Source organism: Microbacterium paraoxydans (assembly GCF_900105335.1).
In the GTDB taxonomy this organism is placed as follows: domain Bacteria; phylum Actinomycetota; class Actinomycetes; order Actinomycetales; family Microbacteriaceae; genus Microbacterium; species Microbacterium paraoxydans.
Genome location: NZ_LT629770.1, coordinates 2,903,063 through 3,129,865, shown reverse-complemented (window position 1 = coordinate 3,129,865; position 226,803 = coordinate 2,903,063). Strand labels below are relative to the sequence as shown.

At 70.9% G+C, this 226,803-nt stretch carries 215 protein-coding genes, 1 tRNA gene and 2 riboswitches (2 of these 218 only partly in view); of the genes, 108 read left to right on the top strand and 108 right to left on the bottom strand.

All coding sequences use genetic code 11. The features are described from left to right. Positions 1-382: the end of a peptidoglycan DD-metalloendopeptidase family protein gene (locus tag BLU02_RS15310; RefSeq protein WP_045262824.1), read on the top strand. The gene continues 977 nt to the left of window position 1, outside the view; only the last 382 of its 1,359 coding nucleotides appear in the window; its start codon lies off the left edge, out of view; it ends in the stop codon at positions 380-382. 23 nt (positions 383-405) lie between these two features. Here the strand turns inward: BLU02_RS15310 and ccsB are convergent, their stop codons facing one another. The 16 genes from ccsB to BLU02_RS15235 form a co-directional block, all read right to left on the bottom strand. Continuing rightward, on the bottom strand, positions 406-1,413 hold the full coding sequence (gene ccsB / locus BLU02_RS15305; protein WP_045262774.1) for a c-type cytochrome biogenesis protein CcsB: 1,008 nt from the start codon (positions 1,411-1,413) through the stop codon (positions 406-408). 39 nt (positions 1,414-1,452) lie between these two features. After that, positions 1,453-3,129 carry a cytochrome c biogenesis protein ResB gene (resB, locus tag BLU02_RS15300; protein ID WP_045262773.1) on the bottom strand — a complete coding sequence of 559 codons (1,677 nt, stop codon included), beginning with the start codon at positions 3,127-3,129 and terminating at the stop codon, positions 1,453-1,455. Further along, a complete protein-coding gene (locus BLU02_RS15295; protein WP_045262772.1) occupies positions 3,110-3,865 on the bottom strand; it encodes a cytochrome c biogenesis CcdA family protein in 756 nt (251 codons plus the stop codon). Before BLU02_RS15295 ends, resB begins: the two co-directional genes overlap by 20 nt. Next, positions 3,862-4,527, bottom strand: coding sequence for a TlpA family protein disulfide reductase (locus tag BLU02_RS15290; protein WP_082066388.1), 666 nt, complete (start codon positions 4,525-4,527; stop codon positions 3,862-3,864). The genes BLU02_RS15295 and BLU02_RS15290 overlap by 4 nt, the downstream gene beginning before the upstream one ends. Positions 4,528-5,167: 640 nt before the next feature. Then, positions 5,168-5,851 carry a M23 family metallopeptidase gene (locus tag BLU02_RS15285; RefSeq protein WP_052674576.1) on the bottom strand — a complete coding sequence of 228 codons (684 nt, stop codon included), beginning with the start codon at positions 5,849-5,851 and terminating at the stop codon, positions 5,168-5,170. A 334-nt stretch (positions 5,852-6,185) separates the two neighbouring features. After that, the gene (gene lnt, locus BLU02_RS15280; RefSeq protein WP_231919595.1) at positions 6,186-7,688 is read right to left on the bottom strand and encodes an apolipoprotein N-acyltransferase; all 1,503 of its coding nucleotides are present in this window, start codon (positions 7,686-7,688) and stop codon (positions 6,186-6,188) included. A 123-nt stretch (positions 7,689-7,811) separates the two neighbouring features. Then, positions 7,812-8,750, bottom strand: a complete 939-nt coding sequence (locus tag BLU02_RS15275) for a cytochrome c oxidase assembly protein (protein WP_045262771.1) — start codon at positions 8,748-8,750, stop codon at positions 7,812-7,814. 49 nt (positions 8,751-8,799) lie between these two features. Continuing rightward, the gene (locus tag BLU02_RS15270) at positions 8,800-9,135 is read right to left on the bottom strand and encodes a DUF6804 family protein (protein ID WP_045262820.1); all 336 of its coding nucleotides are present in this window, start codon (positions 9,133-9,135) and stop codon (positions 8,800-8,802) included. After that, positions 9,132-9,662 (bottom strand): signal peptidase II, encoded by a 531-nt coding sequence (locus tag BLU02_RS15265; RefSeq protein ID WP_231919594.1) that lies wholly within the window; start codon positions 9,660-9,662, stop codon positions 9,132-9,134. The genes BLU02_RS15270 and BLU02_RS15265 overlap by 4 nt, the downstream gene beginning before the upstream one ends. 14 nt (positions 9,663-9,676) lie before the next feature. Further along, positions 9,677-9,826 (bottom strand): hypothetical protein, encoded by a 150-nt coding sequence (locus BLU02_RS17475; protein ID WP_156149084.1) that lies wholly within the window; start codon positions 9,824-9,826, stop codon positions 9,677-9,679. Between the two features lie 290 nt (positions 9,827-10,116). Continuing rightward, the gene (locus BLU02_RS17925) at positions 10,117-11,121 is read right to left on the bottom strand and encodes an NAD(P)-binding domain-containing protein (protein WP_082066377.1); all 1,005 of its coding nucleotides are present in this window, start codon (positions 11,119-11,121) and stop codon (positions 10,117-10,119) included. Then, the gene (locus BLU02_RS15255; RefSeq protein ID WP_060921356.1) at positions 11,118-11,783 is read right to left on the bottom strand and encodes a DsbA family protein; all 666 of its coding nucleotides are present in this window, start codon (positions 11,781-11,783) and stop codon (positions 11,118-11,120) included. The genes BLU02_RS17925 and BLU02_RS15255 overlap by 4 nt, the downstream gene beginning before the upstream one ends. A gap of 87 nt (positions 11,784-11,870) precedes the next feature. Beyond that, positions 11,871-12,332 (bottom strand): hypothetical protein, encoded by a 462-nt coding sequence (locus BLU02_RS15250; RefSeq protein WP_045262769.1) that lies wholly within the window; start codon positions 12,330-12,332, stop codon positions 11,871-11,873. 57 nt (positions 12,333-12,389) lie between these two features. Further along, entirely contained in the window at positions 12,390-13,049 is a 660-nt protein-coding gene (locus BLU02_RS15245; protein ID WP_045262768.1) for a copper resistance CopC family protein, read from the bottom strand. Continuing rightward, positions 13,046-14,866, bottom strand: coding sequence for a bifunctional copper resistance protein CopD/cytochrome c oxidase assembly protein (locus BLU02_RS15240; protein ID WP_157547064.1), 1,821 nt, complete (start codon positions 14,864-14,866; stop codon positions 13,046-13,048). Before BLU02_RS15240 ends, BLU02_RS15245 begins: the two co-directional genes overlap by 4 nt. 77 nt (positions 14,867-14,943) lie before the next feature. Further along, complete coding sequence (locus BLU02_RS15235; protein WP_082066362.1) at positions 14,944-15,516, bottom strand: DUF3515 family protein; 573 nt, start codon at positions 15,514-15,516, stop codon at positions 14,944-14,946. A 611-nt stretch (positions 15,517-16,127) separates the two neighbouring features. Here BLU02_RS15235 and cmtR point away from each other — a divergent pair. Then, entirely contained in the window at positions 16,128-16,502 is a 375-nt protein-coding gene (gene cmtR / locus BLU02_RS15230) for a Cd(II)/Pb(II)-sensing metalloregulatory transcriptional regulator CmtR (protein ID WP_045262766.1), read from the top strand. A 275-nt stretch (positions 16,503-16,777) separates the two neighbouring features. Then, positions 16,778-18,577 carry a heavy metal translocating P-type ATPase gene (locus tag BLU02_RS15225; RefSeq protein WP_082066357.1) on the top strand — a complete coding sequence of 600 codons (1,800 nt, stop codon included), beginning with the start codon at positions 16,778-16,780 and terminating at the stop codon, positions 18,575-18,577. 152 nt (positions 18,578-18,729) lie between these two features. On the opposite strand, the gene BLU02_RS15220 is transcribed toward BLU02_RS15225, so the two are convergent. Both BLU02_RS15220 and BLU02_RS15215 read right to left on the bottom strand, forming a co-directional pair. Beyond that, a complete protein-coding gene (locus BLU02_RS15220; protein ID WP_045262765.1) occupies positions 18,730-19,671 on the bottom strand; it encodes a cation diffusion facilitator family transporter in 942 nt (313 codons plus the stop codon). Continuing rightward, on the bottom strand, positions 19,671-20,036 hold the full coding sequence (locus tag BLU02_RS15215) for an ArsR/SmtB family transcription factor (protein WP_231579210.1): 366 nt from the start codon (positions 20,034-20,036) through the stop codon (positions 19,671-19,673). Before BLU02_RS15215 ends, BLU02_RS15220 begins: the two co-directional genes overlap by 1 nt. A 169-nt stretch (positions 20,037-20,205) precedes the next feature. On the opposite strand from BLU02_RS15215, the gene BLU02_RS17470 reads away from it, so the two are divergent. From BLU02_RS17470 to BLU02_RS15175, 6 genes are all read left to right on the top strand, one after another. Then, positions 20,206-20,790, top strand: coding sequence for a hypothetical protein (locus BLU02_RS17470; RefSeq protein WP_156149082.1), 585 nt, complete (start codon positions 20,206-20,208; stop codon positions 20,788-20,790). 126 nt (positions 20,791-20,916) lie between these two features. Beyond that, positions 20,917-21,537 carry a recombination directionality factor gene (locus BLU02_RS15200; protein ID WP_045262761.1) on the top strand — a complete coding sequence of 207 codons (621 nt, stop codon included), beginning with the start codon at positions 20,917-20,919 and terminating at the stop codon, positions 21,535-21,537. Between the two features lie 21 nt (positions 21,538-21,558). Beyond that, positions 21,559-24,054, top strand: a complete 2,496-nt coding sequence (locus BLU02_RS15195; protein ID WP_052674573.1) for a phage/plasmid primase, P4 family — start codon at positions 21,559-21,561, stop codon at positions 24,052-24,054. A 12-nt stretch (positions 24,055-24,066) separates the two neighbouring features. After that, entirely contained in the window at positions 24,067-25,788 is a 1,722-nt protein-coding gene (locus tag BLU02_RS15190) for a DNA polymerase (RefSeq protein WP_052674572.1), read from the top strand. A gap of 539 nt (positions 25,789-26,327) precedes the next feature. Further along, a complete protein-coding gene (locus tag BLU02_RS17465) occupies positions 26,328-27,173 on the top strand; it encodes a hypothetical protein (protein ID WP_045262760.1) in 846 nt (281 codons plus the stop codon). Positions 27,174-27,849: 676 nt separating this feature from the next. Further along, positions 27,850-29,142, top strand: coding sequence for a DHA2 family efflux MFS transporter permease subunit (locus BLU02_RS15175; RefSeq protein ID WP_231919593.1), 1,293 nt, complete (start codon positions 27,850-27,852; stop codon positions 29,140-29,142). A 30-nt stretch (positions 29,143-29,172) separates the two neighbouring features. Here BLU02_RS15175 and BLU02_RS17635 read toward each other — a convergent pair whose 3' ends face one another. Next, positions 29,173-29,319, bottom strand: coding sequence for a hypothetical protein (locus BLU02_RS17635; protein ID WP_167627859.1), 147 nt, complete (start codon positions 29,317-29,319; stop codon positions 29,173-29,175). A 127-nt stretch (positions 29,320-29,446) separates the two neighbouring features. On the opposite strand from BLU02_RS17635, the gene BLU02_RS15170 reads away from it, so the two are divergent. Both BLU02_RS15170 and BLU02_RS15165 read left to right on the top strand, forming a co-directional pair. Beyond that, positions 29,447-30,040 (top strand): carboxymuconolactone decarboxylase family protein, encoded by a 594-nt coding sequence (locus BLU02_RS15170; RefSeq protein ID WP_060921357.1) that lies wholly within the window; start codon positions 29,447-29,449, stop codon positions 30,038-30,040. Positions 30,041-30,063: 23 nt separating this feature from the next. Next, the gene (locus BLU02_RS15165) at positions 30,064-30,648 is read left to right on the top strand and encodes a 1-acyl-sn-glycerol-3-phosphate acyltransferase (protein ID WP_060921358.1); all 585 of its coding nucleotides are present in this window, start codon (positions 30,064-30,066) and stop codon (positions 30,646-30,648) included. Positions 30,649-30,652: 4 nt separating this feature from the next. Here the strand turns inward: BLU02_RS15165 and BLU02_RS15160 are convergent, their stop codons facing one another. Next, positions 30,653-30,856: a hypothetical protein gene (locus tag BLU02_RS15160; RefSeq protein ID WP_025102919.1), complete on the bottom strand. Its 204-nt coding sequence runs from the start codon at positions 30,854-30,856 to the stop codon at positions 30,653-30,655. Between the two features lie 80 nt (positions 30,857-30,936). On the opposite strand from BLU02_RS15160, the gene BLU02_RS15155 reads away from it, so the two are divergent. Further along, a complete protein-coding gene (locus tag BLU02_RS15155) occupies positions 30,937-31,482 on the top strand; it encodes a DUF6328 family protein (RefSeq protein ID WP_060921359.1) in 546 nt (181 codons plus the stop codon). Positions 31,483-31,516: 34 nt separating this feature from the next. Here the strand turns inward: BLU02_RS15155 and BLU02_RS15150 are convergent, their stop codons facing one another. Next, positions 31,517-32,077: a Dps family protein gene (locus tag BLU02_RS15150; protein ID WP_060921360.1), complete on the bottom strand. Its 561-nt coding sequence runs from the start codon at positions 32,075-32,077 to the stop codon at positions 31,517-31,519. A 119-nt stretch (positions 32,078-32,196) separates the two neighbouring features. Here BLU02_RS15150 and BLU02_RS15145 point away from each other — a divergent pair, with 119 nt between their 5' ends. The 3 genes from BLU02_RS15145 (at position 32,197) to BLU02_RS15135 (ending at position 33,878) form a co-directional block, all read left to right on the top strand. Next, positions 32,197-32,685 (top strand): GNAT family N-acetyltransferase, encoded by a 489-nt coding sequence (locus tag BLU02_RS15145; RefSeq protein ID WP_174521417.1) that lies wholly within the window; start codon positions 32,197-32,199, stop codon positions 32,683-32,685. A 108-nt stretch (positions 32,686-32,793) separates the two neighbouring features. Then, positions 32,794-33,093, top strand: coding sequence for a hypothetical protein (locus tag BLU02_RS15140; RefSeq protein WP_060921362.1), 300 nt, complete (start codon positions 32,794-32,796; stop codon positions 33,091-33,093). 122 nt (positions 33,094-33,215) lie between these two features. After that, positions 33,216-33,878 carry a hypothetical protein gene (locus BLU02_RS15135; protein ID WP_060921363.1) on the top strand — a complete coding sequence of 221 codons (663 nt, stop codon included), beginning with the start codon at positions 33,216-33,218 and terminating at the stop codon, positions 33,876-33,878. Between the two features lie 15 nt (positions 33,879-33,893). Here BLU02_RS15135 and BLU02_RS15130 read toward each other — a convergent pair whose 3' ends face one another. After that, complete coding sequence (locus tag BLU02_RS15130; protein ID WP_060921364.1) at positions 33,894-34,463, bottom strand: alpha/beta fold hydrolase; 570 nt, start codon at positions 34,461-34,463, stop codon at positions 33,894-33,896. A gap of 144 nt (positions 34,464-34,607) precedes the next feature. After that, the gene (locus BLU02_RS15125; protein ID WP_060921365.1) at positions 34,608-36,005 is read right to left on the bottom strand and encodes a M20/M25/M40 family metallo-hydrolase; all 1,398 of its coding nucleotides are present in this window, start codon (positions 36,003-36,005) and stop codon (positions 34,608-34,610) included. A gap of 194 nt (positions 36,006-36,199) precedes the next feature. On the opposite strand from BLU02_RS15125, the gene BLU02_RS15120 reads away from it, so the two are divergent. From BLU02_RS15120 to BLU02_RS15095, 6 genes are all read left to right on the top strand, one after another. Beyond that, positions 36,200-37,081, top strand: a complete 882-nt coding sequence (locus BLU02_RS15120; RefSeq protein WP_060921366.1) for a manganese catalase — start codon at positions 36,200-36,202, stop codon at positions 37,079-37,081. A 1-nt stretch (position 37,082) separates the two neighbouring features. Continuing rightward, positions 37,083-38,135, top strand: a complete 1,053-nt coding sequence (locus BLU02_RS15115; protein ID WP_083371040.1) for an SDR family oxidoreductase — start codon at positions 37,083-37,085, stop codon at positions 38,133-38,135. A gap of 145 nt (positions 38,136-38,280) precedes the next feature. Beyond that, positions 38,281-40,641 (top strand): glycoside hydrolase family 65 protein, encoded by a 2,361-nt coding sequence (locus BLU02_RS15110; RefSeq protein WP_083371039.1) that lies wholly within the window; start codon positions 38,281-38,283, stop codon positions 40,639-40,641. A gap of 84 nt (positions 40,642-40,725) precedes the next feature. Further along, positions 40,726-40,983 (top strand): hypothetical protein, encoded by a 258-nt coding sequence (locus tag BLU02_RS15105; RefSeq protein ID WP_060923504.1) that lies wholly within the window; start codon positions 40,726-40,728, stop codon positions 40,981-40,983. Next, positions 40,980-41,474 (top strand): BLUF domain-containing protein, encoded by a 495-nt coding sequence (locus BLU02_RS15100; protein WP_060923505.1) that lies wholly within the window; start codon positions 40,980-40,982, stop codon positions 41,472-41,474. The genes BLU02_RS15105 and BLU02_RS15100 overlap by 4 nt, the downstream gene beginning before the upstream one ends. Further along, positions 41,471-41,755: a hypothetical protein gene (locus tag BLU02_RS15095; protein ID WP_060923506.1), complete on the top strand. Its 285-nt coding sequence runs from the start codon at positions 41,471-41,473 to the stop codon at positions 41,753-41,755. The genes BLU02_RS15100 and BLU02_RS15095 overlap by 4 nt, the downstream gene beginning before the upstream one ends. Here the strand turns inward: BLU02_RS15095 and BLU02_RS15090 are convergent. The 3 genes from BLU02_RS15090 to BLU02_RS15080 form a co-directional block, all read right to left on the bottom strand. Further along, positions 41,752-43,194, bottom strand: coding sequence for a GTP pyrophosphokinase (locus BLU02_RS15090; RefSeq protein ID WP_060923507.1), 1,443 nt, complete (start codon positions 43,192-43,194; stop codon positions 41,752-41,754). The genes BLU02_RS15095 and BLU02_RS15090 overlap by 4 nt on opposite strands. Before the next feature lie 76 nt (positions 43,195-43,270). Next, a complete protein-coding gene (gene ychF / locus BLU02_RS15085; RefSeq protein WP_060923508.1) occupies positions 43,271-44,344 on the bottom strand; it encodes a redox-regulated ATPase YchF in 1,074 nt (357 codons plus the stop codon). Between the two features lie 113 nt (positions 44,345-44,457). Then, a complete protein-coding gene (locus tag BLU02_RS15080) occupies positions 44,458-45,198 on the bottom strand; it encodes a class I SAM-dependent methyltransferase (RefSeq protein WP_060923509.1) in 741 nt (246 codons plus the stop codon). Between the two features lie 59 nt (positions 45,199-45,257). Between BLU02_RS15080 and BLU02_RS15075 the strand changes: the two genes are divergently transcribed. Together BLU02_RS15075 and BLU02_RS15070 are read left to right on the top strand one after the other, a co-directional pair. Further along, entirely contained in the window at positions 45,258-45,851 is a 594-nt protein-coding gene (locus BLU02_RS15075) for an exonuclease domain-containing protein (RefSeq protein ID WP_083371038.1), read from the top strand. Between the two features lie 51 nt (positions 45,852-45,902). Further along, on the top strand, positions 45,903-47,171 hold the full coding sequence (locus BLU02_RS15070) for a DNA recombination protein RmuC (protein ID WP_060922699.1): 1,269 nt from the start codon (positions 45,903-45,905) through the stop codon (positions 47,169-47,171). Between the two features lie 36 nt (positions 47,172-47,207). On the opposite strand, the gene BLU02_RS15065 is transcribed toward BLU02_RS15070, so the two are convergent. Both BLU02_RS15065 and glpX read right to left on the bottom strand, forming a co-directional pair. Then, the gene (locus BLU02_RS15065; protein ID WP_060922698.1) at positions 47,208-47,495 is read right to left on the bottom strand and encodes a hypothetical protein; all 288 of its coding nucleotides are present in this window, start codon (positions 47,493-47,495) and stop codon (positions 47,208-47,210) included. Positions 47,496-47,666: 171 nt separating this feature from the next. Then, on the bottom strand, positions 47,667-48,653 hold the full coding sequence (gene glpX / locus BLU02_RS15060) for a class II fructose-bisphosphatase (RefSeq protein ID WP_060922697.1): 987 nt from the start codon (positions 48,651-48,653) through the stop codon (positions 47,667-47,669). Positions 48,654-48,840: 187 nt separating this feature from the next. Here glpX and fbaA point away from each other — a divergent pair, with 187 nt between their 5' ends. Beyond that, positions 48,841-49,869 carry a class II fructose-bisphosphate aldolase gene (gene fbaA, locus BLU02_RS15055; RefSeq protein ID WP_060922696.1) on the top strand — a complete coding sequence of 343 codons (1,029 nt, stop codon included), beginning with the start codon at positions 48,841-48,843 and terminating at the stop codon, positions 49,867-49,869. A 64-nt stretch (positions 49,870-49,933) separates the two neighbouring features. Here fbaA and BLU02_RS15050 read toward each other — a convergent pair whose 3' ends face one another. The 3 genes from BLU02_RS15050 to BLU02_RS15040 all read right to left on the bottom strand — a co-directional run bounded on the left by BLU02_RS15050 (position 49,934) and on the right by BLU02_RS15040 (position 52,537). After that, positions 49,934-50,461 (bottom strand): DUF6264 family protein, encoded by a 528-nt coding sequence (locus BLU02_RS15050; protein WP_060922695.1) that lies wholly within the window; start codon positions 50,459-50,461, stop codon positions 49,934-49,936. Positions 50,462-50,696: 235 nt separating this feature from the next. Beyond that, entirely contained in the window at positions 50,697-51,488 is a 792-nt protein-coding gene (locus BLU02_RS15045; RefSeq protein ID WP_060922694.1) for an IclR family transcriptional regulator, read from the bottom strand. A 2-nt stretch (positions 51,489-51,490) separates the two neighbouring features. Beyond that, entirely contained in the window at positions 51,491-52,537 is a 1,047-nt protein-coding gene (locus BLU02_RS15040) for a 4-hydroxy-3-methylbut-2-enyl diphosphate reductase (protein ID WP_167627867.1), read from the bottom strand. Positions 52,538-52,637: 100 nt separating this feature from the next. On the opposite strand from BLU02_RS15040, the gene xseA reads away from it, so the two are divergent. From xseA to BLU02_RS15015, 5 genes are read left to right on the top strand one after another with little or no spacing between them, the layout of a single operon-like run. Continuing rightward, on the top strand, positions 52,638-53,915 hold the full coding sequence (gene xseA, locus BLU02_RS15035) for an exodeoxyribonuclease VII large subunit (protein WP_060922692.1): 1,278 nt from the start codon (positions 52,638-52,640) through the stop codon (positions 53,913-53,915). A gap of 36 nt (positions 53,916-53,951) precedes the next feature. Then, positions 53,952-54,185 carry an exodeoxyribonuclease VII small subunit gene (locus BLU02_RS15030; protein WP_060922691.1) on the top strand — a complete coding sequence of 78 codons (234 nt, stop codon included), beginning with the start codon at positions 53,952-53,954 and terminating at the stop codon, positions 54,183-54,185. Beyond that, complete coding sequence (locus BLU02_RS15025; protein WP_060922690.1) at positions 54,182-54,826, top strand: DUF4245 family protein; 645 nt, start codon at positions 54,182-54,184, stop codon at positions 54,824-54,826. The genes BLU02_RS15030 and BLU02_RS15025 overlap by 4 nt, the downstream gene beginning before the upstream one ends. Next, positions 54,823-55,497, top strand: a complete 675-nt coding sequence (locus BLU02_RS15020; protein ID WP_025103947.1) for a carbonic anhydrase — start codon at positions 54,823-54,825, stop codon at positions 55,495-55,497. Before BLU02_RS15025 ends, BLU02_RS15020 begins: the two co-directional genes overlap by 4 nt. Beyond that, positions 55,494-56,888 carry a class II fumarate hydratase gene (locus BLU02_RS15015; RefSeq protein WP_060922689.1) on the top strand — a complete coding sequence of 465 codons (1,395 nt, stop codon included), beginning with the start codon at positions 55,494-55,496 and terminating at the stop codon, positions 56,886-56,888. The genes BLU02_RS15020 and BLU02_RS15015 overlap by 4 nt, the downstream gene beginning before the upstream one ends. Positions 56,889-56,970: 82 nt before the next feature. Here the strand turns inward: BLU02_RS15015 and BLU02_RS15010 are convergent, their stop codons facing one another. From BLU02_RS15010 to BLU02_RS15000, 3 genes are all read right to left on the bottom strand, one after another. After that, on the bottom strand, positions 56,971-58,353 hold the full coding sequence (locus tag BLU02_RS15010) for an RNA 5'-3' helicase PhoH2 (protein WP_060922688.1): 1,383 nt from the start codon (positions 58,351-58,353) through the stop codon (positions 56,971-56,973). Positions 58,354-58,511: 158 nt separating this feature from the next. Then, positions 58,512-59,642, bottom strand: a complete 1,131-nt coding sequence (locus BLU02_RS15005; protein WP_060922687.1) for an aminotransferase class V-fold PLP-dependent enzyme — start codon at positions 59,640-59,642, stop codon at positions 58,512-58,514. A 34-nt stretch (positions 59,643-59,676) separates the two neighbouring features. Next, a complete protein-coding gene (locus BLU02_RS15000) occupies positions 59,677-60,456 on the bottom strand; it encodes an isoprenyl transferase (RefSeq protein ID WP_060922686.1) in 780 nt (259 codons plus the stop codon). 96 nt (positions 60,457-60,552) lie between these two features. Here BLU02_RS15000 and trhA point away from each other — a divergent pair, with 96 nt between their 5' ends. Continuing rightward, the gene (gene trhA / locus BLU02_RS14995) at positions 60,553-61,284 is read left to right on the top strand and encodes a PAQR family membrane homeostasis protein TrhA (protein ID WP_060922685.1); all 732 of its coding nucleotides are present in this window, start codon (positions 60,553-60,555) and stop codon (positions 61,282-61,284) included. Positions 61,285-61,291: 7 nt separating this feature from the next. Here trhA and BLU02_RS14990 read toward each other — a convergent pair whose 3' ends face one another. Next, entirely contained in the window at positions 61,292-61,570 is a 279-nt protein-coding gene (locus BLU02_RS14990) for a hypothetical protein (RefSeq protein ID WP_060922684.1), read from the bottom strand. 68 nt (positions 61,571-61,638) lie between these two features. On the opposite strand from BLU02_RS14990, the gene BLU02_RS14985 reads away from it, so the two are divergent. Together BLU02_RS14985 and greA are read left to right on the top strand one after the other, a co-directional pair. Further along, a complete protein-coding gene (locus tag BLU02_RS14985; protein WP_060922683.1) occupies positions 61,639-62,025 on the top strand; it encodes a DUF4307 domain-containing protein in 387 nt (128 codons plus the stop codon). Between the two features lie 97 nt (positions 62,026-62,122). Then, a complete protein-coding gene (gene greA / locus BLU02_RS14980; RefSeq protein ID WP_025103938.1) occupies positions 62,123-62,614 on the top strand; it encodes a transcription elongation factor GreA in 492 nt (163 codons plus the stop codon). A gap of 63 nt (positions 62,615-62,677) precedes the next feature. Here greA and ilvA read toward each other — a convergent pair whose 3' ends face one another. Beyond that, positions 62,678-63,907, bottom strand: coding sequence for a threonine ammonia-lyase (ilvA, locus tag BLU02_RS14975; protein ID WP_025103937.1), 1,230 nt, complete (start codon positions 63,905-63,907; stop codon positions 62,678-62,680). Continuing rightward, the gene (locus BLU02_RS14970) at positions 63,904-65,100 is read right to left on the bottom strand and encodes an AI-2E family transporter (protein WP_025103936.1); all 1,197 of its coding nucleotides are present in this window, start codon (positions 65,098-65,100) and stop codon (positions 63,904-63,906) included. Before BLU02_RS14970 ends, ilvA begins: the two co-directional genes overlap by 4 nt. 85 nt (positions 65,101-65,185) lie before the next feature. Here BLU02_RS14970 and BLU02_RS14965 point away from each other — a divergent pair, with 85 nt between their 5' ends. Beyond that, positions 65,186-66,445, top strand: a complete 1,260-nt coding sequence (locus BLU02_RS14965) for a winged helix-turn-helix domain-containing protein (protein WP_060923322.1) — start codon at positions 65,186-65,188, stop codon at positions 66,443-66,445. Beyond that, on the top strand, positions 66,442-67,341 hold the full coding sequence (locus tag BLU02_RS14960) for a hypothetical protein (protein WP_060923321.1): 900 nt from the start codon (positions 66,442-66,444) through the stop codon (positions 67,339-67,341). Before BLU02_RS14965 ends, BLU02_RS14960 begins: the two co-directional genes overlap by 4 nt. 9 nt (positions 67,342-67,350) lie before the next feature. On the opposite strand, the gene BLU02_RS14955 is transcribed toward BLU02_RS14960, so the two are convergent. The 3 genes from BLU02_RS14955 to BLU02_RS14945 all read right to left on the bottom strand — a co-directional run bounded on the left by BLU02_RS14955 (position 67,351) and on the right by BLU02_RS14945 (position 70,559). Beyond that, the gene (locus BLU02_RS14955; protein WP_060923320.1) at positions 67,351-67,917 is read right to left on the bottom strand and encodes a LemA family protein; all 567 of its coding nucleotides are present in this window, start codon (positions 67,915-67,917) and stop codon (positions 67,351-67,353) included. A gap of 87 nt (positions 67,918-68,004) precedes the next feature. After that, the gene (locus BLU02_RS14950; RefSeq protein WP_060923319.1) at positions 68,005-69,318 is read right to left on the bottom strand and encodes a D-arabinono-1,4-lactone oxidase; all 1,314 of its coding nucleotides are present in this window, start codon (positions 69,316-69,318) and stop codon (positions 68,005-68,007) included. Further along, entirely contained in the window at positions 69,315-70,559 is a 1,245-nt protein-coding gene (locus tag BLU02_RS14945) for a type III PLP-dependent enzyme domain-containing protein (RefSeq protein ID WP_060923318.1), read from the bottom strand. The genes BLU02_RS14950 and BLU02_RS14945 overlap by 4 nt, the downstream gene beginning before the upstream one ends. Positions 70,560-70,624: 65 nt before the next feature. Here BLU02_RS14945 and BLU02_RS14940 point away from each other — a divergent pair. Next, positions 70,625-70,697: transfer RNA gene (locus BLU02_RS14940), tRNA-Leu, on the top strand. A 4-nt stretch (positions 70,698-70,701) separates the two neighbouring features. Here the strand turns inward: BLU02_RS14940 and BLU02_RS14935 are convergent. From BLU02_RS14935 to BLU02_RS14885, 11 genes are all read right to left on the bottom strand, one after another. Then, positions 70,702-71,574 (bottom strand): hypothetical protein, encoded by an 873-nt coding sequence (locus BLU02_RS14935; RefSeq protein ID WP_083371037.1) that lies wholly within the window; start codon positions 71,572-71,574, stop codon positions 70,702-70,704. 197 nt (positions 71,575-71,771) lie between these two features. Further along, positions 71,772-72,845 carry a hypothetical protein gene (locus BLU02_RS14930; protein ID WP_060923651.1) on the bottom strand — a complete coding sequence of 358 codons (1,074 nt, stop codon included), beginning with the start codon at positions 72,843-72,845 and terminating at the stop codon, positions 71,772-71,774. 164 nt (positions 72,846-73,009) lie between these two features. Then, a complete protein-coding gene (locus tag BLU02_RS14925; RefSeq protein WP_083371036.1) occupies positions 73,010-74,539 on the bottom strand; it encodes an NAD(P)/FAD-dependent oxidoreductase in 1,530 nt (509 codons plus the stop codon). A gap of 25 nt (positions 74,540-74,564) precedes the next feature. After that, complete coding sequence (locus BLU02_RS14920; protein WP_060921984.1) at positions 74,565-75,884, bottom strand: S8 family peptidase; 1,320 nt, start codon at positions 75,882-75,884, stop codon at positions 74,565-74,567. Next, positions 75,881-76,423: a DUF501 domain-containing protein gene (locus BLU02_RS14915; protein WP_060921983.1), complete on the bottom strand. Its 543-nt coding sequence runs from the start codon at positions 76,421-76,423 to the stop codon at positions 75,881-75,883. Before BLU02_RS14915 ends, BLU02_RS14920 begins: the two co-directional genes overlap by 4 nt. A gap of 47 nt (positions 76,424-76,470) precedes the next feature. Beyond that, entirely contained in the window at positions 76,471-77,007 is a 537-nt protein-coding gene (locus BLU02_RS14910) for an FtsB family cell division protein (RefSeq protein WP_231919591.1), read from the bottom strand. 77 nt (positions 77,008-77,084) lie between these two features. Continuing rightward, entirely contained in the window at positions 77,085-78,365 is a 1,281-nt protein-coding gene (gene eno, locus BLU02_RS14905; protein WP_060921981.1) for a phosphopyruvate hydratase, read from the bottom strand. 87 nt (positions 78,366-78,452) lie between these two features. Then, the gene (locus tag BLU02_RS14900) at positions 78,453-79,112 is read right to left on the bottom strand and encodes an O-methyltransferase (protein ID WP_060921980.1); all 660 of its coding nucleotides are present in this window, start codon (positions 79,110-79,112) and stop codon (positions 78,453-78,455) included. Between the two features lie 4 nt (positions 79,113-79,116). Further along, positions 79,117-80,088: a CPBP family intramembrane glutamic endopeptidase gene (locus BLU02_RS14895; protein ID WP_060921979.1), complete on the bottom strand. Its 972-nt coding sequence runs from the start codon at positions 80,086-80,088 to the stop codon at positions 79,117-79,119. Then, a complete protein-coding gene (locus BLU02_RS14890) occupies positions 80,085-81,140 on the bottom strand; it encodes a hypothetical protein (RefSeq protein WP_060921978.1) in 1,056 nt (351 codons plus the stop codon). Before BLU02_RS14890 ends, BLU02_RS14895 begins: the two co-directional genes overlap by 4 nt. Continuing rightward, complete coding sequence (locus tag BLU02_RS14885; protein ID WP_060921977.1) at positions 81,127-81,534, bottom strand: GntR family transcriptional regulator; 408 nt, start codon at positions 81,532-81,534, stop codon at positions 81,127-81,129. Before BLU02_RS14885 ends, BLU02_RS14890 begins: the two co-directional genes overlap by 14 nt. Before the next feature lie 99 nt (positions 81,535-81,633). On the opposite strand from BLU02_RS14885, the gene BLU02_RS14880 reads away from it, so the two are divergent. Together BLU02_RS14880 and BLU02_RS14875 are read left to right on the top strand one after the other, a co-directional pair. Beyond that, complete coding sequence (locus tag BLU02_RS14880; protein ID WP_060921976.1) at positions 81,634-82,104, top strand: PaaI family thioesterase; 471 nt, start codon at positions 81,634-81,636, stop codon at positions 82,102-82,104. Positions 82,105-82,145: 41 nt separating this feature from the next. Next, complete coding sequence (locus BLU02_RS14875; RefSeq protein ID WP_083371035.1) at positions 82,146-83,390, top strand: APC family permease; 1,245 nt, start codon at positions 82,146-82,148, stop codon at positions 83,388-83,390. Between the two features lie 5 nt (positions 83,391-83,395). Here BLU02_RS14875 and BLU02_RS14870 read toward each other — a convergent pair whose 3' ends face one another. Then, on the bottom strand, positions 83,396-84,175 hold the full coding sequence (locus BLU02_RS14870) for an AraC family transcriptional regulator (protein ID WP_060921974.1): 780 nt from the start codon (positions 84,173-84,175) through the stop codon (positions 83,396-83,398). 92 nt (positions 84,176-84,267) lie between these two features. Between BLU02_RS14870 and BLU02_RS14865 the strand changes: the two genes are divergently transcribed. Then, positions 84,268-84,795, top strand: a complete 528-nt coding sequence (locus tag BLU02_RS14865; protein ID WP_060921975.1) for a VOC family protein — start codon at positions 84,268-84,270, stop codon at positions 84,793-84,795. On the opposite strand, the gene BLU02_RS14860 is transcribed toward BLU02_RS14865, so the two are convergent. The 4 genes from BLU02_RS14860 to nhaA all read right to left on the bottom strand — a co-directional run bounded on the left by BLU02_RS14860 (position 84,764) and on the right by nhaA (position 88,793). Then, on the bottom strand, positions 84,764-85,567 hold the full coding sequence (locus tag BLU02_RS14860; RefSeq protein ID WP_231919590.1) for an SGNH/GDSL hydrolase family protein: 804 nt from the start codon (positions 85,565-85,567) through the stop codon (positions 84,764-84,766). The genes BLU02_RS14865 and BLU02_RS14860 overlap by 32 nt on opposite strands. 59 nt (positions 85,568-85,626) lie before the next feature. Continuing rightward, entirely contained in the window at positions 85,627-86,877 is a 1,251-nt protein-coding gene (gene hisS / locus BLU02_RS14855) for a histidine--tRNA ligase (RefSeq protein ID WP_060921973.1), read from the bottom strand. A 67-nt stretch (positions 86,878-86,944) separates the two neighbouring features. Continuing rightward, positions 86,945-87,607, bottom strand: a complete 663-nt coding sequence (locus BLU02_RS14850; protein ID WP_060921971.1) for a nucleoside triphosphate pyrophosphohydrolase — start codon at positions 87,605-87,607, stop codon at positions 86,945-86,947. 19 nt (positions 87,608-87,626) lie between these two features. Next, positions 87,627-88,793, bottom strand: coding sequence for a Na+/H+ antiporter NhaA (nhaA, locus tag BLU02_RS14845; RefSeq protein ID WP_060921970.1), 1,167 nt, complete (start codon positions 88,791-88,793; stop codon positions 87,627-87,629). A 78-nt stretch (positions 88,794-88,871) separates the two neighbouring features. On the opposite strand from nhaA, the gene BLU02_RS14840 reads away from it, so the two are divergent. Next, entirely contained in the window at positions 88,872-91,685 is a 2,814-nt protein-coding gene (locus tag BLU02_RS14840; RefSeq protein WP_060921969.1) for a phosphoenolpyruvate carboxylase, read from the top strand. A gap of 132 nt (positions 91,686-91,817) precedes the next feature. Then, positions 91,818-93,188 (top strand): NADP-specific glutamate dehydrogenase, encoded by a 1,371-nt coding sequence (gene gdhA, locus BLU02_RS14835; RefSeq protein ID WP_060921968.1) that lies wholly within the window; start codon positions 91,818-91,820, stop codon positions 93,186-93,188. Positions 93,189-93,259: 71 nt separating this feature from the next. Here gdhA and BLU02_RS14830 read toward each other — a convergent pair whose 3' ends face one another. Together BLU02_RS14830 and mfd are read right to left on the bottom strand one after the other, a co-directional pair. Beyond that, positions 93,260-93,856, bottom strand: a complete 597-nt coding sequence (locus BLU02_RS14830; protein ID WP_060921967.1) for a gamma carbonic anhydrase family protein — start codon at positions 93,854-93,856, stop codon at positions 93,260-93,262. A 139-nt stretch (positions 93,857-93,995) separates the two neighbouring features. Then, positions 93,996-97,562: a transcription-repair coupling factor gene (gene mfd, locus BLU02_RS14825; RefSeq protein WP_060921966.1), complete on the bottom strand. Its 3,567-nt coding sequence runs from the start codon at positions 97,560-97,562 to the stop codon at positions 93,996-93,998. A 143-nt stretch (positions 97,563-97,705) separates the two neighbouring features. Between mfd and BLU02_RS14820 the strand changes: the two genes are divergently transcribed. The 7 genes from BLU02_RS14820 to BLU02_RS14790 all read left to right on the top strand — a co-directional run bounded on the left by BLU02_RS14820 (position 97,706) and on the right by BLU02_RS14790 (position 103,363). Further along, positions 97,706-98,269 (top strand): GNAT family N-acetyltransferase, encoded by a 564-nt coding sequence (locus tag BLU02_RS14820; RefSeq protein WP_060921965.1) that lies wholly within the window; start codon positions 97,706-97,708, stop codon positions 98,267-98,269. Between the two features lie 50 nt (positions 98,270-98,319). Then, a complete protein-coding gene (locus tag BLU02_RS14815; RefSeq protein WP_060921964.1) occupies positions 98,320-99,183 on the top strand; it encodes an Fpg/Nei family DNA glycosylase in 864 nt (287 codons plus the stop codon). Between the two features lie 67 nt (positions 99,184-99,250). Next, a riboswitch (FMN riboswitch) is annotated at positions 99,251-99,395 on the top strand. A gap of 64 nt (positions 99,396-99,459) precedes the next feature. Continuing rightward, positions 99,460-100,515, top strand: a complete 1,056-nt coding sequence (ribD, locus tag BLU02_RS14810; protein ID WP_060921963.1) for a bifunctional diaminohydroxyphosphoribosylaminopyrimidine deaminase/5-amino-6-(5-phosphoribosylamino)uracil reductase RibD — start codon at positions 99,460-99,462, stop codon at positions 100,513-100,515. After that, positions 100,515-101,183: a riboflavin synthase gene (locus tag BLU02_RS14805; protein WP_060921962.1), complete on the top strand. Its 669-nt coding sequence runs from the start codon at positions 100,515-100,517 to the stop codon at positions 101,181-101,183. The genes ribD and BLU02_RS14805 overlap by 1 nt, the downstream gene beginning before the upstream one ends. Continuing rightward, on the top strand, positions 101,180-102,448 hold the full coding sequence (gene ribA, locus BLU02_RS14800) for a GTP cyclohydrolase II (RefSeq protein ID WP_025103904.1): 1,269 nt from the start codon (positions 101,180-101,182) through the stop codon (positions 102,446-102,448). The genes BLU02_RS14805 and ribA overlap by 4 nt, the downstream gene beginning before the upstream one ends. Next, positions 102,445-102,918, top strand: a complete 474-nt coding sequence (ribH, locus tag BLU02_RS14795) for a 6,7-dimethyl-8-ribityllumazine synthase (RefSeq protein WP_060921961.1) — start codon at positions 102,445-102,447, stop codon at positions 102,916-102,918. Before ribA ends, ribH begins: the two co-directional genes overlap by 4 nt. 85 nt (positions 102,919-103,003) lie before the next feature. Beyond that, positions 103,004-103,363 (top strand): hypothetical protein, encoded by a 360-nt coding sequence (locus BLU02_RS14790; protein ID WP_025103902.1) that lies wholly within the window; start codon positions 103,004-103,006, stop codon positions 103,361-103,363. An 8-nt stretch (positions 103,364-103,371) separates the two neighbouring features. Here the strand turns inward: BLU02_RS14790 and BLU02_RS14785 are convergent, their stop codons facing one another. Then, complete coding sequence (locus tag BLU02_RS14785; protein ID WP_083371034.1) at positions 103,372-103,875, bottom strand: GAF domain-containing protein; 504 nt, start codon at positions 103,873-103,875, stop codon at positions 103,372-103,374. Continuing rightward, positions 103,872-104,369, bottom strand: a complete 498-nt coding sequence (locus BLU02_RS14780) for a metallophosphoesterase family protein (RefSeq protein ID WP_060923457.1) — start codon at positions 104,367-104,369, stop codon at positions 103,872-103,874. The genes BLU02_RS14785 and BLU02_RS14780 overlap by 4 nt, the downstream gene beginning before the upstream one ends. A gap of 145 nt (positions 104,370-104,514) precedes the next feature. Here BLU02_RS14780 and BLU02_RS14775 point away from each other — a divergent pair, with 145 nt between their 5' ends. Next, on the top strand, positions 104,515-105,975 hold the full coding sequence (locus BLU02_RS14775) for an MFS transporter (protein ID WP_060923458.1): 1,461 nt from the start codon (positions 104,515-104,517) through the stop codon (positions 105,973-105,975). A 67-nt stretch (positions 105,976-106,042) separates the two neighbouring features. Here the strand turns inward: BLU02_RS14775 and BLU02_RS14770 are convergent, their stop codons facing one another. Genes BLU02_RS14770 through BLU02_RS14760 form a run of 3 tightly spaced genes read right to left on the bottom strand, consistent with a single transcriptional unit; the run spans position 106,043 to position 107,343 of the window. Beyond that, entirely contained in the window at positions 106,043-106,663 is a 621-nt protein-coding gene (locus tag BLU02_RS14770) for an HAD family hydrolase (RefSeq protein ID WP_231919589.1), read from the bottom strand. A gap of 51 nt (positions 106,664-106,714) precedes the next feature. After that, positions 106,715-107,101 carry a type II toxin-antitoxin system VapC family toxin gene (locus BLU02_RS14765; RefSeq protein WP_082750168.1) on the bottom strand — a complete coding sequence of 129 codons (387 nt, stop codon included), beginning with the start codon at positions 107,099-107,101 and terminating at the stop codon, positions 106,715-106,717. Continuing rightward, entirely contained in the window at positions 107,098-107,343 is a 246-nt protein-coding gene (locus BLU02_RS14760; RefSeq protein WP_157547063.1) for a FitA-like ribbon-helix-helix domain-containing protein, read from the bottom strand. Before BLU02_RS14760 ends, BLU02_RS14765 begins: the two co-directional genes overlap by 4 nt. A 119-nt stretch (positions 107,344-107,462) precedes the next feature. Here BLU02_RS14760 and BLU02_RS14755 point away from each other — a divergent pair, with 119 nt between their 5' ends. Both BLU02_RS14755 and BLU02_RS14750 read left to right on the top strand, forming a co-directional pair. Further along, a complete protein-coding gene (locus BLU02_RS14755) occupies positions 107,463-107,669 on the top strand; it encodes a hypothetical protein (protein ID WP_060923460.1) in 207 nt (68 codons plus the stop codon). A 76-nt stretch (positions 107,670-107,745) separates the two neighbouring features. After that, positions 107,746-109,632 carry an ABC transporter ATP-binding protein gene (locus BLU02_RS14750; protein ID WP_060923461.1) on the top strand — a complete coding sequence of 629 codons (1,887 nt, stop codon included), beginning with the start codon at positions 107,746-107,748 and terminating at the stop codon, positions 109,630-109,632. Between the two features lie 280 nt (positions 109,633-109,912). Here BLU02_RS14750 and BLU02_RS14745 read toward each other — a convergent pair whose 3' ends face one another. Next, positions 109,913-111,775 (bottom strand): phosphoenolpyruvate carboxykinase (GTP), encoded by a 1,863-nt coding sequence (locus BLU02_RS14745; protein ID WP_060923350.1) that lies wholly within the window; start codon positions 111,773-111,775, stop codon positions 109,913-109,915. A gap of 109 nt (positions 111,776-111,884) precedes the next feature. Here BLU02_RS14745 and BLU02_RS14740 point away from each other — a divergent pair, with 109 nt between their 5' ends. Further along, positions 111,885-113,327, top strand: a complete 1,443-nt coding sequence (locus BLU02_RS14740) for an XRE family transcriptional regulator (protein ID WP_060923349.1) — start codon at positions 111,885-111,887, stop codon at positions 113,325-113,327. A gap of 89 nt (positions 113,328-113,416) precedes the next feature. On the opposite strand, the gene BLU02_RS14735 is transcribed toward BLU02_RS14740, so the two are convergent. Together BLU02_RS14735 and BLU02_RS14730 are read right to left on the bottom strand one after the other, a co-directional pair. Continuing rightward, positions 113,417-114,460 carry a winged helix DNA-binding domain-containing protein gene (locus BLU02_RS14735; protein ID WP_060923348.1) on the bottom strand — a complete coding sequence of 348 codons (1,044 nt, stop codon included), beginning with the start codon at positions 114,458-114,460 and terminating at the stop codon, positions 113,417-113,419. Between the two features lie 105 nt (positions 114,461-114,565). After that, positions 114,566-116,008 (bottom strand): glyceraldehyde-3-phosphate dehydrogenase, encoded by a 1,443-nt coding sequence (locus BLU02_RS14730; protein ID WP_060923347.1) that lies wholly within the window; start codon positions 116,006-116,008, stop codon positions 114,566-114,568. Between the two features lie 164 nt (positions 116,009-116,172). Here BLU02_RS14730 and BLU02_RS14725 point away from each other — a divergent pair, with 164 nt between their 5' ends. Beyond that, positions 116,173-117,516 carry an amidohydrolase gene (locus tag BLU02_RS14725; protein ID WP_083371033.1) on the top strand — a complete coding sequence of 448 codons (1,344 nt, stop codon included), beginning with the start codon at positions 116,173-116,175 and terminating at the stop codon, positions 117,514-117,516. Positions 117,517-117,603: 87 nt separating this feature from the next. Here the strand turns inward: BLU02_RS14725 and BLU02_RS14720 are convergent, their stop codons facing one another. From BLU02_RS14720 to BLU02_RS14685, 8 genes are all read right to left on the bottom strand, one after another. Then, positions 117,604-118,593, bottom strand: a complete 990-nt coding sequence (locus BLU02_RS14720; RefSeq protein WP_060922413.1) for a methyltransferase family protein — start codon at positions 118,591-118,593, stop codon at positions 117,604-117,606. 74 nt (positions 118,594-118,667) lie between these two features. Further along, positions 118,668-119,342 (bottom strand): alpha/beta fold hydrolase, encoded by a 675-nt coding sequence (locus BLU02_RS14715; protein WP_083371032.1) that lies wholly within the window; start codon positions 119,340-119,342, stop codon positions 118,668-118,670. A gap of 34 nt (positions 119,343-119,376) precedes the next feature. Beyond that, positions 119,377-119,964 carry a TetR/AcrR family transcriptional regulator gene (locus BLU02_RS14710; RefSeq protein ID WP_025103887.1) on the bottom strand — a complete coding sequence of 196 codons (588 nt, stop codon included), beginning with the start codon at positions 119,962-119,964 and terminating at the stop codon, positions 119,377-119,379. Between the two features lie 47 nt (positions 119,965-120,011). Then, positions 120,012-120,860: an ATP-binding cassette domain-containing protein gene (locus BLU02_RS14705; RefSeq protein ID WP_060922412.1), complete on the bottom strand. Its 849-nt coding sequence runs from the start codon at positions 120,858-120,860 to the stop codon at positions 120,012-120,014. Then, positions 120,857-122,653, bottom strand: coding sequence for a dipeptide/oligopeptide/nickel ABC transporter permease/ATP-binding protein (locus BLU02_RS14700; RefSeq protein ID WP_060922411.1), 1,797 nt, complete (start codon positions 122,651-122,653; stop codon positions 120,857-120,859). The genes BLU02_RS14705 and BLU02_RS14700 overlap by 4 nt, the downstream gene beginning before the upstream one ends. Next, a complete protein-coding gene (locus BLU02_RS14695; RefSeq protein WP_060922410.1) occupies positions 122,650-123,591 on the bottom strand; it encodes an ABC transporter permease in 942 nt (313 codons plus the stop codon). The genes BLU02_RS14700 and BLU02_RS14695 overlap by 4 nt, the downstream gene beginning before the upstream one ends. Before the next feature lie 73 nt (positions 123,592-123,664). After that, positions 123,665-125,194 carry an ABC transporter substrate-binding protein gene (locus BLU02_RS14690; RefSeq protein ID WP_231919588.1) on the bottom strand — a complete coding sequence of 510 codons (1,530 nt, stop codon included), beginning with the start codon at positions 125,192-125,194 and terminating at the stop codon, positions 123,665-123,667. A gap of 869 nt (positions 125,195-126,063) precedes the next feature. Then, positions 126,064-127,026 carry an aldo/keto reductase gene (locus BLU02_RS14685; protein WP_060922408.1) on the bottom strand — a complete coding sequence of 321 codons (963 nt, stop codon included), beginning with the start codon at positions 127,024-127,026 and terminating at the stop codon, positions 126,064-126,066. 100 nt (positions 127,027-127,126) lie between these two features. Between BLU02_RS14685 and BLU02_RS14680 the strand changes: the two genes are divergently transcribed. The 6 genes from BLU02_RS14680 to BLU02_RS14655 all read left to right on the top strand — a co-directional run bounded on the left by BLU02_RS14680 (position 127,127) and on the right by BLU02_RS14655 (position 133,213). Continuing rightward, the gene (locus BLU02_RS14680; protein WP_060922407.1) at positions 127,127-127,861 is read left to right on the top strand and encodes an SDR family NAD(P)-dependent oxidoreductase; all 735 of its coding nucleotides are present in this window, start codon (positions 127,127-127,129) and stop codon (positions 127,859-127,861) included. 94 nt (positions 127,862-127,955) lie between these two features. Then, entirely contained in the window at positions 127,956-129,056 is a 1,101-nt protein-coding gene (locus tag BLU02_RS14675; RefSeq protein WP_060922406.1) for a zinc-binding dehydrogenase, read from the top strand. An 8-nt stretch (positions 129,057-129,064) separates the two neighbouring features. Next, positions 129,065-130,024 (top strand): aldo/keto reductase, encoded by a 960-nt coding sequence (locus BLU02_RS14670; protein WP_060922405.1) that lies wholly within the window; start codon positions 129,065-129,067, stop codon positions 130,022-130,024. Positions 130,025-130,047: 23 nt separating this feature from the next. Beyond that, on the top strand, positions 130,048-131,019 hold the full coding sequence (locus BLU02_RS14665) for an alpha/beta hydrolase (RefSeq protein ID WP_157547062.1): 972 nt from the start codon (positions 130,048-130,050) through the stop codon (positions 131,017-131,019). After that, positions 131,016-131,999 (top strand): alpha/beta hydrolase, encoded by a 984-nt coding sequence (locus tag BLU02_RS14660; protein ID WP_060922404.1) that lies wholly within the window; start codon positions 131,016-131,018, stop codon positions 131,997-131,999. The genes BLU02_RS14665 and BLU02_RS14660 overlap by 4 nt, the downstream gene beginning before the upstream one ends. Further along, positions 131,996-133,213, top strand: a complete 1,218-nt coding sequence (locus tag BLU02_RS14655; protein ID WP_231919587.1) for a multidrug effflux MFS transporter — start codon at positions 131,996-131,998, stop codon at positions 133,211-133,213. The genes BLU02_RS14660 and BLU02_RS14655 overlap by 4 nt, the downstream gene beginning before the upstream one ends. Positions 133,214-133,235: 22 nt before the next feature. On the opposite strand, the gene BLU02_RS14650 is transcribed toward BLU02_RS14655, so the two are convergent. After that, positions 133,236-133,766 carry a hypothetical protein gene (locus BLU02_RS14650; protein ID WP_083371031.1) on the bottom strand — a complete coding sequence of 177 codons (531 nt, stop codon included), beginning with the start codon at positions 133,764-133,766 and terminating at the stop codon, positions 133,236-133,238. Positions 133,767-133,832: 66 nt separating this feature from the next. On the opposite strand from BLU02_RS14650, the gene BLU02_RS14645 reads away from it, so the two are divergent. Further along, positions 133,833-134,417, top strand: coding sequence for a TetR/AcrR family transcriptional regulator (locus tag BLU02_RS14645; RefSeq protein ID WP_060922402.1), 585 nt, complete (start codon positions 133,833-133,835; stop codon positions 134,415-134,417). Between the two features lie 102 nt (positions 134,418-134,519). Further along, positions 134,520-136,508 (top strand): primary-amine oxidase, encoded by a 1,989-nt coding sequence (locus BLU02_RS14640; protein ID WP_060922401.1) that lies wholly within the window; start codon positions 134,520-134,522, stop codon positions 136,506-136,508. Between the two features lie 27 nt (positions 136,509-136,535). On the opposite strand, the gene BLU02_RS14635 is transcribed toward BLU02_RS14640, so the two are convergent. The 3 genes from BLU02_RS14635 to BLU02_RS14625 all read right to left on the bottom strand — a co-directional run bounded on the left by BLU02_RS14635 (position 136,536) and on the right by BLU02_RS14625 (position 139,115). Continuing rightward, the gene (locus tag BLU02_RS14635; RefSeq protein ID WP_060922400.1) at positions 136,536-137,198 is read right to left on the bottom strand and encodes an SDR family oxidoreductase; all 663 of its coding nucleotides are present in this window, start codon (positions 137,196-137,198) and stop codon (positions 136,536-136,538) included. Between the two features lie 104 nt (positions 137,199-137,302). Next, positions 137,303-138,235, bottom strand: coding sequence for an N-acetylmuramic acid 6-phosphate etherase (gene murQ / locus BLU02_RS14630; RefSeq protein WP_060922399.1), 933 nt, complete (start codon positions 138,233-138,235; stop codon positions 137,303-137,305). Further along, complete coding sequence (locus BLU02_RS14625; RefSeq protein WP_083371030.1) at positions 138,225-139,115, bottom strand: BadF/BadG/BcrA/BcrD ATPase family protein; 891 nt, start codon at positions 139,113-139,115, stop codon at positions 138,225-138,227. Before BLU02_RS14625 ends, murQ begins: the two co-directional genes overlap by 11 nt. Before the next feature lie 102 nt (positions 139,116-139,217). Between BLU02_RS14625 and BLU02_RS14620 the strand changes: the two genes are divergently transcribed. After that, positions 139,218-140,075 (top strand): MurR/RpiR family transcriptional regulator, encoded by an 858-nt coding sequence (locus tag BLU02_RS14620; protein ID WP_060923522.1) that lies wholly within the window; start codon positions 139,218-139,220, stop codon positions 140,073-140,075. 15 nt (positions 140,076-140,090) lie between these two features. Here the strand turns inward: BLU02_RS14620 and BLU02_RS14615 are convergent, their stop codons facing one another. Further along, positions 140,091-141,233: a DUF998 domain-containing protein gene (locus tag BLU02_RS14615; RefSeq protein ID WP_231919586.1), complete on the bottom strand. Its 1,143-nt coding sequence runs from the start codon at positions 141,231-141,233 to the stop codon at positions 140,091-140,093. 104 nt (positions 141,234-141,337) lie between these two features. Here BLU02_RS14615 and BLU02_RS14610 point away from each other — a divergent pair, with 104 nt between their 5' ends. The 8 genes from BLU02_RS14610 to BLU02_RS14575 all read left to right on the top strand — a co-directional run bounded on the left by BLU02_RS14610 (position 141,338) and on the right by BLU02_RS14575 (position 149,922). Continuing rightward, positions 141,338-142,294 (top strand): AraC-like ligand-binding domain-containing protein, encoded by a 957-nt coding sequence (locus BLU02_RS14610; RefSeq protein WP_060923523.1) that lies wholly within the window; start codon positions 141,338-141,340, stop codon positions 142,292-142,294. Positions 142,295-143,109: 815 nt separating this feature from the next. Continuing rightward, positions 143,110-143,898, top strand: a complete 789-nt coding sequence (locus BLU02_RS14605) for a MoaF C-terminal domain-containing protein (protein WP_060923524.1) — start codon at positions 143,110-143,112, stop codon at positions 143,896-143,898. Positions 143,899-144,053: 155 nt separating this feature from the next. After that, entirely contained in the window at positions 144,054-144,476 is a 423-nt protein-coding gene (locus BLU02_RS14600) for a nuclear transport factor 2 family protein (RefSeq protein ID WP_025103867.1), read from the top strand. A 32-nt stretch (positions 144,477-144,508) separates the two neighbouring features. Next, on the top strand, positions 144,509-145,675 hold the full coding sequence (locus BLU02_RS14595; protein WP_060922467.1) for an ABC transporter substrate-binding protein: 1,167 nt from the start codon (positions 144,509-144,511) through the stop codon (positions 145,673-145,675). A 176-nt stretch (positions 145,676-145,851) separates the two neighbouring features. After that, positions 145,852-146,712, top strand: a complete 861-nt coding sequence (locus BLU02_RS14590; RefSeq protein WP_060922468.1) for an ABC transporter permease subunit — start codon at positions 145,852-145,854, stop codon at positions 146,710-146,712. Continuing rightward, complete coding sequence (locus BLU02_RS14585; RefSeq protein WP_060922469.1) at positions 146,699-148,471, top strand: branched-chain amino acid ABC transporter ATP-binding protein/permease; 1,773 nt, start codon at positions 146,699-146,701, stop codon at positions 148,469-148,471. The genes BLU02_RS14590 and BLU02_RS14585 overlap by 14 nt, the downstream gene beginning before the upstream one ends. After that, positions 148,468-149,160 (top strand): ABC transporter ATP-binding protein, encoded by a 693-nt coding sequence (locus BLU02_RS14580; RefSeq protein ID WP_060922470.1) that lies wholly within the window; start codon positions 148,468-148,470, stop codon positions 149,158-149,160. The genes BLU02_RS14585 and BLU02_RS14580 overlap by 4 nt, the downstream gene beginning before the upstream one ends. Positions 149,161-149,271: 111 nt before the next feature. Continuing rightward, positions 149,272-149,922 carry an HAD-IA family hydrolase gene (locus BLU02_RS14575; protein ID WP_082750076.1) on the top strand — a complete coding sequence of 217 codons (651 nt, stop codon included), beginning with the start codon at positions 149,272-149,274 and terminating at the stop codon, positions 149,920-149,922. Positions 149,923-149,956: 34 nt separating this feature from the next. On the opposite strand, the gene BLU02_RS14570 is transcribed toward BLU02_RS14575, so the two are convergent. Then, positions 149,957-150,772 carry an SDR family NAD(P)-dependent oxidoreductase gene (locus tag BLU02_RS14570; RefSeq protein WP_060922471.1) on the bottom strand — a complete coding sequence of 272 codons (816 nt, stop codon included), beginning with the start codon at positions 150,770-150,772 and terminating at the stop codon, positions 149,957-149,959. Positions 150,773-150,825: 53 nt separating this feature from the next. Then, positions 150,826-151,575 (bottom strand): SDR family NAD(P)-dependent oxidoreductase, encoded by a 750-nt coding sequence (locus tag BLU02_RS14565; protein ID WP_060922480.1) that lies wholly within the window; start codon positions 151,573-151,575, stop codon positions 150,826-150,828. 243 nt (positions 151,576-151,818) lie between these two features. Here BLU02_RS14565 and BLU02_RS14560 point away from each other — a divergent pair, with 243 nt between their 5' ends. From BLU02_RS14560 to BLU02_RS14540, 5 genes are read left to right on the top strand one after another with little or no spacing between them, the layout of a single operon-like run. Next, complete coding sequence (locus BLU02_RS14560) at positions 151,819-153,273, top strand: APC family permease (protein ID WP_060922472.1); 1,455 nt, start codon at positions 151,819-151,821, stop codon at positions 153,271-153,273. A gap of 39 nt (positions 153,274-153,312) precedes the next feature. Beyond that, positions 153,313-154,152 (top strand): molybdenum cofactor biosynthesis F family protein, encoded by an 840-nt coding sequence (locus BLU02_RS14555; RefSeq protein WP_060922473.1) that lies wholly within the window; start codon positions 153,313-153,315, stop codon positions 154,150-154,152. A gap of 1 nt (position 154,153) precedes the next feature. After that, positions 154,154-155,797, top strand: coding sequence for an amidohydrolase (locus BLU02_RS14550; protein WP_060922474.1), 1,644 nt, complete (start codon positions 154,154-154,156; stop codon positions 155,795-155,797). 25 nt (positions 155,798-155,822) lie between these two features. Beyond that, the gene (locus BLU02_RS14545) at positions 155,823-156,179 is read left to right on the top strand and encodes a YidH family protein (protein WP_025103854.1); all 357 of its coding nucleotides are present in this window, start codon (positions 155,823-155,825) and stop codon (positions 156,177-156,179) included. 13 nt (positions 156,180-156,192) lie between these two features. Continuing rightward, positions 156,193-156,579, top strand: coding sequence for a DUF202 domain-containing protein (locus tag BLU02_RS14540; RefSeq protein WP_060922475.1), 387 nt, complete (start codon positions 156,193-156,195; stop codon positions 156,577-156,579). Between the two features lie 66 nt (positions 156,580-156,645). On the opposite strand, the gene BLU02_RS14535 is transcribed toward BLU02_RS14540, so the two are convergent. The 4 genes from BLU02_RS14535 to BLU02_RS14520 form a co-directional block, all read right to left on the bottom strand. Continuing rightward, on the bottom strand, positions 156,646-158,112 hold the full coding sequence (locus BLU02_RS14535) for a GMC family oxidoreductase (RefSeq protein ID WP_060922481.1): 1,467 nt from the start codon (positions 158,110-158,112) through the stop codon (positions 156,646-156,648). A gap of 20 nt (positions 158,113-158,132) precedes the next feature. Further along, complete coding sequence (locus BLU02_RS14530) at positions 158,133-159,617, bottom strand: aldehyde dehydrogenase family protein (RefSeq protein ID WP_231919585.1); 1,485 nt, start codon at positions 159,615-159,617, stop codon at positions 158,133-158,135. Continuing rightward, a complete protein-coding gene (locus BLU02_RS14525) occupies positions 159,593-161,275 on the bottom strand; it encodes an HNH endonuclease signature motif containing protein (protein WP_060922476.1) in 1,683 nt (560 codons plus the stop codon). The genes BLU02_RS14530 and BLU02_RS14525 overlap by 25 nt, the downstream gene beginning before the upstream one ends. A 163-nt stretch (positions 161,276-161,438) precedes the next feature. Beyond that, on the bottom strand, positions 161,439-161,876 hold the full coding sequence (locus tag BLU02_RS14520; RefSeq protein ID WP_071327392.1) for an Lrp/AsnC family transcriptional regulator: 438 nt from the start codon (positions 161,874-161,876) through the stop codon (positions 161,439-161,441). Between the two features lie 150 nt (positions 161,877-162,026). On the opposite strand from BLU02_RS14520, the gene BLU02_RS14515 reads away from it, so the two are divergent. The 8 genes from BLU02_RS14515 (at position 162,027) to paaZ (ending at position 172,055) form a co-directional block, all read left to right on the top strand. Continuing rightward, positions 162,027-163,139 (top strand): thiamine pyrophosphate-dependent enzyme, encoded by a 1,113-nt coding sequence (locus tag BLU02_RS14515; protein WP_060922477.1) that lies wholly within the window; start codon positions 162,027-162,029, stop codon positions 163,137-163,139. Then, positions 163,136-164,164: an alpha-ketoacid dehydrogenase subunit beta gene (locus BLU02_RS14510; RefSeq protein WP_060922478.1), complete on the top strand. Its 1,029-nt coding sequence runs from the start codon at positions 163,136-163,138 to the stop codon at positions 164,162-164,164. The genes BLU02_RS14515 and BLU02_RS14510 overlap by 4 nt, the downstream gene beginning before the upstream one ends. Next, positions 164,161-165,579: a dihydrolipoamide acetyltransferase family protein gene (locus BLU02_RS14505; RefSeq protein ID WP_083371029.1), complete on the top strand. Its 1,419-nt coding sequence runs from the start codon at positions 164,161-164,163 to the stop codon at positions 165,577-165,579. The genes BLU02_RS14510 and BLU02_RS14505 overlap by 4 nt, the downstream gene beginning before the upstream one ends. Before the next feature lie 135 nt (positions 165,580-165,714). Next, positions 165,715-167,034, top strand: coding sequence for an MFS transporter (locus BLU02_RS14500; RefSeq protein WP_025103845.1), 1,320 nt, complete (start codon positions 165,715-165,717; stop codon positions 167,032-167,034). 119 nt (positions 167,035-167,153) lie between these two features. Then, positions 167,154-168,344 (top strand): thiolase family protein, encoded by a 1,191-nt coding sequence (locus tag BLU02_RS14495; RefSeq protein ID WP_060923113.1) that lies wholly within the window; start codon positions 167,154-167,156, stop codon positions 168,342-168,344. Further along, a complete protein-coding gene (locus BLU02_RS14490) occupies positions 168,341-169,087 on the top strand; it encodes an enoyl-CoA hydratase/isomerase family protein (RefSeq protein WP_082750143.1) in 747 nt (248 codons plus the stop codon). Before BLU02_RS14495 ends, BLU02_RS14490 begins: the two co-directional genes overlap by 4 nt. Continuing rightward, the gene (locus BLU02_RS14485; protein ID WP_060923114.1) at positions 169,084-169,959 is read left to right on the top strand and encodes a 3-hydroxyacyl-CoA dehydrogenase family protein; all 876 of its coding nucleotides are present in this window, start codon (positions 169,084-169,086) and stop codon (positions 169,957-169,959) included. The genes BLU02_RS14490 and BLU02_RS14485 overlap by 4 nt, the downstream gene beginning before the upstream one ends. 14 nt (positions 169,960-169,973) lie before the next feature. Next, a complete protein-coding gene (paaZ, locus tag BLU02_RS14480; RefSeq protein WP_082750144.1) occupies positions 169,974-172,055 on the top strand; it encodes a phenylacetic acid degradation bifunctional protein PaaZ in 2,082 nt (693 codons plus the stop codon). 84 nt (positions 172,056-172,139) lie between these two features. Here paaZ and BLU02_RS14475 read toward each other — a convergent pair whose 3' ends face one another. The 7 genes from BLU02_RS14475 to dhaK all read right to left on the bottom strand — a co-directional run bounded on the left by BLU02_RS14475 (position 172,140) and on the right by dhaK (position 180,346). Further along, positions 172,140-172,748 carry a TetR/AcrR family transcriptional regulator gene (locus BLU02_RS14475; protein WP_060923116.1) on the bottom strand — a complete coding sequence of 203 codons (609 nt, stop codon included), beginning with the start codon at positions 172,746-172,748 and terminating at the stop codon, positions 172,140-172,142. A 63-nt stretch (positions 172,749-172,811) separates the two neighbouring features. After that, a complete protein-coding gene (paaK, locus tag BLU02_RS14470) occupies positions 172,812-174,128 on the bottom strand; it encodes a phenylacetate--CoA ligase PaaK (protein WP_060923120.1) in 1,317 nt (438 codons plus the stop codon). Positions 174,129-174,161: 33 nt separating this feature from the next. Next, positions 174,162-174,587: a hydroxyphenylacetyl-CoA thioesterase PaaI gene (gene paaI / locus BLU02_RS14465; protein ID WP_060923117.1), complete on the bottom strand. Its 426-nt coding sequence runs from the start codon at positions 174,585-174,587 to the stop codon at positions 174,162-174,164. A 106-nt stretch (positions 174,588-174,693) separates the two neighbouring features. Next, positions 174,694-176,001 (bottom strand): sensor domain-containing protein, encoded by a 1,308-nt coding sequence (locus BLU02_RS14460; RefSeq protein ID WP_060923118.1) that lies wholly within the window; start codon positions 175,999-176,001, stop codon positions 174,694-174,696. Positions 176,002-176,172: 171 nt separating this feature from the next. Continuing rightward, positions 176,173-178,716 carry a phosphoenolpyruvate--protein phosphotransferase gene (gene ptsP, locus BLU02_RS14455; protein WP_083371028.1) on the bottom strand — a complete coding sequence of 848 codons (2,544 nt, stop codon included), beginning with the start codon at positions 178,714-178,716 and terminating at the stop codon, positions 176,173-176,175. Beyond that, positions 178,713-179,354, bottom strand: coding sequence for a dihydroxyacetone kinase subunit DhaL (gene dhaL, locus BLU02_RS14450; RefSeq protein WP_083371088.1), 642 nt, complete (start codon positions 179,352-179,354; stop codon positions 178,713-178,715). Before dhaL ends, ptsP begins: the two co-directional genes overlap by 4 nt. Continuing rightward, a complete protein-coding gene (gene dhaK / locus BLU02_RS14445; protein ID WP_060923637.1) occupies positions 179,354-180,346 on the bottom strand; it encodes a dihydroxyacetone kinase subunit DhaK in 993 nt (330 codons plus the stop codon). The genes dhaL and dhaK overlap by 1 nt, the downstream gene beginning before the upstream one ends. Before the next feature lie 148 nt (positions 180,347-180,494). Here dhaK and BLU02_RS14440 point away from each other — a divergent pair, with 148 nt between their 5' ends. Further along, positions 180,495-181,262, top strand: coding sequence for an IclR family transcriptional regulator (locus tag BLU02_RS14440; protein ID WP_060923638.1), 768 nt, complete (start codon positions 180,495-180,497; stop codon positions 181,260-181,262). 9 nt (positions 181,263-181,271) lie between these two features. Here BLU02_RS14440 and BLU02_RS14435 read toward each other — a convergent pair whose 3' ends face one another. After that, a complete protein-coding gene (locus tag BLU02_RS14435; RefSeq protein WP_083371027.1) occupies positions 181,272-183,398 on the bottom strand; it encodes a RecQ family ATP-dependent DNA helicase in 2,127 nt (708 codons plus the stop codon). Positions 183,399-183,487: 89 nt separating this feature from the next. Between BLU02_RS14435 and BLU02_RS14430 the strand changes: the two genes are divergently transcribed. From BLU02_RS14430 to BLU02_RS14395, 8 genes are all read left to right on the top strand, one after another. After that, positions 183,488-183,907, top strand: coding sequence for a hypothetical protein (locus BLU02_RS14430; RefSeq protein WP_060923570.1), 420 nt, complete (start codon positions 183,488-183,490; stop codon positions 183,905-183,907). A gap of 87 nt (positions 183,908-183,994) precedes the next feature. Beyond that, positions 183,995-184,981: a 1,2-phenylacetyl-CoA epoxidase subunit PaaA gene (gene paaA, locus BLU02_RS14425; RefSeq protein WP_060923571.1), complete on the top strand. Its 987-nt coding sequence runs from the start codon at positions 183,995-183,997 to the stop codon at positions 184,979-184,981. After that, positions 184,981-185,310 (top strand): 1,2-phenylacetyl-CoA epoxidase subunit PaaB, encoded by a 330-nt coding sequence (paaB, locus tag BLU02_RS14420; RefSeq protein WP_060923572.1) that lies wholly within the window; start codon positions 184,981-184,983, stop codon positions 185,308-185,310. Before paaA ends, paaB begins: the two co-directional genes overlap by 1 nt. A gap of 122 nt (positions 185,311-185,432) precedes the next feature. After that, positions 185,433-186,215 (top strand): 1,2-phenylacetyl-CoA epoxidase subunit PaaC, encoded by a 783-nt coding sequence (gene paaC, locus BLU02_RS14415; protein WP_157547100.1) that lies wholly within the window; start codon positions 185,433-185,435, stop codon positions 186,213-186,215. After that, a complete protein-coding gene (gene paaD, locus BLU02_RS14410; protein ID WP_060923481.1) occupies positions 186,209-186,712 on the top strand; it encodes a 1,2-phenylacetyl-CoA epoxidase subunit PaaD in 504 nt (167 codons plus the stop codon). The genes paaC and paaD overlap by 7 nt, the downstream gene beginning before the upstream one ends. Continuing rightward, positions 186,712-187,875: a 1,2-phenylacetyl-CoA epoxidase subunit PaaE gene (paaE, locus tag BLU02_RS14405; protein ID WP_060923482.1), complete on the top strand. Its 1,164-nt coding sequence runs from the start codon at positions 186,712-186,714 to the stop codon at positions 187,873-187,875. The genes paaD and paaE overlap by 1 nt, the downstream gene beginning before the upstream one ends. A 9-nt stretch (positions 187,876-187,884) precedes the next feature. Next, entirely contained in the window at positions 187,885-188,655 is a 771-nt protein-coding gene (locus BLU02_RS14400; protein WP_060923483.1) for an enoyl-CoA hydratase/isomerase family protein, read from the top strand. 67 nt (positions 188,656-188,722) lie between these two features. Next, positions 188,723-190,261, top strand: a complete 1,539-nt coding sequence (locus BLU02_RS14395) for an ATP-dependent DNA ligase (RefSeq protein ID WP_060923484.1) — start codon at positions 188,723-188,725, stop codon at positions 190,259-190,261. Here BLU02_RS14395 and BLU02_RS14390 read toward each other — a convergent pair whose 3' ends face one another. Beyond that, the gene (locus BLU02_RS14390; protein ID WP_060923485.1) at positions 190,262-190,771 is read right to left on the bottom strand and encodes a phosphoribosyltransferase; all 510 of its coding nucleotides are present in this window, start codon (positions 190,769-190,771) and stop codon (positions 190,262-190,264) included. Between the two features lie 160 nt (positions 190,772-190,931). Between BLU02_RS14390 and BLU02_RS14385 the strand changes: the two genes are divergently transcribed. Together BLU02_RS14385 and BLU02_RS14380 are read left to right on the top strand one after the other, a co-directional pair. Continuing rightward, positions 190,932-192,659 carry a thiamine pyrophosphate-binding protein gene (locus BLU02_RS14385; protein WP_083371025.1) on the top strand — a complete coding sequence of 576 codons (1,728 nt, stop codon included), beginning with the start codon at positions 190,932-190,934 and terminating at the stop codon, positions 192,657-192,659. Positions 192,660-192,684: 25 nt separating this feature from the next. Continuing rightward, on the top strand, positions 192,685-193,533 hold the full coding sequence (locus BLU02_RS14380) for a PhzF family phenazine biosynthesis protein (protein ID WP_060923644.1): 849 nt from the start codon (positions 192,685-192,687) through the stop codon (positions 193,531-193,533). 42 nt (positions 193,534-193,575) lie between these two features. On the opposite strand, the gene BLU02_RS14375 is transcribed toward BLU02_RS14380, so the two are convergent. The 6 genes from BLU02_RS14375 to BLU02_RS14350 form a co-directional block, all read right to left on the bottom strand. Continuing rightward, the gene (locus tag BLU02_RS14375; protein WP_025103820.1) at positions 193,576-193,956 is read right to left on the bottom strand and encodes a VOC family protein; all 381 of its coding nucleotides are present in this window, start codon (positions 193,954-193,956) and stop codon (positions 193,576-193,578) included. A 76-nt stretch (positions 193,957-194,032) separates the two neighbouring features. Further along, positions 194,033-194,644: a response regulator transcription factor gene (locus BLU02_RS14370; RefSeq protein WP_083371087.1), complete on the bottom strand. Its 612-nt coding sequence runs from the start codon at positions 194,642-194,644 to the stop codon at positions 194,033-194,035. 11 nt (positions 194,645-194,655) lie between these two features. Then, the gene (locus BLU02_RS14365) at positions 194,656-195,783 is read right to left on the bottom strand and encodes a sensor histidine kinase (RefSeq protein ID WP_060923465.1); all 1,128 of its coding nucleotides are present in this window, start codon (positions 195,781-195,783) and stop codon (positions 194,656-194,658) included. 29 nt (positions 195,784-195,812) lie between these two features. Beyond that, positions 195,813-196,574, bottom strand: a complete 762-nt coding sequence (locus BLU02_RS14360; protein WP_060923464.1) for an ABC transporter permease — start codon at positions 196,572-196,574, stop codon at positions 195,813-195,815. Between the two features lies 1 nt (position 196,575). Beyond that, entirely contained in the window at positions 196,576-197,550 is a 975-nt protein-coding gene (locus tag BLU02_RS14355; protein ID WP_082750169.1) for an ABC transporter ATP-binding protein, read from the bottom strand. 80 nt (positions 197,551-197,630) lie between these two features. After that, a complete protein-coding gene (locus BLU02_RS14350; protein ID WP_060923466.1) occupies positions 197,631-199,493 on the bottom strand; it encodes an FAD-dependent monooxygenase in 1,863 nt (620 codons plus the stop codon). A 128-nt stretch (positions 199,494-199,621) separates the two neighbouring features. On the opposite strand from BLU02_RS14350, the gene BLU02_RS14345 reads away from it, so the two are divergent. Continuing rightward, positions 199,622-200,329 carry an IclR family transcriptional regulator gene (locus tag BLU02_RS14345; protein WP_083371024.1) on the top strand — a complete coding sequence of 236 codons (708 nt, stop codon included), beginning with the start codon at positions 199,622-199,624 and terminating at the stop codon, positions 200,327-200,329. Between the two features lie 61 nt (positions 200,330-200,390). On the opposite strand, the gene BLU02_RS14340 is transcribed toward BLU02_RS14345, so the two are convergent. Further along, positions 200,391-201,770 carry an MFS transporter gene (locus tag BLU02_RS14340; protein ID WP_060922851.1) on the bottom strand — a complete coding sequence of 460 codons (1,380 nt, stop codon included), beginning with the start codon at positions 201,768-201,770 and terminating at the stop codon, positions 200,391-200,393. Between the two features lie 143 nt (positions 201,771-201,913). On the opposite strand from BLU02_RS14340, the gene BLU02_RS14335 reads away from it, so the two are divergent. The 8 genes from BLU02_RS14335 to BLU02_RS14300 all read left to right on the top strand — a co-directional run bounded on the left by BLU02_RS14335 (position 201,914) and on the right by BLU02_RS14300 (position 210,416). Beyond that, positions 201,914-203,386 carry a fumarylacetoacetate hydrolase family protein gene (locus tag BLU02_RS14335; protein ID WP_060922852.1) on the top strand — a complete coding sequence of 491 codons (1,473 nt, stop codon included), beginning with the start codon at positions 201,914-201,916 and terminating at the stop codon, positions 203,384-203,386. Further along, positions 203,383-204,069, top strand: coding sequence for a GntR family transcriptional regulator (locus tag BLU02_RS14330; RefSeq protein WP_060922853.1), 687 nt, complete (start codon positions 203,383-203,385; stop codon positions 204,067-204,069). Before BLU02_RS14335 ends, BLU02_RS14330 begins: the two co-directional genes overlap by 4 nt. Then, positions 204,066-205,565, top strand: coding sequence for a 5-carboxymethyl-2-hydroxymuconate semialdehyde dehydrogenase (gene hpaE / locus BLU02_RS14325; RefSeq protein ID WP_025103810.1), 1,500 nt, complete (start codon positions 204,066-204,068; stop codon positions 205,563-205,565). The genes BLU02_RS14330 and hpaE overlap by 4 nt, the downstream gene beginning before the upstream one ends. A 30-nt stretch (positions 205,566-205,595) precedes the next feature. Next, positions 205,596-206,762: a 3,4-dihydroxyphenylacetate 2,3-dioxygenase gene (gene hpaD / locus BLU02_RS14320; RefSeq protein ID WP_060922854.1), complete on the top strand. Its 1,167-nt coding sequence runs from the start codon at positions 205,596-205,598 to the stop codon at positions 206,760-206,762. 9 nt (positions 206,763-206,771) lie between these two features. Further along, on the top strand, positions 206,772-207,557 hold the full coding sequence (locus tag BLU02_RS14315) for a fumarylacetoacetate hydrolase family protein (protein WP_060922855.1): 786 nt from the start codon (positions 206,772-206,774) through the stop codon (positions 207,555-207,557). After that, the gene (locus BLU02_RS14310) at positions 207,542-208,345 is read left to right on the top strand and encodes an HpcH/HpaI aldolase family protein (protein WP_060922856.1); all 804 of its coding nucleotides are present in this window, start codon (positions 207,542-207,544) and stop codon (positions 208,343-208,345) included. Before BLU02_RS14315 ends, BLU02_RS14310 begins: the two co-directional genes overlap by 16 nt. 81 nt (positions 208,346-208,426) lie before the next feature. Beyond that, a complete protein-coding gene (locus BLU02_RS14305) occupies positions 208,427-209,671 on the top strand; it encodes an MFS transporter (RefSeq protein WP_167627857.1) in 1,245 nt (414 codons plus the stop codon). Between the two features lie 22 nt (positions 209,672-209,693). After that, positions 209,694-210,416: a DUF6882 domain-containing protein gene (locus tag BLU02_RS14300; RefSeq protein WP_060922858.1), complete on the top strand. Its 723-nt coding sequence runs from the start codon at positions 209,694-209,696 to the stop codon at positions 210,414-210,416. A gap of 80 nt (positions 210,417-210,496) precedes the next feature. Here BLU02_RS14300 and BLU02_RS14295 read toward each other — a convergent pair whose 3' ends face one another. Both BLU02_RS14295 and glyA read right to left on the bottom strand, forming a co-directional pair. After that, positions 210,497-211,375 carry a bifunctional methylenetetrahydrofolate dehydrogenase/methenyltetrahydrofolate cyclohydrolase gene (locus BLU02_RS14295; RefSeq protein ID WP_025103804.1) on the bottom strand — a complete coding sequence of 293 codons (879 nt, stop codon included), beginning with the start codon at positions 211,373-211,375 and terminating at the stop codon, positions 210,497-210,499. Then, positions 211,372-212,646, bottom strand: a complete 1,275-nt coding sequence (gene glyA, locus BLU02_RS14290; RefSeq protein ID WP_025103803.1) for a serine hydroxymethyltransferase — start codon at positions 212,644-212,646, stop codon at positions 211,372-211,374. Before glyA ends, BLU02_RS14295 begins: the two co-directional genes overlap by 4 nt. Before the next feature lie 38 nt (positions 212,647-212,684). Further along, positions 212,685-212,769, bottom strand: a riboswitch (ZMP/ZTP riboswitch). 117 nt (positions 212,770-212,886) lie between these two features. Between glyA and BLU02_RS14285 the strand changes: the two genes are divergently transcribed. The 6 genes from BLU02_RS14285 to BLU02_RS14260 all read left to right on the top strand — a co-directional run bounded on the left by BLU02_RS14285 (position 212,887) and on the right by BLU02_RS14260 (position 220,286). Next, the gene (locus BLU02_RS14285) at positions 212,887-214,398 is read left to right on the top strand and encodes a beta-N-acetylhexosaminidase (RefSeq protein ID WP_060922859.1); all 1,512 of its coding nucleotides are present in this window, start codon (positions 212,887-212,889) and stop codon (positions 214,396-214,398) included. Continuing rightward, positions 214,395-215,567, top strand: coding sequence for an N-acetylglucosamine-6-phosphate deacetylase (locus BLU02_RS14280; protein WP_060922860.1), 1,173 nt, complete (start codon positions 214,395-214,397; stop codon positions 215,565-215,567). Before BLU02_RS14285 ends, BLU02_RS14280 begins: the two co-directional genes overlap by 4 nt. A gap of 505 nt (positions 215,568-216,072) precedes the next feature. Beyond that, positions 216,073-218,130, top strand: a complete 2,058-nt coding sequence (locus tag BLU02_RS14275; RefSeq protein WP_083371023.1) for a sigma-70 family RNA polymerase sigma factor — start codon at positions 216,073-216,075, stop codon at positions 218,128-218,130. Positions 218,131-218,139: 9 nt separating this feature from the next. Then, positions 218,140-218,511 carry a YrdB family protein gene (locus BLU02_RS14270; RefSeq protein ID WP_060922849.1) on the top strand — a complete coding sequence of 124 codons (372 nt, stop codon included), beginning with the start codon at positions 218,140-218,142 and terminating at the stop codon, positions 218,509-218,511. 10 nt (positions 218,512-218,521) lie between these two features. After that, positions 218,522-219,886 (top strand): FAD-binding oxidoreductase, encoded by a 1,365-nt coding sequence (locus tag BLU02_RS14265; RefSeq protein ID WP_060922848.1) that lies wholly within the window; start codon positions 218,522-218,524, stop codon positions 219,884-219,886. Continuing rightward, positions 219,879-220,286, top strand: a complete 408-nt coding sequence (locus tag BLU02_RS14260; RefSeq protein WP_060922847.1) for an NUDIX hydrolase — start codon at positions 219,879-219,881, stop codon at positions 220,284-220,286. The genes BLU02_RS14265 and BLU02_RS14260 overlap by 8 nt, the downstream gene beginning before the upstream one ends. A gap of 10 nt (positions 220,287-220,296) precedes the next feature. On the opposite strand, the gene nagB is transcribed toward BLU02_RS14260, so the two are convergent. The 5 genes from nagB to BLU02_RS14235 all read right to left on the bottom strand — a co-directional run. Next, on the bottom strand, positions 220,297-221,076 hold the full coding sequence (gene nagB, locus BLU02_RS14255; protein ID WP_060922846.1) for a glucosamine-6-phosphate deaminase: 780 nt from the start codon (positions 221,074-221,076) through the stop codon (positions 220,297-220,299). Next, complete coding sequence (locus BLU02_RS14250; RefSeq protein WP_060922845.1) at positions 221,069-222,034, bottom strand: ROK family protein; 966 nt, start codon at positions 222,032-222,034, stop codon at positions 221,069-221,071. The genes nagB and BLU02_RS14250 overlap by 8 nt, the downstream gene beginning before the upstream one ends. Before the next feature lie 31 nt (positions 222,035-222,065). Continuing rightward, entirely contained in the window at positions 222,066-223,253 is a 1,188-nt protein-coding gene (locus BLU02_RS14245) for an ROK family transcriptional regulator (RefSeq protein ID WP_060922844.1), read from the bottom strand. A gap of 79 nt (positions 223,254-223,332) precedes the next feature. Then, positions 223,333-226,602, bottom strand: coding sequence for a family 20 glycosylhydrolase (locus BLU02_RS14240; RefSeq protein WP_060922843.1), 3,270 nt, complete (start codon positions 226,600-226,602; stop codon positions 223,333-223,335). Next, positions 226,593-226,803, bottom strand: partial view of an alanine racemase gene (locus BLU02_RS14235; RefSeq protein ID WP_082750113.1) — the 3' portion only. 1,007 nt of this gene lie beyond the right edge of the window; only the last 211 of its 1,218 coding nucleotides appear in the window; its start codon lies off the right edge, out of view — the gene reads right to left on this strand; its stop codon occupies positions 226,593-226,595. The genes BLU02_RS14240 and BLU02_RS14235 overlap by 10 nt, the downstream gene beginning before the upstream one ends.

The following is a 226,803-nucleotide window of genomic DNA, read 5'->3' as shown; positions in this document are numbered from 1 at the left end:
CTCGAGCTACGGTCCACGGACCCCGATCTGCGGACCCCAGGGCTGCTCATCGAGCTACCACTACGGCGCAGACCTGGCGAACGGATGCGGTGCGGCGATCTACGCCGCGAACTCGGGAACAGTCGACTATGCCGGAGCCAACGGGAACTACGGCAACTACGTCCGTATTCAGCACGGTGGCGGCGTGAGCTCGGGCTACGCACACATCAAGCCGGGCGGAATCGCCGTTCGTCGCGGTCAGTGGGTCGAGTCGGGACAGGTCATCGCATACGCGGGCAACACCGGGCGATCCTTCGGGTGCCATCTGCACTTCGAGGTGTACCTCAACGGTGGCTACACCAACCCGGTGCGTTTCATGGAGGACCGCGGCGTCTACGTGTGAGATAGCACCGCGGCCCCACCGGATCACGTCAGCCCGGAGTAGGAATGGAGCCCCGGGAAGTAGATGTTCACGACGGAGAAGTTGAACAGCACTGCTGCGAACCCAACAATCGACAGCCACGCAGACCGGGAACCACGCCACCCCCGGGTGGCGCGCGCGTGGATGTACCCCGCGTAAAGGACCCAGATCACGAAGGTCCACACCTCTTTGACGTCGAATCCCCAGTAGCGACCCCACGAGTCGTTCGCCCAGATCGCTCCCGCGATGAGGGTGAAGCTCCAGAACATGAAGCCGACGATAGTGAAGCGGTACGCCAGGGTCTCCAGCGCGTCCGCGGACGGGATCGTGCGAAGGAAGCGAGGACCGCGCTTCTGCTTTCGCGCGTCCGGAGCGTCACTGAGGAGACGCTCGCGCCTACCCTGCATCAGTTGGGTGATTGACACGCCGCAGGCGAGAGCGAACAGAGCTGTGGCGAGCGAAGCCACGAACACGTGGATCACCAGCCACACGCTCTTCAGCGGATCCATCAGCGGCACAACCTCGACATAGAAGCCGAGAGTCGCACCTCCGAGAAGCAGCACGGTCATTCCGAGCAGGAACGCGCCCAAGAATCGAAGATCGTACAGCCGCAGCACCACGAGGTACACGGCGACGATGAGGAGCGTCCCGGTGAGCGCGAACTCGTACATGTTGGCCCACGGGACCCGCTCGGCCGCAATGCCTCTGCCGAGAGTTCCTCCTAGCTGGAAGAGGAACGCCAGAACCGTGAGCGACGTTCCGATTCGCGCCCACAAGCGTCGGGGTGGCCGCTGTAGAGCGGTGTCGGCGCCGGGGACATCTCCGGCGAGCTCTTCGGACGAGGATGCCGGCCCACGCCCGCCGACGGTCGCCAATCTTCGCACGGGAACGGCAACCGGTGCGGCGCTGCGCTGCGCGAGGTCGATGGTGTACGCGGTGAACGCGAGGAGGTAGGTGGCAATCGCGGTCCAGACGAGGAGGAGGGAGATGCCGTCGAGGCTGAGCTGATTCATGACGGGTTCCTTTCGGTCGTGTCGTGCTGCTGGTCGTTGTCAGAAGTGGCCGGCGGGCTTCACAGGCTCCGCGCCGAGCGAAGTCGAGTGACGATGTGCGAGATCGTCGACCGCTCGTTGCAGCGTGGGGTCGTCGCCGCGCGCGAGGCCGGCGTACTCGATGTGGATGCCGTCGATCCCGTCGCGGGCTTTCACCCACACGCGACGCCGGGGTACGAACAGGCCTGCGAAGAGACCCACCATGGCAATCACCGAGAAGAGGAGCACTCCCCCACTGCTCGGATCTTGTTGGATCTGCAGCGAGGCGAATCGCTTCACTGGTTGCTGTTCCTCCGCGATCTCCCACGTGACGGACCCCCAGCCATTCGGGAGGTCGGCCGTGTCACCGGGTCGGAGTTCCAACGAGTCGGTGCCGCTGTCGCCGCCCGTCTCCTGGTCGAGTCCGCTCACGTCGAGCGTGTAGACGGAGCGCGGCGTGCCGTCGTCGATGCCGAGGTCCCCGCTGAAGACGTTGAAGGTGAGCACGGGATCGACGACGTCGGGGTAGATGGACGTGAACGCACCTGACGGGAGAGTGCCCTGCGTGGGGTAGAAGAACCCGACGAGCCCGACTTGCTTCGGTAGCCCGTCCGGGATTTTGATGATGCCCAGGGAGGTCATGTTCGAGTCCTGCGGCAGGAATGGCTGCGACTCACTGAACACGACGTCGCCGTCGCCGTTCCTCACGGTCAGCGTCGGGGCGTACCCGTTCCCCAGGAGGTAGATCCGGTCATTCGCAATCGTGGTCGGGTAGTTCACTCGAACGCTGCGCTCACTGTCCTGCTCGCCCGGCTGGCGGACCGTGATCTGCGCATCGAAGTTCTCTGCCTGTCCCGCGCCCGGTGTGCCCGGCAGTCGATAGGCGACACGGAAGTCGTCGAGCGTGAGCGAGTACGGAACAAGTCCCGCGCCGTCGACGAATCGTCCCGGGTTGAAGGACGAGTAATCGCTCAGAGCATTCACGAACGTCGTCCCCTCCACCACGACTCGTTGTCCGGTGTACGCGAAGGATCCGCCTACTGCGACCGAGAGGAGCACCCCGACGAGCGCGACATGGAAGACGAGGTTGCCGGTCTCACGGAGGTAGCCGCGCTCTGCTGATACCGAGTAGGTGCCTCCCTGGTCGTAACGCTCGACGCGGTAACCGGATCTGCGCAGCATGTCGGAAGCCGCGGAGACAGCCCCCTCAGCATCGCCACCCTTCCCAGCGATGAACCTCTCGCGATGAGCGGGCAACCTCGACAGTCGGGACGGAGTGCGCGGAGGTCGTGACCGCAGCGCGACATAGTGGTGCTTCGCACGCGGGATCACACACCCGATGAGCGAGACGAACAGCAGAAGATGGATGGCGGAGAACCACGGTGAGATGTAGACGTCGAACAGTCCAAGGCCGTCCGCGAGCGGGAACGCATCGGGGTTGTTCCTTCGCCATTGCACCACGCCGTTGGGGTCTGCGCTGCGTTGCGGGAACAGTGAACCGGGGATCGCTGCGACAGCGAGGAGCAGAAGCAGCAACAAGGCGGTGCGCATGCTCGTCAGTTGTGTCCACCCCCATCGCAGCCAGCCGGTCACCCTGAGCGCCGGGCTCGTCACCCCAGATGTTGCGCCGGTATCGGCGTGGTCGGCTGGCCGGAGCGGATCGCCCTTGGTGTCGGGGTCAGAGAGGGAGCGGGACATTGATAATCACCTGCTGAAGTTGGGACATGAGAGCGGTCCAGAGGCCGGAGACCATCAGGATCCCGAGAGCGACGAGCATCGCTCCGCCGATGAGGTTGAGCGTGCGGACATGGCGTCGGAGGAAGGCGAGCGAGGAGGACGCCCATCCCCACCCGGCGGCGAGGACGATGAAGGGGATACCGAGGCCGAGGGAGTACGCCAGCCCGAGCAGGCCGGCTCGAGCGGGGTCACCCAAGTTCCATGACATCGAGATGATTGCGGCGAGTGTCGGGCCGATGCAGGGTGTCCACCCCACTCCGAGTGCGAACCCCAGCAGCGGGGCGCCGACCAGACCTGCACGACTGCCGATCCGTGGGCGCATCGTTCGCTGCGCGACGCCGAAGAGTCCGATGAAGACGAAGCCCATCACGATGATGACGGCGCCGAACACCCTGGTGAGAATGTTCGCGTACTGCAGCAGCACGAAGCCGAACGCACCGCCGAGGATGGTCACGGCGACGAAGACGGTCGTGAAACCTGCGATGAACAGCGCCACCCCCAGCATCAGTCGACCGCGGTGCGACTCTCGGCTTCCGCTCTTGCCCTGTTCTGGCCGCACAGTTCCCCCGAGGTACCCCAGGTACCCGGGCACCAAAGGGAGGACGCACGGTGAGACGAAGGAGACGAGCCCGGCGAGGATCGCCACGGGGATGGCGATCCACAGAACTCCGTCGACGATAAGCGTTCCAGGGTTCATGGGACGCTCTCCTCGAGAACGTCCTCGACGAGCGTCGCGAGGATTGAGGCACTGTCGAGCTGACCGATGACGCGGGCGGCGACTCTGCCGGAGCGGTCGATGACCAGGGTGGTCGGCGTGGCTTGGATCGGCGTCACCTGAGCGAAGGCCAGCTTGACCTTGCCGTCGTTGACGTCGATCACGCTCGGATACGTGACGCCGTTGTCTTTGGCGAACGAGAGCGCGGTGGCGGGTTGGTCGTAGGTGTTCACGCCAAGGAAGGCCACGCCGTCGTCGCGATAGTCCTGCCACACCTGTTCGAGGTATGGCGCCTCGACAATGCAGGGGCCGCATGCGGCGTACCAGAAGTTCACGACGAGGACGTCGCCGCGGTAGTCGTCACTCGCGACTTCCTCTTCGGTCTCCGTGACCCCTTCGAATGTCACCGGCTCTCCGCGCTCGTCTTGCGGGATCTCGACGACTTGGAAGTCTCCCGCGATGAAGCCTTTCTCGTTGCCATCCCTATACTGCTGGGAAAGGGAGTCGTTGGACGCGCACCCTGCGAGCAGGAGAAGGACGGGTATGGAGGCGAGCACGGCGTGACGAATACGTCGTCGTCGGCCGTGATCCTGCGCGCTGGGGACGCCGGTGGCGGGTGGTCGGGGGACGGGCTCGCTGAGCATAGGTTCCTCTTCGGATCTGAATCTCGTTTGGCAGGGCAGAGCCGGTGGTTATCGGGCTCATGCCTCGCGCCCGGGCCATCAGTGCTCGACGAGGAGCGGGTCCCGGGGCGACGTCGCGTCTCGCTCCCGAGTGACGAGCATGACGACGGCGTGAATCGAGGAAGCTCAGGTCCGCGACACGCGGAGTTTCGTGAGAGAGGGGGCGGTGGCCCTCATCGCGATGCTCGGAAGAAGTCGACGTATCAGGTGAGACCTGATACGTCCCGGGTTCATTAGAGGCATTGGCCGACGCAGAGCGCTGAGGAGCAGGAGAAGTACTCCGCAGAACAGTCCGAGAGCGCACGCAACGGGGCCCATGCCGATACTCGATGCAGAGGGCTCCCCCGCCGACGCAACCGAGGGCGCGTCCGGCGCAGCGTTTCGTGCATCGAGCGCCGAGGGATCGTCGACGCCGACGGACGTCGATGCATCAGGTGTCGCCTGATATGGAGCGCAGGCGACGCCCAACACGAGCAACAGTGACGCCATGACCACGACAATCACACCGACGGCAAACGGCGATGTCGCCGCCTTTCGCCCTAGACGAGGGTTCATCGCCCCGCCTCTCAGGTCGAGGTCATCAAGCGGGACGCGCCGGAGCTCATTCACCGGTCTGCTCCCGCAGCCAAGCGACAGGATCGACCGTTCCGTCTCCTGTCGACACTTCAAGGTGCAAGTGCGCACCAAAACTGCGTCCGGTGTTGCCGACTCGTCCGACGACTTCGCCGACGGAGACACTCTCCCCCTCACGAACTCCGAGGGAGCCGCGCAACATGTGCGCGTAGCGGCTGAATACCGTCTGCCCGTCGATCTTGCTCTCAATGTAGACCGTGACCCCGAACGCCCCGCCGTTCTCGGTCGCGATGCGGACCGTCCCGCCGGCCACGGCGCGGATCTGGGCTCCCTCACCTGGTGTGAAGTCGGCGCCTTCATGCATTCGCCCCCACCTGGGCCCGAAACTCGACGACGTGGGCACGCTGACCGGGAACGGCCACTGCACCTCAGCATCGGGATCGAGCAGCAGGGATCCGCTGAAGTAACGGATTCCTGCTGCCGCCGCGAGCTGCGGGACAGACGTCACGCTGAAGCCGTTCGACCGACCAAGGTCCTCCGCCGCAGCATCCTCCGGCACGACAAACGCCTGAATGTCACTATCGGCGGCGGATCGGTCGCTCTCGGAGGGCGCGAACCGCGGCGTGGTATCCGTCCTGGCCGCCGCGACGGTCTCGGCCGGGATCGTCATGCCGACCATGAACGAGGAAGCGACGGTCAATGTGCCCACCACGATGGGCGTTCTCCCGATTCGCCGCCCGATGGACCTCGCAGGAGCAGGCTTTGCAACGCGTCGAGCGTCCTGCTCCGTGGGGGTGGTGGATGGAGTCGTGTTCACCGTCTTCGCCGGAGTCCGCACGTCGTGCTCTCGGCTCGGAATGCCCTCGTCACGAGGTCGATGGTCGGATGCGCTGATTGGTGGAATCGGCGGATGGGACAGGGCCTCGCGCCTGCGCCGAAGTTCGGAGCGGGTGACTGGCGGAGTCGGGGCTGTCGACGCGGTCTCTCGGCGTCGAAGCTCCGACCGCGTGAGAAGCGGCTCCGGTCGAATGTTCGGCTCGAGAGGGTCATGTGTGGTCACGGTTCGGGCCTCCGGATTCGGGTTCGGGGGTCGAGTCTGGGCCGTTCGACGATGCACGTCGAACGATGAGGGCAAGTGTTGCGAGGCTTCCGAACGCGAGCAATGGCGCGCTCAACGCGAGCCACTTCTCCGCGAGGATGCCTGGTGCGATGCCTGAGCGGAGCGGCACATCCGTGATTGCGGCAGCGACCGTGTCGACGCCTGCTGTGTCGAGGATCGCGCCGTCCGGGGCTATGACTTGACTGGTGCCCACAGTGGAAACGTTCACCACGCTCTTACCGGTCTGGATGGCACGCATCCGGGCAAAGGCCAGTTGCTGAAGGTTCTCGTCGGAGCCGCGGAAGTCCGCGTTGTTGGTTTGGAAGATGTAGAGCTTCACATCCTGCTCAGCAGCGGCACGGATCACGTCGTCGAAGATCACGTCGAAGCAGATCGCGAGACCGATGTCGGTCTCGCCGACGGTCACGACGGGTGGGTTCGTGCCGGCAGTGTACTCGCGCTGGATCAGCCCGACGAGGTCGGGGGCAAGGCGCTCGTACAACCATCGGTCGGGGACGTACTCGCCGAATGGGACGGGATTGACCTTGTCGTGGACTTGAGAGCTGCCGGGGTTTGCCGTCCACAGGAAGGAGGTGTTGAACGTCTCATCGCCTCGTGCCGTCGCCGCGTTCGCCAGAAGCGGCGCCCCCGTCCGGGACACGATCCGATTCAGTTCAGAGGCGGCCTGTCGGTTGCGGAACGGGTCGAACTCCGCCGATCCTTCGGGCCAAACGAGCACGTCCATGTTCCGGTCGAGAATCGGTTCCGATGCCTCGACCTGTGCTTTGAGCAGGTCACCCGAGGCTTTACCGTCGAAGTAGCCTGAGGGACCGTTGCCTTGGACCCACCCAACCGCGAATGTGCCCGCGCCTGTCGTCGCATATTGCGGTGTCACACTGAGTCCGAAAACCAGGACGACAGCGGGCGTCAGAACGGACACTGCGCGCAACCCGATACGAAGCCACTGCACGATGCTCGCAGCGATGACCGCGATGGTGAGCGAGAGCCCGGTCACACCGATCCACGACGTAGCTTCCGGGAACGGGCTCTCTACCTGCGTCATCCCGAGTCGCACCCAGGGGAACCCGCCGTACGGCCACGATCCGAGCACGATCTCGCGGGCAACCCACAACCCGCCGACCAGTGCGGGTACGGCGACGATTTGCCAGACACGACGGCCACGGAAGCGGCTCGTCCATCGGTATGCCAGCGCTATGGGAACCGCACCGAGCCCGAACAGGAGAGCCTGCAGCCCCGACAACGCGATGCGTGGCAACGGCCCGAGGAACTGACCAACCCAATCGAGGTGAAGCGCGTAGAACGTGACACCGAACGCGAGACCGACGAGCAGCGCTCCGCCGACGCTACGTCCGACGGTCGCAACCAAGGTGAGGACGACGCTGACGAACGCGAGGGGCCACCAACTGACCTCGGGGGTCGCGAGGTCCATGGCGAGTCCACCGACCGCCGACAGTGGAACGGCGACCCATACACCGACGAGTGGTCGCGTGAGATCAGTGTGCGTCGTTCGGGCCTCAGACGTCGGCGTGGAGTGGAGTGTCGTCGGCATTGCTCAGGCGTCCCGCTCGCGGAGTTTCTGGAGGTACGCGTTGTACTCATCCAGCTCGGATGATCCGTACATGTCTACGTACCGGTCCTGTGCCTTGGATCGTGCGGTGTCCTCCCGGAACCATCGGTGCATGACGTAGATCAGCATCAGGAGCGTGGGGGCCTCGCCGTACGACCAGGCGAGTCCGCCGGCGAGCCGCTGGTCTTCGATGGGGTCGAGTCCCATGGCCTGCGTGGGCGCGACGAAGTGGGTGATGAGCATGGTGGTGGCCATCATGAGGAACACTCCGAAGAAGGCGTGCAGCGCGGCTTCGGCGAACACATCGAGGGCGCGGCCGCCGTGACTGAGGCGAACGGGTAGCGGGTCGGAGCTCAGGATGGGGATTGTGAAGATGATGCCCGCGCCGAGGAACGCCACCTCGAGGGCGATGTGTCCCGCGGTCGAGCTCAGGAGGGAGTCTGCGAACCCCGCGAGGTACAGGCCGTAGAACGCGGCCAGATAGAGAGGGAGCGCCGCCCATGGGCTCAGAGCCCAGCGCGCGAGTCTGCTGCGCAGCCCCGCGTGGGCGACGGCGAGTGCCCTACGCCCCAGCCCTACGTGCGGGGTGGCGCGGAGCAGCAAGGTGCCCGGAGATCCCAGGATGAGTAGCGGCGGAATCGCCATCATCAGAGTGAGCTGCTGGAACATGAACACCGACATCAACGCGTAGCCGTAATTCTCCACGGCGAGACCGGTCGTCCCAGCCAGGAGCGCGCAGCCGCTGAGGAAGCTGAACGTACGCCAGATGGACCAGCGTCGACCGTGCGTCCACATGCGAACGGCCCCGACCATGTAGAGAAGTGCAAGCAGCCCAGCGACCACCGGCAGCACCGGAAGCGCCCCCGGAACCACGGCGAAGTAGTCAGGGAAGGTGGGCGCGACGTCGGGGATCCACGGAGTCATCGACGGGCCCCCTCCGGCCTGTCGATGAGCTGAGCGATGAGTGCCGACATCAGGGTCGGGGGAACTTGATAAGGCTTCCCGCTACCAGGAAGACGACTGCTGCCGCGGGCTGGATTCCGGTCCAGACCGGTCCGGCGAACGGGAAGGGCATGACGGGATTCCACAGGACGGCGATGGCGATGAACACCGGGATCCACCACCAGTGGCGCGCTTGCACGGCGAACCATCCGACGATGACCGCGAGGATCGACGTGACGTAGAGGATGACCGAGGCCCAGTCACTCGCCAGCAGCACGGGGGCGAGGAACAGCACCGCGGCTGCGAGCAGACTCGGAGCAAGAGCGTTCCGCTGATAGGTGGAAGGGGTCCGCTTCTTCTGTGTCATGAGCGTCCCCATCCTTCGCTCATGTCCTGTGGCATCGAAGCGGGAGGCGTGACGACGTCGTCCTCTGGACCACGGCGGCGCCGAAGTAGCCCGACGACCAGCACGACGGCACCGACCCCCAGCGCCACGTCCGCCAGATTGCCGATGAAGAGGTCCGAGTAGGCGAGGAAGTCGGTGACGTACCCGCGGCCGAACGCAGGGGGTGCGAAGAGACGGTCCAGGACGTTGCCGATGGCTCCCCCGAGAATGAACCCGATACCGACCGCCCACCACGTGGTACGGGATCGGATTGCGCTCCTGATGAGCACGACCGTCGCTGCGATTCCGACTGCGGTCAGCAGCGGAGTCGCGCTGGAACCGAACGACAGGATGGCACCCGGGTTGAACGCCAGTTGCAGCCCGAAGAGGTCTCCCAGTAGCGGAATGCGCTCCGTGGTACTCAGTTGCGCCAAGGCGACCGCCTTCGACACTTGGTCGATGATGACGGTCGCACCGGCGACGGCGAACGCGATGGCGAGCTTCGGCACGCGCGCACTCATGATCACGCGCCTCCTTCCGTGTCGGCCGCTGCTCGGTCGCGCCGGCGGCGCTTCCACCCGGCGAACGCGACACCGACAGCGCCCGCTACGAGAACGAACCCCATGCCGATGACGAACAGGATGCCGAGGAACCCGAGATCGTCTCGTTCCACCGGCCGCTCTCCGTTCTGCCTTTGATGACGGTCCTTGTCCGACTCTGTCTCTTCGGGCGACGGCGAAGGCGACGGCGTTGAACTCTGTTCCGGAGTGGGGGACGCGGTAACTGGTGCGACGTCCCCAACTGCGGACGCTGAAACCGAAGGCGAAACCAGCAGGACCGTCGCGAGGATCAGCAACGCACACGCGACGGCACCCCACGCATGTTTCGTCGTGGCCATCGGATGTCTCATGTGTGATCCTCGTTTCGGTCGGTGTATTTCGGACGAACGTATTCAGGGGCGCTTCATGATGTGGCGTGCAATCGAGATCGCGTCACGGCGTGCCCCGTCGAAGGTGTCTGAATCCTGGCTACCGTGGCTCGGCATGCCGACGACGAACAGACCTGGGACGCTCGTAGTCCCGCGCTTCCGGCGACTGGACGTGGCATCGAGTACCGGACGGGGAAGCCAGCCGTCCGCGGGCAGGTATCCGGTCGCGTAGATGATGGACTGCGGAGCGATACGACGACCATCGTCGAAGACGATGTGTGCTCCGTCTGCGGCGATGGCCGCAGACGGAGCACCTCGATGCCGAGTTGTTCCCATTCCGGATCCAGTGCGAGAGCTGCCCCACCTCGCGCTTTTGCCCGACGCCGCCCGACGCCGCGTCGTGCCGGTCGAGCTGCGGAGACCGCCGACGGCTGGGACGACAGCGTGACGCGGTGCGTGCGACTGAGCTCGCGCGCGATCTCTTGGCCGCTGTGGCCGGCTCCGACGACCAGCACGTCACCGCTGGGAATCTGGCTCGGTCCGCGATAGTCGGCGCTATGAACCATGATCCCCGTTACCGCGGCGTCTACCGCCCAGTTCGGGATCCGAGGTCGAGCCGCGGACCCGGTGGCGCAGACGATGTTGCGCGTCTGTACCGGCCCTTCGTTCGTTGACAGAAGCAGAGTGGATCCGTCCCCCAGACGGTCCACGCCTGTCGCTCTGATGCCCCACAGCGTCGTGAGGCCTAAGGCGGCCTCGACGTCGAGAAGATGCTGTTCGAGCTCTCGCGGTGACGGGCGTCGATAGGGGTCGCCTGTGAGATGCCGGCCGGCGACCGTGCTCCGCCCGGCCTCTGTCAGGAGTGTCATCGACGACCAGCGGAACGCCCACGAACGACGCCCGTCAGGATTGCTGTCGATGACGGCGAAGTCCCGTTGCGGCTTCAGGCCCGAACGCGAGAGTTCGGCGGCGACGGAGAGACCGGCGTGGCCGGAGCCGACGATGATGACTCGACGATGAGAGAGGCCTAGGAGTGTCATGTTCCCTTGCCCGCTGAGAGGATCGCGTTCTCGAGGTCGTCGTAGCGCTCGAGTGTGATGGCATCGCCGTTCACGAAGAACGTCGGAGTTCCGCTTACTCCCAGTGCCTGACCGTCGTTGTAGTCGAGATCGACTCGTGCGACCGTCGCGGGGTCAGAGATCGCGGTATCGTAAGCGGCCATGTCCAGGCCGATCTCCTCAGCGAAGCCTCGGAACAAGCTCGCACGCGATTCCTGAGCTTCACCCCATTGAGCCTGCGTCTCGAAGAGCTTGCGGTACATCTCCTCAAGGCGTCCCTGCTGCGCAGCCGCTTCGGCCGCGAACGCGGCATTCCTGGAGTTCAGGTGACCCGGTAGCGGGAAGTAGCGGATGACATAGGTGATCTCGCCGTCGTAGCGCTCGCGAAGGTCTTCGACCACGGGGTAGAAGGCTCCGCACGCTTCGCATTCGAAGTCGAGGAATTCAACGACGGTGACTGATCCGTCTCCCCCGTCGTCGAGAACGTGCGAGTTCTCGCGGAGCACCTGCGCCGTAGAGCTTCCGTTCTCGGATTCTGGCGGCGCAGTGTTCTGCTGGTTAACGATGACGACGATTACCGCGACGATAATCAGGACGATGGTTACGGCAAGGGCAGCGAGGCCGGCTTTGACGGCGGGTTTCATCAGGTACTCCAAGGACTGTCGACACGGTCGAAGGTCGAGCGGTTGCTCGATGGGATGCGCACGCGCGAAGCGCGACGCTTCGACGGGTCAGGTCCGGGAGATTCCGAGCGTCGCCAGAGTCAGCGACGTCCGCCTCAGGGGGATGCTATTCGGAGCGGCGCTCGTTCGCGGCTGAGCCGCGTGGGTCTCCACGACCACGGCTGTCGTGCGCCAGAGCAGCCGATAGAGCATGACCGCTGCGACGAGTCCGCAGAGAAGACCGAGGACGCACAGCACAGCGCCCGTGACCGGGTCTACTTGTGCAGCGCCCGTGGCGAGCTGTATCACGACGCCTGCGGGTGCCGCAGCGGCTGCGTCAGCGCCTGATTCATCGGCGTCGAGCGACGTGCTGGCGGTAGTTGACGCCGTGGTGACATCGGCACTTCCGTGCTCGGCTGCGCCGACGGCGAAGATCAGGAGGAGTGTGAGCCCGATGATGCTAATGAGCCGCATTATCATCTGGCTGCGATCCGGCCGCCCGTGGCAGGCGACCCGGATCGAATGGAACACGATTCGATTGTAATCGTCGCTCCTACTTCTTCCTTTGAATGAGCCGTAATCACTCGGTCACTCCGCGCGCTTGCGTCGACGGTGCACCACGAGCACGGTCGCCATCGCCAGAACTCCCAGCACGACGACGCCTCCGACGACCGCCAGGGCCACGACGCTCTCATCTGCCCCGTCAGCGCGCGGCTCTCGGTCGGTATCTTGTGTGGGCGGCGCCGAGTTGGTGGCGTCGGTCGGCATCGGGGTACTGGTCAGCGCTGCTCCTGGTTGAGTACGGGTGCCTTCGTTCCCGCACGCCGGTGCGTCCCAACCGAGTGCGACGGTCGCCGTCGGATCCGCTGCGTAGTCGAACTGGTATGACTCGGAGATGGGGTGCCCGTCGCTGGACACAGCGTTCCAGAGCACCGTGTAGGTGCCCGACGCTCCGAGGGCGACGGGGGTGGTGAGCACGTTGAGTTCGATGGTGGAGCACGACGACTCATAGAAGAGCCCGTCGGGGCCCTGCACCTGGGCGAAGCTCGTCTGGCTGAAGTCGATGAGCTCCCCGCTGAAAGTCAGTGCGACTGTGTCGAGGTTGGTGACTGTCTCGCCCGCCGATGGCACAGCGTCGGTGAGATTGTCATGTGCGGAGGCTGGGGTTGCGGTCAGCAGCACGATTGCGACAGCGGCGGCGCATACGGCACCGCTCACGCGGCGGATTCGGGTGGAGACGGATGTCATGAGATGGCCTTTCGAGTGGAGTGGAGGGGTCGGTCGACCTCCTGTGGTGAGCGAGTGGAGTGCCCGCTGAGTATGTAGTCGACGCTGAGGCCGAAGAGGAGCAGCATCGGCGCCGAGAGCAGGATCACCATGCCGGCTGCTTGTTGGTCCGCCATCGGCTCCAGGCCCCATTGACGACCCATCGCCCCGAACCAGCTCGCAGCAATCAGGCCGCTCTGAAGCAGCACCCAACTGCCTACACTCGCCAGCGCGGCAGCCGATCCGAACACGACAACCACACGCATCCGCCGGGGATATGTGCCGGCAGGACGGAGGATCGCAGCGGTCACCAAGCTTCCCGCTATGAGCAGCGCGACGACGCGCAATTCATGCACCAAGGGATCGGCGAGGGAATCGCGCAAGAGGCCAGTGGCGGATACGCCCCACACGATAAGAGCGAACGTGCACACCGCGACCATGGGGTGGCGCAGGAAGAGGACGATCCGCGAGCGCTCCCCTGCTTGTAGCCACTCGCGGATTCCACGGCTCCCATCGGTGCGGCTGGTGATTCCCTCCAATGCCAAGCGATATGGCGCGCCAAACACGAGGAGGGAGGGAACCACGAGGAGCATAAGCATCCGTCCCGCCGCGTCGACGCTGTGGAGGTAGTCGGAGTAGACAGCGACCGCCCCACCGTTCACCCAAGCCAGCAGCACCATCCCGCTGATCCAGGCGAACGTGCGCAGGCCGCTCCACCCCTCGCCGCGTTGCCGCAGGCGACGGACACCCATCAGATAGAAGAAGACTCCGAAACCTGCGACCACCGCCCACAAGAGATTCACGTCGTTCCCGCTCAGCCAACCGACGAGTGTGAGTTCGGGTGGAAGCGGTGCTTCGGTGAGGATCTCAGCCGGTGTCGTCAGGACCGGAGCAGAGGTGTCTGCCGGCGCTGGCGTGCGGGCGAGCGCCGCTGCGGCACCACTCGCGATGCCCATGACCGCGAGCTCGACGGTGACGAACGTCCAGAACGGTGCCCGCTCTCTGACCCCACGGCGGATGAACCACCGACGGTGCGCGACACCCACGACGCCGAGGAGCGTGAGCGCCACCACCTTCACCAGGAGCACAGCTCCGTACGCGCTGAGAAGGTCTCGCCAGCTGCTGACAGACGTCATCGCGCGAGCGACTCCGGAGACGGAGACGACCACGAAAGCGACGAGTGCGATGGTCGAGTATCGCTCGACCACCGCCCGCAGACGGTGCTCGCGCGCGAACGGCCTGAGGAAGACCAGCGCGAGAAGACCGCCGAGCCATACCGCCGCGCTGGTGATGTGCAGCACGAGCGACATGACCGCAGCATCATGATTGGCGAGGCTTCCGGAATGACCTTGCGTCGCCATCGGGACCAGCGACGCCAGCGAAAGAAACGTCAGCAACAGTGCGGCCGCCCACCCCCGGAACGCATACGAGATCACCGTGAGAATCGCGGCCATCACGGTTGTGATGAGCCAGACGCGACCCAGTTCCGTCTCGAGGAGGAATCTGCCGAACTGCTGACCGAACCCCGGGCCGAGTGACACCTCAGGATTGAACGATGACAGGAATGTGAGATAACCAGTGACTCCTGCGCCGATGGTGAGCACTGCGGCACCGATGGAGGCGACATCCAGGGCGGTATCGAACTCCTTCTCGCCCTGTTGGAGAGCGTACGCAGCAAGGACGGCCGATCCGACCATGACGGCAGCCCCGAGGTTGACGATGAGCTTCGCGACCGGCAGTCCCCACCGAACGACCGCGCCGGGGTCGCTGGTGACTCGTGGATCAGCCCCGCCACCCATCACCAATCCCAGAAGGAGCGCGACCAGAGCCGAGGTGAGTAGGAGTGCGGGTCCGACCAGTCGGAGCCCCCTGGCGTTCACGGGAGGTCTCCGGAGCCGCCCGTGGTCGGCGCATCCTCGCCGTCCGATGACGCGGTGTCCGGCGCGGAGCAGGCGGACGTCTTCGGCAGCATCTGGACCGCGGGTGCGAGGGCTTGCAACGCGGCATCCGCGGAGAGCTTCGTCGTATCGACATAGGCCTGGGCTGCGGGCGTTCGGCCGTAGGTCGTCAAGCGCAGGTAGGGGGAATCTTGTTCGTCGACGATCCAATCGACGGAGTTGATGGTCACGCATTGCAGCGTTGTCGGTGCTGGCGGCTCGAGCCCGCAGGTAAAGACGACGATGGTCGGGTCTCCCCATGCGGCGGTCGCTTGGGCATCGGTCGTGCGACCGGTGAACTCTCCGACGGCTGCGGGGAGCCGAACCGTCACGTCGGCGCATTCGGGGGCGTTCGCATTTGTCGCAGGTTTCAATGCGACAGTGGACGCGCATCCCGACAATGTCGCGAGCAGGCCGATGAGTGCGACGGCTCCGAAGACTAGGTTCCGCGAAACGGCGCGCCGATTGACTGAGACCTCGGCGGGGGTCGGGGTGAGGGGCGTGTTCTCCAAGTCATCTCTCCAAGCTGTCGACGACGTGCGTCGATCCGCATCCGCGCGATGGCACGGATGAAGGCGGCATTGAGCCGGAGAGTCAGGTTCGGGAGATCTGCAGCTGCGCGAGGTCAGGGCGCAGCAGATGTGGTCCCTTAATGCGCGGAATCGATGCGCGGTGCGCGGAGTCTCGTGAAGGGGCTTGCATCGGGGTGCGGAGTCGCGCGCGGGCGAGTCGGGCGAACACCAGCACGCCGAGAAGCGCACCGACTATGCACACAGCGGCGGCGACATCAGATGATCCAGCAGAGGACACCGCGGACTGATCTCGTTCGTCGTGCTCACTCGACAACGAGAAGCTTTCCGGTGACGCTGTGGCCGACGTCGCAGTCTCTGCGTGGACAGTGCTCGCGATACCGAGCGTGAGAAGCAGAGCAATAATGATCCCGAAGAGCACCCTCATCGCAAGCGGCCCGCGGGGGACGTGCGCTGAGCGTCTGGTGTCCGTGCGCAGCATCATCCTCTCCAGTCTACGTTGCGGTTGCCCGGCGCAACTCCACACCCGAACCCAGAGCTCGAGCGCACCGCTCTGTTGAAAGATAAGTCAGCAAGCACTGTATAGTCATTGCATGCTGACCATTGCTTCTCGTCTCGACGTGATGAACCGATTGGGGCGCGCCATGGCTGACCCCACTCGTTCTCGGATTCTGCTGGAACTGCTTTCCGGGCCGGGATACCCGGCGCGCTTGTCCGAGGCACTGGATCTGTCTCGCACCAACGTGTCGAACCATCTCGCGTGTCTTCGAGGGTGCGGCATCGTGGTCGCGACGCCGGAGGGACGTCAGACGCGGTACGAGATCGCGGATCTGCATGTGACTCGAGCCATCACTCTGCTGGTGGACACGGTCCTCGCGGTCGACGACGGAGAGGCGTGCACAGACGAGAACTGTGACGTGCCTCTATGCTGCGCGCCTACCGACAGGGCGATGGAGGAGATCCGATGAGCGAGGAATGCTGCGGCCCGGACGAGCCACGCCAGACGAGAACTGTCCGTCGGCTCGAGCTACGCCAGCCCTCTGCCGCCGCAGACGCCTGCTGCGGACCCGACCCCATCACGTCCTCTTCATCATCGAGGCGAACGCCGCTCCTGGAGGACGACGCCTGCTGCGGACCGGCTTCCCCCCGCGACGCGGATCATTCGCACGGGGACGCTGAGCACGAAGAACGGCCACCGCTCTGGCGCGACACCGCGCTCCTGCCGTCCGCGGTTGCCGGCGTGATGCTGCTGGCAGGTTATGTCTTCGAGTGGTCCGGACTACCGGTTCCGGCGCTTGTCCTCCAGACGGTCGCACTCCTCGCGGGTGCGTACACGTTCGTCCCCGGGGCGATCCGCCGCCTGGTGCGGGGCCGACTCGGCGTCGGCCTTCTGATGACCATCGCCGCCATCGGCGCCGTAGCTCTCGGCCACGTGGGCGAAGCTGCAGCGCTGGCGTTCCTGTTCTCGCTTGCCGAAGCTCTCGAGGATCGGGCTATGGATCGGGCGAAGGAGGGACTACGCGCGCTGCTGTCGCTGATCCCGGAGACCGTGCGTGTCTCGCGCCTGAACGGTGACGTGACGATCCCCGCCGCGGAGGTCCGCGAGCTCGACATCCTCGTCGTCGGTGCGGGAGAACGGATCGCGACGGATGGCGTGGTGGTCGAGGGCCGCTCCGGCATCGACACGTCTGCCGTGACGGGCGAGTCGATCCCGGTGGAGGTCGGACCGGGACACGCCGTCCCCGCGGGATCGGTGAACGGGGCTGCGACGTTGCGGATCGAAGCAACCGCCGACGGCCGCGACAATTCCCTCACCCAGATCGTCGAGCTGGTCGAGCAGGCGCACGCCCGCAAGGGAGAGCGGGCCCGCCTGGCGGACCGGATCGCCCGCCCACTCGTGCCGGCCGTGCTTATCATCGCAGCCCTCGTGGCCGTGTTCGGGTTCATCGTCGGGGATCCCGGCCTGTGGATCGAGAGGGCGCTCGTCGTGCTCGTCGCCGCGTCCCCGTGCGCACTAGCCATCGCCGTTCCGGTGACGGTCATCAGCGCCATCGGCTCGGCCTCGAAGTTCGGTGTGGTCATCAAGTCCGGCGAGGCCTTCGAACAGTTCGGCACCATCCGCACCGTCGCGCTCGACAAGACCGGCACCCTCACGCGCAACGAGCCTGAGATCGTCGCCGTCGTGCCTGCTCACGGACGCTCCCGCGAGGAGATCATCTCCCTCGCCGCCGCCCTCGAGACCACGAGCACCCACCCGCTTGCCGCCGCCATCACTCGCGCCGCGTCCGACGTCCCCGCAGCGACAGACGTCGTCGAAGATGCCGGCCACGGCCTCACCGGCCTCGTCGGCTCCACCCGCGTTCGGGTCGGGAACGCACGCTGGCTCTCGGAACTGGGTGAGCTCACCAAGCCCGCCGACGAGATGGCCGGAGACGGTATGACCGTCGTCGTCGTCGAGACCGACGGTCAGGTCTCGGGCCTCATCGGCGTGCGGGACGAACTGCGCCCCGAATCCGCCGAGACCATCTCCATGCTGAACGCGCAGGGCATACGCACCGTCATGCTCACCGGCGACAACCAGCGAACCGCCTACGCCCTCGCCGCCCGCGCCGGCATCAGCGACGTACGCGCCGAGCAACTCCCCGCCGACAAGGCCGCCGCCATCACGGCCCTCGTCACGGAGAGTCCGACGGCCATGGTCGGCGACGGCATCAACGACGCCCCCGCCCTTGCCACCGCGACCGTCGGGATCGCGATGGGTGTGAAAGGCTCAGCTGCGGCCATCGAATCCGCCGACATCGCCTTCACCGGCAACGACCTTCGCCTCATCCCCGCAGCCCTCGCCCACGCCCGCCGCGGACGCCGAATCATGACCGTCAACATCGCACTCGCCCTGGCCATCATCGTCGTTCTGTTCCCCCTCGCCTTGTTCGGCGTTCTCGGCCTCGCTGGTGTCGTCCTTGTCCACGAGGTCGCCGAAGTCATCGTCATCCTCAATGGCGTCCGTGCCGCCCGACGCCGCGGGATCGGATTCTCGCGGTGACGACTTCGGTTGCCGAGTCGACGGACCTCGTGATGGAAGTTCGGGGTTTGGACGCATCACCACTGAAGTTGTGCTTCAGCGAGTGCCAGAGCGAGCGTTCGGCGCGTATCGGAGCAGCATCACCTTGAGGCAACGCGGTAAGCCGCGTCCACCTAAGCATGCCGGACAGACGTTGACTCGTGGTCGGCGACCGTCTCGGTCTCGAGTTGAAAGGTCGAGTGCGCGACCGAAACTTCGAAGTGTTCAGCCACACATTCCCGAATGTCAGCCAACACCGTCATCGCGTGTCCGTCCTGGAAGCACTCGTCGCGAACTATGACGTGCGCGCTCAGCGTGGGCAACCCAGTGGCCACGGTGGATGCGTGAACGTCATGCACATCGACTACATGCTCGAGCTTGAGAATGTGTGCCCGCACGTCCTCGAGGTCCAGGCCTTTGGGAGTGAACTCCATGAGAACACTGCCGGTCTCACGCATCAACATGAACGCGCGAGGGACGATGAGAGCGGCGATGAGTATTCCTGCGAGAGCATCTGCCTGCTGAAACCCTGTCGTCGCGATGACGATGGCCGCGACGATGACACCGAGTGAACCAAGAGCATCGTTGAGAACTTCGAGGAAAGCGGCCCTCATGTTGAAGTTCGCGCCTCGACTCGATGCGAGCACCGCGATTGCAACGATGTTGGCGGTGAGCCCGATGATGCCAAAGACGAGCAACTCCCCCGCTGGTACTTCTGGCGGCTCGAACAGGCGACGGATACCTTCGATTGCCGCGTAGGTTCCGACCGCCAGGAGCAGCGCCGCTTGAGCGAGTGCTGCTATCACTTCAATCCGCCGAAAGCCCCAGGTGCGCTTCGAGCTCGGCGGGCGCAGCATCAACGTTGCCGCGATGAGCGCGACGAGAAGTCCTGACGCGTCGGTGATGGCGTGCGCCGTGTCCGTGAGCAGAGCGAGGCTGCCTGTGATGACGGAGCCAACCGCCTGCGCCGCCACGATGGCGGCAGTGATGGCGAAAGCGATCCAGAGCCGGCGGCGAAAGTCCCCTGGCAGGCCTTCTTCGGTCATAGTTGGCCCGTGGTCATGTCCCGCACCCATTACGCTGCCCCTTCTCTCTCACTTCGTAAGTGCTCACACAGCACCAAGTCTTTTCCGGTGGCGGCCAGGAGCGTTTCTGCGGCAACCATCACGACTCGCAGAGCCTCGGGATGCGCAAGGGCGTACCACGTCGCTGGACCGTCAGGTCGAGCGACAGCAAGACGACATTCAACGAGGAATCCAAGGTGCTTGCTCACGGTCGACTGCGCGAATCCCATGTGCTCAACGAGGTCTCGCACTCGATGTTCTCCGGACGAGAGATGCTGAACGATAGCCAGTCGCGTTGGGTCAGCGAACGCCTGGAACAGGTGTGCGTACGCGTCTGTCGCCTCCGCGTCCAACTCAAGCAAGTCGCGTTCTATCATCGCCATACGACGATGATAGAACGCAGGCGCTGCGCCGTCACGGTTCGACGGCAACTGATAAGGACACTCACTTGCACTGGGCATGAAGCCTGAAGGTACGTTCGCTCATTGGCACCGCGAAGATCAATGCACGCGCCACGCAAGTCGGCACGCGTGAGAAGATGACTTCATGGATCCACTTGAAGCTGGTCGCATCGCGCTCTCTGATGCCGTGCGTGCCTATCTGAATGGACCGCCTCACGAGAAGACCGGCCCGATGAAAGCGGCGGGCGCGGCAGTGTTCCAGGCACGTCAGCATTTCGAACTCGCCGACGGAACGAAGGACATCCTCGGCCGCAGCCCCGGCTACCGGGCTTGGCTGGCAAGTGCGCTCGCTGCAACTGGCCTTCCCCGTCAACGTCAGTCGGGATTCCTTTCCGCTCTTCGCCATCATGTCTCCACTGAGATGCGCGCTCGCCTCTCACCGGAAGTACTTCAGACTCACGGGGTCGCACCTGTCGACGCCGCGACTCGGACCCGGCTGCGCCGCCGAAGCGAGCGACTCGAAGCTGGCCCTCGCTCCCCACGAAGGTTGCCGCCTCTCGCTGACCCGAAGGAGATCGTCGCACTCCTCGAGACCGTCACCGTTGCCTTGGGCCGTATCCACTACGACACACGCGACGCCGATGTCGAGTCGGCGCTAGGCCAGCTGGGAGATGTCCTGAGCCGGATCTCCGCGACTCGTCCAGACAACACCGACGAGATCTACTTCTAGAACACTTACTCAGCCCCCGTGCTTGTCAGCACGGGGGCTTTGTCATGCCCGCAGAAATTTCTGAGCAGTGCTGAAGCAACCCGGCGAGGTACCTGGCGTCCGCACCCCAGCACGTCAGGAACTTTCATGGTCAACCCCTCCCCCCGTACACCGGTCGTAGGTCGTCTCCGTTTCGCCCAGCAACTCCAGGGAGTCCCCCGGTCACTGGACACCTGGCGAATCACCACCGACAGCCCCACGGTCGCCAGCTCGCTGCACGGGGTACTCGGCGGAACTGCTCCCCGCCCTTGGCCGGGGCCGTCGCAGGACACGCTCGAGGTCCTGACCGCCACGTCCGAGCTGAACGTCATCATCACCTCGTCCATGTCGTTCCAGATCCGGTTCTTCCGCAAGAACACGGCCCACAACTACATGAGCACAGGAGACGAGCTCATCCTCCCGGACCGCTCCCGCGTTCTCGACCCGGACCGCGAACTCAGCCTGCTGCAGCGACGGCGGCGGGCGCGCGACACCGGAGAACGGCTTGTCACCAGTCTGTACTGCCAGCTCGCCGCAGCACCGGACCTGGGGACGCTCCTGTTCCGGTCCACCTCATGGGACCTCGCTGAACGCCTCCGCCGAGCGGACATCCCTCAACGGCTCGAAGCCGCTGGTCGCGATGTTCCGGCGACGCTCCGCATCTCAACGACGCCGACCGGACGCGCCACCCTCCCGCACGCGACCGCACACCTTCTTCTCAACGACTGACCCCGACAAGAACTGACTCTCATGCTCTACTCCGAACTGATCTCCCGTCTGAACGTGACTGGCCACACCAGCGACGGCATCCTTGCTGTCTGTCCAGCGCACGAGGACCGTCCCGAGAACCCTCATCTGCGGATCACCATCACCGAGCACGGCAAGGTCCTCATCCACTGCCGGGTCGGATGCTCCAACAAGACCGTGCTCAAGGCGCTCGATATGACGCTGCGTGATATCGCGACCATCGACATCTCCGACGCGCCTCCGCTCCGCTCCACTGCAGCGAAGGGCCCCGCGGGGACCGCGGAGATCGCCGCGCTCGCAGTGCAACTGGACAAGTGGGCAGTAAACCTCGACGAATCCAGCCGCAACTATGCCCAGCGTCGGTTCGGGATCACGAGCGCAGATGCCGAACGGCTGCAGCTTGGCTCGGTGACCCAGGGCGGCGTCCGTCGACTCGTCGTCCCGTTCCTGACGCCGCAGGGCGTCCCCCGCGGCTACCAAGGACGAGATATAGACGGAACGCACGCCGTGAAGTGGCTCGGACCGAAGAACCCGAGGGGATCGGCATGGAGCCGGATGGCGTGGCTCCCGGGCTCCACGGACTGGAACGAGGTCCTCATCGTCGAGGGCCCCGGCGACGGGCTGACTGCCGCCGCCATCGGGTACGACGCCATTGCCATCGCCGGTGCCGCGGGAGTGAACGCTAGCAACGCCGACGAGATCGCCTCGTGGGTAGACGGTCGGCCTGTGGTGATCTGCGGAGATGGCGACACCGCCGGCAGCAACTTCAACTCCAACCTCGCCAAGCTCCTCGTCGAGCGCGAAGTCTCCGTGCGAGTCCTTGACGTGCCCGAGGGCCTCGACCTCTCCGACTGGCGCGCGCAGGAGGGCGAAGCCTTCCGACCACTCCTCATGCATGCCATCGCCGAGACGAAGCCGCTCGCTTTGGTCGAAGTCTCCCGTCGCTCCTGGAACGAGAAGCTCTACTCGCTCACCGACCTCGGGGCGGCTCGCTACCTGCTCGCCTACATCAAAGGGCTCGGCGCTGATCTCCGGTACACACCGGAGACAGGCTTCATGACCGTCGACAAGGGCGTCTGGCGTCCTGATGGAGTTCAGCAGGTCCGTACCTGGGCTCAGGAGGTGGCGGACATCGTCCGCGCTCACGCTGCTGTGGAGGTCAAAAATGCTGAAGGGAAGGCCCGCGATAGCGACGAGCATGAGCGGGCGACGCGCTGGTCTCGATTCGCCGCGGCGGTGCAATCCTCGCGAGGCCTCTCCGCAATGATCCGCGAACTACAAGCTCTCCCCGGCGTGGGCGTCAGCTTCACCGCATTCGACCAGCACAACCACCTGGCCGCGTTCACCAACGGTGTTGTGGATCTTCGCACCGGCGAACTCTGCCCCCACGATTCCTCGCTCCTGCTCACAAAGTCGTTCCGGTTCGACTACGACCCTGAAGCCACGGCGCCACGCTGGGTTCGCTTCATCGAAGAGGCCCACCCCGAGAAGGAGGGCGTCGTCGAGTACTTCCAGGTACTGCTCGGATACGGGATCACGGGCCACACTTCCGAGGCGTGCTTCATCGTTAACTACGGCGTCAAGGGCGGCAACGGCAAGAGCACCATGCACGAAGCGATTGCAGACGTCTGCGACGACTTCACCGTCACCACCGCGTTCTCAGCGTTCGAGGAGAAGCCCGCCGGCGGGATCTCCAACGACACCGCAGCCCTCAAGGGCGCCCGGTTCGCTCTCGCATCCGAGGGCAACGCGGGCAAGGCAATGGACGAGGCCAAGCTCAAGAGCGTGACCGGCGGCGACCGCGTTACCGCACGGTTCCTCCACAAAGAGAACTTCACGTTCAAGCCGAACTTCCTCCTGCTGCTGGCATCGAACAACAAGCCCGCGTTCAAGGGACAGGATGGCGGCTTGTGGCGGCGAGTCAAGATGATCCACTGGAACCACTCCTTCACCGAGGCGGGTACCGCCGACCCGAACCTCGGGGCGACGCTCCGCAGCGAAGCCCAGGGAATCGCCACTTGGCTGGTTCAGGGCGCCGTGCGCTGGCACAGGGAGGGTCTTCGCGATCCGCAGTGGATCAAGGACGCGACAAAGACCTATAAGGCCACCAGCGACGCTCTCGCCGGGTTCTTCCCAGGCAACTTCGTCGCCGACGAGGGTTCGCGCTGCGATGGGGCGATGCTCTACGAGTCGTACACCGCGTGGACCAAGGCCGAAGGACTCCCCCTCAAGGAGGTTTGGACGCGTCGTGCCTTCTATGGAGCGCTCACCGAACGCGGCCTCGTTCAGCGCAAGACCAACAAGGGCCAAGCCTTCGACGGGATCCGTCCCGCCAACGACGCGGATCGTGCGAAGGCAGCCGAAGAGGACGAGGAGAGCGGCCTAGCGCTGCCCTCGCCTGTGGTCGCAGCGACCGCGCCTACGACGTCGATCTCCGACGCCCCTTCCCTCGACGACTGGTTCATCGAGACCCCCGAGTCCGACGTCGTCCCACTTTGAGGCACGAGCATCATGCAGATCACCATTGACGCCCCACAGTTCTCGGCCGACCTCGCCGCGATGCGCGAGGCATTCGCCTCGACGAACATCATCGCCGTCGCCATCCCGCCTTTGGATATCTACCAGCCCAATACGCGACTGACCCACGTGGCGTTGGCCACCGAAGCAGGTGCCTGGACCCTCCGCGTCGATCTGTGGCGCCAGGTCATCCGTGACTATCTGGGCGGCGGCCACCGGCTCGTGATGCACGACGCGGCGTACACCATGGAAACACTCGACAGACACCTCGGAGTCACCATCGAACAGCTCGCCGGCGCGACGTTCGACACGCGGGTGTTCACCCACCTCTTGGATCCCCGTTCTCGCAACGACGGCGGCTCCGGACACTCTCTCACCGAAGCCGTCCGACACTACCTTGCACCAGACGCACTCAGCACCGAGAACGTGGTCGAGCCTGATCTGCTGGGCGTACGCGCACACCTGACCCTCAGCCTGTTCGGAAAGATCGCTCCGATGATCCATAGGCTCGACCTCACAGCCTTGGCCACGAAGGAGCACCGGCTCCAGGCGGTCGTGTCCACGATGGCTCGTCGAGGTGTTCGCGTTGACCGCGAGTACACGCAGAGATTGCATACCTCGCTTGACGAGGACGCAGCCCGTTGGACGATTCAAGCAGCCCGGTACGGCGTGACCAGCGTCCAGAACCCATCGCAAGTAGCTTCAGCACTTCTCGCCATGGGTGAGCATCTAAGTGAGCGAACCGAGAGTGGAGCGCTCAAGGTGGACAAGAGCGTGCTCCTACCTCTCGCCGACCTCACCGAAGACAACGAGAGGATCGAGAGGAGGGATCCGAATCCTCTCGCAGAGGCGGTCCTCCACGCACGACGAGCGCAGGGGTGGAAGGAGTCCTACACTCGCCCATTCCTCTTCCAGACCGATGGTGAGGGTCGTATCCATCCGTCCATCACGACGCTCGCCGCGCGCACGGGACGCATGTCGCTCTCTCGCCCAGCGCTCCAGCAACTGCCTTCCAAGGGCCATTTGGTGCGGCGGTGCATCATCGCCGATCCCGGCAACGTCATCCTCTCGCTCGACTACAAGCAGATCGAGATGCGTGTGCTCGCTGCGCTCTGCGGCGACGAAAGGATGCTCGACGCGATCCTTGGCGGACAGGACCTTCACGACTTCACGGCGAGCCTCGTGTTCGGAGAGAGCTTTACCTCTCGCCAGCGCGACCTTAGCAAGCAGATTGGCCTCGGAAAAGTGTATGGAGGAAGCGCTTCTACCGTGTCGCTTCAGACTGGGATCCCGAAGACGCAGGTGGAGCCGGCGATGCGCAAGTACGACGAGTTGTTCCCCGGCATCAAGCACTACGGGAAGAGGCTCATCGCTGACGCTCGACGGCGAGATCGCTTCGAGGTAGTGAACGTTCACGGTCGACTTCTGCCCCTGGACATGTCGCGTTCGTTCACCGCGACGAACTACGCGGTCCAGTCCGTTGCGCGTGACATTCTTGCGGAATCCTTGATCCGCCTTCACGACGCTGGTTTCGGCAACAACCTGTTGCTGCCGGTACACGATGAGGTTGTGGGGCAGGCTCCAGTCGCCGATGCCGCGAAGACGGTGCTCCGGATGAAGGAAGTGATGGAGACGGACTTCATGGGTGTGCCCATCCTCGCCGATGCAGAGGTCTACGGCCCATCCTGGGGTCACGGCTACGGAGCAACTGCGTAGATCCTCGCCGCCCGGGCGGCGAACACAGAACATAACGGCGAGCCCGCCGACCGCCTTCGATCCCGAACCTCAGATGGCGAAGCCGTCATGCAGATCAGCGATCCGCATGACGGCTTCGTCGTTTCCGCTGCCGCGTTCGGCCGGGCCTCTGGCACGGCACAGTAGCTGCCTCCCAGCGTCATGTATCCCCGAGCGCTATCGCGTCGATTGCACCTCGTTCGGACCAACCCGACCACCTTCATCAAACGTGGTGATTTTCGCGCGTGACCTCGACTTTGGCCACCTCGCGCACCCGACCTGCAACCAACGACCGGCGGGCGATGCGTGCGTTTCGAGGCGGACCGCATAGAGGGGGTACCGAAAGCAACCGTTTCGGAGCACCTGAGCTGACGCGCAGAGGCACGTTCCGGCAGGCACCCCCGGGCCGCTTCGGAGCTTGCCGCAGGGTAACCGCGGCAGCGCCGGCCCCACAACTGAACACCTGATTGAACCACATCTACACCACGCAAATCATTTCGCGTGACATCTGAAAGACCCTCATGAACTTCAACGACATCTTCATTACGCCCGACGACGAGACCCGGGAGCCGCTCAGCTCCGAGCAGGAAGCCCACCTCATCGCAGGGGCGCGACGCGAGGTCAACCAGCGCCAGCGGCGCCGTCCGCACTTCGAGCAGCTGCTGTGGCAGTACATCCCCGCCCTGCGCGGTCGCGCAGCTTCCGAGTACCGCCGCATGGGCGGCTCGGTCGACATCGACGAGGTCCGCTCGAACGTCCTCGCCGGCTTCACGGAGGCGGTGTTCACGAACAAGGCAGGAGTGCGCCTCATCCAGGCGCTCGAGCGTTCCGTCCTCCGTGCCGCAGACGAAACGAACATGCAGGGCGCTATGGTCATCCCGGCACAGCGACGCCGCGAGTATCGCACCGCGATGACTGACGCGGGCGGCAACCTCGAATCCGCTATCGCGCAGGCACGCGGCATCCTCGCGGAAGCGTCGATGCGCGCCCTTCACAGCGCCCTGGGCGGACACGCCAGCATCGACGAAGAAGCAGTTCACTCGAGCGCCGCGCGCGACCCGTACGACACCATCGACTGCGTCCTCGACGTGGCGCGGGCACTCGCTGCGCTGACCATCGGCCGCGATGGGAAGACCGACCCCCTCTTCATCATCACTCGAGCATTCGGGCTCGACGGCGACGACAGCGTCGCCGACGCGGTCATCGCTGAGGAGCTCAAGCGGGCTGCGCGCGACGACCTCGGAGCGAACGCCGAATGGTGGACGCCCTCGCGGGCAACCATCCAGCGGGTTCGGGAGACCGCGCTCGCTCTGATGCACGACGCACTGTGCGACGGCCACGACCCTCGTTGCAACCGCGTCCATTGATTACCGATGGGCGCGCGTCCGAAGGGTGATGCACTTCGAGCGCGCGTCCTCATCCCGAGCATGAATCATGATCCGGGCCTGCCCGGTTAGGCGACTCGGAACCAGAGGTCGAACGACAACGAAGTTGTTCCCCGGGAGATCGTCCGACCGCGCGCTACGAGAACTGCGGCTAGGCGTGAAGTCGAACCCACGATCCGAATCCCCCTACCGACGCTGCACCGGTTCATTGATGATCCGGTGCCGCGCTTTCAGCATCCTCGGTCGACGAACTCTCGTCGAACGCGATGCCACAGTTGCATGCGCTCACGCGAGTAGGTCGCCCCATCCGGGCGCCCTTCGGCAAGCATCGTCGAGAAGCCTTCAGACGCAGCGGACCACTGCGACCACGCGGATGTCTAGTTGGCGACGGGGTCGGCCTTCGTTCCACGAATCGGCGAACGCTCCGGGTGGCCTGAACAATCGCACTCAGCGCATTCCGGGACAGATCACCCCTTGACTATTCGAACGATTCTGGCAACGCGAAAATCGCCCATACGAGGTCTGGAGATCGCCCGCACGTTCCTTCCCATATCTTGACCAGTACTGACTTCGCCCGCCTTGCCTGCGAGCCCTAAGCCCGAACGGTGCGCGGCGACTCGCTCGCTCCGCTGTGCAGCGATCCGCAAACACCCGTAAGATGGCTAGTAACGTCAATGCTTTCATGCTCACCATGGCGGTGGTCATCCCGACCACCGGCTTCATCCTGCAGCGCTTCACGACGCGGCAGGTCTTCATCGCCGCGATGACGGCCTTCTCGCTCGGCACGCTCGTGGCGCTCGTGGCGCCCGGCTTCTCCGTGCTGCTCGCGGGCCGCGTGATCCAGGCGGCGGGCACCGGCATCATGATGCCGCTGCTGATGACGACGATCATGAACGTCGTGCCGGCGCAGTCGCGCGGCCGCATGATGGGCCGCGTCGGCCTCGTCATCTCGCTCGCGCCCGCCATCGGCCCGACGCTCGCGGGCGCCGTGCTCGACGCGTTCAACTGGCGTGCGCTGTTCGCGATCGTGCTGCCCATCGCCCTGATCTCGCTCGGCATGGGTGCGAAGTGGATGACGAACCTCGGCGAGACCCGCAAGGCTCCGCTCGACGTGCTGTCCATCCCGCTCGCGGCGCTGGGTTTCGGCGGCATCGTCTTCGGCCTCAGCCAGTTCGGCGGCGAAGGCGGTGCGGGCGGCACGACTGGCGTCATCGCCCTGGTCGTCGGCGCCGTCTCGCTCGCCCTCTTCGTCTGGCGCCAGCTCGTGCTGCAGCGGGTGGACGACGCGCTGCTCGACCTGCGCGTGTTCCGTTCGGCGAACTTCTCGCTGGCCGTCATCATCATGACGATCCTGGCCCTGTCGATGTTCGGCACGCTCACGCTGCTGCCGCAGTACCTGCAGAACGTCGCCGGACTCAGCGCTCTGGAGTCGGGCCTCATCCTGCTCCCCGGTTCGGTGCTGATGGGCCTCCTCGGACCGATCATGGGTCGTGTGTACGACGCGAAGGGCACCCGACCGCTGCTCATCCCCGGCACGATCCTCGTCTCGGCCTCGCTCTTCTTCTACTCGACGGTCGGCGAGCACACCGTGTGGTGGCTGCTGATCGTCGTACAGGCGGCCATGTCGGTCGGCCTCGCGATGTCGTTCACGCCGCTGTTCTCCTCGTCGCTGGGGTCGCTGCACCGCTCGCTGTACTCGCACGGCTCCGCGGTGCTGAACACGCTGCAGCAGGTCGGCGGCGCGGCCGGTGTCGCGCTGCTCACGGTCACGTACTCGGCCATCCTGCACGCCGGCGAGGACGAGGGCCTGTCGCGGGCGGTGGCGGGTGCCCCCGGTGCGCGGACGGCGTTCCTCATCGCGGCGATCATCTCGCTCGCGGCGGTCGCGCTCAGCCCGCTGGTGCGCAAGCCCGCCGACGACATCGGCGATGCGGCGCACGGCGGTCACTGACCGCGCAGAGACACCGACGGCGTCTGCTGCTCACCGCTCCTTGGGAGCGGGGATGTGGCAGACGCCGTTGCTGCAGTAGCCGGCGGCATCGCCGTCGAGCAGCTCGATCGCACCCGGCAGCGGCTGCAGCCCGAGCGGCGCGTCCTGCCCGGTGTTCTCCTGCTTCGATTCGGTCATCCCTCGATCGTACGCCTGCCAGGAGCGCCGGGCGCCGCACGTTCTTCTCTCCGACCCGAGAGCGGCGTATCGTTCCCGGCGAGGGGGTGCGCACCCTCGCCGCGCCTCCCGGAGCCGAGGAGGCGCCATGATCATCCACCCTCCCGAGCGGGCCACCGCGACCGGCCACGTCGCCGCGATGTACGAGAGCGACCTCGCCGACGACGGCATCGTGTTCGCACACACCAGGGCCATGGCCGTGAACCCCGAAGCCCACGCCGCGTTCGAGGCGCTCGTCCGTGCGGTCGTCCCGTCGATCGGCGTCCGCGTGTACGAGGCCGCGACCCTCGGGGCGGCGCGGGCCCTCGGATCCGCGCACTGTCTGCTCGCCCACGGCCGCCGCTCCCTCCGCGCCGGAGTCGTCGACGAGGAAGGACTCGCCGCCTTCGCCGCCGGAGACGACAGCGGTTTCACGGAGCAGGAGCAGGTCGTGATCCGCTTCGCCGCACGCCTGTCGACCGATCCGTCGGCGATGACCGATGCGGAGACGCAGGAGCTGCGCGAGGCCGGGTTCAGCGACCGGCAGATCGTGGACATCACCCTGGCGGCGGCGGCGCGCAACTACTTCAGCAGGGCACTGCTCGCGCTCGCCGTCCCCGTCGAGGACGTCCCCGGGCTGGATCCCGCACTCGCCGCGGCGCTCACGCACGCCTCCGCGGCCGGCCCGCCAGGCGATCGATAGGCCGCTCCCCTTAATCTGGACGGATGCTCCGACGATTCCTCGCCCGCGTGTACTGGGCCGTCAGCCGGTGGACCCTCGTCGCCGACGCCGCCCCCACGCGTCCGACCGTCCTGATCGGCGCCCCGCACACCTCGAACTGGGACTTCGTGCTCATGCTCGCGATCGCCTGGCGGCTGGGCATCGAGGTCCACTGGCTGGGTAAGAAGAGTCTGTTCCGCGGCTGGCGCGGCCCGATCATGCGCGGCCTCGGCGGCATCGCCGTCGACCGGGCGGATCCGGCGCGCATCGTCGGCGAGGTCGTGGAGCAGGTGCACGCCGGGACCGTGTTCGGCCTCGTCGTCACCCCCGACGGCACCCGCGGCGGCAACGAGTACTGGAAGAGCGGCTTCTACCGGATCGCGCGTGCCACCGGCATGCCGGTCACCCTCGGCTTCGTCGACCGCCACACCATGACGACCGGCCTCGGGCCGACGATCGACCTCACGGGAGACGTGGCCGCCGACATGGACCGGATCCGCGCGTTCTACGCCGACAAGCACGGCGTGCGTCCGGAGCGCCGCACGGAGCCGCGGCTGCGCGAGGAGACGGCCGAGCGGCCGGAGGGCTGACGCCTCACTCCTCCGCGGGCGCGTGGTCTCGGGCGTACGCGAGGTCGTCGTCGGACAGCGACTCGATCATCCCGACCACCGCTCCGGTGATCTCCCGGATCTCCTCGCGGACATCCTCATCGAGGTGCCGCGAGCCGCTGCCGATGACCGCTCGGCGCGCCTCGTCGGACAGCTCCGGCCACCATTCGTCGATCGGGGGTAGCGTCATCGGGGTCCTTTCCTGAGGCCTGTCCGCCGGGCCGCGCAAGGTCCTGGACAGCGGCGGATCGTGCCCACGAGACTATCGCCATGAGAGCAGAACCCCGTGGCGACGCGGACGAGCGCGACGACCGCGATGACGGTCGCGACGAGACCCCGAATGAGCGCGCGGACCGCAACTGGGAGGAGCTGCTGCAGGAGCTGCGGGTCATGCAGACCGGCACGCAGATCCTCACCGGCTTCCTCCTGGCGGTCGCGTTCCAGCCGCGCTTCACCGATATGGACGAGTTCCAGCGCGATCTGTACGTCGTGCTCGTGGCCCTCGCCGCTCTCGCGACGATCCTCGCCCTCGCCCCCGTCGGCATCCACCGGGCCCTGTTCGGCAGCAGGCTGAAGCCCGAGCTCGTCCGGACGGCGGCGCGGTTGGTGAAGATCGATCTGTTCGTGATCGGCGCCCTCACGATCGGCGTCACGACCCTCATCGTCGACTTCACGGTCAGCCGGACCGCCGGGATCGTCGCGCTCATCGCGTCCCTCGTGCTCGTCGTCGGACTGTGGATGGCGCTGCCCGGCCTGCTGCGGCGCGCCCGATCCCGGGCGCGGTCACACGACGGACCGCCGCCCCCGTCGGCGTGAGCGCGACGAGGGCGGCGGTCCGACAGCGGGTCGATCAGCGACCGGCGGGGCTGCGGTTCTCCGCGCTCACCATCCAGGCGAACTGCTCCAGCCGCTCGATGACGGCGTGCAGCAGATCGGCGGACGTCGGGTCCTCTTCGTCGACGGCGTCGTGCACGTCGCGCATCGTCCCGACCGCGGCCTCGAGGCGCGCGGTGACGAGGTCGATGGTCTCCGTCGTGGACACCTCGCCGGTCGGGAACTCCGGCAGCGTGGTCGTCTTCGCGATCGTGGCGCTGCGGCCGTCGGGGACGGCGTGCAGCGCGCGCATGCGCTCCGCGATGGTGTCGCTGAACGTCCGGGCGTCCTCGATGATCTCGTCGAGCTGACGGTGGGTGTCGCGGAAGTTGCGTCCGACGACGTTCCAGTGCGCCTGCTTGCCCTGCAGCGAGAGTTCGAGCAGATCGACGAGCACGGCCTGCAGGTTCGCCGCGAGGGTCGGGGATGCCGTGAACCCCTTCTCCGCGTTCTGCTGGCGGGTGGTCTTGACGCCCGCCTTCGCCGCCCCGTTCTTGCTGCTGGAGCTGCCGGACTTCTTGGTCTTCGTGTCTGCCATGGTGTGACCTCCTCCCGGCACGGTAGCCCGCAGCGCGGCCCGTTCCGAGGGGGTTGACACCCGCCGGTCGCACCCCTGAACGTGAGGAAGGCGACAAGGCCATCGAGAAAGGCGGAACAGTGGGAACAGCAGCACAGGAGGATCGACCCGAGGTGGTCGTCGCCCCTCTGACCGCGGCGGATGCCGGCGAGGTGCTCACGATCCAGCGGGCGGCCTTCGTGTCGGAGGCGGCGATCTACGGGAGCGTCGACATGCCGCCCCTGACCCAGACGCTCGCCGAGATGGAGGCCGAGCTCACCTCGGAGCGCGGCCTGGGTGCCCGGATCGACGGCCGCCTGGTCGGAGCCATCCGGTTCGTCGAGGACGACGACCTGCTCCTGATCGGACGGATCGCGATCGCTCCCGACATGCAGGGCGAGGGCATCGGCCGGAAGCTCCTCGAGGCGGCGGAGCAGGCCTCCGACGCCCGCGAGGCCGAGCTCTTCACCGGAAGCCTCAGCGAAGCGAACATCCGGCTGTACGAGTCCTGCGGCTACGAGGAGCGCGAACGGGTGCCGCAGGGCGACGGCACCGCCCAGGTGTTCCTCCGCAAGCCGCTGCGAGGTTAAGGGCAGCGCCCCCGTCTGCGCAAGGGGGTCGAGGGGATCCGGGGCGATGGGGAATCGTAGCCGGGACATGTCGCGACCGCGTCATGCCCCAACCGGAAAGGAGAGCTCGTGCTCACCCTCACCGACAACGCCACCGCCATCGTGTCGACCCTCGTGAGTCGGCAGAACGACGCGCCGGCCGCCGGGCTGCGCATCCACACCGCCGAGGCGCAGGACGACACGGGCGCGGCCCGTCTCGCCGTCGCCGTGACCGCCGATCCGGAGCCCGCCGACCAGGTCGTCGAGCTTTCGGGCACGCGCCTGTTCCTCGACGAGGCCGCCGCCTCCGCGCTCGACGACAAGGTCCTCGACGCGGGCGTGGACGACGAGGGCTCCGTGTCCTTCGCCGTGCTCCCTCAGGTCGCCTGAGACCTCAGACTTCGGACGCCGCGGCCGCCTCGGCCGCGGCGTCCGTCCGTCTCCGAGCACGGTCCGATAACGAGAACCGCGCCACCTTCGGCGGCGGCCCCGAGCGCTCTAGCATCGGGACCATGCGACGACCCTCTTCCCTCCTTCTCGCCCTCGCCGCCACCGCGCTCGCCGTGACGGCCTGCGCTCCGGCGACCTCAGCCGAGCCGTCCGCGTCCCCTCGTCCCTCGGAGACCACCAGCGCATCGCCGACGCCGACAGAGACCGCCTCCGCGCACATCGTCGTGTCGCTGGACGGTCTGACGGTCACCGGCGCGGAAGAGCGGAGCGCTGACTACACGGATTCCGCCGCCATCCTCGAGCTCCTCCAGGAGGTCACCGGCGAGCTTCCCGAGCCGGAGGGCGTGGAGATCTTCCCCGGCGAGGCCTCCACGCTTGAGGCGTACGACTGGGAGGGGCTGCGCGTCCTGGCCGACAGCACGGGCGAGGCCCCGGCCAGCGTCTCCGTCACCGCCGCCGAGGTCGCGGGCCTCCCGATCACGACCGAGGACGGATTCCGCGTCGGCAGCACCCGCGCCGAGCTCCGCGCCGCCGATGCCTGGGCGCTGACGGATGCGGAGGACCCGGAGACCGCGAGCGAGCTCGGGCTCGGCGGGCGCGAGGTCCCGGACACCGAGTCCCTGACCCGCCCGGGCTCCACCGGGATCATCTACACGATGTTCGTGCTCGACGGCGACACCGTCACGCAGATCATGGTCCCCGCGAACGACTTCAGCGACCTCTGACCCGCGGCGTCACCCTCAGTCCCAGTCCAGGTACTCCTCGAGCACGACGGCCGTCTCGATGGGGTGCGTCATCGGGAAGAGGTGATCCCCGCCCTCGACGACCTTGATGCTGGCGCGCTCCGGAGCCGTGGCGCGCAGGCTCTCGGCGTTCGCGGGCGGGGTGACCTCGTCGGCCGTCCCCTGGATCAGCAGCACCGGGATCACCGGGGCGAGGGGCGTCTCCACCTCTTCCACGCCGAGGAGTGCGAGACCGTTCACGCGCTCCGGATGAGCCACCGCGAACGACCGCGCGATCGTGCCGCCGAAGCCGTGTCCGCCGATCCACGTGTCGCCGAGGCCGATGTGGTCGATGACGGCGAGCGCGTCCGCGACGCGGTCCTCGATCGACGTGTCGGCGTCATCCGCGCGATGGCCGATCCGCACGACGTGGAATCCGGCCTCCTCGGCCAGGTAGTGACCGACCACACCGAGCACGTCGGCGGCCAGGCCACGCTCCTGGATGAGCACGAGCTTGACCGGCCCGTCGCCCTCGTCGACGAACGGGATGGCGCGGCCCTCGGGCTCGAAGGTCTGGGTGTCGGTCATCGGCGTCGTTCTCCTCAAGCCGTCGGTGTCAGGTTCGCAGGCGTCGTCCGCGCCGGGCTCCTGCGACCGGGCACCGGGCGGTGGCGCCTGCGTCCAGCGTAGCCCGCCGGGGGACGAGCCTCCTCCTCGCATCCCCCGGCGGAGTCATGAGGCGGCGGCGAGCTCGCGCCACAGATGCGCGAGGGTCGCGGCGCCGCGGACGAGCATGCGCAGATCGATGCTCTCGTCGCTCGCATGCCAGTGGTCCTCGGCCAGCCCCGTTCCGAGGAAGACGACCGGGGCGTCGAGTTCCCGGGACAGCAGCTCGGCCGGTCCTCCCCCGGCATTGCCCATCCGCCCCTGGATCGGCCGGCCGTGCCCGAGGGCGAGAGCGCGCTCCAGCGCATCCCGATACGGCCCCGGAGGAGAGACATACGGCTCCTGTGCGATGTCCTCGTCGAGCTCCAGACGGTACGTCGCCTCCCGGGGCATGACGTCGGCGATGAAGGCGCGGAGCGCGTCAGCGACGTCATGGTTGCGCTGGTTGGCGACGGTCCGGATGCTCAGCGAGGCCCTGGCCTCCCGCGGGATGACGGAGCGCTCGATACCCTCCGGGTCACCGGCGAGCAGCGAGATCACCTCGATGGCCGGGCGCACCCACAGGCGCTCCTTCGGGGTGAACCCCTTCTCCCCCACGATGACCCTGGTCTCGGTACGCCGCGTCCAGTCGTCCGGGTCGAACGGCAGCGCGTCGAGCTCCGCGGCCCGCTCGTCGCTGAGCGGGGCCACGCCGTCATGGAAGCCGGGGATCGCGATGCCTCCGTCCTCGTCGTGCAGCTGCGCGAGCACCCGGGACAGGACGAGGGCCGGATTCACGGTCACGCCGGAGGCGGCGCCGCTGTGCACGTCCCGGTCGGGCCCCTGCACCGTGAGCGTCGCGGTCAGCGTCCCGCGCATCGAGGTCACCGGAGCCGGGGAGTCGACCTCCCACTGCAGTGTGTCCGAGAAGACCACGAGGTCGCACGCGAACCGATCGGGGTCGGCCTCCAGGAGGTTCTTGAGGTGCGGGGAGCCGATCTCCTCCTCACCGTCGACGAGCAGCTTGAGATGCACCCCCGCATCGGGGCCGTCCACGGCGGCGAGCGCCCGCTGGGCCCAGACGTGCGCGAGCGCCTGACCCTTCGCGTCCGACGCCCCGCGCCCGTAGAGCCGTCCTTCTCGGAGCACCGGCACGAACGGCGCCGTCTCGCTCCACTCCTCCGGCTTCGCATGACGGACGTCGTGGTGGGTGTAGACGAGCACGGTGGGCGCCCCGGGCGCGCCCTCCCGCTCGGCGAAGACGGTCACCGCATCGCCCGCGGGGAGCAGCGTCGTCGTGAAGCCCGCGTCCCGCAGTTCGGCGGCGATCCAGTGGGCAGACCGCACGCCGTCGATGCGACGCTCGGGGTCCGCCGACACGGAAGGGATCTCGACCCAGGCGGAGAGTCGGTCGACCATCTCGTCCCGACGGGCTTCGAGGAACGCGCCGATCGCGTCGTCCGCGGCTGCCGTCTGATCCCCCATGCCCACAGCATGCCCGGGGGGACGCCGAGGAGGGCGGGGGTTGACGGCGCTGCCGCCGACCGGCTAACACCGGCGCGGCACCTCACGTGCCGAGTGTGATTGTCCCAGGCGACTCCGGGTTTGGAAAGGCCCTGAGTGGATCGGCCGACCGGGCGTTGCATGGCCAGCCCATCCCCAGAAGAGAGAGGCTCGATATGTTCTTCCATCGACAGGAGCTCCAATTCTCCGCGACGCCCGAGGCCCCGGACGCCGTGTACGCCCGCAAGCTGCAGGAGGTCCTCGGCGGGCAGTACGGCGAGATCACCGTCGCCCTGCAGTACCAGTTCCAGGCATGGAACATGCACATCCCCGGCAAGTACCGCGACCTGGTCTTCGGCATCGGGGCCGAGGAGATGGGCCACGTCGAGATGCTCGCGGTCATGATCGCGCAGCTCCTCGAGAAGTCCCCGCTCGGCATCACGGAGGATGCCGTGCAGGACGACCCGACGGTCGCGGCGATCGTCGGCGGCACGGACGTGCAGCAGGGCATCGTCGCCGGTGCCGGCGCCCGCCCGGTGGACAGCAACGGCAACCCGTGGCAGGGCTCGTACATCACCGCGAGCGGCAACCTCCTCGCCGACTTCATGGCCAATGCGAACGCCGAGATGCAGGGCAGGGTGCAGGTCGCCCGGCTCTACCACATGACCGACGACCATGGCGTGCGCGATCTGCTGAGCTTCCTGCTGGCGCGCGACACCATGCACCAGAACCAGTGGCTCGCCGCCGCGGAGGAGCTCAAGGCCGAGGGCGCCGAGAAGCTGCCCGTGCCCAGCAACTTCCCGCTGTCCAAGGAGCACCGCGACGTGTCGTACCAGTACCTCAACTTCAGCGACGGCCCTGCCGCCGCGGAGGGAACGTGGGCATCCGGACCGACGCCGGACGGATACGGCGAGTTCAGCTACCACGAGGGCCCCACGACCACGGCCGAGATGCCTCCGCCTACCCACCCCGACGCGCGCTTCTACGGCACGACCGAGCTGCCGAACGTCGTGGAGAAGGTGGCCGGCGCCGCGCAGGACGCGCTCCACAAGGAGTGAGATGCCGCCATCGATCTCGCGGAAGGGGCGGTCGCCGCGCATACGCGCACGGCGGCCGCCCCTCGACGCCCAGGTGGTCGTCGTCACCGGCGGCTCCCGCGGCATCGGCCGGGAGGCGGTCCTCGGCTTCGCGCGAGCGGGGGCATCCGTCGTCCTGCTCGCCCGCGGTGAGCAGGCGCTGACCGAGACGGTCGAGGAGATCGCCGCGGAAGGCGGGGACGTCCGCGGGATCGTGTGCGACGTCTCCGACCGCCGGGCGGTGCAGGACGCGGTCGACCAGATCACGCACGCGTTCGGCCGGATCGACACCTGGGTCGGCAACGCGGGTGTGCTCCTCTACGCCCCGGTCGCCAACACCTCGCCGGAGGAGTTCCGTCGCGTCCTCGACATCAACGTCATCGGACAGCTCAACGGCGTCCAGGCGGCACTGCCGGCGCTCCGGCGCTCGGGAGGGACGATCATCGTCGTGAGCTCGGCCGAGGCCGTGGTGGCGATGCCGTGGCACGGCGCGTATGCCGCCTCCAAGCACGCGCTGGAAGGAGCGATCGACGCGCTGCGCCGTGAACTGCGTGCCGAGCGCGCGCCGGTCACGATCACGGTGGTCCGACCCGCCGTCATCGACACACCGATCTACCGTCATGCCCGCAGCCGGATGGCGTTTCGGCCGAGCGGGCCGCATCCGCATTACCGTCCGCGGTCCGTGGCACGAGCGATCCTCCATGCCGCCGCGCATCCCGCACGCACCGTCCACGTCGGTGGCGGCGCCCTGCTGCTCACCGGGGTCCAGCGTGTCATGCCGGGCGTGCTCGATGCCGCCCTCGGCCGGTTCGGGCCGCGGATGATGCACACAGCCGACGCCGCTCCGGAGCAGTTCGGGAACCTCGTCGGTCCGCTCCGCGACACCGAGCAGCGCGGCGGGCTGCCGCACCGCGGACGCGGCAGCGTCAGCACCTGGCTGCGGGTGCACCCGGGGTGGCGGACCGCAGCGGTCGTCGGCCTCCTCGGCGCGGTGCTCGCGCCCTGGCGCCGCTCGCGTCGCCGACCGCCTACCTGACCGGGTCGACGCGGCGCAACTCCCTCGTGCCGGTGCATCGGCGCGGATACCGTCGAGGTACACGGTCTCCGGCAGAAGGGAACTCCATGCTCCTCGGCATCCTCAGCTCCTCCTCGGACAGAAGCCTCGGGGCTGGGGCGCGCCGATGACGGCGCGCTTCACGGTCGAGCCGTGGGCGGTCGGCATCGAGAGCGTCGACGCGGCCCATCTCGCGCAGGAGGAGTCCGTCTTCGGTCTCTCCAACGGCCACATCGGCTGGCGGGGCAATCTCGATGAGGGCGATCCGCGGGGTGTCGCCGGCAGCTACCTCAACGGCGTGTTCGAGGAACATCCGATGCCGCATGCCGAGGACGGCTACGGGTACCCCGAGACCGGCCAGACGGTGATCAACGTGCCGAACGGGCAGCTCATCCGCCTGCTGGTCGGCGACGAGCCGTTCGACGTCGAGCATGGGACGGTCCACGCCCACGCCCGCCGCCTCGACCTTCGCGAAGGTACGCTGCACCGGGAGGTCGACTGGGAGTCCGCGGAGGGGCGTCGGGTGCACATCGCCACGACCCGTCTGGTCTCTCTCGAGCACCGGTCGTTGGCCGCCGTGCGCTACCGGGTGCAGGCGCTCGACGCCCCGCTCGCGATCACCGTGCTGTCCGAGGTGCTCGCGAACGAGCCGCTTCCCGTGACCCATGACGATCCGCGGGTGCAGGAACTCCTCGCCCGTCCGCTGGAGACCGTCGCGGCATCGGAGCGCGGCGCACGGAGCACGCTGCTGCACCGCACCCGCCGCAGCGGTCTGCATGTGGCGGTGAGCACGGACCATCTCGTGCAGGCTTCCGGGCAGGGCGCTCCTGAGGTGACGACCGAGGTCGACGACGACTTGTCGCGGACCCGCATCCGCGTCGACCTCGCCCCCGGCGAGGAGCTCGAGGTCGTCAAACTCGTCGGACACGAGTGGTCGGCATCCCTCGCACCGCAGACGCTGCGTGACCGCGCGGAGGAGGCCGTGGAGGAAGCGGCTCGCCTGGGGTGGGACGCGCTCGTTGCGGGACAGCGTGCCGTCCTCGATCGGTACTGGGAGTGCGGCGACGTCCGTATCGACGGCGATGCGCGGCTGCAGCAGGCCGTCCGCTTCGCTTTGTTCCAGGTCTTCCAGGCATCGGCGAGAGCCGAATCCCGCTCCGTACCGGGGAAGGGCCTGACGGGTTCCGGCTACGAGGGCCACACGTTCTGGGACTTCGAGGCGTTCGTGCTCCCCGTGCTCACCTCGACCGCTCCCGATGCCGCGCTCCAGGCACTGCGGTGGCGTCACGCGACGCTGGATCACGCCAGGGAGCGGGCGCGCACGCTCGGCCTGCGCGGCGCGTCCTTCGCCTGGCGCACGATCGACGGACGCGAGAGCTCCGGATACTGGCCCGCGAGTACGGCCGCCTTCCACATCAACGCCGCCGTCGCGGGCGCCGTGATGCACTACGTCCGCACGACGGGCGACCGCGACTTCGAGAGGGAGGCGGGAACCGAGATCCTCGTCGAGACGGCTCGTCTGTGGGCGTCCCTCGGGCGGTGGGACGAGACCGGCGGCTTCCACATCGATGGTGTCACCGGTCCGGACGAGTACACCGCCGTGGTCGACGACAACGTCTACACCAACCTCTCCGCGCGCCGGAACCTCCGCGGCGCGGCGGCGGCCGCGCGACGACACCCGGACGTCGCCGCCCATCTCGGTGCGGACGACGAGGAGATCGCCGAGTGGGAGTCCGCTGCCGATGCCATGACCGTCCTCTACGACAAGGAGCGGCAGGTGCACTCCCAGTCGGCGGGGTTCACCGCGCACGCCCGCTGGGACTTCGACGCCACCGGCCCCGACGAGTATCCGCTGCACAGTCACTTCCCCTACTTCGACCTCTATCGCAAGCAGGTGCTGAAGCAGGCCGACCTCGTTCTGGCGCTCTACACCTCTCACGAGGAGTTCACCTGGGAGGAGAAGGCGCGGGCGTTCGCCTACTACGACGCCCTCACCGTGCGCGACTCGTCCCTCTCCGCGGCGGCGCAGGCCGTGATCGCCGCCGAGGTCGGTCACCTCGAGCTGGCATCGGCGTACCTCGCGGAGCTCGCGGCCCTCGATCTGGACGACCTCCACGGCAACACGGACGAGGGACTGCACATCGCGGCCCTCGCCGGCATCTGGACGGGAGTCACGGCCGGCTACGGAGGCATGCGGGAGGGAGACGACGGCCTGTCCTTCCGGCCCCAGCTCCCGGACGGGGTGACCCGTCTCGCGTTCGGGGTGCGGCTGCACGGGTGCATCCTGCACGTCGACATCACGCCGGCGGAGACGACCTACCGGCTGAGCGCCGGCGAACCGGTGACGATCCGGCACGCCGGCGAGGAGCTCGTCCTGCATGCCGGCGTTCCGTCGAGCCTGCCGACGCCGGACCGCGTCGAGCCGCTCACCCCGGCCCCGGTGCCGCCGCGCTGGCGGGAGCCGGGACGACCGCGCGCCGGCGACTGAGGCGGCGTTCGGTGCGTGTGCCATATCGAGGCGGGTCAGCGCAAGGCCCGAGGCGATGTCGGCCGCCCGCCGTAGGGTGGAGCCGTGCCTGATTCCCCCCACCCCGCATCGGATGTCCTTTGGGCGTGCGTCGAGGACGGCTTCCATGTCGGAAGCCGCGGCGGAGACTTCCTCGGCTACGTCGACCGTCAGCCCGACGGCCGCTTCGCCGCGTTCTCCGCGTCCGCGCAGCCGCTCGGTCTGCACGCCACGCTGAGCGACGCGACCACGGAGGTCGTCGCCCACGCCGGCCCCTCGGAGGGCGACGCCGCCCTCGGCACCCCGGAGCTGGTGCAGGGGTGACGGCGGCCAGGGCCGACGGGCTGCTCCGCCTCGTCTACACCAGCACGGCGGCACAGCCGTTCCGTGAGACCGCTCTGGAGCAGCTCCTCGAGCAGTGCCGCCGGTCGAACGCGGCGCGCGACATCACGGGCCTCCTCCTCTTCCGCGACGGGCGCTTCCTCCAGATCCTCGAAGGACCGGTCGAGGCCGTGCGCCGACTCGTCGACTCGATCGCCGACGATCCACGACACCGCGCGATGCGCATCCTGCTGGAGACGCCGATCACCGCCCGGCTCTTCTCCGACTGGTCGATGGGCTACCGGTCGTTCCGTACGGGGAGCACCGCCGCCCCCACGGGCTTCCGCGACTCCTTCGACGACCTCGTCGACGGCGCGGACACCTCCACCATGGAGCGCGCCCTGTTCGAGCTCACCCTGTGGTTCCGCACCCGCTCCGGCGCTGCGGTCCCGGTTCCGGCCGCGAGCGGCGCGGGTACCTCGCTCCGGGTATGAGCGAGCCCGCGGGCGGACCTGAGCCGTCGCTCATCCAGCAGCGCATGGCACTGGAACGGCGGCGGAACTGGGGCGTCTACGCGATCGTGTTCTCCTCGGTGATGACGGTGGGCTGGACGGTCGCGTTCCTCCTCGATGCGCCCGCCGGGTTGTGGCGCGTTCTCAGCATCATCGTGTTCGCCGCCGGGATCGTCGTCGGTATCGTCGAGACCCGCCGCGCCAGGCGCGCGCTCCGTGCGTTCGAGGATCGCCACGGGCCGGACGCGGGTGTACGGCACTAGCGAGGGCGTTCAGCCTCGTCGAGACGCTCTTGACCTAAGACTGGAGATCCATCCAGACCATCAGCGACAACGACGTCGCCTCGTTGCACACGCAGATCGAACGGCTGTGCTCGCCGCAGCAGCTCAGCCATCAGCCTCTCCGATGCCTCCCGATTGAGGTTGGAAGCGACCCACACCGCCCCGTGACCGTCTACAAGAACTTCCTTCGCACGTGTCCCCGGGGGGAGATCAGGGCTCACGTTGATGAGCCCGTCGGTGACGACAGCTTCTCGTCCGCGAGCACCGGCGATCATCCTTACGACCTCGCGCAGGGCGCCGACAGCGGTGTAAGGCCCCGCATCGAAGGTAGCCGACGGGGCACGGCTGGACAGAAGATAAGTGCGGTAACGCGTCTTTCCTCGCAGCCGGTCGTATCGCCACTCCAGCTGCAGCGCGCGATGCTTGCCGTTTCCGGCCGACTTCGTCAGCTCGATGTACTCCTGTCCGAAATGAGCCAGGAGCTCATCGTCCAGGCGTCGCACGCGCGTTACCGGCACGCCGGAGTCCATCAGCGCACGCACTTGGTCGCTATCGACGTCTTCCAATGTCGCTTCCAGCTGGTCGATGCTCTGCAAACCGCACGCCCGGACGAGTTCGAGCCCGAACTCGACCCCCTTTGCGCTTCCCTCCGCGTCATCAGAGAACCGCGACGCGAGAAAGCGGGCGAGATTCTCGATGTCGAGGTCCGAAGGCGCTTCCGATGACGCCGAATCGCGAACTGGTCGCTCCTCGACGCGCGACACCTCGATATCGATCGTCGGTCGCGCAAGGATGCGATCGATCGCTACGAACGTCTCGTCAAGCGCGCTTCGTGCGTCAGACGCGGCGCCGAACAGTCGATCGATCGTTTCCCTGTCCTGCGCGCTGATCGAATGGTACGCGGCGCCTTTGTATCGCCGCGCATGCTCAAACTCAGCCCACGCGTGTCCCGCGACGGTGCGGATCTGGACTTCGAGACCCCCGAAGGCAGTGAAGTATCGTTCGAGGTCTCCGCCCGACACTATCCAGTCTGAGTCCCTCTCCTCGGATTCGCCCGACACCACGATGTGAAGGCAATCGTAGCCTCGCAGGTGGTCCGGTTTCTCGCGGCCAGGATTTCGGTCTTCGCCTGGCAGGACGGCAAAGCGGGTCCGGATGAGTTCACGGACTCGATCTCGGTCGGTGTTGGAGTACGTGATGATACGAAGGGCGACGATGTCCGTGATCTGCGCCATCGGATCGTCATACTGCTTCAACCGTTGCTTGCGCTGAAACGAGGCGATGGACTTAGCCCGCGCAGAGACGTCATGTGGCTGGATGCTCGACTCGGCGAGGAGACGCCGTACGTAGTTCTCGGCTTCGTTCGCCGCCCGCGGCAGCCAATCCCAGCTCGTGTAGTCCACGTCATCGACGCCGCTCATGGTTCTTTGCGCTCCTTTGCCCCGGCAGACCCGCGGCGATCGAAGCCGTGGTCACCTCACCGTACTGGAGCGGAGTTCAGTTGTTGAAGCGGAACTCCACGACGTCGCCGTCCTGCATGACATAGTCCTTGCCTTCGAGACGTGCCTTGCCCTTGGCACGGGCCTCCTGCACGGATCCGGTCTCCACGAGGTCGTCGAACGACACGATCTCGGCCTTGATGAAGCCCTTCTCGAAGTCCGTGTGGATGACGCCGGCGGCCTGCGGGGCCTTCGATCCCTTGGGGATGGTCCAGGCGCGGGCTTCCTTGGGGCCGGCGGTGAGATAGGTCTGCAGGCCGAGCGTGTCGAAGCCGATGCGGGCGAGCTGGTCGAGACCCGACTCGTCCTGTCCCGTCGATGCGAGGAGCTCGGCGGCGTCCTCGGGGTCGAGATCCTTGAGCTCGGACTCGATCTTCGCGTCGAGGAAGATCGCCTGCGCCGGTGCGACGAGCGCGGCGAGCTCGGCCTTGCGGGCGTCGTCGGTCAGCACGGACTCGTCGACGTTGAAGACGAAGATGACGGGCTTGACGGTCAGGAGCCCGAGCTCACGGATCGGCTCGAGGTGGAGGCCGCTCGTGGAGAGGAGGATGCCGCGCTCCAGGGCGTCCTTGGCGGCCTTCGCGGCTTCGAGGACCGACGGGTCGATCTTCTTACCGCGGACCTCCTTCTCGTACCGCGTGATGGCCTTCTCGACGGTCTGCAGGTCGGCGAGCATGAGCTCCGCGTTGATGGTCTCCATGTCCGACGCCGGGTTCACGGCACCGTCCACGTGGACCACGTCGTCGTCGGAGAACCCGCGCACCACCTGGGCGATCGCGTCGGCCTCTCGGATGTTCGCGAGGAACTGGTTGCCCAGCCCCTCCCCCTCGCTCGCCCCGCGCACGATGCCGGCGATGTCGACGAACGACACGGCGGCGGGCAGGATGCGCTCGCTCCCGAAGATCTCCGCGAGCTTCTGGAGCCGCGGGTCGGGCAGGTTCACCACGCCGACGTTCGGCTCGATCGTCGCGAACGGGTAGTTCGCCGCGAGCACGTCGTTCTTGGTGAGAGCGTTGAAGAGGGTGGACTTGCCGACGTTGGGCAGGCCGACGATACCGATAGTGAGAGCCACGGGGTATGAGTCTACCTGCGCCGCTCTCCCCCACCTCACGCTCGCGAGGGCAGGCACCCACGCGGGGTCAGGCGGCAGGGTGGGACAAGTGCCTGATGCGGCGCGGACGCCTGTCAGTCGCGGACCGCGCGGAAGGCCCTCGTCACATAGGGCACCTCGATCACACCGTCCCCGTGCAGGCCGAGCTCGTCGAACAGGGCGTCCATCTCGCGGCGGATCCGTGCCTTCTCGGCCTCGTCGGCGGTGATCACGGCGCTGCGGGAGGCGGCCATACGATGCAGGAGCTCCCGCGTCACGGGGCGCGACCACTCCCAGCGCTCCTGCGCCAGGGCGCCGAAGGGCTCCGCCACCACGGGGTCGCCCGCGGCGAGCATGATCTCGGCGTTGCTGCCGTGCATGATGTCGGTGAGCCGGCGCACCCAGTCGACGCGCTCGTCGCGGAGGTTCCAGACGAGCCCGAGCACACCGCCCGGGCGCATCGCGCGACCGATCTCCGCCGAGGCGGCGACCGGCTCGACCCAGTGCCACGCCTGGCCCAGCACGACGGCATCCACGCTCGCGTCCGGAAGCGGCAGCTCCTCAGCGGTCCCGACGAACGTGGGCACCCCGGGGACGGCGTCGCGAAGGGCCGCGAGCATCGCGGGGTCCGGGTCGATCGCCACCACCTCGGCGTCGGCAGCCGCGACGAGCGCCCGCGTGAGCTTGCCGGTACCGGCGCCGACATCGGCGACCCGACGCGCACCGTCCGCCATCGGCTCCAGCATCCAGGCGACGGCCTCGAAGGGGTACTCGGGTCGTCCGGCCTCGTAGCTCCCGGCCGCCGCACCGAAGGATCTCGCGAGTTCGTCCGCCATGTGGCCAGCATACGGCGAGCCTGCACAGCGACGTCGGAGGCCCGGGAGAGAGTGAGGACGTGCCACTGGACTTCACTGCGATCGACTTCGAGACCGCGAACTCCAGCCCGGCCTCCGCGTGTTCCGTGGGACTCGTGCGGGTGCGGGACGGGGAGGTCGTCGCCACCGCGAACTGGCTGATCCAGCCTCCGCCCGGCCATGACGAGTTCCAGGAGTGGAACGTCCGCATCCACGGCATCCGCCCCGAGCACGTGCTGTCGGCGGCGACGTGGGTCGATCAGTTCGACCGTCTGTGCGGCTTCGCGGGTGCCGACGTGCTCGTGGCCCACAACGCCGGCTTCGACCTCAACGTCCTGCGGCGGGCGACCGAGGTCACCGGTCAGATCTGCCCGCCGTACCGGTCGCTGTGCAGCCTCCAGGTGGCACGGAAGACCTACCAGCTCGACTCCTACCGTCTGCCTCTCGCCGCCGCGGCGGCAGGATACGCGGAGTTCTCGCATCACGACGCGCTGGCGGATGCCCTCGCCTGTGCCCAGATCATCGTGGACGCGGCCGCGCGAGCCGGAGCCGCGGATGTCTTCGGGCTCGCCGACGCCCTCGGCCTCCGCGTGACCGAGCCCGCCGTGCCGGCACTGGAGCGCGCCGTCGCCTGACGCACCTGGCGTCCTCCCGGCGATGTCGGACGCCCCCGGCATCATGGAGCCATGGATGCCCTGTCGATCGTTCCCCTGCTCGTGGCCCTCGCCGCGGGCGTCGCTCTCGGCTGGTTCCTGCGAGCCGGACGCAGCGCCGCCGACATCGCACGCACGCAGGCGGAGCTCGCGGCCGCGCGAGACGACCGCGATCGCCAGTACGACCTCTATCGGGACGCGGTCGAGCACGCCCGCTCCGAGCAGCGGGCGGAGGCACAGCGCGTCCAGCAGCAGAACGCCGTGCTGCAGGCTCTGGCGCCGGTCCGCGAGAGTCTCCAGCAGATGCAGTCCAAGGTCGCCGCGATCGAGAGCGAGCGGCAGGCACAGTTCGGCACGCTCGCCGAGCAGCTTCGGCGCGCCCAGGAGTCGGATGAGGCGCTCCGCGCGACGACCGAGTCACTGGCGGGCGCGCTGCGCTCCACGTCCACGCGCGGTGTCTGGGGCGAGACGCAGCTGCGGCGCGTCGTCGAGGCGGCGGGGCTGACCAGACACGTCGACTTCGATCTCCAGGCGACGATCACCTCCGACCGCGGCCAAGGGCGCCCGGACATGGTCGTCCGCCTTCCGGGCGGCACGTCGATCGCCGTCGACGCGAAGGTTCCCCTCGACGCGTACCTCGAGGCCTCGGCGCTCCCCCTCGGCGATACCCACGAATCCCAGCGTCGCGCCCACATGCAGAAGCACGTCCGCGCCGTCCGCGCCCACGTCGACGCCCTCGCCAAGAAGGCTTACTGGTCGGGCCTCGACGCGAGCCCCGAGTTCGTCATCTGCTTCCTGCCGAGCGAGTCGCTGCTGGCGGCAGCCATCGACGAGGACCCCACGTTGCTCGACTACGCCTTCAGCCGCCGCGTGGCCCTCGCCTCCCCCGTCAACCTCTGGGCGGTTCTCAAGACGGTCGCCTACACATGGACCCAGCAAGAGGTGTCCACCGAGGCCAGGAGTCTGCTGGCGCTCGGCACGCAGCTGTACGAGCGCCTCGGCACCCTCGCGGGCCACGCCGACGACCTGCGGCGGGCGATCGAGCGCACGGTCGACAGCTACAACCGCTTCGCCGGGTCCCTGGAGTCGCGGGTGCTCGTGACCGCCCGGCAGTTCCCCGGCGTCGATGCGGAGGCCCTGGCACCGGCGTCGCCGATCACCGCGGACGGGCGGCGCTTCACCGCTCCGGAGCTTCTGGCCCCGACCGAAGCCGAAGAGGCCGCCGACGCGATGCAGGCCGACGTCGGCGAGGTCCGCGCGCGACTGGACCACGCCGCCGCGCTCCACGACCGGGAGCAGTGACGACGAGAGCGACCGGATGTTCCGACCGTGCGTGCGTCAGGCGACGCCGGGCACGCCGCTGAGCAGCACGATGACGAGGCCGCTCGTGGCGAGGAAGGCGCCGATCATCCACCAGGCACTCACCTCGTGCCCCTCGGCGCGACGGACGCGGAACAGCACGTCGGCGCGGCGAGCCGGATCGACGGCCGGCTGCGCGACCGGTGCCGGCGGGGCTACGGCTGCCGCCTCCGCATCGGCGCTCACCCGGAGGATGCGTCCGGTGTTCGTCGTGATGATCTTGGTCGGCGCGGCGCTCTTCGAGCCGCTCGTGTGCTGCGTTGTCATGCGTTCGCCCTCCTGTGCCTGCGGTGCCTGGCGGCTCCGTCGACGGCGACAAACCCAGTGACAATTGTGACACGGCAGCCGGCCGGACCGGGGCCGACCCGTGGAGGAGGCGATACCGGGTCGGTAACGATGGCGAGATTCCTGCCCGCGATCATGCCGGCAGGAGAGCCGTCACAGCCACTTCGAGACGAGGTGCTCGGACGCGATCCGCCGGAGGGTTCCGGAGGCGCCCCGCAGGACCACGCTCTCGGTATAGACGTAACCGCGCTCGCGGCGCACACCGGCGACGAGCTGGCCGTCCGTGACACCCGTCGCGACGAAGATCGTGTTGTTGCCCTGCACGAGGTCGTCCGCCTCATAGACCTTGTCCATGTCGAGACCTGCGTCGATGCCACGCTGACGCTCGTCGTCGTCGCGGGGCCAGAGCCGACCCTGGATGTGGCCGCCGAGAGCCTTGATCGCGCACGCGGTGACGATGCCCTCCGGGCTGCCGCCGACGCCCACGCACATGTCGGTGCGGGCGTCGTGGCGTGCGGCGTTGATCCCGCCGGCGACATCGCCGTCGCTCATGAGACGGGTTCCGGCCCCGGCGTCCCGGATCTCCTGGATGAGTTGCTCGTGCCGCGGACGGTTGAGCACCGAGACGACGATCTCGTCGACGGGCTTGTCCAGCGCGCCGGCGAGCTTGCGGATGTTCTCGCCGATGGGCAGGCGGATGTCGACCACGCCGACGCCCGCAGGCCCCGTGACGAGCTTGTCCATGTAGAAGACGCTGGAGGCGTCGAGCATCGTGTCACGGTCGGACACGGCGATCACGGAGAGCGCGTTCTGCCGGCCGGCCGCGGTCAGCGACGTGCCGTCGATCGGGTCCACCGCGATGTCGCAGAGCGGCCCCCGTCCGGTCCCGACGACCTCGCCGTTGAACAGCATCGGGGCGTTGTCCTTCTCGCCCTCGCCGATCACCACGCGTCCCTGGAAGTCGACCGTCCCGAGGAACGCCCGCATGGCGTCGACGGCGGCGCCGTCGGCGGCCTCCTTCGCACCGCGACCGATGAACGGAACGGCACGGATCGCCGCCGCCTCGGTCGCGCGCACCAACTCCATCGCGAGGTTACGGTCGGGACGCAGCGGGCTCAGGTCGGCAGTCAGACTCACCATGATCCCCAGCCTATCCGCGAGCAGGGGATCGTTCGGCTCGTTTTCCGCCCGCACGCGAGGAAGAAATCGCGGTTCTTAACACCACCGAAGGACGGCGACCACCGACGCGCGACTCCTCCTGCCGAAGCCGGACACCCGCCCCGATAGAGTGGCAGCTGTCCCGGCTTCACCTACCGCAGGAGTTCTCATGCCCGTCGCCACCCCGGATCAGTACGCCGACATGCTCGACCGCGCGAAGGCAGGCGGCTTCGCGTACCCCGCGTTCAACGTCTCCAGCTCGCAGACGATCAACGCCGTCCTCCAGGGCCTGACCGAGGCCGGCTCCGACGGCATCATCCAGGTCACCACCGGTGGCGCCGACTACTTCGCCGGCCACACGGTCAAGGCCCGCGCGACCGGCGCCCTCGCCTTCGCCCGCTACGCCACCGAGGTCGCCAAGAACTACCCGGTCACCGTCGCCCTGCACACGGACCACTGCCCGAAGGACGCTCTCGCGGGCTTCGTCGAGCCGCTCATCGCCGCCTCGGAGGAAGAGGTCAAGGCCGGCCGCAACCCGATCTTCCAGTCCCACATGTGGGACGGCTCGGCCGTGCCGCTCGCGGAGAACATCGAGATCGCCAAGGAGCTGCTCCCCCGCATGAAGGCCATCAACGCCATCCTCGAGGTCGAGATCGGCGTCGTCGGCGGCGAGGAGGACGGGGTGCAGCACGAGGGCTCGAACGAGGCGCTCTACACGACGTTCGCCGACGTGGACCAGGCCGTGCAGGCGCTGGGCCTCGGCGAGCAGGGCCGCTACATCGCCGCGCTCACCTTCGGCAACGTCCACGGCGTGTACAAGCCGGGCGGCGTGAAGCTGCGTCCGGAGCTGCTCGGCGAGATCCAGGCCGAGGTCGCCGCGAAGTACAACACCGGCGAGAAGCCGCTCGACCTCGTCTTCCATGGCGGCTCCGGCTCCACCGATGAGGAGATCGCCCTCGCGGTCGCCAATGGCGTCATCAAGATGAACATCGACACCGACACCCAGTACGCCTACACGCGTGCCATCGCCGATTACATGTTCAAGAACTACGACGGCGTGCTGAAGGTCGACGGCGAGGTCGGCAACAAGAAGCAGTACGACCCGCGCGCCTGGGGCAAGATCGCGGAGTCGGCCATGGCCGCCCGCGTGGTCGAGTCCACCCGCCAGCTCGGCTCGTACGGCCAGTCGCAGAGCTGACACCACCAGACACGCGAAAGGGGCCCGGCATCATGCCGGGCCCCTTTCGTCTGCGTGCTCGGGGTCAACGCACCCCGGTCGCCTGGTCGAGGTAGGCGATGAAGGCCGGGTCGCCCATCATCGGCACGACGAGGCAGAACGAGGCGATGCCCAGCGTGATGACGGCTCCGACGAGCGGGAGCCACCAGGTGAGGCGGCCACGACGCAGGCGACGGATCGACAGGGCTGCCGTGACGCACCAGCCGACCGCCAGCACGACGGCCGCGATCGTGCCCCACGTGCGGCCCGCGGCGTAGTTGGTGAACTCGCCCTCGATGCCCAGCATCCCCATGGTCTGATTCATCACGGGGACGATGTCGAGGTAGGACAGGCCGGTGACGACGACGTTCACGAGGCCGTAGGCGAGCAGCGCGATCGTCGCGATCCGATCCACCGGATGAGGGCGTGCGGGACTCGCGGCGGCCGACGCGGGAGGCGAAGACGGCGCCGGAGCGGCCGGGGCGATCACCTCCGCCACCGGGGGCAGGCCCGCGGCCAGCCGCTGCTCCTCTGGTGTGGCGAGTTCCCCGTATCGAGGGCGCTGGTCGGTCATCCCGCCATCGTATCTGCCGAGGCTCAGCCCACCCGTTCAGGGAAACCGGGTCCCCAACCGATAGCGGCCCCGGAGAAGTGGGGACTTCTCGGGGCCGCGGACGTGGAGCGCTGGGGACGCTCCTCATCCCGTTGGTCGCCGGCGCTGGGGACGCCGTAGGCGATCAGTAGGGCGTTGTCAGCCACTACGCCTTCGATCATAGGGAACCCGCGATGCCCACACCAGGGCCACGAATTCAGATGGTGAACTCGGCGTCCGGGCCGTCGGTGTCCAGGGCATCCGCCCCGAGCTGCAGGGAGAGCCGCCGCGCCGTGCGCTGCAGGTTCGACACGAGACGGCGGTTGACCACCGCCCGGTCTGCGGGCAGGGAGACGGCCAGCGACGCGGTCACCCCGGGGGCGACGACCGGAACCGCGACACAGGTGGCTCCGATCGCATACTCCTCCCGGTCTATCGCCCACCCCGGTGTCTGCTCAAGCTGGGTGAGAAGCGTCCGGCGATCGCTGATCGTCCGAGGCGTGAGCTCCTCGAGCCGGTGCCGGGAGAGGTAGTCCAGGCGATCCTCCTCGGAGAGCGCCGCGAGGATCTGCTTGCCGAGAGCGGTCGCGTGAGCGCTGGCGTGCAGCCCGACCCAGAGCTCGATGCGCGGATTCCGCACGGCGTCCACGATGTCGACGAGATGCATCTCCCCGTCCGCATACCGGGAGAGGTAGGCCGTGGCGCCCACGTCCTCGGTGACCGCGCGCAGAGCGGCGCGCACCCGAGCCAGGAACACCCCGCGAGAGTCGATCTGCTGCTGGAACGCGGGGAAGCGTCCGCCCAGCACGAGCCCGTCCGGTTCGGCACTGAGGTACCCCTCGTGCACGAGCGTGCGGACGAGGTTGTAGGTCGTTCCCGGGGTGAGCCCCGTGATCGACGAGAGCATCTTGGCCGGAAGCGGCCGCGGGGAGTTGGCGACGATGTCGACCAGGCGGAGCGCGCGTTGCACGGACCCGATGAGGGTCGGCTCCGCCTCCGCGGCGTTCACCGCTACGCACCCCCTCCAGCGGAGGCGCGGCCGCCGAGGGCACGCGCGTCGCGCTGACCCGAGGCGTCCTGACGGAGCTCCTTCGGCAGGGAGAACATGAGGTCCTCCTCCGCCGTCTTGACCTCTTCCACGTCGCGGTACCCGGCGTCGCCGATCGCGTCGAGCACCTCGCGCACGAGAACCTCCGGGACGGACGCGCCGCTGGTGACGCCCACCGTCTCCACGCCGTCGAGCCACTCCTGGCGGATCTCCTCGGCGTAGTCCACGCGGTACGCGGCCTTGGCTCCGTACTCGAGGGCGACCTCGACGAGACGCACGCTGTTGGAGGAGTTGGCAGAGCCGACCACGATGACGAGATCAGCGCCCTGCGCGACCTTCTTGATCGCGACCTGCCGGTTCTGCGTCGCATAGCAGATGTCGTCGGACGGGGGATTGTGCAGCTCGGGGAAGCGGGTGCGCAGTCGGTTCACCGTCTCCATCGTCTCGTCGACGGAGAGCGTCGTCTGCGACAGCCACACCACCTTGGACGGGTCCTTCACCTGCACGGTGTCGGCTTCTTCCGGAGAGTTGACGACCGTGACGTGATCGGGAGCCTCGCCTGCGGTGCCCTCGACCTCCTCATGTCCGTCGTGGCCGATGAGCAGGATCTCGAAGTCGTCCCGCGCGAAGCGCACGGCCTCGCGGTGGACCTTGGTGACGAGCGGGCAGGTGGCGTCGATCGCATGCAGACCGCGGTCGGAGGCGGCGTTCACGACCGCCGGGGAGACGCCGTGCGCACTGAAGACGACGTGCGCGCCCTCCGGCACCTCGTCGACCTCCTCCACGAAGATCGCGCCCTTGGCCTCGAGCTCCGTCACGACGTGGATGTTGTGCACGATCTGCTTTCGCACATAGACCGGGGCGCCGTAGCGCTCCAGCGCCTTCTCCACAGCGACCACCGCACGGTCCACCCCAGCACAGTAGCCGCGGGGGGCGGCGAGCAGGACGCGCTTGTGTCCGGGCACCGGGTTATCCTGAAGCCGCCCGGCCGCGGCGCGCACTCGTGGGATGCGAGGAGCGGGAAGATGAACGGCAGTCGAAGTCACCCCTCGATTCTACCGTCGCCCGGCTGGACGGGGCCGGTGAGCGCGCGAGCAGGAACGGGAGCAGATGACAGTCTTCGAAGCGACGACGGGACCGGGTGAAACCCCGCCGGCGGATGCCGTCGCCCCCCGCGACTCCACCGCGCAGGCGCCGACCTCGGTCGCTCGGCTGAACGCCACCATCCGCGACTTCGTCGCACGGTGGAACACGGTGTGGGTCGAGGGCGAGATCACCTCCTGGAACGTCCGCGCCGGCAACGTCTTCGCCCGTCTCAAGGACACCCGCTCCGACGCGCAGATCTCCATCCGCGTCTGGTCGAGCGTGCGCGGCCGGATCCCCGCCGACCTGGGCGTGGGCGATCACGTGGTCGCCGCCGTGAAGGCCGACTACTTCGTCCGCTCCGGGGACTTCAGCTTCGCGGTCTCGGCCATGAAGCACGTCGGGCTCGGCGACCAGCTCGAGCGCCTGGAGCGGCTGCGGGTCCAGCTCCGACAGGAGGGCCTCTTCGATCCCGCCCGCAAGAAACGCCTGCCGTTCCTCCCCCACGTCATCGGACTCATCACCGGCGAGCGCTCCGACGCCGAGAAGGACGTGCACCGCAACGCTGAGCTGCGCTGGCCGCAGGTGCGGTTCAAGACCGCGTACGCCGCGGTGCAGGGCGATCGCTGCGTGCCGGACACGCTCGCGGCTCTCGCCCGTTTGGACGCAGACCCCGAGGTCGACGTCATCATCATCGCGCGCGGCGGCGGCGACCCGCAGACCCTCCTCGGCTTCAGCGACGAGCGTCTCGTCCGGGCGGTCGCCGCGGTCTCCACACCCGTGGTCAGCGCCATCGGCCATGAGAACGACCACCCTCTCCTCGACGACGTCGCCGACCTGCGCGCGTCGACGCCGACCGATGCCGCCAAGCGCGTCGTCCCCGATGTCGGGGAGCAGCGCGCGCTCATCGCGCAGCTCCGGTCCCGGGCCACCACCCGCCTCACCCAGCGCCTCACGCACGACATCGCCCAGCTCGAGCAGCTGCGATCCCGTCCGGTGCTGCGCTCCCCCGATCCGATCATCGACACGCGCGCCCAGGAGACCTTCCTGCTCCTCGCCCGCGGCCGCGACGCGGTGACCAGGCAGCTCGACGACGCCGGCCGGCGGACGAGCGAACTGCGAGCCTCGCTGCGCGCTCTCTCCCCGGCCGCCACTCTGGCCCGCGGCTATGCGATCGCCCACCTCGAAGGCGGCGTGATCCTCCGCGATGCGTCCGATGCACCCGCGGGAAGCGCCCTGACCCTCACGGTGGATCGCGGGTCGCTCGCGGTGCGCTCGGAGGGCGAGATCGCGGAAGGCGCCTGAGCAGGCGGCGTCCGGGGCACGACGTAGGATGGAGGAGTGAGCGCCGTGAACGACACCCCTGTGGACACGCTGTCGTTCGAGGCCGCCCGTGACGAACTCGTGCGGGTCGTCGCCGAGCTCGAGCAGGGGGCACCGACCCTCGAGCACTCGCTGGCACTCTGGGAGCGCGGTGAGGCTCTGGCCGCCCGCTGCGAGGAGTGGCTGCTCGGCGCGAAGCGTCGCCTCGAAGCCGCGCGCACCGCCACCACCGACGAGAGCGACGCGTCATGAGCAAGGGTCCAGCGATCAATGCCGACCTCGGTCGACCGGAGACGCCGGACGAGACCGCGGCACGCAAGGCCGCGTCGAGCAAGGCCTACCGGTCGAGCCAGACGGTCCGCAACCTCGTCGCCGCGCTCGTGGTGACCCTCGCGGTGGTCGTCGTCATCATCGCGCTCGTCCCCCGGGGCGAGCCGGTCGCCGCGAAGCCGATCGACGTGGCCGCCATCGCCGCGGACGTCGAGTCGTCCATGGGCAGCCCGGCGATCGTCCCCGAGACGGACGACTTCTGGCGGGTGAACGCCGCCGAACTGCAGAGCGGAGCGCCCGTGGTCTGGGAGGTCACCCTCGCCCCCGCGGCACAGGACGAGCGCGGGTTCATCAAGCTCGCCCAGGCCTTCGACGCCGACGCCTCGTGGGCCCCGCAGCGGCTGAACGGCGTCGCCCCGACCGACACCGTGCGTATCGGCGGCCGGGAGTGGGACGTCTATCGACCCGGCTCCGCCGGCGCCGACGCGAACGTCACCTATGCCCTCGGCACCCAGGCCGGCGACGACTACGTGCTCCTCTACGGCTCGCGCTCCGCGGACTCCACCGCGGAGCTCGCGGAGTCGCTCATCCCCCAGATCCGCACCGTCTCGGAGGCCCGATGACCCACCCGCTGACCCCCGCCGCCGCCTGGAAGCAGATGCAGGACGGCAACCGTCGCTTCGTCCGCGACGAGCCCCAGCACCCGAACCAGAACGTCGACCGCCGCAAGGACCTCACCGCGGCCCAGCACCCCGTCGCGACGCTGTTCGGCTGCTCGGACTCCCGCCTCGCCGCGGAGATCATCTTCGACCTCGGCCTCGGTGACCTCTTCGTGGTGCGCAACGCCGGACAGGTGATCGGCGAGTCCATCGTGGCGAGCCTGGAGTACGCGGTCGCCGTTCTCGAGGTGCCGCTCATCGTGGTGCTCGCACACGACTCTTGCGGTGCGGTGCGCGCCGCCATCGACGGCACCGCCATCGATGCCGACCCGCTCCCCCCGCACATCTGGAAGCTCATCGCGCCGATCGTCCCTGCCGCGCGCAAGGTCCTCGCGGAGAGCGGCGGCGGCACGGTGGCCGACATCGATGCGGAGCTCGTCGGACGCGAGCACCTGCGCAACACCGTCAACGACCTGCTGCAGTCGTCCGAGATCATCAGCAACGCCGTCGCCGAAGGCCGTCTCGGCATCGTCGGCGCCAACTACCGTCTGGCCGAGGGTGAGGCAGCGCCCGTCATCACGGTCGGCATCGAAGCCGAGGGGATCGACCCCGCAACCAAGGAGGGTTCGGAATGACCGACACCGAGTACCGCATCGAACACGACACCATGGGTGAGGTGCGAGTGCCCGTGAACGCGCTCTACGGGGCGCAGACGCAGCGCGCCGTGGAGAACTTCCCGATCTCCGGCAAGGGCCTGGAGTCCACGCAGATCGCCGCACTCGCGCGCATCAAGAAGGCCGCCGCGCTGGCGAACAAGGAGCTCGGCACGCTCGACGGCGCCATCGCCGACGCGATCGCCCAGGCCGCCGACCAGGTCGCCGCAGGCAGCCACGACGGCGAGTTCCCCGTCGACACCTATCAGACCGGCTCCGGCACCTCGTCGAACATGAACATGAACGAGGTCCTGGCGACGCTCGCGAGCCGCATCCTCGGCTCGACCGTGCACCCCAACGACCACGTGAACGCCTCGCAGTCGTCGAACGACGTGTTCCCCACCTCGGTGCACATCGCGGTCACCCAGGCGCTGATCGACACCCTGATCCCGGCGCTCGACCACCTCGCCGTCGCGCTCGAAGCCAAGGCGGAGCTCTGGAAGGACGCGGTCAAGTCCGGCCGCACGCACCTCATGGACGCGACGCCCGTCACGCTGGGCCAGGAGTTCGGCGGGTACGCCCGTCAGATCCGCCTGGGTATCGAGCGCGTGCAGTCGGCGCTCCCCCGCGTGGCCGAGGTGCCCCTGGGCGGCACGGCCGTCGGCACCGGTATCAACACGCCGCTCGGCTTCCCGCAGAAGGTCATCGAGCTGCTCGCGGCCGAGACCGAGCTGCCCATCACCGAGGCGAAGGACCACTTCGAGGCGCAGGCGAACCGGGATGGTCTCGTCGAGGCCTCCGGCGCGCTGCGCACCATCGCGGTCTCGCTGACGAAGATCAACAACGACCTGCGCTGGATGGGGTCCGGCCCCAACACCGGTCTCGGCGAGCTGCACATCCCCGACCTGCAGCCCGGGTCGTCGATCATGCCGGGCAAGGTCAACCCCGTCGTTCCCGAGGCCGTGCTGATGGTGTGCGCGCGCGTCATCGGCAACGACGCGACCGTCGCCTGGGCCGGGGCCTCCGGCTCGTTCGAGCTGAACGTCGCCATCCCGGTCATGGGCACCGCGGTGCTCGAGTCGATCCGCCTGCTGTCGAACGCCTCCCGGGTGCTCGCCGACAAGACCATCGACGGCCTGCAGGCGAACCTCGACCGCGCCGCCGCCTTCGCAGGCATGAGCCCGTCGATCGTGACGCCGCTGAACAAGCTGATCGGCTACGAGGCCGCAGCGAAGATCGCGAAGCACTCGGTGGCCAAGGGCATCACGGTGCGCGACGCCGTGATCGACCTCGGCTACGTCGAGCGCGGCGAGCTCACCCTCGAGCAGCTCGACGAGAAGCTCGACCTCCTGTCGATGACCCACCCGGGCTGATCCACGCCTGACACGGATGCCGCGGGGGCTTCGGCCCTCGCGGCATCCGTCGTCTCCGGCTCCGGATCGTGCCGGTGACGGGTCAGCTGAGTTCGCCACCCTCCAGGAGGTCGGTGACGAGGGCGGCGATGGCGGAGCGCTCCGAGCGGGTCAGGGTGACGTGACCGAAGAGGCCGTGTCCCTTGAGGGTCTCGATGACGCTCGCGATGCCGTCGTGCCTGCCGACGCGGAGGTTGTCGCGCTGCCCGACGTCGTGGGTGAGGATCACGCGGGAGTTCTGGCCCATCCGGCTGAGCACCGTGAGCAGCACGTTCCGCTCCAGGGACTGCGCCTCGTCCACGATCACGAAGGCGTCGTGCAGGGACCGTCCGCGGATGTGGGTGAGGGGCATCACCTCCAGGAGCCCGCGCTCGACCACCTCGTCGATGACATTCCCCGAGACCACGGAGCCGAGCGTGTCGTACACCGCCTGACCCCAGGGGTTCATCTTCTCGCCCTGGTCGCCCGGGAGGTAGCCGAGCTCCTGGCCACCCACGGCGAACAGCGGACGGAAGACGATGATCTTCTTCTGCTGCTGGCGCTCCAGCACGGCCTCCAGCCCCGCGCACAGCGCGAGCGCCGACTTGCCGGTACCCGCACGCCCGCCCAGGGACACGATGCCCACCTCCGGGTCGAGGAGCAGGTCGATCGCGATACGCTGCTCGGCGGAACGCCCGTGCATGCCGAAGATGTCCCGGTCACCGCGGACGAGCCGGAACTCGCCGTCACCGGTGACCCGACCCAGTGCGGACCCGCGCTCGGAGTGGATGATCAGGCCGGTGTTGACGGGAAGCCCGTGCACATCCTCGCTGAGCCCGACCTCGCTCTCGTAGAGGTCGCTGATGTCGTCACCGGAGAGATCGACAGTGGCGATGCCGGTCCAGCCCGAGTCCACGGCCTGCTCCGCGAGGTACTCCTCGGCACGCAGCCCGAGGGACGCGGCCTTCACCCGCATCGGCAGGTCCTTCGACACGATGGTCACGGCCTGGCCGTCTTGCGCGAGGTGCATCGCGACGGAGAGGATGCGGCTGTCGTTGTCGCTGAGGCGGATACCGGCCGGGAGCACCGAGAGGTCGGCGTTGCCGAGCTCGACGCGGAGAGTGCCCCCCTCGCCGACCTCCACCGGGAAGTCGAGGCGGCCGTGCTCGACGCGGAGGTCGTCGAGGTGACGCAGCGCCTGGCGGGCGAAGTAGCCGATCTCCGGGTCGTGCCGCTTGCCCTCGAGTTCGGTGATGACGACGACCGGGAGCACCACGGAATGCTCCGCGAACCGGAAGAGCGCCTGCGGATCGCTCAGCAGGACCGAGGTGTCGAGGACGTAGGTGCGCAGATCCTGATCCGGTTCTGCGGCCGCGGCCTGACTCGGCGTCTGACGGGTGGACTGCTGCGCGGTGCTGGTGGACTGCTGCGCTGTACGTGTGGTCACGACCCACTCCCGACCCGGGGATTCCCGGCTATTCGAACGAGTCGACCAGGGGGTCACGAGTCGCGAACCTGAGGCCGACCCGACCGGGCGCCTTGCCCGATGCCTTGAAGGTACGGCCGCCCGAGGGTTTTCCACGGACTCGACACGCCAGCGATTCGTTACGGGACGATGAACGATTCCCTGCCGAACGCCCCGAGCGCCTCGTCGAGCAGGCCGAGGGTCTCGGCGTCGGTTCCGGCGTGCGGCGCGATGCGGATGGATCCGCCCCGAGCGGTGACGACGAGTCCGGCGTTGGCGAGAGCCGCAGCGAGCCGCGCCGGTTCCTCCGGTGCGAGTGCGACGATCCCGGCGCGTTCGGTGCGCTCGCGTGGGGAGACGACGGCGATCCCGTGGTGGTCGGCCGTGGCGATGACCGCGTCCACATGCGCGGCCACCCGCTCCTCGATCGCCGCGACCCCGGCGTCCCTGACGTCCCGAGCGCCGATCGCGAGCCGGCCGGCGGCGAGCGTGTCCGGCATGCTGATCGTGTAGGCCCTCGCGTCCGGTGCCGGGGCGGGCAGCTCGTCGACGACCAGCCCGCTCGCCGCCGTCCCGGTGATGCCGGAGAGCACCGGCGCGATGCGCTCCCGTGCGTACGGCGAGAACCAGGCGAACCCGGTGCCCCGGCCCGCGCGCAGCCATTTGTAGCCATGTCCGACGACGACGTCGGCGACGCTGTAGTCCGCGTCGACCACGCCGACGGACTGCACGGCATCGACGATGAGGAGGCGGTCGGGGCCGAGGACGTCCCGCAGCGCGGCGAGGTCGGCCCGATAGCCGGTGCGGAAGTCGACGTGGCTGACGGCGAGCGCCACGACATCGTCGTCGAGGACGGCAGCGACGGCGTCGGGGGTGACCCGTCCGTCGTCGGGGGTGATCCAGCGAGGCGTGACCGCGTGCTGTGACGCGGCCGCGGCGCGCTCCAGGGTGAGGCTCACGCTCGGGAACTCCGCCGTGCTCGCGACGACCGTGCCGGTGGCCCCGTAGAGCGCCTGCATGAGGCCGTGGGTCGACGACGGTTGCAACGTGACGTCCGCGGCATCGGCTCCGAGGAGCTCGGCGACGACCTCCTGCGCCTGCCCGATCCGCTCCCCCACGAGCGCCAGCGACGACGGCCGGCCGTTCCCGAGGAGGTCCGCGTCCGCGAAGACCTCGGCCCGGACGGAGGGCGACACGGGACCGAAAGCCGCCCAGTTCAGATAGCCTGGCTCCGCGTCGAAGGTGCCGAGGTAGTCGTCGAAAGTGCTCACTGCGTCATTGTGACACGCGCCCGCGCCCCTCGGATCAGCGTCCGAAGCGGCGGTCGCGGTCGGCGTAGTCGCGGATCGCACGGAGGAAGTCGACCTGACGGAGGTCCGGCCCCAGCGCCTCGACGAAGTAGAACTCGCTGTGCGCGCTCTGCCACAGCAGGAAGTCGCTGAGCCGCTGCTCGCCGCTCGTGCGGATCACGAGGTCGGGATCCGGCTGGCCGCCCGTGTAGAGGTGCTCCCCGATCATCTCCGGAGTGAGCTGCGCCGCGAGGTCCTCCAGCGTGCCGCCGGACGCCTCGTGTGCGGTGATGATGCTGCGCACCGCGTCCACGATCTCGTTCCGGCCGCCGTACCCGACCGCGAGGTTCACGTGCAGACCCGTGTGGTCCTTCGTGCGCTCCTCCGCATCGGCGAGCACACGCGCCAGCTCCGCCGGGAGGATGTCGGAGCGGCCGACGTGTTTGACCCGCCAGTTCCCCTTCTGCGACAGCGCCTCGGCGAGCTCCGCGATGATCTCGATGAGGTCGGCGAGCTCCGCCGAGTCCCGTTTGCGGAGGTTGTCGCTGGAGAGGAGGTAGAGCGAGACCACACGCACTCCGAGTTCGTCGCACCAGCCGAGGAACTCCTGCATCTTGGCGGCGCCTGCACGGTGCCCTTCGGCCGGGGTGTCGAACCCGAGCTGCCGCGCCCACCGGCGGTTGCCGTCGATCATCATGGCGACGTGGTGCGGAACGGAGGCCGGATCGAGGTGGCGACGCAGCCGGCTGGTGTACAGCCGGTACAGCGGTCCCCGCCCCGGGCTCTCGCGTGACATCACCCACCTACGCTACCCTGCCCCGCCCTTCCGCGCCGGTGCAGAAGCTGGGGACATGTACGGGGACGGGCATGCGCTCCCGCTTAGAGTGAGCACGTGAGCACTTCCGACCAGACCGGCGCCGACCTCCCGAAGCTGCCGCTGCTCGAAGCGGCGGCCGTCGACGCGGCGGCCGAGATCAAACCGACCTGGCGCGGGTGGATCCACGCCGGCACGTTCCCCCTCGCGATCGCCGCGGGCATCGTCCTCATCGCCGTGTCCCAGGGGGCGGCGGCGAAGTGGGCGGCGGCGGTCTTCATGGCCACCTCGCTGCTGCTGTTCGGCAACTCCGCCGTATACCACCGCTTCAACTGGCGGCCCCGGGTGAAGGGCATCCTCAAGCGGATCGACCACGCCAACATCCTGCTGCTCATCGCCGGCACGTACACCCCGCTCGCGACCCTGGCGCTGCCGCCGGAGAAGGGCGTGCTGTTGCTGACCCTGGTCTGGAGCGGTGCCCTGGTCGGCATCCTCTTCCGGGTGTTCTGGATCCACGCGCCGCGCTGGCTCTACGTCGCGCTGTATCTGCTGCTCGGCTGGGCCGCGGTGATGTACATCGTCGACCTGCTCAACGCCAACGTCGCCATGATGGTGCTCGTGATCGTCGGCGGTCTGCTCTACACGGGCGGCGCCATCGTCTACGCGCTGAAGAAGCCGAACCCCTGGCCGGGCCACTTCGGCTTCCACGAGATCTTCCACGTGTGCACGGTCCTCGCCTTCCTGTGCCACTGGACCGCGTGCCTGCTGATCGCCCTGCACCCGCTGTCGCCGTCGCTCGGCGCGCCCTGAGCGGGGGTCAGCGCTCGCGCGGCTCCTCGTCGGGCGCTTCCGGTGCGGCGCGACCCTGGTCCTGGGCGTCTTCGGCGGCGCGGGCGGCCTCCTCCGCATCGAGCTCCTCGCGGACCTCTTCCCGGTACCGCACGCGGCGGATCCGGCGGTTCATGTCCCAGATCAGCAGGATCACGGCGACGAGCACGATGACGATCACCGCGAAGCCGGCGAAGCCCGGCGTGACCGACTCCGGAGCCACCGTCATCGACGGTGTCGGCATCGGGGTCTCGGAGAGGAAGCGCATGAATCGGCCTTTCGTACGCAGGTCGCATAACCTGGTATCACCAGCCTAACGACCGGAAGACCCCACCTGTGACGACCGCCCTCCAGCTCGACGAACGCTATGGCCGCACCCGCCGCCGTCGGTGGCCATGGTTCCTCGCCGGGGCCGTCGCGCTCCTCCTCCTCGCCGCCCTCGCGTGGTCCATCGTGGGCCAGTCGCTGAGCGCGGTCGACGCCGATGATCTGGGCTTCGAGCTCGTGGACGAGCACGCCGTCGACGTGCGCTTCCAGGTGACCGGCGTCCAGGGCAAGGACGTCGTGTGCGTGCTCGAGGCCCTCGACGAGGAGTTCGGCGTCGTGGGCTGGAAGATCGTGGAGATCCCGGCGGGAGATGCCCATGCGCTCACCCGTGCGGAGCGCATCCCGACCGTCGCGGAGGCCACGACAGGTTTGGTGAACACCTGCTGGGTCGCCTAGACTGATGCCAGACAGACGACGCCCCGGCACCGTGCCGGGGCGTCTTGGCATATCCCCCGCGGTATCTCGGCGGGATCCCGATAGAAGGAGCTTCGTCATGTCCACCGATGCTCAGGTCCCCTTCCTCACGCAGGAAGCCTACGACCGGCTCGTCGCCGAGCTGGAACACCTCTCCACCGTCGGTCGCGACGAGATCGCCAAGCGCATCGAGGCGGCCCGCGAGGAGGGCGACCTCAAGGAGAACGGCGGCTACCACGCGGCGAAGGACGAGCAGGGGAAGCAGGAGGCGCGCATCCGCACCCTGGAGGCGCTGCTGAAGACCGCCAAGGTCGGCGAGGCCCCTGCCAGCCGGGGCATCGTCGAGCCGGGCACCGTCGTGACCGCGATCGTCGCGGGCGGCGAGGAGGTCTTCCTCCTCGGCAGCCGTGAGATCGCCGCCGCCGGCAGCGACCTCGACGTCTACAGCGAGGCCAGCCCGCTGGGCCAGGCGATCCTGGGCCTCAAGGTCGGCGAGTCCTCGTCGTACGAGGCACCCAACGGCCGCTCGATCAGCGTCGAGATCGTGAAGGTGGAGACCTACACGGGCTGACGCCCGCCACCACGAGACACCCCCTCGACCGCCACGGTCGAGGGGGTGTCTCGCGTCCGGGGGTCAGTCCTGGACGACGATGGGTGCGAAGCCGGCGCGACGGAGAGTGTCGAGCGTGTGGGCCGAGTGGTCCGCGCCGCGGGTCTCGACGCTGAGCTCGAGGATGACCTCGCTGATCTGCAGTCCGTGGCCGTGACGCGTGTGCATCGCCTCGATGACGTTCGCTCCCGCCTCCGCGATGAGCTCGGACACGCGGGCGAGCTGGCCGGGACGGTCGGGCAGCGGGATGCGGATCGTGAGGTACCGGCCGGAGGCGGCGAGGCCGTGCGACACCACGCGCTGCAGCAGGAGAGGGTCGATGTTGCCGCCGGACAGCACGGCCATCGTCGTGCCGGTCGCCGACACACGTCCGGAGAGGATCGCGGCGACGCCCGCCGCACCGGCGGGCTCCACGACGACTTTGGCCTGCTCCAGGAGGACGAGCATGGCGCGCGCGAGGTCGTCGTCCGAGACGGTCACCACCTCATCGACGAGGTCCTTGATGATCTCGAACGGCACAGCTCCCGGGCGCGCGACGAGGATGCCGTCGGCGATGGTGGGGCGCGTGACGATGTCGACCGGCTCCCCGGCCGCGAGCGACGGCGGCACCGCGGCCGCGTTCTCCGCCTGGACGCCGATCACGCGGATCGTCCGTCCGAGCTCGGCGGCCTTGGCCTTGACCGCGGCGGCGACCCCGGCGATCAGTCCTCCGCCGCCGATGCCGAGGACGACGGTGTCGATCTCGGGCGCATCCTCCAGCAGCTCCAGACCGAGGGTGCCCTGCCCGATCACGATGTCGCGGTGGTCGAACGGGTGGATGAGCACGGCGCCGGTGCGCTCCGCGAACTCGGCGGCCAGGCGCAGCGACGTGGCGACCGTCTCCCCCTCGAGCACCACCTCGGCCCCGTAGCCGCGGGTGGCGAGGAGCTTCGGCACGGGGACCCCGAGCGGCATGAAGATCGTCGCGGGGATGCCGAGCGCCTGGGCGGCCAGCGCGACGCCCTGCGCGTGGTTCCCGGCCGAGGCCGCCACGACGCCACGGGAGCGCTCCTCCGCGCTGAGCCGGGAGAGCCGGTACGCCGCGCCGCGGATCTTGAAGGAGCCCGTGCGCTGCAGGTTCTCCATCTTCAGCAGCACCGGGGCACCGAGCGCGTCGGACAGCGCCCGGGAGGGCAGCGTCGGGGTGTGCGAGATCACCTCAGCCAGACTTCGAGCCGCGTCCTGGAACTCGGTCAGGCTGGGGACTGCGCTCATCGATTCCTCCGTCTCCGCTCGCGCGGAACTGTGCTCCAGATCAGGTCTCCGCTCGGCCCGACGCCGGTGCGCCAGGATCCCGAGCTGATGGTCACCGCCGCCACGTTCACGAACGCGGCCAGCGGGACGGCGAACAGGGCACCCGGGATGCCCGCGATCATCGCGCCGCCCGCGACCACGAGGACGACGGCGAGGGGGTGCACCTTGACGGCGGAGCCCATCATGATCGGCTGCAGGATGTGGCCCTCGATCTGCTGGACGGCGAGGACGACGACGAGCATCCAGAGGGCGATCCACGGCCCGTTGTAGACGAGTGCGAGGAAGACGGCCACGGCACCGGTCACGACCGCACCGACGATGGGGATGAACGAGCCGAGGAACACGAGGACCGCGACGGGCAGCGCGAGCGGCACCTGGAGCAGGAACGCGCCGAGGCCGATGCCGATCGCGTCGATCGTCGCCACGAACAGCTGCGTCCTGGCGTAGTTGACGATCGTCGTCCAGCCGTTGCGCGCGGCGCCGTCGACGGCGGGACGGGCCTTCCGGGGGAAGATCCGCAGCGTCCAGCGCCAGATGCCGGCGCCGTCGGCGAGGAGGCAGATGAGGATGAACAGCGACAGCAGCGCGCCGGTGGCGACGTGCCCGACGGTCGTCCCGATCGCGAGGGCCCCCGTCCAGAGGACCTGCGCCTGCTCGCTGATGAAGTCGAGGCCCTGCTGTAGGTAGTTCGCGATCTGCGTGTCCGACAGGTTCAGCGGACCGTCGTGCAGCCACACCTGGAACTGGTCGAAGGCCTCGGTCGTGCGCTGCTGCACGTCCGGGAGCTGGGCGCGCACCTGCCAGACCACGAGCCACATCAGCCCCGTGACGATGGCGATCGTGCCGATGAGGGAGACAGCGATCGCGAGCCAGCGCGGGAATCCGTGACGCAGCATCCAGGAGAACGCCGGCCACAGCAGGGCGGTGATGAGGATGCCCACCATCAGCGGGATGACGAGGAGCTTGAGCAGCATCACCAGCCAGATGAAGACGCCGGCCGCCGCGGCGATGAGCAGCAGGCGCCAGGCGTAGCTGGCCGTGATGCGCAGGGGCAGCGGCACCGCCTCGTCGGCTTCGGTGGTCACGGTCCGATCGGTCACCACGGGGCGCGGACGGAACAGATCGCGCAGCCGGGGTCGCTGGTCCTCGCTCATCGCCTCAGTCTACGGTCATGCCGTATGCCGTTCGACGCATCCTGCACGCCAGGACGATGTCGGAGAGCGGGGATACGCTGGCGGCGTGACCGACACCCTCAGTCCCGCCCAGGCACGACGGATCGCCCTCGCCGCGCAGGGCTTCACCCGCGCGCGCCCGACCACCGTCTCCGGTCGCCATCTGCACCGGGTGATGGACCGGCTCGGCGTGCTGCAGATCGACTCGGTCAACGTGTTCGCCCGGTCGCACTACGTCCCGCTGTTCTCCCGGCTCGGCGCCTACGATCCCGCACTCCTCGACCGCCTCTTCCTGTCGCGCACGACCCACTATGTGGAGTACCTCGCTCACGAGGCGACCTTCATCCCCGTCGAGGACTGGCCCCTGTGGCGGTTCCGCATGGACGACTTCCGGCGGCGCTGGTCCGCGGAGGACTCCTGGCTCCGCACGAATGCCCGGACGGTGCAGTGGGTGCAGGACGAGCTCCGTGCGCGGGGACCGCTCCGTCCGGTCGATCTCCGTGCCGACGCCCCGCGCGAGCGCGGCACCTGGTGGGACTGGGACGAGGTCAAGCTCGCCCTCGAGCACCTGTGGCGCACGGGCGACGTCGCTGTGAGCGGACGCCGGGGGTTCGAGCGCACCTACGCCCTCGCCGAGCAGGTCATCCCCGAGCGCATCCGGTCCCGCCAGATCCCGCGCGAGGACGCCGTCCGCGAGCTCGTCCGACGCGCCGCGCGGTCCAGCGGCGTCGGGACGGCGGCCGACCTGGCCGACTATTACCGCCTCCGCGACCGTGCCGCGGTGACCGGGGCGATCGCCGAGCTCGTCGACGCCGGCGAAGTGCAACCCGTGACCGTCCGCGGCTGGGAACGCGGCGGCCGGCCCCTGCCCGCCTGGCGGCATCGCGACGCGGTTCTTCCGCGCCGGGTCGAGACCGCCGCCCTGTTGACCCCGTTCGATCCCGTGGTGTGGTTCCGGGAACGTGCGCTGCGGGCGTTCGAGCTCGATTACCGTATCGAGATCTACGTGCCGGCGGCGAAGCGCCGGTACGGCTACTACTCGCTGCCCGTCCTCGTCGGCGACCGGATCGTGGCACGGGTCGACCTCAAGGCCGACCGCGGCACGTCCACGCTGCAGGTGCAGTCGGCATGGTGGGAGCCGCAGGCGCGTCCCGGTGACGCCGAGGCTATCGCGGCGGAGCTCCTGCGCGCCGCGCAGTGGCAGGGTCTCGAACAGGTGTCGGTCTCCGGATGGGGCGATGCGACCGCGGCCGTCCACACCGCACTCGCCTCCACCGCCCCGGACACGGTGCGTCGTCATGTCCACGTCCGGGAGGGCGTCGCGTGAGCCGTCGTCGCTGGTGGCTCGTGGGCGGTGCCATCGTAGCCGTCGCTGTCGCGGGGGCGGTGTGGTTCGGGCTGTCCGCGCTCCGCTCGCCCACGGCGGAGGAAGCAACGCTGGCCTATCTCCACGCACTGGAGTCGGGCGATCCCGAGGCGGTCGCGGCGACCGGGACCGCGGTGTCCGACGCCGCCCTCACCGCGTTCGCCGGAGCGTCGTCGACCATCCAGGATGCCGAGGTCACCGATGTCCGCGAGGGAGACGGTGGCGCGTCCGCGACGGTGCGCTTCCGGCTCGACGGGGACGAGCACGAGGCGGACCTCCGGCTGACGCCGGGCAGCGGCGGGTGGGCCGTCGATGGCTCCGGCCTCGGCGCCCTCCGCACCACGACCACGATCGGGACGGCTGTGCAGGTCGGCGGTGCAGTCCTCCCGGTGGACGAAGACGCCGCGCTGCTCCCCGGCGTGTACCCCGTGACGGCCGCGCCTCGGACCCTGCTGACCGGCACGACCGACGCCGTCGTGCTCCCCGGGGATGACGCGACCGCGAGCGTGACCGCCGAGCTCCGGCCGGAGGCGACGGAGGCCGCGCAGACCCAGCTCGAGGCCTACCTGAAGACCTGCACCGCCGACGGCACCGCGGTCCCCGACGACTGCGGCATCCGGATCCCGTGGGGGACGGAGTTCCGAGAGATCTCCGACATCGCGTTCCGTGTCGAACGGTTCCCTGCGGTGGTGCTCACCCCGACCGCGTTCTCCGCGGACGACGGCATCCTCGAGGCGACCGTGACCGGCACCGGCCAGGACGGCGACGCGCGCACGGTCACCTACCGCAGCACCGCGTGGAGCGTGCGCGGTGGCGTGGACATCACCGCAGACGAACTCGCCCTCACCGTGTGGTGAGGGCGAGGATCAGAACTGCACGCGCGGAGGCTCGGAGATGGCGCCGCTGTCGGCGACCTCGAAGAACTCGCGCTCGGTGAAGCCGAGCCCCTTGGCGAAGAGGTTGTTGGGGAACACCTTGATCTTGGTGTTGAGCTCGCGGACGCCGCCGTTGTAGAAGCGCCGCGCGGCCTGGATCTTGTCCTCGGTGTCGACGACGGCCTGCTGAAGCTGGAGGAAGTTCTGGCTGGCCTGCAGCTGCGGGTAGGCCTCGGCCACCGCGAAGAGGCTGCGCAGGGCCTGCTGCAGGTGCCCCTCGGCGATCCCCGCCTCGCCGGGACTGCCGGCGGAGAGGGTCTCGGCGCGGGCGCGGGTGACGTTCTCGAACACCGCCTTCTCGTGCGAGGCGTAGCCCTTGACCGTCTCGATGAGATTCGGGATGAGGTCGGCCCGGCGCTTGAGCTGGACGGTGATGCCGCTCCAGGCTTCGTCCACACGGACGTTCAGCTGCACCAGCGAGTTGTACGTCGCCCAGAGATACACGCCGACGAGCAGGATCACCCCGACGACGATCAGTACCGGCACGAGCCATTCCATCAGTGCCCCACCCTTTCCCGTATTTCTCTCATCCTAGACGCGGTGCCTGCACGTGGACTGGGGACGAGAGTCTCCGGCCCCACTCGATCAGCGCCCGAGCACGCGTTCCAGGTGACGGTTCGAGAATCGGCGGTCCGGATCGAGGCGGTCGCGCAGCGCCACGAAGTCCTCGAAGCGCGGATACCGCTCCCGCAGCGTCTCGTGCGTGAGCGTGTGCAGCTTCCCCCAATGCGGGCGACCGCCGTGCGCGCTCATGATCTCCTCCACCGCCCCGAAGTAGGCGGTCGGGTCCGCCCGCCAGTACCGGTGGACCGCGATGTAGGCGGTCTCGCGACCGTACGCGGTCGAGAGCCAGCGGTCGTCGGCCGCCGCGAACCGCACCTCCACCGGGAACTCGATCCGCCAGCCGCGCTGGTCGATGAGGTCCTGGAGAGCGCGGAACGCGGGCACGACGTCCGCCGCCGGGAGCGCGTACTCCATCTCACGGAATCGCACCGTCCTGCTCTGGGTGAGCACGCGGTTCGACAGGTCGGTGTACTCGCGGTCCCCGGTGAGTCGTACCGCGAGCCGGTTGAACGGAGGCGTGATCGCCGGAACAGCCCGTCCCGCCGCACAGACGACGCGATACACGCCGTTCGCGAGCAGCGTCTCGTCCACCCATCGGCCCACGGGAGAAAGGGGCCGGCGTCGCGTCGACTCCGGCAGACGCGTTTGGCGCTTGGTCAGCGCGACGTCGGTGTGCGGGAACCAGTAGAACTCGAAGTGATCGGCCGCGGCGACGCGCTCATCGATCGTGGAGAGGACCTCCTCCATCGGCACGGGTTCGTCGATCGCATGCATCACGAACGTCGGCACGCACTGCAACGTCACCTCGACGATGATGCCGAGCGCTCCCAGCCCCACGGCGACCGCGGGCAGCAGCTCGGGGCTGTGGGCTTCGTCGATGCGGAGGAACTCGCCGTCCGCGGTGATCAGAGTCACCCCGACCACCTGCGTGGCGAGCCCGCCGAAGCCCGCGCCGGTCCCATGGGTGCCTGTGGAGATCGCCCCGGCGATGGACTGCCGGTCGATGTCGCCGAGGTTCTCCATCGCGAGTCCATAGCGCGCCAGCAGCCCGGGGATACGGTGCAGCCGGGTGCCGGCGAGGAGCGTGACACGCCCGCTCGCTGCGTCCGCGGATACGAGTCCCTGCAGGTCGTCGAGCTCCAGGAGGACACCGGGAGCGACGGCGATCCCTGTGAAGCTGTGACCGGCGCCGACCGCTTTGACCGTGAGTCCCTGTCGCACCGCTGCCCGCACGGCACGTTGCACGCCCTCAGGACTGCGCGGCCGCTCGACTCGGACCGGGCGCACCGACGCCGACCGGCCCCAGTTCTGCCAGGTGCCGCCGATTCTCGTCACAGGAACGCCTTCCCCTCGCCGCGGTACGTCGGCAGCTCGTCGATGACCTCGTCGCCGGACACGAGATGGTAGGCGGCGATGCGCTCGGCCGGTTCGCCGCTCTTCGCATGACGGAACCAGACGCGATCGCCGACGCCGAGCGTCGCGGCGCTCGGTCCTTGCAGCGGCGTCTGCACCTCGCCTGCCGCCTCCCGCGGAAGCGTGCGGAGGTTCGCCGGCCATACCGGGCGCGGCTGCCGCGAGGCGACCGCGGGCCCGGAGGCGATCCAGCCGCCGCCCAGCACCGTGGCGATGTCGGCCGCAGGACGGCGCACGACGTCGAAGGCGAAAGCCGCAGCCGGCGCCGGGTGGAAGGATCGGTAGCCGTCGAACAGGTGCCCTCCGAGCAGGCCGCTGCCCGCGCTGGCCTCGGTGAGGGACTCGTCGCTGCCGCTGAACTCGAGGGAGCCGGTACCCCCGCCGTTGAGGAACTCGAGGGACGTCACCGCACCGACCGCGGCGACGATCTGCGCCCGCCGCTCCCGCAGCTCTTCGCGCGAGCGGGCCTGAACGCGGCGGATCAGCGGCCCATCGGGGCCGGCGTCCCCCTGTCCGGCGATCTGGGCGTCATACATCTGCAATCCCACGAGGCGGAAGCCGGGGCGTGCCACGACCTTCCGCGCGAACGCCGCGACCTCGCCTGCGGAGAAGAGAGCCGACCGGCGGACGCCGATGTGCCCGAGCAGCGGCGATCGCCAGGACGCGTCGACGTCGATCGCCACCCGGAGCTCCAGGCGCGCCGAGGGGGCCACCACGCTGTCGACGACGTCGAGGTGCACGGGGTCGTCGATCATGAGGGTGATGCGCTGAGCGGCCTCTTCGTCGGCGCAGAGCCGTTCGAGGGCGGCCCGGTCCACGGTCGGATAGCCCAGCACGATGTCGTCGTGCGTCTCGGCGAGCCAGAGGGCTTCCTCGAGCGTGAAGGCGAGGATGCCGCGGAATCCGGGGAGGCGCAGCACGGCATCGAGGACGGCACGCACCCGCACCGATTTCGACGCCACCCGGATCGGCAGACCGCCGGCACGGACGAGCAGATCCATGGCGTTGTAGCGCAGCGCCTCCCGATCGATGACGGCGACCGGGGCCGGAAGATGCCCGGTCGCGGCCGACAAGCGCGGCCAGTAGCGGCCCGGGTCCTCCCATTCGGGGGCGACCACAGGGCCACCCGGGACGGGGCTCAGTTCGTCGGTGAGGTCGAGCACTCCCCCACCCTACGGCCTGAGCCCCGCCCGGGTCACGACCCCGCCGACGATAGGCTGGCGGCGCGGCCCCCGTAGCCCAATGGCAGAGGCAGGCGACTTAAAATCGCTTCAGTCTGGGTTCGAGTCCCAGCGGGGGCACCCGTCAGCGGCCGAGGATGTCGCCGATCCCCGGGATGCCGAGATCGCCGAGCCGCTCTCCCCAGCCGGTCGCCGTCTCGCCGAGTCCCGAGACGGCCTCGCCGGCCGAGCCGAGCATCTCGTCGGCGCCACCGGCCAGCGCATCGACGTCGACGCCGGAGGCGAGGGCGTCGATGTCGATGCCCTGCGCCCATGCGTCGAAGTCCACCCCGAGGCCTGCAGCCTGTTCCAGGAGGGGTGCCGCCACGGTGCTCAGGACGGCCCCGCCGGCCACCACACCCAGCAGGCCGACCGCCGCACCGCCGGCGGCGACCGCGGCCCCACCCGCGCCGGCGCCCCGGACCCGGGAGAGGAGGCCGCGCAGACGGCCCGGCTGCATCGCCTCGGCGCGGCCCGCCGCGCGGGCGAGGTCGTCCGCGGAGGAGGAGCGCGGTCGCTCTTCGGCGGGGAGCTCGGCTCGCATGCGGGCCTCGACCTGCTCCCGCTGCGACGGCGTGAGACGGGCGAAGGCCTCGCGATGGATCTGCTCGACGCGGTGCGGGTCCGCCGTCTGCAGGAGGTAGTCGTACCGGGCGATGGCCGCACGGTCCGCCGCGGAGGTGTCCGGCCGACCACCGGAACCGGGGGCAGGCGGCGGCGCGTACGAGGTCGACGGTCGCCCCGCGGCAGGGCCGCCGGCCGACGACGAGGCGGGAGACGGGGCGTTCGGGCGCGGCCCCTCGGCACCGGGGCCACGGACGGCATCCACGGCGCCACGGATCATCCCGCTCCAATCCGTCGAGGAACGGGAGCCCTCCCCGCCCCTCGCGGCGGGGCTCGCACCCTTCGCATCGAGGGCGTCGGTGGCGAGGCGGATCAGGCGGGAGAGTTTCGACATGGGGGTCCGTTCGTGGGACGGGCCGCCGTTCTCCGCGACGTCGGTCGACGCAAGGTTCCGGGCAGCCCGCGATGCGGGCGCCAAGGTCTCCTCCACCCTCGCGGGCCAGCGGGCCGGGGCACGATGACATGCCCGTCATGACGACCTCGCTGCAGACGGGAGTACTCCCCTTGCCCTCCACACGCTAGTGAGGCGGCCTATGGATCGGCTCCATGCTCCGGCCGGGGCGATCCGCGGAGGATGGCGGTCATCTCCTCGTACAGCGCCTCGAACGTCTCCCGGAGCTCCGCCGCACCGTCCGGACGACGCGCTGCCGGAACGGCCTCCGCCAGCGTCCCGAGTGCGAGGGTCGCCGCCGATTCCCGGGCTACGGCCGCGCCGAACCCCTCGGACGGCCGCCCCCACGCCGCTGCGAGGAGGAGCTGGTCGCGCAACACTCCCGCCACGCCGAGGAGTACAGCCGCCGCCCGGAGGTGGCTGCGAGCGACCTCCGTGCCCAGAAGCCGTTCGTGCATCACCCGCGCGAACCGGCGGGCGTGCGGTGTCGGCACATCTCGGCGCGGACGAAGCCGCCAGCCGTCCGACGTACCCGGCACAGCCTCGTACGACAGCGGCTGCCCGTCTCGCAGATGCACCACAGGGATCAGCGATGGCGCCTGGAGCGTGTCCCGTCGCCACCACTCCGCGGGGGCGACCGCGGCGGGCAGGAAGGCGGTGGCCGGAGCGTGCGCCCCCGGCCCGTCGCGTTGCACGAGATCGGCTGTGCTCGCGAGCAGGGCGAGTCCTCGCTCCTCCGCGAACCGCTGGAGCAGCACGCCCTCAGGAGTGTCGTCGCCCGCCGGGACGGAACGGGCGAACTCCGCCGCCTCGGGAATCGGCAGCACCACGGCGATCGACGTCGGATCGGGTCCGGGCGGCAGGAGCCACGGATAGCCGGCGAAAGCCGCCAGCCGGAGGGCGTGCGAGGCATAGCCGTCTCCGGGGGTGAAGAACCGCAGGGCGGCCCTGGGCCGTCCTCCCACGGCTTCGTGCACCTGCGCGACGAGACGCGGGTGCGGGCGCACTGCGGCGTCCAGGACCATGTGGTGGGTCGCCCGTCGGGTCCACGGCTGCCACGCCTCGGCGAAGGCTCCGGCATCCGCCCCCGTTCGGCAGATGCGGACGAAAGCACCGTCGAGTTGTTCCGCGAGCTGCTCTGCGCGCCTCTCCTGGCCCGAAGCCGCCCGGATCGACACACTGACCGTCGGCGGCTCTCCCCCCTGCGCGCTCACCGGACCTCCTCCCAGCGTCGTCCGGGGTTGCGTGGTAGACGCCCCTCCCGAGCACTCTGCGAGCGTACAATGTGAGATGTTACGTCGCCAACTCGCGCTCCGGCCGGGAACGGAGAAGGCCCCGGCGCTCGTGCGCTCGGGGCCCTCCTCTCAGAACCGTGCGGTCACTTCACCGCGGCGGTCTCCACCGAGTCATCCGCCGACGCGGCCGGAGCCTTCTTGGCGGCCGGAGCCTTCTTGGCCGCCGGCTTCTTGGCCGCCGGCTTCTTGATCTCCGCCGGCGTCTCCGCCGCAGGCGCAGCAGCCGGCTTCTCGGCGCGCGGCGCCTTCGCGGCCGGAGCGGCCGACGCGGGGGCCGCGTCCGCAGGTGCCGCGGGACGCGGGCGAGCGGCGAACTCCTCGAAGACGTACCGCGGGTTCTGCACCGTCTGCAGGTTCACGAGGTCGCGGCCCAGCCACAGGTTGTTCCACCAGCCCCAGAGCACGCGCCACTTGCGCTCCCACGTCGGCATGGCGAGACCGTGGTAGCCACGGTGCGCGAGCCAGGCGATGAAGCCCTTCAGCGCGATCTTGCCGGACTGGAAGACACCGTTGTACAGGCCGAGACCTGCGACAGCGCCGAGGTTCTTGTGGAAGTACTCCTTGGGGTCCTCGCCGCGGAGCACGGCGACGACGTTCTTGGCCAGGAGCTTCGCCTGGCGCACGGCGTGCTGTGCGTTCGGGACGCAGAAGCCGCCGACGCCGCCGCCCGAGAGGTCGGGAACGGCCGAGACGTCACCCGCGGCCCAGGCACCCTCGACGAACGCCTCGGGCGTGCCGACGCGAAGGTCCGCGCGGGTCTGGATGCGACCGCGCTCCTCCACCGGCAGATCACCGCCGCGCACGACGGTCGGGTTGGCCATGACACCGGCGGTCCACACGATGACGTCCGTCGGGATGACCTCGCCGGTGGAGAGCTCGACGTTGCCGTCGACGGCACCCGTGACCTGGGTGTCGAGGTGGACGTTGGCCCCGCGCTTGGCGAGGTCCTTCAGCACCCACTCGCTCGTCTTCAACGAGACCTCGGGCATGATCCGCCCCATGGCCTCGATGAGGTGGAAGTGGGTGTCCTCGAAGGACAGCTGCGGGTACTTGCTCACCAGCGAGGACGCGAGGGAGCGGAGCTCCGCGAAGACCTCGATGCCGGCGAAGCCGCCGCCGACGACGACGACGGTCAGCAGGCGGTCGCGCTCGGGACCGGCGGGGAGGGAGGCAGCCTTGTCGAAGTTCGACATGACCTTGTCACGGATGGCGACGGCCTCTTCGATCGTCTTGAGCCCGATGGCGTTATCGGCGATGCCGGGGATCGGGAACGTGCGCGAGACGGCGCCCGCGGTGACGACGATCTGGTCGTACGCGAACTCGTACGGCTCGCCGACGGGCGGCGTGATGGTGGCGACCTTCTGCGCGTGGTTGATGTTGGTCACCTTGGCGGTGAGCACGTGGGTGCGCTTGAGGTGACGGCGGTGCGCGACCACCGAGTGACGGGCCTCGATGGAGCCCGCGGCGACCTCGGGGAGGAACGGCTGGTACGTCATGTACGGCAGCGGGTCGACCATGGTCACGTCGGCCTCGCCCTTGCGCAGATGCTTCTCGAGCTTCCACGCGGTGTAGAAACCTGCGTACCCTCCGCCGACGATCAGGATCTTGGGCACAGTGCTGTTCTGAGGCACAGAAGAACTACTCCTCGGAGTCGGGATTGTGGCGTACGGGAACGCGCGCCGATCGGATGCGCCGGGCAGCTGCGGTGACGCCAAGCGCTACCAGGATACCAGGGACGGTGAGGGCGATGAGCGGCAGGGTACCGTAGCGCAGGGAATCGGCGCTGGGAAGCAGCGGTGAACCGGCCTCGGTCGGGGCGTCCGCGTCCGGCAGCGGCGGGATCTCCACCGGGCCGAGAGACGGTTCCGGCGTGGGCACGCTGTCTGCACGACGGAACAGCCGCACCCATTCCGCCAGATCTCCCATCGGGTTCTCGCTCACGGAGGGGATGTTCGCCGAGATCGCCGCGTCCGCGTCCACGAGCCCGAAGCCGTAGAGCGGGTCTCGCGGCTTCTGTGCGTCGGCCACCGGCATGGCCGTCTTGATGATGCGGTTGATGACGTCGTTCGCCGAGATGTCGGGATGCGCCGAGCGGATCAGCGCCGCGACACCTGCCACGATCGGAGCCGCACCGCTGGTTCCGCTCCACGAGACGACCTCGCCGTCCGCCGACACCCCGAGCAGCCCCTCGCTCGGCGCCGAGATCCCGATGGTGATGCCCTGCGTCGATGCCTCGATGCTGGCCGTGCCGGTCTGGTCGACACCGCCGACCGTGAGCACGCCGGGGATCGTGGCGGGCGCTCCGATGATGTTCGTGCCACTCCCCCGGTTGCCGGCGGCGACGACCACGACGACATCGTGCTCGAAGGCGTACAGGAACGCGTCGTCCCAGCTCTCGTCCCAGTCGAGGGTGTTCGTCGTGAACGACAGGTTGATGATGTCGGCACCGTGATCGACCGCCCATCGGATGCCCTTGGCCACCTGCTCGGTGAACGGCACGGCTGCCGCGGCGCCGAAGCCCACCGAGACCGACAGCAGGTCGGCCTCCGGCGCGACGCCGATCATGCCCGTGCCGTCAGCCTTGCCGCGCCCCGCCGCGAGGGAAGCCACCCAGGATCCGTGGTTGCCGTCCACCGCGCCCAGCGGCGTGCGGCCGTCCGGGGTGCCGGCACCAGAGACGTCGGTCCCGCCGACCACCGCGTCCCCGAAGACCTCCGGGACCTTGCCGATACCGGTGTCGATGACGGCGATGGTGACGCCTTCTCCGCGCGTCGTCTGCCATGCGTCCCTGATCCCTGCACCGTCCAGCCAGTACTCCGCCGCACGGACCGGGTCCGCGGGGTCGTCGGCGACCGGCGGCGGCGTCGGGGTCGGGGTCGCAGTCGACCCGAGGAGCAGGACGGATGCCGCCACCGCCACGAGGGCGACGGCGCCGCGCAGCATCCGTCGCCGCGTCATGCCGAGCGTGCCGGATCGTCGCGGAGGGCGGCTCCGGGCTCCTCGCAGCGGCAGACCTCGGGCGACCAGGAGCTGCGAGCGAGAGCGGCGTCACCGATCGGGTTCACGCCGGCACCCGCCGCCAGGGCGTGCCCGGCGAGGGCGTGCAGGCACTTCACTCGCGTCGGCATGCCCCCGGCGGAGATCCCGTCGATCTCGGGCACCTCGCCGAACTGCGCGCGGTCCGCGAGGTACGCCTCGTGGGCGGACCGATACGCCGCGGCCACGGCCTCGTCCTCCGCGAGCAGCGCCGCGAGCTCGGGCATGACCTGGTTCGCTTCGAGCGTCGACATCGCCGCGGTCGCCGCCGGATGCGTGAGGTAGTAGAACGTGGGGAACGGCGTCCCGTCCGGCAGCCGCGGAGTGGTGGCCACCACCGTGGGGTTGCCACAGCGGCAGCGCGCCGCGATGCCGACGACGCCGCGTGCGGGTCGTCCGAGCTGGGTCGACACGACGGCGAGCTCGGCGGAAGTGGGCGCGGGGAACGGCGGGTTGGTCACCCCACCAGCGTAGGGGAGCCGTCCGGGAGGATGCTCGGAACGAGCGTTCAGCCGGGGGCGGCGGCCGTGTCGCTCAAGCCCGCGGAGACGAGGGTGCGCAGCAGCTGCGGCATCCAGTCGGCGGGCTTCTCCTCGAGGGTGTCGCTCACCGGCTCCTGCTCGCGCGGGAGGGTGGACGGATCGAGGTCGTTGTCGATGAGGTACACGACCTCGCCGGGCTTCACGTAGTAGAGGCGCTCACGGGCCTGCGTGGTGATGTACGCAGGGTCCTCCCACCGCTCACGCTCCGCGGTCAGCGCCGCGATCTCGTCCTCGCTCACCTGCACCGACTGCTCCAGCGCGGCGATCTTCTGCCGCTGGTCGATGAAGGTGCCGAGCGTGGGCACGAGCACCCAGGCTCCCAGCACGACGAGGGAGAGCATGATCACCGAGAAGGCGGAGAGACGGATGCCCGATGCCCACTCGCGCACGTCCACGCGAGGGGCGGCCGTCGCGCCACCCCGGGGCTGCCGCGATGTCGAGGCGGCCCGGCGCGGCGCGGCAGCTCCGGGAGACGGCGAAGGAGGAGCCGGTCGTCGTGTCACGGCTCCTCCTTCGTCTCTGTCGCCATCCGGGCGGCGCGGTCATGCCGCGGATGCGGCGTCGTTGCTGTCGCGGGCGCTCAGCCCTGGTAGCGCGGGAAGGCGGAACGGCCGGCGAAGACCGCGGCGTCGCCCAGCTCCTCCTCGATGCGCAGCAGCTGGTTGTACTTCGCGACGCGCTCGCTGCGCGCCGGGGCACCCGCCTTGATCTGGCCGGCATTCGTGGCGACCACGAGGTCGGCGATCGTCGTATCCTCGGTCTCACCCGAACGGTGCGAGAGCATCGCCGTGTAGCCCGAGCGCTGCGCAAGGCTGACCGCGTCGAACGTCTCGGTGAGCGTGCCGATCTGGTTGACCTTCACCAGGAGCGAGTTGGCGACGCCGCGCGTGATGCCGTCGGCGAGACGCTGCGGGTTGGTGACGAACAGGTCGTCACCGACGAGCTGGACCTTCGACCCAAGGGCCTCGGTGAGGTGCTTCCAGTTGTCCCAGTCGTCCTCGGCGAGCGCGTCCTCGATCGTGACGATCGGGAAGTCGTTGACGAGCCCGACGTAGTACTCGGTGAGCGCCTGGGCGTCCCAGTCCTTGTTGTCGAGGCGGTAGACGCCGTCGTTGAAGAACTCGGTGGCGGCGACGTCGAGGCCGAGGGCGATGTCGGTGCCGGGCGTGAAGCCGGCCTTCTCGATCGCCTTCACCAGGAAGTCGAGGCCTTCGCGGTTGCTGGGCAGGTCAGGGGCGAAGCCGCCCTCGTCGCCGAGGCCGGTCGCGTAGCCCGCGGCCTTCAGCTCGGCGCGCAGCACGTGGTAGGTCTCCACGCCCCAGCGCAGCGACTCCGAGTAGGTCTCCGCGCCGATCGGCGCGAGGAAGAACTCCTGCATGTCGATGCCGTTGTCGGCGTGCTCTCCGCCGTTGATGACGTTGAACAGCGGCACGGGCAGCACATGCGCGTTCGGACCGCCGAGGTAGCGGAACAGCGGCAGGTCGGCGGAGTCCGCGGCGGCCTTCGCGACCGCGAGGCTCACGCCGAGGATGGCGTTGGCACCGACGCGCTTCTTGTTGTCCGTGCCGTCGACCTCGATGAGGATCTCGTCGACGATGCGCTGCTCGCTCGCCTCCACGCCCTCGATGGCCGGGCCGAGCTCGTCGATGACCGCCTCGACGGCCTTGAGCACGCCCTTGCCGCCGTAGCGGCTCTTGTCGCCGTCCCGCAGCTCGTACGCCTCGAAGGCGCCGGTCGATGCACCGGAGGGGACGGCGGCGCGCTGCACGATGCCGTCGTCGAGGAGCACCTCCACCTCGACGGTCGGGTTTCCGCGCGAGTCGAGAATCTCGCGTGCGCCTACAGCCTCGATCAGTGCCACTGATGTGCTCCTTGCTCAGGATGGAAGGGTGTGTGGAGCGTCGTCGATCCGCGCCCAGTCTATCCCCGGCGGGGCGGGGCGCCGGAGTCAGACGACGAGGGCGAGCGCGATGCCGTCCCATCCCTTGATCCCGACCGTCTGCAACGCCGTGGCGTCGAAGCGCGGGTCCTCCCCCAGCATCCGCAGCCCCTCGCGCGTGCCGTTCACCTTGGGGTCGGTCGAGTCGTCGCGGACGATCTCGCCGTCGCGGCCGATGTTGTCGAGCACGACCACGGTGCCCGGGTGACCGAGCTTCGCGGCCCAGTCCAGGTACACGGTATTCGACTCCTTGTCGGCGTCGATGAAGACGAGGTCGAAGCCGCCGACGAGGGTCGGAAGCACATCGGCTCCTCGTCCGACGCGGATGTCGACCCGGTCCCCCACCCCGGCGGCATCGATGCTCGCGCGGGCGACGGCGGCGTTGTCGGCCTCCGCCTCGATCGTCATCACCTGCCCCTCGGGACCGACGGCGCGGGCCATCCAGATCGTCGAGTAGCCGCCGAGGGTCCCGATCTCCAGCACGCGGCGCGCGCCGCTCATCCGTACGAGGAGGTTCAGCAGCTTCCCCGCGACCGGGGCGACCTCGATCTCGGGCAGCCCCGCCGCCCGCTGCGCTTCGAGCGCGTGCTCCAAAGCCGGATCCGTGCCCACGAGCATGTCGGCGAGGAAGGTGTCGGCGCGGGCCCAGGCGGCGGGAGTGGATTCCATGTGCTCAGCCAACCCCCGGCGCCGGCCGGCCGTCAAGCGTCGGCGGGGTGGGCGGGGTGCGCGGCACGGCGAGCGCCGGCTGTCGGCGGAACTGCCCCGTGAGCACGAGGACGAGGGCCACGACGGCGGCGACGATCCAGCCCGCGACACCGAGCGCTCCGGCGAGGGCGAGGTCGGGCTGTACCGCGGCGACGATCACGACCAGGCCCGCGGCGGCGTTCAGGGCCCCGTGCGCGACGACCGCCGGCCACAGCGAGCCGGAGCGCAGCCGCAGCCAGCCGAACAGCACACCCCACGCCACGCAGCCGCCGATCATGAACAGCACGCCGGTGACGTCCGTCCGGCCGAAGTTGTAGCCGAGGAGGATGACGGGGCTGTGCCACAGTCCCCAGATCGCCCCGCTGAGCAGGAGCGCCGGCCAGGTGCCGAGCGGGCGCAGCGCCGGGAGCAGCCAGCCGCGCCAGCCGAGCTCCTCGCCGAAGGCGAGCACGCTGTTCACCAGCGCCCCGACCGGGATCGCGGCGAGCTGTGCGAACACGACCACGCCGACCGGCGGCACCGGCGTCCCCGGGGGAAGCGCCTGGGCGAGCTGATCCGCGAAGGCCGAGAAGGTGAGGTCGAGCCGCACCCACCCGAAAGCGGCCGCGAGGAGGACGCCGAGGGCGACGAGCACCGGCGGCACGAGCCAGGCCGTGACCAGCAGCCCGACGACGCGCTTCGCGGGCCGCAGCGGCCACAGCCCGAGGAAGCGCGCCCGGTCGCCCTTCTCCGGTACGCCCGTGGTGAGCATGACGACGAGCACCGCGGCCGCGGGCGTGAACATCATCACGGGGAGGAGCGCTCCCGCGAAGGGTTCGGCGAGGCCGTCGCCGAGCCAGAGGGGCAGGCAGACGAGAGCCGCGAGCCCGCAGGCCGTGAGGGTGAAGATGAGGACCGCGCGCCAGGGCACGCGGGTCGGCGTCGTCAGGACGGTCATGGCGCCACCCGCCCGGTCTCCCCGGCGGCGGCCGACCCCGCGGATCGGTCCACGTAGGCCTGCAGGAGTGCGGCCGCCTCCTCCGCCCCGTCGATCGTGATGACGAACGGTCCGTGGTCGCGGCGATGCACCTCGATCGCCGGCCCCTGGCGCATCACGATCCCGCTGCGGCCGTCCGGAGCGAGACGCCACCCCCAGCCGCCGAACTCGCCGAAGGGCGAGATGCGCACGGCCCTGGCCGACGCGATATCCGCCACCGGGATGGTCTTCCGAGGCCACCCGATCACGGCACGCGCGTCGATGCCGGCCGGCGTGAGGCGCACCCGGAACGACGCGGTCGCCGCCAGCGCGAACCCGACGACGAGGGCGACCAGACCCGAGACCCAGGCCAGCGGGGTGCCCGTGATGAGCATCGCCACGGCGAGCGCCACGAGCCCGAGCAGCACGAGCAGGAGGAAGACGAGGGCGCCGGTGGGCATGGTCGTGGTGCCCACCCAGACGACCCGCTCGCCGTCGCCGACCCGCACGTCGTGGCGCGGCTCGAGAGCGGCACCGGGCACCGCCTGCACGCGCGGCTGCACGAACCACGCCAGCGCGCCCACGCCGAGGAGAGCCGCGAAGGCCAGTGCCATCACCCCCGCGATGCCCGGGGCGTCACCGGAGGGCGGGAGGTCGCGCTGGATCGCGAGGGAACCCAGGCAGATCACGCCCGCGAACGCCGACATGCCGGCCGCGGTCGCTCCGAGGAGACGGGCGGTCGCGCCCCAGTGCGCCCCGACGGCGACCAGCGTCGTGACGGCCAGGAGCACCGGGATGCCGAGACCGACGCCGAGGAGCACCCAGAGGTACGTGGCGGCCGGACCGAACCCGTCCGCCCCGTCGACGCCCCAGTGGATCGCGACGTCGGTGGGGAACGACGGCAGCCAGGCCGTGAGCACGAGAGCGGAGATCGCGACGATGAGCACCGGGAGGACGAGCGCCACGAGGACGAAGGCCCGTCGTGCGCGGCGCAGGGTGGCTGGAGGGGTGCGGGTGGGGTCAGGCGTCGTCATGGGAGGCCTCCTGGGGGGTCGCGGCGGGGGTGGGAGGTTCGGCTTCCGCGCGGTGCGTGCGGACGATGCCGGCGAGGGTCTCGGCGGAGACACCCAAGGCCGCGGCCCGCCGGATCAGCCCATCGATCTCGTGCGCGAGCTCGGCGAGCGGCGCGGCGGAGGCGGCGATCACGGCGCCCCTCCCCCGCCGGAGGTCGACCAGGCCCTCGTCGCGGAGGCGCTGGTAGGCGTGCAGGACGGTGTGCTGATTGATATCGAGCGCGGCGGCCACGTCGCGGGCGGCCGGCAGACGATCGCCGGGCGCGAGAGCACCGGAGAGGATGTCGGCACGCACCGAGGCGGCCACCTGGTCGTAGAGCGCGTGCGGACTGTCGACATCGACGCGGATGAGCATGGCACCCCCCTTCTCTAGTTATTCTAGGTGAACTAGAACAACTGTGCCAACCCTCCAGTCGTCTTCGTCGCCGCCGGGCACATCCTCCACACTGACCTCATGCGCATCACGCCCCGCCGCCTCGCCCTCGGCATGAGCCTCTGGATCCCCAACCTGTGCAGCGGCATCCGCGTCCGCCGGTTCAGCGACGACTGGACCCACGCGACCGTGGAGCTGCACGTGAACCTCCTCACCCGCAACTACGTCAAGACGGCGTTCGGCGGATCGATGTCGGCGATGACCGACCCGTACTTCTTCATGCTCGTCATGCATCAGCTCGGGCGGGACTACGTCGTGTGGGACACCCGTGGCGAGATCGAGTTCCTCAAGCCGGGGCGCGGGGTGCTGACCGCGGAGTTCGAGGTGACGCGGGAGAAGGCGCAGGAGCTGCGGCAGCGCGCCCACGGCGGCGCGAAGGTGCTCGAGTGGTTCGAGACGGTCATCACCGATCGCGACGGAGACGTCGTGGCGAAGGTGCGCCGCGAGGTCTACATCCGCGAGAAGAAGCGCGTCACCGCGTCCCGCGGCTGACACGTCACCGGCCGTTCACCCCGGCGTGGGACGATGACCGGATGCCCCTCGCCCGCCGCCTGACGCTGCCGGACGCCGTCGCCATCGGCCTCGGCTCGATGATCGGTGCCGGCGTGTTCGCGGTCTGGGGACCGGCCGTCGAGGTCGCCGGCATGGGGACCCTCCTCGCCCTCGGAATCGCCGCCGCGATCGCCTACGCCAACGCCACCGCCTCGGCACAGCTCGCGGCCGTCCACCCCGTGGCAGGAGGCACGTACGCCTATGCGCGAGCGGAGATCGGACCGTGGTGGGGCTTCGTCGCCGGCTGGAGCTTCGTGATCGGCAAGATCGCGAGCTGCGCCGCCATGGCCATGACCTTCGCCGCCTACGCCGCTCCCGCGGGGTGGCAGGCCCCGGTCGCCGTGATCGCCGTCGCCGCGCTCGCGGTCGTGAACTGCCTGGGGGTGACGCGGACGGCGCTGGCGACCCGCATCCTCGTGGCCTGCTCGCTGCTCGGGCTCTCGGTCGTGGTCGCGGTCGGCCTCGGCGCCGCGCCGACCGCCTCCCCTGCGCCGCTCCCCGACACGACCGTGTACGGCGTGCTCCAGGGCGCCGGACTGCTGTTCTTCGCCTTCGCCGGCTACGCCCGGATCGCCACGATGGGTGAGGAGGTGGTGGATCCCGCGCGCACGATCCCCCGCGCGATCGTGCTCGCCCTCGGCGGCGCCGTCGTCGTCTACGCGCTAGTCGGCGTCGTGGTGCTCCTCGTCCTCGGCGGCGACGCGCGGGGCGCCGCCGCGCCCCTGGCCGACGTCCTCACCGCCGCCGGCTGGTCGGCGTTCGTCCCCGTCGTGCGGGTCGCCGCGGCCGCCGCCTCCCTCGGCGCCCTGCTCGCTCTGCTCACCGGCATCGGCCGCACGACACTCGCCATGGCGCGCGAGGGGGACCTGCCGCGGTTCCTCGCCCGCATCGACGAGCGCCATCAAGTACCGCGCCGCGCCGAGATCGCCATCGCCGTGATCGTGATCGCGCTCGTGCTCGTCGGGGATCTCCGCGAGGTGATCGGGTTCTCGTCCTTCGGCGTGCTGCTGTACTACCTCATCGCGAACGCCGCCGCGTTCCGCCAGCACGGCGCGGCCCGACGATACCCCCGAGCGCTGCAGGTGGGCGGAGCCCTCTGCTGTCTCGTACTGGTGAGCACGCTTCCCGCCCTCGCCTCGCTCGTCGGCGTGGGTGTCGTGCTGCTCGGCGTCGCGGGGCGGGCGCTACGGGTGCGGCGGGTGCGGCGGCAGCAGCAGCGCGGCTGATCGCCTCAGCCGGAGACCCTGGTGCGATAGTCGCGCGGCGGCAGGCCGAGGACGGCCGCGAAGTCGCGCGTGAGATGGGCGTGGTCGGCGTATCCCAGCGCGGCGGCGAGCGCCGTCAGGTCCGTCTCCGGCTCCTCGCGGAGACGCTGCGCCGCCTCCTGCAGCCGGCGGCGGCGGATGATCGCGCCCGGCGAGAGCCCGACGGTGCGGTGCGTGAGCCGCTGCAGCGTGCGCACCGAGAGCGCGAGTCGGGTCGCCGCTTCCTCCGGCGTCAGCGCCGCCCCCTCCCCCAGCAGCACGTCGAGCATCGCGTTGGCCTGCCGGCCCGCCGCGCCGACCGGGCCCACGCGCTGCGACAGCCATGCGGAGAAGACCGCGACGGCGCACTCCCGGCGTTCGGGCGCGGTCCGCATCGCCGTCGTCACCGCCGCGTGCAGATCGGGGGCGTCAAAGGCCCGCTCCGCGTCGATCAGGGCCGGAGGGTCGTCCGTGAGGGCAGGGACCGCGGCAGGGCGGAGCAGAGCGCCGACAGCCCACCCCGACCCCCGCAGCTCCCTGGTCGACGCGCGGGTCGTGGCGCCTGAGATCGACACGCCCTCCGGGGCGACGACGAGGTTGACGGCCGGATACGAGACGATCTCCTGCCGGGACACCTCGCCCTCCGGAAGGCTCCACTCCGGGATCCAGAACCAGGCGACGAGCGCGGCGGCCTCTGCGGGCGGCGGCAGCCGATGGAACGAGGGCAGCCGTGCGGGATAGAGCACTCCGCGCGTCCGGTCGACCATCGCCCCAGCGTAGAACGCGCCACCGACGCGGCGTCGGCGACGTGTCGCGGATCTTCAAGCGGCGGGTGCCCTCCCCCGCCTACCGTGGCCGCATGACCGATCAGACACCTCCGGCCGGCGTGACCGGCGCACACACCACCGACGGCCGCCCGCACAGCGCGACCTCGCTCACCCCCTTCCTCGCGATCCCCGACGCCGCCCGCGCCGTCGAGTTCTACCGGGACGTCTTCGGCGCCCGCGTGGTCGACGTGACGGAGTTCGGCGGTGTCGTCGCGCATGCCGACCTCGACTTCGGGCTCGGACGGCTCCAGCTCGGCGAGCCCAGCCCCGAGTACCACCTCGTGCCCGCGCCTTCCGGCGACGATGACTGCTACTCGATGGGCCTGTATGTGCCGGACGTGGACGCCGTGGTCGCGCGCGCCGTCGCGGCGGGGGCGACCGTCCGCGAGGCGCCGTCCCTGTTCGTCTCCGGCGACCGCTACGCCAGCATCCGCGACCCGTTCGGCGTCCGCTGGTCGATCATGACCCGCGTGGAGGACCTCTCCGACGAGGAGAGCGCACGACGAGTCGCAGAGTGGGCGGCCTCGTTCAGCGCGACGCCGGAGACCGCCGGGAGCTGAGCGCGACCAGGGCGGCCCGCTCGACGGCCGGCAGCAGCGCCTCCGCGGTGCGGCGGTAGCCGAGGGCGCTCGGGTGGAAGCGGTCGAGGCTGAACATCTCCTCCGGCTCGTCGAAGAACATCGGGCCGACAGCCCGCCGCAGGTCCACCGTCTCCGCTCCTTCCCGGTGCGCGGCCTCCGCCTGCGCCTCCGCCAGCCGTCGGGACAGACCGGAGGCGATGCGGCGCAGCGGCTGCGGCACCGCGCGCAGGGCACCGAGGTCGGGGCAGGTGCCGACGACGACGCGGGCGCCGCGAGCCTGCAGGCGGACGATGGCCTCGCGCAGGTGGCGGGCCGACTCCGCTGCCGGGAGGCGATGGGTGACGTCGTTGCCGCCGACCACGACCACGGCGACGTCAGGGCGATAGTCCGCGGGGAGGCGGGAGAGCTGCCCGTCGAGATCCCGCGACTCCGCGCCCACGACCGCGGCGGTGCGCAGCCGCACGGGACGCCCGAGTCGGCGTGCCGTCGCCTTCGCGAGCCGTGCCCCGAGGGTCTCCTTCCGCCGTGCCGCTCCCAGGCCGGCAGCGAGGGAGTCGCCCAGCAGCAGGAGGTCGAGCGGCTCGCCCTCGAGCCCCGGGCGCCAGACACGGTCGGCGTCGAGAGACTGCTGCCCCAGCGGCTTTCCGATGCGCCGACGCGCGACGGCGGCCTGCCGGTCGAGGACCGTGCGTGCACCCACGACGAGCGCGGCGGCGAGCGCGACCAGGGTCAGCAGGGGCAGACGACGCACGGCGCGATTCCAGCGGACCGCCGTGAACGCCCGGTGAACGCCCCGCCCCGACGGGGCGTTCAGGCCAGCGTCTTGACCTCGAGCTCGTCGTCTCCGGGGCGCACGCTCGCGAAGTGGGTGTACCCGTCCGCCGCCGACCGTTCCAGCAGCGCCTTGAGGTTCTTCGTGCGCTGCTCGAGTCGCACCCGCGCCCCCTTCGCGACGAGGGCCGTCTTGTGCGCCACGAGCTCCGCGACGGGGACCGCCGCGTCGTGGACCAGCACGATCGCCTGCGCCGCGGTGGCCGGGTCCGTCGAGACGAGGTCGACCAGGCGCTCGAACCCGAGGGAGAAGCCCACCGCCGGCACGTCCTGCTGGAGGAACCGGCCGATCATGCCGTCGTACCGTCCTCCGCCACCGAGCGAATACGTCACCGACGGGTGCGCGAGCTCGAAGATCGTCCCGGTGTAGTAGCCCATGCCGCGGACCAGGAACGGGTCGAACACGAGCGGGATGTCGTCCTGCCCGCGCCCCGCCGCGACCGCCTCGCCGATGCCGACGAGGTGGGCGACGAGCTCGTCCGGCGCGCCGTCCGGGAGCGCCTTGCGGATCTGGCGGTCACCGAACGGGTGGTACTCGAGCGTCTGCGGACGACCGAGGAAGGCCTGGAACGCGTCGACCGCGGTCGTCGTGGCCCCGCGCTCGCGGAGCTCGGCGGCCACACCCTCCGGCCCGATCTTGTCGAGCTTGTCGATCGTGATCAGCACCTGCGGGCGCTCGTCCTCGGTGAACCCGAAGTGCTCCAGCATCCATTCCAGCACGCGGCGGTCGTTGATCCGCACGCTCGCGCCCTCCAGGCCCAGGGCGTCGACGGCGTCGAGCGACGCGGCCAGCAGCTCGGCCTCGGCGCGCGCGGACGCGTCGCCGATGATATCGATGTCGCACTGGACGAACTGGCGGTAGCGCCCCTTCTGCGGACGCTCGGCCCGCCAGACGGGACCGATCTGGATGGACCGGAAGACGCCGGGGAGCTGTCCCCTGTTGCTCGCGTAGAAGCGGGCGAGCGGCACCGTCAGGTCGTAGCGCAGGCCGAGGTCGGAGAGCTCCGCGGGGTCGTCGGCGGCGGCGCGGACGGCCTCCGCATCCAGGCCGCGGCGCAGGATGTTGAACGACAGCTTCTCGTTGTCGCCGCCGATGCCGGCATGCAGCCGGTCGTACTCCTCGACCACGGGGGTCTCGATCTCGTCGAATCCGTGCGCGCGATAGCGGTCGCGGATGACGGAGAGCACCCGCTCACGGCGGGCCTTGTCGGCGGGGAGGAAGTCGCGCATGCCGCGCGGCGCGTTCACGGTAGCCACCCGTCCATCTTCCCAGGTCGGCGGCGGTGTCCGTGTCCGATCAACCGGCCTCGGCGGCGCGGACCTCGTCCTCCAGGCGCGTCAGCCGTTCCCGGAGGGCGCGCTCCGCGTCCCAGCCCTCGGCCCGAGCGGTGTCCACGAGGGCGAGGAGGGCATCGCCGAGCTCCTCCTCCGACGACGGGCGCAGGGCGGACGGCTGCGTGGGCACCACGCCGGCGCCGGCGGCACGACCCGACATCTTCTGCGCCCGGGCGAGAGCGGGCATCGCGCGCGGGATCCCGTCGAGCACGCTGCGGCGGGTGCGCTTCTCCGCCGCCTTCGCCGCGTTCCAGTGCACGAGCACCTCCTCCGGCGTCTCCGCGACCTCGTCGCCGAACACGTGTGGATGCCGCCGCACCATCTTCTCGGTGAGCGTGCGGGCGACGTCGTCGATGTCGAACGGGTCGTCCGGGTCCTGTGCCGCGATCGCGGCATGGAACAGCACCTGCCACAGCAGATCGCCCAGCTCCTCGCGGAGGTCGGCGCGCGAGCCGTCCTCGACCGCGTCGATCACCTCGTGCGATTCCTCGATGAGGTACGGCACGAGGTCGCGGTGCGTGATGCGCTGCGACCACACGCACCGTTCCCGCACCGCACGCATGGTCTCCGCGGCCGCGCGCAGCGGATCGTCGATGTCCTCGGGGCCTCGCTGCTCGCTGGTCATGCTTCCTCCGGGCTCCGGCTCAGGCGGGGATGGGCGCAGCGCGACGGTACCACCGGGCGCGCAGGGTGACGACGATGCCGGAGAGGATCAGCGCGAGGAGCGACCCCACGAGGACGCCGAGGATCGCCTGGTCGCGGATGACCGCGTCGCCCTCGAACGCGAGGTTCGCGAGCAGGAGCGAGACGGTGAATCCGATGCCGCCCAGGGCGCCGGCGGCGAGGATGTCCGCGAACGGCAGGGCCGGGTCGGCCCCCTTCGGACGGATGCGCATGGCGAGCCAGCCGAACAGGGAGATGCCGATGATCTTCCCCACCGGAAGGGCCACCACGATCGCCCAGAAGGCCGGGGAGAGGGCCGTCGGCGAGACGGCGGGGATGACGACGAAAGCCGCCACGAAGGCGAAGAGCGGCAGGATCGCGCCGTTCACGGTCGGCTCCAGCGCATGCCGGGTGCGTCCGGCGGGTACCGGCGCCATGACGAGGCCGAGCATTACGCCGGCGATGGTCGCGTGGATGCCGGACGAGGCGACGAGGCCCCACGTGATGACGCCGACGACGGCCATCGCGACCGCGACGAGCGTGTGTCCGGTGGCGTGCAGCAGGCGGCTCAGCAGCCAGAACACCGCCACCCCGACGATCGCGAGCCCGAACAGGAGCCACTGCACGTCGTGCGCGAAGAGCACCGCGATGAAGATGATGCCGATGATGTCGTCGAGGATCGCGAGGGCCAGCAGGAACACCCGCACCCGGGACGGGAGTCCTCGTCCGAACATCGCCAGCACGCCGAGCGCGAAGGCGATGTCGGTGGCGGTCGGGATCGGCCAGCCGGACGCCGTCTCCGGCCCTCCCGCGATCAGCAGGTACACGAGGATCGGCACGAGCACGCCGCCGGTGGCCGCGATGGCGGGCTGCACGGCCTTCCGCGGGGAGTCGAGCTCGCCGTGGGTGAGCTCGTGCCGCAGCTCGATCGCCACGACGAGGAAGAAGATCGCGAGCAGGCCGTCCGACACCCAGTGCGCGATCGAGAGGTCCAGCGCCGTCCCGGGGACGGCGAGGTGTGTCTCCAACAGCCCGGCGATCGCGTCGTGCGTGGGCAGGTTCGCGAAGAGGAGTCCGAGGCCGGCGGCCACGAGCAGGAGGACGGCGGGGAACTGCTGCCCGCGGAGGGGGTTCGCTGTGATGCGCATCCCGTCCATCGTAGGCCGCGGCGTCACACGGTCGTCATGCGTGCAGGACACCCCGATCCACCCGGCTACTCTCGGAGGGTGACCCCCGATTCCCCCGCTTTCTCCGAGCCGACGCCCACCGAGGCCATCCGCGTGATCGGTCGTTTCGAAGCCGGTCGCGGCATCCCCGATGCCATGCGCTCCGACGTGCGGATGCTGGGCCAGCTCCTCGGCCAGGTGCTCCGCGAGGCCGGCGGCGACGACCTCTTCGAGGACGTCGAGCGCCTGCGCCTCGCGACGATCCAGGCCTACGAGGACCACAGCTCCGACGCGTTCGACCGCGCCGCGGCGATCGCCGACTCCTTCACGATCGCCCGTGCCGACGAGGTCGCCCGCGCGTTCACCTGCTACTTCCACCTCGTGAACCTCGCCGAGGAGCACCAGCGGGTGCGCGTGCTCCGGGAGCGGGCGGGGCAGGCCCCTTCGACAGGCTCAGGGACCCAGGTGGGCTCAGGGACCCAGGTGGGCTCAGGGACCCAGGTGGGCTCAGGCCCTTCGACGGGCTCAGGGAACCAGGTGGGGTCAGGCCCTTCGACGGGCTCAGGGGCCCTGGCGACGGACACGGTCGCGGGGGCGTACGCCCGGCTGCGCGAGGAGGTCGGTGACGACGAGGCCCGCCGTCGTCTGGACGGTCTGCGCTTCCACCCCGTCTTCACGGCCCACCCGACCGAGGCCCGGCGCCGCGCGGTCTCGTCGAGCATCCGCCGCCTCTCCGAGCTGCTCACCCAGCACGACGCGGCGAGCGCAGGCGGCTCCGAGGAGCACCGCGCCCGCCGCCGGATGCTCGAGGAGATCGACACCCTGTGGCGCACGGCGCCGCTGCGAGCGCAGAAGCCCTCCCCGACCGACGAGGTCCGCACCGTCATGGGCGTCTTCGACGAGACGCTGTTCACCACGGTCCCCCACGTCTACCGCCGGATCGACGACGCCCTCCGCGGCGAGGAGTCCGGCGCCAGCGCCCCGGTCGTCCCGGCGTTCGTACGGATCGGCTCCTGGGTCGGCGGCGACCGCGACGGCAACCCGTTCGTCACAGCCGCGGTGACCCGTGAGGCCTCGCAGATCGCCTCCGACCACGTGCTCCGCGGCCTCGAGCGGGCGCTCGACCGGATCGGCCGCACCCTCACGCTCGCCGCGGACGACACCCCGCCCAGCGCCGAGGTCATCGCACTCTGGGAGCGTTTCACCGCCGCGGAGCCGACGGTCGCCGACGAGCTGGCGGCCCGCTCCCCTGACGAGCCGCACCGCCGGGTCGTCCTCGTCATGGCCCGCCGCGTGGCGGCCACACGGCGCGGTGACGAGGAGGGGTACACGGGTCCGGAGGAGCTGCTCGCGGACCTGCGCGCCGTGCAGTCCTCCCTCGTCGCCGCCGGAGCCCGCCGCCACGCGTTCGGCGGCGTGCAGCATCTGATCTGGCAGGTCGAGACCTACGGCTTCCACCTCACGGAGCTCGAAGTCCGTCAGCACTCCCAGGTGCACGCGAAGGCCCTGGCCGAGCTCGAGGCCGGCGGTCCGATCAGCACGCAGACCGAGGAGGTGCTGGAGGTGTTCCGCGCGATCGCGGACATCCAGCGCGACCGCGGACTGCGCTCCGCGGGTCGCTACGTCGTCTCCTTCACGCAGGCGGCCTCCGACCTCGCGAACGTGTACGAGCTGGCCCGTCACGCGCTCGGCGACGACGCCCCGGTGCTCGACGTCGTGCCGCTGTTCGAGACCTTCGCCGACCTCCAGGCGGCCCCGGGGATCCTCGCCGAGGCCGTCACCTTCCCGGAGTTCCGCGAGCGGATGGCCGCGACCGGCAACCGGCTGGAGGTCATGCTCGGCTACTCCGACTCCTCCAAGGACGTCGGGCCCGTCGCCGCGAACCTCGCGCTGTACACGGCGCAGGAGAAGATCGCCCGCTGGGCGCAGGAGTCCGGCATCGAGCTGACCCTCTTCCACGGCCGCGGCGGGGCGCTCGGCCGTGGCGGCGGCCCCGCCAACTCCGCGATCCTCGCGCAGCCCCCGCACTCCGTCGACGGTCGGTTCAAGCTCACCGAGCAGGGCGAGGTCATCTTCGCCCGCTACGGCGAGCCCGCGATCGCGATGCGGCACATCGACCAGGTCGCCGCCGCGACGCTGCTGGCCTCCTCCCCCACGGTCGAGGAGCGCACGAGCCGCGCGGCCGCCCGCTACGCCGATGTCGCCGCGACCATGGACGCCGCCTCCCGCGAGCGGTTCTTCGCGCTCGTCAAGGCCGAGGGCTTCGCCCCGTGGTTCGCGACCGTGACCCCGATGGAGGAGATCGGTCTGCTCGCGCTCGGCTCGCGTCCCGCCCGCCGCGGCCTCTCGGTGGAGTCGCTGGAAGACCTCAGGGCCATCCCCTGGGTGTTCGCGTGGACGCAGGCCCGGATCAACCTCGCCGGCTGGTTCGGACTCGGCACCGCGCTCGAGGCCGTCGGCGACGAGGAACTGCTCACGGAGGCCTACCGCGAGTGGCCGCTGCTGCGCACGATGGTCGACAACGTCGCGATGAGCCTCGCCAAGACCGACGAGCGCATCGCCCGGCAGTACCTCGCCCTCGGCGATCGCGACGACCTCGCCGCCCTGGTGCTCGACGAGCTCGCCCTCACCCGTCGCTGGGTCATCCGCCTCACGGGAGGCGAGGGACTGCTGGAGAACAAGCCCGTGCTGCAGCGGGCGGTCCAGCTGCGCAGCCCGTACGTCGACGCCCTCTCCCTCCTGCAGCTGCGGGCGCTCCGCGCGCTCCGGTCGGCGCCGGAGCAGCCGGAGGGCTCGGGAGCCGACGCCGAACAGCAGCGCCTGCTCCTCCTGTCCGTCAGCGGGGTCGCCGCCGGCCTGCAGAACACCGGGTGACCCGAGCCCTCCCGCCGCGTGCGCGGAGGCCCGCGTCGCCGACGCTAGAGTGAAACCTCCGCCTCACCCGGCTCTGCTTTCGCGCGCGACACGATCGCCCGCACCCCATCCCCCATCAGAAAGCCCTCCCGCGTGACCGTCACCACCCCCACCGACTTCCACCCGCTCGCCGCATCCGTGCAGCCCGTCTTCGACACGGTGCTGGCACGCAGCCCGCACGAGCCGGAGTTCCACCAGGCCGTCCACGAGGTGCTGCACTCGATCGCCCCGGTGCTGGAGCGCCACCCGGAATACGTGGACGGCGGGATCCTGGAGCGCCTGGTCGAGCCGGAACGGCAGATCATGTTCCGCGTGCCGTGGGTCGACGACGCCGGGAAGCTGCAGGTCAACCGCGGGTACCGCATCCAGTTCTCCTCCGTGCTCGGTCCGTACAAGGGCGGCCTGCGGTTCCACCCGTCGGTCAACCTCTCGATCATCAAGTTCCTCGGCTTCGAGCAGATCTTCAAGAACGCGCTCACCGGCCAGGGCATCGGCGGCGGCAAGGGCGGCTCCGACTTCGACCCGCACGGCAAGTCCGACGCCGAGGTCATGCGCTTCTGCCAGTCGTTCATGAACGAGCTCTACCGGCACCTCGGCGAGCACACCGACGTCCCTGCGGGCGACATCGGCGTCGGCGGCCGCGAGATCGGCTACCTCTTCGGCCAGTACCGCAAGGTCACCAACCGCCACGAGTCCGGCATGTTCACGGGCAAGGGCACCGGATGGGGCGGCGCCGAGGTGCGGACGGAGGCCACGGGCTACGGCGCGGTGTTCTTCGCGCAGGAGATGCTCGGCGTGCACGGCGACTCCCTCGACGGCAAGCGCGTCGGCATCTCGGGCTCCGGCAACGTGGCGATCTACGCGATCCAGAAGGCCGCGCAGCTCGGCGCGACCGCGGTCACGGCCTCCGACTCCTCCGGCTACGTCGTCGACGACGCGGGCATCGACCTCGACCTGCTGCGTCAGCTCAAGGAGGTCGAGCGCGCCCGCATCGTCGAGTACGCGAACCGCCGCCCGAGCGCCCGCTTCGTGGAGAGCGGCAGCGTGTGGGAGGTGCCCGTCGACATCGCGGTGCCCTCCGCCACCCAGAACGAGGTCAGCCTCGCCGATGCGGAGGCCCTGATCGCGAACGGCGTGCGCGCCGTGTCCGAGGGCGCCAACATGCCGTGCGTGCCCGAGGCCGTCGAGGCCTTCCAGAAGGCGGGCGTGCTGTTCGCCCCGGGCAAGGCCGCGAACGCCGGCGGTGTCGCGACCTCGGCGCTGGAGATGAGCCAGAACGCCTCGCGGCAGCGCTGGAGCTTCGGCGACAGCGAGAACAAGCTGCGCGAGATCATGGGCGACATCCACCACGCCGCCTTCGAGGCCGCCGAGCGCCACGGCGTCCCCGGCGACTACGTGGCCGGTGCCAACATCGCCGGCTTCGAGCGCGTCGCCGCGGCGATGCTCGCCCAGGGCGTCATCTGACCCGTTCGAATCGCCTGAATGGTCCCAAATCCGGCCGAGATGGGACCATTCGGGCGATTCGAAGGGCGGGGTCAGACCTGGCGGTCGTCGGCGTGCCGCGCGAGGGAGCTGCCGTAGCGCTCCGTGAGCTGCACCATGAGGTCGGGAGTGTCCCGATCGACGCCGAAGACGTGTCCGGGGAAGTCGAGCTCGGGCTGTGCGGCCGCGATCTCGGCGTCCTGGTCGGGTGAGAGCAGCTGCACCGGATCGCCGACCGCGACCCACCCGATCGGCACCACCGTCCCCGACGGCAGCACGGCCCGGCGATGCACGATCGCGTTGACCCGCACCTCGCAGCGATCCCCGACGAGCGCCCCGTTGAAGACCCGGGCTCCGGACGCGAAGAACACCTCCTCGCCCACGGTCGCCCCGGCGATGCTGGCCAGTGTCCCGACGAGGGTGTGCGCCCCGATGTGGACGGCGTTGGCCGCAGTCGCCCTGATCAGCGCGTTCTCCATCACGATGACGTGCGCGCCGAGGGTGATCGGGCCGCCCTCCGCGGTGATGACGGCGCCGTGCAGCACCTGGCAGCCCGGTCCGAGCTCCACGTCGCCGGAGATGACGGCGGTGGGAGCGACGACGGCGGTGTCGTGGATGCGGGGGCGAGCCCCGAGGTGCTCGTACAACATGCGGCCAGACTAGCCCGCGGCGTCTGCGGCGTGCACGACTTCGGAGATCATCACCGACACGCCGGCCCCGAGCCGCTCCCGACGGCGTGTCGTACGCCGACTCCGGAGTTGTGCACGGCGGCCACCGCCCAGGGCCGGGTCATTCGGGCTTGGCGGGCTCGGGGAAGATGGCGGTGAACAGCTGGTCGACCCAGGCGAGCAGCTCCGCGTCGGGAAGCGGCTCCACGCCCACCCCGACCGCCGCGGGCACCGTGGGCATCGGCACGACCAGGGCCTCCCCGCCGGAGACGAGCTTCGCCTTCGGATACAGCCGCTGCAGCCGGACCTTGATGGAGTCCTCGAGGCGGGCGGGCGCGAGGCGCAGGTTCGACCCCATGGCCACGACGTCGGTGAGCCCGGCCCTGGCCGCCCGGCGCCGCAGTCGCGCGATCGACACGAGTCCGGTGACCTCCTCCGGCGGCGTGCCGTACCGGTCGACGAGCTCCTCCACCACGAGATCGATGGCGTCGTCCTTCGCGGTCGCGGCCGAGGCGGCGGAGAGCTTCTGGTACGCCTCGAGCCGGAGGCGCTCGCTGTCGATGTAGTCCTCGGGGATGCGGGCATCGAGCGGCAGCTCGAGGCGGAGCTCCTGCCCGGTCTCGACCTCCTCGCCGCGGAAGGTCGCGACGGCCTCGCCGATCATGCGGAGGTACAGGTCGAAGCCGACTCCGGCGATGTGCCCGGCCTGCTCGGCACCGAGGAGGTTTCCGGCACCGCGCAGCTCGAGGTCCTTGAGGGCGACCTGCATTCCGGAGCCGAGGTCGTTGTTGACCGCGATGGTCTGCAGCCGGTCGGCCGCGGTCTCGCTCAGCGGCTTCATGTCGTCGTAGAGGAAGTACGCGTAGGCGCGCTCGCGTCCGCGGCCCACCCGTCCGCGGAGCTGGTGCAGCTGGCTCAGCCCGTACTTGTCGGCGCGGTCGATGATGATCGTGTTCGCGTTGGAGATGTCGAGGCCGGTCTCGATGATCGTGGTCGAGACGAGGACGTCGAACTTGCGCTCCCAGAAGTCGTCGACGACCTGCTCCAGCGCGTGCTCCCCCATCTGCCCGTGCGCCACGGCGATCCGCGCCTCGGGGACCAGCTCGGCGAGCTCGGCCGCGACCCGCTGGATCGACTGCACGCGGTTGTGCACGAAGAAGACCTGCCCCTCGCGGAGGATCTCGCGGCGGATGGCGGCGGCGATCTGCTTGTCGCTGCGGGGTCCGACGAACGAGAGGATCGGGTGCCGGTCCTCCGGGGGCGTGGCGAGGGTCGACATCTCGCGGATGCCGGTGACCGCCATCTCCAGCGTGCGCGGGATCGGGGTGGCGCTCATGGCGAGGATGTCGACGTTGGTCTTCATCTTCTTCAGCGCGTCCTTGTGCTCGACGCCGAAGCGCTGCTCCTCGTCGATGATCATGAGGCCGAGATCCTTGAACAGCACCTGCTCCGTGAGGATGCGGTGCGTGCCGATCACCATGTCCACCGAGCCGTCGAGCAGGCCCTGCAGCGTGAGCCGCGCCTCCTTGTCGGTCTGGAACCGCGACAGCGGCCGCACCTTGACCGGGAACCCGGCGAAGCGCTCCGTGAACGTCTCGAGGTGCTGCTTGACGAGCAGGGTGGTCGGGACGAGCATCGCCACCTGCTTGCCGTCCTGGATCGCCTTGAACGCCGCGCGGACCGCGACCTCGGTCTTGCCGAAGCCGACGTCGCCGGAGAGCAGCCGATCCATCGGGATGGGCCGCTCCATGTCGGCCTTGATCTCGTCGATGGTCTGCAGCTGGTCCTGGGTCTCCGCGAACGGGAACGCCTCCTCCAGCTCGCGCTGCCAGGGGGTGTCCGGGCCGAAGGCGTACCCCTTGGCGCTCATCCGGGCGGAGTAGAGCTTGACGAGCTCGACGGCGATGTCGCGGACCGCCTTGCGCGCCTTGCCCTTGGCCTGCGCCCAATCGCTGCCGCCCATCTTCGACAGCGTCGGGGCCTCGCCGCCGACGTACTTCGACAGGAGATCGAGCTGGTCGGTGGGCACGTACAGCTTGTCGCCGGGGTAGCCGCGCTTCGACGGCGCATACTCCAGCACGAGGTAGTCGCGGACGGACTTCGCGGCGTTGCGGCCCCCGGTGGAGACCTCGCGCTGGGTCATCTCGACGAAGCGGCCGATGCCGTGCGTGGCATGCACGACGAAGTCGCCCTGCTTGAGCTGCAGCGGATCGACGACGTTCTTCCGACGGGAGGCGAGCTTCTTGACGACGCGCTGGTCGCCGCCGATGGTGCGGCCGTAGAACTCGTTGTCGGTGAGGACGGCGAGCTTCGCCTCCGGCACCTGGAAGCCGGCCTCGACACCACCCACCGTGAGGGTCGCGACCCCCGGGTCCGGCGCGTCCGCGATGGTCTCGACGACCCGGGCCGCGATACCACGGTCCGAGAGCACGTCCCGGGCGCGGTCGACGAGGCCGAGTCCGGTCGCGAGAACGACCACCCGCCAGCCGTCGGCGACCTTCGCGTCGACGAAGGCGATGGCGCCGTCGACGTTGCCGTGGAAGGACGGGATGACGGTGGCCGCCTCGACGCTCTCCGCGGTCGCGTCGCCGATCCCGAACGGGCTCAGCCGCCACCACACGCCGCCGCGGTCGCGGACGACCTCGCGCAGGTCGGCGATGGTGAGGAAGTCGCCGGCGCCGAGGTCGATGGGGGCCGAGGCTCCGGAGGTCGCCGCACTCCAGGCGGCGTCGAGGAACTCGCGGTTCGTCTCGCCGAGGGTGAGGGCGCGGGCGGTCGAGCGCTCCGGGTCGATCACGGCGGTCGCCGCGCCCTCGGGCAGATACTCGACGAGCGACTTGAGGGGGCCGGCGACCGCGGGCAGTAGCGACTCCATGCCCTCGACCGGGATACCCTCGGCCATCTTCTCGAGCATGCCGCTGATGGCCGGGAAGCCCCCGATGAGCGCCCTGGCGCGCTCCCGCACCTCGGCCGTGAGCAGGAGCTCGCGGCTGGGCGGCAGGTCGACGCGCGGCACGTCGCCGGGGAGGGAACGCTGGTCCGCCACGGAGAACGCGCGGATCTGATCGATCTCGTCGCCGAAGAACTCCACGCGGTACGGGTGCTCGGACGTGGGCGGGAAGACGTCGAGGATGCCGCCGCGGACGGCGAACTCGCCCCGTCGCGACACCATGTCGACGCGGGAGTATGCCCGTTCGACGAGCTGCTCGGCGACGTGGTCGAGCTCATTGCCGCGGCTGCCCACCGCCAACTCCAGTGGCACGATGTCGCCGAGGTTCCCGGCGATGGGCTGGAGCGCGGCGCGCACCGAGGCCACGACCACGAGGGGACGCTCCCCTGACCATTCGGCGATGCGGCGCAGGGTCTGCAGTCGCAGGCCGACCGTGTCCGGGCTGGGGCTGAGGCGCTCGTGCGGCAGCGTCTCCCAGGCGGGGAAGGTGAGCACCTCGGCGTCCGGGACGTACGTCTCCAGGGCCTGCGCGACCGATTCCGCCCGGCGCCCCGTGGGCACCACGGCCAGCAGCGCCGCCGGGTGGCCGGCCGCCGCACGCTTGGCGAGCAGACCGGCGAGCACGGGCGCGTCGAGCCCGTCGACCAGGCCGAGGTCGGCGTCGGTGTGCGCCCAGGCGAGAGCGTCACGATACAGAGACGCCTCTTCCAAGGCGCGCAGAATCCCCGGAACAGTCACCGGACAAGCCTAATCGCGCCCACGGACACTGCGGTCGGCTTCCCTGCATCCCACCCCTTTCCGTACCTCCCACCCCGTTACGGACGCGCGGAAGGGGCCGGGGCGAACCGAAGGGGCCGGGTCGAGCGTTTTAGGCTGGAGGGATGCTTCCGGTCACCCTCACCACCGCACGACTCGTCCTCCATGCCCCGACGGAGGCGGATGTCGACGCGATCACCGAGGCGTGCCAGGACCCGGAGATCGCGCGGTGGACGACGGTGCCCTCCCCCTACTTCCGGCAGGACGCGGAGGACTTCGTCGCCCTCGTCGAGCAGTGGTGGGAGGACGGCTCGCAGACCGTCTGGGGTGTCTACGCCGACGACGTCCTCGTGGGCATGGTCGGACTCCACCACATCGGGGAGCATCCGGCCGGGGGCCATGCCGAGCTCGGCTACTGGGTCGTCGCGGACGCCCGCGGCCGCGGCTACCTCGTCGAGGCCGCGCGGGCCGTGCTCGACTGGGGCTTCGCGGAGCTCGGCCTCGCCCGCATCCGCTGGCAGGCCGTCGTGGGCAACGTCCCCTCCGCCCGCGCCGCCCGCGCCCTCGGCTTCCGCTTCGAAGGCACCATGCGTCAGGGACTCACCAGCCAGCGCGGACGGGACGACGGCTGGCTCGCCGGGCTGCTGCGCGACGACGACCGGACGCCGGTCGAGTGGCCGATGCTCTGACCGCACGTCCCACGCGTGACAGCGTCGGACCCCGGTGACAGGATGGCTGCATGCCTGAGATGCCGGAGGTCGAAGGACTCGTCGCGTTCCTCGGCGAGCGCACCACCGGACGCACGATCACCCGTGCCTCCGTGGCCGCGATCGCCGCGCTGAAGACCTACGACCCGCCGATCTCGGCACTGGAAGGCGCGGCGATCACCGGGGCGGAGCGCCGCGGCAAGTTCGTGGTGCTGTCCTGCGGGTCCGAGCTGCACCTCGTCTTCCACCTGGCGAAGGCCGGATGGCTGCGCTGGTACGAAACCCTGCCGACCACGCTCCTCAAGCCGGGCAAGTCGCCCATCGCGCTGCGGATCGCCCTCGACGACGGCAGCGGCTTCGACCTGACCGAGGCCGGGACGAAGAAGTCGCTGGCCGTGTACGTGGTCCGCGACCCCGCCGAGGTGCCCGGCATCGCCCGGCTCGGCCCCGACCCGCTCGATCCGTCCTTCACCCGCGACGCCTTCGCCGCGCTGCTGGACGACCGACGGATGCAGATCAAGGGTCTGCTGCGCGACCAGGGCGTGATCGCGGGCATCGGCAACGCCTACTCGGACGAGATCCTGCACGCGGCCCGCATGTCGCCGTACGCGATCGCCGGCACGCTGGACGACGCCGAGATCGACCGCCTGTTCGCGGCGATGCAGGAGACCCTCGCCGAGGCCGTGGCGGCCGCTGCGGGAAAACCCCCGGCTGATCTCAAGGACGCCAAGCGCCGCGGCATGCGGGTGCACGCCCGCCGGGGCGAGGCGTGCCCGGTCTGCGGCGATGAGGTGCGCAGCGTCTTCTTCGCCGACCGCTCTCTGGAGTACTGCCCCACCTGTCAGACCGGCGGCAAGGTGCTCGCCGACCGGCGGCTCTCCCGCCTGCTCAAGTGAGGCGCGGGGAACGGCCCCTGCCACGGAATGAAACGGGCGCGGACGCGTTGAGTACACTCAGAGCAGCAACGTGCTCCGGGGTCGGTGGGAATCCGAACCGGCGGTGACAGTCCGCGAGCGTTCCGAGTGATCGGGATGCCGATCCGGTGGAATTCCGGAACCGACGGTGATGCGAGGGACACCTCGCTAGTCCGGAAGGGAGGCAGCACGAGGCGCACGCGCGTGCGTCCGTTCCGCCACCCTGCAGCGACCCCGAGGCCGCAGAGAGGACGACGGATGGCAGTGACCGCGACAGAGCGCCGCGCGATGGATCGCGCGCTCGCCCTCGCGACCCGTGGCCCCCGCGGAGTCAATCCGCAGGTGGGCGCCGTGCTCCTCTCCCCCGACGGCGAGGTGCTGGCCGAGGGCTGGCACCGGGGCTCCGGCACTCCGCACGCCGAGGTCGACGCGCTGTCGAAGCTCGCGCCCGGCGCCGCACGCGGCGCGACCGCGGTCGTCACGCTCGAACCCTGCAACCACACCGGTCGCACCGGTCCCTGCGCGCTCGCGCTCATCGAGGCCGGGGTGGCACGGGTCGTCTACGCCCTCGACGACCCGGGTGAGGTCTCCGGCGGCGGCGCGGAGCGGCTGCGCGCCGCGGGCGTGAGCGTCGAGTCCGGCGAACGGGCCGCGGAGGCGCGCACGCTGATCGGCGACTGGCTCTTCGCGGCGCGGCGCGGCCGTCCGCACGTCACCGTGAAGTGGGCGCAGAGCCTCGACGGCAGGGCTGCGGCGGACGACGGCACCAGCCAGTGGATCACCGGTCCCGAGGCGCGTGCCGATGTGCACCGACGACGCGCCGAGGCCGACGCCATCGCGGTCGGCACCGGCACCGTGCTCGCCGACGACCCCGCGCTCACCGCCCGCGCCGGGGACGAGCTCCTTCCGCATCAGCCCGTCCCGGTCGTGATCGGAGCGCGACCCACCCCTGCGGATGCGGCGGTGCACCGTCATCCGCACACGCCGGTGTTCTTCGACACGCACGACCTGTCGGCGGTCCTCGCCGCGCTGCACGCGCGCGGCATCCAGACACTGTTCGTGGAAGGCGGCCCGACGCTCGCCACCGCGTTCCTCGCCGCCGGACTCGCGGACCGTGTGCTCGCCTACGTCGCCCCGGTCCTCCTGGGCGGGAGGCGCCTGGCCGTGTCCGACATCGGCGTCCGCTCGATCGACGATGCGCGCCGCCTCGTCGTGGACGAATGGCTGCCGTTGGGCGCAGACCTGCTCGCGATCGCGCATCCTGCGGACGTGGACGACCCGGACCACACCGGCCCGGAGAAGGGAAGCCGCTGATGTTCACCGGAATCATCGAGGAGATCGGCGAGATCACCGCCATCGCCGAGTCGGGCGACGGCTGGCGGCTCACCGTCCGCGCCCCGAAGGCGGCCGCCGACGCCGTGCACGGGGAGTCGATCGCGGTCTCCGGCGTCTGCCTGACCGTCGTCGGCTCCACCGCCGAGACCTTCGACGCGGACGTCATGAAGCAGACGCTCGACGTCGCGGCCCTCGGCACGGCGACCGTCGGGACCAGGGTCAACATCGAGAAGGCGATGCCCGTGGGCGCACGGCTCGGCGGGCACATCGTGCAGGGCCACGTCGACGGCACCGGTGTCGTGCTCGAGGTGCGCCCGGGCGCGCAGTGGAGCGTGCTCCGCATCAGCCTTCCGGACGACCTCGCGCCACTCGTCGTCGACAAAGGCTCCATCTCGGTCGACGGCACCTCGCTGACAGTGAGCGCGGTGAGCCCTTCGACCCCTTCGACAGGCTCAGGGACCCAGGAGGGCTCGGGGACCCGGGGAGGGCACTGGTTCGAGGTGTCGCTCATCCCGGAGACCCTGGCGGCGACCACCCTCGGCACCCGCGCGGTCGGCGACCGCGTGAACCTCGAGACCGACATCCTCGCGCGGCACGTCGAGCGGCTGCTCGCGTTCCGCGCCGCACCGGAAGGGGGCTCGCGATGAGCCTGGCAACCATCCCCGAGGCCCTGGAGGCGCTGCGCGCCGGCCGGCCCGTGCTCGTGGCCGACGACGAGAACCGCGAGAACGAGGGGGACGTCGTCCTCTCCGCCGAGCTCGCCACCCCCGAATGGGTGGCGTGGACGGTGCGCTGGTCGTCCGGCTTCATCTGCGCGCCAATGCCCACCGACCTCGCGGACAGCCTCAACCTCCCGCCGATGGTCGCGGCCAGTGAAGACGCCCGCTCCACCGCCTACACCGTGAGCGTCGACGCCGCGGAAGGGGTGACGACGGGAATCAGCGCGAGCGACCGGGCGCACACCCTCAACGTCCTGGCCGATCCGTCCTCGACGGCGACGAGCATCATCCGCCCCGGCCACGTGCTGCCGCTCCGGGCCGTCGACGGCGGTGTGCGCGAGCGCAGCGGTCACACGGAGGCAGCGGTCGAGCTCATGAAGCTCGCCGGCCTCCGGCCCGTCGGCGCGATCGCGGAAGTCGTCGCCGAGGACGGCAGCATGATGCGGCTTCCCGGGCTTCTCGAACTGGGCGCCCGCGACGGCGTACCGGTCATCACGATCGAGCAGCTCATCGCGCACCTCAACGAGATCGACCCGGACGGAGCCACACCGGCCGCCCAGCGCGGACGCCGCGTGAGCCTCCGTGCCGACGCCACCGTGCCCACCGACCACGGCACGTTCCGCTTCCTTGCCTACAAGGACCGCGTCACCGGCACCGACCACATCGCGGTCGTGTCAGGCGAGCCGACCGAGACCGCCCTCGTGCGCGTGCACTCCGAGTGCCTCACCGGCGAGGCGTTCGGCTCCCAGAAGTGCGAGTGCGGGCCGCAGCTCGATGCCGCGCTGGACGCGATCGACCGCGAGGGCGGGATCGTCATCTACATGCGGGGGCACGAGGGGCGCGGCATCGGGCTCATCAACAAGCTGCGGGCCTACAGCCTGCAGGAGGACGGCCTGGACACCGTCGACGCGAACCTGGCACTGGGGCTCCCGGCGGACGCCCGCGACTACGCCGCGGCGGCCGGGATCCTCACCGACCTGGGCGTCTCGAAGGTCCGGCTGCTCACCAACAACACCGACAAGGTGAACAAGCTGCGCGAGCTCGGCCTCGACGTCGTCGAGCAGGTGCCGCTGATCGTGGGCGTGGGCCCGAACAACCACCAGTACCTGGAGACCAAGCGCGACCGCATGGGCCACATCATCGGCGAAGCAGAGCTCGCCGAGGCCCTCGCGGCAGGAAAGGACGAGGAATGAGCGGCGCCGGAGCACCGAAGACGGGGAACATCGACGGGCGGGGGCTGGAGATCGTCGTGATCGCCGGCACCTGGCATGAGGTGATCTCGAACGGCCTGATCGCCGGCGCCCAGCGGGTGCTCGACGAGGCGGGGGCGACGCATCGGCTCGTGCGAGTGCCCGGTTCGTTCGAGCTCGCCGTGGCCGCACAGGCCGCCTTCGCCGGCGGTGCGGACGCGGTGGTCGCCCTCGGGGTCATCATCCGTGGCGGCACGCCGCACTTCGAGTACGTCTCGGCGGCGGCGACCGACGGACTCACCCGCGTCTCCCTCGATGCCGGCAAGCCGGTCGGGTTCGGGCTGCTCACGCTCGACGACGAGAAGCAGGGGCTGGACCGCGCGGGCCTGGAGGGCTCGAAGGAGGACAAGGGCGCGGAGGCCGCGGACGCCGCACTGCGCACCGCCCTCGTGATCCGCGAGCTGCGCGGCTGACTCCCTCCACCTCGCGCCCGATCGCGGGCGCGAGGTCAGGCGTGCCTTGGTGGCGCGGAACGCCGCGCTCTCGTACGGTGAGGGCATGGAGACCCTGCGCCACATCGTGCTCTTCGTCCACCTCATCGGCTTCGCCGTGCTCTTCGGGGCCTGGGCGGCGCAGGCGTTCGGCGGCAAGCGGGTGTTCACGCGTCTGATGACCATCGGCATGACGATCGCCGCGGTCGCCGGCCTCGCCCTCGCCGCCCCGTGGGGCCTTCCCGAGGGCGTCGAGATGAACTACGCCAAGATCGGCACGAAGCTCGTCATCCTCCTCGCGATCGGCGCCCTGCTCGGGATCGGGACGGCGCGCCAGAAGCGCGACCAGGTGGTGCCGCCCGCGGTCTTCTGGCTCGTGGGCATCCTCACCGCGGTCAACGCGGCCATCGCCGCGATCTGGCGCTGAGGCGCGGATCAGCGGAGGCCGCGCTCCCAGAGTGCGGCTGACTGCTCCCCGACCCCGGCCGTGCGGATGCGCTGGCCGTTGCGTCCCCCGCGGGCGAACGTGGCCGTGACGCCCGGCGGGACATCGGAAGGCGCCACCGGGCGCGACGACCAGGTGCAGTCGCGCACGTGCACGAGGTCTGCCGCCACCGCCGCCGGATCGTCGTCGTAGCGCCACGGCCCCGTCAGCGTCCCGAGCCAGAAGTACCCGTCGGCGTCCCGCGTCCAGACGAGGGTTCCCGTCGGAAGCGCCGCGAACCGCTCCAGCCGCCGCGCCGACCGCTCGCCATGACGGGCGTCGACGGCCGCGAGCGCCGCGGTCAGGGAACGGGGCGCGCGGTCGAGCCGCCCGCCCATGCCGCACACCCCTTCGGCGAGCGCGCGCTCGACCGCGACCCCCGGGGCGACGGCATCGTCGCGGGAGCGCATCGGCGCCCGGTAGCCGATCGGCCCGTCGGCTGCGTCGCCCGTCATCGGAGCGGCGCCAGGGTCGCCTCGACATCGCGCCCGTCGACCACGACGTGCATCATCGTGTGCACCGGCTGCCGGCGTCGGTCGGTGGGAGAGCCCGGGTTGAGCAGCCGCAGCCCGTTCGGCGTCACGGTGTCCCAGGGGATGTGCGAGTGCCCGAAGACCAGCAGGTCGGCGTCGGGGAAGGCCAGATCCATCCGCTTCTCGCGCCCGGTCGCGGCGCCCGTCTCGTGGATGACGGCGACGGCGGTGTCCTCCACGGTGAACCGCGCGATCTCCGGCAGCACCCGGCGGATCTCGGGGCCGTCGTTGTTGCCGTGCACGCCGTGGAGCACGCGCGCGCGGGCCTGGAGCAGCTCGACGGTGGCGAGATCGACCCAGTCCCCCGCGTGCACGACGACGTCGGCCTCGTCGATCGCCCGGAGCACCGCGTCCGGCAGCCGCTTCGCGCGCTTCGGGACGTGCGTGTCGGCGAGGAGCAGCATCCGCGTGGTCATCGTCCCCCTCCGGCCGGTCTCCCCCGACTCTACGCGGGGGCACCGACGCGCTCGACCCCGACCCGTCATGAACGTCCAGCGAACTCCCAGGAAGGCGTAGACTCGCCCGAGTCCGCTGGTATACCGGCGGAGGATCGGAGACCCCTTGAGCACCGCCACCACCCCCGCGAACCCCCGCTCGCGCGTCATCACCGCGAGCCTCGTCGGCACCACCATCGAGTTCTACGACTTCTACGTCTATGCGACGGCAGCCGTGCTCGTCTTCCCCACGCTCTTCTTCCCCAGCACGAACGACACCGCGTCGCTGCTGTCGTCGTTCGCCGTCTTCGGCGCGGCGATGGTCGCCCGCCCGATCGGCGCCGTCGTCTTCGGTCACTTCGGCGACAAGTTCGGGCGCAAGGCCACCCTCGTCGCATCGCTCCTCACCATGGGTATCGCGACGTTCGTGATCGGTCTCCTGCCCACCTTCCAGCAGATCGGCTGGGTCGCCCCGCTGCTCCTGCTGATCCTCCGTCTCGCCCAGGGCTTCGCGCTGGGCGGCGAGTGGTCGGGCGCGGCGCTGGTGGCCACCGAGAACGCCCCGAAGGGCAAGCGCGCCTGGTATGGCTCGTTCCCGCAGCTCGGCGCACCGCTGGGCTTCATCATCGCGAACGGCATCTTCCTCGCCATCAACTTCGCACTCCCCCACCCCGAGGACCCGGCGCTGAAGTCCGAGGCCTTCCTCTCCTGGGGCTGGCGCGTGCCGTTCCTGTTCTCCGCCGTCATGGTCATCATCGGCCTGTGGGTGCGGCTCCGGCTCGTCGAGTCGGACACGTTCAAGAAGGCGGAGAAGACCGGGGCCATCCGCAAGCTCCCGCTCGCGACCGTGTTCCGGCACCACTGGAAGCAGCTCATCCTCGGCACGTTCATCATGCTGGCGACGTACGTGCTGTTCTACCTGATGACGAACTTCACGCTCACCTACGGCACGAAGGCCGCCGACCTCGAGACCGCCTCGGCCGCCGCCCGTGCTGCCGCGGAGGCGACCGGAAAGGACTTCGACCCGAGCGCGTTCGCGGCGCAGTTCTACCCGGGCCTCGGCTTCGGCTACACGGACTTCGTGCTCATGCAGATCATCGGCGTCGTGTTCTTCGGCATCTTCACACTGCTGTCCGGGCCGATCGCCGACGCCATCGGGCGCCGCAAGCTGCTGCTGTGGGTCACCGGACTCATCGTCGTCTTCGGCCTGTCGTTCAACATCTTCCTGCTCCCGCAGGCGGACCCGAAGTTCACCGGCGCTCTCACCCAGGCCTTCCTCGTGTTCGGCTTCATGCTCATGGGCACGACGTTCGGGCCGATGGGGGCACTCCTGCCGGAGCTCTTCCCGACGAACGTTCGCTACTCCGGCTCCGCGATCGCGTACAACGTGTCGTCGATCCTCGGTGCGGCCGTGGCACCGTTCATCGCGGTGGCCCTGTGGGCGGCCGTCGGCGGCGAGCCGTGGCTCGTGGGGCTGTACCTCTCGTCGATGGCGGTGCTGACCTTCATCGCACTCATCTTCACCCCGGAGACGAAGGACCACGACTACGAGGACGACCTCGGCCTCGCCTCCGCCGTCGAGCTCTAGAGGCCGACCGAACGACGAACGGCGCCCGTGTCCTCGGACACGGGCGCCGTTCGCTGTCATGGTGCGCTCAGGCCCGGAGGAACTGCTCGATCGCGGCTACGGTCTGCGGGGTGCTCCGGTGGAGGAGCGCTGACATTCCGATCTCACGGGCGCCGCGGACGGCCTCCACGTGGTCATCGATGAAGAGGACATCCTCCGGGGCCGCATCCATCCGTTGGAGCGCGCTGCGGTACGCCCGGGCGTCGGGTTTCGCCACTCCCAGCTCGTGGCTGTAACAAATGGGATCGAACACCGCAGAGAACCCGTAGCGCCGTTCCTCCTCCTCGCGCGCGCCGTCCGCCGAGTTCGAGAGGATCGCCACCCTCGCCCTTCCCCGCAACGTCGCGGCGTGCGCGATCAGCTCCGAGTCGGCATGACCGCAGTAGGAATCCCAGAACTCCGCACGCATCTGCGCCTGGCGGTCACTGTCGAGACGCAGCACCGCCCCGAGTCCCTCCCAGAACGCCTCAGCTACTCCCGCTTCGAGGTCGATTCTCGGAAGCGCCGCGGCTGCCAGGCGCTCGTCCGCCTCCTGGCGCGTGACATCAGCCTCACGGCACCAGCGCGACCACCACTGGTCCTGCCAGGCGTCATCGTCGACGACCTCGAGCACGCCGCCGACGTCGAACAGTATCCACTTCTCCGGCATCCGCTCACCCTAGTCTCGGAGCGGGTGGGGTGTTCTCGCCTGGCCGGGTGCTCACAGCACCACGACGTCGCAGTACCGGGCCGCCGTCTTCGCCAGCCGGTGATCGGCCGTGAGCAGAGGGACGTCGAGGGCCTCGGCGAGCGCGACATAACCGGCGTCGTACGCGGAGACGTCCTCGCGCAGCGTCCAGATCCGTGGGATGAGACGACGCAGCGGATGGCGGGTGATCTCCAGCGCTCCGAACGCGTCGAGAGCCTCACGAGCGGCATGCGCCGGCATCGAGGACCGCATCGTGAGGCGTCGGAGCACGGAGAGGACCTCGATATCGAGACCCGCGTGTGCATGGAACTCCTCGCCGTGCGCCCAGACCTCCTCGCCGAGCAGTGCCTCGATCGCCGCCGAGGCATCGAGCACGACCGCCTCGGACGTCCCGCTCACTCGCGCTCGTCCCGTTCGCGATCACGGGCGGCGAGGATGCCCTCGCGCGTCAGGGAGACGCCGGCCGCGCGCGCCCGTGCCCGCGACGCCTCGAGGAGCGCGGCATTGCTGCGGTACCGGACGAGGTCTTCCAACTCGCGCGCGACGTAGTCCGACAGGCTCATGCGTTCCGCCGCGGCACGCTCTTTGAGCCGGGCGTGAACCTCATCGGGCAGGTTCCTCACTTGCAGCATGCGAGCCATCCTGTCAGCATCGCATGCGCTCCACATGCGGGCGAGGCCGTGCTGTGGACAAAGTGCGCGTCAACACTTCTTGACGCGGGCCCGCCGCGTCAACGAATATTGACGCGAAGGAGGTCCCCATGTCTCAACCGACCACCATCGCCGCGGCCGAAGGCGGCGAACCCCTCGCCGAACTCCACCGCCTGGCCGCGCTGCGCAAGGAGCTCGCGCGCGCCGAAGAGGCGCAGGTCCGTCGCGCCCGCACGAGCGGCTACTCGTGGCAGGCGATCGCGAGTGCCCTCGGCGTCACCAAGCAGGCGGCACATCGGCGCTTCGGTCGCACCTAAGCCCATACAGCCGCCCCATAGGAAACGACCGTCCCCCGAGTACGGTCGAAGTACCATCTCCAGATCGAGGTCCCCCATGTCCCGCACGGCGACAGCACGCCGACGCGGACGGGGCGCACCGGCCGACGGGCCCCGCGCCACCTTCCGCCAGCTCCTCCCCTTCCTCTTCGAGCACAAGCGCACCCTCGTCGTCGTCGCCGTCCTCAGCGTGTTCGGCGCCGCGACCTCCCTCGTGCAGCCCCTCCTCGTCGGCCAGGTCATCGAGGCCGTGCAATCCGACGGCACGATCGGCGTGCTCGTGTGGCTGCTCGTCGGTTTCGTGATCGTGTCGTCGATCATCTCGGGGTTCCAGCACTACCTGCTGCAGCGCACCGGCACCGCGGTCGTCTACTCCAGCCGCCGCAAGCTCATCGCCCGCATCCTTCACCTGCCGACGTCCGAGTTCGACGCACGGCGCACCGGCGACCTCGTCTCCCGTGTGGGCACCGACACCACGCTCCTCTATGCCGTCCTCACGCAGGGGCTCGCCGACGCGGTCGGCAACGTCGTCCTCTTCGCCGGGGCGCTGATCGCGATGCTGCTCATCGACCCCGTGCTGCTGCTGCTCATCGTCGTGGTGATCGGCGTCTCCGTCGTGGTCGTCGTCGCCCTCAGCGGCCGGATCCGCACGGCGTCCACCGCCCAGCAGGAGAAGGTCGGCGAGCTGGCCTCGGGCGTCGAGCGGGCCGTCGGGTCCATCCGCACCATCCGGGCCTCGGGCGCGACCGAGCGGGAGACCGCGGCGGTGACGGAGCGGGCCTCTGAGGCCTATGGCATCGGCGTGCGGATCGCGAAGATCTCCTCGCTCGTGGTGCCGGTCGCCGGCATCGCCCTCCAGCTTTCCCTGCTCGTCGTGCTCGGCGTGGGCGGCTTCCGCGTCGCCGCCGGAGCCATCTCGATCGCGGCCCTCATCTCGTTCGTGATGTTCCTCTTCCTGCTGGTGATGCCCCTCGCCTCGACGTTCGGCGCGATCACCTCCGTCAACCAGGCCCTCGGCGCGCTCGGCCGCATCCAAGAGGTCCTCGACCTGCCGACCGAGACCCAGGACGACGCCGCCACCGCCGCCGCTCTGCCCCGTGACGAGGAGCCCGGTGCGGACGCCCCCGCCCTGGAGTTCCGCGACGTGCGGTTCCGCTACCCGGAGAACGTCGTCGCCGCCCGCCGCGCCGCCGCGAGGGAGGCGCAGACCCTGCTCGCCGATGCGCACCTGGAGCAGACCGAGGCCGCCGTCGACCCGCAGGACCACGAGGTGCTCCGCGGGGTGTCGTTCGCGGTCCCACGCGGGGCACGGGTGGCGCTGGTCGGTCCCAGCGGGGCGGGGAAGAGCACCATCCTCTCCCTCATCGAGCGCTTCTACGACCCGACGGGCGGCTCCATCCGCCTGAAGGGACACGACACCCGCACCTACGCGCGCGACGAGCTGCGCGCGCACTTCGGCTACGTCGAGCAGGACGCCCCGACCCTCGCCGGCACCCTCGCCGAGAACCTGCGTCTCGCTTCCCCCGGCGCCACCGATGCGGACTGCGAGCGCGTGCTCCGCGCCGTGAACCTCGGCGACGTGCTGGAGCGGAACCCCCTCGGGGTCGACGCTCCGGTCGGTGAGGACGGCGTGATGCTCTCCGGCGGCGAACGGCAGCGGCTCGCGATCGCCCGGGCACTCCTCACGGACGCCCCGATCCTCCTGCTGGACGAGTCGACCTCGTCGCTCGACGGCGTGAACGAGCAGCGCATGCGCGAGGCCATCGACGCGGTCGCCACGGACCGCACGCTCGTCGTGATCGCGCATCGTCTGTCCACCGTCGTCGACAGCGACCTCATCGTGGTGCTGCAGGACGGCGTGGTCGTCGGACAGGGCACCCACGCCGAGCTCGTGGAGTCGACTCCGCTCTACCGCGACCTCGCCCGCCACCAGCTCCTCGCCTGACCCCCTCTCCCCCCTCCCCCCCCCCTACCCCCTACCCCCTACCCCCTACCCCCTACCCGCCGCTGAGACCCCGCGTTTCCGCCGAGACCCCGCCTTCCGCACGTATGCGGGGCGGGGTCTCGACGCGAAACCGGGGTCTCGGCGGAAGTGGGTGCCACGAAGGCGGGGCGTCGGAGACCACTCAGCCATGGGTTCGTCTCTGATGCCCCGCCTTCGCGGGTCTGTCTCGACCCGAAGGCCGAGGGTGCCGGCTCCCCCGAACCGGCACCGGTCTTGGGGGCTAGGCCTTCGCGAGGCGGTAGCGCAGCGACGCGAGCTCGGTGCGCAGCGCGGCCGGGACGCGGTCGCCGAAGGTGTCGTAGAACTCCTCCGTGAGGTCGGCCTCGGCCTTCCACGCCTCGGGGTCGACCGAGAAGAGCTCGTCGAGGTCTTCCGCGGGGATGTCGAGGCCGTCGAGGTTGAGGTCCTCCACGCGCGGCAGGCGTCCGATGGGGCTGTCCACCGCCGGCACGTCACCGGCCACCCGGCGGATGATCCAGTCGACGACGCGGGAGTTGTCGCCGAATCCGGGCCAGAGGAACCGGCCGTCCGCTCCGCGACGGAACCAGTTCACCTGGAAGATGCGCGGTGCACGGTCGAACCGCAGGCCGCGGCCGACCTTCAGCCAGTGACCGAAGTAGTCGGCCATGTTGTAGCCGCAGAACGGCAGCATCGCGAAGGGGTCGCGGCGCAGCTCGCCGACCGTGCCCTCGGCTGCTGCCGTGCGCTCGGAGGAGATGTTCGAGCCCAGGAACACGCCGTGCGTCCAGTCGGTGGCCTCGACGACCAGCGGCACGTTGCTCGCGCGGCGTCCGCCGAACAGGATGACGTCGAGCGGCACGGCCTCCTCCCAGTCCTCGGAGATCTGCGGGCACTGGGCCGCCGACACGGTGAAGCGCGAGTTGGGGTGCGCCGCGGGACGACCGGAGTCGGGCGTCCAGTCGTTGCCCTCCCAGTCGATCAGGTTCGCAGGCGCCTCGTCGGTCAGGCCCTCCCACCACACGTCACCATCGGGACGGAGCGCGACGTTGGTGAAGATCGTGTTGCCCCACAGCGTCTCGACCGCGGTGACGTTGGTCGACTCTCCGGTGCCGGGCGCGACGCCGAAGAAGCCGGCCTCCGGGTTGATCGCCCAGAGCCGTCCGTCTTCGCCGGGACGGATCCAGGCGATGTCGTCGCCGAGGGTCTCGACCTTCCAGCCCGGGATCGTCGGACGCAGCATCGCGAGGTTGGTCTTGCCGCAGGCCGACGGGAACGCGGCGGCCACGTGGTACGCCTTGCCCTGCGGATCGATCACGCGGATGAGGAGCATGTGCTCGGCGAGCCAGCCCTCGTCCCGGGCGATCACCGACGCGATGCGCAGCGCGAAGCACTTCTTGGCGAGGATCGCGTTGCCGCCGTAGCCCGATCCGTACGAGTACACCTCGAGCGTCTCCGGGAAGTGCACGATGTACTTATCGTCGTTGCAGGGCCACTCGACGTCCGGCTCGCCCGGCTCCAGCGGAGCGCCGACGGAGTGCACGGTCTTGACCCAGGGCGCGCCCTCGGCGATCTGGCGGGTGACCTCGTCGCCCACGCGGGTCATGATGCCGATCGACGCGACCGCGTAGGCGCTGTCGGTGATCTGCACGCCGATGTGCGAGAGGGGGCCGCCGACGCGACCCATCGAGAACGGCACGACGTACATCGTGCGACCGCGCATCGAGCCCTCGAAGATCTCGTCCATCTTCGTGTGCATCTCGGCGGGGTCGGCCCAGTTGTTGGTGGGGCCGGCGTCCTCCTCGCGCTCCGAGGCGATGAAGGTGCGGGCCTCGGTGCGGGCGACGTCGCTGGGGTGCGAGCGCGCCAGGTACGAGCCGGGACGCCACTCGGGGTTCAGCTTGATGAGCTTGCCCTCGTCGACGAGTCCGCGCAGCAGCCAGTCGTTCTCAGCGCGCGAGCCGTCCACCCAGTGCACGGCGTCCGGCTGGGTGAGCGCGCGGATCTCTTCGACCCAGGCGGCGAGTCCCGCCATCGCAGGGGTGTCGTAGGAGGGGGCGGTGCCGAACGTGCGCGTCGGGGCGACAGGGGACGTGCGAGGGGTGAGGACTTCGGCCATGGCCATGACTGCTCCTTCGAAGTGTGGGGCGTTGCTTCCATCTTCTTCGCCCTCGGCGCGGACTTTCGGCCAAATCGAGCGATAAGAATCACGGTTCTTTCGATAGACTCAAACTATGGCGTCCTCCGGCATCCACCTCACGACCCTCGGCCACCGCATCCGGCACCGCCGCCTGGAGAAGGGCTACACGCTCGACGAGCTCGGAGCCGTCGTCGGGGTCGCCGGCTCCCAGCTCAGCCTCATCGAGAACGGCAAGCGCGAGCCCAAGCTCTCCCTCCTCCAGGCGATCGCGCAGGCCACCGGCACGGAGGTGACCGACCTCATCTCCGGCGAGCCGCCGAATCGACGCGCGGCCCTGGAGATCGAGCTGGAGCGGGCGCAGGAGAGTCCGGTCTTCCGTCAACTCGGGGTCTCGCCCGTCCGGGTCACGAAGGGCATGAGCGACGAGACCATCGAGTCCATCCTCGGGCTGCACCGCGAGCTGCAGCGCCGCGAGCGTGAGGCCATCGCGACCCCTGAGGAGGCCCGTCGCGCCAACACGGAGCTGCGCCTGCGGATGCGCGCGCAGAACAACTACCTCCCGGACATCGAGAAGCTCGCGGAGAAGCAGCTCAAGGCGGCCGGCCATTCGCAGGGCGCCCTGACCCACCGCACCGTGAGCATCATGGCCGAGAAGCTCGGCTTCGAGCTCATCTACGTCAACGACCTGCCGCACTCGACGCGCTCCGTCACCGACCTCGAGAACGGCCGCATCTACCTGCCCCCGGCATCCATCCCCGGCGGACACGGCCTGCGGTCCATGGCACTGCAGGCGATGGCGCACCGCCTGCTCGGGCACACGCCGCCGACCGACTACGCCGACTTCCTGCAGCAGCGCCTGGAGATCAACTACTTCGCGGCGTGCTGCCTGATGCCGGAGACCGCCGCGGTGGCCTTCCTGCAGCAGGCGAAGAAGGACCGCAACCTCGCGGTGGAGGACTTCCGCGACGGGTTCGGCGTGACGCACGAGGCCGCCGGCATGCGCATGACCAACCTGCTCACGCAGCACCTCGGCGTGTCGCTGCACTTCCTGCGCGTCGACTCGACCGGAGCCATCACCCGCGTCTACGAGAACGACGACCTGCCGCTGCCGATGGACGTGACGGGAGCCGTGGAGGGACAGCGGGTGTGCCGGAAGTTCCAGGCCCGTTCCGCCTTCACGGAGCAGAACCGCACCGTCGAGCACCACCAGTACACGGACACCCCGTCCGGCACGTTCTGGTGCTCCACGCAGACCGGGTCGTCGAGCGAGGGCGAGTTCTCCGTCACGGTCGGCGTGCCGTTCGACGACGCCCGGTGGTGGCGAGGACGCGAGACGAACGACAGGGCCGTGTCGACCTGCCCCGACGAGGCGTGCTGCCGTCGCCCGTCGGCCGAGCTCACGGAGCGCTGGAAGGGCCGGGCATGGCCGAGCGCCCGCGTGCACACCCACATGTTCTCGCCGCTCCCCCGCGGTATGTTCCCCGGCGTGGACGACAACGAGGTCTACAACTTCCTCGGTCGCCACGCGAGTGAGTGACGTCGACCCGCCCCCTTGCGTCCACCCCGGCCCGTTACGCGCGGGCGTAAGGGGCCGGGAGGCGCGGAAGGGGGTGGGTCGACGAGGGGTCAGGGGAGGAACCCGGCGAAGCGGGCGAGGGCGGCGGTGACGGCGGCGGGGTCCTCGGGTGCAGTGAAGAACTCCGGAGGGGTGGTGTGGGCGGCGGCGGCGTGCGTCCAGCAGCCGATCACGCGGCCGTGCTCCACGACGGTCGCCCGGACCATCCCGTTCTTCCCCGGTCCGACGGCGGCGAGGTACTCGGGGTCACAGACGACGGTGCGGTCGGCGTAGGAGATGTAGTACTCGTCGAAGGCTCCGAGGGCGAACACGGCCGGACGGCCTGCCGCGCGCCGGGGCGGGGTGCGGCCGACGAAGACCCCGTCGTCGGCCTCGGTCACCCGTGTCGCCGCGCGCTCCGCCGCCTCCCTGGACCGCCCGAGCGTCAGCCCCGACCACCACGCGAAGTCCGCGACCCCGGCGGGCCCGTGTCCCTCGACGTAGCGGACGAACAGCTCGGCCAGCGGGTCCTCCGGGTGGGCGTGATCGCGGATGTGGTCCGCCGCGAGCACGAACCGCTGCTCCCGCGTGATGCCCTCCCGCGGCACGACCGGCCCCTGCACGAGCACGCCGGAGACCGTCAGCGCGAACAGCAGGTGGATGCCGCGCTGCCCCGAGGGGTCGATGCCGATGCCCTCGAGCACCGGGAAGATCTCGCCCCTGGTGAGGCCGCCGTCACGGAGCCGCGGCGTGAGCTCCCGGACCACCGTGTCGATCATGTCGTCGTCGATGCCGAGCTGCCGCTGTCGGGAGGCCGCCTGCTGCTGCTGTCGCGCGGCCGTGACCTCCAGCACCCAGCCGAGGTCGCGCGCGGGGATCGTGTGCAGCGTCCCCCGCATGGTCCAGGCCCGGACGAGGTCCCCACGGTCGAACGCGGCGTCGACGTCACGAAGCCGTACGTCGCCCTTCGTCCGCAGGGCCAGCGCCCACCGTCCGGCCGTGAAGTCCTGGCTCTGCACCGCGAGCAGCCGCGCCGCCGCCCCCGCCACGTCCGCCTCCGGCGCCGTGAGCCCTTGGAACCGCAGCCGCTCCTCCCGCCATCGTGAGGTCTTCATGCCCCTCATCATGCCGCGACCCACCCCCTTTCGCGTGCCCCGGCCCGTTGCGTTCGCACGTAGGGGGCCGGGTCGAGCGGAAGGGGGTGGGTCGACGGGAGGGGGTCAGAGGGTGACTTCGCGGCGGGCGGGGAGCACGACGGGGTGCGAACCCGCCATGGTCTCCAGCACCCGGATCACCTGGCAGGAGTAGCCGAACTCGTTGTCGTACCAGACGTAGAGGATGAGGGTGTCCTCGTCGGCGATCGTGGCCAGGCCATCGACGATGCCCGCGCGGTGCGAGCCGACGAAGTCCGTGGAGACCACCTCCGGGCTCTCCACGTAGTCGATCTGCTGCCGGAGCTTCGAGTGCAGCGAGACCCGGCGCAGGTAGTCGTTGACCTGGTCCTTGGTGGCGGGGCGCTCCAGTGTGAGGTGCAGCACCGCGAGCGAGACGTCCGGCGTGGGGACGCGGATCGCGCTGCCCGTGAGCTTGCCCTCGAGCTGCGGCAGAGCCTTGGCCACGGCCTTCGCCGCCCCGGTCTCGGTGATGACCATGTTCAGCACGGCGGAGCGACCGCGGCGGTCGCCCTTGTGGAAGTTGTCGATGAGGTTCTGGTCGTTCGTGAACGAGTGCACGGTCTCGACGTGACCCTTCACGACGCCGTAGGCCTCGTCGATCGCGGCGAGCACCGGGGTGATGGCGTTGGTCGTGCACGACGCCGCGGAGACGATGCGGTCTTCCTCGGTGATCGTGTCGTCGTTGATGCCCTGCACGATGTTCTTCAGCGGGCCCTTGCCGGGGGCGGTCAGCAGCACGCGGGCGACGCCCTTCGCGCGGAGGTGCTGGGAGAGTCCGGCCTCGTCGCGCCAGCGGCCGGTGTTGTCGACGACGATCGCGTCGTCGATGCCGTAGGCCGTGTAGTCGACGGCCGCCGGGTCGTCGGAGTAGATGACCTGGATGCGCGTGCCGTTGGCGATGATCTGCTCGGCGTCCTCGTCCACCGTGACCGAGCCCGCGAAGCGGCCATGCACCGAGTCGCGCAGCAGCAGCGACGCACGCTTGACGAGGTCGTTCTCAGAACCGCGGCGCACGACGATGGCGCGGAGCCGGAGTCCGCTCCCCCCGCCGGTGTGCGCGATGAGGATGCGGGCCAGCAGGCGGCCGATGCGCCCGAAGCCGTAGAGCACGACGTCGGTCGGCGGTGCCGGGACCGCGCCGACGGCCGGGGCCAGGGTCTCGGCCAGGTACTCCCCGAGCGGGCGTCCACTCGAGGCGTGCCCTTCCACGAGGCGGGCCACGTCGATCGACGAGGCTCCGGGGGCCAGGGCGTGGATGCCCTCGAGCACCGCCAGGCTGTCCTCGACCGCCAGGCGCTCGTGTCCGAGCTGGGCCACGCGCTCGTGCACCTCGACGACGCCGGTGGCCGAGAGGCCGAGCAGGCGATGACCGTGCAACGAGGTGACCACGTCGCGCTCGCGCTTGAGAGCCCCGATGAGCGGGATCATCCGCTCCGCCAGCTCTTCGCTCGCCGTCCATTCGTCGCGGTGTGCCGCGGAATCGTTCATCTGCGTCCTTGCATGTGTGAGCGCGCGCCGAGGTCGCCGGCGCGCACGAGGTTGCCGGGGTGTTCGGGGGATGACTCCAGGGTACAAGCCGCGGAACCACGCGCCGAATCGGCCGGCGCGTGGCCTCCCGTGCGCGAGAGTTTTACGTCTACACTGGTGGAATAATGAGCAGCGCACTCCTCGGCGACGACGCCGACCTCCTTCTCCGCGGCGGCCGCATCCACACCGTCGACGCCACCGATTCCGTCGCCACCGCGATCGCCGTCCGGGACGGGGTGATCGTCGCCACCGACGCCGCCGCCGAAGCCCTCCCGGCCCGCGAGATCGTGCAGCTGGACGGTCGCACCGCGATCCCCGGCCTCAACGACGCCCACCTCCACGCCGCCTGGCTGGGCGCGCGCTGGCCGCACCTCTTCTTCTCCGACACCCCACCCGAGGAGCAGCCCACCGGCCGCCTCGTGGCCACGGCCGACGAACGACACGCGGCCCTGCGCCGGGCCTGGGCACTGCTCGCGGAGTTCGGCATCACCAGCTACACGGAGCCGGGCATCGGCCCCGGGGAGGACGACGGCGAGACCGGCTGCTTCGGCACCGACATGCTCGACGCGTACGTGCAGCTGCACCGGGAGGGCGCGCAGACCTCGCGCGTCACGCTGCTGCGCCTGTTCGGGACGATCGACGGCGAGAGCTCCCTGGAGGACTTCGCCGCCGGACTCCCGGTGCCGCCCCCGTCGACCGACCCCCGCTGGCTCGCGATCCCCGGCGTGAAGATCTTCGCCGACGGTATCCCGCCGATGGCCACCGCCTGGACGTCGGCCCCCTACCCCGACGGGACGACCGGGCACCTCCTCACGCGCGGCGATGCGGATCCGCTCAGCGCCTTCCAGCAGATGATCGCGCTGGCCGCGAGTCGCGGCCTCCAGATCGCGGTGCACGCCACCGGCGACCGCTCGATCGAGGAGTTCCTCACCGCACTGGAACGGCACGGCCGGACACCCCCGCCGCCGGCACCCCACCACATCGTGCACGGCGACCTCGCGACCCCCGCGCAGATCCGCCGTGCGGAACGCCTCGGCGTCGGCTTCGCCGTGCAGCCCCTCATCGCCGCGCACACGCACTCCTGGGCGGCCGTGCAGCTCGGCGAGGCCCGCGTCGCCGCGGCGTGGCCGCTGGCCGAGATGCTCTCCTCCGGGGCGCTGACCACCGTGACCAGCGACGCCCCGATCGCCACGCCGGACTGGCGCCCCAGCCTCGATGCCTCCCTCGCCCTCCTCGCCGCCGACGGCCGGGCGGACGACGCCGCGACCCGGCGCCGGCTGCTGCGCACGATGACGGCCGACGCCGCGATCCAGGACGGCGCCGCGAGCTGGAAGGGCACCCTCGAGCCCGGCAAGGTCGCCGACATCACGGTGCTCGATGAGGATCCGTGCACCCCGGGGCGCCCGTTCGCCGACCTTCGGGTCGAGCGCACCATCGTCGACGGCCGCACGGTGTTCGCGCGCGACTGACCACCCGAGCCACGAAAACGGCGGGCGGCATGTTCACGCATGCCGCCCGCCTCTGATCCCCCTCGGACCAGTCTCGAACCGCGGTCGTCAGACCGCGGTGGCCAGGAGCACGCGCGGGCTCCCCGGCAGGGCGACGGTGTCGCGCACCGCCCAGCCGGCGTCCGTCAGCCAGCCACGGACCTGCGACTCCGGGTACACGACGGTGCCGTCGATCACGAGGTACTCCCCCGCGTGCAGGGCGTCCAGCGCGCGCTGCTCGTCCTCGTCGTCGAGGAAGAAGTCGAGCACGGTCAGCGTCGCCCCCTCGACCGCTGCGGCACGGAGCCGGCGGAAGATCTGCGCGTTCTCCTCCGCGGAGAAGCGGTGGATGACGTGGTTGGCGAACACCGCGTCGTAGGCGCCCTCGGGGGCCGCAGTCGCCGTGTCCCCCACCTCGACGGCAGCCCGGTCGGCGACGCCCGCCGCCTCGACCGCCTCGGCCACGCCGTCCTCGAATCCCGGGGCGTAGACGAACGTCGTGTGCAGCTCGGGGTTGCGCGCCATGACGGCGAGGGCGAACTCAGCGGACAGACCACCGAAGTCGAGGGCCTTGGTCGCGCCGGCGAGCTCGACGAGCCGGCCGAACTCCTGCGCGTGCAGGCGGTTGTACGTCATGACGCCGGCCATGAACGTGCCCCACCGCGCGTCGTCCATCTGCAGGTCGCCGGGCTCGGTCGTGTCGACCGTGTGCGCGAACTGCAGCCAGTGCGGGTAGCTGATCTCGTCGAGGAACGTGAGGAACGGAGCGAGGTCGATGACCGCGTCCTCCCCCGTGAGGTAGGCGGAGGCGTCCGGAGCCAGGGCGTAGCGCCCCTCCGTCCGGACGAGGAGACCCTTCGCGGCGAGGGCGTCGGCGAGCAGCCGGGCGATCCGCTCGCTCACCCCGCAGCGCTCGGCGAGCGCCGCGGCCGTGTCGGCGCCCGCGGCGACGGCGGCGAACAGCCCGATGCGGCTGGCCTGGAAGAGCTGCTTCGCGGCCATGTAGCCGGTGGCGATGTCGAGGATGCGGGCGGCGTCGGGGGTGGGGGTGTCGGTCATGGCGGATGCCTTTCGGTATGTCTACAAACGTGGGAAATAAACGACAGGAGGGGGCCGGGCGTCGATGGGGCGGGTCAGTCCGCGAGGAACCCGCGCACGGCGTCGCGGAACGCGGCGGTGTGCAGCGCCGCGAGGTGATCGCCGGGGACGCGCCGCACCCGGACGTCCGGCAGCCGCGCGGCGAGTTCGTCGATGCCCGCGGCCATCGGGTCGTCCTCGCCGCCCAGGAGCAGCACCGGCATCGCCGGCGCTCCCGCCTCGGGCGCGAACGGCTCGGTCGCGAGCCCCTCGATGAGGTCGAGCAGATCGTCCGGGCGGTTGCCGGGCAGGCTCACCATGTGCACGATCATCCCGGTCAGCGGATCGACGGGAGCCGGTCCACCGGCGATGGCGGCTCGCGCGGCGGAGAGGTCGACGAGCGCGAAGGGCTCCCCCGCGCTGAGGCCGCCCAGCACGAGACGCCGCACCGCGACGCCGGGGTGCCGCGCGAGGTCCCAGGCGAGCCGGGCGCCGAGCGAGTAGCCGACGAGGTCGACCTCGTCCGGTCCGATCGCTTCGGCGAGCGCGTCGAGCACCGCGGCGGTCGGCACGACTCCGAGCCCGGGGGCGTCGCCGTGCGCCGGCAGATCGAGGACCCGGCGCGGCCGATCGCCGAGCACCGCCGTCCACTCGCTGTCCGGCCAGTCCTGCGTGCCGCGCGAGGCGAGGCCGTGCAGGAACACCACGGGTCGTTCGGGGGGAAGGGTCATGACGGGCCGTCCTCTCGGGACCGGCCCCTCGCCCTCAGCGCAGCCGCGCGAGGAACCGGTCGATGTAGTTCTCGTAGTCGGCAATGCGGTCGCCGTCCGGGTACATGAGGTTGATGACCGTCGCACCGACCGCCGCGGAGATGTACTCGTCCGCCAGCGGGCCGTAGTCCTGATCGCGGATCGACCCCTCGTCGCGGGCCGCCTCCATGCGCGCGATGAGCGAGGCTCGCCAGGAGCCCAGGTGTCCGCGGTAGAGCTCGGCCAGCGACTCGTTCGCCATCGCGTACTCCCACAGCGCCAGGAGCACCCGGCCCGCGGCGATCTGCTCCGGGTCGCGCGGCACGGTGGCCTGCAGGAAGCCGCGCAGCGCGTCGTCCGCCGCCACCGGTTCCTGCCCGGCGGCCTCCACGCCCTCGGACATCTGCTGCAGGATCGTCTCGAACGTCGCCGCGACGATGCTCTCCTTCCCGGGGAAGTAGTGCTTCAGCGCACCGTTCGCGAAGCCCGCCTCCGCGGCGATGCTGCGCATGGTCGCCGCCTCGAACCCACCCTTCAGGATGATGCTCTTGGCCACCTCGACGATGTCCCGTCGCCGCTGGTCGTGGTCGATGATCTTCGGCATGGCGTCCTTCCGGCCGAGTCCGGGGTGTGGCGAGTTCCGGCCTGGAGCTACCGTACCGCCGCATCGGGCACCTCCCGCAGAGCGAGCCACTGCGCCCGGCGTTCCCGCTGGGACGCTGGGTCGGCGACGGGCGAGGCCAGCCGCAGCCGTTCGGCGTACGGGTGGCGTGGCGCGCGGGTGACCTGCTCCCCGTCACCGATCTCCACGATCTCGCCCCGGTACATCACCGCGACCCGGTGGCAGACCCGCCGGACGACGCCGAGGTCGTGCGACACGAACAGGTAGGCCACACCGGTGTCGCGCTGCAGCTCGATGAAGAGGTCGAGGATGGTGGCCTGCGTGGTGAGATCGAGCGCGCTGACCGGCTCGTCGCACACGATCAGCCGCGGACCGCGGACCAGGGCGCGGGCGATCGCGATGCGCTGCCGCTGCCCGCCGGAGAACTCGCTCGGGTACCGGTCCATGCTCGTGGCGGGCAGGCGCACGCGGTCGAGCATGTCGCGCACGCGCGCGTCGGCCGCCTTCGCCCCGATGCCCGTCGTCAGCAACGGCTCGGCGAGGATGTCGCCGATGGTCAGTGCCGGATTGAGGGAGCCGTACGGGTCCTGGAACACGACCTGCACGTCGTCGGCGAGCGCCCGTCGGGCCCGGCCGCCGAGGCGGCCGATGTCCCGGCCGTCGAAGCGGATGCGCCCCGCCGTCACCGGGGCGAGGCCGAGGATGGCCTTGCCGAGGGTCGATTTGCCCGATCCGGACTCGCCGACGAGGCCGAGGCACTCACCGGGGGCGATGTCGAGGGAGACGCCGTGCAGCGCGCGGAAGGCGTGCCGACCCCGGCCGTACTCGACCACGAGGTCGTCCACCTGCAGCAGGGGGTTCACCGGAGCGGTGTTCATGCGGGGACCTCCGTCCGCCGGCCGTCGAGCGCGGCGCGGCCCTCGGCTTCGTCGAGCGACGCGGCGATGAGCTCGCGCGTGTACTCCTGGGTGGGCGCGGCGAAGAGGTCGTCCACGGGCCCCGACTCCACGATGTCGCCGCCGCGCATGACGATCACGCGGTCGCAGATGTCGGCGACGACGCCGAAGTTGTGCGTCACGATGAGCAGCGCCATGCCGTACTCGGCCTGCAGCTCCCGCAGCAGTTCGAGCACCTCGGCCTGCACGGTCACGTCGAGGGCGGTGGTGGGCTCGTCCGCGACGAGGAGCGACGGCCGACCGGCGATCGCGCCGGCGATGAGCACGCGCTGCGCCATGCCGCCGGACACCTGATGCGGGTAGCTGCGCATCACGCGATCGGGGTCGGACAGCCCGACCCGCAGGAGCACCTCCCGCGCGCGCTGCCGGGCGGCGGCCTTCCCCAGCCCGTGCGTCCGGCGCAGCGGCTCGATGAGCTGGTGCCCGATCGTGTACGAGGGGTCGAGATTGCTCATCGGCTCCTGCGGCACATAGCCGATGGTGCGCCCGAGCAGGGCCTGGCGCCCCTTCGGCGTCGCGTGGGTGACCTCCGCGCCGCCGACCCAGATCGCGTCGGCGGTCGCCCGGCCGGTCGCGGGGAGCAGGTCGAGCACCGAGAACACGGTCTGCGACTTGCCCGACCCGGACTCGCCGACGATCCCGACGACCTCCCCTGGCGCGACGTCGAGCGTCACTCCGTGCACGACCTCGGTCTCCCCTGTCGGTGTCGCGTGCACGACGTGCAGGTTCTCGACGCGGAGGGCCGACGCCGGAGCCTCATGACGCACGCTGCCCGTGGCGGGAGGCGCGGCGACCTCGTCCGCGGTCTCGAGCACACCGCGCCGCCGCCGTCGGGCCGCCCGCGGCGTGCGCACCTGCACGAGCTCGGCGAGCGTGGAGCCCATGATCGCGAGGACCGCGATCGTGAGACCGAGCGCGGCGGAGGGCCACAGCAGTATGAGCGGGTACGTGAGCATGAGCCGGAAGCCCTCGAGCATCATCGCGCCCCAGCTCGGCACGTTCGAGTCGCCGATGCCGAGGAACTGGAGCCCCGCCTGCATGCCCATGGCGATGCCCGCCGTGAGCGCGGTCTGGATGATGACCGGCGGGTAGACGGCCGTGATGACGTGGCGGAAGATGATGCGCGCGTCCGACAGCCCCGACACGCGGGCGGCATCGATGTACGCCTCGCCGCGGACGGCGAGCGTCTGCGACCGCGCGATGCGGAAGTAGCCCGGCACCATGAAGACGCCGACGGTGACCATCAGCAGCTCGAAGTTGTTGCGACTGCCGGCGGCGACCACGAGGAGGATGATCATCCCGGGGATCGACTGGAGGGCGTCGCTGATCCAGGTCGCGACCCGGTCGAAGACGCCGCCGAAGTACCCGGCCGCGACACCCGACGGGACGCCGATGACGAGCGCCGTGACGATCGTGATGAGCGCACCCCACAGCGTCGTCCTCGTCCCGTAGATGAGGCGGCTGAGGATGTCGCGCCCGGTGGAGTCGCCGCCGAGGAGGTGCTCCGGCGAGGGCGGGGCCTTCGCGGCTGCGAGGTCGACGAGGTTCGGGTCCATCGGCGCCAGCAGCGGCGCGAACACCCCGACGAGCACGATGAGCACGAAGATCGCGAGCGGAATGTAGCCGCCGGGGTGACGGAGGAAGCGTCGGAACAGGCTCGACCGGCGCTTCTGGGCGGCCCGGTCGAAGGCGACGCGGATGTCAGTCGTGGTCATGCGACGCGCACCTTCGGGTTGATCCAGCCGAGGACGAGGTCGAGCAGGAGGTTGATGAGGACGACGAAGACGATGGAGACCACCGTGATCCCGAGCAGCATGGGGATGTCGCCGTTCTGCGACGACTGGTTCGTGAGCTGCCCCAGACCGGGGAGGCTGAAGATCTGCTCCACCACGATCGCCCCGGAGAGCAGGCCCACAAACATCAGGGCGATCACCGTGAGCGCGGCGGGCGAGGCGTTGCGGAGGATGTGCAGGTTCACCCGGGCGGCGGACAGGCCGCGACTGCGGAGGGTGCGCACCCAGTCCTGGCGGCTCTGGGCGATCACGGCATTGCGCAGCTGCTCCGAGACGGCGACGATGCCGCCCAGGGCGAGGGAGATCGCCGGCAGCGTGATCGAGCGCAGCCACCCGTCGACGGACTGTGTCGGCGGGACGTACCCCACGGCCGGGAACCACTTGAGCTGCACGGCCAGCCACATGACGAGGACCAGGCTCACCCAGAACCCGGGGAGCGCGAAGAGGACGACGGAGATCCCCTTGATGATCCGGTCGAACCAGGTGCCGGGGCGGAGTCCGGTGATCATGCCGAACGCGACGCCGATGACCGCGGTGATGAGGGTCGCGAGGGTCACCACGGAGAGCGTGACGGGGACCTTGACCGCGAGCTGCGCGCCGACCGGCTGGAAGTTGCGCCACGAGACGCCGAAGTCGAGCAGCACGGCGTGGGAGAACCAGTCCCAGAACTGCACGATCAGGGGGCGGTCGAGACCGATCTTCGCCGCCAGCGCCTCCTGCTGCGCAGGACTCGCCGTGGTCCCGAGGAGCGAGGCGGTCGGGTCGCTGATCGCGAGGTGGGCGAGGAAGAACGTGCCGATCGAGACCGCGACGAGCAGGAGGATGCCGGACAGCACCCGCTTCGCCGTGAAGAGGAGCATGGGGGCCTCTCGAGGGTGAGGAGGAGGGGAAGGGGTGCCGGGGCGGCCGCATGGCGACCGCCCCGGCGGGCGTTCAGCCCTGCGTGATGTACCGCAGCGTCGGGAACATCATCCCCACGACGGGCTGCAGCTGGATGCCGGGCGCCGTGTAGTAGATGTTGTTCGCCTGGTACCAGACCGACCACCAGGCCTGGTCGACGAGGGCCTCGTTGAGCTCCTTGATGGCGGCGGTCTGCGCGTCGCCGCGCTCCGTCTGCACCTTCTCGACGAGCGGGGCGATGACCTCGTTCTTCGCGTAGTCGGGCTCCGGGTTGAACCACTGCACGCTCGTCAGCTGGCGAGAGACGGTGGCAACGTCGTTGCCGTCCATCGCGAGGAAGGAGATGAACATCGGGTAGTTCGGTGCGTTGAGCTGGTAGTCCGGCATCTGCATGTTGTCCCAGGTGACGGTGATGCCGAGCTCGTTGAGGGCCTGCTCGGCCGACGGCTTCCACATCTCGAAGATCGGGGACATCGGCATCGAGATGTCGAAGCCGTCCGGGTAGCCGGCGTCGGCCAGGAGCTCCTTCGCCTTGTCCATGTTGAACGCGTAGGCGTCGTTGAGCTCGGGGTCGTTGATGTCGCCGCCGTCCGGGAAGACCTGGTTGGTGGCCACGCCCGCGCCGCTGCCGACCGCCGCGAGGACGGCCGCACCGTCGAACGCGTAGTTCAGCGCCTGACGCACCTCGAGCTTGCCCAGGGGCTCGCTCTTCGCGCCGGTGTGGTCGGTGATGACGAGGCCCGCCCACCCGGAGACCCGCTGGGCGGTGTTCCAGCCCTGCTGCTCGGCCTGGTCGAGGTTGGCCACGTCGCCGTACTGCACGTTGATCTGGCCGCTGAGCATCGCGTTGTGGCGGGCGGTCGCGTCGGTGATCGGGTAGATCGAGAGCTCGGCGAACGGGTATGTCTTCGCGTCCCAGTGGTCCTCGGTCTTGGTGAAGTGGTACTCGGCGCCCGCGACGCTGGTGTCGCTGTCGAGCACATAGGGGCCGGAGCCGACCGGATCGCTGCCGAGCGTGCCCGCCTCGATGGAGGCCGGGGGCATGACGTAGCTGCGGCCGAGGCCCATCAGGTAGAGGATCGTGTCGTCGCGCTGCGTGAGGGCGATGCGGACGGTGTCGTCGTCGACCTTCTCGAACCCCTCCGCGTTGACGTAGGCCTCACCGGACCTGGCGCCGGCCTTGAGGTACTCGAGGCTCGCGACGACGGCGTCGGCGTCGACCGGGGTGCCGTCGCTGAACACGGCGTCGGTGCGGATGTCGAGGTCGATGCTGAGGTCGTCGTCGGCCACGGTCCACTTCGTCGCGAGCGACGGGATCGGGGTGCCGTCGCTGTCGAGGGCGATGAGGGCGTCGTACACCGCGGACAGGTAGGGGCCGTCGAAGCCGATGTCGGCGAGGGACGGGTCCCACGAGGTGACGTCGAGGAAGTTGCCGATGTTGAGGGCGTCGGGGCCTTCGGCGCCACCGCCCTCGGACGGCGAGGGCGTTCCGCCGCCGCTGCAGCCGGCGAGCGCGAGGGTCGCGGCGACGGCGGCGGCGACCGCGAGGGGCATTCGTTTCATGGTTCCTTCTCTCGGGTGCAGGGGGTGGTGAAGAAGGTTCGAAGAGCCGCTGACCGGAGACCGGGACCGACGCCACTTCGATGTGTCGTGCTGGTTAGTCTACATGCGTGGAAAAAGAGCGCAAGCGTGTTTCCGACCCCAGCCGCGCGGACCGATGCCTCAGCGCGCACGCGCCTTGCTCCCCCGCGCACACCCCGCCTCGCGGGTGCCGGTGCCGGTGCCGGTGCCGGTGCCGGGATCACTTCCGCACCTCTCCCCTCCCCACAGGGCCCGTTTCTGGTCCCGCCACTGCGCCCACCCCGCCAGCCGGATCAGAAACGCCCCTCCGCGTCGCCTTCCAGGCACCCTTTTCATCCCGCACCGGAGCAAGTGACGGCGCGGACGTACTATGCCGCCGCCCCCGAGGGACACCACACCCACCCTCCCGGGATCAAGAACGCTCCTCCCACGCGGGCAGGACGAGCACTTCTGATCCGGCGCATGCGCGGGAGCACTTCCGATCCCACACTGAGGCGAGGAGCACTTCTGATCCGGGGCGCCGAAGAGCGGTTCGCTTGCCCACGAGCGGCGGGCCCGGCGACTGACATACCGCCGCCGCCAGAAGCCGGATCAGAACCGGCCGCACGCCCTCCCCACGCGGCGGGGTTTCGAATCGGCGCGCAGAGCGTCACGCCGTGCGGGATCAGAAACGTGCGCGCGGGGCGCGCGCGAGGTGCGGAAGTGATCCCGCGCGGCGAGTGGGACGCGGGGCCGCGCGAGGCGGGATCAGGAACGTGCCTGCGGGGCGTGTGAGAGGTGCGGAAGTGATCCCGGACGGCCGGGAGGGCGGGGGAGGCGGGCGGGGGAGGCGGGGCGTGGGAGGTACGGGGTCACCAGGTGCCGTCGGGGCGGACGGCGTGGTCGACGCGGCAGTCGGCGAGGGCGGCGCGGACCTCGGCTCCGTGGTCGCGGGCGAGGGCGAGGGCGGCGTGGTTCTCCTCGAGCTGCGCGACGCGGGAGGCACCGAAGAGCACGGTGGCCGTCGCGGGGTTCGCCAGACAGAAGGCGATGCCGAGGGCGGCCGGGGTGACCCCGAACTCCCCCGCGACCCGTGCGACCTCGGGGTACACGGCGAGGATCCGCTCGCGGATACCTCCGACATCGGCACCGATCTTGCGCTGAGGCATCCGTCCGGTGGCGAGGATTCCGCCCTCGAACACGTCCGAGGCCTGCAGCGCGAGGGTTCCGTCGGCGAACAGCGGGCCGTACGCGTCACCCTCCGCCATGGCCCGTCGGGCGATGCCGTACTTGAGCTGCGCGAACGAGGGGCCGATCATCCCCTGCGCGTCCGCCTCGGCCAGCGCCGCCCTGGTGTCCGCGATCCGCCAGTTGTTGATCCCCCACGAGTCGACCAGGCCGTCCGCGAGGAGGGCGTTCACGTCGGCGACGAGCCGCGGCATGTCCGGGGCGTCGAGATAGTCCCCCACCACGAGGGTGTCGAAGCGGTCGAGGCCCGCCCGCTCGAGCGACTCCTCGATCTGCCCACGGAAGCCCTGGTTCGGCCAGTCCCACAGCCAGAGCTTGCCGCACAGCACGACGTCGGCACGGTCCACCCCGCTCGCCCGGAAGGCCTCTCCGAAGAGGATGTCGGTCCGGGAGTTCTCGGCGTGCGGCCCCATGTTGTAGTACGCCACGTCGAAGAATCCGGCGTCGAGCTCGACCGCCCGGTGGATCAGCTGCACGGCGTCGTCGAACTCCATGCGATCCCAGGTGTTCCACGATCCGAGGGCGAGCGGCGGCACCGTCGCCCCTCCCGGAGACAGCGGCTTGCGGGGGGATGTCGCATCGGGCATGGGGGCTCCTTCGCCGGCTCTGGGCACGGGGTTGTGTTTTTCTATGTTTGTAGAATATAACGGACTCATCCCGTCAGAACACCCGTCAGTGAGGACGAACATGACCGCTTCCCCCCGTCGCATCCTGGTCACCGGAGGCGCGTCCGGACTCGGCCGCGGGATCGCCACCGCCTTCCGCGCAGCGGGCGACGAGGTGTTCATCGGCGACGTGGACGACGTCGCCGCCGCAGCCGTCGCCGCCGAGATCGGCGCCACCGCCCTCCCCCTCGACATCGGCGACGAAGCGTCGGTGCAGGCGGCAGCCGAACGGATCCGCGAGGCCGGCGGACTCGACGTCCTCGTCAACAACGCCGGTGTCGTCGCCGGCGGGGGAACACTCCAGGAGGTCGCGGTCGACGCGGTCGATGCGGCCCTGCGCGTCAACGTCCGCGGCACGTTCCTCATGCTGCGGGTCTTCGGCAGGCTGTTCGCCGCGGCCGGCCACGGGACCATCGTCAACATCTCCTCGATCGGCGCCCGGCAGCCCACACCCGGCCTCGGGCACTACGAGGCCACGAAGGCCGCGGTCGACGCGCTCACCCGGACGGCGGCCATCGAACTCGCCGGCTCCGGGGTGCGGGTCAACGCCGTCGCCCCCGGCCCCGTGCTCACGCCCCTGACCGCCGACTTCGCCTCCAACCCGGACGCCCGCGCCGCGTGGGAGTCGCGCATCCCGCTCGGCACCATCGCCGAAATCGACCAGGTCACCCCGCTCGTGCTGTTCCTCGCGAGCGAGGCCGCCAGCCACATCACCGGGGTCTCGGTCCCCGTCGACGGCGGCCAGCTCCTCGTCTGACCCCGTCCCCCTCCGTGCAGGATCGATTCCGCCCCTCCCGGGCTCCGCGGAGGACCGTCTTCGATCCCGCCACCCGCCCCGCGACTGGAGAACCATGACCCTCCCCACCACCACCCGCGCCGCGGTGCTCACCGCGCACGGCGAGCCGCTCACCCTGCAGGACCTCCCGCTGCCCGCCGAGATCGAACCCGGCGCCGCCCTCGTCCGCATCGCCTGCACCACGCTGTGCGGCACGGACATCGAGATCTGGGAGGGGAAGATGTCGTTCCCCGGAATGCTGCCCATGGTCCTCGGTCACGAGATGGTCGGCGAGATCGTGGCCACCGGACCCGACACCCGCGACGCGCTCGGCCGCCCGCTCTCCCCCGGCGACCGGATCGGCTGGTCGGAGTCCACCTGCGGCGAGTGCCACGGCTGCGTCGTGCTGCGGGAACCGGTCGCCTGCTCCCGCCGCGGCTACGGCTTCCTCCAGCGCGCCGACGTACCGCCGTTCGCGACGGCTGGGCTCTCCGAGTACGCGTACGTCACCCCGGGTGCCGCCAAGCTCCTGCTCCCGGCGGCCGTCAAGGACACCTGGGCCTCCATGGCGGGCTGCGCCGCGAAGACCGTCCTGCGCGCGTTCGAGCGGGCCGGTCGCATCCGCCCCGGCTCCCGCGTGGTGGTGCAGGGCTCCGGCGCCCTCGGCATCTTCGCCACGGCAGTCGCGAAGATCGCGGGTGCCGGGCAGGTCATCACCGTCGGTGCTCCCGCGGCCCGTCTGGAGCTCGCCGCCCGCTTCGGCGCCGACGCCGTCGTCGACTTCCGCGACGGGCCCGTCGTCGACCAGGTCCTGGCGCTCACCGGAGGCCAGGGAGCGGACCACGTGTTCGACTTCGCGGGCGCACCGAGCGTCGGACCGGACGCCGTCGGCATGGCCGCCCAGCGCGGCACCGTCGCGATCGTCGGCTCGACCGGCCCCGCCGGAGACGGCTTCGCCCTCAGCACGATCATGGGCAAGGAGCTCACGGTGGTCGGCTCGCTCAACGGCGACATCTCCGACTACGCCCGCGCGATCGACTTCTTCACGGCGTTCGCCGACCGCTTCCCCTGGGACGACCTGTTCAGCGCCCCGGTCGGGCTCGCCGGCGCCTCCGCGAAGATCGCCCACATGCACCACCTCGATGAGGTCAAGGCCGTCATCGACCCCAGCCTCTGAGGAGCATCATGACCACTCCCCTCCCCGTGCGCGAGATCGGCCGCAGCGGCCTGCACGCCTCCCTGTTCTCCCTGGGCTCGTGGCACACCTACGACCGCATGGACTTCGCCGACGCGGTCGCACTCCTCCGCGAGGCCACCAACCGCGGCGTGAACCTCTTCGACGTGGGCGTGTACTCCGCACCCGGCGCCCCGCCCGTCTTCACCGACGTGATCTTCTCGGCGATGGTGCGCGCGGCGGGGCTGCGCCGAGAGGAGTGGCTGCTGTCGTCGAAGCTCTGGCTGGAGGCCTTCGGCGCCGACGGCTTCCGCCCGCAGCTCGAGAACGCCCTGATGCGGGTGGGCACCGAGCACGCCGATCTCGTGATCCTCGGCGACCTGCGCCGCGACGACCTCGACCTGCGCGACCTCGTGCTCGACCTCGCCGCCCTCGCCGACGCCGGCCTCATCCGCGCGTGGGGCGTGAACAACTGGTCGGCGGGGAGCATCCAGGCCCTGATCGACCTCGCCGCCGCGGAAGGCGTGCCCGGCCCGCAGATCGCGCAGCTCAAGTACAGCGTCTCGCGGCGGTCGATCCCGGACGGCGAGCCCTTCGCACGCCTCTGGGAGCAGGGCCTCACGCTGCAGGCCTCGGACTGCCTGGAGGGCGGGATCCTCGCCGGGACGGTGAACGGCGGCCGGCAGATCGGGCGCGACCCCGGCGGCATCCGCGAGCGGATCGTCGCCGACGTCCCCGCGTTCACCGCGGTCGCGGAGGACCTCGGCGTGACCCCGGCCCAGCTCGGCATCGCCTTCACCCTCACCCACCCCGCCCTGACGACGACCCTGTTCGGCGCCTCCCGCGTCACGCAGCGGCGGGCGAACCTCGACGCGGCCGCCCTCGTCGACCGCGTCGGCGCCGCCGAGCTGCGCCGTCTCGTCGAGCCCTTCTGGGCCGACCGCGGGGTCGTCGACCCCGAGGGCCCCTGACGCCGTCCCACCCGAGGAGAACCATGATCATCCCCGTCCCCTTCGATCCCGACGTGCAGGCCGTGCTCGACGAGATCGCGAAGAACCCGCAGCCCGCGCTCACCCGCGAGACCCTGCCGCGCGACGGCGTCGACCGGATGTTCCCGGACAACGACACCGTGATCGCCGGCCGGGACATCACCTGGGAGGACCGTGTCATCCCCGGCCCGCCCGGAGCCCCGGACGTCGAGGTCACGATCTTCCGCCCCGCGGGTTCCGAGACCTCGACGCTCCCGGGCTTCGTGAACATCCACGGCGGCGGCATGATCGTCGGCCACCGCTCGTGGGAGACGGCTCGGGTCGTCGACATCGTCGCGGAGCACGGCGTCGTGGCCGTGAACGTCGAGTACCGCCTCGCGCCGGAGGACCCGTACCCCGCGGGCGTGGAGGACTGCTACGCGGCCTTCGTGTGGACGCACGCGCACGCCGCGGAGCTCGGCATCGACCCCGCGCGCATCGTCGTGGGCGGCGGCAGCGCGGGCGGCGGCCTCACCGCGGCCGTCGCCCTGCTGGCGCGCGATCGGCGGGGCCCGGTCATGGCCGGGCAGCTGCTGCTGTGCCCCATGATCGACAACACCAACACCACGATCTCCAGTCGGCAGTACGACGGCATCGGCACCTGGCAGCGCGACATGAACCTCCTCGCCTGGTCGTGCGTCCTCGGCGAGGACCTCGCGTTCAGCACCGAGGCCCCGGCCTACGCCGCGCCGAGCCGCGCGACGGACGTCTCCGGCCTCCCTCCCGCCTACATCGAGGTCGGCGAGGCGGAGATGTTCCGCGACGAGGACACCATGTACGCCCTCCGGATCTGGGAGACCGGCGGACAGGCCGAGCTGCACGTCTGGGGCGGCGGCGCCCACGGCTTCGACATGTACATGCCGGAGGCCGAGATCACCCGCGCCGCCCTCGCCGCGCGCGCCTCCTGGCTGCGACGGATCTGGCGGGCCGCCGCATGAGCGCGCCCGAACCGGTGCCCTACGACCCGGAGCTCGTCGCCGGACTCGACGCCTTCGTCGACCTCGTGGAGGTCATCCCGCTGCGCGCCGACACGATCCACGCCAACCGCGACCACTTCGCGACGATCATCCCGCCGATGGCCGTGCAGGCCGAGGGTCGCGCCGTGACCTGGGAGGACCGGGTCATCCCCGGCCCCGTCGGTGCTCCGGAGCTCGAGATCACCGTCGTGCGCCCGGCGCCGGCGCCCACAGCCCCGGCTCCGGCGGTGCTGTCGATCCACGGCGGCGGCATGGTGCTCGGCACGCGCTTCTTCGGCACCGCCGAGCTCATCGACCTCGCCGAGCGGCACGGCGTCGTCGGCGTCGCGGTCGAGTACCGCCTCGCCCCCGAGCACCCCGGACCGGCGCAGGCGGAGGACTGCTACGCGGCGCTGGAGTGGATGGTCGCCCACGCCGACGAGCTCGGCATCGACACCTCCCGCATCATCGCCTCCGGGCAGAGCGCCGGGGGCGGGCTCTCGGCGGCGGTCGCGCTGCTCTCCCGCGACCGCGGCGGGCCCCGGCTGGCCGGGCAGCTCCTCGGCTGCCCGATGCTCGACGATCGCAACGAGACCCCGTCGAGCCATCAGTACGACGGCTTCGGCGCCTGGGACCGGAACAACAACGACACCGCGTGGGACGCGATCGCCGGAGCCGACCGGTTCACCGACCGCGTGTCGCCGTACACGGCACCGGCCCGGGCCACGGATCTGTCGGGACTCGCTCCGGCGTTCATCGAGGTGGGCGCCGCGGAGACCTTCCGCGATGAGGCCGCCGCCTACGCCTCGCGGATCTGGGCCACGGGCGGGCAGGCCGAACTGCACGTCTGGGCGGGCGGCTACCACGGTTTCTCGGGGTTCTCCCCCGATGCCGAGGTCTCCCGGGCCGCAGTGGCCGCGCGGGAGAGCTGGCTGCGCCGCGTGCTGCGCCGCGAGGGATGAGTCTTCCGTTCGCCGCTGACGCCCCGCGGCCCCGCATGGGCACTCTGCGGGCGATGCTGGTGCTGGGCATGCTGGAAGCCTTCGGTCCGCTGTCGATGGACCTCTACCTGCCGCAGCTCCCCCAGCTCGCGGCCTCGCTCGGCACGACCGAGGCCCTGGCGCAGGTGACCATGTCGGCGTGCATGATCGGCCTCGGCCTGGGGCAGCTCGTCGCCGGCCCTCTCAGCGACCGGCTGGGCAGGCGGCTGCCGCTGCTGATCGGCGTAGCGGCGTTCGCGGTGCTCTCCGCGGTCTGCGCGGTCGCTCCGACCATCGAGCTGCTGCTCGTCGCCCGCTTCCTGCAGGGGCTGGCGGGATCAGCGGGCATCGTGATCTGCCTGGCGATCGCCCGCGACCAGTTCGAGGGGGTCGAGCTCTCCCGCATGCTCTCGCTGCTGTTCCTCGTCTCGGGCACCGCGCCGATCATCGCGCCGGTGGTGGGCGGCCAGCTCGCCCGCATCATGGACTGGCGCGGGATCTTCGGGGTGCTGGCCGGGATCGGCGTCATCCTGCTGCTCGTGGTCGTCTTCCTCCTGCCGGAGACGCTGCGACCGGAGGCGCGCCACGGCGGAGGCCTCCGCGTGCTGCGAGCGCACGCCGGCGCCGTGCTGGGCGACCGGCTCTTCGCCGCGGTCCTGTGCGCCTCCGCCGGTGCAGGCGTGGCGTTCTTCACCTATCTCTCGATGTCGTCGTTCGTGCTGCAGGACGAGTTCGGCCTCAGCCCGCAGAGCTTCAGTCTCGCCTTCGCCGCCGGCGCCCTCGCGAGCATCGTCGGCAGCCAGTCGAGCCGCCTGGTCGTGCGCCGGTTCGGCCCCCTCCGCGTCTATCTCGGCGGGGTCACGGCGACGCTCGTCGCGACCACGACCTTCCTCGTCCTGGCACTCAGCGGGACGGGGGTGGCGGGCGTGGTGGCGGCACTCGTCGGATTCATGCTGTGTGCGGGCCTCGGCGGCCCGAACGGCCAGACACTCGCCCTCGCGCATCACGGCGCCAGGGCGGGGACGGCGTCCGCCCTGCTCGGCATGTCCTCGTTCCTGTTCGGCCCGGTGCTCGCCCCGGTCGCCGCCGGGATCGGGGGCACGAACGCCGTCACGATGGCGGTCACCATGACCCTCGCCGCCGCCGTCGCGGCGATCGCCGCCTGGGCGTTCGTCCGCCCCGCCGCGCGGGAGTGAGGTCGGGCGTCGCACCGCACGGTCAGCCCGCGATGCCCATCGCGACGACCCCGATCGCCATCGCCCAGGATTCCACCGCGAGCAGCCGGGCGGTGCGCCCCCGATGCCCCGTCGGACGCAAGGCCGCGGCGAGCGTCCACCCGACGACGGCGACCGTGCCGAGCACGAGGAGCGCACCGAGCGCACCGCCGAGGCTGTGTCCCGCGTGTCCCGCCGACTCCACGCCCTGACTGCCCGATCCGGCGGCACTGTGGAAGGCGCAGATCGCCATCACGAGCGCCCCGAGCGCGCGGTGGCAGCAGCCGGCCGCCGATGCCGCCCCGCGGACGCCCATCGTGCCGATCATGCCGGACACGAGCATCAGGGCACCGAGCAGCAGCGCACCCAGCGCTCCTGTGCCGCCCGCCGCCACCAGCAGCATCCCCACCGCCATCACCACCGCGGCCTGGCGCCCCTGCCACGGCACAGCGCGCCGGGCAGCGAGGCAGGCGCCGGCCGACACGAGCGCCGCCGCCGCCATCAGCCACGATGCTGCCGGGAGCAGGAGGTCCACAGCCGAAGTATATTGATCGATCGCTCAAAAAAGCGAGGCCCCGTCGCGATGCGACACAATGAGCACGTGCCCCGCATCGTCGACCATGATGAGCGTCGCCGTCAGATCGCCGACGCGCTGCTCGTCGTCGCCGCCAGGGACGGTCATGAGAGCGTGTCCTCGCGGGCGGTCGCGAAGGAGCTCGGCGTCGCGACCGGCTCCCTGTGGCACTACTTCGACGGCTTCGACGACGTCGTCCGCGCCGCGGCGGCCGAGGTCACCCGTCGCACCGACGAGCGCATCGCCGCCGCGACGGACGGGCTGCGCGGCCTTGCCCGCCTGCGAGCCCTGATGGGCGAGGTGCTCCCCGTCGACGAGCGCACCCGCACCGAGGCGCATGTGGTCGTCGGCTTCTGGGGACGCCTGGCCACTCTCGCACCGACTCCTGACGCCGGAGCGCCGACCCTCGCGACGTGGCAGGACAGCGTCCGGGAGGCCCTGGACGAGGCGGCGACCGACGGGGAGCTGCGCCCCGACACCCCCACCGGCGACCTCCTCGCCCTCCTGCGCTCGATCACCTACGGCCAGCAGGTCGTCGAGGTCACCGAGCCGCAGACGCCGGCGGCGCACTTCGCAGTCCTCGACAGCATCCTCGCCCCCTGGCGACCCTGACCTCGACATCGCCCACACGCACGGTTGTGCACCCGTGCACGCCGTCGTATCATCGTGCCAACCCGTTTCTTGAGCGTTCGCTCGAAAATAGTGAGGTCAACGATGTCCCCGCACTCCCCCCAGCCCGTCTCCCTCGAGCCCATCGCCGCTCCGCATCCGCTCGATCCGCTCACCGGCGCCGAGATCGCCGCCGCCCGCGCGGTGCTCGACGCAGCCGGCCTGCTGACGGCGACCACCCGCGTGCCGATGCTGCTCCCCGACGAAGCCACGAAGGAGGAGCTCGCGGCCTGGCGCCCTGGCGCCCCCATCGACCGCCGGGTCGACGTGACGCTGCTCGACACGGCCACCGGTGTCGCGACCGAGGTGATCGTCTCGATCACCCGCGACGAGGTCGTGCGCCAGGAGCGGGTGCCCAACGACGCCCCGCCCTACGGCCAGCCGCAGTACCTCTTCGAGGAGTACGAGCGGGCCGAGGCCATCGCCAAGGCGTCCCCGGAATGGCAGGCGGCCATGCGCCGCCGCGGCCTGGCGGACCACATGACCCTCGCCTTCTGCTCCCCCCTGGCCCCGGGCTACACGGGCCGGGCCGACGAGGTGGGCCGCCGCGTGATCCGGTCCCTCACCTTCCTCCGATACGACGAGCAGGATTCCCCGTGGGCGCACCCCGTCGAGGGACTGATCGTGCACATCGACCTCACCTCGGACAGCGTGATCCGCGTCGAGGACGAGGGCGACGTGCCGGTCCCGGCCGGACACGGCAACTACTACCCGGAGGTGCAGGGCGCGGCACGGACGACGCTGAAGCCCATCGAGATCACCCAGCCGGAGGGGCCGAGCTTCGGCGTGTCCGGCTCGCTCGTCGAGTGGGAGGGCTGGTCGATGCGCGTCGGTTTCAACGCCCGCGAGGGCCTCGTGCTGCACGACGTGTCGTTCCAGGGGCGCTCCGTCCTGCACCGGGCGAGCGTGCCGGAGATGGTCGTGCCCTACGGCGACACCGCCCCCGGCCGCTTCTGGATCAGCTACTTCGACGCGGGCGAGTACCTCCTCGGCAAGAACGCCAACCACCTGGAGCTCGGCTGCGACTGCCTCGGCGTGATCCGGTATCTCGACGGATACGTCGCCGACGACCACGGCCACCCGGTGCGCATCCCGAATGTGATCTGCATGCACGAGGAGGACTTCGGCATCCTCTGGAAGCACACCGACCTCTCCGGGCGCTCCGACGTGCGGCGCTCGCGGCGCTTCGTCGTCTCGTACTTCTCCACCATCGGCAACTACGACTACGGCTTCTACTGGAACTTCGGCCTGGACGGCTCGATCGAGGTCGTCGCCAAGGCCACGGGCATCGTGTTCGCCGGTGCCGGAGAGCCGGGCGTCCGCCAGAAGCACGCGACCGAACTCGCCCCCGGCGTCTTCGCCCCGGTCCACCAGCACCTGTTCTGCGCGCGCCTCGACGTGGCGATCGACGGCCAGGACAATCGCCTCGTGGAGGTGGACGCGCAGCGGGTGCCGATGGGGCCGGACAACCCGTTCGGCAACGCGTTCACCTGGTCGGAGACGGTGCTGGAGACTGAGCACGCCGCCCAGCGCGAGGCCGACTCCTCCGTCGCCCGGGTGTGGGAGGTGCAGAGCGCCTCGCGGACGAACCACGTCGGCCGCCCGACCGCCTACCACCTCGTGCCGGAGCCGACCGCCCTGCTGATGGCCGACCCCGCGTCGTCCGTCGCTGCCCGCGCGGCCTTCGCCACGAAGCACCTCTGGGCGACGCGATACGAGCACGGCCGGATCTGGCCGGCCGGGCGCTATCCCAACGCGCACCAGGGCGGCTCCGGCCTCCCGGAGTACACGGCCGATGATCGCCGGATCGACGGCGAGGACATGGTGCTCTGGCACACCTTCGGGCTCACGCACTTCCCCCGCCCGGAGGACTGGCCGATCATGCCCGTGGACTACGCGGGATTCTGGTTCAAGCCCTACGGCTTCCTCGACCAGAACCCGGCCATGGACGTGCCGGAGTCCTCCCAGGCGCACGGCGGAGCGACGGCGACGGCCTCCTGCTGCGGCGGCGACTCCTGCGCCTGCGGCCACTGAGAGCACCGGGGCCGCTCCGCCCCGTGATCAGTAGCGGGCGGAGAAGGCCCCGTCGGCCTGGAGGAGCTGCCCGGAGATCCAGCGTCCCTCGTCCGAGACGAGGAACGAGACGACGGCGGCGATGTCGCCCGGCGTGCCGAGGCGCCCGAGCGGCGTCATCCCGGCGAGGTCGGTGCGCGTCCCGTCGTCCATCCAGCCGGTGTCGATGGGGCCGGGGTTCAGGACGTTGGCGGAGATGCCGCGCGGACCGAGCTCGCGCGCGGCGGAGATCACGAGCCGGTCGAGCGCGCCCTTGGACGCCCCGTACGGCAGGTTCCCGGTGACGTGATCGCTCGTGAGAGCCACGATCGCGCCGCCGTCCTCGGCCTGGCGGGCGAAGGCCGCGATGAGGAGCAGGCTCGCCCGCGCGTTCACGGCGACGTGCCGGTCGAAGCTCTCCGCCGTGGTGTCGAGCACGCCGGACTCGACGTCATGCGCGTGGCTGAGGACGAGCGCGGAGATCGGGCCGTGCGCCTCCGCGACCTCGGCGATCAGACGCTCCGATCCGTCCGCGGTGGAGAGGTCGGCCGGGTGATCGGCGTCGTCGAGGTCGCTCGTGACGACGGTCCAGCCGTCGGCACGGAGCCGCGGGACGATGCCGGCGGCGATGCTGTTCGCGCGCGCGGCGCCGGTGACGAGAGCGAGGGGCATGCCCACACGCTAGTGGGCAGCCCGTCGCGGGTGCGAAAACGTGCCCCGATCGTTCCGGGCAGGAGCGCTTCGCATCCCGCGCCACGGGGAGGGCGACGACCGACTCAGGTGAGGGCGGCGATCGCGTCGCGGAGGATGCCGTCGGCGTCCGCCAGTACGGCCGCCGCGGTCTCGGCGGACACTCCGGTCGCGAGCAGGAGCAGCGCGAGCTTGACGGAGCCGTCCGCGGCCTCCAGCGCGGCGGACGCGGCGTCGAAGTCCACGCCCGCAAGCTGCGAGACCGTGCGGATCGAGCGGGCGTGCAGCTTCTCGTTCGTCGCCAGCAGGTCGACCATGACCCCGCGGTACGTCTTGCCGAGCTTGATCATCGAGAGCGTCGTCAGCATGTTCACGACGAGCTTCTGCGCCGTGCCGGACTTCAGCCGCGTGGAGCCCGAGATGAACTCCGGCCCCGTGACGACCTCGATCGCGATCTCGGCCTCCGCGCCGATCGCCGACCCGGCGTTCGAGGCGATCGCCACCGTGAGCGCGCCGAGGCCCCTGGCGTACCGCAGCCCGCCGATGACGTACGGGGTGCGGCCGGATGCCGAGATCCCCACCACCGTGTCCAGATCGGTGAGGTCGAGGTCGCGCAGAGCGAGGGCCGCGGCCTCGTCGTCGTCCTCCGCGTTCTCCACCGCCGAGCGGATGGCCGTCTCCCCGCCCGCGATGAGCCCCACGACCATCGACGGGTCGGTGCCGAAGGTGGGCGGGCACTCGCTCGCGTCCAGCACGCCGATGCGTCCGGCCGTGCCTGCACCGATGTAGATGAGGCGACCGCCGCGTCGGAACCGCTCCGTGATGCCGTCCACCGCCGCCGCGATCTCCGCCGTGCGACCGGCCACGGCCTCGGGCACGCGCCGGTCCTCGGCGTTCATGCGCTCGACGAGCTCGGTCGTGCTCAGCAGGTCGAGGTCGCCGCGCTCGGTGGTGGAGGCCTCGGTGTCGAGGCCCGCGAGCTCGGCGAGGAGGGTGGTCAGACGGGGGTCATTCGGCACGGTGCACGAACCTTTCATGGGGGAGGTCGAGGCGACGGGTCAGCAGCAGGGCCCCGTCCATGGCGCCGCCGCGCGCGGGGACGACGCGGTGGCCGCTCGTCTCCAGGGCGCGGGTCAGGGCGGCGCGGAAGCCGTCGTGGTCGGTGAGGCCGCCGTGCAGCACGACGTCCGCTGTCGCGCCGGCGGCCGCAGCGGTCGTCGCCGTGAGGAGCCCGACGGCCTCGTCCACGATCCCGCCGGCGACGGGGTCGTCGTCTGCGGCCGCGGCGAGCACGAGGGGCGCGAGGGTCGCGAGGCGGCGGGCGAGGGCTCCGTCGGCGGCGAGCCAGGCCTGCACGGCCGAGGGCGGGCCGACGGGGGCGGCGAGCGCCGCGGTGAGAGCGGTGGGGGCGGCCAGCCCGTCGTGGGCACGGAGCACGGCACGCAACGCCTCCCGGCCGAGCCAGGATCCGCTGCCGAAGTCGCCCAGCTCGGGGCCCCAGCCGTCGACCAGACGCGCACCGGAGGGGTCGACGCCCAGCGCCACGGCTCCGGTGCCGGCGATGAGCAGCACGCCGGCCGCGCCGTCGAGAGCGCCCGCATGGGCGGTGACCACGTCCGACGCCACCGCCACGCGTGCGCCGGTCCGTGCGGCGAGCGCGGCGGCGAGTTCCGCGGCCGCCTCCGGGGCGAACCAGGCGCCGGCCGCCCCCACGCCGAGCGTGTCGATGCGCCCGACATCGTCGAGCAGCGGGAGAATCGCGGTGAGCGCCGCCTCCACTCCGCCCGCCGCGGCGAGGCCCGGCGCTCCGATCCCGGAGCGCTCCCCGGCCGTCGCGCCGTGCACGACGAGGCGGCAGCGGGACTTGCCGAGGTCGACGGTGGCGGTCGTCTCGCTCATCGGCACTCCTCGGATCCGGCGGAAAGAAAGAAAAGCGACTACACAACACGTAGACTCGCTGAAAAGAATTTACCATCCCGTTCCGCCGTTCCGGAGGATACCGTGAGCATCCAGTCGACGATCGAAGCCGCCGCCGCGACCCTGCCCCCGTCCCTGGCCCGTGTCGCGGCCGCCGTGCGGGAGAACCCGAGCCTCGTGATCGACAAGACGATCAGCGAGCTCGCGGCGGAGTGCCGCACCTCGGTCGCGTCCGTCGTCCGGTTCTGCCGTGCGATCGGCTTCACCGGATACGCCCCGCTGCGCATGGCCCTGGCCACCGAGCTCGGCAAGGAGGCCGCCCAGTTCTCCGCCCGCGGCGCCTACGGCTCCGAGATCTCCGACGAGGACTCCCTGGAGGAGGCCGTCTCCAAGCTCGCCGCCCTGGAACTCCTCGCGATCGAGGAGACCGTCGGCCAGCTCGACTTCGCCGTGCTGGCGGCGGCGGTCGCGGCCATCGACGGCGCCGACCGGATCCTCCTCTACGGCATCGGCGCCAGCCAGTTCGTCGCCGAGGACCTCGCGCACAAGCTGCTCCGCGTCGGCCGCAACGCCCACGTCCTCTCCGACCCCCACGAGGCGATCGCCGCCGCCGTGCTCCCCGTGGGCACGACCGTCGCTATCGGGTTCTCGCACGCCGGGTCGACCATCGAGACGGTGCGGTTCCTCGAAGCCGCCGTCGCCAACGGCGCGACGACGGTGGCCGTCACCTCCGTCAAGGACTCCCCCCTCGCCCAGGTCGCCGACCACGCGCTGTTCACCGAGGTGCGCGAGTCGACCTTCCGCGCCGGGGCGATGGTGAGCCGGATCGCGCAGCTCGCCCTCGTGGACTGCCTGTTCATCGGCGTCGCCAAGCGCCGGTACGCCGAGACCGTCGACGCCCTGCAGCGCACGCGTCAGGCGACGCGCCTGCTGCGCGACTGACGACGCCTCGCCCCGTCAGTCGAGCGCCGACTCCGGGGTCGCACGGGCGTCCGCGCGCGTCGCGGAGGCTCCCATCGTGCCGGCGGTGCGCAGGAACACGATGATCCAGCTGAAGATCAGCACGGCCGCGATGAGCTCGACCGCCGTGAGGTTGTAGTAGCCGACCGCGAAGAACGCCCCCAGCAGCACGATGACCAGCACGTACGCCCAGCCGAGCCCCACGAACACCCGCGGGATGCTGCGCACGAACCACGGCAGGCCGACGACGATCACCGCGAACACCACCGCCATGCCCGTCGCGACCGTGTTGTGCAGGCCGAAGAACTCGTCGACCGGGAAGATGCCCACGCACGCGAGGAAGATCCCCATGAGGATGAGGCCCCCGCGCACGATCGTCCGGCCGCGGCGGTCGACCGGGTCGTCGACGGGCAGCCCCGCGGTCGCATAGCGGGAGATGGTCGTCACCATGATCCCCGCGATGATGAGGGTCACGTTGAAGGCCACCGAGGCGCTGTTGCTGCTCATGCCCAGCGCCGACAGGTTGTCGCGCCACCAGTGCACGTCGCTCGACGCCAGCATCGCCGCGAACGCCCCGACGACGAGGAACACCGCCAGGACCAGCGACAGCACGGTCGGCGTCAGAGCGACGGCGCTGAGGAAGGCGACGTAGCCCGTGAGCGCGAAGGCCACCGCGACGAGGATCGCCCCGGGGAACGGGAAGACCGGGGCGTCGACGAAGCTCTGCTCCAGCAGCTGCGCGATGCCGAGCCAGCCGAGGTAGGCGATGGCGGCGTGCGCGAAGGCGATGGCGGCGAGGTCATACCAGCGGAGCCGGTCGCCGGGGACGGCGAATCCGTCCCTCGCGACCGAGGGGTCGACCTCCGGAGCCCGCACGGCGAGGCGTCCCAGGGCGAAGGCGAGCGCGGCCGCGATCGCACCGCCGTACGCCGCGAACATGCCGATCGAGCCGGTGCCGCTGATCGAGAGCTGGTGCCCCCAGAACACCGGCAGGGCCACGAGGAATCCCACCAGGAGGAACGCCGCGCCGACGATCAGCGCCGTCGCTTCGAACACCGCGTCTGAGGTGGCGGGTCCACGCACCTGACGGAGCACGTGCCGGATCCGCTGCCCCACCGTCGACATCACCCCGCCGTTCACGGACCACATCCTAGACGGCACCCCGCGCGGCCGTCGCCGGTGGTAGCATCGCGGAACGGATCGTATACAACGTCGTCGTTCCCACCAGCCCGAGGTGATCAGTCATGAACGGTGCCCTCACCACCCCCGCCGAATCGGTGTCGACCCTGGTCGCGCGCAACATCAGCGAGTTCCGCGCCGCCGTCTCCGAGTCCTTCGTGCCCCTGCAGGTGTCCTCCGCGGGCGCCGACCAGTTCCGCGGCTTGATCCGGGGCGCTGCCGTCGACGAGGTCCACGTCAACGACATCCGCGCGACCTCGCACGTCGTCGAACGCACGACCGAGCTCATCGCCCGCGGCGACCGCTCGTACTTCAAGGTGAGCCTGATGCTCGCCGGGACCGGGCTGCTCATCCAGGACGACCGCGAGGCCGTGCTGCAGCCGGGCGACCTCGCCGTCTACGACACTGATCGGCCGTACTCCCTCGTCTTCGATCAGGACTTCCGCACCATGGTGGTCATGTTCCCGAAGCACCTCATCAGCCTGCCCGCGGACATGATCGGGCAGCTCACGGCCGTCCGCATCTCCGGGCAGGAGGGGCTGGGCGGCATGGTCGTGCCGTACCTGACGCAGCTCGCCGGCAACCTCGACGAGCTCGCCGGCACGACGGGAGCCCGGCTCGCGCACAGCGCCCTCGACCTCGTGACCACCGTGTTCACGCGGGAGCTCGGTCTCGACCAGGCCTCCGCCGACCCGCACCGCGCCCTCATGCAGCGGATCCGTGCGCATATCGACCGCAACCTCGCCTCCACGGACCTCGGTCCGGCCTCCATCGCCGCGGCGCACTTCATCTCCACCCGCCACCTGCACGGACTGTTCCAGGAACAGGGGGTGACCGTGTCGACGTGGATCCGCACCCGCCGCCTGGAGCAGTGCCGTCGCGACCTCCTCGACCCGATGCTCGCCGACCGCCCCGTCGCCGCGATCGCCGCCCGCTGGGGCTTCGTCGACGCGGCACATTTCAGCCGTGCGTTCAAGACCGCGTTCGGCGTCTCCCCCAGCGAGTACCGCGCCACCCACTGACCCCGTCGTTCCCGTCCTCCCCGTCGCGCGCGGGATGAAAACCGCCCCGCCAGCGCCCGCCCCGCGCACGTTTCTGATCCCGCACCGTCCCCCGCCCCGCGCGCGGGATCAAGAACGCACCCCAGACGCCCTTGGCAGGTGCAGTTTCGACCCCGCACCGACGAGCGGCACGCCCTGCACGGAAGAACACGACTCCCGTGCACCAGAGGTACACCGCGTTCGGGTGCGGGATCAGGAACGGGCCTCATACGCGTCCGGCAGGGGCGTTTCCCGTCCCGCACCGGGGCGGCCGCACGCGGGACGCCGGTGCGGGATCAGGAACGCACTCCACCCGCGTCCGGCAGGGACGTTTTCGATCCCGCTCCGATGAAAGGCACGCCGTGCGCGGAAGGGCGCGACTCCCGCGCGCCAGAGGACACGGCTGACCCCCGCGTGCGGGATCAGGAACGGGCCGCACACGCGTCCGGGAGGGGCGTTTTCCGTCCCGCGCCGGGGCGGCCGCAGGCGGGACGCACGTGCGGGATCAGGAACGCACCCCAAACGCGTCCGGCAGGGGCGCTTCTGATCCCGCACGGAGGGCCGGGGGCGGATCCGCGGACGTGACCGGAAGGCGGGGCTGCCGCGGGGACGGGACCGGTACGGGGCATCCGCGGGGGCGGGCTTGCCCGGGAGGGCACGCCGGTTGACTCTCGGCGCGGGATGGACTCCGCGCGCTTGAGGGCTCCCCCGGGCCGGCCGGAGCATGAGGCAAGCGCATCGCGACGACGCGGTGCCCGGGGCGACGAGGCCCCGCCGTGTGCGACGTCAGGACCCTCATGACCGACATCTCCACCGACCCCGCTCTGGACGAATGGCGCACGTACGACGAGTTCGCCGCGGGCATCGACACGTTCCGCCTGCCGAACACGACGCTCCCCGGAACGGCGCTCATGCTCACCCTCGACGACGACACCACGCTCGCGCTCCGCTTCGACGAGGACTCCGTGACCTGGGAGGGACTGGGCTCCTCGGGACGCGACCCGTATGACGCGGTCCGCGTGCGCGACGACGTCGTCTTCGTGAACATCCTCTTCGAGACCCGCGAGCGTGAAGCCCTCACCGTCGTGTTCTCCACCACGACCCACCGCGCCACCGTCATCCGCTCCCGCATCGCGGCGGAGGCGGTCGAGGGCACCCCGCAGGTCGGACAGGACTTCTGGGCCGCGACCACCGACGCCGGCCCCGCCACCGGAGAGGTCCCCGGTCCGAGCCGCGACCTCATCGGCAAGCGGAACATCTACCGCTACAGCCCCCACCACCTGTACGAGCACGTCTACGTGTCCAGCCAGCGCTACGCGTGGCAGTGCCTCGAGGGCGTCCAGCGCGGTCACGGCGACATGGACCTCTCCACGGTGTGGAAGTTCGCGGACGGCCTCTACCTGTTCTGCTTCCGCGAGTTCCGCATCGCGGTGGCGAGCGTCTGGCTCCACGACCTCGGCTACCAGCTCATGACGACGGGGATCTTCCTCGGACTCAACGGCGACGGCGAGTCCGAGCACTCCCGCGCCGGCGGACACATCTACCCCCTGGGCGCCGTCGCCTACCCCGACGCGCAGCCCGTCTGACCCTTCGACAGGCTCAGGGCCCCCCCTTCGACAGGCTCAGGGACCCCCCTTCGACAGGCTCAGGGACCCCCCTTCGACAGGCTCAGGGACCCCCCTTCGACAGGCTCAGGGACCCACCTTCGACAGGCTCAGGGCCCCGGAACGAAAGAGAGCACATGAGCAACGCAGACCTGATCCGCGAGCACTACGCCGCGAACGACCGGGGCGACCTGGACGGCATGCTCGCGCCCTTCGCGGCCGACATCGAGTGGACGGAGGCCGCCGGATTCCCTTACGCCGGAACCTACATCGGCCCGGACGCGGTCGCCGAGAACGTCTTCGGCCGCATCCAGGAGGAGTGGGACGACTACACCGTCGCGATCGACGAGGTCGTCGACGGCGGCGACGTCGTGGTCGGCATCGGCACCTACTCCGGCACCTACAAGCGCACCGGGCGGTTCTTCGCCGCCCGGGTGGCCCACGTCTGGCGCGTGGCGGGCGGCGAGATCGTCGCCTTCGAGCAGTTCACCGACACGGAGCTCGTGAACCGCGCCCTGCGCGCGCCGTCGACGAGCACCGATACCCAGCCTTCGAGCTGACAGCACGACCCGAACAGGAGAGGCAGAAGCACATGAACAGACGAGCATCCGGCACCGCGGCGGTCATCGCCGTGGCCGCCCTCGCTCTCGCCGGCTGCGCCGGTGGCGACGGAGCCGGGGGCGACGGCGCCCCCATCGTCGTCGGCTCCGTGAACACGATCAGCGGCCCGGCGACGTTCCCGGAAGCGTCGCAGGCGGCCGCCGCCGTCTTCGACGCGTTCAACGAGGATGGCGGCCTGGACGGCCGGAAGATCGAGTACAAGATGCTCGACGACAAGGGCGACCCCGCCACGGCCACCGCCTCGGCGCGGGAGATCGTTGGCAGCGACGAAGCCGTCGCACTCGTGGGCTCCGCGAGCCTCATCGAGTGCGAGATCAACGCGAAGTACTACGAGCAGGAGGGCATCCTCTCGGTGCCCGGCATCGGCGTCGACACGGGCTGCTTCGACAGCGAGAACATCTCGCCGGCGAACGTCGGCCCGTTCAACGACATGACCCTCACGCTGCAGTACGGCTCCGAGGTGCTCGGACTCGACGACATCTGCATCCTGCTGGAGATCGCCGGCTCCACCCGCCCGACCTACCAGGCCGCGATCGACAAGTGGACCGAGATCACGGGCAAGGAGCCGAAGTACGTCGACGACACCGTGCCGTACGGCGCCTCCGACTACACGCCCTACATCGTCAAGGCGCGCGACCAGGGCTGCAAGGCCCTCGCGATCAACCCCGTCGAGCCCGACGCGATCGGACAGGTCAAGGCCGCGAACGCGCAGGGCTGGGACGACGTGACCTGGCTCTACCTCACGAGCGTCTACAGCGAGAACTTCGCCGACGCGATCGACGACGCGGGCGCCGGCATCTACGTCCCCGCCGAGTTCTACCCGTTCACGGACGACAGCGACATCAACGCGGACTGGCGGGCGCTGATGGAGGAGAACGACATCCCCCTCACCTCGTTCAGCCAGGGCGGCTACCTCGCGGCGACGTACTTCATCGAGGTGCTGAAAAGCATCGACGGCGACATCACCCGGGAGAGCGTCTCCGAGGCACTGAAGGGCATGGACCCGATCGAGAACCCGATGGTGGGCACGCCCTACGCCTTCGGCACGCAGAACACCGCGGGCTGGCCGATCATCCTGAAGTCGGGCACGAACGCCTGGGAGAAGGTCGCCGACGACTGGCTCCGGATCGGCGAATAGTCCCGCGCTTCGACAGGCTCAGCGACCCACCCCGGGTCCCTGCGCTTCGACAGGCTCAGCGACCCACCTCGACAGGCTCGGCGACCCACCCGGGTTTCCCGCGCTTCGACAGGCTCAGCGACCCACATCTGGGTCCCTGAGCCTGTCGAAGGGCCCCTCACCAGAAAGGACGCCTGATGCTCCAAGGCGCCATCGCCGGTCTCGCCGCCGGCGGCCTCTACGCCGTCCTCGGCGTCTGCCTCACCCTCATGTCGCGCCTCGTGCGCGTGGTGAACTTCGCCCAGGCCGCGACCGGCATGTTCGGGGCCTTCACCGCCGTGTGGTTCGTCCGCGAGATCGGGCTGCCCATCTGGCTGGGCTCGATCCTCGGGGTCCTCGTCGCGGGCCTACTCGCCGCGGCGATCGGGTTCATCGCCGCGACCTGGCTGTCGGAGGCCTCGACGACGACCCGCTCGGCCATGACGGTCGGCCCGCTCCTGCTGCTCATCTCGCTGTCGTTCATCCTGTTCGGCAACAAGCCGCAGCCCTTCACCCCCATCATCGCCGGCCCCGCGTTCTCCTTCGGCGGCGTGGTGATCAGCCAGGTAACCGTCGCGACGGTGGCGATGGCCGTCGTCACCGCCGTCGCCGTCCGTATCGTGCTGCGCCGTACCCGGGTCGGCACCCAGCTGCGCGCGCTGTCGGAGCGGCCGACCACGGCGGAGCTGCTCGGCATCCGCTCCCGGCCGCTGTCGATCGCCGTCTGGTTCGTCACCGGGGTCATCAGCGCCATCGCGATCATCATCGTCGCACCCTCGCAGTCGAACGATGCCACGAGCCTGTCCATGCTCATCGTCCCCGCCGCGGCGGCCGCGCTCCTCGGCGGCTTCCGCCGGCTCGACCTCGCCGTCGTCGGCGGCCTGCTCCTCGGCGTCCTCGGCGGACTCGTCGCGCAGATCGACGAAGTGGCGCTCGTGCGCAACTTCCTGCCGTTCCTGTTCATCGTCGTCCTGCTGCTGTGGACGCAACGCAAGGAGGTGTGGGATGCCGCTCGCTGACCGCCCCTGGTTCCGAATCACCTGGCCGTTCGCCGTCGCCCTGGTCGGCATCGGCGTGGGTGCGCTCCTCAGCGCCGCCCTTCCCGGCTACTTCGTCTTCCTCGCGATCAGCGCCGTCACGGCCGCGATCGCGATCCTCGGACTCGGCATCGTCACCGGCTCGGCCGGCATGATCGCCCTCTGCCAGCTCACGTTCGCCGCGGTCGGCGCGTGGATCGTCTCGCTGCTGAACGTGATGCAGGCGCCGGGGGGCTTCCTCGTCTGGCTCGTGCTCGGTGGCGTCGCGGCCGGTCTCGTGGGCATCCTCGTCGGGCTCCCCGCCCTGCGGCTGCGCGGGGTGAACCTGGCGGTGGTGACGCTCGGCTTCGCCGCGGCGGCCGACGTCACGCTCGTGCAGATCCAGTTCCCCGGCTCCGCGGACGGCATCGCGATCGAGCGCCCGGCACTGTTCGGGAGCGACCGGGAGTTCTTCTTCCTCTCCATCGTCGTGCTCGCCGTCTGCGGCCTGGCGGTGTTCTTCCTGCAGCGCGGCCGGTGGGGCGCGAGCTGGAAGGCCGTCGCTTTCTCCGAGCGGGGCACGGCCGCGGCCGGGCAGAGCGTGCGCACCGCGAAGCTCACGGCGTTCGCGGTGTCGGCGGCCCTCGGCGGCATCTCCGGCGGGCTGCTCGCCGGACAGGTGCAGCTCCCCTTCGCCTCGAGCTTCACGCCGCTGCAGTCCCTCGCCCTGTACGTGCTGGCGATCATGTCCGGCGCGCACCTCATCGACATGGCCATCTTCGGCGGACTGCTCTGGGTGCTCGTGCCGGAGCTGCTCAAGCGGTGGGGCGTGCCGCAGGACTGGGGCTTCGTCGTGTTCGGCGTGCTGGGGGTGCAGGCGCTCACGAGCGGCACGAACCTCGGCCAGGGCATCCGCAACCTCCTGTACCGACGGGCCGACCGGCGCACGGCCAGCGCGAAGCTCACGGCGCTCCCGCCTGACGCGGGAACCGATGCGGCGGCGATCACCACGACCACGACGGCCACCGTCGACGAGGCCGCCCTCGACGGCGCCCCGGTGCTCACGGTCGACGGTCTGACCGTGCAGTTCGGGGCGCTCAAGGCCCTCGACGACGTCTCGTTCACGGTGCCCGCCGCCTCGATCATGGGACTCATCGGTCCGAACGGCGCCGGGAAGTCGACCTTCGTCGACGCCATCAGCGGCTTCCTCCCCCAGCACGAGGGCCGCGTGCTTCTCGGCGACCGCGACCTCGCCGGGCTCTCCCCCACCCGGCGTGCGCGACTCGGACTGCGACGGACCTTCCAGCAGGACCGCGTCCCTCCGGCGCTGACCGTGGGCGGCTACGTGCGCTTCGTGGCCAGACGGCGGCTCGCCGCGGCGGACATCGACGAGGTCCTCGCGTTCTTCGGGTGCCCGCCGGCCCGGGCGCGCCTCTCGAGCGTCGACGTCGGCACCCGGCGGCTCGTGGAGGTCGCGGCGAACGTCGCCGCCCGCCCGCGACTGCTCATCCTCGACGAGCCAGCCGCCGGCCTCTCGCACGAGGAGCATCTGGCACTCGCGGCTCGCCTGCGCGAGCTCCCCGGGCGCTACGGCGTGGCCCTCATCATCATCGAGCACGACCTGGACCTCGTCCGCTCGGTGTGCCCGACCCTCACGGTCCTCGACTTCGGCCGCGTCCTGGCGAGCGGCCCGCAGGCGGAGGTCCTCGCGAACCCCGACGTCGTCAAGGCGTACATGGGAGAGACGGAGCTGCTGAAATGAGCGCACTGGTGCTCGACGGCGTCACGGTGAGCCGCGGCGCCGGGCCGGTCATCTCGGACGTCTCGCTGCGGGTCGCCGGCGGCGAGGTCCTGGCCCTGGTCGGCCCCAACGGGGCGGGCAAGACGAGCCTGATCGAGGCGGTGTCCGGCGTGACGCCGCACTCGTCCGGGTCGATCCTGCTGGACGGGGATCCGATCGACCGGCTCCCCCGCGTGGCGCGGGCCCGGCGCGGCATCGTGCACATCGAGCAGGGGCGGGCCGTGTTCCCGTCGCTCACCGTGCGCGAGAACCTCTCCCTCACGGCACGCACCGCCGGGGAGATCGAGGCCGTGCTGGCGCAGTTCCCGGAGCTGGAGAAGCGCATCGACTCCCCCACGGCACTGCTGTCGGGTGGGGAGCAGCAGATGGTGGTGCTGGCACGGGCGTTCGCAGCGAAGCCCCGGGTGCTGCTCATCGACGAGATGTCCCTGGGCCTCGCGCCGGTGGTGTTCCTGCGCCTGATGCCGATCGTGTCGTCGATCGCGGAGTCCGGGGTGGCGGTGCTGCTGGTGGAGCAGTTCACGCAGCTCGCCCTCGGTCTCGCGCAGGAGGCGGTCGTCGTCGCTGGCGGCCGTGTGTCGTTCCAGGGCGCGCCGCAGGCCCTCCAAGACGACCCCGCCCTCCTCCACCGCGCCTACCTCGGGGGCTGACTCCCCGTCGACCCACCCCGTTGCGTTCCTCCCGGCCCCGTGCGCGCGTTCGCAAGGGGCCGGGGCGCGCGAAAGGGGGTGGGTCGGCGGCGTGAGGGTTAGCCTGAGGGAGTGACCGAGATCCTCCACGCCCGTGCCGCCCTCCTCGACATGGACGGGACCCTCGTCGACTCGACCGCCGTCGTGGAGCGCCTCTGGCTCGCCTGGGCGGAGCCGCACGGGATCGACCCCGAGACCGTCCTGCGCACCGTCCACGGGCGCCAGGGGCACCAGAGCATGGCGATCCTGCTCCCCGAGCGCGACCACGCCATCAACCTCCGTGAGAACGAGGTCATGCTCGCGACCGAGGCCTCCGACGTGGACGGTGTGATCGGCATCCCGGGCGCCGAGGACCTGCTCGCCGCGCTGGAGCCGTTCCCGCACGCGGTGGTCACCTCGGCCAACGTCGCGCTCATGACCGCGCGGATGGGCCAGGCCGGGCTCACGGTCCCCGAACTCGCCGTCACGGCGGAGAACGTCTCCGCCTCGAAGCCCGATCCGGAGGGCTTCCTCCTCGCCGCCCGCACCCTCGGCATCGACCCCGCGGACTGCGTCGTGTTCGAGGACTCCGGCGCCGGCATCCAGGCCGCCCACGCCGCGGGCATGCGCGTGATCGGCATCGGTCCGCACGCGGGAGCCCACGCCCCGACCGCACACGTCGACGACCTCACGCACGTCGCCGTGGTCCCGACCGACGACGGCTTCGAGCTCCGGATCAACTGATCTCGGGGCGACGGCCACCGCCCCTGACCCGGCGCTACATCCCGGCGTGGTCGAAGGCGATGGTCGGCACGTCGACCACGTGCGACCCGCCGTCCGCCACGATCACGGCGCCGGTGATGTATGACGACTCCCCCGACCCGAGGAACCGCACGACGGAGGCGATCTCGGCGGGCCGCGCCGGGCGGCGCAGCGGCACGTCGGCGGTGACCGTCGCGTAGCCCTCCTCCCGGGAGCCGAGACCGGCGTGCGCCGCGAACTCGTCCATCTCCTCGTCGGCCATCGGCGTCTGCACCCACCCGGGGCAGATCGCGTTGACGCGCACGCCGTGGCGCCCGTAGTCGCGCGCGAGCGTCCGGGTGAGGCCGATGAGGGCGTGCTTGCCGACCGTGTATCCGGCCACCGACGGCCCCGCGAAGAGCCCGGCCAGCGAGGAGACGATCACCACCTGCCCCTTGGCCTCGATCAGCGCCGGCAGCGCTTCCCGCGCCATCACGAACGCGGTCGTGAGGTTGGCACGGATCGCGGCGTCCCAGCTCGCGTCGTCGGTCTCGGCGACCGGGGAGAACCCGTGTCCTCCGGCGTTCGCGACGAGGACGTCGATGCGGCCGAACCGCGCGAGGATCTCGGCGATCGCGGCCTGCGCCGACGCGGTGTCCGCCGCATCCGCGACGATCGGCAGCGCCCCGACGGCCCGCTCGACCTCGTGCAACGGCTCCGGCCGGCGACCCACCACGACGACGTGCGCCCCTTCGGCCGCGAAACGTTCCGCGACCGCCGCGCCGATGCCCGTGCCGCCTCCGGTGATGACGACGACGCGTCCGGAGACGCTCGATCCGACCACGGTTGCCATGTGTGCTCCTGTGTGTTCTGCGCGCGTGCGCGGTGGGGCCGGACGCGGGCGCGTCAGGCGGGGAATCCCGACCGGGCGGTGTACCCGAAGTCGCTGAGGAGGGTGGTGCCGTTGACCGCCCGGCTCCGCGGGGAGAGGAGGTAGGCGACGTGCGCGGCGACCTCGTCGGCGCTCTGCACGGGGAAAGCGGGCTCGTCGAACGCCGCGGCGCCGAGGTCGCCCCGGCTCATCGGCGTGTCGACGATGGACGGTGACACCGCGTTCACCCGCACCCCGGTACCCGCGAGGTCGACCGACAGCGCCCGCCCGAACTGGACGAGCGCGGCCTTCGAGGCGGCGTAGGGGGCCATGCCCGGCGAGGCCACGACGGCCGAGTCGCTCGCGAGCAGCACGACGGATCCGGCGGCGGACTCCCGGAGCGCCGGGATCGCGTGCTTGAGCACGAGGAACGCGCCGGTGATGTTGACGGCGAGGACACGGTTCCACGCCTCCAGGGCGGTCTCCTCGATCGGCGTCCCGACCGGGCCGGAGATCCCGGCGCAGCAGACCACCGCGTCGAGACCGCCCAGCGCCCGGACACCCGCGCCGACGGCGGCAGCCACCTGCTGTTCGTCCGTGACGTCGGCGGCGAGCAGCACCGGATCGATGCCGGCCTCCCCCGCCGCATCCCGGAGGGCGGCGGCGTCCCGGTCGAGCAGTGCGACCCGCACCCCCTCGGCGGCGAGCGCCCGGGTGACGGCACGGCCGATGCCGGAGGCAGCCCCCGTGACGAGGGCCGTCGTGCCGTCGAGCTGCAGGTCCATCGCATCCTCCGACCGCGGCCCGGCGCCGCGCGGCGCCGACGAGACAGCGGTGTCGTCCCGGTCATCCTGCTCCGCGGGGCGGAGGGGGCGCACGCCCGCCGGCGGGGTGTGCGCGGTGGCACCATCGTCCTTCGCTCACGGTCAAGCGTGGCGACGAGGCGGCGAGCAGACTCGCTCTATCGACGATTCCCCTCGTCGTCGATGCCGTGTCCGCACGGCCGTCACCCGAGCAAAGGAGCCGACGTGGCAGAGCAGACCTCCGCACCCACGACGCCGCACCACACCTCCCTCCGCCCCGGCGCCCTCGGCGTCGCCGGCATCGTCTTCCTCGTCCTGGCCGCCGTCGCGCCGCTGACCGGGATCGTCGTCGTCGCCTCGCTCGCCATCGCCCTGGGCAATGGCGGAGGCACCCCGATGTCGTTCTTCCTCGTCGCGGCCATCCTGCTGCTGTTCGCGATCGGCTACGCCCAGATGTCGAAGCAGCTGGTGAACGCCGGAGGCTTCTACGCCTTCGTCGTGAAGGGCCTCGGCCGCACCGGCGGACTCGTCGCGGGCCTCATCGCGACGCTCGGCTACAACTTCTTCGTCGTCGGCACGATCGGCACCAGCGGCTTCTTCATGCAGACGATCATCCGCGACCTCACCGGTCTGGACGTGCACTGGCTCGTCTGGGGCCTGCTGTCGATCGTCGTCTGCTTCGTGCTCGCCCGGATCGGCGTCGACTTCAGCTCGAAGGTGCTCGGCGTGTGCCTCGTGCTCGAGGTGCTCATGCTCGTCGTGTTCGACGTCTCCGTGCTCGTGCAGACCGGCTACGACGTGGCGGCGTTCAGCCCGGAGGCCGTGTTCTCCGGCTCGCTGCCCATCGGGCTGCTGCTCGCGGCGACCGGCTTCCTCGGGTTCGAGGCCACCGCGCTCTTCAGCGAGGAGGCCAAGCAGCCGCTGCGCACCATCCCGCGGGCGACCTACACCTCGATCATCGCGATCGGCGTGATCCTCGGCGTCACGACCTGGGCCGTGGTGAGCGCGACCGGCGTCGCGCAGGCGCAGGCCACGGCGCTGGAGCACCTGCCCACGGGCGACCTCATCTTCTCGCTCTCGCAGCAGTACCTGGGCGGACCGCTCACGACCGTGATGATGGTGCTGCTCCTGGTGAGCCTGTTCGCGGCGATGCTCGCCTTCCACAACTCCGCCACCCGCTACCTGTACTCGCTGGGACGCGCGAAGATCCTCCCGCAGGCCCTCGCCCGCACCCGCCCGAACGGCGCCCCGCAGCTCGCGGGCATCGTGCAGGCCGGCTTCGCGGCGATCGTGGCGATCCTGTTCGCCCTCGCCGGTGCCGATCCCATCGTCACGCTCGTGCCCGCGATGCTCGGCTTCGGCACCCTCAGCGTGCTGATCCTGCAGGGACTCGCGGCGATCTCGATCGTCGTGTACTTCCGGCGCCGGAACGACCCTCGGTGGTGGAGCACGTTCATCGCTCCGGGCATCGGCTTCCTCGGCATCGCGGCCATCTCGATCCTGGCGATCGTGAACTTCAACATCGTCGCCGGCTCCGAGGAGCTCGCGATCCGTCTGATGCCGCTCCTGCTCGTGCTCGCCCTGATCGGCGGCATCGTCTACGCCGCCTACCTCCGCCGTGCGAAGCCCGCCGTCTACGACGGTCTCGCGACCGACCTGGAGCGGTTCAGCGACCGCTGACGCCCGCGCCGACCCCGTTCTCCGAAGGAAGGAAATCCCATGACGACCCTCAACCCCGCCGACACCTCCACCTGGCTGCCGTTGGAAGGACTCGCCCCCGGCTTCGACGCCAACAAGGCCCCGCACAGCACCGCCCTGAGCGGTCGCGAGATCGCCGTCGTCGACGACCGCGGCACGCGCATCGTCCACCGCTTCGACGACTCGACGGTCGCCTGGGAGTACCAGCCCGGCGCCGAGGACCCCACGGAGGCCGCGTCCGACACCGACGACTACGAGGCGTTCGAGGTCGACGACGAGCTCTACTTCGTGCAGTTCCACCACCGCTACCTCCCGAACGAGGCCGTCTCGCTCGTCCTCGACCTGCGGCACGGACGCTCCCTCGCGGTGATCTCCGAGATCCTCCCCGCGCCCGAGCAGGGCCGCACCCGCGTGCAGCACCACTTCGCCCCCGGCACCATCGAGGGCGCCGACGTCACCGGCGCCGAGGCCGCCCCCACGACCACGCTCATCGGCCGTCGGGTGGAGTGGGTCTACAGCGAGGAGCACGCCTACGAGCACGTGTACCTCTCCCCGCGCTGGTACTCGTGGCAGTGCCTGGCCGGTCCCGAGCGCGGGCTCGCCGACACCGACGAGAACAGCGTGTGGGAGGTGCGCCCCGGGATCTACGTCTTCGCGTGGCGCGAGAAGGTGATCCCGTGCGCCTCGGTCACGATCGCCGACCACCGCGACGTGAACGCGATCCGCTCCCACGGCGTGCTGTTCGGGCTGGACGAGAGCGGTGAGGTGCCCACGCACTTCACGTTCGGCGCACACGGCCGCCTGCTGTCGACCACCCACCACACCCCGTCGCTCGAGCCCGCGACCTTCGGAGACGCCTGACATGACCGACGTCGCCGACCTCATCGTCACCGGTTCCGTGATCCGCACGTCGGACCGCGCCCGTCCGCGTGCCGAGGCCTTCGCCGTACGAGACGGACGGATCCTCGCCGTCGGCGACCGCGCCGACGTGGAGGCGTTCCGCGGCCGTCGCACGCGGCTGGTCGAGGTCGGCGACGCGGCGGTCTACCCCGGGTTCGTCGACGTGCACAACCACCACGCGCTCGCCGGACGGACCGAGCTGTTCGAACTGTCGCTCGCCCCCTCGCTCACGCTCGACGAGATCCTGGACCGGGTGCGGGAGAAGGCACAGACCCTGCCCGAGGACGCGTGGATCGTCGGCGGCGCCGTGGCCACGACCCTGCTTCCCACCCTCGCCAACACCGCCACGCGATTGCGTCTCGACGAGGCAGCGGGCGGACGGCCGGTGGCGCTCATGGAGGACTCCCGCCACAACCGCTGGGCCAGCACCCGGGCCCTGGAGCTGGCCGGCATCACGGCGGACAGCATCCCGACCTCCGGGGTGACGGTGCTCGACCCCGACGACGGCACCCCCACCGGCGTGCTCCTGGAAGCCGCCGGCATCCCGGTGCAGGAGGCGTACGACCGCAGCGGCGGACTCACCGCGGAGCAGCACGCGGCCGCCTCCCGTCGCGGGATCGAGCTGCTGAACTCGTTCGGGATCACGGCGTTCCAAGACGCGGGGGTCTCCGTCGACATCCTCGCCGCGCTCGCCGGACTCGACCGCGCCGACGAGCTGCACGCCTGGGTGGTCTCCTCGCTCCTCATCAACGACGAGATCTTCGGGTTCGACCCCATCGGCGCGCCCCTGCTCGACCGGGGCGAGGAATTCCGCACCCCGCACCATCGCCCGGACTTCGTGAAGATCTTCCTCGACGGCGTGCCGCCCGCCCGCACCGCCTCCTTCCTCGACCCGTATCCGGCGGATCCGGTGCACGGCGCGCACTTCCACGGCGAGACGACCATGACCCTCGACGAGCTCACCGACTGGCTCCGGGCCGTCGCGGCGCGCGGTCTCGGGGCCAAGGTGCACTGCACCGGCGACGGGTCGGCACGCCTCGTGCTGGATGCCGCCGAGCGCCTGCGCGCGGACGGATTCACGACGCCGGTGCAGATCGCGCATGGGCAGTTCCTCGCGGAAAGCGACATCCCCCGACTCGCGGCGCTGGACGTCTCCGCCGACATCTCCCCGTTCATCTGGTACCCGGGCGTCATCCCCCAGGCGCTGGCGGACGTGCTGGGAGAGCGTGCCGAGCACTCGCAGCCCAACCGCGCGCTCCTCGACGCCGGGGCCCTCGTGGCCGGCGGCTCGGACTGGCCGGTGAGCGAGTCGCCGAACACGCTCGAGGGCCTGCAGGGGCTCGTGACGCGGGCCGATCCGCTCGGTCGGGCCGCAGGCACGCTGTGGCCGGAGCAGGCGATCTCGGCCGAGGAGGCGCTGGAGGTCTTCACGATCAACGCCGCGACGGCGATGGGGCTCGGCGCCGAGACCGGGTCCCTGACCCCCGGCAAGTCGGCCGACTTCGTGATCCTGGAACGGGATGCGATCGGCGGACCGGCGGAGGAGATCGTGCACACCGAGGTCATCTCGACATGGTTCGCCGGGCGCGCGGTGCACGAGCGCTGAGCGCGCCGCGCCGTACGATGGGCGCATGCGCCGCTTCCCCGCCTCCGTCTACCGGGTCGGGGACGAGCCCGATCCCCGGTTCTCCCTCGCCAACGAGCGCACGTTCCTGGCGTGGACCCGAACCGGCCTGGCGCTGATCGCGGGTGGCGTCGCGCTCGAGGTCCTCGGCCTCGACCTGCACCCCGGGTTCCGGCTGGCCGCCTCGCTGCTGCTGATGATCGCCGGCACGGCCGTGGCGCCGCTCGCCTGGTTCGAGTGGATGCGGGCCGAACGCGCCCTCCGGCAGGGACGACCGCTGCCCGGCGCGCTGTCGGCGGTGGTGCTCGCGGTGGTCGTCGTGACGACCGGGCTGCTCGTCCTCGCCGGGGTGCTGTGGCGCTGAGCGAGGCCTGCCGATGACCGCCCCCGAGACCCCGGTGCCCGACACCTCGGCGCCCGATCTATACGACCCCGGGCTGCAGCCGGAGCGCACGGAACTGGCCTGGCGGCGCACGGCCCTCGCGATCGCGGTCGGCTCGCTGCTGTCGCTGCGGGTCTTCCCCCTGGTGCTGCCGAGCGGCGCCGAGGGGTGGGGCCTCGTGCCGGGCGTGCTGGGCGTCGGCACGGCGGCGCTGCTCTGGATCGCCGCGCGCCGTCGGCAGCGCCGGACGACCGCGGTGCTCACCGCCCGGGCGCGCGGACCGCTGCCGGGCGGCGGACTCCCGCTCGTGCTGACGGTGTTCGCGACCGGCTTCGGTCTCGTCGCCCTCGCGCTCGTGGCGGTGACGCTGCTCACCCGCTGACGCGCAGGAGCGCAGGGCGATCACGACAGATGCCGTGACCGCCCCGCGTCCCCTCGCCGCCCTCCCTCAGTCCGCGAGGAGGAACCGCGCGCCGCGTTCGCCGATCATGGCCGCGGGCGCGTTGGTGTTGCCGGTGGGCACGGTCGGCATGACCGAGGCGTCGATCACCCGGAGCCCCTCGATCCCGCGCACCCGGAGCTGCGGGTCGACCACCGACTCCGGGTCGGAGCCCATGCGACAGGTGCCGACCTGGTGGTGATAGGTGATGGCCGTGCGGCGCACCCACTCCTCCACGTCGTCGTCCGCCACGTCCGGCCCGGGGTAGACCTCGACCGCTCCCCACTCCTCGGCGAGCGCGGGCTGCGTGCCGATCCGGCGGCACTGGCGCACGGAGGCCGCGAGGGCGTCGGCGTCTCGTTGATCCTCCAGCGCCGCCAGGTCGATGTGCGGCAGGTCGTCGAGGCCGGGACCGGTGAGGCGCAGCTCGCCGCGGCTGTAAGGCGTCACCAGGCCCGCCATGAGCGTGAACCCGTCGGTGCCCTTCGGCTCGAGCTCTCCCCACATCGGGACGGAGAAGTGGATGGGCTGCGTGTCCGGCTGCGCGAGGCCGTCGCGGCTGCGCCAGAACAGATGGCTCTGCGTGACGGAGACCCCCGGCTGCGGCGGGCCGACGGGCTTCTTCTCGGTCGCGAAGACGACCGGCGACAGGAGGTGGTCGTGCAGGTTCTTGCCCACAGCGGGGGCGTCGAGCACGACAGGGATGCCGAGCGCACTCAGCTCGTCGGCGGGACCGATGCCCGAGCGGAGCAGGATGACAGGAGTGCCGAGTGCGCCCGCCGAGAGGATGACCTCGTCCGCGAACACCTCCTCGGTCTCGTCGCCCTCCCCCAGCCGGATACCGACCGCACGACCATCGCGCACGATCACGGAGTGGACCGCGCGGCCGGTGAGGATCGTCATCCGGTCGGCGACCGGCTGCGCGTACACGGTCCAGGTGTTGACGCGCCGTCCGTCCTTGATCGTGACCTGCTCCTGGGAGACCCCGTCGAGCGTGCCCCCGTTGTAGTTCGGGTTGCGCGGCAGCCCCTCCTCCACGGCGGCGTCGATGATCGAGGCCTGGATGGGCGCGAGCGCGTAGTCGTCGGTCACGGGCAGCAGGTCGTTCTCGATCGCGTCGTAGATCGGCTCGACCTCGGCCCAGCCCCATCCGGTCGCGCCGGCCGCCTCCCACGCGTCGTAGTCGGAGGCCGCGCCGCGCACCCAGATCATGGCGTTCAGCGCGTGCGACCCACCGGTGACCTTGCCTCGAGGAAGATGCAGCCGACGACCGGCCGCGTGCGGCTGCGGCACGGTGAAGAAGTCCCAGTCCTCGGCGGAGTGCCACAGCTCGCCCGCCCGCGAGGGGTCGTGGATGGCCGGGTTCGTGTCGTAGCCGCCCGCGTCGACGAGCGTCACCGCGACACCGGCGTCGGTGAGACGCCGCGCGACGATGGCGCCCGACGTACCGGCCCCGACGACGATCGCGGAGCGCACCGCACCGTTGTTCGCCGCGGTCACGCTCGCGCCTTCCGGCCGGGTCCGGAGACGACCTGGGTCACGGCGACGGACTTGAGCCCCTCGACGCCGAACTCCAGCCCGTAGCCCGAGCTCTTCACGCCGCCGAACGGCACCATCGGGTGCAGCCCGCCGTGCGAGTTGATCCACACCGTGCCGGACTGCATGCGCGCTGCGACGGCGCGGGCCTCCTCCGGGTCGCTCGCCCACACCGAGGCGCCGAGACCCACGTCGAGGGCGTTCGCGAGCGCGAAGGCCTCGTCGACGTCGCTGTACCGGATGACGGGGAGCGCGGGACCGAACTGCTCCTCCTGCACGAGCGCCGCGTCGTTGTCGATGTCGGCGACGATGGTGGGCCGGTAGAACAGCTCGCCGAGGTCGGCGGCGGGCTCTCCACCGGTGACGATCCGGGCGCCGCGGCTCCGCGCATCGTCGACGAGGCGACTGACGATGTCGAACTGCGGGCGGTTCTGCAGCGGCCCGAGCACGTTACCCTCGTCGAGCCCGTTCCCCATCGGCACCTGCGCGGCGATGGCGGCGAGCGCGTCCACGACCTCGTCGTACACAGAGTCGTGCACATAGAGGCGCTTCATGGCGGCGCAGGTCTGTCCGGTGTTGATGAACGCCCCCCAGAAGAGGTCTTCCGCGATCGCGGCAGGGTCCGTGCCGGGGAGCACGATGCCCGCGTCGTTGCCGCCCAGTTCGAGCGTGAGGCGGGCGAGGTTGCCCGCGGAACTCTCGATGATGCGGCGCCCGGTCGCGGTGGAGCCGGTGAACATGATCTTGGCGATGTCGGGGTGCGAGGAGAGGCGCGCCCCCACCTCGCGGTCGCCGGACACGCCGATGAGGACGTCGGCGGGCAGCACGTCGTTCATCACGGCGAGCATCGCCAGGACGCTCAGCGGGGTGTACTCGCTGGGCTTCGCGACGACCGTGTTGCCCATGCGCAGCGACGGCCCGATCTGCCAGATGGTGATCATGAGCGGCCAGTTCCACGGCCCGATGGCCCCGACCACGCCGGCCGCTTTGTACACGAGCTCGGCGTGCAGCGTCTCGTCGTCGACGAGGACCTGCGGCTTCAGGACGGTGGTGGCGTTGGTGCGCAGCCAGGCCGAGCAGGCGCCGAGCTCGAACCGCGCGTTGGGGCCGTTCAGCGGCTTCCCCTGCTCCCGCGACAGAAGGTAGGCGAGCCCCTCGGCGTTCGCGTCGATGGCGTCGGCCGCGGCGAGGAGGAGCGCGCTCCGCTTCTCGTGTCCGAGCGCCTCCCACGCGGGCTGCGCGGCCTTCGCGCGGGCGATGGCGTCGTCGAGGTCGGAGACCGTGGCCACGGGCGCGCGTCCGATGACCTCCCGCGTCGCGGCGTCGGGGATCTCGCGCCCCTCGCCCTGCGGGGCCTGGATGCGGTCGAGCAGCGCCGCAGCGGCGGAGGCCGCGGAATCGGCTGGTCCGTGGTCGACGGCTACGGGAACGGCGGAATCGGACATCGGTGTCTCTCCTTCGAGCGGGTCACGGCGCGGACGCCGGTCTTCTTCTCATTCTCGGTCGGCCCTTCCCGCCGCACTTGTCGCGGAGCGCGCCGGAGATGTCCCCGCGCGAAGGATGCGCTCCCGCGCCGGTCCCGCGTGAGCGAATCGGGCCCCTGTGAGCGAATCGGCCCCGTCCGGTCCGTGAAGCCGCGAAGCACCGGGCGCGGCATGCGCCATCGTCGCCGCGGATCCCACCACGCCGGCCCTCGCACCTGCGGCACTCCCCCGCGCATGCGGATCTGCCACCCCGAGGTGTCCAGGGTGCGGTGATGATGCCAGCACAGCGCGACCCCGTTGTCGGTGTGCGTCGGGCCCCCGTGCGCGTGCTCCGTGACGTGGTGGATCTCACACCAGGCGGCGGGGACGTGACACCCGGGGATGAGGCACTCGCCGTCCCGCACGCCGATCGCCCGGCGCTGCGCCGGGGTGAAGATCCGGTCGCTCGACCCGAGCCCGACGATCCTCCCGCCTGCCCCCAGCACGACCCGCTGGACCGTCCCTCCGCACGCCGTGTGTGCGGCCACCCGCGTCGACACCGGCGTCTCGACGCCCTCGACCCGCGCCCAGCGGCGCCCCGTGGCATAGTCCTCGGCGCCGACCGTGACCACGAGTGTCGGGGCCCCACCGCCCAGCCGTGGCATGTCGTCGTGCCGGGCCGCGATCCCCAGGGCCGCCGCGAGCGCGTCGTGCTGCTTCTGTGCCCGCGTGCGCCCGTCGGCCATCCCGCCGGGGTCGCCGGACGGGAGCACATCGTCGTCCGGAGACACCGCGGTGTGCCGCCACTCAGCATCCGCGAGTTCCGCGGACGGCACGAAGTGCACGCCGGGAAGCGGCGGCCCGTCGACCTTCGGGTTCAGGTACGCGTCCCAGATCCGCTGCAGCTGCCCCGCGACCTCGGGCAGCAGTGCGCCCCGGACCGGGATCACACCGTCCTTGGCGCGCCCCAGCACCAGACCGCGAGCGCGCAACGCGATGTCTTCCGCGGGCTCCGCGCCGTCGGGGTCGAGGTACTGCACGATGAGCTGCGCCCGCACCCGCAGCTCCTCGGGCGTCGGCGCCGGACCGGGCTCGTTCTCGTCATCCTCACTGTTCTCGTCGTCGCTCTCCTCACCCCGAGCGACCTCCGCGAGATACGCGTCGGCCTCCCAGCGGTCGGCGAGGCGCACGCGAGGGCCGGCCTGCTCGATCGGCCCGGTCGCGGCCAGCAGCCCGGTCACGCCGATCGCCGCGTCGAGGAGCGCTTCACGCAGCGCCGGCCACCGCGCCGGCAGCCACTCCCCGGAGGAGAGATCGACCTCGCGTCGCACCAACCGCGCAGCCTTCACCAGGCGCGCGGCGGACGCGCCGTCGGTGCGGAGCACACGCTGCAGCAGCTCGTTCATCGAGCGGCAGCCGAACCGTCCGCAGAACGCCGGTTCCCCGGACCCCGCCGGACGCGGATCGACGCTCGCCACCGCGTCGACGATCACGGCCTCCACGCGTCGCTGGATCTCACCCGCGACCCGCAGCAGGTCCATCATCGCCCCGGCATCGAGAGCGCCTACGGTGCCGGACTGCAGCACGGCGTCGAGAGCGACGACCGTGTCGTCGAGAACCGCTGCCGGGGTGCTTTCCATACGACGATTCAACAGAGGGCCACCGACATTGCGAGGCCGGATTACCCCTGCTCAGAGCGATATTCCAGTACGCGCGAAGGACTCCTCCTGCACGCGAAGAGACGCGCAATCACCTCTCCACACCACCGCCGCACCCCAACGACCCCGTCACGGGAGACGACCGTCACGCCCGGTCGAAGTCCTCGAAGATCAGGATCGTCCGTGTCGAGCGGATCGACGGGATCGCCTGGATGTCCTCCAGCACGATGCGGCGCAGGTCGCGGGCGTCATTGGCGCGCACCAGCAGCAGCACGTCGAAGTCGCCGCCGACGAGCGCCATGTGCTCGATCTCCGGGATCGCCCGGAGCCGCGCGCTCACCTCCTGCCACGTGGCCTGTTCGATCGCGAGGGTCACGTACGCGCTCGCGTGATGCCCCAGCAGCACGGGGTCGGTGCGCACGGTGTAGCCGGTGATCACTCCGGCATCGGTGAGGCGCTTGATGCGGGCATGCGCCCCCGCGCGGGAGATGTGCACCGCCTCGGCGATCGCGGTCATGGACGCCCGCGCATCCCGCCGCAGCTCCGCGAGGATCGCGCGATCCGTCTCGTCCAGCGCCGCCATGGCACCCCCCTCCCGTCCGGGAAATCCTGACATTTCGGAAGCCATTGTGGCATGTCTCGAGCAATCGTCCACGATCCCTCGACGGATCTTGGATGACTGTCGCACGCGCGGCATGCTGTCCTCATCGAGTTCGGCAAGGAAGGCGGACGGATGCACCCCCACGACATGCTCCCGCGAGACACCGCGGTACGACTGATCGCCGAGGACGGGACCACCCTCCCCGACGAGGCCTACGCGCTCCCCGCCGCCGACGTCCTGCTGGCGGCCTACCGCGGCCTCGTCGAAGGCCGTCGCATCAACGATCAGGCCGGCGCGCTCGTGCGCCAGGGCCGCCTCGCGGTCTACCCGTCGTCGCACGGCCAGGAGGCCTGCCAGGTGGCCGCGGCGATGGCACTCGGCGACACCGACTGGCTCTTCCCCACCTACCGCGACTCGGTCGCCGTGATCGCCCGCGGCGTCGCGCCTGCGGAGGCGATGGTGCTCCTCAAGGGTGACTGGCACTCGGGCTACGACGTGCGCGCGCACCGCGTCGCCCCGCAGGCCACCCCGCTGGCGACGCAACTCCTGCATGCGGTCGGCTTCGCGCAGGCGGCGAAGCACCGCGGCGAGGACACCGTGGTGCTCGCGCTCTGCGGCGACGGCGCGACGAGCGAGGGCGACTTCCACGAGGCGATGAACTTCGCGGCGGTGTTCCACGTGCCCGTCGTGTTCTTCGTCCAGAACAACGAGTTCGCGATCTCGGTCCCCCTCTCCCGGCAGACCGCCGCCCCCTCCCTCGCCCACAAGGCGGTCGGCTACGGCATGCCGGGGCAGCGCGTCGACGGCAACGACGTGGCCGCGGTCCTCGCGGTGCTCACGGAGGCCGTGGACCGCGCCCGCGCCGGTGGCGGCCCCTCCCTCGTCGAGGCGCACACCTACCGCATGCAGGCGCACACCAACGCCGACGACGACACCCGCTACCGGGAACGCGAGGAGGTGCAGGCCTGGCTCGCCCGCGATCCGCTGCTCCGCCTGCGCGCGCACCTCACTGCGACCGGCGCTCTGGACGACGAGGCCGAGACGCGCTTCGCCGCGGGTGCGGAGGAGATCGCCGCCGCCATGCGCACCGCCCTGAACACCGATGCGGAGCTCGACCCCGAAGACCTCTTCCGTTTCGTGACCGCGACCCGCTCGCCGCAGCGTGAGGAGCAGTGGCAGCTCCTCCGCGACGAGATCGCCCGCTCCCACCCCGCCGAGACGATGACGACCGGAGGCCCCCGATGACCATCGCCGAGCACGAGACGCCGGTCGCGACGGACGCCGCCGCCACGACGACCATGACCATGGCCGCCGCCCTCAACCGCGCCCTCGCCGACACCCTCGCCGCCGACTCTGACGTGGTCGTGTTCGGAGAGGACGTCGGAGCCCTAGGCGGCGTCTTCCGCATCACCGACGGACTCACCGCCCGCTTCGGCGAGGACCGCTGCTTCGACACCCCGCTCGCGGAGTCCGGCATCATCGGCACCGCCGTCGGCATGGCGATGAACGGGATGCGCCCGGTCGTCGAGATGCAGTTCGACGCCTTCGCCCTGCCCGCGTTCGAGCAGATTGTGAGCCATGTCGCGAAGCTCGGCAACCGCACCCGCGGCGGGATGCGCATGCCGCTCGTGATCCGCATCCCGTTCGGCGGCGGCATCGGGGGCGTCGAGCACCACTGCGACTCGTCCGAGGCGTACTACGCGCACACGCCCGGCCTCACCGTCGTGAGCCCGTCCACCCCGCAGGACGCCTACTCGCTGCTCCGGGCAGCCATCGCCTCGCCGGACCCGGTGGTCTTCCTCGAGCCCAAGAAGCTCTACTGGTCGAAGGGCGAGGTCGACACCGCGGTGACGGCGGAGATCGGCGCGGCGCGCATCGCCAGGGAGGGCTCCGACGTGACCCTCCTCGCGTACGGAGCCTCCGTGCCGCTCGCGCTGGAGGCGGCGGAGGTCGCCGCGGGCGAAGGGCGCAGCGTGCAGGTGGTCGACGTGCGCTCCCTCTCCCCCTTCGACGACGAGACGGTCACCGCGGCGGTGCGGTCCACGGGACGCGCGGTCGTCATCGCCGAGGCCCCGGGATTCGTCAGCGTCGCCTCCGAGATCCAGGCCCGGGTGTTCGAGCGCTGCTTCGAGTACCTGGAAGCCCCCGTGCGGCGGGTGACCGGGTTCGATACCCCGTACGCGCCGCCGAAGTTCGAGCACTGGTACCTGCCGGACGTCGATCGGGTGCTCGACGCGATCGACACGCTGCACTGGGAGGACGACGTATGAGCACCCCGGTGAAGACCGCGACCCGCGTGTTCCGCCTCCCCGACCTCGGCGAAGGACTCACCGAGGCCGGCCTCGTGCAGTGGCTGGTGGCCGTCGGCGACACGATCGCGACCGATCAGGCCATCGCCGAGGTCGAGACCGCGAAGAGCGTCGTCGAACTGCCCTCGCCGTTCGCGGGTGTCGTGACGGCGCTGCACGGCACGCCCGGCGACACCATCGACGTCGGCGCCCCGGTGCTGGAGGTCGCCGACCCCGGCAGCGAGGAGACCTCGTCCGCGCGGCAGGCCCCCGCCGCGCAGCCCGAGCACGAGGCGTACCGGCAGGAGGAGCGTGCGGGGTCGGGCAACGTCCTCATCGGATACGGCACCTCCGCGTCCGCCGCGACGGGTCGGCGACGTCGCCCCGCGGCACCACGCCCCACACCGGCACCCGCCTCGACAGCGCCCGCACCGGCGGCCCCCGCCGCGACCGCTCCGGAGTCGCCCGCACCGGCCTCCCGCGAGCCCGCGCGACCCGCGCCGGTCGCCGTGCGGTCGCCGCTCGTGCGGCGCCTCGCCCGCGACCTGGGCCTCGACGTGCACGCGATCTCCCCCACCGGAGCGGACGGGGCGATCACGCGCGCCGACGTGCTGCGCGCCGCCGTGGACCACGCGGTGGACGGCGTCGCCGCGGCCCCGACGCCGACCTCCGCGACCGCTCCCACCGGCGAGATCGACGGCCTCCCGGTTCGCAGTCGCGAGCGCCTGTCCCCGCTGCGCCGCACCGTGAGCGCCCGGCTCGCCCGCAGCCGCTCGGAGATCCCCGAGGCCACCGTGTGGGTCGACGTCGACGCCACCGAGCTCTGGAATCTCCGCGGGCAGATGGCTCCCGAGGGCGCGAAGGCCCCGTCGATCACGGCGCTGCTCGCGCGCTTCGTGCTGCTGGCGCTGGAGGACTACCCGGTGCTCGCCTCCCGGCTCAGCGACGACGGCTCCGAGCTGATCTCGTTCGAGGGCGTGAACCTCGGCGTCGCGGCCGACACCGAGCGCGGCCTCCTCGTCCCGGTCGTCCCGCACGCGCACCGGCGCACGGTCAGCGACCTCGATGTCGCCCTGCGCGAGCTCGCGGCCACCGCGCGCACCGGCACGCTGCCGCCCGAGCGCCTCCGCGGATCGACCTTCACCCTCAACAACTACGGCGGGTTCGGCGTCGACGGCTCCGCGGCGATCATCAACCACCCCGACGTCGCGATCCTCGGCATCGGCCGGATCATCGAGCGCCCCTGGGTCGTGGACGGGGTGATCGTGCCGCGTCGCATCGTCCAGCTCTCGCTCGTGTTCGACCACCGGGTCTGCGACGGCGGGTATGCGGCCGGATTCCTCCGCCGCGTGGTGGAGCTCATCGAGCATCCGCTCCGCGCCTTCGGGCGGGTCTGAGGTCGACCCGGCCGGCGAACCCTCGTGGGCGGAGCGCCGATACGCTACGCTCGGCGATTACTGACCGATCATTCGGTAAGTCATCGCCGACGTACCCGCGTCGGCGCTCCCCCCTCGCAGAACAACGGAGTTCGCATGACCTCAGCCACCGCAGCCGCCTCGTCGACCGGAAGGATGCCCGCGGAGGAGCGGCGCGTCCTCGCCGGCACCCTCGTGGGGACGTCGATCGAATGGTACGACTTCTTCATCTACGCCCAGGCGGCGGGCCTCGTGCTCGCCCCGCTCTTCCTCGCCCCCATCGCGGAGTCGAGCCCCGGGCTCGCCCAGGTGCTCTCCTTCGCGACCATCGGCATCTCGTTCCTGTTCCGCCCGCTCGGCGCGATCGTCGCCGGACACCTCGGCGACAAGCTCGGCCGGAAGAAGATGCTCGTCTTCACCCTCGTGATGATGGGGCTGTCCACCTCCCTCATCGGCCTGCTGCCGACGTACGCCGCCATCGGCGTCGCCGCCCCGATCCTCCTGATCCTCCTGCGCATCCTGCAGGGCTTCTCGGCCGGCGGCGAATGGGGCGGCGCGGCGCTCATGGCCGTCGAGCACGCCCCGACGGCGCGACGCGGCCTCTTCGGCGCGTTCCCGCAGATCGGCGTGCCGGTCGGCATGATCCTCGCCACCTTCACCCTCTGGGCGCTCACGAGCTCGATGTCCCCCGAGGCCTTCCTCGAGTGGGGCTGGCGCATCCCGTTCCTGCTCTCGATCGTGCTCATCGCGGTCGGCTACGTCATCCGTCGCGCGGTCGACGAGAGCCCCGTGTTCGAAGACCTCCGTCGCCGTCGCAAGGAGGCGTCGGCGCCCCTCGGGCAGCTCTTCCGGGCGCACACGAAGCAGGTCGTCCTCACGGCCGTCATCTTCATCGCCAACAACGCCGCGGGCTACCTGCTGATCGCCTTCTTCGCGACGTATGCCGTCACGGCTCTCGGCATGGAGCGCCCGCCGGTGCTGCTGGCGACCACGCTTGCCTCGTTCGGCTGGCTGATCTTCACGCTGTGGGGCGGTGCGCTGTCCGACCGCCTCGGCCGCATCCGCACGTTCCAGATCGGGTACGTCGCCCTCGCCGTGTGGGCCATCCCGATGTGGTTCCTCATCGACACCGCGAACATCGTCTGGTACTTCGTGGCCCTGTTCGTCATGACGTTCGCGCTCGGACTCTCGTACGGCCCGCAGGCGGCGCTGTACGCCGAGATGTTCCCCGCGAACGTGCGCTACTCGGGCGTCTCGATCGGCTACGCCCTCGGGGCCATCCTCGGCGGGGCGTTCGCACCGATGATCGCGGAGGCGCTGCTGAACCAGTTCCACGCCGCGTGGACGATCGGCGTGTACATCGCCGTCGCGTCGATCATCTCGCTCATCGGCGTCTCGCTGGTGAAGGAGACGAAGGGCGTGGATCTCAGCGTCTGACTCCTGGTCCGGGATCGCGGCCGGCCGTATGCCTGTGCCATAATTACCTTACGATCGGTCAGTAATTCACGACCGGCCGCTCCCGGACCACACCAGGACGACGAAGTCAGGAGATCCGCATGCCAGAGGCCTACCTCGTCGGAGGGGTCCGCACCCCGGTCGGCCGCTACGGCGGCACCCTCTCCGCCGTCCGTCCCGACGACCTCGCGGCGCTCGTCGTCGGCGAGGCCGTGCGCCGCGCCGGGCTCCACCCGGCGCGTACGGAGCTGGACGAGGTCATCCTCGGCGCCGCCAACCAGGCCGGAGAGGACAACCGGAACGTCGCCCGGATGGCGGTGCTCCTCGCCGGTCTCCCCGACACCGTGCCGGGCATCACGGTCAACCGCCTGTGCGCCTCCGGGATGTCCGCCGTCACCATGGCCGCGCAGGCGATCCGCGCGGGCGACGCCGATCTCCTCGTCGCCGGGGGCGTCGAGTCCATGACCCGCGCCCCCTGGGTGCAGGCCAAGCCGGAGAAGGCGTGGGCGAAGCCCGGAGCCGCCTTCGACACCTCGATCGGCTGGCGCTTCCCGAACCCTCGCCTCATCGCGCGGGACAAGGCCACCTTCACGATGCCGGAGACGGCGGAGGAGGTGGCCCGCGTCGACGGCATCACGCGCGCCGAGGCCGACGCCTTCGCCGTCCGCTCGCAGCAGCGCGCCGCCGCCGCGATCGCCGCCGGCCGCTTCGCCCCGGAGATCGTCGGCGTCCCGGTCCGCGACGGCGAGGTGCTCGTCGACGAGGGCCCGCGCCCGGATACCACCCTCGAGGTGCTCGCGCGCCTCCGTCCCGTCGTGGCCGGCGGAGAGGTCGTCACGGCCGGCAACTCCAGCGCCCTCAACGACGGCGCCTCGGCCGTGCTCGTGGCGAGCGCCGAAGCCGTCGAGCGCCACGGCCTGACGCCCCGCGCGCGGATCGTCGTCGGCACCTCGGCCGCCCTGGCTCCGGAGATCATGGGACTCGGACCGGTCCCCGCGACGGAGAAGGCGCTGCGCCGCTCGGGGCTCTCCCTCGACGCCATCGGCGCCGTGGAGCTCAACGAGGCGTTCGCCTCGCAGTCGCTCGCCTGCATCCGGCGGCTCGGCCTCGACGAGGACCGCGTGAACGCCGACGGCGGCGCCATCGCTCTCGGCCACCCGCTCGGCTCGTCCGGCTCGCGCCTGCTCGTGACACTGATGGGACGCATGGAACGCGAGGACTCCCGTTACGGCCTCGCCACGATGTGCGTCGGCGTCGGCCAGGGCGCGGCCGTGATCCTGGAGAAGGTGTGAGGGGCGCGGACGAGCCGCTGCTCGTCACCCGCACCGCGGACCGCGTCGTCGCGACCCTGAACCGTCCGCACAAGCGCAACGCGATCGACCAGGCCACGATCGACGCCCTGCACGCGCTGTGCGCCGAGCTGGAGGAGACGCCGCGCACGCTCATCCTCACCGGCGCCGACGGGGTGTTCGCGGCGGGCGCCGACATCGCCGAGCTTCGGGACCGTCGTGCCGACGACGCCCGTCGCGGCATCAACGCCCACGCGTTCGTCCGCGTCGCGGAGCTGCCGATGCCCGTGATCGCCGCGATCGACGGCTACGCGCTCGGCGGTGGCGCGGAACTCGCGTATGCCGCCGACATCCGCCTCGCGACCCCGACCCTGAAGATCGGCAACCCGGAGACCGGCCTGGGCATCCTCGCCGCCGCCGGAGCGAGCTGGCGGCTCAAGGAGATCGTGGGCGACGCCCGTGCCATCGAACTGCTGCTCACGGGGCGCACCGTGCACGCCGAGGAGGCCCTCCGCATCGGGCTCGTCTCCTCGCTGCACGAACCCGCCGATCTCCTCGGCGCCGCCCACGCGGTCGCCGACCGCATCGCCCGCAACGACCCCGCGGCGACCATCGCGACCAAGCGGGTCTTCCGGGCGCCGCGCGACCAGCACCCCGCAGCCGACCTCGAGGAGCAGGCCGCGCTGTTCGAGAGCCCGGAGAAGCACCGTCGCATGACCGCCTTCCTGGAACGGAGAGACCGATGAGCACGCCCTCCTCCCCCGAGGCCGCAGTCCCGACCCGCGTCGGCGTGCTGGGTGGCGGACGCATGGGCGCCGGTATCGCCCACGCCTTCCTCCTCGCCGGATCCCCCGTGACCGTCGTCGAGCGGGACGACGCCGCGGCCGCGGCCGCTGCCGCCCGCGTGTACGGGTCGATCGAGGCCTCGCTCGCCCGCGGCACGGCGATCGAGACGGCCGAGGCCTACCGGGCGCGGTTCGCGACCGGGACCGACGCCGCCCTGTTCGCGGACTGCACCCTCGTCATCGAGGCCGTCCCGGAGGAGCTGTCGCTGAAGATCGACGCCCTCACCCGTGTCGAGCAGCACCTCGCGGACGATGCGGCGCTGGCGTCCAACACCTCGTCTATCTCGATCGACGAGCTCGCCGCGGTGCTCGACCGCCCGGCGCGCTTCCTCGGGATGCACTTCTTCAACCCGGTGCCCGCCTCGACCCTCGTGGAGGTGGTCCGTGGCGGCGCGACCGCGGAGACTCTCGTCGCGGACGCGGCCTCCTGGGTCCGCGCGCTGGGCAAGACGCCCATCGTCGTCGCCGACGCCCCGGGTTTCGCGTCCTCTCGCCTCGGCGTCGCCCTCGGCCTCGAGGCGATCCGGATGCTCGAGGACGGCGTCGCCTCCGCGGCCGACATCGACGCCGCCATGACCCTCGGCTACAAGCATCCGGTGGGACCGCTCCGGCTCACGGACATCGTCGGGCTGGACGTCCGGCTCGGCATCGCCGAGTACCTCGCGGCACAGCTCGGCCCGCGCTTCGAACCCCCGGCCCTGCTGCGTCGCCTCGTCGCCGAGGGGCACCTCGGCCGCAAGAGCGGACGCGGCTTCTACGAATGGGACGACTGATGAAGGGAACCCCCATGACCGAGATCCTCCCCAGCTACGTGCAGGGCTCCTGGTGGACGCCCGCCTCCGACGCGGACGCCACCGAGGTGCGCGACGCCTCGACCGGGGAGACGGTGGCCCGCGTCTCCACCGCCGGTCTCGACCTCGGTGCGGCGCTCGACTTCGCCCGCACCACCGGTCAGGCGGCGCTCGGCGAGCTCACGTTCCACCAGCGCGCCGTCCTGCTCAAGCAGCTCGCGCTCGCACTGACCGCCCGCAAGGAGGAGCTGTACGCGCTCTCCAGCCGCACCGGCGCCACCGCGCAGGACTCCTGGGTCGACATCGACGGCGGCATCGGCGTGCTCTTCGCGTACTCCAGCAAGGGCCGCCGCGAGCTGCCGAACACGAAGGTCTACGTCGACGGCGCCGTGGAGAACCTGTCGCGGGACGGCTCCTTCCTCGGTCGGCACATCTACACCCGGCTGCCCGGGGTGGCGGTGCAGATCAACGCCTTCAACTTCCCCGTCTGGGGCTCGCTGGAGAAGTTCGCGCCGGCCTTCCTCGCCGGTGTCCCCACGGTCGTGAAGCCCGCCACCCCCACCGGCTACCTCACCGAGGCCATGGTGCGGGTGATGGTCGAGTCCGGGCTGCTGCCCGAGGGGTCGCTGCAGCTCGTGTCCGGCAGCGTCCCCGACCTCTTCGAGCACCTCCGGCTGGGCGACCTCGTCGCGTTCACCGGTTCCGCGTCGACGGCGGAGCGGCTGCGGGCGCACGACGCGGTGCAGACCGGCGGAGTCCGCTTTACCAGCGAGACCGACTCGATCAACGCCTCGGTGCTCGGCACGGATGCGACCTCCGGCACCCCGGAGTTCGACGCCTACGTGAAGCAGCTCGTCGCGGAGATGACGTCCAAGGCCGGACAGAAGTGCACCGCGATCCGGCGGGCGATCGTGCCCGAGGAGGCGGTGGACGACGTGATCGCCGCGGTGCGCGACCGGCTCGCCGCGCGGATCGTCGTGGGCGACCCGCGCGCCGAGGGCGTAACGATGGGACCGCTCGCCTCGACGGCCCAGCGCGACGAGGTGCTCCGGCAGGTGACGCGGCTCCGCGAGGGCGGCGGCGAGCTCGTGATCGGCTCCCCCGAGACGCCGACGGTCCGCCGTGCGGACGGCAGCGAGGGCCCCGCGGAGGACGGCGCGTTCGTGGCGCCGATGCTCCTGCGCTTCGCCGATGCGACCAGCCCCGCCGTGAACGAGATCGAGGCGTTCGGCCCCGTCTCCAGCATCCTCGGCTACCGCACGCTGGACGAGGCGGCGGCGCTCGTGGCCCGGGGCGGCGGCTCGCTCGTGACGAGTGTCGCGACGCACGACCCGGAGGTCGCGAGGACGCTGGCCGCGGGGATCGCCGCGTACAACGGGCGCGTGCTCTTCCTCGACCGCGACGACGCCCGCAGCTCGACGGGCCACGGCTCCCCGCTCCCGAACCTCGTGCACGGCGGTCCCGGTCGCGCCGGCGGCGGAGAGGAGCTCGGCGGCATCCGGGCGGTGCTGCACCACATGCAGCGCACCGCGGTGCAGGGCTCCCCGGAGATGATGACCGCGCTCACCGGGGTCTGGCACCAGGGGGCCTCGGCCCGTCCGTTCGACACCGGCGACGGCGTGCACCCCTTCCGCAAGTCGCTGGCGGAGCTGCGCATCGGGGATCAGGTCGTCAGTCCCTCGCGCACCGTCACCCTCGACGACATCGAGACGTTCGCGGCGTTCACGGGCGACACGTTCTACGCGCACATGGACGAGGCGTCGGCGGCAGCGAACCCCTTCTTCCCCGGACGCGTGGCCCACGGCTACCTGCTGGTGTCGTGGGCGGCGGGGCTCTTCGTCGACCCGGCTCCCGGACCCGTGCTCGCAAACTCCGGGCTGGAGAACCTGCGCTTCGTGACGCCGGTTTCCCCTGGCGACGAGATCCGCGTCGAGCTCACCGCCAAGCAGATCACGCCGCGGGAGACCGACGAGTACGGCGAGGTGCGCTGGGACGCGGTGCTGAAGAACCAGGACGACGAGCTCGTCGCGACCTACGACGTCCTGACCCTCGTCGCGAAGGAGCTCACCCCCGCCTGATCCCGAAACCCCGGGTTCTCGTCGAGGCCCCGCCCTTCCCACGCGGAGAGGGCGGGGCCTCGACGCGGAGACGGGGTCTCGGGGTCAGGGGTGGCGGAGGCCGTCGAGGGCGATCGCGACGACGTCGTCGGCGAGACGGTCGGCGCCCTCGCGACCGCCGGGGCGGTACCACTCGACGATGGAGTTGATCATGCCGAACGTCAGGCGGGCGACGACGGCCGCGTCGATGTCGGAGCGCAGGGCCCCCTCGGCCTGCGCCTCCGCGACGAGGGCCGTGATGCGGCGGTCGAACGCCCGCCGCCGGGTGAGGGCGCGGCGCTCGACGTCGGTGTTCCCGCGCACGCGCAGCAGCAGCGTCACGGCGGGGAGCTGGTCCACGAGCACGTGGACGGCGCCGCGGAGCACGTGCTCCAGGCGGGCGACCGCATCGGCGGCTCCCTCACCCTCCGGAAGGGGCGCGTCGACCACGGCTTCGAGGCCGCCGAGAGCACTGTCGAGGGCCCGGTCGAGCATCTCGTCCTTCGACCCGAAGTGATGGTAGATCGCCGACTTCGACAGCCCGAGGCGCTCGGCGAGCATCCCGATCGAGGTCGCGTCGTAGCCGTGCTCGTTGAAGGCGGCCACCGCGACGGCGAGGATCCCCTGCTGGTCGTACCCGGGGCGGCCGCGCCGCGTGGTCTGCATCTCGGACATCCCCCTCAGTCTCGCACCGCCCGCGCCCCGCACCGCGGAAGACGGGTGCGAGACCCCCGCGTGTCAGCGCAGGTCGTAGACGCGCTTGTACTTGCCCTCGCTGCGCGGCAGCGCCCCGGGCTCCTCCAGCCGGACGGCGACCGACGAGCCGATGAACACCTTGATGCGCTGCACCAGCACCTGCGCCGCCGCCTCGCACGTCTCCACGGACAGGTCGGGGTGGCGCTCGATGCGCACCGTGAGGGCGTCCATCCGGCCCTCCTTCGTCAGCTCCAGGATGAAGTGCGGCGTGAGCTGCTCGATCCCGAGCACCAGCTCCTCGATCTGCGTCGGGAAGAGGTTGACGCCGCGCAGGATGATCATGTCGTCGTTGCGCCCGGTGACCTTCTCCATCCGCCGCATACCCGGACGCGCCGTGCCGGGGAGCAGGCGGGTGATGTCGCGCGTGCGGTAGCGGATGACGGGGAACGCCTCCTTGGTGAGCGAGGTGAAGACGAGCTCGCCCCGTTCGCCGTCCGGCAGAGCCTGCAGGCTGTCGCCGTCGATCACCTCCGGCAGGAAGTGGTCCTCCCACAGGTGCGGGCCGTCCTTGGTCTCGAGGCACTCGTTGCCGACGCCCGGCCCCATGACCTCGCTGAGCCCGAAGATGTCGAGGGCGTCGATGCCGAGCCGCTGCTCCAGCTCGTGCCTCATCTCATTGGTCCAGGGCTCCGCGCCGAGCACCGCCACCTGGAGCGAGGTGGACCGCGGGTCGATGCCCTGCGCCGCCATCGCGTCGGCGATCGTGAGCAGGTAGCTCGGGGTGCACAGGATCGCGTCCGGCTCGAAGTCGCGGATGAGCTGCACCTGGCGGGCGGTCTGTCCGCCCGACATCGGGATCACGGTGGCGCCCAGCGCCTCGATGCCGGCATGTGCCCCGAGCCCGCCCGTGAACAGGCCGTACCCGTAGGCGTTGTGCACCTTCATGCCGCGCCGGATGCCGCTGGCGCGGAGCGAGCGGGCCACCAGCGTCCCCCAGCGGTCGAGGTCGCCGCGCGTGTAGCCGACGACGGTCGGGCGGCCCGTGGTGCCGCTGGACGCGTGGATGCGGGCGACGTCGGCCATCGGCACCGCGAACATCCCGAAAGGGTACGTCTCGCGCAGGTCGTCCTTGGTGGTGAAGGGCAGCCGGTGCACGTCGTCGAGCGTGCGGATGTCGTCGGGATGCACGCCCGCGTCGTCGAACTTCCGCGTGTAGAGCGGCACGTTGCGGTAGGCGTGCTGCACGGTCCACTGCAGGCGCTCGAGCTGGAGCTGCTCGATCTCGGCACGGCTCAGCCGCTCCTCGGGATCGAGCTCCTCAGTCGTCGGCGGGCGGAGGGCGGAGGCGGGGGCGGTCATCGTCGACACGGGGACTCCTCGGAACGGGTGGGATCAGAAGGTGCGGGAGGTGGTGCGGGAGCGGCCGCGGAACTCGGCGACGGCGTCGCCCTGCTCGTCCACGACCGTCACGTCGTACAGGCCGGAGCGACCGGTGCGGGTGCGGCGGACGGCCGTCGCGGTGAGCGTCTGCCCCGCGACGGTGGGCTTGAGGAACGAGATGTCCGCACCGGCGGCGACGGTCACCCGATCGTCCTCGTTGCAGGCGATCGCGAAGGCGGTGTCGGCGAGCGCGAACACGAGGCCACCGTGGGTGATCTGGAAGCCGTTGGTCATGTCCTCACGGACGCGCATGGACACGACCGCGTGTCCCGGGTCGTCGCGTTCGACCACGAGCCCGAGCATCGCCGAGGCCCGGTCGCGTTCCATCATCGCCCGGTTCGGCCGCACGGCCTCCGCCGTATCCGTCGCCTCCGTCATCGCCGACCTCCTCGTCGCGCTGGGACGGGACCACCGCGTCCCGTCCGCCCATACTAACTGAACGATCGGTCAGTAACGCAAGGAGGTCGGGACGACGGTCGACGGTTCACCTGATCGTGAGCGGCGGCCAGAGGGTCGCGTCCTCCACGGTCACCCCGGTGATGACGGCCGCGGGGTCCGCCGCATCCCGATCGGCGCGGAAGCGGATGATGCCCCCGTCCCGCGTCGCTGACTGGTAGAAGTACTCGCCCGACGAGACGATGCGGATGAAGGTGCCCTCCGGGAATGCGGCAGTCGCCTCCGTCACCGGCGCGCCGATGCGGACTCCGCCCGTCGCGGGAAGGACGGCACCGTCCGGCTCGACGTCGCCCTGCACGTTCGCGATGCCGGCGGTGATCCCCGAGAGCGTCGTGCCATCGTCCGTGAACTGCAGCAGGAGCGTGCTCGCGTCGTCCCCGCTCGTGAGGCGCACCAGCGTGTCCGTCCCGCCGGCGGCCTGCGCGGTCGCCCCCGGGACCGCCGCCAGCGCCTCCTCGCGAGACATACCCAGCTGCAGCGGTCCGACACCCGTCGCGGTCATCTCCCATTCGCTCCACGGGGCGGCGGGGTCGGCCGTCTCCGGCGTCGGCGTCGCGGGCGGCGTGGCGGTCAGCTTCTCCACGAAGGCGGTCTTCGCCTCCCCCGCGCGGTCACGCAGGAGCAGCGCCGCACGCTCGGCGTCGAACTCCGAACCGTCCCTGGCCGGCTGCCACAGGTGCACGATGACGTTCCCCACCGCGGCGAAGCCGTGGTGCGCCCGCCAGGCGCTCTGCCCCGAGCCCATCTCCAGGGTTCCGGCGAAGGCCCGGACGCCGTCCGTCTCCGGCGCCGCGACGGCGGCGAAGGTTCCCGCCCCCTGCGCATCGAACTGCGCGCACTGCTCGACGGTGTCGACCAGGTCGTCCATGCGCGACGCGGCGATGTCTTCCGACGGGAACTGCAGGATCTCCTGCTTCCCGCTCATGCCCGTGTCGTCCGCGTTCACCCACGGCACGGTTCGCGCGCCGATGCTGCCCATGGAGGCTTCCATGATCAGCAGCACGCAGACCGCCGGCGTGAACTCCGGGCCGCCGCCGTCGGAATACTGCAGCAGCGTGTCCTCGACCTCCGTCGCCGGAGGCGCGGAGGGAAGAAGATCGGCGACCTCGGCGGGCGTGAGGGCGAACGCGTCGAGCTCGTCCCCGACGAAGAGGAGGGGCCCGGAATAGGGATCGGGAGTGGGCGTCGGGGTCTCCGGCGCCCGTGATGCGGTCGCCGTGGGTGTCGCCTCGGGCGTCGCCGCGCACCCCGGGAGCACCACCAGCACTCCCGCCACCACCGCCGCGAGGAGCGCCGCTCCTCGCAGCTTCCATCCGCCGTGCACCGTCGCCGACATGAACCCTCCGCATGATCATGTGCGCCGTGAACACGGCGCCCCCTGGGGGAAGAGTAGCGGTCGGGAGACGCCCCGAGCCCGCCCGCACACGGTCGATATGCGAACGAGACAATAGTCATGCCACGGAAGGCATACAAGCCATGCCGATCGCAGCCGGAAGAGCCGTGCGGCTCAGCCGGCGCCGCCTCCGCCGAGCACGAGAGCTGCTGCCTGCCGCGCCTCTGCAGCGGTCGCTGCGCGGCTCGCACCGTCAGCCGCCCGACGGCACTCGTCCGGGCCCGCCGCGTCGAGCGCGGCCGCCACCCGCCCGAGCGCACGAGGCGTCATCGACAGCGAGGTCGCGCCGAGCCCCACGAGCACGGGGGCGAGTGCCGGGTCACCGGCCGCCTCCCCGCAGATCCCGACCGGCTTGCCCGCCGCCCGTCCCGCTGCCCCGACCGTCCCGATCAGCCGCAGCACCGCCGGCTGCCAGGGATCGTTGAGATCGGCGAGCGCACTGGACAGCCGGTCCGCAGCCAGGGTGTACTGCGCGAGGTCGTTGGTCCCGAGACTCACGAAGTCCACGACCTCGAACAGCTCGGCGGCCAGCAGCGCCGCCGCCGGGGTCTCGATCATGATCCCCGCTCTGTCGAGACCCGCGGCACGGCACCGTGCGGCGAAGTCCGCCGCCTCGTCGACCGTGGCGACCATCGGGGCCATGACCTCCACCTCGGCGGACTCCGCATCGGCGGCCCTGGCCAGCGCGCGCAGCTGGTCGTCGAGCAGGGCGGGCCGGCGCCGGGAGAGGCGCAGACCCCGGACGCCGAGCGCCGGGTTGTCCTCGTCGTCGTCGTTCGCGAACGGCAAGGGCTTGTCGCTCCCCGCATCCAGCGTGCGCACGACGACCTTCCGCCCGGGGAATGCGCGCAGCACCCCGCGGTACGCCTCGACCTGCTCCTCGATGCTCGGCGCCTCCGTCCGGTCGAGGAAGCAGAACTCGGTGCGGAAGAGTCCGACCCCCTCGGCGTGCGCAGCGGCCGCGCTCCCGGCATCCGCGGCCCCTCCGACGTTGGCCAGGAGCGGTACGCGGGTCCCGTCCGCGAGACGGCCCCGTCCGTCGAAGGTCACCACGACCGCCGCGGCCCGCGCCTCGGCGATCTCCGCCTCGTCCGGGTCGACGTGGATCGTGCCGCGATCCCCGTCGACGAGGAGCATGGCCCCCTCCGGGATGCCGGTCGCCCCTGGCACTCCGACCACGGCCGGGAGCCCCAGCGCCCGCGCGATGATCGCCGTGTGCGACGTGGGTCCGCCGTCCGCGGTCACGAGAGCGACGCAGCTCCCGCCGTCCAGCGCTGCCGTGTCGGCCGGAGCGAGGTCGGTCGCGACGAGCACGAACGGCTCGTCTCGTTCGGGGACGCCGGGCATGTCCACCCGGAGGATCTCGGCAATCATGCGATCGCGGACGTCACGGATGTCGGCGGCGCGTTCCGCCATCCTCCCGCCGAGCGCCGCGAGCGCCGCCTCATGCGCCGCGGACGTCTCCCAGACCGCCCGCGCCGCCGTCCGCCCCTGTGCGCGCACGAGGGCGGTGGCTTCGGCGACGAGCTCCGGGTCCGAGGCGAGGAGCCGGGACGCGTCCAGGATCGCCCGCGCCTCTCCGCGGGCCCGTTCGGCGCGCGAGCGCAGCTGATCGGCGACGGCGACCGCCGCCCACTCGATCGTGGAGACCTCCGCCTCCCGACCCTCCGGCGGGACGACGGTCTCGGCATCCGGTTCCGGGAGTGCCGGCGCGAGGGACACCGCCCTCGCGGCCACACGTCCCGGGCTGACGCCGCGGCCCTGCAGCACGGATCCGGAGACGATCTCCGGCGTCGGCGCCGACTCGTGGTCGGCCCGGGCTCCCGCCTGGTCGTCGCCGGCGGTGGCGCGCGCGGGCGCGGTTCCGGGGCTGCCGGCGGCGCCCTCGTCCGTCTCGACGCCCTCGCCGAACCCGCCCTGGAAGAGCGACACCAGGCGGTCGATCGCCGCCTCCGCGTCGGCTCCCCGACCCGTGAGCTCGATCTCGGTCCCCTGACGTGCTCCGAGTGCGAGCAGCCGGGTCAGGCTCCCGGCCGCGGCTTCCGGGCCGTCCGGCAGCCGCCGCAGGCGCACGTCCGCGCCCGCCGCCGATTCCGCGATCAGGGCGGCGGGCCGGGCGTGGATGCCGAGAGGGTTGCGCACCCGCACACGACGGGACACCGTCTCCCCGGCCGGCTCCGACCCGTCAGGAGCGGGCTCCGCGGGCGACGTCTCGGTGTCTTCTGCCGTCGCATCGTCCGTCGGGCCGAGCTGACCTGTCTTCGCGGCGAGGGCCGACGCGGCTTCAGCGGCGACCGCATCGAGGTCGCCCCCGGCCGCCGCGGCCACGACCGCGGCGAGGAGCCCCTCGACGAACGGCGCGGGCGCGAGCCGCACCGGCACGTCGCTGCTGCGCAGTTCCAGCGCGAGCTCGGCGCTCAGCACGGCCGAACCGAGGTCCATGAGCACGAGCACGCCGTCGACCTCGCCGGCGAGCTCGTCGATCGCCGCCGAGACCGCGACGGCGTCCGTCCCCAGGATCGGCGCGCCGTTCGCGTCCACGCCAGCGCCGGCCGCCACGCGGACCTGCACGCCGCCGCCCGGCACCATCTGCAGGGCGAGTTCGAGTGCCGCCTCCCCGAGCCGGGCACTGTGGGAGACGGCGACGATCCCGATCATCCGGCGTCCGCGAGGGCCGCCGCGAGCGCCTCGAACAGGAGCGCGGTCGAGGCGGCACCGGGGTCGAGGTGACCGGCGCTGCGCTCACCGAGGTAGCTCGCTCTGCCCTTCCGGGCGACGAGGGGCACCGTGGCGTCACGACCGGCGGCCGCGGCGTCCGCAGCCGCCCTGGCCGCCGCCGCCGCGTCCGCTCCGCCGGCGAGGGCGGCATCGAAAGCGTCGACCGCGGGGGCCATCGCGTCGAACATCGTCTTGTCGCCGGCCTCGGGCTTGCCCCGCGCGACGATGCCCTCGAGCCCCGCCCGGAGCGCGGCGGCGAGCGCCGGTCCGTCCAGTGTCGTCACCGCACCGGCCGACATCCCCATGCGCAGGAAGAACGTGCCGTAGAGGGGGCCGCTCGCGCCGCCCACCGAGCTCACCAGCGTCATGCCGACGGTCTTGAGCAACTCGTCGATCGTCGCGGGCGTCGTCGCCGCGAGCTTCTCCCCGACCGCCGTGAAGCCCCGCGCCATGTTCGCGCCGTGGTCGGCGTCCCCGATCGCGGAGTCCAGTTCCGTGAGCCAGTCGCGCTGCGCGGTGACGGCCTCGCGGTACCGGGAGATCCAGTCGACGAGGACGTCGGTGCCGACGGCCGCCATCACGCGCCCCACCGCAGGCCGGGGGTGTTCACCGGGGCGTCCCACAGGCGCAGCAGCTCGTCGTCGGCCTTCAGCACCGTGACGGAGCACCCGGCCATGTCGAGGGAGGTGATGTAGTTGCCCACCAGGTTCCGCGCGATCTGCACGCCGGACTTCTCCAGCATCGCGGCGACCTCGCCGTACATGAGGTAGAGCTCGATCAGGGGCGTGGCGCCCATGCCGTTGAGCATCACGATCGCGGGTCCTGCCGCATCGAGGTCGCCGAGGATCGGCTCGACGAGCTGCCGGGCGATCTCCGACGCGGGGGCGAGCGGCTCACGGTGTCGGCCCGGCTCTCCGTGGATGCCGATGCCGATCTCCATCTGGTCGTCGGGGAGGTCGAACGTGGGCTTGCCCGCGGCGGGGACCGTGCAGCTGGTGAGGGCCATGCCCATGGAGCGCCCCTGACCGTTGATGCGCTTCGCGAGGTCGACCACGGCCGCGAGGTCGCGGCCCTCCTCCGCGGCTGCCCCCACGAGCTTCTCCAGCAGGACCGTGAGGCCGACGCCTCGGCGCCCCGCGGTGTAGAGCGAGTCCTGCACGGCCACGTCGTCGTCCACGACGACCGTGCCCACCTCGATCCCTTCCATGGCGGCGAGTTCGGCGGCCATCTCGAAGTTCAGCACGTCGCCCGTGTAGTTCTTGACGATGTGCAGCACGCCGGCGCCGCGGTCGACCGCCTGGGTGGCGACCTGAACGCGGTCGGGGGTGGGCGAGGTGAAGACCTCGCCGGCGACGGCCGCGTCGAGCATGCCGGTGCCGACGTAGCCGCCGTGCAGGGGCTCATGGCCGGATCCGCCGCCGGAGACGACGGCCACCTTGCCCTGCGCCTTCGGTGTCGCCCGGGTGATGACGTGGTTCTCCAGGTCGACCGAGAGTTCGGGGTGCGCGGCGGCGACGCCCTTCAGGGACTCGACGAGGACGTCCTCCGGGGCGTTGATGAGCTTCTTCATCCTGCGATCTCCTTTGATGCGGCGTGAGTCTCGAGCGAAAATCCGAAAAGGATTCGTCAATGTCGAATATGCTCGGAGCCTGCCGGGTTGTCAAGATCGATCCGGCGACCGGAAACCCGGCTCGACGACGACCGGAAGGAGGACGCGCATGATCCAGGCGATCGACCGCGCGGCGAAGATCCTCGACCTGCTCCAGGGCGCCCGCCACCTCGGCATCACGGACCTCTCCGCGGCCCTCGGCCTGCCGCCGTCGACCGTGCACGGCCTCGTGAAGTCGCTGCGCGCGCACGGCCTTGTCGCGAAGGAGCGCGGCGGACAGCGGTACATGCTCGGCCCCACCCTGCTGCGACTGAGCAACGTGTACCTCGACACCCTGGACGTGCGGGCGCGGGCGATGCGCTGGACGCAGGACCTGGCGCGGCGGACGGAGCTGTCCGTGCGTCTCGGCGCCCCGCACCTCACGGACGTCCTCGTCATCCATCACAACCTCCGCCCCGACGACAGCCCGCAGATGCTGGAGACGGGGATGGCGGTCCCCGCCCACGCCTCCGCGATGGGGAAGGTGCTCCTCGCGTACGACCAGGGCTTCCAGGAGAGCGTGTTCGCCGAGCCCCTGCGCAGCCTCACCGGCGACACGGTCACCGACGTCGCCCGGCTGACCCTCGAGCTGCCGGGGATCGCGGAGCGCGGGACGGCGGCGGAGAGCGATGAGGCCGTCCTCGGCGAATCGTCCCTCGCGGCGCCGATCGCCGACGCCTCGAACACGATCGTCGCCGCGGTGGCCGTCGTGCTGCCGACCGCGGAGGCACCGGCATCCGACACCGTCGTGCACGCGCTCCGCGAGACGGCACGGAACATCTCCCGCGAACTCGGCGCGACGACCTGGCCACCGCCCGTGGCCCCCGCCCAGGACTGACGGCGGCGGTCAGCCGCGCAGGCCGAGCGCGAACGGCAGCACGGCCGTGGCCCCGGCCTGCCGCACCGCGCGCGCCGCGACCGTCAGGGTCCAGCGACTGTCGATGAGGTCGTCGACGAGCAGCACCGGGCCGGCGGGGACCTCGAGATGCGCCGCGTCGAAGCGGTCCCACACCCCCGCGAGCCGGAACGCGCTGTTCCCGCCCGCCTGCCCCGAAGGCCCTCCGCCGCGCCACTCCAGCGCGCCGAGGTACGGCAGCCGCCCGATCTCGGACAGCCCGCGGGCGAGGGAGTCGACGAGCTGCGGATGCGACCGCGACGGCATCGCGATCACGGCCACCGGCCGCTCCGCCCAGTCCCACCCGGCGAGCACGCGCACGCACGCCTGCAGCAGCGCCGGGCTGATCGGCGCGTCCGGGGCGCCTGCCGCGAAGATCTCGCGCAGCGTGCCGCCCCAGCCCAGGTCGGTGAGCCGGGCGAGGGCACGCCCCTCATCGGACTGCTCTCCCGCGGGGATGCGCCCGCGCACCGGCACGTCGAGGCGGTCGGCCCCTGTCGGCCACGCGCGGCGCGGCTCGACCGGCACGCCGACCCGGTCGAGGGAGGCCGCCGCCTGCACGCTCGCCGTCTGCGCGACCTCCGCCGGGAACCACACGCCCGCGCAGTTGTCGCACCGGCCGCAGGGGGCCGCGGTGTCGTCGTCGAGAGCCCGCTGCAGGAAGGCCATGCGACAGCCGTCCGTGCGCTCGTACTCGAGCATGTGCTCCTGCTCCGCGACCCGCTCGGCGGCGATGCGCTCGTAGCGTTCGGCGTCGTACGTCCACGGCTGTCCCGTCGCGACCCACCCACCCTGCACGCGACGCACGGCACCATCCACGTCGAGCACCTTCAGCAGCAGCTCGAGGGGCGTGCGGCGGATGTCGACGAGGGCCTCCAGCGCCGGCGTCGAGATCGGAGTGTCGCCGAGCGCCGCGATCACCCGTTCGGCACGCTCCCGATCCGGCATCGACGCGGTCGCGAAGTAGTGCCAGATCTCACGGTCTTCGACACCGGGGAGCAGGAGCACGTCGGCGCTCTCGCTGGCACGCCCCGCTCGTCCCACCTGCTGGTAGTACGCGACGGGCGAGGACGGTGCTCCGAGGTGCACGACGAATCCGAGGTCCGGCTTGTCGAACCCCATGCCGAGGGCGCTGGTCGCGACGAGGGCCTTCACCTCGTTGCGCTTGAGCATGCCCTCCGACTCCGCACGCTCCTCGGCGTCGGTCTGCCCCGTGTAGGCGCGCACGTCATGGCCGTGATCGCGCAGGAACCGCGCGGTGTCGACCGCCGCCGCCACCGTCAGCGTGTAGATGATCCCGCTGCCGGGGAGGTCGTCGAGGTGGCTGAGCAGCCAGGCCAGGCGGCTCGCCGAGTCCTTGAGGCGGAGCACCCCGAGCCGCAGCGAGGTGCGGGCGAGGGGCCCGCGGATCGTGAGCACGGGCACCGTCTCCGCTTCGCCCGCGCCGCCAGGCAGCGCCCCGAGCTGCTCGGCCACGTCTGCCACCACGCGGGAGTTCGCCGTCGCGGTCGTCGCCAGCACCGGCACATCGGCGGGCATCTGCGCGATGAGGTCGCGCAGTCGGCGGTAGTCCGGGCGGAAGTCGTGCCCCCAGTCGCTGATGCAGTGCGCCTCGTCGACGACGAGCATGCCGAGCCGCGCCACCAGCGCGGGCAGCTGCTCCTCTCGGAAGGCCGGGTTGTTCAGCCGCTCCGGCGAGACGAGCAGCACGTCGACGTCGTCTCCGGCGAGCCGCTCCTGCACCTCTGCCCACTCGTGGGCGTTCGTCGAGTTGATCGCCACGGCGCGCACGCCCGCACGCTCGGCCGCGGCGATCTGGTCGCGCATGAGCGCCAGGAGCGGGGAGACGAGCACGGTGGGGCCGGCTCCCTGCCGGCGGCGGAGCAGGGTCGCGACGAAGTACACCGCCGACTTCCCCCACCCGGTGCGCTGCACAACGAGCGCGCGGCGACGCCCCTCCACCAGTGCCTCGATCGCCTCGAACTGGCCGTCGTGGAAGTCGACGTCGGGACGACCGACGAGTTCGCCGAGGGCGGCGCGGGCGGCCTCGCGGAGGGGGACGGCGGTCGGAGAGGTCATGCCCTCCACTCTGCCGCAGACCTCGGACAGGACTCCGACCGCCGCCCGCTCTCGGTGGATGACCGGTGGGAAGGCCGTAGCGTGGAGGAATGATCACCCGCGAACTCGCCGTCGCGCTCCGCGATGCCGGTCTGACCTGGAAACCCGCGGAGGGTGACCGGTTCCAGCTCGATCTGCCCGACGAGGTGGAGCTGGAGGCGGAGGCCGACGTCTTCACGGTGAGCGCGATGACCATCGAGGCGAGGCAGACGCCGGCCGGCACGGACCTCGCCTTCAACGGCACGACGGAGTGGGCGCTCGACGCCGTGACCCTCGCCGATGCGGTGTGGCTGCCGCGCGAGGACCAGCTGCGCGACCTCCTCCGCGGGACGTTCCGCACCCTCACCCGCCTCCCTGACACGTTCCGCGTCGAGATCGAGCTCGCCGGTGCTCCCCTGCGGTTCGAGCACCCGGATCCGGCGGAGGCTTACGGCCGCGCGCTGCTGGCACTGATCTCGCGCTCCCGTTGACACGCCCTGTTGAATCGGGCCGTCGCGTGTGTCAGAATTACCTAACGATCGGTCAGTAAAGAAGGACCGGAGCCCGAGGAGTCGACGATGACCAGTCCCGCAGACCTGTCCCTCGTGGACGGCGAGACCTCCGACGAGGAACGCCTGTTCGACGAGCTGATCGCGAACGAGCAGCGCATCGAGCCGCGCGACTGGATGCCCGAGGCCTATCGCAAGACGCTCATCCGGCAGATCTCCCAGCACGCGCACTCCGAGATCATCGGCATGCAGCCCGAGGGCAACTGGATCACCCGCGCACCGAGCCTCAAGCGCAAGGCGATCCTCATGGCGAAGGTGCAGGACGAGGCCGGGCACGGCCTCTACCTCTACTCCGCCGCGCAGACCCTCGGCATCACCCGTGACGAGATGATGGACCAGCTCATCTCCGGCAAGGCGAAGTACTCGTCGATCTTCAACTACCCCACCCCGACCTGGGCCGACATGGGCGCGATCGGCTGGCTCGTCGACGGCGCCGCGATCTGCAACCAGGTGCCGCTGTGCCGCGCCTCCTACGGCCCCTACGGCCGCGCGATGGTGCGCATCTGCAAGGAGGAGTCGTTCCACCAGCGCCAGGGGTTCGAGATCCTGCTCTCGCTCATGCGCGGCACCGACGAGCAGCGGCAGATGGCGCAGGACGCGGTGGACCGCTGGTACTGGCCGAGCCTGGCGATGTTCGGGCCGCCCGACGACCAGTCCCCCAACTCCGCCCAGTCGATGGCGTGGAAGATCAAGCGCTTCTCCAACGACGAGCTGCGTCAGCGGTTCGTCGGCATGCTCGTGCCCCAGGCCGAGATCCTCGGCGTCACCCTCCCCGACCCGGACCTGCGGTTCGACGAGGAGACCGGTCGCTACGAGATGGGCGAGATCGACTGGGACGAGTTCTTCCAGGTGCTGCGCGGCAACGGCCCCTGCAACGCCGAGCGTCTGGAGCGCCGCCGCACGGCGCACGACGAGGGCGCGTGGGTGCGGGAGGCCGCCGCGGAGTACGCCCGCAAGCAGCGTTCCCGCCTGACCCCTGAAGGGGCGGTGGCGTGATGGCGACCCCCGGTGCGGACCCTTCGACGAGCTCAGGGACCCAGGGCCGCGAGGTCTGGCCCCTGTGGGAGATCTTCGTGCGGGCGAACCGCGGGCTGAGCCACGTGCACGTCGGCTCGCTGCACGCCCCCGACGCCGACATGGCCATCCGCAACGCGCGCGACCTCTACACCCGCCGGGGCGAGGGCGTGTCGATCTGGGCGGTCCCCGCCGAGGCGATCATCACGAGCGACCCCGATGCCAAGGGAGCGTACTTCGAGAGTCCCGCCGGCAAGAACTACCGGCACGCGGTGTACTACACCGCCTCCGAGGGGGTGCCGCACCTGTGACCCTTCGACAGGCTCAGGGCCCCAGCTCCGCTCAGGGCCCCAGCTCCGCTCAGGCCCCCGGCTCCGCTCAGGGAGCCGGCGCCGTCCACGGGGAAGCGCATGGCGACGTCTCCGTCGACGAGCTGCGGCTCAGCGAAGAGCTCGCCGGCGCGGGCACGACCGCGGCGAGCGCCGACATCGCCGAGTACGCCCTGTGGCTCGGCGACGACGCCCTCATCCTGTCGCAGCAGCTCGGTGCCTGGATCTCCCGGGCCCCCGAGCTCGAGGAGGACGTGGCGCTCGGCAACATCGCCCTCGACCTCCTCGGCCACGCGCGCTCCTTCCTGCACTTCGCAGGCACGTGGGACGGCCGTTCCGAGGACGACCTCGCGTACTTCCGCGACGAGCCGGAGTTCCGCAGCGCCTGGATCGTGGAGCAGCCGAACGGCGACTTCGCGCAGACCATCGCGCGCCAGCTCGTCGCCTCGGTCTACCTGGTGGAGCTCTACGCCGCCCTCCGCGCGAGCACCGAGCCCACATTCGCCGCGATCGCGGAGAAGGCGCTGAAGGAGGTCGACTACCACCGTGACCACGCCGTGCAGTGGGTGCTGCGCCTGGCGGGCGGCACGGAGGAGTCCCGGCGGCGGATGATCCGTGCCCTCACGGACGTGTGGCCGTACGTCGACGAGCTGTTCCGCGACGAGCCGCTGATCGACCGGCTCGGCGATGCCGCCGTGCGCCCGTCGAGCCTCCGGGCCCAGTTCGACGCGGTCATCGCCACCGTGTTCGCCGAGGCCGGGCTCGCGGTTCCGGAGGTCTCGGCGTCGTCGGCGGGCGGCCGGAACGGCGCGCACGCGACCCCCTTCGGCCACCTCCTCGCCGAGATGCAGGTCCTGGCGCGACGACACCCGGGGGCGTCATGGTGAGCCGGACCACCGCCGACACGACGGCCGAGGCGTGGCGGATCGCCGCCGCCGTGCCGGACCCGGAGGTGCCGGTGCTCACGATCGAGGACCTCGGCGTGCTGCGGGCGGTCGAGCTCCGCGGCGAGCGCGTGATCGTCGACATCACGCCGACCTACAGCGGGTGCCCGGCCATGGACACGATCCGCGACGACGTGGTCCTCGCGCTCACGGCCGCCGGCTTCGCGGACGTCGAGGTGCGGCTCGTGCTCTCCCCCGCGTGGACCACCGACTGGATGAGTGACGCCGGGAAGCAGAAGCTCCGCGCGTACGGGATCGCGCCGCCCAGCGGCCGCGCGGCCGTACCCGCCGGTCCGATCCGGCTCGCCCTGAGCGTGCGCTGCCCCCGATGCGGCTCGCTCGACACCAGGGAGGTCTCCCGCTTCGGGTCGACCTCGTGCAAGGCGCTGTACGAGTGCCGGGCATGCCTGGAACCCTTCGATCACTTCAAGGTGCACTGATGTCGCTGTTCTCCCCGGCCCCGACGACGACGCCGGCGTCCTCTCCCGCCTCCGCCTCCCGGGCGCGGAGCCGTGCCCGGTTCCACACGCTCGAGGTCGAGGACGTCCGTCCGCTCACCGAGGACGCCGTCGAGGTGACCTTCACGGTGCCCGCGGAGCTCGCCGACGACTACGACCACCTCCCCGGGCAGTACGTGGCGCTGCGGACGACGCTGGACGGCGTGGAGGTGCGGCGCTCCTACTCGCTGTGCCGGGCGCCCGAGCATCGCACCGACGGGGCGCCCACCCGCCTGAGCGTCGCCGTGAAGCGCGACGAGGGCGGGATGTTCTCCACGTGGGCCCAGACCGGCCTGCGCCCGGGCTTCCGCATCGACGTCATGAGCCCCCAGGGCACGTTCACCTCCGGTCTCGACGATCTGGACGAGAAGCACGTCGTCGGCATCGCGGCCGGCTCCGGGATCACACCGCTGATGGCTCTCGCGCACACCGTGCTCTCCCGCTCGCAGACCTCGCGGTTCACGCTCCTCTACACGAACCGGTCGACGCTGGACGTGATGTTCCTGGAGGACCTCGCCGACCTCAAGGACCGCTACCCGACGAGGCTCACGCTGCACCATGTGCTGTCCCGCGAGCAGCGGACCGCGCCGGTGCTCTCCGGCCGCATCGACGAGCCCAAGCTGCGGACGATCCTCGACGCGCTGATCGACCCGGCCGACGTGGACGAGTGGTTCCTGTGCGGACCGCTCGCGCTCGTCGACCTCTGCCGGGAGGTGCTGGCCGACGTGGGCGTGCCCCGCGAACACGTGCGCTTCGAGCTGTTCACGACCGGCGACGAGCCGGTGCGGGCCGCTCGGCCGGTCGCAGTGCGCTCGGGCGAGAAGACGGTGCGGATCGAGGTGAACCTCGACGGCGTCTCGTCCACGGTGGAGAGCCCGGTCGCGGCGCGCGAGTCGGTGCTCAACGCCGCACTGCGGGTGCGGCCGGACGCCCCGTTCGCGTGCGCGGGCGGCGTCTGCGGCACCTGCCGCGCGCGCGTACTCGAGGGCAGCGTCACGATGACCGAGAACTACGCCCTGGAGCCCGACGAGCTGGAGCGCGGCTACGTGCTCACCTGCCAGTCCCATCCCACCAGCGACCGCGTGGTCGTGGACTACGACGTCTGAGGAGTCCTGATGATCGATCTCGCCATCGCCGACGACGTCGCCACCGTGGTGCTCGACGCCCCCGCGAAGCTCAATGCCCTGGACGAGGCCGCCCTCGCGGAGCTCGACGCCGCGTACCGGGAGGCCGAGGCCGCCGGGGTGCGGGCGCTGCTGCTCCGCGGTGAAGGGCGGGCATTCTGCGCCGGGCGGGACATCTCCGCCGTCGATCCGCGCGACGACGATGTGCTCGGCTACCTCGGCGGACGCGTGACGCCCCTGCTGCAGCGGATGTCCCGCTTCCCCGCGCCGACCTTCGCCGTCGCCCACGGCGCCTGTCTCGGCGTGGGCCTCGGGCTGCTCATCGCGACGGATGTCGTCTACGTCGCGGAATCGGCGAAGATCGGCTCGCCGTTCGCCGCCCTCGGGGCGACCCTCGACTCCGGCGGGCACGCGCTGTTCCTCGACCGGCTCGGCCCGCACAAGACCCTCGACCTCATCTACACGGGCCGGCTCATGAGCGGCACGGAAGCCGTGCGCTCGGGGCTCTTCTCCCAGGTTTTCCCGGACGACGAGGTGCTCGCCGCCACGACGGCCGCTGCGGGGAAGGCCGCCCACGGCGCCACGGCCGCCTTCCGGGCGAGCAAGGAGCTCGTCGCCCGCATCCGCGACGAACGCCTCACCCTGTGGGAGTCCATCGACGTCGAGAACGCGGCGCAGGCCGCCCTGTGCGACACCGAGGACTACCGCGAGGGCTTCGCCGCGTTCCAGGAGAAGCGGAAGCCGGAGTTCCGCGGGCGCTGACGTTACGGCCCTGTCGTCGCTGTCAACCGTCTCGTGCGGTGTCCGACCCCGGTGGGAGGATGCCGGCATGCTGCTCTCGGAGCTCGTCACCACCACCGACCAGGTCGCCGCGACCTCGTCTCGCCTGGCCAAGATCGAAGCGATCGCGGCGCTGCTCCGCCGGGCCGACGCCGACGACATCGCACCTCTCGTGGGCCTGCTCCTCGCCGCGCCGCGCCAGGGACGCCTCGGCGTGGGCTGGCGGGGGCTGACGAATCTCGCGATCGAGCACAGCGCGACCTCGACCCTGACCATCGCGGAGGTCGACCATGTCTTCGACACACTGGCGCACACCTCGGGCTCCGGTTCGGCCGGCGTGCGCAGCGAGCTGCTGCACGACCTCGCCGCCCGGGCCACCGCTCCCGAATGGGACTTCCTGACCAGGGCGATGCTCGGGGAGCTCCGCACCGGCGCGTTGAGCGGCGTGCTCCTCGACGCGATCGCCCGCGCCGCCGAGGCCCCGCCTGCCACGGTGCGACGGGCCGCCATGCTCTCCGGCGACCTCGGTGAGACGGCGCTGCTCGCGCTCACCGGTGCCGAAGGAGCGCTCGACGAGGTCGGGCTCCGGGTGGGACGCCCCGTGCTCCCCATGCTCGCGGCCACGGCGCCGACGCCCACGGCCGCCCTGGAGATCACCGGACGCGCCTCGGTCGAGTACAAGCTCGACGGCGCGCGGATCCAGGTGCACCGCCGCGGCGATGAGGTCGGCATCTACACACGGAGCCTCGCAGACGTCACCCACCGGCTGCCCGAGATCGTCGAGGTCGTCCGCGGTCTTCCCGCGCAGGAGGTCATCCTCGACGGCGAGACCCTGGCGCTCGACGAGGACGGCGGTCCCCGGCCGTTCCAGGAGACGATGTCCCGGTTCGGCGCGGATGCCGCGCGCGAGCTCGCCCTGCGACCCTGGTTCTTCGACGTCCTGCACGTGGACGGCCGCGACCTACTGGACGAGCCACTGTCGGTGCGTCAGGAGGTCCTGGCCGAGATCGCCGGCGAGTGGCGCATGCCCGGCATCGTGACCGACAGCGCGGAGGAGGCCGAGCGCCTGTCCCGCGAAGCCCTGGCGGCCGGTCATGAAGGCGTGCTCGTGAAGGCCGTGGATGCGCCGTACGCCGCCGGCCGTCGCGGCAAGTCCTGGGTGAAGGTGAAGCCGGTCCTCACGTTCGACCTCGTCGTGCTCGGCGCCGAGTGGGGGTCGGGGCGACGGCGCGGCTGGCTGTCGAACCTGCACCTCGGCGCGCGGGACCCGGATGGCGACTTCGGCGAGCCCGGCGGCTTCGTGATGGTGGGCAAAACGTTCAAGGGCCTCACCGATGCGCTGCTTCAGTGGCAGACCGACGAGTTCTCGGCGCACGAGACCCATCGCTCCGCGTCCACGGTGTTCCTCCGGCCGGAACTCGTGGTCGAGATCGCGATCGACGGCGTGCAGCGGTCCCCGCGTTACCCCGGCGGCCTCGCCCTCCGCTTCGCCCGGGTCAAGGGCTACCGTCCGGACAAGAGCGCTGCGGAGGCCGACACGATCCAGACCCTCCTGGCGCTGCGGCGCGGTGCGGCGGACGACTCCTGATCAGGCCGTGGGCGGGAGTCCCTCGTCCTCCTGACGCACCGTGCCGCGGAACGACCAGGGGAAGTCGATCCAGAGGTCGGTGTCCTTCCACGCGAAGTCCGGCTGGATGATCGTCGAGGGCTTCGTGTAGATCGTGACGGAGCGCACGTCGGCGCCCTTCTCCTGCAGCAGCTGCACCGCGAGCGCCAGCGTGCGACCGGAGTCGGCGACATCGTCCACGAGCAGGACGCGGCGACCGTCGAGGTAGGCCATGTCGAGCTCGGGCGGCAGCACCTCCGGGGCGTCCAGCACGGTGCCGATGCCGGTGTAGAACTCGACGTTGATGGCGCCGCAGTTCTTCACGCCGAGTCCGTACGCGATGGCGCCGGCCGGGAGCAGGCCGCCGCGCGCGATCGCCACCACGACCTCCGGCTCGAAGCCCGTCGCGATGATGTTCCGCGCCAGATCGCGCGTCGCCGCGCCGAAGCCGTCCCACGTGAGCGTCTCGCGCTCGATCGATGCATCCGTCATCGGTCCATTCTCGCGCATCCGCTCCGTCCGAGCCGCCGCTAGACTGAGCAGGTCCGGCCCCGCCGGTGCCTGAAAAAGAGGCACGAAGCACCTCGCATCGCCGCGAGGGCGAGACACATACGGATCCCCCTTCTCCGTCCCTGTCTCGAAAGGCTTCCCCATGCCCTCCGTCTCCGCGCACGTCGCCCTCACCCTCGCCCAGCACGTCGATGCCGTCTTCGGCGTCATGGGCAACGGCAACGCCTACTTCCTCGACGCCCTCGAGACGCAGACGGACGCCACCTTCACCGCCGTCCGTCACGAGCAGGGCGCGGTCGTCGCGGCCGACGCGCACTTCCGCGCCTCCGGCCGCATCGCCGCGGGCACCTCCACCTACGGCGCCGGCTTCACGAACACGATCACGGCGCTGGCCGAGGCCGTGCAGGCGCACGTGCCGCTCGTCCTCGTCGTCGGTGACGAGCCCACATCGGGGCCGCGGCCGTGGGACGTGGACCAGATCGCTCTGGCCTCGGCGGTGGGCGCGCGCACCTATACCGTCGGGCGGACCGATGCCGCCGCGACCACCGTTATCGCCGTCGAGCACGCCCTCACCTATCGCGTGCCCGTCGTGCTCGCCATCCCCTACGACGTGGCCGCCCTCGAGGCAGGCGCGGTGCCGGCGGCCCCGGCTCCCCGCCTCCCCGCGCCGCTCGCCCCGCGCGGGGACTTCGCCGAGGGCATGCTGGATGAGATCGCCGCCGCCCTGCGCGACGCCGAGCGCCCGTTCCTCCTCGCCGGGCGCGGGGCCTGGCTGGCCGACGCGGGCGAGGCTCTCGGCACCCTCGCCGCGCAGACCGGGGCCCTCACCGCCTCCTCCGCCCTCGGCCGCGGCATCTTCCCGGACGCCCGGTACGACCTCGGCGTGACGGGCGGCTTCGGCGCCGAGGGGGCGATGGAGCTCGTGCGGACCGCCGACGTCGCCGTGGTCTTCGGCGCGAGCCTCAACCAGTTCACGATGCGCTTCGGCGAGCTGTTCGCCCCGGGCACCCGGGTGTACCAGATCGACACCGCTCCGGCCGCGACCCATGCCCACGTCGGCGGCTTCGTGCGCGCCGACGCCCGCCTCGCCGCCGAGGCCCTCGTCACCCGCCTCTCCTCCGGGCACGACTTCGGAGATGCCGCCAGACTCGCCGGGGCCACCCCCGACTCCGGCGGCGTGTCGGGCGCGGGCTCCGACGTTGTGCCCGCCCGACCCTGGAGGGAGACGGTCGACGTCGCCGCGGCCCGCGCGTACGAGCCCGGAGACGAGCTCGCGCCGGACGGCCGCCTCGACCCGCGTTCCGCCGCGCGCCGGATCGCCGACCTCCTCCCCGAAGACCGCGTCGTGGTCTCGGATGGCGGGCACTTCATCGGCTGGGCGAACATGTACTGGCCGGTCGCCGCGCCCGACCGGATGATGATGATCGGCACCGCGTTCCAGTCGATCGGACAGGGCTGGCCCAGCGTGGTCGGCGCCGCCCTCGCCCGTCGTGACGCGACCATCGTGCTCACCTCCGGCGACGGCGGCGGGCTCATGGCGATCGCCGACCTCGAATCGGCCGTGCGGGCAGCGGGCGGACGCGGCATGGCCGTGGTCTGGAACGATGCCGCGTACGGCGCCGAGGTCAACCTCTACGGGCTGAAGGGCCTGGCCGAGGGACCGATGCGCATCCCCGAGGTCGACTTCGCCGCGTTCGGGGCCGCGGTCGGTGCGGAGGGCGTCGTCGTGCGGACGCTCGACGACCTGGAGCGTCTTTCCACCTGGGCCGAGGAGGACCCGGCGACCCGGCGCTTCCTCGTCCTCGACCTCCGGATCTCCGGCGACGTGATCGCGCCGTACCAGCAGGAGATCATCCGCGTGAACTCCTGACCGCGCGGGCCGATAGGCTCCCGGAATGACGGATGCTCCCGAGGTCCTGCGCTACAGCGCCTTCGCCGCGACGCCGGACGGCGGCAACCCCGCGGGGGTCGTCTTCGACGCCGACGGGCTCGATGAGGCGGACATGCAGCGGGTCGCGGCCGAGGTCGGCTACTCCGAGACCGCGTTCGTACAGGAGGCCGCGGCGGACGGCTCCCGCTTCCGCGTGCGCTACTGGTCGCCGGCTGCGGAGGTGCCGTTCTGCGGGCATGCGACGGTCGCGACCGCGGTGGCCCTCGCCGAGCGGCAGGGTCCGGGGGCGGTCGTGTTCGAGACCGCGGCCGGAGACGTGTCCATGGAGTCCTTCGCGGACGCCGACGGCCGGGTCACGGTGTCGTTCACGAGCGTCGAGCCGGAGGTGCGCGACCTCGACCCCGTCGTGCGTGACCGCCTCCTCGCTCTGCTGGGGATGGAGCCGGGCGATGTCGACCCGCGCTTCCCGGTCCGCGAGGCGTTCGCGGGCAACTGGCATCCGATCGTCTTCGTCGCCGACCGGGAGCTCTTCCACCAGTTCCGCTTCTCCCCCGCCGACGTGGCGGCCCTCATGCGCGCACAGGGGTGGCACGGCACGGTGACGGTGCTGCACGCCGACGATCCGGCCGAGATCCAGGCCCGCAACCTCTTCCCCGTGGGGCGCATCACGGAGGATCCGGCGACAGGGTCCGCGGCCGCTTCCGTCGGCGCCTATCTCCGCGCCCAGGGCTATCCCGGCGACACCGTCCGCATCCATCAGGGCGCCCACGTCGGTCGCCCGAGCGAACTCCGCGTCGCGATCCCGTCCTCCGGCGGCCTCGTCGTCTCCGGCGGAGCCACCCGCCTCCCCTGACCTCCCGGACCCGACCCGGGAGCCGAACCGGACCCGGACCCGTCAGCCCTGGGCGCTGTAGTCCGGGAGCTCCTGCAGGGTCCAGGTGTTGCCATCGGGGTCGTCGAAGCGCACGAATCGCCCCCAGTCCTGCTCGTCCACGCCCTCCGCCTCCACGCCGAGACCCCGCAGGTGTGCGAGAGCCTCGTCGGCGTCGGGGACGACCACCTGGATGGTGTTCTGCTGCCCCGGCTCCAAGCCGCTGGTCAGCCCCGTGCCGAAGGCGATCGAGCAGGCCGATCCCGGCGGGGTCATCTGCACGAACCGCAGCCCCTCGTACGGCACCTGATCATGGTCGGCGTGGAAACCGATCTTCACGTAGAAGTCCTTCGCCCGGTCGACATCGCTGACCGGCACGAAGATGAGTTCGATCTTCCAGTCCATCACGCACTCCTCCTGTCGGGCTCCGTCACCCGACGGCCCTCACAGTACGCGCGGCCTCCGACACCCGCCAGAGGAGTCAGAGCCAGCCCTTGTCGGACGCGATCCGCACCGCCTGCGCCCGGTTCTCGGCACCGGTCTTGCCGATCGCGGCGGAGAGGTGGTTGCGCACGGTGCCCGCCGATAGGAACACCTCCGCCGCGATGGCCGCTGCGGATCGTCCATCGGCGGCCAGCCGCAGCACCTGCCGCTCCCGGTCGCTCAGCGGGTTGGCTCCCTCGAACAGGCTCTCCTCGGCGAGTTTCGGATCGAGCACCCGGAGTCCGGCGTGCACGCGGCGTACGGCCGCGGCGAGTTCCTCGGCCGGGGTGTCCTTCACCACGAACCCGCTCGCCCCGGCGTCGAGTGCCGCGCGCAGGTATCCGGGTCGCGCGAACGTGGTCACCACGAGCACGCGCGTCTGCGGACTGGCCGCGCGGATCTGTTTCGTCGCCTCGACGCCGTCCACGCCCGGCATCTGGATGTCCATCAGACACACGTCCGGCTGCAGGTCCTCCGCCAGGCGCAGCGCCTCCGCGCCGTCCGCCGCCAGGCCCTGCACCTCGAGATCCGGCTCCAGGTCGAGCAGGGCCCCGAGCGCCCCGCGCACGAGAGCCTGGTCGTCGGCGATGAGCAGCCGGATCGGAACCATCGGGGCCGCCGTCACCACGTCACCTCCACCCGCGTGCCCGCCACCTCGCCGGGCCGCATGGTGAACCCGGCGCCGGCCGCCGCCGCGCGCTCCCGCATCCCCCGGATGCCGTTGCCCTCGCGATGCCCGGTCGCGGACGCGGGCCCGACACCGTCGTCCTCCACGGAGAGCACGCCCGGAGCGATGCGCACACGGACGGCCGCGGCCCCGGAGTGCCGCAACGTGTTGGTCGTCGCCTCGCGGAGGATCCAGCTCGCCGTGATCGCCTGGACCGGCGAAAGGGCGTCCGGGGTCCCGTCCACGACGAGCGCGATGTCCGCGGCGCGCAGCGAATCCTCGGTCGACGCGAGCTGCTCGACGAGGGTCGTCGCCCGCGCACCCGCGACGGTCTGCCGCACTCCCGCGATGGCCTCCGCGGTCAGACGTTCGATGTCGGCGAGCTCGGCCTTGGCGCGCTCCGGGTCGGAGTCCATCAGCCGCCGCACGAGCTGTGCCTTGAGTCCGACGACCGTCAGCGAGTGGCCGATGAGGTCGTGCACGTCGCGCGCCACGGCTTCCCGCCCCTCGCTGGTCGCCAGCTCCCGGCCCAGCCGCTCCGCCTCCGCCGAGCGCACGATGAGCCAGGTCGAGACCGTGTTCACGACGCCGAGGAGGGTGACGATCGCGAGGACGGATAGGTAGGAGAGGTTGTCGGGGATGAGGAAGACGCAGCCGGCCGCCACCACGAGCGCGGCGATGGTCGAGATCCAGTGCCAGGCACGGGTCAGTCCGTACGAGGCGAACGACATGATGAACGGCAGGAAGCTCAGCGCCGACCCGCCCACAGCCGGGATCGTGACGAGCGCGCAGGCGATGAGCGCGGCGAACGTGATCCACTGCCGCCGCGAGGGGGCGCGACCGAGGCCGCCTCCGCCGCGCATGCCGTGCAGGAACCCCGTCACATAGAGGACGATGAACGCGACCAGCGCCACCCATCCCGTGACGACCCACGCCGGCGGAGCGGCGGAGGCGAGCAGCGCGAGGACCGGGTAGATCAGGAACACGAGCCAGACGACGGCCATCAGCCAGCCGAACCGTGCCCAGGGGTCCTTGCCCGTCCCGGATCGGACGTCCGCCTCCCGGCCCTCCTGCATCGTCATCCGTCCAACCTACTGTCGCGCCGGGGCGCTCACCGCCGTGACCGCGAGCGCCGCACGCCCATCGTCACCAGCAGCGCGAAGACGACGAGCCAGACCGCGACGTTGAGGAGCAGCATCCACAGCTCATCCGTCTGCCCCGTCGTCAGCACGCCCTCCGTGAGCGGCCACCGGCTCAGGGCGACGAAGCCGTACAACGGGGTGAACCGGGCGATGTCGAGCATGACGCCGTCGAGCGGCATGAACACGTTGCCGAAGAAGGCGAAGAAGGTCATCGAGATGGACGCGAGCGCGGCGGCGGAGTCGGAGCCGAAGAACAGTCCGACCCCGAGCCCGTAGAGGCCGAACATGAGGCCGATGCCGAGGATGAGGGCGGCGGTCACGACCCAGCGCCAGGCGCCGTCCGCCTCCGCGCCGGTGAGCAGCCCGGCGACGAACACCGCGACGAGGGCGAGCGCCGCGAACGACACGGCGGTGAGCAGCTTCGTCAGGGCGTAGCCGGTGGTCGTCAGCGGCGTCATCGCGAGCTGCCTTCCCCACCCCTGCTTGGCCTCGGTGGCCGCGAGCGAGGTGAGCGAGCTCATCGCCACCGCGGTGCCGTAGGCCGCCATCGAGACCATCACGTAGAAGGAGACGTTGCCGTTGCCGGCGGAGAGCGTGCCGTACCCCATGCCCGCACCGAAGAGCAGGTACATGGCCACGGGCATGGCGAGGGTGAAGGCGAGCGTGTAGGGGTTGCGCAGTTGGCGCAGCCCCTCGATGCGCAGCATGGTGGGCGAGACGGTCGTGGTCATGTCAGTCCTCCGTGAGGGCGGTGAAGGCGGTCTCGAGCGTGGCGGCGGCGATCTCCAGGTCATGCGCTCCCCCGTCCAGCAGCAGGCGGGCGGCGGCGTCGGAGTCGGTGGCGCGGAGGCTGAGGCGGTCCCCGTCGATGCGCACGCCCGTCACGCCCTCCGCGGCGGTCAAGGCCGCGACCAGCGCGTCCGACACGGCGGGCACGGTGGCGGAGACCGTGCGCTCACCGAGGCTCGCACGGAGCAGGGCGGTGGGCGCGTCCGCGACAACGGTGCCCCGATGCATGACCACCGTGCGGCGGGCGAACTGCTCCGCCTCCTCCAGATAGTGCGTGGCGAACACGATCGTGCGCCCGGCGTCCGCGTCGGCGCGCATCACGTCCCAGAAGTGGCGCCGCGCGGTGACGTCCATGCCGGCGGTCGGCTCGTCGAGCACGAGGATGTCGGGATCGGAGATCATCGCGAGCGCGAACTTCACGCGCTGCTGCTCGCCGCCCGAGCACTTGGACACCCGGCGGCGCGCGAGACCGGCGAGGTCGGCACGGCGCATCACCTCCGGCACGCGTGCGAGGGCTTCCCGCCCGTACAGCGAGGCGATCAGCCGCACGGTCTCGCCGACGGTGAGGTCGCCGAGCAGGCCCCCGGTCTGCAGCACGGCCCCGATGGCCCCGTTCGCGGTGGCCCGTTCCGGAGCCGCCCCGAGCACGCGCACGGTCCCGCTGCTGGGGGCGGTGAGCCCGAGGAGCATGTCGAGCGTGGTGGTCTTGCCCGCGCCGTTGGGGCCGAGCAGGGCGACCACCTCGCCGCGCCGGACGGAGAGGTCGACACCGTCGACGGCCGGCACGCGGCGCTCGCCGCTGCCGAAGTGCTTGCGCACGTCGATCAGCTCCAGCGCCACGGGTCTGTCATCGACGGCGGGGGACGCGGAGGACGACGCGACGCGCGGTGCCGCCTCCTGCACGGATGTCTCGTTCATGCCTCCAGCCTCGCGCCGGAGCGGGCGGCCGTCCGGAGGGCGGTGTCATCTCCTCGGCATGACACGTGTCATGCCGAGGTTCAGCGCGCGGGAAGCAGCGCCCCGTCCAGGAAGCCCGCCAGCTCGTCCACGCCGTCGAGCGGGAGGATCGCGGCGACGTACTGGTCCGGGCGCACGACGATCACGACGCCGTCGCGGGACAGCTCCCGCGCCTCGAAGATGTCCGTTCCGCACCACTTGCTCGGGCCCGCAGCGTAGACCTTCTCCCAGTCGGTGAGTCCGAGCGGGCCGGTCTTCGGCTGGAAGAGCTCGGGCGTCGTCGTGACCTCGACCTCCTCGAAGGGCTGCTGGTACACGGCCTTCACGTCGAACACGGCGTCGGCGTCGGCATCAGCCGGGGTGAACCGTGCGAACACGGGCGCCGCCTCCTCCGCCCACGCGGCGAGCGCCTCGCCGGTCCGGTCGCCGAACGCATAGACCCGCCACCGGCCGTCGGCCTTCGCGTGGTGTCCGAGGTGGACGACGTTGCCGTCCCCGACCCGGACGACCTCCGCCGACTTGAAGCGCTTGCCCAGCGGGTACCCGACCGCGAGCGCCTGGTGGGCGTCGGTGCCGGTGATCATGGAGGACGTGTACTGGGTCATGAACCCGGACGGGAACTCGGCCGTCGCCAGGTAGTACGTGGCCAGCTCGTTCGGGTCGGAGATCTCCTCGGGCTTGCGCGCCATGAGGCTGGACCACTCGCGGTCGAAGTCGATGAGCTGCTGCGCGACGGGACGACGCTCGGCGCCGTACGTGGCGAGCAGCGACTCGGGCGCCCGGCCGCTCAGCACGGAACCGAGCTTCCAGCCGAGGTTGAACCCGTCCTGCATCGACACGTTCATGCCCTGGCCGGCCTTGGCGCTGTGGGTGTGGCAGGCGTCGCCGGTGAGGAAGACGCGCGGGCTGCGGTCGGCGCCGGGGTCCACGTCGTCGAAGCCGTCGGTCACGCGGTGGCCGACCTCGTAGACGCTGTGCCAGGCCACCTGCTTCACATCGAGCGTGTAGGGGAGGAGGATCGCGTTGGCGCGCCGGATGATCTCCTCGATGGGCGTCTGCCGCACGCGGTGGTCGTCGTCCGCCGCGACCTCGCCGAGGTCGATGTACATGCGGCTGAGGTAACCGCCCTCCCGCGGGATGTGCAGGATGTTGCCGGCCTTCGAGTTGATCGCGCACTTGGTGCGCCAGTCCGGGAAGTCGGTGTTGACGAGCACGTCCATGACGCCCCAGGCGTGCGCGGCGCTCGCGCCGACGTGCGTGCGGCCGATCGCCTGCCGCACGCCGCTCCTGGCGCCGTCGCAGCCCACCACGTACTTCGCCCGGACGACGCGTTCGTCGGCCTCGCCGACATGGCGGACGCGCACCTCGACCGGGTACTCGCCCTCCTCGTGCACGGTGAGCCCGAGGAATTCGACGCCGTAGTCCGGCACGATCCGTCCGGGGCCGTCGGCCGCCGCCTCGGCGAAGTAGTCGAGCACGCGGGCCTGGTTGACGATGAGGTGCGGGAACTCGCAGATGTCGTAGGCGTAGTCGGCGGTGCGGGTGGTCCGCACGATCCGATCGGGGTGCTCGGGGTCGGGGCCCCAGAAGTTCATCCAGCCGATGTTGTAGGCCTCGGCGATGATGCGCTCGGCGAAGCCGAAGGCCTGGAAGGTCTCCACGCTGCGGGGCTGGATGCCGTCGGCCTGTCCGAGGACGAGGCGGCCCTCGCGCTTCTCGATGATGCGGGTCGTGATGTCGGGGTACTGCGACATCTGTGCCGCGAGCAGCATCCCCGCGGGCCCGGAGCCGACGATGAGGACGTCGACCTCGTCGGGCAGGGCGGCGGGGCGGTCGATCCCGGTGCCAGCGGCGTCCTGCACGCGCGGGTCTCCGGACACATAGCCGTGGTGGTGGAACTGCATCGTCGTCGATTCCTTCCGGACGTCTTCGTCGGGTGTTGCGTCCAGGAACACCGTGTTCTATATTCGAACACAGTGTTCTACTATTGAACACAGCCTAGACCGGTGCCTCGCGCATCGCAAGGAGAGCCATGCCCGAGCGCCCCGTCACCCCCGCCTCTCAGACATTGAGCCGCGGCATCCGCATCCTCGAGGTGCTCGCCGACGCCCGCGGCGCGCTGACCATCGACGACATCGCCGGACGCCTCGATGTGCACCGGTCCATCGCCTACCGCCTCCTCCGCACCCTCGAGGATCACGGTCTCGTCACCCGCGACGCGAGCGGCGCCGTGAGCCTCGGCGCCCGCATGGCCGCCCTCGCCGCCGGCGTCGCCCACGACCTCCAGGCCGAGGCCCTGCCGGAGCTCACCGCCATCGCGAACGAGCTCGGCATGACCTGCTTCCTCGCCGTCCTCGACGGGGCCGAGTGCATCACCCTCGCCAGCGTCGAGCCGCGGCACGCCGTCGCCAGCGTCGCGCAGCGGCCCGGCGCCCGGCACTCCGTCACGGTCGGCGCCCCCGGGAAGGCGATCCTCGCGCAGCTCGACGGCGCGGAGGTGCCCGTCGGCATCTCCCCCGCCCTGCGCGCCGACGTCGACACCGCCGCCGCACGCGGGTACGCGACCAGCCACGACGAGGTCATCCCCACGGTGCAGTCCGTCGCCGTCTCGCTGCGTCTGCGCGGCCAGCGTCCCGCCGCGATCGCGGTCGTGCACGTGGCCACCGACCTGGACGACGCGGAGATCGCCGCGCGACTCCAGCGTTCCGCCGCCCTCATCCGCGAAGCCCTCGACGGCTGAGCCGGAATGCCCGAGAGCGCACGCCCCGGGACGGGACGTGCGCTCTCGTGGCAGGGGCGGGTCAGACCTTCGCGAGCCCGCGGATCGGGCTGACCGACTGCTCCTCCTCATGGTCCGGACCGAGCGGGATGCCCGAGCGGTCGCGCAGCAGGAGCGTGGCGACGAGGCCGAGGAGGGTCATGCCCGCGAGGTACCAGGTGACCGCCTCGGTGGAGCCGGTCTGATCGACGATGAACGTCGCGATCGTGGGCGCGAAGGCGCCACCGGCGATCGCGCCGATCGCGTACGAGATGGAGACACCGGAGAACCGGATGCTCGCGGGGAACAGCTCGGTGTACAGCGCCGCCTGCGGCCCGTAGGTGAAGCCCAGGCCGATCGTGAGGATCGCGAGACCCGCGAACAGCAGCCCCACGTCACCCGTGTTGACGAGCGGGAACAGCGTGAACACGCCGACGAGCTGGAGCACCCAGCCGATGAGGTAGGTCGTGCGACGGCCGATGCGGTCGGACACCCAGCCGGCCAGCAGCGTGGTGAGCAGCCAGGTCACGGCCGATCCGGTGACCGCCCACAGCACGGGCCCGCGCTCGAGGCCGATGGGCCCTTCGGGGTTCGTGGCGTAGCCCTGGATGTAGCCGCCGGTGGTCATGTAGCCCACGGCGTTGTTCCCGGCGAAGACGAGGGCCGCGATGATGACGAGCAGCAGGTGCTTGCGGAAGAGCTGCACGATCGGCATCTTCGCCTTCTCCTTGCGCTCGGCGAGCTCGGCGAACACCGGGCTCTCCTCCACCCGACGGCGGACGTAGTAGCCCACGAGGATCAGCACGACGCTCAGCAGGAACGGCACGCGCCAGCCCCACGCGAGGAACTGGTCGCCCGGAGCGATCGCGGTCATCAGCGCCATGACGCCCGAGGCGAGCAGCAGGCCGAGCGGCACGCCGATCTGCGGGGAGGCGCCGAAGATGCCGCGCTTCTTGCGCGGGGCGTGCTCGACGGCCATCAGCACTGCGCCGCCCCACTCGCCGCCGGCCGAGATGCCCTGCACGATGCGCAGCAGCACGAGGAGGACCGGCGCCATGACGCCGATGGTCTCGTACGTGGGGAGCAGACCGATCAGGGCGGTCGCGGCCCCCATGAGGATCAGCGTCCACATCAGCACGGCCTTGCGGCCGAGCTTGTCGCCGTAGTGGCCGGCGAGGAACGCGCCGAGGGGCCGGAAGAGGAAGCTCACACCGACCGTGGCGAAGCCGACGAGAGCGCTGTTGGCGCCGAGCGGCGCGAAGAAGAGCTGTCCGAAGACGAGCCCGACCGCCGTGGCGTAGATGAAGAAGTCGTACCACTCGACGGTGGTCCCGACGACGGTGGCGAAGACGACACGACGCCGGTCGGCCGCCGTCGCGATGGTTCCGGTGGGCGTGAACCCACCCTGTGACTGCCCGCTCATGGGGTGTCTCCTTTGTGCTTGTGACCGCGTTGTCACGGCGCGCCCGGACGTGAATCCGATCTGCTTGCCGAGGGGTGAGACGATGATATATGATTTCGGATACGACGCACAACGCGTCCTGACGAGCGCGAGGAGGCGCATCCGTGACGGACACCATCGCCCGCCCGGGGAAGATCATCGCGATCCACCTGAGCTACGCCTCGCGGGCCGACCAGCGCGGTCGACGCCCCGCCCACCCCTCCTATTTCTTCAAGCCGGCCAGTTCGGTCGGGGTCTCCGGCGGCACCGTCGAGCGCCCCGCCGGCACCGAGCTGCTCGCGTTCGAGGGGGAGATCGCGCTGATCATCGGCGCCCCGGCCCGCCGGGTCGCCCTCGCCGACGCCTGGGATCACGTGCAGTGGGTGACCGCCGCGAACGACCTCGGTCTCTACGATCTGCGCGCCAACGACAAGGGCTCCAACGTCCGCTCCAAGGGCGGCGACGGGTACACCCCGCTCGGTCCGGAGCTGATCGACGCCCGCACGGTCGACCCGGCGGCCCTCCGCGTGCGCGCCTGGGTGAACGGCGAGCTCCGCCAGGACGACACCACCGCCGGGCTCATCTTCCCGCTGGCCCAGCTCGTCGCCGACCTCTCCCAGCACTTCACGCTGGAGACCGGCGACGTGATCCTCACCGGCACCCCCGCGGGCTCGTCGGTCATCGTCCCCGGCGACGTGGTCGAGATCGAGGTCGACGCCCCGGACACCCCCGGCGCCCCCACGTCCGGCCGTCTGGTCACGACCGTCACGCAGGGGGATGTCCCCTTCGACGGCGACCTCGGCTCGCTCCCCGCGGTCGACGACCTCCAGCGCACCGAGGCCTGGGGCTCCCGCGAGCTCGCCGGCCTGCCCGTCGAGGACACGGCGCCCACGCTCACCCCGGAGCTCCGCGCGCAGCTCCTCGAAGCCCCCACCGCCGGCCTCTCGGCACAGCTGCGCAAGCGCGGACACCACTCCTGCTTCATCGACGGGGTCTCCGCCAACCTCCCGGGCACGAAGATCGTCGGCACCGCGAAGACCCTCCGCTTCGTGCCGTTCCGCGAAGACCTCTTCCGCACCCACGGCGGTGGGTACAACGCCCAGAAGCGCGCGTTCGACGCGGTCGCCGAAGGCGAGGTCATCGTCATCGAGGCCCGCGGCGACGCGACCACCGGCACGCTCGGCGACATCCTCGCCCTGCGCGCGCAGACCCGCGGCGCGGCGGGCGTGGTCACCGACGGCGGTGTGCGCGACTTCCAGGCCGTAGCCGAGATCGGACTCCCGGTCTTCTCGCAGGGCGCTCACCCCTCGGTGCTCGGCCGCAAGCACGTGCCGTGGGACGTCGACGTGACGATCTCGTGCGGCGGTGCCACCGTGCAGCCCGGCGACATCATCGTCGGCGACAGCGACGGCGTGATCGTGATCCCCCCGGCTCTCGCCGCCGAGGTCGCCGCCGACGCCGTGGCCCAGGAGATCGAGGACGCCTGGATCGCCGAGCAGGTCGCCGCCGGGCACCCGGTCGACGGCCTCTTCCCGATGAACGCCGAGTGGCGCGCCCGCTACGAGCAGGCGACAGGCACTGGAGCGGAGCGGAAGTGAGCACGGTCGAGAGCGCCAGCAAGTCGGAGCAGGCGTACGCCTGGATCCGCGCGCGCATCTCGGCGCACACCTACGGTCCCGGCTACCGCCTGGTCCTCGGTCCGATCGCCGAGGAGCTGGGGATGAGCGTGGTCCCGGTGCGCGAGGCGATCCGCCGCCTGGAGGCCGAGGGGCTCGTGACCTTCGAGCGCAACGTCGGCGCCCGCGTGACCCTCGTGGACGAGGGCGAATACGCGCACACCATGCAGACGCTCGGACTCGTCGAAGGGGCGGCCACCGCGCTCTCCGCTCCCCTGCTCGACGCCGACGCGCTCACGCAGGCCGCGGAGGTCAACGAGCGCATGAGCCGCCTGCTCGACCACTTCGACCCGCACACGTTCACCGAGCTCAACCGGCAGTTCCACTCCGTGCTGTTCGAGCCGTGCCCCAACCCGCACCTGCTCGACCTCGTGCACCGCGGCTGGGCCCGGCTGTCCGGCATCCGCGACTCGACCTTCGCCTACGTGCCCGGCCGCGCCCACCACTCGGTCGACGAGCACACCCAGATCCTCGAGCTGATCCGCGACGGCGCCGAGCCGCTGGAGATCGAGCTCGCCGCCCGCAACCACCGGTGGCGCACGAGGGACGCGTTCCTCGACGCCCTGCACACCCGTTCCGTCCCCGCCGAAGGAGAAGCATCATGACCGACTCCCGCATCCCCGCCGACCTGCCCGACCACATCCAGCACTACATCGACGGCGCCTTCGTCGACTCGATCGACGGCGACACGTTCGACGTGCTCGACCCGGTGACGAACCAGACCTACACGACGGCCGCCGCCGGCAAGAAGGCCGACATCGAGCGGGCCGTCGCCGCCGCCAAGCGCGCCTTCGACGAGGGCCCCTGGCCGCGCATGCTCCCCCGCGAGCGCTCGCGCGTGCTGCACAGGATCGCCGACATCGTGGAGTCGCGCGACGCCCGGCTCGCGGAGCTGGAGTCGTACGACTCCGGCCTGCCGATCACCCAGGCCCTCGGTCAGGCCCGCCGCGCCGCCGAGAACTTCCGCTTCTTCGCCGACCTGATCGTCGCCCAGGCCGACGACGCCTTCAAGGTGCCGGGCAAGCAGATGAACTACGTCAACCGCAAGCCGATCGGCGTCGCCGGGCTCATCACCCCGTGGAACACGCCGTTCATGCTCGAGTCCTGGAAGCTCGGCCCCGCGCTCGCGACCGGCAACACGGTCGTCCTCAAGCCGGCCGAGTTCACGCCCCTCTCCGCCTCGCTGTGGGCGGGCATCTTCGAGGAGGCGGGGCTCCCGCAGGGCGTCTTCAACCTCGTCAACGGCCTCGGCGAAGACGCCGGCGACGCGCTGGTGAAGCACCCTGACGTGCCGCTCATCTCCTTCACCGGCGAGAGCCGCACGGGGCAGATCATCTTCGGCAACGCCGCGCCGTTCCTCAAGGGCCTGTCGATGGAGCTCGGCGGCAAGTCGCCCGCCGTGGTCTTCGCAGACGCCGACCTGGAGGCCGCCGTCGACGCCACCATCTTCGGCGTCTTCTCCCTCAACGGCGAGCGCTGCACCGCCGGGTCCCGCATCATCGTGGAGCGCTCGATCTACGACGAGTTCGTGGAGCGCTATGCCGCGCAGGCGCAGCGCGTCAAGGTCGGCTACCCGCACGACCCCGAGACCGAGGTCGGCGCGCTCGTGCACCCCGAGCACTACGACAAGGTGATGTCCTACGTCGAGATCGGCAAGACCGAGGGCCGCCTGGTCGCCGGTGGCGGTCGTCCCGAGGGCTTCGAGGAGGGGAACTTCGTCGCCCCGACGGTGTTCGCCGACGTCGCCCCCGACGCCCGCATCTTCCAGGAGGAGATCTTCGGCCCGGTCGTCGCCATCACCCCGTTCGACTCCGACGAGGAGGCACTGGCGCTCGCGAACAACACGAAGTACGGCCTCGCCGCTTACATCTGGACGAACGACCTCAAGCGCGCCCACACGTTCGCGCAGTCCGTCGAGGCCGGCATGGTGTGGCTGAACAGCAACAACGTCCGTGACCTCCGCACGCCGTTCGGCGGCGTGAAGGCGTCGGGCCTGGGCCACGAGGGCGGCTACCGCTCCATCGACTTCTACACCGACCAGCAGAGCGTGCACATCACGCTCGCCTCGACCCCGCACAACCCGACGTTCGGCAAGAACTGACGCCCGCCGGACACAAGCAAGGACGCTGACATGACCGACAAGACCGCCAAGACCCTCACCTCCTCCGGCTACTACGTGAGCCAGGAGGCCCCGATCCAGAGCGACAACCCCGTCGCGACGCCGAAGAGCACGCCGCCGGACATCCTGCGCTGCGCGTACATGGAGCTCGTCGTGACCGACCTGGCCGCCTCGCGGCAGTTCTACGTCGACATCCTGGGCCTGTACGTGACCGAGGAGGACGACGAGGCGATCTACCTGCGCTCGACCGAGGAGTTCATCCACCACAACCTCGTCCTGCGTCAGGGGCCCATCGCCGCGGTCGCCGCGTTCTCGTACCGGGTGCGCGCCGCGGAGGACCTCGACCGCGCCGTGGAGTTCTACACGGAGCTCGGCTGCGACGTCCGTCGTCAGGAGAACGGTTTCGTGAAGGGCATCGGCGACTCCGTGCGCGTCGTCGACCCGCTCGGCTTCCCGTACGAGTTCTTCTACGCCACCGAGCACGTGGAGCGCCTGTCCTGGCGGTACGACCTGCACACCCCCGGCGAGCTCGTGCGCCTCGACCACTTCAACCAGGTCACCCCCGACGTGCCGCGCGCGGTGCGCCACTACCAGGACCTCGGCTTCCGCGTGACGGAGGACATCCAGGACGACGAGGGCACCGTGTACGCCGCGTGGATGCGCCGCAAGCCCACCGTGCACGACACCGCGGCGACGGGCGGCGACGGTCCGCGCATGCACCACGTCGCCTTCGCGACGCACGAGAAGCACAACATCCTCGCGATCTGCGACAAGCTCGGGGCGCTGCGCCGCTCCGACGCCATCGAGCGCGGCCCCGGCCGGCACGGCGTCTCCAACGCGTTCTACCTCTACCTGCGCGACCCGGACGGCCACCGCGTCGAGATCTACACGCAGGACTACTACACGGGCGACCCGGACAACCCGGTCGTCACCTGGGACGTGCACGACAACCAGCGCCGCGACTGGTGGGGCACCCCGGTGGTGCCCTCCTGGTACACCGACGCCTCGCTCGTGCTCGACCTCGACGGCAACCCGCAGCCCGTCGTCGCCCGCACGGACTCCAGCGAGATGGCCGTGACGATCGGCGCCGACGGTTTCTCCTACACCCGCGCGGACGAGGGCGAAAAGTCGATGCCGGAGTACAAGCAGGGCGAGTACAAGCTCGGCCACCAGCTCTAGGAGAAGCTCATGCTGTCTGAGGAGACGATCGCGCAGATCGCCGCGGAGCTCGCGGAGGCCGACCGCACGCACGGGGTCATCCCGCGCATCACCGCGCGGTACCCCGAGGCGACCGTGGAGGACTCCTACGCCATCCAGGGCGTGTGGCGGGATTCGCAGGTCGCGGCCGGCCGCCGGCTGGTCGGGCGCAAGATCGGCCTGACCTCGAAGGCCATGCAGCAGGCGACGGGGATCACCGAGCCCGACTACGGCGTCATGTTCGACGACACCGTGTACGAGTCGGGCGCGGAGATCCCCACGGATCACTTCTCCAATGTCCGCATCGAGGTCGAGCTCGCGTTCGTGCTCAAGGAACCACTGGAGGGCCCCGACTGCACGCTGGAGGACGCCCTCGCCGCGATCGACTACGCCGTGCCGGCCCTCGAGGTGCTGAACTCGCACATCGAGCTCGAGGGCCGCACGATCGTCGACACCATCAGCGACAACGCCGCCTACGGGGCGATGGTGCTGGGGACGGTGCGCAAGCGCCCGGACGAGATCGACCTGCGCTGGGTGCCCGGCGTGCTGTCCCGCAACGGGGAGATCGAGGAGACCGGCGTCGCCGCCGGGGTGCTCGGGCATCCGGCCACCGGAGTGGCGTGGCTCGCGAACAAGTTCCATCAGCACGGCGCGCGTCTGGAGGCGGGCGAGATCATCCTGGCAGGATCGTTCACACGCCCGATGTGGGTGTCGCGCGGCGACGAGGTGCTGTGCGACTACGGACCGATGGGGACCATCACATGCCGCTTCGTCTAGATCCGTCCTTCCGCGCGCAGCTCGCCGCGTCCGATCGTCCCTTCGTGGGGATGTGGGTGTGCTCCGGCAGCCCGCTGCTCGCCGAGGTCGCCGCGGGCTCCGGACTGGACTGGCTGCTCATCGACATGGAGCACTCGGCGAACACGCTCGAGTCCGTGCTGACCCAGCTCCAGGCGGTCGCGGCCTATCCTGTCGCCCCGCTCGTCCGGGTGCCCTTCAACGATGCGGTCGCGATCAAGCAGGTCCTCGACCTCGGCGCGCAGAACCTCATCGTGCCGATGGTGTCGTCCGCCGACGAGGCCAGGGCCGCCGTGGCCGCGACCCGCTATCCCCCCGAGGGCGTCCGCGGGGTCGGCAGCGCCCTCGCCCGCAGCGCCCGCTGGAACCGCGTCGACCGCTACCTGCAGGAATCCGCGCAGCACGTGTCGCTGACGGTGCAGATCGAGACGGCCGCGGGGGTCGAGGCCGCCGCCGACATCGCCGCGGTCGACGGGGTGGACGCGGTGTTCGTCGGGCCCTCCGACCTGTCCGCGTCGATGGGCCTGCTCGGACAGCAGACGCATCCGGACGTGGTCGCCGCCGTGGAGTCGGTGTTCGCCGCGGTCCACGCCGCCGGGAAGCCCGTGGGCGTGAACGCCTTCGACCCCTCCGCCGCCGACGCGTATCTCGCGGCGGGTGCGGACTTCGTGGCCGTGGGCGCCGACGTCGCTCTCCTCGCCCGCGCCTCCGAGGCCCTCGCCGCCCGCTTCGTCCCCCGCTCCGACGCCTCCGGCCGCCCCAGCTACTGACTTCGAGTCGCGCACCTGGCTCCATCCGCGGCCGGAATGGGGCCATTTGCGCGATTCGAAGCGGGCGGGAAGGATGAGCCGGTGCACAGACTGGCGGCGATGCAGGACCGCAACTTCCGGTGGTTCTTCCTCGCGCGCGCCCTGACGCTCGTCACGGGCTCGATGTCGGCCATCGCCCTGGCCTTCGCGGTGCTCGAGATCGACAACGACGCCCGGTCGCTCTCGATCGTGCTCGCGGCCTTCACGATCAGCAACATCGTGTTCGTCCTGTTCGGGGGCGTCGTCGCCGATCGCCTCCCCCGCGCCATCATCATCCAGTCGTGCTACGTCGTGGACATCCTGTCGGTCGGAGCCATGGCCGCTCTCCTGTTCACCGGCACGGCCACGGTCCCGCTCCTCGCCGTGCTCTCCGCGATCAACGGCGCCTCGTCCGCGTTCGTGCTCCCCGCGATGCAGGGCATCATCCCGCAGCTGACCACCCCCGCGCACCTCCAGCAGGCGAACGCGATGCTGTCGTTCGTCCGCTCGGCCGTCACGATCGGCGGCCCGGTCATCGCCGGGGTCCTGGTGGCCACCGCGGGACCCGCGTGGGCCATGGTCGTGCAGGCGGCGGGCTGGCTGCTCGCGATCCCGGTCCTCGCGCTCGTGAAGCTCCCGCCCCCCGCGGCCTCCGGCGGCACCACGATGTTCCACGACCTCCGGGTGGGATGGCACGAGTTCTGGAGCCGCTCCTGGCTGTGGACCATCGTGCTCGCCTTCATGATCATGAACGCGATCCACGTCGGCGCCTGGGGCGTCGTCGGCCCGTACATCGCGAAGAACGACGATCGCCTCGGCATCTCCGGCTGGGGGTGGGTCGTGAGCGCAGAGGGTGCAGGGGTCCTCGTGATGACCCTGCTGCTGATGTGGTTCCCGCTCCGCCGGCCTCTGCGCTACGGGATGATCGGGATGGCGGCGTTCGCCCTGCCGCTCACCCTCCTCGGCGTGCACCCGGCCGTGGTCCTGCTCGCGATGGCCGCGTTCGTCGCCGGGGCCGGGGCCGAGGTCTTCGCGACCGGCTGGAACCTCGCGATGATGGAGAACATCCCCGGGGAGAAGCTCTCGCGGGTCGCGAGCTACGACATGCTCGGCAGCTTCGTCGTGATGCCCATCGGCACGCTCGTGTACGGCTGGCTCGTCACGCACGCGGAGCCGGCCACCGTGCTCACCACCTCCGCGGTCCTCTATGCGGCGATCGCCCTGATCACCCTGCTCGTCCCCTCGGTGTGGCGGATGGGGCGGCCCGCGGCGGCCGTCCCGGAGCGCGCGGGAGTGGCGGATTCATAGCAATCCCGGCGAGACTGTGGGCATGACCTTCCCCCCGCTGCAGCCCCTCGCCGACCGTGCCGCCCTCTTCACCGCGCTCCGCCAGGACGCCCTCTCCGCGGCCGCCGATGCGCTCGGCGAGCACCGGTGGGACGCCGACCTCGCGGCGGGGACCCTGACCTTCACCGCGAACGACGACCCGACCCGGCAGCTCGTGACCCGCGCGCACCTCATCGCCACGATCGCCCCCGGCCCGCGCTCGCTGCTGTGGGCGTGGGCGCACCCCCAGGGCGACCCCCAGGGCGTCGCGGCGCAGCTCCGCGCGTACGGCGAGCAGCACGGGATCGCCGACCTCACCGCCCCGGAGGTCCCGTTCCCGGCCGATGCCCCGGGCGACGCGGAGTGGATCGCCCGCGCGGCGCACACGATCGGCGGCGTGGCGGTGGAGCTCACCGGACGCTCCCCGTACTACTCGGCCCCCGTCGACGGCGGCACCCGCGCGGTGTTCCTGCTCGACGCCCCGCTCGCCCCGCTCACGGTCGCCGACACGGTGGTGGCCCTCCCCCGCACCCTCGCGCAGACGCCCCTTCCCGACGCCCGCACGGCGGTCTGGGACCTCGCTCGTCTCGCCGGGTGGACCCTCGCCTGGACGGATGAGTCCTTCTCCGGCGCCACGGTGACCGACGCCTCGGGCACCGCGACGATCCGCTTCGACGAGCAGGCCCGGATCAGCGGCGTGGAGAGCTCGCTGCACGGCCAGGTCTGAGTCCGCAGAATCGCACGAACGCCGCAGGGATCCCGGGGATCCCTGCCGCGTTCGTGCGATTCTGCGACGCGGTGCGGAGGTCACACCGTCCGCTCGGCCGCCTCGACGACGTTGGTCATGAGCAGGGCGACCGTCATCGGCCCCACCCCTCCCGGATTCGGCGACAGGTACCCGGCGACCTCGGCGACCTCGGGAGCGACGTCACCGAACACGAGGTTCTTGCCGGTCTCCGGATCGGTCTCGCGGGTGACGCCCACATCCAGCACCGCGGCTCCGGGCTTGACGTCCTCGGCGCGGATGAGGTGCTTGACCCCCGCGGCCGCGACGATCACATCGGCCTCTCGCAGGTAGCGCGGCATGTCGACCGTGCCGGTGTGCGTCAGCGTGACCGTGGCGTTGAGGTCGCGACGGGTCAGCAGCAGCCCGATCGAGCGCCCGATCGTGACACCGCGACCGACGACCACGACGTGCTTGCCCTTGAGGTCGTAGTCGTTGCGCAGCAGCAGCTCGATGACACCGCGCGGGGTGCACGGCAGCGGCGTGTGGATCGGCGCGTTGACGTTGAGGACGAGGCGCCCGAGGTTGGTCGGGTGCAGCCCGTCCGCGTCCTTCGCCGGATCGATCCGCTCCAGGATCGCGTCGGTGTCGAGGTGCTTCGGCAGCGGCAGCTGCACGATGTACCCGTGGCAGGCGGGATCGGCGTTGAGCTCGTCGATCAGCGCCTCGACGTCGGCCTGGGTGGCATCAGCCGGCAGCTCGCGCTGGATCGAGTTCATCCCGATCGCCTCCGACTGCCGGTGCTTCATGCCCACGTAGAGCTGCGAGGCGGGGTCGGCTCCCACCAGCACCGTGGCGATGCCGGGGGTGACGCCCTTCTCCTTCAGCGCGGCGACCCGCTCCGTCAGCTCGGCACGGATCTCGGCCGCCGCCGCCTTGCCGTCGAGGACGACCGCGGTCACTGCTGCAGGTCCGGGTAGAGCGGGAAGGCCGCGGCGAGCGCGTCCACGCGAGCGCGGAGCGCCTCGATGTCGGCACCCGGGAGCAGCGCGAGGGCGATGATGTCGGCCACCTCGGTGAACTCGGCGTCGCCGAAGCCGCGGGTCGCGAGCGCCGGCGTGCCGATGCGGAGACCCGAGGTCACCATCGGCGGACGCGGGTCGTTCGGCACGGCGTTGCGGTTCACGGTGATGTGGATGTCGTGCAGGAGGTCCTCCGCCTGCTTGCCGTCGATCTCGGCGTCGCGGAGGTCGACGAGCACGAGGTGCACGTCCGTCCCGCCCGAGCGCACGGCGATGCCGGCGTCCTTCACGTCCTGCTGCGACAGGCGCTCGGCGATGAGCTTCGCCCCGCGCAGCACGCGCTCCTGGCGCTCCTTGAACTCCGGCGTGCCGGCGAGCTTGAACGCGGTCGCCTTCGCCGCGATCACGTGCATGAGCGGACCGCCCTGCTGACCGGGGAAGACCGCGGTGTTGATCTTCTTGGCGAGGTCGGCGTCGTTGGTGAGGATGAAGCCCGAGCGGGGGCCGCCGATGGTCTTGTGCACCGTGGAGGACACGACGTGCGCGTGCGGCACCGGGTTGGGGTGCAGGCCGGCGGCGACGAGGCCGGCGAAGTGCGCCATGTCGACCCAGAGGATCGCGCCCACCTCGTCGGCGATGGCGCGGAAGGCAGCGAAGTCCATCGTGCGCGGGTAGGCGGACCACCCGGCGATGATGACCTTGGGCTTGTGCTCGATCGCGAGGCGGCGGACCTCGTCCATGTCGATCGTCGAGGTCTCGGCGTCGACCCCGTAGGCCACGATGTCGTACAGGCGCCCGGAGAAGTTGATCTTCATGCCGTGCGTGAGGTGGCCGCCCTGGTCGAGCGAGAGGCCGAGCAGGGTGTCGCCGGGGCGGGCGATCGCGTGCAGCACAGCGGCGTTCGCGGACGCACCGGAGTGCGGCTGGACGTTCGCGAACTCCGCGCCGAACAGGCTCTTGGCGCGGGAGATCGCGAGCTCCTCCGCGACGTCGACCTCCTCGCAGCCGCCGTAGTAGCGGCGGCCGGGGTAGCCCTCGGCGTACTTGTTGGTGAGCACCGAGCCCTGCGACTGCAGGACCGACACGGGGACGAAGTTCTCCGAGGCGATCATCTCGAGGAAGGTCTGCTGGCGCTTCAGCTCGCGATCGAGGACCTCGGCGATCTCCGGGTCGACCTCGGAAAGCGGGGCGTTGAAGTAACGGTCGGTCATGACGTGCTCCTTTTGACGACGGATTCGAAAAGGGTGTTCCTATCGGCCCAGGCGCGCGGTCGAATTCCGTGGTCAGTCGCTCCCCGGTGGTTGTCCACCCAGACGCCAGTCGCGACGGTTACGAGCATAGCCGATGCGCGACCCCGCGCACGCGGCCGTTTCGGGCACCGTGCCCGCCGTCCGCAGAATCGTTTCGACCCCCCTGTTCCCTTGCGGCGATCCGACGGCTAGGTTTTGTTCATGGTCCTACCTCTTGATCTGCCCCTCGTTCCCGCTCCGGTGTCCGCGAAGGCCAGGGAGGGACGTCTGCCGCTCGCCGCGACGACGCGCGTGCTCGGCTCCTCCCCCGCCGCCGGACAGCTGATCGACGCCGTCGAACGCCGCACCGGCCTCCGCCTCACCGAGGTGGACTCCGGCCCCGCCGAGATCGAGCTCTTCGTCGACGCGGCGTCGTCCGCGCCGGAGGGCTACACGCTCGAGGTCGGCGACCGCGCCATCCTCATCGGCGCCGACGAGGCGGGGCTCTTCTACGGGGTCCAGACGCTGCTGCAGCTGCTTCGGGAAGACGACGCGGGCTGGGCGCTGCTCCGCGCCGACATCGCGGACGCCCCGCGCTTCGCCCGCCGCGGCGTGATGCTCGATGTGGCGCGGCACTTCTTCGGCGTCGAGGACGTGAAGCGGTTCATCGACAGCACGAGCGCGCTGAAGTTCAACCACCTGCACCTGCACCTCACCGACGACCAGGGCTGGCGCGTGCACATCGACTCGTGGCCGCTGCTCACCGAGCGGGCCGCCGCCACCGCGGCCGACGGCGCCCCCGGCGGCTTCTACACCAAGGACGACTACCGCGAGATCGTGGCGTACGCGGCCGCACGCCACATGATCGTGATCCCTGAGGTCGACCTTCCCGGCCACACCCACGCGATCGGCGTGGCTTACCCGGAGTTGGTCGAGGCCCCGGTCCTGAACGACGCGCTGGTCACCCAGTCCGAGCAGCTCGGCCAGCCGCTCCCCGTGGCCGGAGAGCCCTACCTGGGCTGGGGCGTCGGGCACTCCAGCGTGCGCATCCACGAGGAGGAGACGTACCGGTTCGTCCGCGACGTCGTCCGCGAGCTCGCCGAGATGACCCCGGGGCCCTACATCCACATCGGGGGCGACGAGTCCCTCGGCACGCCCCAGGCCGACTTCGACCTCTTCGCGGAGCGCGCGACGGCGATCGTCGTCGAGGAGGGCAAGACCCCGGTCGCGTGGCACGAGATGGGGTCGGCAGCCGGCATCGCCCGCGGCACGATCGGCCAGTACTGGGGCATGACGACGCCGACGGGCACGCATGCCGAGGAGGCCGCGCACTTCGTCGAGCGCGGCGGAGCCCTGATCATGTCGGCGGCGGATGCGACATACCTCGACATGAAGTACACCGCCGAATTCCCGCTCGGCCTCACCTGGGCCGCGATCATCGACGTCCGTCGCGCGTACGAGTGGGAGCCGACCGCCGTGCTCGCCGTGCCGGACGAGGCGATCCTGGGGATCGAGGCGCCGCTGTGGTCCGAGACCACCCGCACGCTCGACGAGGTGGAGCAGCTCGTGTTCCCCCGTGCCGCCGCGCAGGCCGAGGTCGCCTGGTCGCCGCGCGAGGGCGTGGGCCGCACGTGGGAGTCCTTCCGCGCCCGGGTCGGCGCCCTCGCGCCGCTGTGGAAGGCTGAGGGGGTCGATTTCCACCCCGCCCCCGAGATCCCCTGGAGCGCCCGTTGAAGACCCTCTCCTCCGCGACCGGTTCCCTGGTCATCCACTCCGTCCGCCTCGTCGACCGCGGGGAGATCGTCGAGGACGGCTGGGTGCGCATCGAGGACGGCGTCGTGGCGTCCCGCGGCACCGGAACGGACTGGGAGCCCGCGACCGAGGTCGTGGACGGCGCGGCCGTGGCGGGCGCGGGCGCGCTGCTCACGCCGGGCTTCGTCGACATCCACGGTCATGGCGGAGCGGGCGCGGCGTACGACGACGGTGTGGACGCGATCCGGACCGGACGGGATCTGCACCGCGAGCACGGCACCACCAGGGCCGTCATCTCGCTCGTCACCGGCACGATCGACGACCTCGCCCGCAGTGTCGCCCTGATCGCCGCCCTGACCAGGACCGATGCGGACGTGCTCGGCTCGCACCTGGAGGGGCCGTTCCTCGACCCCGGTCACCACGGCGCCCATGAGCCCTCACTGCTGCGGCACCCCGTCGCGGCCGACGTGGCCCGTCTGCTGGAGGCCGGAGAAGGCACCGTCCGTCAGGTCACCATCGCGCCGGAGCTCCCCGGCGGGATCGACGCCGTCCGTCAGATCGTCGCGGCGGGGGCCGCGGCAGCGGTGGGACACACCGACGCCGACGCCGCCATGGCCGTCGCCGCCTTCGAAGCCGGCGCCTCGCTGCTGACCCACGCGTTCAACGCGATGCCCGGCATCCACCACCGCGCCCCCGGTCCGGTGCTTGCCGCGGCCGCCGATCATCGAGTGATCCTGGAGGCCATCGCCGACGACGTGCATCTCGATCCGCACGTCGTCAAGCTCGTGTTCGACGCGGCGCCGCGTCGGGTGGCGCTCATCACCGACGCCATGGCCGCGGCCGGGAGCGCCGACGGCAAGTACGACCTCGGTGCGGTGAAGGTCACCGTCGAGAACGGCGTGGCCCGCGCGGACGACACCGGCTCGATCGCCGGCTCCACGCTGACTCAGGATGTCGCCCTGCAGCGGGCGGTGGCGGCCGGCGTCCCCCTTCCGGAGGTCGTGCGGGCGCTCACGGAGACCCCGGCCCGCGCGATCGGACGCGAGGCGCACCTCGGCGCGCTTCGGCCCGGCCTGCTCGGCGATGCCGTGCTTCTGGACGCGGAGCTGCGCGTCGCGCGGGTCTGGTCGGGACCGGCGCTGCCCGCCTAGGAGGACAGCGCTGCGCGCGACGCGCAGCGCTGCGGTCTCCGGTCGATCGGACGAGATGCGGCACCGGATTCCCCAGATCGGCGTCGCGCGTCTCGCAAGGTGGGAGTGGAGGGCCGCCGTTCTCCCCAGATCGGCGGCCCTTTCCCTCCCGCTCGAGCGGGCGGGGCCGGGAGCTCCTCCCCCGAGGATCCCGACCCGCCCACTGGTGCAGTACCCCCCGCACCAGCGCCGGAACTCCGCCCCCCGGTGGAGTCCATTTCGGCTGTCTCTACGGGATGAGACGAAGGGGCGCCCGGTTCATTACGCGGTTCTCTGAAAAAAGTTCAGAAAACTTTCCGGGCGGTCCGCGCCGGGCACCGCGGACCCCTCCCGAGCATCTCCTCCGAGTCCGCACCGGGGCTGGCCACCATGCCGATTTCGCGAGAGAATGGTCTGACCGCGTAATGAAAGACGCCTTCTCGCGTCTCTCCTCCTGGGGACGGCTGTGTGCCCCGGGACCAGATGGATGACAGTGCACCGAGAGAACACCACACCAGACGAGACCATCGGCGATGCCGATCTGATCCTCCGCGTCCGCTCCGGCGACAAGGGGGCGTTCGGGGAACTCTGGAGACGGCACTACCCGTCCGGCATGGCCGTCGCCCGATCGGTGACATCCTCGATCGATCCGGACGACCTGGTGCAGGAGTCCTATACCCGCATCTACCAGGCGATCCTCAAGGGCGGCGGCCCCAACGGCTCGTTCCGCGCCTACCTCTTCACCAGCATCCGCAACACCGCCGCTGCGTGGGGACGCGCACGCCGCGAGACCGCGATCGACGAGCTCGACACGGTGGCCGACCCGGACAGCACCGAGCACGCCACGAACGAGGCCCTCGACCGCAGTCTCACCGCGCAGGCCTTCCGCAGCCTCCCGTCGCGATGGCAGGAAGTGCTCTGGTACACCGAGATCGAGCAGATGAAGCCCCAGGAGGTGGCCCCGCTCCTCGGCATGAAGGCGGGCGCGGTCTCGCAACTCGCCTTCCGCGCCCGTGAAGGGTTGCGTGAAGCCTGGATCCAGGCGCACCTGCGCAGCGCGAGCCCCGGCTCCGAATGCCAGTGGACCATCGAGCACCTCGGTGCCTACTCGCGCGGCAACCTCGCGACCCGCGACCACCGTCGCCTGGAGCTGCACCTCGACGAGTGCGCCCGCTGCATGATCGTCGCGGCCGAGGCCAAGGACGTCTCCAAGCGCCTCGCACTCGTTTTGCTCCCGCTCGTCCTCGGTGCCACCGGCGCCTCCGGGTACCTCGCAGCTCTTCAGGGCGGTGCGCCGGTCCTGGCAGTGGCGGGGATGTCGTCGACCATTCCGGGTGCGGTCTTCGTCGGCGACGGCGGCATCGGTCAGGCCGCGGCAGCCGGCTCCGGCGCCGCCGGGTCGGGAGCCGGCTCCGCCGGCGGCACGGGCGCGAGCACGGGTGGCGTCTTCACGGGCATGGGCGCCGTCGTCGGTGCCGGGTCCGCCGCCCTCGTGGTGGCCGGAGTGGTCGCCGCTGCGGCGATCGTCCCCGGCCTCACCGGTTCGAACCCGGCGACCTCGCTGCCCAGCGCCTCCGACACCGATCCGTCGTCGATCACGACCGACATCGCGCCGGACTCGTCGCTCGACCTCGACGAGCCCGTGGTGATCGAGACGCCGGACGTCGAGCAGCCGCCGGCTCCGCCCGCCGAGGACGAGGCGGCTCCGCCGGTCTTTTCGGAGACCGGACCCGACGCGGCTCCCGCCGCCCCCGTGGTCGTCCCCGCGCTCCCCGAGGCCACGCTGCCGCCCGTCGCTCCCGTGGACCCGGTCGATCCCGTGGATCCGGTAGACCCCGTCGACCCGGTAGACCCCGTGGACCCCGTCGACCCGGTGGACCCCGTCGACCCCGTCGACCCGGTGGACCCCGTCGACCCGGTGGACCCCGTCGACCCGGTAGGCCCCGCGATCCCCACGGACCCGCCCACCTGGAGCACCGCCGACGTCTGGTTCGGCGACGATCTGCACTGGTACTACTTCGTGCCGATCGCAGGCGCCCCGGGTGCGATCGTGCAGGCCCTTCTCGCTGGCGAACTCGCCGACAGCGTCGTCCTGGGCGAGGCTGGCACCGGCACCCTCGAGCTCCGCGCTTCGTGGGACCAGTTCTTGATCGCCGACCTCGTACCGGTGACGTTCCGGTACTACCTGCCGTCCGGCGAGGCGGGCCCCTCGTCCGACACGACGCTCTACGCACTGGAGCCCCAGGGCGCGGGCGCGGATGAGCGCACGGCGGCCTCTGCTCCCGTCGAGCAGACGGCGGTCGTCATCGACGAGGCCGAACCGGTGGCCCCTCCGGTCGATGAGGTCACGGCGCCCACCACCTCCGAGGAGAACGCGACACCGGTCGACGAGGCCGCGGACACCGTTGAGCCGGAACCTGCTGCAACGGCGCCGACGGAGCCCGCACCGGCCCCCGAAGCTGCACCGGCTGCGCCCGCCCCGGCCGAGGAGGCCCCGGCCGGGGAGGCCCCGGCTCCGGCGGAGGACGCTCCGGTCGCGGAATAGACTGGACGCATGACCCCGGATTCCTCCCCTGTCGCCGGCGTCGATCGTCCGGCCCTCACGGCCCTCGACATCGTGCGCGTGGTCGTCCTCATCGCAGCGATCGCCTCGCTCGCCCTGTGGGGGTTCGCCAGCTGGGAGCTGCCGTGGAACATCGTGATCGGCGTGGGGGCGCCCGTCGTCGCCCTCCTGCTGTGGGCGCTCTTCCTCTCCCCCCGTCCCGTGCTCCGGGTGCACCCCTTCCTCCGCGCCGTCGTGGAGCTCTTCATCTACGTCGGCGTGACCATCGCCTGGTGGTCCATGGGCCAGGCCCTCATCGGCACGGCCTTCGCGCTGGTGGCCGTCGTCGCCGGGGTCCTCAGCGGACGCCGCGCCCTGGCATGAGCGCACGGTCGTGAGCGCCGTCTCGCTGCTCCGCGACGCCCTCGGGGCGCGCGTGGACGTCAGCGAGCAGGCGAGGCATGACGCCACGGCCGACCGCTCCGGCCATGCCGCGGTGGGTCTCCCCCTGGCCGTCGTCCACGCGGAGAGCGTGGACGACGTGCAGCAGACCATGCGCATCGCCTCGGCTACGCGCACCCCCGTCGTCGTGCGCGGCGCCGGGACCGGGCTCGCCGGGGCCGCCAACGCCGGCGATGGAGAGATCGTCCTCTCCCTCCGCCGTATGGACGCCGTCCTCGAGGTGCGGCCGGACGACCTCCTCGCCGTGGTCGAACCCGGGATCCTCAACGCCGACCTCAACGCGCATCTGGCGGCCCAGGGACTCTGGTGGCCGCCCGACCCCGCCAGTCGTGACATCTCCACCGTCGGCGGCAACATCGCGACCGGAGCCGGCGGACTGCTCTGCGCGAAGTACGGCGTCGTCCGCGATGCGGTGCTCGGCGTCGACCTCGTCCTCGCCGACGGGCGCCTGTTGCACCTCGGGCACCGCAGCGTGAAGGGCGTCACCGGGCTCGACCTCACCGCCCTCGTCGTGGGGTCGGAGGGAACGCTCGGCGTCGTCGTCGGGGCCACGCTCAAGCTGCGCCGCCTGGTGCCGGGCGAGACCTGCACCGTGACGGCGACCTTCCCCGGCGTGCGCGCGGCGGCCGCAGGATCTGCGGCGGTGACCGCCGCGGGGATCCAGCCCGCCATCATGGAGCTCATGGATGCCGCGAGCCTCGCCGCCGTCCACGCCCTGCTCGCCCTCCCCGCGCCGACCCCGGGCGCCGCACAGCTGACGATCCAGACCGACGGTCCGGCCGCGCGCGCGGAGGCGGACGCCATCGCCGCGATCCTGAGCGCCCACGAGGGCGTTCCCGTGGTCTCGCACGACCCCGTCGAGGGCGATCGTCTGCTCGCGATCCGACGGTCGATGCACGCCGCGATGGCGTCCCTCGGGACCACGCTCATCGAGGACGTCTCGGTACCGCGGAGCGCGATGCCGGCCATGTTCGACGAGATCGCCCGGATCGAGCGGCAGTTCGACATGGTGATCCCGACGGTGGCCCATGCCGGCGACGGCAACCTGCACCCGAACTTCATCTTCGAGGGCCCGGAGACCCCGCCGCAGGTGTGGGCGGCGGCCGACGAGCTCTTCCGCGCCGCGATCCGGCTGGGCGGAACCCTCACCGGCGAGCACGGCATCGGCGTCCTCAAACGGCGCTGGCTGGCCGACGAGCTCGGCGAGGATCAGTGGCGCCTCCAGCGCGACATCGCCGCGGTCTTCGACCCGCTCGGCATCCTCAACCCCGGAAAGGTCTTCTCCCCCGATGCCTGACATCCATGTGAGCGCCGCCGTGATCGTCGATACGCAAGGGCGGGTCCTCGTCGTCCGCAAGCACGGCACGACCCGCTTCATGCAGCCCGGAGGCAAGCCGGAGCCGGGCGAGTCGCCCGTCGAGACCCTCATCCGCGAGCTGCACGAGGAGCTCGGCCTCGAACTCGCGGAGTCCGACCTGCGCCCTTTGGGCCGCTTCGTGTCGGCGGCCGCCAATGAACCGGGTCACCGCGTCGTGGCCGATGCCTTCGCGACCTCGGTGGATCCGGCGACGGTGCAGGTGCAGGCCGAGCTCGCCGAGCTGCGCTGGATCACCCCGGACGATGCCGCAGCGCTCCCGCTGGCCCCGCTGAGCGTCGAGCATCTGCTGCCGCTCGCGTGGCCGGCCGGAGCGCGCTAGCGCCCCCGGATCAGATGCCCTGCCAGGCCGGCTTGTTCGCGAACGTGTAGCGGTAGTAGTCGGCGAGCTGCAGCTTCGAGGCGGCGGCCTCGTCGACGACGACGGTCGCGTGCGGGTGCAGCTGGATGGCCGACCCGGGCAGCAGCGCGGTGACCGGCCCCTCGACCGCACCGGCCACGGCCTCGGCCTTGCCTTCGCCGAACGCCAGCAGCACGAGGTGGCGCGCTTCCAGGATGGTCCCCAGCCCCTGCGTGATGCAGTGCATCGGGACATCGTCGATCGAGTCGAAGAAGCGGGCGTTGTCCTCGCGGGTCTGCTCCGTCAGGGTCTTCACCCGGGTGCGGGAGGCGAAGGAGGATCCGGGCTCGTTGAACCCGATGTGCCCGTCGGTGCCGATGCCGAGGATCTGCAGGTCGACCCCGCCCGCCGCGGCGATGGCCGCGTCGTAGTCCTCACCGGCGTGCTGGATGGTGGCCTCCGCGCCGTTCGGCACGTGGATGCGCTCCGGGTCGAGGCCGAGCGGCTCGACCACCTCGCGCGTGATCACCGATCGGTAGCTCTCCGGGTGGGACGGGTCGATCCCGACGTACTCGTCGAGCGCGAAGCCGCGCACCTGCGAGACGTCGCGCCCCGCCAGGCGGCTGCGGAGTGCCTGGTAGACGGGCAACGGCGTCGATCCGGTCGCGAGCCCCAGGACGGCGTCCTGGCGACGGTCGATGAGCTCGACGATCTCGGTGGCGACCAGGGCGCCGGCGGCCTCGGCATTCTCGACGATGACGACCTCAGCCATGCGGAACGATCTCCTTCTCAGAAATGGATGCGCCCACCAGAGCGGCGCCGAAGGCGGCGGCGGGGGAACCCGCGGGGAGCAGTTCGATTCTCTCATCCAGCCGCAGGGACTTCAGGAACGGTGACGCCTGGGCGCCCGTGTGCAGGGCGGCGCGGATCCCGTCCGCGAGACGACCGCCGAGCGCGGTGAGACCGCCGCCGATGACCACGGTCTCGACGTCGGCCGACAGCACGAGCACGCGCACGGCCGCTGCCGCACCGAAGAAGAGGTCCGCCTGCAGCGCCAGAGCGTGCGGATCGCCCGCGTCCGCCGCCTCGACGATGTCCTTGACGGGCAGTGCGCCGGGACGCCCCCAGGCCTTGGCCAGCGCCCCGCCGCCGCAGAAGGTCTCCACGCAGCCGCGCTGTCCGCAGCCGCACAATCGGCCGCGCGGGTCGACCGAGAGGTGCCCGACCTCCCCTGCGGTCCCCCGCGCGCCGCGCCAGATGCGGCCGTCGACGACGATGCCGGCGGCGACGCCGGTGCCGAGGTTCAGGTAGGCCATCGAGCCGGCGACGTCGCTCAGGACGGCGGCGCCGAGCGCAGCCGCTTTCACGTCGTTCTCCACCCGGAAGGGGACGCCCAGCGCCTGCTCGGCGCGCGCCGCGAGGTCGAGCGACTCCACGCCGAGGTTCACGGCGTGGAGCACACGGCCGGTCTCGGCGTCCACGAGGCCGGGGATGCCGATGCCAGCGGAAGCGACGGCGGACAGCGGCAGCCCGCTCTCCTCGGCGAGGGCGGCGACGGTGGAGACGATGCTGTCGACGACGGCGTCCTCTCCCCACCCGGTCGGGCGACGCAGGCGGGCGAGGATCGTCCCGGCCGGGTCCACGGCGACGGCGTCGATCTTGGTGCCGCCGACGTCCAGACCCACGCGAAGGGGCCGACCGGCGCGGTCGGCCGAGGCGGGGACGATCATCGGATGCCGTTCCCGGTCATGGTCGCGGAGGTCACGACACCCCCAGCTGCCCCGAGAGCACCATCACCGCGGCGCCTCGGAGCACGATGTCGTCCTGACGGGTGAGCCGCACCATGACGTCCTCGAAGACGCCTTCGAGCGTCCGCGCGTGGAGCGTCTCGACGGCCGCGTCGATGAGCGTGCCGTCCAGCAGCTCAGCGGGCCCGGAGAGCACGACCTCGGACAGGTCGAGGGCGGCGACGATCGGGGCGATCGCGATCGCCATGCGGGTCCCGGAGTCGCGGAGGATCTCCTCGCGCGCGGCCGGGTCGGCGTCGAGCGCCTCCTGCATGCGACTCACGCTCAGCCAGGCCTCCAGGCAGCCGATCTTGCCGCACGCGCAGCGAGGCCCGCCGTCCGTGCCGACGACGACGTGACCGATCTCCCCTGCGGCGAAACGGCTGCCGAGGAGCGGCTGGCTGCCGGTGATCAGCCCTGCGCCCACGCCTCGGCCGATCTTGATCAGCATGAAGTCGGCTTCCGCCTCGCCGAACGTGTACTCGGCGAGGACCGCGGCATTGGCGTCGTTCCGCGCCAGCACGGGCAGGTCGAGGTCGGCGCTGAGCTTCGCCTCCAGCGGGAAGTCGGTCCAGCCGAGGTTGGGCGAGCTGAGGACGAGGCCGTCCGGACGCACGACACCCGGGGTGCCGATGCCCACGCCGAGCACCGGCTGCGTGGCGATCTCGACGAGGGTCTGCGCGAGGCCGCGGAGGGCGTCGTACGCCGCGTCGCCGTCCGGCGTCTCCGGACGCGGCACCTGCCGCCGCTCCAGGACGTCGCCGTCGAGGCTGAGCACGGCCCCCTCGAACGCGGTCGGTCCGGACAGGTCGAGCCCGATGATCTGATGCCCCACCCGGTCGATGTCGATGAGGATCGGCGGCTTTCCGGGCCCGACCGCCTCGCGGACGCCGATCTCGACGACGATGCCGTCGGCGATGAACTCCGCGACGAGGTCGGAGATCGTGACCCGCGTGAGGCCCGTCTCGCGGGAGAGGTCAGCTCGGCTCATCGCCCCCGAGTGGTAGAGCGTCTGCAGCACGAGCGCGCGGTTGTGGCCGCGGGCGTGCTCGGGGAGCACCTTGGTGCGCGAACGGAGATGCCGCGCAGGGCCGAAGGCGTGCGCGTTCGCGGCGACGAAGTCTGTCGTCGCCGCGGGGCGCTGATCATCCGAAACGGACATGTTTGTTAGTAGACCTTACGAACAGGAATTGTGCAACTGTCCCGCGCGATTCCGCGGGCAGGGTTACCGAAACGTGACATCAAGCCGACCGCGGATCCTCGACAGCCGCCCGGCGGAGCAGGCGCTCGACGAGGCCGGCGACGATCCCCTCCCTGGTCTCCACCGTCATCGGCTTGCCGGGAATCCCCGGTCGCCGCTGCTCGGGCGACGGACCGTCCAGCGGACGATACCGCACCCCCGCGGCGGCGAGGCGTCGCAGATGCGTGGGCAGCCGCCGTGCGAAATCGGCGAACGGTGCGGGTTCTCCCCCATCCCAGAGACGCTCCGCGATCGCGGCGAGGCGCGGGAACATCGCGAAGTCGACCCGGTCCCTGCTCGGCAGGTGCTCCGTCCAGACGTTCGCCTGCCCGCCGACCGCGCCCTCGACGACCTCGAAGGAGTACGCGCGCTCGATGGTCAGCGGGGGCCCGACGCGGATGGGCTCCTCGGGCGATTCGGACTGCGGGTAGTCGAGGTAGACCTCGAGATCCGGACATCCCACGACCGGGATCCCCCGCCGCAGCGCCTCGCGCATGGCGACCGGCCCGCGCCAGGCGAGGATGCGGACGCCCTCGGGGACGTCGCCCTCCAGCACCTCGTCCCAGGCCAGCGCGGTGCGCCCGCGGCGGCGGACGTGGTCCACGAAGTGCGCCGTGAACCACGGCTGCACGTCGTGCGCCGTGGCGAGCCCCAGCTCTCGCATGCGTGCCGCGGCGGCTGCACTCTCCGCCCACTCGGTCACCGGCACCTCGTCGCCGCCGATCCCGATCCATGCGGACGGGAACACGTCGCACAGCGCGTCGATGGCGGCACGACCGAAGGCCAGCGCCTCCGCGGTCGGCGCGAGGGTGCGGGCGTTCACGCCGAATCGCTCCCACGGCCCGGTGGGGGGCGCCCCGACGTCGAGGTTGCCCAGCTCCGGGTAGGCGGCGAGCGCGGCCTGGATGTGCCCTGGCAGCTCGACCTCGGGCACGAGCGTTACGAAGCGCTCCTCCGCGTACCGCACGAGGTCGCGGAGCTCGGCGGAGGTGTAGAAGCCCTCGTGCACGCCGGGCTCGACCGTGGCCTCCGGTCCGTGACCGCGTTGCGTGGCCTCGCGCCGTGCGCCGACCTCGGTCAGACGCGGGTAGCCGGGCACCTCGAAGCGCCATCCCTGATCGTCCGTCAGGTGCAGGTGCAGGATGCTGAGGTGGTGATCGGCGAGCAGGTCGACGAGGCGACGCACGTCCTCCACGGGGCGGAAGTGGCGCGCCACGTCGAGCATCACGCCGCGCCAGGCGGAGGCGGGAGAGCCCTCCCAGCGCCCTGCCGGGATCGTCGCGGGGAGAGCGGGGTCGTGGTCCGGGTCGCGGAGTTGGCGGAGCGTGGTCGCGCCGCGGAAGACCCCCTCCGGCGTCGCCCCCGCGATCTCGATCCCGGAGGCCGTCACCGACACCCGGAAAGCCTCGGGCCCCTGCCGCCCCGCCGCGGAGGCCGCGGCACCCAGCTTCTCGTCGATCAGAAGGCGGATGGCGGGCAGGGTGTCGTCCCCTCCCGCGCCGCCGAGCCGTGCGACCGCGGCCGCCAGCTCCGGCGCGCCGAGGATCGGGGTCGAGGGCGTCCACCGGAAGCCCGGAGCCAGGGAGTCGATCTCCGCGGCGATGTGCGGCACCGTCGCCCGCGGCGCCGACGGAGGCATCCGCAGCGCACGGCCGGCGACGGCACCCGTGGGGTCGCCGTCGATGACGACCGGCACGCCGCCGACGAGCACCTCGCGCACGCCCTGCGGCGCACCGTGCGGGTCGTCGAAGGTGGCGCCGGCCGCGATCGTCTCCGGGTCGAACAGCACCAGGTCGGCGGTGGCGCCCTCGCGGATCACGCCGCGCGGTGCGTCGCCGCGGTCGAGGCCGAGCCGGGCAGCCGGGTTGCCGGAGAGATGACGGACGGCCTCCTCGAGGCTCAGCACCCCCAGCTCCCTGACGTAGTGCCCGAGGTAGCGCGGGAACGTGCCGCGGCCGCGCGGGTGCGGGCGCGCGCCGATGAGGATGCCGTCGCTGCCGCCGGAGTGCCGCGGGTGCCGCATGATGGCCCGGACGTTGTCCTCGTCGCCGATGTGCATGAGCACACCCGTGGCGCCCGCATCGGCGAGAATCGTGTCGATCACGACATCGACGGCGCGCTGCCCGGTCTCCGCCGCGATGTCGGCGATCGTCCGGCCGACGAGCCCGGCGAGATCCGGGTGGGCCGTCCCGGAGATCTGGATCGCCGACCAGTCCGCCGCCTCGCCGTGGAATCCGTCGCAGCCGATCTCCTCCAGCTCGACGCGGACCGCCTCGCGTCCCTCGGCGTCGAGGGCCCCCAGGACGCCGAGCAGGTCGCCGGTCGCCGCCAGCCTGCTCGGCAGCAGAGCGGAGAGGGTCGTGGCCCCCGGAAGGTAGGGGTAGGTGTCCAGGGTCACGTCGACACCGTCGGCCATCGCCGCGTCGACGAGCGCCAGCAGCTCGGCGGCGCGCCCGCGGTTCGGGGCGAAGTTCATGGTCGCGTGGGTGAGATGGACGGGGCACCCGGTGCGGCGGCCGATCTCGATGGCCTCGCGATACGCGTCCAGCGCCGCCCGCCCGTAGCTGCGGGTGTGCGGCGCCCAGTAGCCGCCGCGCTCCGCCACCACCCGGCAGAGGGCTTCGAGCTCCGCGGTGTCGGCGTACATCCCCGGGGTGTAGGTCAGGCCGCTCGACATGCCGAAGGCTCCGGCATCCAGGGCCTGGCCGAGGATGTCGGCCATCGCCGCGATCTCGGCAGGGGTCGCCCGGCGGTCGTCGTGCCCGACCACCATCATCCGGAGGTTGCCCTGCGGCACCAGCACCGCGGCGTTCGCCACCGCGGCGACGTCTATCGCCTCCAGGAAGTCGTTCATCGACCGCCACGGGACCTCCGCCGGCCGCCCGTTCCAGCCCGCGATCTGGGCGGGGATGACGGCGGCGGTCGCCTCGTCCAGCGGCGCGTAGCCCAGGCCGTCCTGCCCGAGCACCTCTGTCGTGACCCCCTGCCGGATCTTGGCGTCGTGCGCGGCGCCCTGGAGCACCGCGAGGTCGCTGTGCGCGTGCATGTCGATGAAACCGGGCGCCAGGACGAGGCCGGACGCGTCGACCTCGACCGCGCCGTCCGGCAGCTCGAGCGTCGTCCCGTCGCCGTCGCGGACGACGGTGACGACCCTTGCCCCCTCCACCGCGACGTCCGCGACGAAGCGCGGCGCGCCGGTGCCGTCGACGACGGTCGCCCGCCGATAGACGCGCACCAGGCCGGCGGCGGCCTTCTCGGCGCTCAGAAGCATGTCGCCACCGCGTCGATCACCCGGGGGTCCTCGGCGTCGGGGTCGTCGATCACGGCGACGACGCGCCACTTGTCGAACGCGGTGCACGGATGCGAGAGACCCAGCCGCACGACCTCGCCCACCGCGACGGTCGCCCCCTCGGCGGGTCGGAGGAAGGCGTGCTGGTCGTTCAGGGCGGTCACGGCGCCGGCGACCGACTGC

Bases quoted from the DNA above. Each gene is read 5' to 3' on its own strand.
- ccsB (WP_045262774.1), bottom strand. From the start codon at position 1,413: ATGAATCAGCTCAGCCTCGACGGCATCTCCCTCCTCCTCGTCTGGACC.
- resB (WP_045262773.1), bottom strand. From the start codon at position 3,129: ATGTCCCGCTCCCTCTCTGACCCCGACACCAAGGGCGATCCGCTCCGG.
- BLU02_RS15295 (WP_045262772.1), bottom strand. From the start codon at position 3,865: ATGAACCCTGGAACGCTTATCGTCGACGGAGTTCTGTGGATCGCCATC.
- BLU02_RS15290 (WP_082066388.1), bottom strand. From the start codon at position 4,527: ATGCTCAGCGAGCCCGTCCCCCGACCACCCGCCACCGGCGTCCCCAGC.
- lnt (WP_231919595.1), bottom strand. From the start codon at position 7,688: ATGGACCTCGCGACCCCCGAGGTCAGTTGGTGGCCCCTCGCGTTCGTC.
- BLU02_RS15275 (WP_045262771.1), bottom strand. From the start codon at position 8,750: ATGACTCCGTGGATCCCCGACGTCGCGCCCACCTTCCCTGACTACTTC.
- BLU02_RS15270 (WP_045262820.1), bottom strand. From the start codon at position 9,135: ATGACACAGAAGAAGCGGACCCCTTCCACCTATCAGCGGAACGCTCTT.
- BLU02_RS17925 (WP_082066377.1), bottom strand. From the start codon at position 11,121: ATGACACTCCTAGGCCTCTCTCATCGTCGAGTCATCATCGTCGGCTCC.
- BLU02_RS15255 (WP_060921356.1), bottom strand. From the start codon at position 11,783: ATGAAACCCGCCGTCAAAGCCGGCCTCGCTGCCCTTGCCGTAACCATC.
- BLU02_RS15245 (WP_045262768.1), bottom strand. From the start codon at position 13,049: ATGACATCCGTCTCCACCCGAATCCGCCGCGTGAGCGGTGCCGTATGC.
- BLU02_RS15240 (WP_157547064.1), bottom strand. From the start codon at position 14,866: ATGGGTGGCGGGGCTGATCCACGAGTCACCAGCGACCCCGGCGCGGTC.
- cmtR (WP_045262766.1), top strand. From the start codon at position 16,128: ATGCTGACCATTGCTTCTCGTCTCGACGTGATGAACCGATTGGGGCGC.
- BLU02_RS15225 (WP_082066357.1), top strand. From the start codon at position 16,778: ATGCTGCTGGCAGGTTATGTCTTCGAGTGGTCCGGACTACCGGTTCCG.
- BLU02_RS15220 (WP_045262765.1), bottom strand. From the start codon at position 19,671: ATGGGTGCGGGACATGACCACGGGCCAACTATGACCGAAGAAGGCCTG.
- BLU02_RS15215 (WP_231579210.1), bottom strand. From the start codon at position 20,036: ATGATAGAACGCGACTTGCTTGAGTTGGACGCGGAGGCGACAGACGCG.
- BLU02_RS17470 (WP_156149082.1), top strand. From the start codon at position 20,206: ATGGATCCACTTGAAGCTGGTCGCATCGCGCTCTCTGATGCCGTGCGT.
- BLU02_RS15200 (WP_045262761.1), top strand. From the start codon at position 20,917: ATGGTCAACCCCTCCCCCCGTACACCGGTCGTAGGTCGTCTCCGTTTC.
- BLU02_RS15195 (WP_052674573.1), top strand. From the start codon at position 21,559: ATGCTCTACTCCGAACTGATCTCCCGTCTGAACGTGACTGGCCACACC.
- BLU02_RS15190 (WP_052674572.1), top strand. From the start codon at position 24,067: ATGCAGATCACCATTGACGCCCCACAGTTCTCGGCCGACCTCGCCGCG.
- BLU02_RS17465 (WP_045262760.1), top strand. From the start codon at position 26,328: ATGAACTTCAACGACATCTTCATTACGCCCGACGACGAGACCCGGGAG.
- BLU02_RS15175 (WP_231919593.1), top strand. From the start codon at position 27,850: ATGGCTAGTAACGTCAATGCTTTCATGCTCACCATGGCGGTGGTCATC.
- BLU02_RS17635 (WP_167627859.1), bottom strand. From the start codon at position 29,319: ATGACCGAATCGAAGCAGGAGAACACCGGGCAGGACGCGCCGCTCGGG.
- BLU02_RS15170 (WP_060921357.1), top strand. From the start codon at position 29,447: ATGATCATCCACCCTCCCGAGCGGGCCACCGCGACCGGCCACGTCGCC.
- BLU02_RS15165 (WP_060921358.1), top strand. From the start codon at position 30,064: ATGCTCCGACGATTCCTCGCCCGCGTGTACTGGGCCGTCAGCCGGTGG.
- BLU02_RS15160 (WP_025102919.1), bottom strand. From the start codon at position 30,856: ATGACGCTACCCCCGATCGACGAATGGTGGCCGGAGCTGTCCGACGAG.
- BLU02_RS15155 (WP_060921359.1), top strand. From the start codon at position 30,937: ATGAGAGCAGAACCCCGTGGCGACGCGGACGAGCGCGACGACCGCGAT.
- BLU02_RS15150 (WP_060921360.1), bottom strand. From the start codon at position 32,077: ATGGCAGACACGAAGACCAAGAAGTCCGGCAGCTCCAGCAGCAAGAAC.
- BLU02_RS15135 (WP_060921363.1), top strand. From the start codon at position 33,216: ATGCGACGACCCTCTTCCCTCCTTCTCGCCCTCGCCGCCACCGCGCTC.
- BLU02_RS15130 (WP_060921364.1), bottom strand. From the start codon at position 34,463: ATGACCGACACCCAGACCTTCGAGCCCGAGGGCCGCGCCATCCCGTTC.
- BLU02_RS15125 (WP_060921365.1), bottom strand. From the start codon at position 36,005: ATGGGGGATCAGACGGCAGCCGCGGACGACGCGATCGGCGCGTTCCTC.
- BLU02_RS15120 (WP_060921366.1), top strand. From the start codon at position 36,200: ATGTTCTTCCATCGACAGGAGCTCCAATTCTCCGCGACGCCCGAGGCC.
- BLU02_RS15115 (WP_083371040.1), top strand. From the start codon at position 37,083: ATGCCGCCATCGATCTCGCGGAAGGGGCGGTCGCCGCGCATACGCGCA.
- BLU02_RS15110 (WP_083371039.1), top strand. From the start codon at position 38,281: ATGACGGCGCGCTTCACGGTCGAGCCGTGGGCGGTCGGCATCGAGAGC.
- BLU02_RS15095 (WP_060923506.1), top strand. From the start codon at position 41,471: ATGAGCGAGCCCGCGGGCGGACCTGAGCCGTCGCTCATCCAGCAGCGC.
- BLU02_RS15090 (WP_060923507.1), bottom strand. From the start codon at position 43,194: ATGAGCGGCGTCGATGACGTGGACTACACGAGCTGGGATTGGCTGCCG.
- BLU02_RS15080 (WP_060923509.1), bottom strand. From the start codon at position 45,198: ATGGCGGACGAACTCGCGAGATCCTTCGGTGCGGCGGCCGGGAGCTAC.
- BLU02_RS15070 (WP_060922699.1), top strand. From the start codon at position 45,903: ATGGATGCCCTGTCGATCGTTCCCCTGCTCGTGGCCCTCGCCGCGGGC.
- BLU02_RS15065 (WP_060922698.1), bottom strand. From the start codon at position 47,495: ATGACAACGCAGCACACGAGCGGCTCGAAGAGCGCCGCGCCGACCAAG.
- glpX (WP_060922697.1), bottom strand. From the start codon at position 48,653: ATGGTGAGTCTGACTGCCGACCTGAGCCCGCTGCGTCCCGACCGTAAC.
- fbaA (WP_060922696.1), top strand. From the start codon at position 48,841: ATGCCCGTCGCCACCCCGGATCAGTACGCCGACATGCTCGACCGCGCG.
- BLU02_RS15050 (WP_060922695.1), bottom strand. From the start codon at position 50,461: ATGACCGACCAGCGCCCTCGATACGGGGAACTCGCCACACCAGAGGAG.
- xseA (WP_060922692.1), top strand. From the start codon at position 52,638: ATGACAGTCTTCGAAGCGACGACGGGACCGGGTGAAACCCCGCCGGCG.
- BLU02_RS15025 (WP_060922690.1), top strand. From the start codon at position 54,182: ATGAGCAAGGGTCCAGCGATCAATGCCGACCTCGGTCGACCGGAGACG.
- BLU02_RS15020 (WP_025103947.1), top strand. From the start codon at position 54,823: ATGACCCACCCGCTGACCCCCGCCGCCGCCTGGAAGCAGATGCAGGAC.
- BLU02_RS15015 (WP_060922689.1), top strand. From the start codon at position 55,494: ATGACCGACACCGAGTACCGCATCGAACACGACACCATGGGTGAGGTG.
- BLU02_RS15000 (WP_060922686.1), bottom strand. From the start codon at position 60,456: ATGTCACGCGAGAGCCCGGGGCGGGGACCGCTGTACCGGCTGTACACC.
- BLU02_RS14990 (WP_060922684.1), bottom strand. From the start codon at position 61,570: ATGCGCTTCCTCTCCGAGACCCCGATGCCGACACCGTCGATGACGGTG.
- greA (WP_025103938.1), top strand. From the start codon at position 62,123: ATGTCCACCGATGCTCAGGTCCCCTTCCTCACGCAGGAAGCCTACGAC.
- ilvA (WP_025103937.1), bottom strand. From the start codon at position 63,907: ATGAGCGCAGTCCCCAGCCTGACCGAGTTCCAGGACGCGGCTCGAAGT.
- BLU02_RS14970 (WP_025103936.1), bottom strand. From the start codon at position 65,100: ATGAGCGAGGACCAGCGACCCCGGCTGCGCGATCTGTTCCGTCCGCGC.
- BLU02_RS14955 (WP_060923320.1), bottom strand. From the start codon at position 67,917: ATGGAATGGCTCGTGCCGGTACTGATCGTCGTCGGGGTGATCCTGCTC.
- BLU02_RS14935 (WP_083371037.1), bottom strand. From the start codon at position 71,574: ATGTCGAAACTCTCCCGCCTGATCCGCCTCGCCACCGACGCCCTCGAT.
- BLU02_RS14920 (WP_060921984.1), bottom strand. From the start codon at position 75,884: ATGACGCGGCGACGGATGCTGCGCGGCGCCGTCGCCCTCGTGGCGGTG.
- BLU02_RS14900 (WP_060921980.1), bottom strand. From the start codon at position 79,112: ATGGAATCCACTCCCGCCGCCTGGGCCCGCGCCGACACCTTCCTCGCC.
- BLU02_RS14895 (WP_060921979.1), bottom strand. From the start codon at position 80,088: ATGACCGTCCTGACGACGCCGACCCGCGTGCCCTGGCGCGCGGTCCTC.
- BLU02_RS14890 (WP_060921978.1), bottom strand. From the start codon at position 81,140: ATGACGACGCCTGACCCCACCCGCACCCCTCCAGCCACCCTGCGCCGC.
- BLU02_RS14885 (WP_060921977.1), bottom strand. From the start codon at position 81,534: ATGCTCATCCGCGTCGATGTCGACAGTCCGCACGCGCTCTACGACCAG.
- BLU02_RS14880 (WP_060921976.1), top strand. From the start codon at position 81,634: ATGCGCATCACGCCCCGCCGCCTCGCCCTCGGCATGAGCCTCTGGATC.
- BLU02_RS14875 (WP_083371035.1), top strand. From the start codon at position 82,146: ATGCCCCTCGCCCGCCGCCTGACGCTGCCGGACGCCGTCGCCATCGGC.
- BLU02_RS14870 (WP_060921974.1), bottom strand. From the start codon at position 84,175: ATGGTCGACCGGACGCGCGGAGTGCTCTATCCCGCACGGCTGCCCTCG.
- BLU02_RS14865 (WP_060921975.1), top strand. From the start codon at position 84,268: ATGACCGATCAGACACCTCCGGCCGGCGTGACCGGCGCACACACCACC.
- hisS (WP_060921973.1), bottom strand. From the start codon at position 86,877: ATGCGCGACTTCCTCCCCGCCGACAAGGCCCGCCGTGAGCGGGTGCTC.
- BLU02_RS14850 (WP_060921971.1), bottom strand. From the start codon at position 87,607: ATGACCAGCGAGCAGCGAGGCCCCGAGGACATCGACGATCCGCTGCGC.
- nhaA (WP_060921970.1), bottom strand. From the start codon at position 88,793: ATGCGCATCACAGCGAACCCCCTCCGCGGGCAGCAGTTCCCCGCCGTC.
- BLU02_RS14830 (WP_060921967.1), bottom strand. From the start codon at position 93,856: ATGTTGTACGAGCACCTCGGGGCTCGCCCCCGCATCCACGACACCGCC.
- BLU02_RS14820 (WP_060921965.1), top strand. From the start codon at position 97,706: ATGCTTCCGGTCACCCTCACCACCGCACGACTCGTCCTCCATGCCCCG.
- BLU02_RS14815 (WP_060921964.1), top strand. From the start codon at position 98,320: ATGCCTGAGATGCCGGAGGTCGAAGGACTCGTCGCGTTCCTCGGCGAG.
- ribD (WP_060921963.1), top strand. From the start codon at position 99,460: ATGGCAGTGACCGCGACAGAGCGCCGCGCGATGGATCGCGCGCTCGCC.
- BLU02_RS14805 (WP_060921962.1), top strand. From the start codon at position 100,515: ATGTTCACCGGAATCATCGAGGAGATCGGCGAGATCACCGCCATCGCC.
- ribA (WP_025103904.1), top strand. From the start codon at position 101,180: ATGAGCCTGGCAACCATCCCCGAGGCCCTGGAGGCGCTGCGCGCCGGC.
- ribH (WP_060921961.1), top strand. From the start codon at position 102,445: ATGAGCGGCGCCGGAGCACCGAAGACGGGGAACATCGACGGGCGGGGG.
- BLU02_RS14790 (WP_025103902.1), top strand. From the start codon at position 103,004: ATGGAGACCCTGCGCCACATCGTGCTCTTCGTCCACCTCATCGGCTTC.
- BLU02_RS14785 (WP_083371034.1), bottom strand. From the start codon at position 103,875: ATGACGGGCGACGCAGCCGACGGGCCGATCGGCTACCGGGCGCCGATG.
- BLU02_RS14780 (WP_060923457.1), bottom strand. From the start codon at position 104,369: ATGACCACGCGGATGCTGCTCCTCGCCGACACGCACGTCCCGAAGCGC.
- BLU02_RS14770 (WP_231919589.1), bottom strand. From the start codon at position 106,663: ATGCCGGAGAAGTGGATACTGTTCGACGTCGGCGGCGTGCTCGAGGTC.
- BLU02_RS14760 (WP_157547063.1), bottom strand. From the start codon at position 107,343: ATGGCTCGCATGCTGCAAGTGAGGAACCTGCCCGATGAGGTTCACGCC.
- BLU02_RS14755 (WP_060923460.1), top strand. From the start codon at position 107,463: ATGTCTCAACCGACCACCATCGCCGCGGCCGAAGGCGGCGAACCCCTC.
- BLU02_RS14750 (WP_060923461.1), top strand. From the start codon at position 107,746: ATGTCCCGCACGGCGACAGCACGCCGACGCGGACGGGGCGCACCGGCC.
- BLU02_RS14745 (WP_060923350.1), bottom strand. From the start codon at position 111,775: ATGGCCATGGCCGAAGTCCTCACCCCTCGCACGTCCCCTGTCGCCCCG.
- BLU02_RS14740 (WP_060923349.1), top strand. From the start codon at position 111,885: ATGGCGTCCTCCGGCATCCACCTCACGACCCTCGGCCACCGCATCCGG.
- BLU02_RS14735 (WP_060923348.1), bottom strand. From the start codon at position 114,460: ATGAAGACCTCACGATGGCGGGAGGAGCGGCTGCGGTTCCAAGGGCTC.
- BLU02_RS14730 (WP_060923347.1), bottom strand. From the start codon at position 116,008: ATGAACGATTCCGCGGCACACCGCGACGAATGGACGGCGAGCGAAGAG.
- BLU02_RS14725 (WP_083371033.1), top strand. From the start codon at position 116,173: ATGAGCAGCGCACTCCTCGGCGACGACGCCGACCTCCTTCTCCGCGGC.
- BLU02_RS14720 (WP_060922413.1), bottom strand. From the start codon at position 118,593: ATGACCGACACCCCCACCCCCGACGCCGCCCGCATCCTCGACATCGCC.
- BLU02_RS14715 (WP_083371032.1), bottom strand. From the start codon at position 119,342: ATGACCCTTCCCCCCGAACGACCCGTGGTGTTCCTGCACGGCCTCGCC.
- BLU02_RS14710 (WP_025103887.1), bottom strand. From the start codon at position 119,964: ATGCCGAAGATCATCGACCACGACCAGCGGCGACGGGACATCGTCGAG.
- BLU02_RS14705 (WP_060922412.1), bottom strand. From the start codon at position 120,860: ATGAACACCGCTCCGGTGAACCCCCTGCTGCAGGTGGACGACCTCGTG.
- BLU02_RS14700 (WP_060922411.1), bottom strand. From the start codon at position 122,653: ATGACCACGACTGACATCCGCGTCGCCTTCGACCGGGCCGCCCAGAAG.
- BLU02_RS14695 (WP_060922410.1), bottom strand. From the start codon at position 123,591: ATGCTCCTCTTCACGGCGAAGCGGGTGCTGTCCGGCATCCTCCTGCTC.
- BLU02_RS14690 (WP_231919588.1), bottom strand. From the start codon at position 125,194: ATGAAACGAATGCCCCTCGCGGTCGCCGCCGCCGTCGCCGCGACCCTC.
- BLU02_RS14685 (WP_060922408.1), bottom strand. From the start codon at position 127,026: ATGCCCGATGCGACATCCCCCCGCAAGCCGCTGTCTCCGGGAGGGGCG.
- BLU02_RS14680 (WP_060922407.1), top strand. From the start codon at position 127,127: ATGACCGCTTCCCCCCGTCGCATCCTGGTCACCGGAGGCGCGTCCGGA.
- BLU02_RS14675 (WP_060922406.1), top strand. From the start codon at position 127,956: ATGACCCTCCCCACCACCACCCGCGCCGCGGTGCTCACCGCGCACGGC.
- BLU02_RS14670 (WP_060922405.1), top strand. From the start codon at position 129,065: ATGACCACTCCCCTCCCCGTGCGCGAGATCGGCCGCAGCGGCCTGCAC.
- BLU02_RS14665 (WP_157547062.1), top strand. From the start codon at position 130,048: ATGATCATCCCCGTCCCCTTCGATCCCGACGTGCAGGCCGTGCTCGAC.
- BLU02_RS14660 (WP_060922404.1), top strand. From the start codon at position 131,016: ATGAGCGCGCCCGAACCGGTGCCCTACGACCCGGAGCTCGTCGCCGGA.
- BLU02_RS14655 (WP_231919587.1), top strand. From the start codon at position 131,996: ATGAGTCTTCCGTTCGCCGCTGACGCCCCGCGGCCCCGCATGGGCACT.
- BLU02_RS14640 (WP_060922401.1), top strand. From the start codon at position 134,520: ATGTCCCCGCACTCCCCCCAGCCCGTCTCCCTCGAGCCCATCGCCGCT.
- BLU02_RS14635 (WP_060922400.1), bottom strand. From the start codon at position 137,198: ATGCCCCTCGCTCTCGTCACCGGCGCCGCGCGCGCGAACAGCATCGCC.
- BLU02_RS14625 (WP_083371030.1), bottom strand. From the start codon at position 139,115: ATGAGCGAGACGACCGCCACCGTCGACCTCGGCAAGTCCCGCTGCCGC.
- BLU02_RS14610 (WP_060923523.1), top strand. From the start codon at position 141,338: ATGAACGGTGCCCTCACCACCCCCGCCGAATCGGTGTCGACCCTGGTC.
- BLU02_RS14605 (WP_060923524.1), top strand. From the start codon at position 143,110: ATGACCGACATCTCCACCGACCCCGCTCTGGACGAATGGCGCACGTAC.
- BLU02_RS14600 (WP_025103867.1), top strand. From the start codon at position 144,054: ATGAGCAACGCAGACCTGATCCGCGAGCACTACGCCGCGAACGACCGG.
- BLU02_RS14595 (WP_060922467.1), top strand. From the start codon at position 144,509: ATGAACAGACGAGCATCCGGCACCGCGGCGGTCATCGCCGTGGCCGCC.
- BLU02_RS14590 (WP_060922468.1), top strand. From the start codon at position 145,852: ATGCTCCAAGGCGCCATCGCCGGTCTCGCCGCCGGCGGCCTCTACGCC.
- BLU02_RS14585 (WP_060922469.1), top strand. From the start codon at position 146,699: ATGCCGCTCGCTGACCGCCCCTGGTTCCGAATCACCTGGCCGTTCGCC.
- BLU02_RS14580 (WP_060922470.1), top strand. From the start codon at position 148,468: ATGAGCGCACTGGTGCTCGACGGCGTCACGGTGAGCCGCGGCGCCGGG.
- BLU02_RS14570 (WP_060922471.1), bottom strand. From the start codon at position 150,772: ATGGCAACCGTGGTCGGATCGAGCGTCTCCGGACGCGTCGTCGTCATC.
- BLU02_RS14565 (WP_060922480.1), bottom strand. From the start codon at position 151,575: ATGGACCTGCAGCTCGACGGCACGACGGCCCTCGTCACGGGGGCTGCC.
- BLU02_RS14555 (WP_060922473.1), top strand. From the start codon at position 153,313: ATGACGACCCTCAACCCCGCCGACACCTCCACCTGGCTGCCGTTGGAA.
- BLU02_RS14550 (WP_060922474.1), top strand. From the start codon at position 154,154: ATGACCGACGTCGCCGACCTCATCGTCACCGGTTCCGTGATCCGCACG.
- BLU02_RS14545 (WP_025103854.1), top strand. From the start codon at position 155,823: ATGCGCCGCTTCCCCGCCTCCGTCTACCGGGTCGGGGACGAGCCCGAT.
- BLU02_RS14540 (WP_060922475.1), top strand. From the start codon at position 156,193: ATGACCGCCCCCGAGACCCCGGTGCCCGACACCTCGGCGCCCGATCTA.
- BLU02_RS14530 (WP_231919585.1), bottom strand. From the start codon at position 159,617: ATGTCCGATTCCGCCGTTCCCGTAGCCGTCGACCACGGACCAGCCGAT.
- BLU02_RS14525 (WP_060922476.1), bottom strand. From the start codon at position 161,275: ATGGAAAGCACCCCGGCAGCGGTTCTCGACGACACGGTCGTCGCTCTC.
- BLU02_RS14520 (WP_071327392.1), bottom strand. From the start codon at position 161,876: ATGGCGGCGCTGGACGAGACGGATCGCGCGATCCTCGCGGAGCTGCGG.
- BLU02_RS14515 (WP_060922477.1), top strand. From the start codon at position 162,027: ATGCACCCCCACGACATGCTCCCGCGAGACACCGCGGTACGACTGATC.
- BLU02_RS14510 (WP_060922478.1), top strand. From the start codon at position 163,136: ATGACCATCGCCGAGCACGAGACGCCGGTCGCGACGGACGCCGCCGCC.
- BLU02_RS14505 (WP_083371029.1), top strand. From the start codon at position 164,161: ATGAGCACCCCGGTGAAGACCGCGACCCGCGTGTTCCGCCTCCCCGAC.
- BLU02_RS14500 (WP_025103845.1), top strand. From the start codon at position 165,715: ATGACCTCAGCCACCGCAGCCGCCTCGTCGACCGGAAGGATGCCCGCG.
- BLU02_RS14495 (WP_060923113.1), top strand. From the start codon at position 167,154: ATGCCAGAGGCCTACCTCGTCGGAGGGGTCCGCACCCCGGTCGGCCGC.
- BLU02_RS14485 (WP_060923114.1), top strand. From the start codon at position 169,084: ATGAGCACGCCCTCCTCCCCCGAGGCCGCAGTCCCGACCCGCGTCGGC.
- paaZ (WP_082750144.1), top strand. From the start codon at position 169,974: ATGACCGAGATCCTCCCCAGCTACGTGCAGGGCTCCTGGTGGACGCCC.
- BLU02_RS14475 (WP_060923116.1), bottom strand. From the start codon at position 172,748: ATGTCCGAGATGCAGACCACGCGGCGCGGCCGCCCCGGGTACGACCAG.
- paaK (WP_060923120.1), bottom strand. From the start codon at position 174,128: ATGACCGCCCCCGCCTCCGCCCTCCGCCCGCCGACGACTGAGGAGCTC.
- paaI (WP_060923117.1), bottom strand. From the start codon at position 174,587: ATGACGGAGGCGACGGATACGGCGGAGGCCGTGCGGCCGAACCGGGCG.
- BLU02_RS14460 (WP_060923118.1), bottom strand. From the start codon at position 176,001: ATGTCGGCGACGGTGCACGGCGGATGGAAGCTGCGAGGAGCGGCGCTC.
- ptsP (WP_083371028.1), bottom strand. From the start codon at position 178,716: ATGATCGGGATCGTCGCCGTCTCCCACAGTGCCCGGCTCGGGGAGGCG.
- dhaL (WP_083371088.1), bottom strand. From the start codon at position 179,354: ATGGCGGCCGTCGGCACCGACGTCCTCGTCGACTGGATCTCCCGGTAC.
- dhaK (WP_060923637.1), bottom strand. From the start codon at position 180,346: ATGAAGAAGCTCATCAACGCCCCGGAGGACGTCCTCGTCGAGTCCCTG.
- BLU02_RS14440 (WP_060923638.1), top strand. From the start codon at position 180,495: ATGATCCAGGCGATCGACCGCGCGGCGAAGATCCTCGACCTGCTCCAG.
- BLU02_RS14435 (WP_083371027.1), bottom strand. From the start codon at position 183,398: ATGACCTCTCCGACCGCCGTCCCCCTCCGCGAGGCCGCCCGCGCCGCC.
- BLU02_RS14430 (WP_060923570.1), top strand. From the start codon at position 183,488: ATGATCACCCGCGAACTCGCCGTCGCGCTCCGCGATGCCGGTCTGACC.
- paaA (WP_060923571.1), top strand. From the start codon at position 183,995: ATGACCAGTCCCGCAGACCTGTCCCTCGTGGACGGCGAGACCTCCGAC.
- paaB (WP_060923572.1), top strand. From the start codon at position 184,981: ATGGCGACCCCCGGTGCGGACCCTTCGACGAGCTCAGGGACCCAGGGC.
- paaD (WP_060923481.1), top strand. From the start codon at position 186,209: ATGGTGAGCCGGACCACCGCCGACACGACGGCCGAGGCGTGGCGGATC.
- paaE (WP_060923482.1), top strand. From the start codon at position 186,712: ATGTCGCTGTTCTCCCCGGCCCCGACGACGACGCCGGCGTCCTCTCCC.
- BLU02_RS14400 (WP_060923483.1), top strand. From the start codon at position 187,885: ATGATCGATCTCGCCATCGCCGACGACGTCGCCACCGTGGTGCTCGAC.
- BLU02_RS14395 (WP_060923484.1), top strand. From the start codon at position 188,723: ATGCTGCTCTCGGAGCTCGTCACCACCACCGACCAGGTCGCCGCGACC.
- BLU02_RS14390 (WP_060923485.1), bottom strand. From the start codon at position 190,771: ATGACGGATGCATCGATCGAGCGCGAGACGCTCACGTGGGACGGCTTC.
- BLU02_RS14385 (WP_083371025.1), top strand. From the start codon at position 190,932: ATGCCCTCCGTCTCCGCGCACGTCGCCCTCACCCTCGCCCAGCACGTC.
- BLU02_RS14380 (WP_060923644.1), top strand. From the start codon at position 192,685: ATGACGGATGCTCCCGAGGTCCTGCGCTACAGCGCCTTCGCCGCGACG.
- BLU02_RS14375 (WP_025103820.1), bottom strand. From the start codon at position 193,956: ATGGACTGGAAGATCGAACTCATCTTCGTGCCGGTCAGCGATGTCGAC.
- BLU02_RS14370 (WP_083371087.1), bottom strand. From the start codon at position 194,644: ATGGTTCCGATCCGGCTGCTCATCGCCGACGACCAGGCTCTCGTGCGC.
- BLU02_RS14365 (WP_060923465.1), bottom strand. From the start codon at position 195,783: ATGACGATGCAGGAGGGCCGGGAGGCGGACGTCCGATCCGGGACGGGC.
- BLU02_RS14360 (WP_060923464.1), bottom strand. From the start codon at position 196,574: ATGACCACGACCGTCTCGCCCACCATGCTGCGCATCGAGGGGCTGCGC.
- BLU02_RS14355 (WP_082750169.1), bottom strand. From the start codon at position 197,550: ATGAACGAGACATCCGTGCAGGAGGCGGCACCGCGCGTCGCGTCGTCC.
- BLU02_RS14350 (WP_060923466.1), bottom strand. From the start codon at position 199,493: ATGCAGTTCCACCACCACGGCTATGTGTCCGGAGACCCGCGCGTGCAG.
- BLU02_RS14345 (WP_083371024.1), top strand. From the start codon at position 199,622: ATGCCCGAGCGCCCCGTCACCCCCGCCTCTCAGACATTGAGCCGCGGC.
- BLU02_RS14340 (WP_060922851.1), bottom strand. From the start codon at position 201,770: ATGAGCGGGCAGTCACAGGGTGGGTTCACGCCCACCGGAACCATCGCG.
- hpaE (WP_025103810.1), top strand. From the start codon at position 204,066: ATGACCGACTCCCGCATCCCCGCCGACCTGCCCGACCACATCCAGCAC.
- hpaD (WP_060922854.1), top strand. From the start codon at position 205,596: ATGACCGACAAGACCGCCAAGACCCTCACCTCCTCCGGCTACTACGTG.
- BLU02_RS14315 (WP_060922855.1), top strand. From the start codon at position 206,772: ATGCTGTCTGAGGAGACGATCGCGCAGATCGCCGCGGAGCTCGCGGAG.
- BLU02_RS14310 (WP_060922856.1), top strand. From the start codon at position 207,542: ATGCCGCTTCGTCTAGATCCGTCCTTCCGCGCGCAGCTCGCCGCGTCC.
- BLU02_RS14300 (WP_060922858.1), top strand. From the start codon at position 209,694: ATGACCTTCCCCCCGCTGCAGCCCCTCGCCGACCGTGCCGCCCTCTTC.
- glyA (WP_025103803.1), bottom strand. From the start codon at position 212,646: ATGACCGACCGTTACTTCAACGCCCCGCTTTCCGAGGTCGACCCGGAG.
- BLU02_RS14285 (WP_060922859.1), top strand. From the start codon at position 212,887: ATGGTCCTACCTCTTGATCTGCCCCTCGTTCCCGCTCCGGTGTCCGCG.
- BLU02_RS14275 (WP_083371023.1), top strand. From the start codon at position 216,073: ATGACAGTGCACCGAGAGAACACCACACCAGACGAGACCATCGGCGAT.
- BLU02_RS14270 (WP_060922849.1), top strand. From the start codon at position 218,140: ATGACCCCGGATTCCTCCCCTGTCGCCGGCGTCGATCGTCCGGCCCTC.
- BLU02_RS14260 (WP_060922847.1), top strand. From the start codon at position 219,879: ATGCCTGACATCCATGTGAGCGCCGCCGTGATCGTCGATACGCAAGGG.
- nagB (WP_060922846.1), bottom strand. From the start codon at position 221,076: ATGGCTGAGGTCGTCATCGTCGAGAATGCCGAGGCCGCCGGCGCCCTG.
- BLU02_RS14250 (WP_060922845.1), bottom strand. From the start codon at position 222,034: ATGATCGTCCCCGCCTCGGCCGACCGCGCCGGTCGGCCCCTTCGCGTG.
- BLU02_RS14245 (WP_060922844.1), bottom strand. From the start codon at position 223,253: ATGTCCGTTTCGGATGATCAGCGCCCCGCGGCGACGACAGACTTCGTC.
- BLU02_RS14240 (WP_060922843.1), bottom strand. From the start codon at position 226,602: ATGCTTCTGAGCGCCGAGAAGGCCGCCGCCGGCCTGGTGCGCGTCTAT.